We start from the raw sequence: 230,686 nt of genomic DNA, 5'->3' as shown, positions 1-230,686 counted from the left end.
CGCAGCGCCATCAGGCATTGTGCAGAAAGCACATTCCGCTACGCGACATTTCCCCGCCCCTCCCCGCCTTTCGTTATTATTGCTACATCTTCCCTTTATTATTTCTACATCATGACTAAACCTGCTCACGGGCTTAGCCCAGCGTTAATCGCCTTAATGTCCGTCGCCACCGGCCTTGCCGTCGCCAGTAACTACTACGCGCAGCCGCTGCTGGAAACCATCGCCCGCAGTTTCTCGCTAAGCGCAAGCCAAGCCGGGTTTATTGTCACCGCCGCTCAGCTTGGCTATGCGGTCGGCCTGCTATTTTTGGTGCCACTCGGCGATATGTTTGAACGTCGTCGGCTTATCGTCACCATGACGCTGCTTGCCGCCGGGGGAATGCTCATCACCGCCAGCAGCAGTTCGCTAGCGATGATGATCCTCGGCACTGCGCTCACCGGCCTGTTCTCCGTGGTCGCCCAACTGTTGGTGCCGCTCGCCGCCACGCTCGCTTCGCCGGAAAAACGCGGCAAAGTGGTTGGCACGGTGATGAGCGGTCTGCTACTTGGAATTTTGCTGGCGCGCACCGTTGCCGGGCTGCTGGCAACCCTCGGCGGCTGGCGTACCGTGTTCTGGGTCGCCAGCGTGCTGATGGTGTTGCTGGCTTTTGCGTTATGGCGCGGTCTGCCAAAACTCAAGCAGGAAAATCATCTCAACTATGTTCAGTTGCTTGGGTCTATCTTCCACCTTTTCGCTCGTGAAAAACTTTTGCGCACTCGCGCGCTGCTCGGCTGTCTGACCTTCGCCAACTTCAGCATTCTGTGGACGTCGATGGCATTCTTACTCTCCGGCGCGCCGTTTCATTATTCCGAAGCCACCATCGGCCTGTTTGGTCTAGTGGGCGCTGCCGGTGCGCTCGGTGCACGTCCGGTCGGTGGGCTTGCAGACAAGGGCAAAGCGCACCTGACAACCACTTGGTCCCTGCTGTTGCTGCTGATGTCGTGGGGGGCAATCTGGTACGGTCACACATCGGCCTTGGCGCTTATTATCGGCATTCTAGTGCTCGACCTGATGGTCCAAGGCGTGCATATCACCAACCAAACGGTTATCTACCGCGTCCAGCCCGATGCCCGTAACCGCCTGACAGCCGGCTATATGACCAGTTACTTTATCGGCGGCGCCGCTGGTTCACTGATGTCGGCTTCGGCATGGCAGCACGCCGGATGGACCGGCGTTTGCGTGGTTGGCGCGCTGATGTCGGTAGCCAATCTGTTGGTGTGGTGGCGGGGTTACCATCGTCAGGACGCGGAGTAAACCGCTAAGTGCCATAAATCATCTGGATGAATTACGTCAATTAATTCATTTACTTTATTTGTCACTCTCGTTACTATATCGGCTGTAACTAATGAGGTAATGCCCAGATGGATAGTTCGTTTACGCCCATTGAACAAATGCTGAAATTTCGCGCCAGCCGCTGCGAAGAGTTTCCTTTCCAAGAAATTCTTCTGACCCGTCTTTGCATGCACATGCAAGGGAAGCTGCTGGATAATCGCAATAAAATGCTGAAAGCTCAGGGGATTAACGAGACGTTGTTTATGGCGCTAATCACGCTGGAGTCTCAAGAAGATCATAGCATTCAGCCTTCAGAACTCAGCTGCGCGCTGGGCTCATCGCGCACCAATGCCACCCGCATTGCCGATGAACTGGAAAAGCGTGGCTGGATCGAACGTCGTGAAAGTGACAATGACCGCCGCTGTCTGCACCTGCAGCTCACCGACAAAGGTCGCGAGTTCCTGAATGAAGTTCTGCCCCCGCAGCATAACTGCCTGCATCAGCTTTGGTCGTCATTAAGCCATGCTGAGAAAGACCAGCTCGAACATATCACCCGCAAACTTCTTACCCGTCTTGATCAGATGGAAGAGGATGGTGTCGTGCTTGACGCCTTGCGTTGATACCACCGCGATAAAAAAGAAAACAAAAGGCCAGCAGATAATCCCTGCTGGCCTTTTACGGTAAAACAGGTCGGCTTAAACCGATATAAATAATAAGAATGTGGAGAATCACATGAGCGCAAATGCGGAGACTCAAGCCCCGCAGCAACCCGTCAACAAGAAAGGTAAGCGTAAAAGCATCCTCATCTTGCTGACCTTGCTCTTTGTTATTATTGGCATCATCTATGGCAGTTACTGGTTTTTAGTGTTGCGTCATTACGAGGAAACCGATGACGCATACGTGGCTGGTAATCAGGTTCAAATCATGTCGCAGGTATCCGGCAGCGTCACCAAAGTTTGGGCCGATAACACCGACTACATCAAACAGGGCGACGTGCTGGTGACCCTTGACCAGACCGACGCCCAACAGGCCTTTGAAAAAGCACAGACCACGCTGGCATCAAGCGTTCGTCAGATGCGTCAGCTGATGATCAACAACAAGCAGCTACAGGCCAACATCGAGATCCGCAAAACGACCCTGTCACAGGCGCAAACCGACCTTAACCGTCGTATTCCGCTGGGCAGCGCTAACCTGATCGGTCGCGAAGAACTGCAGCACTCAAGAGATGCAGTGACCAGCGCACAGGCAGCCCTGAACGTGGCGGTTCAGCAGTACAACGCAAACCAGGCGATGATCCTCGGGACCACCCTCGAAGAGCAGCCAACCGTTCGCCAGGCAGCTACCGATGTGCGTAACGCGTGGCTTGCGCTGGAACGAACCAAAATCGTCAGCCCGATGAGCGGCTACGTTTCCCGTCGTTCCGTACAGCCAGGCGCGCAGATTAGCCCAACCACACCGCTGATGGCCGTCGTGCCGGCTAGCAACCTGTGGGTCGATGCTAACTTTAAAGAGACCCAGCTTGCGCACATGCGTATTGGCCAGCCGGTGACCGTCGTCAGCGATATTTACGGCGATGACGTCAAGTACACCGGTAAAGTGGTCGGTCTGGATATGGGTACCGGTAGCGCCTTCTCGCTGCTGCCAGCGCAGAACGCCACCGGTAACTGGATCAAAGTCGTTCAGCGCCTGCCGGTGCGTATTGAGCTGGATGCCGACCAACTGGCAAAACACCCGCTGCGTATTGGCTTGTCTACACTGGTTAAAGTAGACACCTCCAACCGCGAAGGGCAGATGCTGGCCAACCAGATCCGTACCAGCCCTGTTTACGAAAGCAACGCACGTGAAATCAGCCTCGAGCCGGTGAATAAGCTGATTAACAATATCGTTCAGGCCAACGCCAACTAATGCTGGGGTGCGTTTAATGCAACCGCAAAAACCGCTAGAAGGCGCGCAACTGGTCATTATGACCATCGCGCTGTCCCTTGCGACATTCATGCAGGTGCTGGACTCCACCATCGCCAACGTGGCTATCCCCACGATTGCCGGGAACCTTGGCTCTTCATTGAGCCAAGGGACATGGGTTATAACCTCGTTCGGGGTGGCAAACGCCATCTCGATCCCGATTACCGGCTGGCTGGCGAAACGCGTCGGTGAAGTGAAGCTGTTCCTGTGGTCAACCGTCGCCTTTGTCATTGCATCATGGGCCTGTGGGATGTCCACCAGCCTTAACATGCTGATCTTCTTCCGCGTCATCCAAGGGATCGTCGCCGGGCCGCTCATTCCGCTCTCGCAGAGTTTGTTGCTCAGTAACTACCCGCCGGCTAAACGTTCTATCGCGTTGGCGCTGTGGTCGATGACGGTGATCGTCGCGCCGATTTGCGGGCCGATTCTTGGCGGCTTTATCAGCGATAACTATCACTGGGGCTGGATCTTCTTTATCAACGTGCCGATTGGCGCATTGGTGGTTCTGCTCAGCATCCAGAGTCTGCGTGGACGAGAAACGCGAACCGAACAGCGGCGTATTGACGGCATCGGTCTGGCGCTGCTGATACTGGGCATCGGTAGCCTGCAGGTCATGCTCGACCAGGGTAAAGAACTCGACTGGTTTAACTCCACCGAGATTATTGTCCTGACCGTGGTGGCAGTGGTATCGCTAAGCTTCCTGATAGTCTGGGAGTTAACCGACGATAACCCGATAGTCGACCTGTCGTTGTTTAAGTCGCGAAACTTCACCATCGGCTGCTTGTGTATCAGCCTTGCCTACATGCTCTACTTCGGCGCGATAGTGCTGTTGCCGCAGCTATTGCAGGAGGTATACGGCTATACCGCAACCTGGGCAGGTCTGGCGTCAGCGCCGGTGGGGATTATTCCCGTCATTCTGTCGCCAATTATCGGTCGCTTTGCCCATAAGCTGGATATGCGTCGTCTGGTCACCTTCAGCTTTATTATGTATGCCGTGTGCTTCTACTGGCGCGCCTACACCTTCGAGCCGGGAATGGACTTCGGGGCTTCAGCGTGGCCGCAGTTTATCCAGGGCTTTGCCGTGGCGTGCTTCTTCATGCCGTTGACCACCATTACGCTTTCCGGGCTACCGCCTGAGCGTCTGGCGGCCGCATCGAGCTTGTCGAACTTTACCCGTACGCTGGCAGGTTCTATCGGGACGTCGATTACCACGACCCTGTGGACTAACCGTGAAGCGCTGCACCATGCGCAGCTCACAGAATCCGTTTCACCGTTCAACCCTAACGCCCAGCAGATGTACGATCAGCTACAGGCAATGGGAATGAGCCCACAGCAGGCTTCTGGCTGGATAGCCCAGCAGATAACCAGTCAGGGGTTGATTATCTCAGCCAACGAAATCTTCTGGGTTTCGGCGGGGATCTTCTTGCTGCTGCTGGGACTGGTGTGGTTCGCCAGACCGCCGTTTGGCGCAGGCGGCGGGGGCGGAGGCGCTCACTAACAAAAAAGCCGGCTCAAGCGAGCTGGCTTTTTTTTGATCAGAATACCGCGCCGGACCGCCTGATGGCGCTACGCTTATCAGGCCTACATATCCGCACCATCCGTAGGCAGGATAAGGCAACGCCGCCATCCGGCAATGTGCACAATGGAGCCTGATGACGCTACGCTTATCAGGCCTACATATCCGCACCATCCGTAGGCAGGATAAGGCAACGCCGCCATCCGGCAATGTGCACAATGGAGCCTGATGACGCTGCGCTTATCAGGCCTACATATCCGCACCATACGTAGGCCGGATAAGGCAACGCCGCCATCCGGCAATGTGCGCAATGGAGCCTGATGACGCTGCGCTTATCAGGCCTACCGATCGGGCAATAAAAAACCCGGAGCATTCCGGGTTTTATCTGCTTACTGAATGCACAAAACTAGATGTGCAGTTCCTGCAATGTCTCTTTTGGCAATGCCAGTTCGTCATTGCTGTTGATGCGCACATCGCGCTCAATAATATGACGGGCAATATCCTGCGCTTCGCTGAGCGAGTGCATCTGGTAAGTGCCGCACTGGTAGACGTTCAGTTCTGGGATCTGGTTTTGATCCTGCACCTTCAGCACATCAGCCATCGCCGCTTTCCACGCATCTGCCACGCGCTGTTCATCCGGCGTGCCAATCAGGCTCATGTAGAAGCCGGTACGGCAACCCATCGGCGAGATGTCGATAATTTCAACGCCGTTACCGTTCAGATGGTCACGCATAAAGCCCGCGAACAGGTGCTCCAGAGTATGGATACCTTTTTCCGGCATCACTTCCTGGTTCGGTATGCAAAAACGCAGGTCAAAAACCGTGATCGCATCGCCGTGCGGAGTGTTCATTTTCTTCGCCACGCGAACGGCTGGGGCTTCCATACGGGTATGATCGACTGTGAAGCTATCTAACAACGGCATTTCGTAACCTCCGATATCACCTTCATGCTCCCGGGCGCTGCATTTTTTCTACTCATTAACGCATTGAATAGAATCACTTTTATGCACTACGTCGCGTTCTGCTTCAGGATAATGTGATTATTTTAAAAATAAACTGAACTCTTTGCTCCAATGCGCGTCTGAGTATATGAAAGACGCGCATTTGTTATCATCATCCCTGATTCAGAGATGTATATTTTGGCCACAGTGATGTGGCCTTTTTCTTTTGGATCAAGCGTGTCGTGCCAGCAGCGCTTCAAATGACTCACTATCTGCTTCTTCAATCTGACGCTGACGTTCTCTCGACGCATCGCGTTCCTTCGCGAAATCCTCTTCGCTCAGCACCTCTAACGGCTCTTCACGCAGCATATTGCGATACTGTTCCGCCAGCGCTTTGCCGGTTCCGCCAATTCCACTATCAAGCATAGAACGCAGAATCCGAGCGGAGAAGGTTAAATCTGGATTATCAAAACAGGCAACCAGTTCATCACAGACTTTTTGGTATTCAGTGCCGCCGTTTATGCCGTCCAGCGTCTGTGCAACGCGTTTAAGATCATGGAACAGATCTTTACCGACTTTGGTCAGCGGGAACTGGGCAGTTTCACAGCCAATACCTAACGTCAGGCCAGGCTTACGCCCTTCTAGAATCACGCGATTCCAGTTGGTGCGCGTACACAGCAGTTCGTCGCTGCTCATTTCCGGCGCATCGGCCAGCACGCACCAAACCATAAACAGGTCTAGGAAGCGAATCTGCTGCTCATCAACGCCGACCGGTGAGAACGGATTGATGTCGAGCGAACGGACTTCGATGTACTCGATACCGCCGCGCAGCAGCGCATCAGATGGCGTTTCACCGTCGCGGGTGACGCGTTTCGGACGAATCGGTGCATACAACTCGTTTTCAATCTGCAAAATGTTGCTGTTGATCTGCAGATGCTTGCCGTCTTTCACAACGCCAATGCGCGCATACTCTTCTGATGGCGTTTTGATCGCCCGTTTTAATCCTGCCACATACTCGTGCAGATCGTTAAACGTAATTCCGAGATTGCTTTGCGACTTATTGGTATAACCGAGGTCGCTCAGGCGCAGAGAGGTTGCGTAAGGCAGGTAGTACATGCCGCAATCCGTTTTTTCAAACGGTAGCGTCGTCGGTTTGCCCTGCAGGAACGAAGAACAGATAGCCGGAGAAGCACCGAACAGATACGGGATCACCCAGCCAAAGCGATAGTAGTTACGAATCAGGCGGAAATAGCCCGCTGAAATCGCTTCTTTATCGTGTACGCCACACTTCGCCTGCCAGAATGCCATCGGCAGCGAGAAATTGTAGTGAACGCCAGAAATGGTCTGCATCAGCGCACCGTAACGGTTCTTTAAACCTTCACGGTACAGCGTTTTTAAGCGGCCTACGTTAGAGGTGCCGTACTGCGCCAGCTCGATATCCTGACCCGGAGCGATATAGCACGGCATACTCAGCGGCCACATACGCTCATCGCCAAGCTGACGAGCGGTGTAGCGATGCACATCGCGCAGCAGCGTCAGCATGTGGTCGATATCGCCATCTACCGGCGTAATAAATTCCAACAGCGCTTCAGCGAAGTCTGTAGTTATCCATTTATGTGTCAGCGTGGAGCCCAGCGCCTCCGGGTGACCGGTGGTTGCCAGTGAACCATCTGCATTAACACGAAGAGTTTCACGCTCAAGACCACGCTGGATCCCTTTAAGAGCTTCAGGATGTTGTTCCAGCCAGGACAGCGCCTGTGATACGTCCGGGATCAAATTGACCTCCCGCCTGTCGAATTTATTTTATTAAGCATAATTGTCATCGTGGAGATGGGGACTAATCCACCAACCATCCAATTAGTGCCACCACGTCATGCCCTGGAGCGTCAGCGCCGCTACAACGACGTAGCGTAACGCTTTACCAAGGCATAAAAAAAAGAGTACCGGTCCCCAGGAAATACGCATCCAGCCAGCCAACAGGCACAGCAAATCGCCAATGACTGGCATCCAGCTTAACAGTAGCGTAGCCGCACCATAACGACGTAGCCAGCCGACTGCCTTTTCCTGCCAACGCGATGTTTTGCGTAATGGGAAAAAACGACCAAGAATAACGTTAGTTGCCCCACCAAGGCTATTACCCATTGTTGCTATTGCTACTAAAAGCCAAGGTTTACTGGCCCCGGAAACGAGCAAGGCAACCAATACAGCTTCAGAGTTTCCTGGCAGCAGCGTCGCACTGAGGAAGCTGCTTGCAAACAGCGACCCCAGCGCCAGAAGTTCATTCACAGCAGGCGTACGTCAACGGCATCCATTCCCGCCGCTGCGGCAGCCTGAAGGCCAAAATCGGCATCTTCAAATACCACACAGCGTTCCGGTGCCACGCCGATTAATTTGGCGCACAGTAAAAAAGTGTCCGGCGCAGGCTTATGCTGTTGTACGTGATCAGCTGCAACAACGGCCGCAAAATAGTGACGAAGCCCCAGATGGGCAAGCAGAGCCTCAGCCACAGCGCTTTCACTGCCCGTGCCGACAGCCATAGGACGACGACCGTGCCACTCCTTCACGACCTCAACCAGCGGCAGCGGCGTCACTGAATCCAGCAGCATCGCTTTTACGGCATCGGTTTTTTCACGTGCGAGGAAATGGGGATCTAAGTCGGCTTGGTGGCTTTCAATGATCGCTTGGGCGATGCGCCAAGTTGGAGAGCCGTTCAGCGCAACCATCGCCTGCTCGTCGAACTGCATACCGTATCGACCCAGCACTTCCCGCCATGCCTTACGATGCGTCGGTTCGGTATCAAGGATGGTGCCATCCATATCAAAAATCAATCCAGCGTAGCGCTCGTACATCGTCTTCTCACCCATCGGATAATATGCAGTTACTTTATCGCAAAAGGGTCGCATTGTCGCTGACAGCCGCAGAGACGACAAAGGCGCCGTCGGGCGCCTTTGTCTGTGTAACTTTCGAGAATTATTTAATTTTCATGTCGTTTTCAACAACCCGCACGCCCTGAACCTGACGAGTTACTTCTACCGCACGCTTCGCATCGGCAGATGAGGAAACAAAACCACTCAGCTGAACGCGGCCTTTAAAGGTCTGTACGTTTATTTCGCTAGATTTAATCTGTTTGTCGCTAAACAGCGCGGTCTTCACCTTGGTAGTCACCACCGTATCGTCGATGTAGCCACCGGTACTTTCCTTGGTTGACGAACCCGCACAGCCAGACAGCGAGATAGCGACCAAAAGCGCTGCACAAGAAGCAGCCGTTGCTTTGAACCATTTCATGGATTTCTCTCCTTGCTCTCAAAACACCACAATAAGGGCATATACAGAGATAAATTATAGAGGAAAGAATGAGTTGCCAATGAGAAAAGTGCGAATAAAACGCGGGAGTATTAAAGAGGGATAACGCAAGGGAAGAAGATGGTGCATCCAGGAGGATGATTCGTCTTCGACTCACCCTACGGGCCGTTGCTACGCAACGTTATCCTCCTTGGTGCTCGCGGTTATCGCGTAGACCATGAAACAACATTAGGATTGTTATCTCGGAGAAGATGGTGCATCCAGGAGGATTCGAACCTCCGACCGCTCGGTTCGTAGCCGAGTACTCTATCCAGCTGAGCTATGGATGCATCAGAATTACTGCTTTACTGCTGATACTCTATACCGCTAATGCCGTATAAAATAAAAGATGGTGCATCCAGGAGGATTCGAACCTCCGACCGCTCGGTTCGTAGCCGAGTACTCTATCCAGCTGAGCTATGGATGCATCAGGATTACTGCTTTACTGCCGATTCAATGTCGCTCAACATGCCGCAACACTGATAAAGATGGTGCATCCAGGAGGATTCGAACCTCCGACCGCTCGGTTCGTAGCCGAGTACTCTATCCAGCTGAGCTATGGATGCAAATGGCGGTGAGGCGGGGATTCGAACCCCGGATGCAGCTTTTGACCGCATACTCCCTTAGCAGGGGAGCGCCTTCAGCCTCTCGGCCACCTCACCAACACGCCTCTTGCGAGTGCTTCGAAGAACTTGTTTCTGCTCATCGTCGCTGCGTGGCGCACATATTACTTTCTGGGACTTATAAGTCAAACAATTTTCCGCAGATTTTTATCGATTGCACATTTCACACGCAATAAGGCGTTAAAAAAGGCAAAATGGGCGTTTTATCAACAGATAAATTGCGATTAACGCCGTAAAACGGCATGAAGAAAAAGTCGCGTAGCATGACATTATCGTGACGGAAATGACGAATTGAGGGAAAAAAGCGACGGACGAAAGCGGAAAATGCGAGGAGTGGCGTCTCACCCCCTGGGTGAGACGCGAGAACTTAGTAACTGGACTGCTGGGATTTCTCAGCCTGGATACGCTGGTAGATCTCTTCACGGTGAACGGAGACCTCTTTCGGGGCATTTACGCCGATGCGTACTTGGTTACCCTTCACCCCTAAAACTGTCACAGTGACCTCATCTCCGATCATGAGGGTTTCACCAACTCGGCGAGTCAGAATCAGCATTCTTTGCTCCTTGAAAGATTAAATGAGTCGGGTCTCTTCGTATCCCGGCATTCTCCATCATATAACGCCAAAAGGTCAGCGATGACAAACACCTTATGTGTAAGCAGTCACGGCATCACATTCTGTTAAATGTAAGTCTAGCCGATTTACATGACTTCAACCTGACTTTATCGTTATCAGTACCGCATATGCAAGGTGCCGTAACGTTATATGCTACGGCACCCACACGCGGTTATCGTTATTACAATTTAGCGCTAACCCAGCCTTTCACGCTGGCCAGTGCAGCAGGGAGAGCAGACGCATCGGTACCGCCAGCTTGCGCCATATCCGGACGACCGCCCCCTTTACCGCCCACCTGCTGGGCGACCATACCAATCAGTTCCCCTGCTTTCACACGGTCGGTCACATCCTTAGACACGCCAGCAATCAGAGAAACCTTACCTTCTTCAACTGTCGCCAGCACGATAATTGCGGACCCCAGTTGATTCTTCAGATCGTCGACCATGGTACGCAGCATTTTCGGCTCAACGCCCGCCAACTCGCTTACCAGAAGGTTAACGCCGTTAATCTGCTCCGCTTTGCTGGACAGATTTGCGCTTTCCTGTGCTGCCGCCTGCTCTTTCAGCTGCTGCAGCTCTTTTTCCAGCTGACGGGTACGCTCAATCACGCTACGCACTTTTTCGGTAACGTTGTGGCTGTCGCCCTTCAGTAACTGAGCGATATCGCCTAAGCGGTCGCTTTGTGCATGCACAGTTGCCACCGCGCCTTCACCGGTTACCGCTTCAATACGACGAACACCAGCCGCCGTACCTGATTCGGAAACAATGCGGAACAGGCCGATATCACCGGTACGTGAAGCGTGAGTACCGCCACACAGTTCGGTAGAGAAATCACCCATGCTCAGTACGCGCACGTGGTCATCATATTTCTCGCCGAACAGCGCCATTGCGCCCTTCGCTTTCGCCGCTTCAAGATCCATGATGTTGGTTTCGATTGGCAGGTTACGACGGATCTGAGCATTGACCAGATCTTCAACCGCACGAATCTCTTCCGGCTTCATGGCTTCTGTATGAGAGAAGTCAAAGCGAAGGATCTTATCGTTTACCAGCGAGCCTTTCTGCGCCACATGAGTGCCCAGAACCTGGCGCAGCGCTGCATGCATCAGGTGGGTCGCAGAGTGGTTCAGACGGATACGTGCGCGACGTGCGTCGTCAACGTCAGCCTGTACCGCATCGCCCACTTTCAACGCACCGCTAGACAGCTTGCCAAGATGGCCGATAGCCTGACCGTATTTCTGGGTGTCGTTAACCGCAAAGCTTGCGCCCGCGCTTTTCAGCTCGCCCTTATCACCCACCTGACCGCCGGATTCTGCATAGAATGGCGTCTGGTCGAGAATAACCACTGCTTCCTGACCGGCAGCGATAGACTCTACGGCTTTACCATCAACGAACAGCGCGGTCACTTTACCGTTCAGTTCCAGATGGTCGTAACCTTTAAATTCGGAAGCACCGTCAACGCGGATCATCGCGTTGTAGTCAGCGCCAAAACCACTGGATTCACGCGCACGACGGCGCTGTTCTTCCATCGCGGCTTCAAAGCCAGCTTCGTCAACCTTGATGTTACGCTCACGGCAAACGTCTGCCGTCAGGTCAACCGGGAAGCCGTAGGTGTCATACAGACGGAAAGCGGTTTCACCGTCCAGCGTATCGCCAGTCAGTTTGGACAGCTCTTCATCGAGCAGCGCCAAACCACGTTCTAAAGTACGAGCAAACTGCTCTTCTTCGGTTTTCAGCACCTGCTCAACCTGAGCCTGCTGACGCTTGAGCTCTTCACCCGCAGTGCCCATAACTTCAACCAGTGGGCCAACCAGCTTGTAGAAGAAGGTATCTTTCGCGCCCAGCATGTTGCCATGGCGGATTGCGCGACGAATGATGCGGCGCAGCACGTAGCCACGGCTTTCGTTTGATGGCATCACGCCATCGGCAATCAGGAACGCACAGGAACGAATATGGTCCGCGATAACGCGCAGCGATTTGTTACCCAGATCGGTCGCGCCAGTCACTTTCGCAACCGCGTCAATCAGCTTACGGAACAGATCGATTTCATAGTTTGAGTTCACATGCTGCAGTACAGCCGTAATACGCTCGAGACCCATACCGGTGTCGACGGACGGCTTCGGCAGCGGTTCCATCGTGCCGTCAGCCTGACGGTTAAACTGCATGAAGACGATGTTCCAGATCTCAATGTAGCGATCGCCATCCTCTTCTGCAGTTCCTGGAGGGCCGCCCCAGATGTGGTCGCCGTGATCGTAGAAAATCTCGGTGCATGGACCACATGGACCCGTGTCACCCATCTGCCAGAAGTTATCGGAAGCGAACGGCGCGCCCTTATTATCGCCAATGCGGATAATACGTTCGCGCGGGATGCCGACTTCTTTTTCCCAGATTTCGTATGCTTCGTCATCGGTTTCATACACAGTGACCCACAGACGCTCTTTCGGCAGGGCAAACCAATTTTCACCGGTCAGCAGTTCCCACGCGTATTGGATTGCGTCGTGTTTAAAATAGTCACCGAAGCTGAAGTTACCCAGCATTTCGAAGAAGGTGTGGTGGCGTGCGGTATAACCGACGTTTTCCAGATCGTTGTGTTTACCACCAGCACGTACGCAGCGCTGCGCGGTAGTCGCGCGCGAATAATTACGTTTGTCGAGGCCGAGGAACACGTCCTTGAACTGGTTCATCCCGGCATTGGTAAACAGCAAAGTAGGGTCGTTATTCGGCACCAGGGAGCTGCTATCGACTACCTGATGGCCTTTACTATGGAAAAAGTCGAGAAACGCCTGACGGATCTCAGCGGTGCTCTTGCTCATAATTATCCTGAAATCAAGCTACACGTCATCTTTCAAACTGCCTCTGCGTTGGCTGCGAGTGACTCGCTTGCCGCCTTGATGCGGCTTGAATGACTTTGTGTATTTAAGGGATATTCGTCTAGGCGCGGGTAGCTGCAAAAAACTCGCGCCTGACGGAAAAAGTGGGAATAAGATAAGTTTTCTTTAGTGGGAAGTAAAATCCCCAGTGCGGTCAATCAGCAAAATTTCGCCATATTTCCTGGATATCTTCCATCAGATAGCCGCGATAGAGTAAAAAGCGTTGGATTTTGACCTTTTCAGCAAAAGTGGTTGGCAGCGGTTCACCGTATTTGCGTATTGCCTGATCGCGCGCCAGCTGCATCCAGTCAATTTCACATTCACGCATCGCCTGTTCGATGGCTTCGCGAGCAATTCCCTTCTGCCCCAGCTCTTGGCGAATACGCGCAGGACCATATCCCTTACGGCTGCGCCCGGACATAAACTGCTGCACAAAACGGCCATCATCAAGGTAGCGATTTTCGAAACACCAGGCGACAACCCTTTCGACGTCTTCCGGCGGCGCGTCAATCGGTTCAGGGCCATTTTTCCTCATTACCGGCGCAGTGAGCTTGCGCCGCAGCTCCTGCTCACTATGGTCGCGCATCGCCAGAATACGAATAGCGCGATCCAATAAGCGAGCGTAGGCGGAACGGCGCGGTGAGTTTTCAGTCATCGTTTTTCAGCCTTGTGATAAATGCAAAAAGGGCTGCATAGCAGCCCTTCGTTTTTATTCTGAATACTGAGGTTATCAGAAGTCTTCTTTGGTTTCTTCAACGCTGTTGTTATCAACGACGAAGTCCGGCGTAGAGTCTTGATTATTGAGCAGCAGTTCACGCACTTTCTTCTCAATTTCTTTCGCCGCAGCCGGGTTCTCTTTCAGCCAAGCGATAGAGTTCGCCTTACCTTGGCCAATTTTGTCACCGTTATAGCTGTACCATGCGCCCGCTTTTTCGATCAGCTTCTCTTTCACGCCGAGGTCTACCAGTTCGCCGTAGAAGTTGATGCCCTCACCGTAGAGGATCTGGAATTCAGCCTGTTTGAACGGTGCCGCAATTTTGTTCTTCACGACCTTCACGCGGGTTTCGCTACCGACAACGTTATCGCCCTCTTTCACCGCACCGATACGACGGATATCCAGACGAACAGAGGCGTAGAATTTCAGCGCGTTACCACCGGTAGTAGTTTCTGGGTTACCGAACATCACGCCAATTTTCATACGGATCTGGTTGATGAAGATCAGCAGAGTATTGGACTGCTTCAGGTTACCGGCCAGCTTACGCATTGCCTGGCTCATCATACGCGCCGCAAGGCCCATGTGAGAGTCACCGATTTCGCCTTCGATTTCTGCTTTTGGCGTCAGCGCCGCTACGGAGTCGACGACGATAACGTCTACCGCACCTGAACGCGCCAGCGCGTCACAGATTTCCAGCGCCTGTTCACCGGTGTCCGGCTGAGAACACAGCAGGTTGTCGATATCGACGCCCAGCTTACGAGCATAAACCGGATCAAGTGCGTGTTCAGCATCGATAAACGCACAGGTTTTGCCTTCACGCTGCGCCGCAGCAATAACCTGCAGCGTCAGGGTAGTTTTACCGGAGGATTCTGGCCCGTAGATTTCGACGATACGGCCCATTGGCAGACCGCCCGCGCCCAGCGCGACATCCAGTGACAGTGAACCGGTGGAGATGGTTTCCACATCCATGGAGCGGTCTTCACCCAGACGCATGATGGAGCCTTTACCGAATTGCTTTTCGATCTGGCCCAGCGCTGCCGCCAACGCTTTCTGTTTGTTTTCGTCGATAGCCATTATTACTCCTGTCATACCGGGTGTTACCGGATAGTGAATTCTGTTCTGTTGAGGCAATTATACTGTATGGTCATACAGTATCAAGTGTTTTGTAGAAATTGTTGCCAGAGAAGATTTAGCGCATAAGCCGTCGCCTGTCGGCGCACCGATTCACGGTCGCCAGAGAAGCATTCACACTGCGTCACGCCCTGCCCGTTCGCGCTAGCCACGCCAAACCATACGGTGCCCACCGGCTTTTCCGCACTGCCACCATCCGGCCCGGCAATACCGCTAACCGATACCGCGTAGTCGGCACGAGCCGCGCGCAGCGCGCCAATCGCCATCTCAACCACCACCGGTTCGCTGACCGCGCCGTGCTGTAAAAGCGTCACTTCTCGCACGCCAATCATCTGCGATTTGGCTTCATTGCTGTAGGTGACAAAGCCACGTTCAAACCATGCCGAGCTGCCCGCAACGTCTGTGATAACTTTTGCTATCCAGCCGCCGGTACAGGACTCTGCGGTGGTCATAGTCGCCCCACGCGCCTTCAGCGCTTGGCCAACCTGTTCGGAGAGCTGCATTAATTCTGAATCTGTCATTTTCGCTCCGCTTTTAGCCAGATAAAGAGGCCAACAAAGATAACACTTTCAGCACAGATGTGGGGGCGGGATAATGATTTTACGAGGGATATTCCAGAAATGATTCGCCCCGGAAAACCGGGGCGGGATTTTAACGCATGCTGGCGGCAATCAGCTCCACATTATGCCGCAGCATCTTCACATAGGTGTCCGCCACACCGCCCGGTTTTGATAGCGCTTCCGGGTACAGCTCCCCACCCGGCTGTGAGCCGGTTGCGGTGGCAATCTGTTTTACCAAGCGTGGATCGAGCTGATTTTCCATAAACCAGGTGTTCACGCCATCCGCTTTAATCTGCGAGATCAATGCGGCAACCTGCGCTGCGCTGGCTTCACTCTCTGAGGACAAGCCCTGCGGTGCCAAGAAGGTCACACCGTAGGCTCGTGAGAAGTAGCCAAAGGCATCGTGACTGGTCAGCACTTTACGTTTTGACACGGCAATGCCGTCAAACTGGTCTTTCGCCCACGAATCAAGATCCTGAAGTTGTCCGATATAGCGCTTGCCTGAAGCCTTCAGTGCGGCGCTATCCTCAGGATCGGCTTTGACCAAACCATTGAGAATATTTTGCGCGTACAGCGCACCGTTTGCCGCGCTGTTCCAGGCGTGCGGATCGGTGACCGTTTTGCCATCTTCATCAAGCGTATGCGTTTTCACCCCGGCGGAAGCCACAACCAATTCACCTTTAAAGCCTGAGGCTTTCACCAGTCTGTCGAGCCAGCCTTCCAGCCCCAGTCCGTTCACCACCACCACGTCGGCCTTGCTAAGCAATGCACTATCCTTAGGCGATGGCTCAAAAGTGTGCGGGTCACCATCAGGTCCCACAAGGGTATCGACATGCACATGCTCACCGCCCACCTGTTGGACCATATCGCCCAGCACCGAAAAGCTGCTGACAACGTTGAGCGTTTTTGCCATCAATCCTTGCGATGCCAGCCCTAACGCCAGCGCCAGAAAAATTCCACTACGTTTCATCTCTTTCCCCTCATCCCATTAATTTTCGCCAGCCAACGGTCAACCGGCTATACGTGCCAAAAAATACCGAAACAAAAAAGACGCCGCTGGCGGTGAGGACGATAGAGGGCCCGGCGGGCAAGTTTGCCCCCCACGACAGACTCAGCCCCAGCCAAGCGCAGACGCTGCCTATGATTGCCGCCAGCAGTAAAATAACGGGCAGCGTTCTCGCCCAGCAGCGCGCCGCAATCGCCGGAAGCATCATCACGCCAACGGCCATCAGCGTGCCCAAGACCTGAAACCCGGCGACCAGATTAAGCACCAGCAACGAGAGGAACAGACCGTGCAGCAGTGCTGGCAACCAGCGGGCATTAACCTGCAACCACGCGCTGTCGAACGCTTCACTGACCAACCCGCGATAAAACAGCGCCATACAGATGAGTGTGAGGCTGGCAACGCCCGTCACAAACAGCGCCGCATCGTTATCCACCGCCAGAATAGAACCAAACAGCAGATGCAGGAGGTCTACGCTTGAACCACGCAGAGAGACCAGCGTGACGCCCAGCGCCAGCGAGCCAAGGTAAAAACCGGCAAAACTGGCATCTTCTTTAAGCGGCGTGCGGCGACTCACCCACCCCGCCACCAGCGCCACGATAATTCCAGCAATAAACCCGCCGACGGTCATCGCCAACAGCGACATCCCGCTAACTAAGTAACCGACCGCGACGCCGGGCAAAATGGCGTGTGACAGCGCATCTCCCATCAGGCTCATCCGCCGCAGCAGCAAAAAGACGCCCAGCATCGTGGTGCTTAAAGAGAGCGCAAGGCAGACCACCAGCGCCCGACGCATAAAACCGAACTCAATAAACGGTTGAAAGAAGGTATGCCAGATCATGCTTGCCTCACGGATTGAAACGACGCAAGCACGTCGGTGGTGTGCCCCCAACTGGCATTTTTTGGCGTCAATAGCAGCGTTTCTGGGAAATACTCCGCCACGCGTTGATTATCATGTAGCACCGCCAGCACGGTTTGTCCGCGCTGATGCATCTCTTGAATCACGTCCATCAGATCGTGGCTGGTCGCTTCATCAATGCCGGTAAAAGGTTCATCCAGCATCACCAGTGGCGCGCGCTGCACCAGTACGCGGGCAAATAACATGCGCTGGAACTGGCCGCCGGATAGCGCCTCGATTGGCGATTTTGCAAGCGCCGCCAGCCCAACTCGAACAAGCGCGGCGTGAATACGCTCGCGGACGTCAGCAGAAAGGCCACGCAGCAACGAAGCCCTCGGCCACGCCCCTTGGCTCACCACATCCAGCACCGTCAACGGAAACTGCGACTCCAGCGCATGACGCTGCGCCAGCCAGCCAATCACCGGGCGCGACGACGACCAGCGGACGGCTCCGCTGACGGGAGGAATAAAGCCCGCCAAGGTCTTTAACAGCGTGGATTTACCGCAGCCATTGAGTCCGACAATCGCCGTCATGCTGCCTTTCGGAATGGTGCCGCTCAATGAGGGCGTGATTGCCATCCCTTCATAGCCCGCCACTAGGTTATCCAGTTCAATCATGGCAGCGCTACCGCCCACCAGACCGCCAGCCACAGCAGCAGCAACAACGCGCAAGCCATCGCTAGCCGCGTTAGGGCTGACGCCATAAAAACAGGAATCAACATTTTCGCCTCATTGTATTATGTTATAACGTAACAATATGGGATTAACGCGATGATGTAAACGGCAGGAAATGATGCAAAATGTAACGAACGCCTCTCCGGATCAGAGAGGCGTGAAGGAAGGACTTACTGCCCGCGAGCCTGAGATACCGACAGCCCAAGCTGCCAAACGGCCATCGCATAATGGGTGCTGTGGTTGTAGCGGGTGATAGTGTAGAAGTTCGGCAAGCCGTACCAGTACTGGTATCCGGTACCGATATCCAGGCGCAGCAAACTGGCCTGCTGATGGTTGCCCAGCGACTGCATTGGGGTTAATCCCGCTGCCGCCAACTGCGATACGCTGTATTTGGTTTTAAAACCGTTATCCAGCCCTGGAGCTTGGCCCATCGCCTGCACCGCCACGGTATCACCCGGCACCCAGCCATGCTGTTTGAAATAGTTCGCTACGCTGCCAATGGCATCTTCCGGATCCCACAGGTTGATATGACCATCGCCGTTGAAATCCACCGCATATTGACGATAAGAGGACGGCATAAACTGTCCGTAACCCATCGCCCCGGCAAACGAGCCTTTCAGATCCAGCGGATCGTCTTTCTCATCGCGCGCCATCAACAGGAAGGTTTCCAACTCACCGGAGAAGTAAGCGGCGCGACGCGGGTAGTTGAAGGAGAGCGTCGCCAGCGCATCGAGGATGCGAGTTTTGCCCATCACCCGGCCCCAGCGGGTTTCAACGCCGATAATCCCGACGATGATTTCCGGCGGTACGCCATAAACCTGCTGCGCGCGCTGTAACGCGGCCTGATGCTGGTTCCAGAAAGCAACGCCGTTTTGCACGTTATCCGGAGTAATAAACTGTTTGCGATAACGCAGCCAAGCACCGTTCGGGCCGGTCGGTGGCAGACCGGTTGGTGCTTGTCTATCCATCAAGCGTAAAACGTAATCCAGACGCTTGGCCTGCGAGAGAATTTCGTGCAGCTGCTGTCGGTCAAATCCGTGCTTGCTCACCATCTTATCGATGAACTGCTCTGCCGCCGGATTATTGGCAAAATCACCGGTCGGAATCAACGCATTATGCTGGGGTTCAAGAAGAAAACCGCCGGAGGTAGTTGCCGGTGATTCAGCCGTTTTCGGCTTGCTGCTACAGGCAGCGAGCAGGACACACAGAGGGAGTAAAGCCAGAACGCGACGCTTCAACATGAGACTTCCATTTAACAATATCAGCAAGAGTTAAATATGGTAAAGCATCCGCCGCTACACAAGGAAGCACTGGAAGGGCTTGCGGCAAAAAAAACTCTTCACACGTCCTATCCATGACCCAATCGATACTCTAATGGGGCGTTATGCTTTATCATCGCCGCGCAAAACTGGACCGTTTGACGCGCTAATTATCGGAGAAAGTCATGAGTGATTTTTTGTTAGAGGCCGGGCGTAAGGCTCTGTTGCTAGAACTGCAGGAAGCGAGCCGCCTTCCCGACCGTCTTGACGAGACCTTTGTTCAGGCCGCCAACGCCGTGCTGAACTGCAAAGGCAAACTGATCGTATCCGGGATGGGCAAATCCGGTCATATTGGCAAAAAACTGGCGGCAACCTTCGCCAGCACCGGCACCCCGGCTTTCTTTGTTCACCCGGCAGAAGCGCTGCACGGTGACTTAGGCATGGTGGAAAGCCGCGACGTGATGCTGTTTATTTCCTACTCCGGCGGCGCGAAAGAGCTCGATCACATCATTCCTCGCCTGAAAGAAAAATCCGTCGTACTGCTGGCGATGACCGGCAAAGCCAACTCTCCGTTGGCGCTGGCGGCGGATGCCGTACTGGATATTGCCGTCGAACGTGAAGCCTGCCCGATGCACCTTGCGCCAACCTCCAGCACCGTCAACACACTGATGCTCGGTGACGCGCTGGCTATCGCCGTGATGCAGGCTCGTGGCTTTAATGAAGAAGATTTTGCCCGCTCTCACCCGGCTGGCGCGCTCGGCGCTCGGCTGCTAAACCGCGTGCATCATCTGATGCGCCAAGGGGAAGAGACGCCACAGGTGACCATCCACGCAAGCGTTATGGATGCGATGCTAGAACTCAGCCGCACCGGAATGGGCATGGTCGCCGTCTGCGACGACCGCGCACGGGTACAGGGGATTTTCACCGATGGCGACCTGCGTCGCTGGCTGGTCGGCGGCGGTACGCTGGCTGATAACGTGACAGCCGCCATGACCAAAGGCGGCGTCACGCTTAACGATCAGGCTCGCGCGCTGGATGCCAAAGAACAGCTGATGAAGCTGAAAATTAGCGCCGCACCGGTGGTTGATGAAAACCACCGACTGGTCGGCGCGATTAACCTGCAGAATTTCTACCAGGCCGGGATACTTTAATTCTTCAGCCCCAGACGCTTCGCCAACCGATGCAGGTTGGCGACGTCTGTCTCCAGTGCCCGCGCGCTCGCCGCCCAGTTGTGCTGGTGCGCATCCAGCGCATTGCGGATCATCTCCCGCTGAAAATGTTCGGTGGATTCACGCAAATTGTTAGCCACAGCAATTGGCGCTGGTGCCTGTGCAGCCGCCGTGTTCGCCGTCCCTTCTTGAAAGGCAAAATGCTGCACTTCCAGTACCACATCGCCGCCGCTGCGGGCCGCTCGCGCCAGCACCACCGCGCGATGAATCGCATGTTCCAACTCGCGCACATTCCCCGGCCAACCATAGTGCTGCAAATGCGTCCGCGCCTGCGCGCTGAGCACCACCTGCGATAGTCCCAGGCGTAAACGGCACTGCTCGCAGAAATAGCCGGCCAGCAGCACCACGTCATCGCCACGCTCGCGCAGCGCCGGCACCGAAAGCGGGAACACGCTCAGACGGTGGAACAAATCGGCGCGGAAGTTGCCCGCCAGTACTTCTTCGCGCAGGTCGCGGTTAGTGGCCGCCAGCACGCGCACGTCAACGCGCAGGCTGCGGTCGTCGCCCACGCGCTGAATATCGCCATATTGCAGCACGCGCAGCAGTTTGGCCTGCAGCGCCAGCGACAGCTCACCAATTTCATCAAGGAACAGCGTGCCGTTATCGGCCATTTCAAACTTGCCGCTGCGGTTGCTAATGGCCCCGGTAAACGCCCCCTTCACGTGACCAAACAGTTCGCTTTCGGCCACGCTTTCCGGCAGCGCCGCGCAGTTGAGGTACACCAGCGGGCTGACCGCGCGCGGTGAGCCTTCATGAATAGCCTTCGCCACCAGCTCTTTCCCAGTGCCGGTTTCGCCACTTATCAGCACGTTAAGGTCGGACGCCGCAACAATCTCAATCTCTTTTTTGAGTTGCATCATGCCCGGCGACAAGCCAATCATCTGCGTCTCTTTCACCTGTTCGAAATCGTTCGTCGAACCGGGCAGCATATTTTGGCTTTCAAGCTGTTCAATCAGCAGCGCATTGCTCAGCGCCCCCGCCGCCAGCGCGGCAATCAGTCGCAGCTCTTCATTACTGAACACGTCGAACTGATCCGGCGACATGCCGTCCAGCGTCAACGCGCCAATCAGGCTCTGCCCGGCAAATAGCGGCAGACCGATACAGGCGTGCACCTTCAGGCTCTCCTGACCGGGGATTAGACCATCGTAAGGATCGGGCAAATCGCTGTCGGCGGGAAAGCGCACCACGTCCCCGGCGCGCGCAATCGCTTCAAGCCGTGGATGCCCTTCAAGTGTAAACCGGCGACCAAGCACGTCTTTGGCAAGACCATCGATGGCAAGCGGAATAAACTGCCGCGCGTCATAGCGCAGCAGCGCTGAAGCATCGCACTCCAACACTTGGCGCAGCGTGGTGATAAGCCGCTGAAAACGGTCCTGGTGACCGACGCCGCGCTGTAATTCAATGGCAATTCCCGCTAACACCTCAACCGAAAAACTCATGGTAACCTCACAGTCATTTTGACAATGCATGATGTCATATTGACAATATTAATCATAGTCGTTTTGACTAACAAAAAAGAGGTGTAAATTAATTAATCTTTATATATTAACGAGTTAAAAAGTTGGCACGCGACCTGCAATAAGACAACCATCTAAATTGAAAAACGCTGAATTAATTGAGGTTGCTATGTCTATTCTGGTTAAAAATAACATTCATTGGGTTGGCCAACGTGATTGGGAAGTACGTGATTTCCACGGGACTGAATACAAAACCCTGCGCGGCAGCAGCTACAACAGCTACCTTATCCGTGAAGAGAAAAACGTCCTGATCGATACCGTTGACCACAAATTCAGCCGTGAATTCGTGCAGAACCTGCGCGGCGAAATCGACCTTGCCGACATCGACTACATCATCATTAACCACGCGGAAGAAGATCACGCCGGGGCGCTGACCGAACTGATGGCGCAGATCCCAGACACACCAATCTACTGCACCGCCAACGCCATTGACTCCATCAACGGCCACCACCACCATCCTGAGTGGAACTTCAACGTGGTGAAAACCGGCGACTCGCTGGATATCGGCAACGGCAAAAAACTGATCTTCGTCGAAACGCCAATGCTGCACTGGCCTGACAGCATGATGACCTACATGACCGGCGACGCGGTGCTGTTCAGCAACGACGCCTTCGGCCAACACTACTGCGACGAACGCCTGTTCAACGACGAAGTAGACCAGACCGAACTGTTCGAACAGTGCCAACGCTACTACGCCAACATCCTGACGCCGTTCAGCCGCTTGGTCACACCAAAAATCACCGAGATCCTCGGCTTCAACCTGCCGGTTGACATGATTGCCACCTCACACGGCGTGGTATGGCGCGACAACCCAACGCAAATCGTTGAACTGTACCTGAAATGGGCGGCCGACTATCAAGAAGACCGTATCACCATTTTCTACGACACTATGTCCAACAACACCCGCATGATGGCGGACGCCATTGCCCAGGGCATCAACGAAGTTGACCCGAACGTGGCGGTGAAAATCTTCAACGTCGCTCGCAGCGATAAAAACGAAATCCTCACCAACGTCTTCCGTTCTAAAGGCGTGCTGGTCGGCACCTCAACCATGAACAACGTGATGATGCCGAAAATTGCAGGCCTGGTGGAAGAGATAACCGGTTTACGTTTTCGTAATAAACGCGCCAGCGCCTTTGGCTCTCACGGCTGGAGCGGCGGCGCGGTAGACCGCCTGTCAACGCGTTTGCAGGATGCGGGTCTGGAAATGTCCCTGAGCCTGAAAGCGAAATGGCGTCCAGATATCGACGCGCTGGAAGTGTGCCGTCAGCACGGTCGTGAAATCGCCCGCCAGTGGGCGCTTGCACCGCTGCCGGAAGCCAGTCAAGCGACCGCTGCCGTAAAAGAAGCCTGCGCCTGTGCCGCAGCGGCGGCAGCCGACCTTGGCCCAAGTATGCAGTGCAGCGTTTGCCAATGGGTTTACGATCCTGCGAAAGGTGAGCCAAATCAGGACGTTCAACCAGGCACGCCGTGGAGCGAAGTGCCGGATAACTTCCTGTGCCCAGAATGTTCATTAGGCAAAGACGTGTTCGACGTGATGGCGACGGAGGCAAAATGAATCATGGCATCGTAATCGTTGGCTCGGGCTTCGCCGCCCGCCAACTGGTGAAAAACATCCGTAAGCTGGATGCGAGCGTCAAACTGACGCTTATCGCCGCCGACAGTATCGACGAATACAACAAACCCGATTTAAGCCACGTGGTGAGCCGGGGGCAGACCGCCGCCGACCTCACCTTGCAAACTGCCGGCGAATTCGCCGAGCAGTACAACCTGAATCTGTTCCCGCAGACATGGGTCACCGGCATCGACGCGGCGGCGCACGTGGTGAACAGCCAGAATCAGCAGTGGCAGTACGACAAGCTGGTGTTGGCGACGGGCGCTTCGGCTATCGTGCCGCCCATTCCCGGCAAAGAGCTGATGCTGACTCTCAACAGCCAACAGGAATTCGGCGCCGCGCAAAGCACGCTGCGCGATGCCCAACGGGTGCTGATTATCGGCGGCGGGCTGATTGGCAGCGAGCTGGCGATGGACTTTTGTCGTGCCGGTAAAGCGGTCACCGTGGTGGATAACTCCGCTAGCGTGCTGGCCTCATTAATGCCACCAGAAGTGAGCAGTCGTCTACAGCATCGTCTGACCGACATGGGGATTCACCTGCTGCTGAAAAGCCAACTGCAATCGCTGGAGCAGACCGCCACCGGCATTCGTGCCAGCTTCGACCGCCATCGTCACATTGAGGTGGACGCGGTCGTCGCAGCCACCGGCCTGCGTCCGGAAACGGCGCTGGCGCGGATGGCAGGCGTTGAGATCAATCGCGGCGTTAAGGTCGATAGTACCCTGCAAACCAGCAACCCGGATATTTACGCGCTGGGCGACTGCGCGGAGATCAACGGCGCGGTGATGCCGTTCCTACAACCGATTTTGATGAGCGCTATGTGCTTGGCGAAAAATCTTCTCGGCAATCCTGGTGAGCTGAAGCTACCGAATATGCTGGTGAAGGTGAAAACGCCGGATCTGCCGCTGCATTTAGCGGGCGAAACCCGCCGCCAGGATCTGCAATGGATTATTGAAACCCGCGCCGACGGTATGCTGGCGCAGGGCTACGACGAAGGCCAGAAACTGCGGGCGTTTGTCGTTAGCGAAGAGCGAATGAAAGAAGCGTTTGGTTTGCTGAAATCCCTCGTCAGCTAAACTGTCAACTCTCTGTCCACTGTCTGACGTAACCTCACGCGCAGGGAAGCGCGAATGTCGGATTTTTTGCCCCGCTGCCCCGGGGCTTTTTTTTGTGCGTCCTCTGCCAACGTTCGCCTGATGGCGCTTCGCTTATCAGGCCTACAAACGAATGATGAGCCGGATAAGGCGATTACGCCGCCATCCGGCAGCGCAGACGTAGGCCGGATAAGCGAAGCGCCATCCGGCAATATTACCGCACCACCAGCGCGTCATATTTCCGCCAACGGTAGTTAACCATCGACACCAGCCAGCACAGCGCAAACAGCCCAATCACCACAAACCCCGCGTTGCCGAGGTTATCACTGAGCAGCGCCACGTCGCTCCACACCCCGCCGGTCAGGCCAAATTTATCCATAATCAGCCCCAGCGCTTCCAGCCCGCCGATAAATAGCGCCACCACCACCGACGCGCCGGTAATGGTCATATTGTAATAGAGCTTGCGCTGCGGTTTATTGAACGCCCAACCGTAAGCGCCAACCATCAAAATATTGTCGAGCGTGTCGACCAGCGCCATACCGCTAGCAAACAGCGCCGGGAATACCATAATCGACCACATCGACATCCCGCTTGACGCACTGGCAGCGGAAATCCCCAGCACGCCGATTTCGGTGGCGGTATCAAACCCCAGACCAAACAGGAAACCAACCAAGTACATGTGCCAGCTTTTGCCGATTAAACGGAAAGTGCGGCTGAATAACGCGCTCATCAAGCCGCCTGTCACCGGGGCATCTGCCGCCACCGGCTCACCGTTTTTCAGCGCCTGGAAGCTGCGCCATACGCCGCGCAAAATCACCAAGTTGACCAATGCCATCGCCAGCAGGAACACCGCCGACACCGCTGTACCAATAATGCTGCCGGTATCGTGGAACCAGCTCATCTTATGCTGGAACGCGGTAGCCGTGGCAGCAATGGCCACCGATGCTAGCACCACGATGGAGGAGTGGCCGAGCGAGAACCACGCCCCGACACCGAAGGGACGTTTACCCTGCTGCATCATTTTGCGGGTCACGTTATCAATCGCCGCAATATGGTCAGCATCCACCGCGTGACGCAGGCCGTAGCCCCACGCCAGCAGGCTGGCGGCCATCAGCGCACCGTTATGACCAAACGCCCGCCACGCCCAGCCCCACGCGAGCAGGTTCGCCACCAGCAAAACCAGCACCAGCGCAGCCGCACGCGGCTGCAGACGTTGCCTATTCCACAACATGAGTCACTCCTTAAAGCCGGGCCGCCGCAATCACGGCCTGCCCATATGAAATTGCCCCATCCCCGGCGGGTAAACGCTTAGGAAAGAGCAAGGTGAAATCGTCGAGATAGTGTGTCAGGCGAGCCCGAAGCAGTGCGTTGTGTAGCACGCCGCCGCCAAACGCTAAGGTGGAAATGCTGTCCTGCTCCGCATAGTGACGCATTAACGTCGCCACGCCGTGCGCCAGCGCATCGTGAAAGGCCCAAGCTTTCTCGGCGGGCGTTGCCTGCCAGCGCAGCCAGCTTAGCCAGAAGGCCGCGAGGTCAAGATGATTGTCCTGCACCGGCATCACCACCGGATGCGTGACGCCGTGGCAGGTTGACGCCAGCGCCTCAAGGCGACACGCGGCTTCCCCTTCGTAGCTTAGCGCGGTTGGCGCGCAATCAAGTGCGCAGGCCACCGCGTCAAACAGTCGGCCACAGGAGGAAGCCTGCGGACTGTTCAACCCACGGGATATCGCTTTTTCCAGCAGCGACCAGTTTTGTTGGCGCAACGTCTGCGTTTGTGCATACGTCGTCCATTCGGGGACAAAGGCCAGACAGTGCGCCAGCAGATTACGCCACGGCTGACGCGCCGCCAGATCGCCACCCGGCAGCGCCACCGCAGGCAGCCCGCCAAGATGTTCGCAGTGGCGATAGCTGACGCGCAGACATTCACCGCCCCACAGCGCGCCATTCTCGCCCATGCCAATACCATCAAGCGCCATCGCAATCACCTCGCCGCCGTCCAGCGGCCAGTCATGCTCAGCGAGACAGGCCGCAATATGCGCATGGTGATGCAGTACGCGCTGCACCGGCAGGCCGCTGTCCGTCGCCCAGCGGGAGGCGCGATAACCGTCATGAAAATCAGCGACTACCGCCTGCGGAGTAAAGTCGTAGATGGCCTGCATAAGACGCAGCGCCTGCTGCCACTGGTGCTCGACGCCGTCATCGGTCAAATCGCCAAAGTGCTGGCTGAGCACCACTTGATCTCCGCGCACTAGGCTGAAGGTATTTTTCATGTCCGCGCCAAGGCACAGCAGCGGCGGAACGTCGTGGAAACCCGGCGGCAGCGGCAGCGCATCCGGCACATAGCCACGGGAGCGGCGCAGCATTTCACCGCTCTGGCGCACCACTGAATCGTCCATACGCTGGACGATGTCGCGGTTATGCAGCAGGAAGCCATCGGCAATCTCGGCCAAATCGTCCAGCGCCTGTGCGTTGGTCAGCGCCGGGGGCTTGCCGCTCAGATTGCCGGAGGTCATCACCAGCGGACGCGCCAGCGCCTGCATCAGCAGATGCTGGAGCGGGTTGGCGGGTAACATCACGCCCACTTCCGCAAGCATCGGCGCAATATCGTCACACAGGCCGTGAACCCGGGATTTATCCACCAGCACAATAGGCGCGGCCGGCGTGGTCAGCAGAGATGCAGCCTCCAGCGGCAGCCCACTGGCGTTCGGCAACATAACCGCCAGCGGCTTAGCCGGGCGATTCTTGCGCACACGAAGCCGTGCGACCGCCGGTGCATGACCGGCGTCGCAGGCCAAATGAAAACCGCCCACGCCTTTCACCGCCACAATGCCACCGGCATCCAACATGGCGATGGCCGCCTGAAGGGCCGCCTCTTTTTCAGCGCGATGCTCGCCGTTTTTCCAGGTTAGCCACGGCCCGCATTCGGCACAGGCCACTGGCTGAGCGTGGAAACGACGGTCGGCTGGATGGCGGTATTCCGCCTCGCAGGCCGGACACAGCGGAAACGCCGCCATCACCGTCAGCGGCCGGTCGTACGGCATGGCGTTGATGATGGTGAAGCGCGGCCCGCAGTGGGTGCAGTTGATAAACGGATAGCGGTAGCGCCGCTCATCCGGGTCGTTCATCTCCGCGAGGCAGGCCGGGCAGGTTGCTGCGTCCGGGACAATTTGCGTACTCATCGCCCCGGCACCGCTCTCACGAATCACAAAATCACTGGGTATCGCCGGCCAGTTAAACGGCTCGACGTGGGTACTATCAATGCGCGCAAGCGGCGGGCAATGCTGGTACAGCGCGGCGATAAAATCCGCATCATCGCCATACAGGCGGACCAGCACCCCGGCGCTGTCGTTACAGACATCACCCAAACGCAGGCCTAGTTTCGCTTGTTGCCAGACAAAGGGGCGGAAGCCCACCCCCTGAACTTTGCCGCAGATACGGATCTGCACACCGTTTGCACGCATTCTCTGTTACCCGCTCACCGCCACTTTCAGACGCGTTTTCATCGACTGATAGCTTTCTTGAGCATAGTTTTCGGCCCAGTTCTGATCCTCAATGGCCTCTATCTTCACCGCGCAATATTTGGTTTCCGGCGTTTTGGAGATAGGGTCGAGGTTGTCCTGAGTCAGTTCATTGCAGGCGCCAATCCACCATTGGTAGGTCATATAAACGCTGCCGTGGTTGATACGCTCGCTGACGTTAGCGCGGCTAATGACTTTACCGCGACGAGAGGAAACCCATACAAGCTGCTGGTCACGAACGTTCAACAGCTGCGCATCCGTTGGGTTTATCTGCACAAAGCCTGGCTCATCGGCCAGCGATTGCAGCGCCGCGCAGTTACCGGTCATCGAACGGCACGAATAGTGCCCCACTTCACGCACGGTGCAGAGCACCAGCGGGAAATCGGCATCCGGCACTTCCGCCGGAGCACGCCAAGGTGCAGCAAACAGATGGCCTTTGCCGTCAGGCGTCGCGAACTGGTTGCCTTCATACAGATACTGCGTACCCGGATGATCCAGCGTCGGACACGGCCACTGTACGTGGTCCATTTCACCCATTTTTTCGTAGGTAACGCCGTAGAACAGCGGGCACAGCTCGCGCATTTCGTCCCAGATCTGCTGGTTGTCATCGTAATGCATTGGGTAACCCATCTCGCGGGCTAGCAGACTGATGATTTCCCAGTCACGTTTGACGTTGTAGGTGGGTTCAATCGCTTTTTCAAAACGCTGGAAGCCGCGGTCGGCGCAGGTAAATACACCGCCGTGTTCGCCCCAGGAGGTGGCAGGCAGCAGCACGTCGGCTTGTTCTGCCGTTTTGGTCATAAAGATGTCCTGCACCACCACGAAATCGAGCGCCTCAAAGCCTTTACGCACCAGCCCTAAATCGGCTTCAGTTTGCAGCGGATCTTCGCCCATGATGTAGTAGGCTTTGACCTTACCTTCCAGCGCCAGATGTGGCACTTCAGTAATACGTACGCCGACTTTGTCGTCCATTAGGCTGGCATCAATGCCCCACGCGCGGGCAAATTTCTCGCGCACGGCGGGATCGACAACGTCCTGATAGCCGGGGAACTGATTTGGCAGCACGCCCATGTCGCACGCGCCCTGGACGTTGTTCTGCCCACGAACCGGGCCCACGCCGACGTTTTCACGACCGAGGTTCCCGGTCAGCAGCGCCAGACTTGCTAACCCTTTCACCACGTCAACCGCCTGGCCAAACTGCGTCACACCCATGCCCCACATAATGGTGGCGGACGGAGCTGCGGCGTAGGTACGCATCGCCTGACGAACCTGCTGCGCAGGAATACCGGTCAACTCTTCCACCGCTTCCGGCGCATAGTCTTTAACTACTTCGCGCATTTCATCAAGCCCGGTGGTAAAGCGCGATACGTACTCTTTATCGTAGAGATTCTCTTCTAGCAGCACATGGGCGAAAGCATTCACTAGCGCCATATTGCTACCGTTACGCATCTGCAGATGCTGGTCGGCGATACGCGCGGTTTCAATACGACGCGGATCGCAGACGATAATCTTGGCCCCTTTATCTTTGGCCTTAATGACGCGACGCGCCACGATGGGATGCGAATCCGCACAGTTGTAGCCAAAGACCAGCAGGCAGCGCGAGTTTTCGATATCGCCAATGCTGTTACTCATCGCGCCGTTGCCCAACACATCCTGCAAACCCGCCACCGACGGACCGTGGCACACGCGGGCGCAGCAGTCGACGTTGTTGGTATGCAGCACGCCGCGGGCGAATTTTTGCATCACATAGTTGGTTTCATTGCCGGTACCGCGCGATGACCCGGTGGTCATAATGGCGCGCGGCCCGAATTTGGCTTTGATATCGCCTAGCCGTTTCGCGGTATAGCGAATGGCTTCTTCCCAGCTCACGGGAGTGAATTTGCCGCCCTTTTCATAGCGGATCATGGGCTGCGTCAATCGCGGCGTCAGCAGCTTGGTATCGTTTAAGAAGTCCCAGCCGTAGTAGCCTTTCAGACACAGTTCATTTTGGTTGGTTTTGCCATTAGCCGCTTCGGCGCGGACAATTTTACCGCCATCCACAACCAGCTTCAGCTTACAACCCGCGCCACAGTAAGGGCATACACTCGTGATTTTTTTCATCAGTAACAGACCTGTTAAAAGAGAAATTAAGGGATTTTAAAAAGACAGAGACGTCGCGACATCAAGCGCGGTACGGCGGCGCTTTTCGGCACTCAGTTGCTCAAGCTTGTCGCGATCGACGCAGAACAGCGCATGGGTCGGACAGGCTTCCATGCAGGCCGGGCCCGCTTCGCGGTGGAAACAGAGGTCGCATTTGTTGGCTTCTGCTTTTTCCGCGCGAATTTTCAGCCCAGTGCCGCTGTTACGCACAACCGGACGCACCACCACTTCCATCGCGCCGTACGGGCACGCCACGACGCAGGTTTTACAGCCGATGCAGCGTTCCTGCATGACGTGAATAAACCCTTTATCGCGGATAATTGCCCCGTTCGGGCAGACGTTGGCGCACGGCGCATCTTCGCACTGGCGACAGGCGGTGGCGGTGGAAACATCCATCCCTTTGATAACGTGAATACGCGGCAGGAAAGATTGCGGCGTCAGGGCGGCGCAGTCCTGATCTTCCTGGTGGGAAACCACGCATGCGACTTCGCATGTCCGGCAGCCAATACATTTACTCGCATCAGCAATGATGAAACGGTTCATCAACTTCTCCAGCAATGACAATGAATTGAGCGGGAGAATGCATTAATCGAGCCAACTTTTATGAGGCTGATTTACAAGGATTATTTGGAAAGATGACGGCGGGGAGAGGCTGTCATCGTCATTAGTGACGATGACAGCTGACGAGATCAGGCGTGCGGGCCGGCATGAATAGAATCGCGCTCAATCAGCTCGCCGGGGAAGGTTTGTTGATAGGTAAAGTCACCGCCATCGAGCATAAAAATCAGCCGGTTAATGGTCTCTTTAATCATCTCGGTCACCGGGATACGCACGCTGGATAGCGACGGGATCATATACGGGGCCAGAGCAATATCATCAAAACCAATGACCGAAACCTGCTGCGGAACGCCGACGCCGTGGGCATGCAGGCGTTTTATCGCCCCTACCGCCATATCGTCATTGCTGCACACCAGCGCGCTAAAGTTCACCCCGCGCTCGCGAAGCCTGTCCACGCCAGCGGCACCGGTGGCGGGCGTCCATCGCCCTTCGACAATCAGTTCGTCACGCAGCAAAATGCCGTGTTTTGCGAGGGCATCCTTATAGCCGGAAAGACGTTCAATGCCGGTAGGTGAGTCCAGTGAACCGGTGATAAAAGCGATATCGCGATGACCGCGGGCAATGAGCTTTTCCACCGCCTGTTGGCTCGCCGCTTTTTGATCGCAATAAACGCAGTGACTGCTGTTTCGGCGAAGTCGACGGTTAATCACCAGCACCGGTTGCTGCTGCTGCCCGATAATCTCGTCAATTTCGTCGACGCTTAAAAAACGCGGATAAATAATGATGCCGTCACAGCGCAGATCGAGCAGGTACTGAATCGCCTCCCGCTCCTCTTGGGCGCTGTGTTTGCCATCGGCAAGAATCAGCCGCCTCCCCTGCGCTTCCGTCATGCTCGCGGCATGAAACAGCAACTCGCTGAAGTAAACGCCGTGATAAAGCGTGTTAGTGACCACCAGTCCCAGCGTCTGCGTCTTTTTGGTCGCCAAGTTGCGCGCCAGCAGATTCGGCCGATAGCCGCTCTCCTCAATCGCCAAAAACACCCGGTCTTTGGTTTCTTGGCTGGTATAACCGTTGCCCGACAGCACCCGGGAGACCGTGGCTTTCGACACGCCCGCTCGTCGCGCCACTTCCAGCATCGTGGTCATTATTTAAATCCTTGAGAAATCATTTGCCAGCAGTGTACTTCACCATTTGGCGATTTTCAGCAACTGCGCAAACGGCCAATATTTCGCCATGATTATTTCGTGTGATCGGTTTCACGAATTGCCTAAAAATAAAAATTTTATCTTGAGATCATAAAATAAACACAAGATTATTATGTGGAACCGGTTTCCTATACAGCGTTTCATGCCCGCGAGATCCCCGGCGATGGGCGAAAGTACCCTACTGATAAAACAGGATAAAATCCGATGTCTAAAAATTATGCGGCTCTGGCGCAATCTGTCGTCGGCGCACTTGGCGGCGTGGAAAACATCACCGCCGTCACCCATTGCATGACCCGTCTGCGCTTTGTGCTGAAAGACGAAACGCAGGTGGATAGCGCAACCCTCAAAGGCATCAGCGGCGTGATGGGCGTGGTGCGTAACGACAACCAGTGCCAAGTTATTATTGGCAACACCGTCTCACAGGCCTTCCGCGAAGTGGTGAGCCTGCTGCCGGGCGATATGCAGCCTGCCGCGCCGATTGGGAAACCGAAACTCACTTTCAGACGCATTGGCGCGGGGATCCTCGACGCACTGATCGGCACCATGTCACCGCTGATCCCGGCCATTATCGGCGGATCGATGGTTAAACTGCTGGCGATGATCCTCGAGATGACAGGCGTGCTGCCAAAAGGCGCACCGACGCTCACTATCTTGACTGTCATTGGCGACGGCGCGTTCTTCTTCCTGCCGCTGATGGTGGCAGCTTCCGCCGCCGTGAAATTCAAAACCAATATGTCACTGGCTATCGCCATTGCGGGCGTGCTGGTGCATCCGAGCTTTATCGAGTTGATGGCGAAAGCCGCTCAGGGCGAGCACGTTGAGTTTGCCTATATTCCGGTGACCGCGGTGAAATACACCTACACGGTGATCCCGGCGCTGGTAATGACCTGGTGCCTGTCGTACATCGAGCGTTGGGTCGATAAAATCACGCCGGCGGTGACGAAAAACTTCCTCAAACCAATGCTTATCGTGCTGATTGCCGCGCCGTTGGCGATCTTACTGATCGGCCCTATCGGCATCTGGATCGGCAGCGCTATTTCTTCGCTGGTCTACACCATTCACGGCTACCTCGGCTGGCTGTCTGTCGCCATTATGGGCGCGCTGTGGCCGCTGCTGGTGATGACCGGGATGCACCGCGTATTTACGCCAACTATCATTCAGACCATTGCCGAAACCGGAAAAGAAGGGATGGTGATGCCGTCTGAAATTGGCGCCAACCTGTCGCTGGGCGGTTCGTCGCTGGCGGTGGCGTGGAAAACCAAAAACCCGGAGCTGCGTCAAACCGCACTGGCCGCGGCGGCCTCAGCCATTTTGGCCGGTATTTCCGAGCCTGCGCTGTACGGCGTCGCCATTCGTCTTAAGCGTCCGCTGATTGCCAGCCTGATTAGCGGCTTTGTCTGCGGCGGTATTGCCGGTGCCGTCGGTCTTGCCAGCCATTCCATGGCCGCACCTGGGCTTTTCACCAGCGTGCAGTTCTTCGATCCCGCCAACCCGATGACCATCGTCTGGGTATTCGGCGTGATGGCGCTGGCGGTGGTGCTGTCATTCGTGCTGACGCTGCTGCTTGGCTTTGAGGATATCCCGGTTGAAGAGGCCGCCGCCACGGCGCGCAAGCATCAGGCTGCTAAGCCTGCCGGTATCACTGCCACACAAATTTCCTGATTTTTTAAACGAGGTAACGCATGTCGACATTTCCGCAAGGCTTTCTCTGGGGCGGTGCGCTCGCAGCCAACCAAGCTGAAGGGGCCTATCTTGAGGGCGGCAAAGGGCTGACCACCGTGGATATGATCCCACACGGTATCAACCGCCTGCCGGTCAAACTCGGCCAGGAAAAGCGCTTTGCGCTGCGTGACGATGAGTTCTACCCAAGCCACAGGGCTATCGATTTCTACCATCGCTACAAAGAAGACATCGCGCTAATGGCAGAGATGGGCTTTACGGTCTTCCGCACTTCGATTGCCTGGAGCCGCCTGTACCCGAACGGCGACGAGTCACAGCCAAACGAGGAAGGGATTGCGTTCTACCGCGCGGTGTTCGAAGAGTGCAAAAAGTACAACATCGAGCCGCTGGTGACGCTGTGCCATTTCGACGTGCCGATGCATCTGGTCACCGAATACGGTTCTTGGCGTAACCGTAAGATGGTCGAGTTTTTCACCCGCTATGCGCGTACCTGTTTTGAAGCGTTCGACGGGCTGGTGAAGTACTGGCTGACTTTCAACGAAATCAACATCATGCTGCACAGCCCCTTCTCTGGCGCAGGGCTGGTGTTTGAAGACGGTGAGAATCAGGATCAGGTGAAGTATCAGGCCGCCCACCACGAACTGGTTGCCAGTGCGCTGGCGACCAAAATCGCCCACGAGGTGAACCCGCAAAACCAGGTCGGATGCATGCTGGCAGGCGGTAACTTCTACCCTTATTCCTGCAAACCGGAAGATGTGTGGACGGCGCTGGAGAAAGACCGCGAAAACCTGTTCTTTATCGACGTCCAGGCGCGTGGGGCTTATCCATCGTACTCGGCGCGGGTATTCCGCGAAAAAGGCGTCACGATTGTCAAAGAAGCGGGCGATGATGCGGCACTTAAGCACACCGTCGATTTCGTGTCATTTAGCTACTACGCTTCACGCTGTGCGTCAGCAGAAATGAACGCTAACAACACCAGCGCGGCGAATATCGTCAAGTCGCTGAAAAACCCCTACATTGAAGCCAGCGAATGGGGCTGGGGCATCGACCCGCTGGGCCTGCGCATCACCATGAACATGATGTACGACCGCTACCAAAAACCGCTGTTCTTGGTAGAAAATGGTCTGGGCGCGAAAGACGTAGTTAATGCTGACGGGCAGATTGATGACGACTACCGCATCAGCTATTTGCGTGAGCATATCCGCGCAATGGGCGATGCGATTGAAGACGGCATTCCGGTTATTGGCTATACCACCTGGGGCTGCATTGACCTGGTGGCAGCGTCAACCGGTGAGATGAGCAAACGCTATGGGTTTGTTTACGTTGACCGTGACGATGCGGGTAATGGCACACTGGCGCGTACGCGCAAGAAATCGTTCTGGTGGTATAAGAAAGTGATTGCCAGCAACGGCGAGGATCTGGCGTAGGCGTAGTTTCCTAGTTCAATGAGTGACGGTGCACCACCTCCTTTTTTGCTAGGAGGTGTGGCATCATAGCCTTCGCGCACAAAACACATTGAATTCAGGGGTAATAAGTGTGAAACCGGTAACGCTGTACGATGTTGCAGACCATGCAGGGGTCTCTTATCAGACCGTCTCTCGCGTCGTGAATCAGGCACGCCACGTTTCTGCCAAAACCCGTGAAAAAGTCGAAGCCGCAATGGCTGAGCTGAATTACATTCCCAACCGTGTCGCGCAACAGTTGGCTGGCAAACAGACGCCGCTCATCGGCGTTGCCACCACCAACCTTGCGCTACATGCGCCGTCGCAGATTGTCGCGGCGATTAAATCCCGCGCCGACAAATCAGGCGCCAGCGTGGTTATCGCGATGGTGGAGCGTAACGGTGTGGAAGCCTGTAAAGCGGCGATACACAACCTGCTGACGCAACGGGTAACCGGTCTTATCGTTAACTATCCGCTCGATGAAAACGACGCTATTGCCGTGGCCGAAAGCTGTGGCAACGTGCCGGTGCTGTTTCTTGATGTTTCCGACCAATCCCCCATTAACAGCGTGATTTTTTCCCACGATGATGGCGCGCGTCTGGGAGTTCAACATCTGGTCGAGCATGGTCATCAGCGCATTGCGCTGCTCGCGGGGCCGCACTCATCGGTATCTGCGCGACTGAGACTGGCCGGTTGGCATAAATATCTGGCGCACTACCAGCTACGGGCGGTTGCCGAGACTGAAGGCGACTGGAGTGCAATGTCCGGTTTTCAGCAAACCTCACAGATGCTTAATAACGGCATCATACCCACCGCCATGCTGGTGGCCAACGATCAGATGGCGCTGGGCGCGATGCGGGCAATCAGCGAGTTTGGGCTGCGTGTGGCGGGCGACATTTCGGTGATTGGCTATGATGATACTGAAGATAGCGCCTGTTATATTCCGCCGCTGACGACGATAAGACAGGATTTTTCTCTGCTCGGTAAAACCAGCGTCGACAAACTGCTGCAACTCTCGAGCACTGAGCCTGCGGTTAATCATCAGCTCTTACCCGTGTCATTAATTGAACGTAAAACCGTTCAGCGCCCCAATACCGAAGCGGCTTCCCCTGAGATCTTAGCGAATTCACTTATCCAGTTAGCGCGGCAAATTTCCCAGCTCTCGCCTAAAGAGTGAACGGCTAAATTTGTGTGAGTTAGCTCACCCATTGTCCATCTGATCCTTTACAGGAATAACGTTAACGCCTTATTTTGAAAAAATTGTGAGCGGATAACAATTCCCATAAGGATACCGATATGTCCCTGAACACCAATTCACTCGCCGCCGTGCTAAAACGGCGTGACTGGGAAAATCCCGGCGTAACGCAGCTCAACCGCCTAGAAGCCCATCCTCCTTTTTGCAGCTGGCGGAATGCCGAGGACGCGCTTAATAGACGAGAGTCACCAAAAAAACGTAGCCTCAACGGCGAATGGCAATTTGCCTTGTTTACCTCTCCGGAAGCCGTTCCGGAAAGCTGGCTGACAGGTGAACTGCCGCAGGCGGAGGCTATCGATGTACCCTCCAATTGGCAGATGAAAGGTTACGATACCCCTATCTACACCAATGTCACTTACCCCATTGCGGTAAATCCGCCGTTTGTACCGGCAGAAAACCCCACAGGTTGTTACTCGCTCACATTCACTATTGACGATGCCTGGCTTCAGGAAGGACAGACGCGCATCATCTTTGACGGGGTGAATTCAGCGTTCCATCTGTGGTGCAACGGACGCTGGGTGGGATACGGTCAAGACAGCCGCCTGCCTTCGGAATTTGATCTCAGCGCTTATCTGCAGAGCGGTGAAAACCGGCTGGCGGTTATGGTGCTGCGCTGGAGCGATGGCAGCTATCTGGAAGACCAAGACATGTGGCGAATGAGCGGGATTTTCCGCGATGTTGCTTTGCTGCATAAACCCGTCACGCAAATTAGCGATCTGCGCATTCACACCCGTTTTAATGACGACTTCAGCCGTGCGGTGCTGGAAACCCAAGTACGGATTGCCGGTGCGCTGCACGACGATTTACGCGTGACGCTGCAACTGTGGGATGGCGCAACATTCATCGGTGAAAGCTCGGCCCCATTGGGCAGTGAAATTATTGATGAGCGCGGCGCTTATCATGACCGGGTTACCCTGCGTTTGAATGTCGAAAAACCGCTGCTGTGGAGCGCCGAGACGCCAAACCTGTATCGTGCCGTGGTGCAGTTACATACCGTTGACGGCACGCTGGTAGAAGCTGAAGCCAGTGATGTCGGCTTCCGTCAGGTCAGCATTGAAAATGGTCTGCTGCTGTTGAACGGTAAGCCGCTGCTGATTCGCGGCACCAACCGTCACGAGCATCACCCGGTAAACGGCCAAGTGATGGACGAGGAAACGATGGTGCAGGACATCGTGTTGATGAAGCAAAACAACTTCAACGCCGTGCGCTGTTCTCATTATCCGAATCATCCGCTGTGGTACACGTTGTGCGACCGTTACGGCTTGTATGTGGTGGATGAAGCCAATATTGAGACCCACGGCATGGTGCCAATGAACCGCCTGACTGACGATCCAACATGGCTGCCTGCCATGAGCCAACGCGTAACGCGAATGGTGCAGCGCGATCGTAACCACCCCAGCATTATTATCTGGTCGCTGGGCAATGAGTCCGGCCATGGGACCAACCATGATGCGCTGTACCACTGGCTGAAGTCGGAAGATCCCTCTCGCCCGGTGCAGTATGAAGGAGGCGGCGCCGATACCGCCGCCACCGATATCATCTGTCCGATGTACGCCCGCGTCGACCAGGATCAGCCCTTCCCGGCAGTACCAAAATGGTCAATCAAAAAATGGCTGTCGATGCCTGGCGAGCAGCGCCCGCTGATCTTATGCGAATACGCCCACGCCATGGGGAACGGCTTCGGCGGTTTTGCCAAGTACTGGCAGGCATTCCGTCAATATCCGCGTCTGCAGGGCGGCTTTGTCTGGGACTGGGTGGATCAATCGTTAATCAAACATGATGAGAACGGCAACCCTTGGTCTGCCTACGGCGGTGATTTTGGCGATACGCCAAACGATCGTCAGTTCTGCATGAACGGACTGGTGTTTGCCGATCGCACGCCGCACCCGGCGCTGTATGAAGCCAAACACGAACAGCAGTTTTTCCAGTTTGCGCTGTTGCCGGGGGCCGAATGCCAGATTGAGGTGACCAGCGAATACCTGTTCCGTCGTAGTGATAATGAAGAGCTGCACTGGTCGCTGGCGCTGGACGGTAAACCGCAGACTTCAGGCATCGCAACGCTGGATATCCCGCCACAAGGACGGCAGGTCATCACGCTGCCAGCGCGCCCAAAACAGGAGAATCCAGGCGAACTGTGGCTGACGGTGCACGTCGTGCAACCACAGGCAACCGCATGGTCCCAGGCCGGGCATATTTGCGCCTGGCAGCAATGGAAAGTGGGCGAAAAACTCGGTACCCAGTTGCCGAAATCTGCCAGCCACGCGCCGCAGCTCACCACCCGCGAGAACGTCTATAGCATCAGCGCCAACAATAAACGCTGGGAGTTCGACCGCCAACGTGGCCTGCTCACCCAGTATTGGATTGGCAAAGAAGCGCAACTGCTGACCCCGCTTATCGACAATTTTACCCGCGCGCCGTTGGACAACGATATCGGCGTGAGTGAGTCAACCCGCATTGATCCTAATGCTTGGGTAGAGCGCTGGAAGACTGCTGGTCACTATCAGATTGAGCCAACCTTATTGCAATGCGAAGCGGACACATTGGCCAGTGCGGTACTGCTGACTACTGCGCATTCGTGGCAATACCGTGGAGAAACGCTGTTTGTCAGCCGTAAAACGTACCGTATTGATGACCAGGGCGAGATACAAATCAGCGTGGACGTTGAGGTCGCAAGCGACACCCCACACCCAGCGCGCATTGGGCTGAGCTGTCAGCTTGCGCAGGTGGAAGCGCGGGTTAACTGGCTGGGATTGGGTCCACATGAAAACTACCCGGACCGGCTCTCCTCTGCCTACGTCGACCGTTGGGATCTGCCGCTGGAAGCCCTATACACCCCGTACGTTTTCCCAAGCGAAAACGGCCTGCGTTGCCACACCCGCGAGCTGAGCTATGGCGCGCACCACTGGCGCGGTGATTTCCAGTTCAACATCAGCCGTTACGGTCAACAACAGTTAATGGAGACTAGCCACCGTCATCTGCTACAAGCAGAAGCGGGAACCTGGCTCAATATTGATGGCTTCCATATGGGCGTGGGCGGTGACGACTCCTGGAGCCCTTCTGTTTCGCCGGAATATCTGCTCAGCGCCGGGCGCTACCACTACCAGTTGATCTGGGGCTAAAAAAAAATAATCAGGCAGGTTCACACCTGCCTGCATTTATCGAAAGGAAGTCCATCATGTATTATTTGAAGAATACGAATTTCTGGATATTTGGCTGTTTCTTCTTCTTTTATTTTTTCATTATGGGTGCATATTTCCCCTTCTTCCCTATCTGGTTACACGATATAAACCATATCAGCAAAGGGGATACCGGCATTATCTTCGCCTGTATCTCTCTATTTTCGTTGTTGTTCCAGCCTATTTTCGGCTTGCTTTCCGATAAGCTCGGCCTGCGTAAACACCTGCTGTGGGTGATTACCGGGATGCTGGTGATGTTTGCCCCGTTCTTTATTTACGTCTTTGGCCCATTATTACAGGTCAACATTTTACTGGGTTCGATTGTCGGCGGGATTTACCTCGGATTTATTTACAACGCCGGCGCGCCAGCGATTGAAGCCTATATTGAAAAAGTTAGTCGTCAGAGCAACTTTGAATTTGGCCGTGCACGCATGTTTGGTTGCGTGGGCTGGGCGCTGTGCGCCTCGATTGCCGGGATTATGTTCACCATCAATAACCAGTTTGTGTTCTGGTTGGGCTCAGGGTGTGCAGTGATTTTGGCTATATTGCTGCTCTTTTCAAAAACAGAAGCCCCTTCTTCTGCTCAGGTCGCAGATGCGGTCGGTGCCAATCACTCGGCCTTTAGTCTTAAGCTGGCACTGGAATTATTCAAGCAGCCAAAACTCTGGTTCCTTTCGCTGTACGTTGTCGGTGTCTCCTGCACTTATGATGTATTCGACCAACAGTTTGCCAACTTCTTTACCTCGTTCTTTGCCACCGGTGAACAAGGCACCCGCGTATTTGGCTACGTCACCACCATGGGGGAATTGCTCAACGCCTCAATCATGTTCTTTGCGCCACTGATTGTGAATCGCATCGGGGGCAAAAACGCCCTGCTGCTAGCGGGCGCGATTATGTCGGTGCGGATTATTGGCTCCTCATTTGCCACCTCTGCGCTGGAAGTGATTATCCTCAAAACGCTGCATATGTTTGAGATCCCGTTCCTTATCGTCGGCTGCTTTAAATACATCACCAGCCAGTTTGAGGTGCGTTTCTCTGCAACGATTTACCTGGTGTGCTTCTGCTTCTTCAAACAGTTAGCGATGATTTTTATGTCCGTACTGGCCGGCAACATGTATGAAAGCATTGGTTTCCATGGGGCGTATCTGGTCCTGGGTTTAATTGCGCTGAGCTTCACCCTCATTTCAGTCTTTACCCTCAGCGGCACAAAACCGTTCTCTCATTACCTCCCAAAAAGTAGTCAAAAAATTTAAGGATGAAATGACATCAATGAATATTCCGATGAAAGATAGAATAAAATCTGGCATGTTGTTCACGGATATGTGTGAAGGATTACCAGAAGATAGACTGCGTGGAAAAGAGTTAATGCATGACTTTAATAACACACGTCCATCTGAAGATAAAAAGAGAATTGAACTCATTAATAAAATGTTCGGTAAAGTGGGGAAAACCCCCTGGATTGAACCACCGATACATTTCTCCTACGGTAGTAATATTTTTATTGGCGACTGTTTTTACGCTAATTTCAATTTTACGATTGTTGATGATCACACGGTGACGATTGGTGATAACGTCCTGATTGCTCCTAACGTCACCATTTCGGTAACGGGACACCCCGTCCACCATGAATTGAGAGCAAAAGGTGAGATGTTTTCTTTCCCGGTAACGATAGGAAACAATGTGTGGATCGGCAGCAACGTGGTTATCAATCCGGGGGTAACCATTGGAGAAAATACCGTTATCGGTGCAGGCAGCGTTGTCACGAAAGATATTCCCGCGAATGTCGTTGCGGCAGGTGTCCCATGTAAAGTTATCAGAGAAATTACCGACCGGGATAAAGAGTATTACTACAAAGATTTTAAAGTCGATGCGGTGAATTAAATGTATCCGCACCATAAAGATGCCATTGATAAAGCCATCCAGAAACTCAGCAAGGATAAGAAAATTCTTGCTGTCATTCTTGGCGGTTCTGTTGCTCATGGCTTTGCCGCTGAATCCTCAGATATAGACTTAATGCTTGTTTTATCTGAGGTCGATTATCAACAGGCGCTTCATCAAGGCAATCTGCACTATGCTGATAAGGAGTCCGCCAACTATCCAGGAGGATACGTCGAAGGCAAATACATCAGCGAATCCTTTATCAAAGCGGTTGCGGAAAAAGGGAGCGAACCCGCCCGCTTTGCATTTAAGGACGCGATCCTACTCTATTCTGCTCTGGATAATATTAATGATTTAATTTCCGCCGCAGCGGCATATCCCCTGGAGGGTAAGGCAGATAAGATAGAGAAATTTAATGCCCAGTTTGAAGGCTGGAACTGGATGTATCATGAGGGGTTAAAAAGGAACGATCTTTACGCCATTAATTATGCGGTAACTCATCTTTGCCTTTTTTCTGGCCGTCTATTGCTGGCGCACAATGAATTACTGTACCCCTATCACAAATGGTTTTTGAGGGTACTGGAATCCGCACCCGCCAGACCCAAAGACATTATTAAAACAATCCATTCTGCCTTAACAACAAAATCCGAATGCGATATTAGCCATTTATATCATTCAGTGAAAAATTTCCATGACTGGCCTCAATATCAACATGGTTGGGTCGCTAAGTTTGTTATAGATAGTGAGATAAACTGGCTCAATGGGCCAGTTCCTATTACCGATTTATAATTACAATGTATACGCTTGCTGCTCTGCAGCAAATTGAATGATTTCAAATTTCAATAATGACTCATACGGTCTCTTGAGACGACGTTCGGCTCAAGAGACCGTATGTGAAGGTCAACTACACGTCATCCTCAACCGATAACGCTTCAAACCCGCCGTTCCCCTGCCACCCATCAAGGCGCTGATAAACCACCTCAACCGCGTCTTTAATGGCCTGGGTCATCGGGTAATAAAAACCGACAATATCCGGCTGAATGCCGAGGAAAATTACCTCGCCCACGTCCTCTTTCAGCTGATCGACGAGGTAGTTCAGCGGCATATTGTGCGTCGTCATCATAAACATTTCGGCGATGTCGTCCGGGTCGATAATCCGCATTTCACCCGGATTCAGCCCCATATCAGTGGCATCGACAATCAGTAGGCGCGCGGGGTTCAACTCGCGTATCGCCACGATATCGTTTTCCGGCGCGCTACCGCCGTCAATCACCACCCAGTTGCCTTTCGGCGCAGCGGCGCACATTTCGGCGAGCAGCGGACCGGCGCCATCGTCGCCCATCATGCTATTGCCAACACAGAGTAAAACGTCAGTCACGGAGTCTCCTCACCATCAGATAGATGGCGCTTTCCTGGTAAATGGCATGCAGCATACTGAGCATCGTTTCACTCCACGCCTGCTGTTCCGGGGTTTGTGACGCCCGCGCTTTGTCAAAAGCGTTCGCCAATATCGACACATGATTGCTGTCGATAACGATTTCGCCATACTTCGGCACGCCTTCCATTTTACGCCGCGCCGTACTGCCCTCTTCCAACGTCGCAATCCACGCCAGATAGTCATCCCACGGGCAGGTCAGCGCGGCTTCGAGACAGTCGATGACCCCGAGGTGGTGGCCAATCGCCAGGCTGTAATAGACAACCTGCTGCGCCTCGGAGGGCGTTGCATCGTTCTCATCAATAAATTTACGGCTCAGTTGACTGAACACCACCTGTTCGCTCATCGAATACGTGCCTCTTCTACTACGTGACTCAGTTGCGTGACGATCTCCGTCAGACGCGGATCGTTTTCCGTTGCCAGCCATTGCTGAACCTGGGTTTCGCCTTGGCCCAAATGCACCATATAGTCGTCAGCAATCTGCCGACCATAGCGATAACCCGCCAGACGACGCGCGGCACGGTCAATCTGTACGCGCAGTGGCTGCACCATATCCGGATGCAGGATCTCGGCAGGTGCGGCGTCCAGTTCACTCGGTGCACGGGCGTGGATTTTTTGCTCCAGCAGACCCAGCGCCATCGCAAAGCCGTACAGCGTCGCCGCAGGCGTCGGCGGGCAGCCAGGAATATAGACATCGACCGGCACGATTTTATCGGTGCCGCCCCAGACGCAGTACAGGTCGTGGAAGATGCCGCCGCTGTTGCCGCAGGCTCCGTAGGAGATACAGATTTTCGGGTCCGGCGCGGACTGCCAGGCGCGCAGCGCAGGCGAACGCATGGCGCGGGTCACTGCGCCGGTGAACAGCAAAATGTCGGCATGACGCGGTGACGGCACCACTTTGATACCAAAGCGTTCGGCATCAAACAGCGGCGACAACGTGGCGAAAATTTCAATTTCACAGCCGTTACAGCCGCCGCAGTCAACGCGGTAAACGTAGGCGGAGCGTTTGATATTTTTCAGCAGCGACGCTTTCATGCTGGCGATAGATTCTTCTACCGTCATCGGCACCGGCATGCCGTTATCGTCGCGTGGCCCAATTAAGTTGCTCATCAGATGGCCTCTTTCATGTGGCGAGTCAGGTCAATACGGTCGGAAGGCACCAAACATTTCTGACGCTTACATTCCGGGCAAGTCTCAAAGCTTTCGCGGTGGTTTTCCGCACGGCTATCACCGTTGTGCTGCAACAGCGCAATGGCGTAATCAATTTCTTTTTGTACTGCAAACGGACGGCTACACACGCGGCAGTTGCAGATATCAAAGCGCGACTGCTGGAGAAAATCCTCTTTCTTCCACACCGCCAGTTCATACTCCTGCGACAGCTTAATCGCCGCCGTCGGGCACACTTCTTCGCAGCGGCCGCAGAAGATGCAGCGACCGAGATTGAACTGCCACGCCAGTTGGTTGCTCACGCGGTCGGTTTCTACCGTCAGCGCGTTCGACGGACAAGCGTTGACGCACGCCGCACAGCCAATGCACTGCTGCGGATTGTGTTCCGGCTTACCGCGGAAGTTCTTATCCACCGGCATCGGTTCCAGCGGATAAGACGATGTCGTTACGCCGGTTTTGATGGCTTTTTTGATAAAGGTAAACATAGTTGCTCCTGGCTTTTGTGCGGGGGGTTTACCCTCACCCTAGCCCTCTCCCTGCAAGGGAGAGGGGACAGATCGGCGCTATCAGCAAATTCGCACTCGGTCTGCCCTTCCCCCTCGCCCCTTTGGGGAGAGGGCCGGGGTGAGGGGCCGCCCCACACAATGCCCCAATTATTTCAGCGGCGAGTTCTTACGCTCAATGCTGTAGCGCTCAAGTTCTTTATACGGCACGACTTTGCTCTTCTTCTTACGCACATCAACCACGGTCATGCGGTCAGTACAGGAGTAGCAAGGATCGAGACTACCGATGATCAGCGGCGCATCGGAAACAGTGTTACCGCGCAGCATGTAGCGCAGGGTCGGCCAGTTGGCGTAGGTCGCCGCACGGCAGCGCCAGCGGTACAGCTTCTGGTTGTCGCCGGTCATACTCCAGTGGATATCATCACCGCGTGGTGCTTCCGAGAAGCCCAGTGCAAAGCGATGCGGGATATAGGTGAAACCATCCACCGCCAGCGGGCCGCCCGGCAAGTTGTCGAGACCGTAGTCAATCATGTTCAGCGCGGTGAACACTTCGTTGATACGCACTTTCAGACGCGAAATAACATCGCAGCCCTGCTCGCTGTGCACTTCCATTGGCAGCAGACCGTAGCCGACAAACGGGTGATCCGCGCGAGTATCACGTGCGTGACCGCTGGCGCGAACCATCGGGCCGACGTTACTGAAATCACGGGCGATTTCTGGGTCCAGACGACCAATACCGACGGTGCGCTGTTCCATGTTCGGCGTGCTCAGCAGAATATCCACCAGATCCTGCACGTCCCGACGCATCTGCTGCGCTAGCTGACGGGTCTGGATCATGTCGTCTTTGAGGAAGTCGCGGCGGATACCGCCAATCAGGTTCAGGCCGTAGGTTTTACGCGCGCCGGTGAGGATTTCCGCCATTTTCATGGAGGCTTCACGCACGCGGAAGAACTGCATAAACCCGGAGTCAAAGCCGGTGAAGTGACAGGCCAGACCGAGGTTCAGCAGGTGCGAGTGCAGACGTTCCACTTCCAGCAGGATGGCACGAATCATCTGCGCACGTTCCGGTACCACGATACCCATCGCATTTTCGACGGACGTGGTATATGCGGTGCTGTGGGCAAAGCCGCAGATGCCGCACACGCGGTCGGACAAGAAGGTCACTTCGTTGTAGCCCATGCGGGTTTCCGCCAGCTTTTCCATGCCACGGTGGACATAGAACAGGCGGTAGTCGGCGTCGATAATGTTCTCGCCGTCCACGAACAGGCGGAAGTGGCCCGGTTCATCGGAGGTAACGTGCAGCGGGCCAATCGGCACCACGTTGTTTTTCTTGCTGCCCAGTTCGTTGATGAACTCGTAGGTTTCGGCATCGGTGGTCGGTGCCGGACGCTGACGGTAGTCCATGCTGTCTTTACGCAGTGGGTAGAGCTCATCTGGCCAATCATCCGGTAGTACCAGACGACGTTCGTCCGGCAGCCCTACCGGACGCAGACCGTACATATCGCGCACTTCACGCTCGCCCCACACGGCGGCAGGCACGCGTGGCGTGACGGACGGGTATTCCAGCGTATTAGGATCGACTTCAACGCGGACGGTTACCCAGCACTTGGTGCCTTTTTCCATCGACAGCACGTAGTAGACGGCGTAGTGACCATTCAGTTTACGTTCATCGTTGCCGAACAGCACCGACAGCCAGCCGCCCTGCTGGTAGTAAAGAAACTCGACGACTTCCGGCAGGTAGTTGACCTTCACGGTAATCGTTAACTGGTCTTTGGTCTGCCAGGCTTCGTCCAGCACCACGCCCGGATAGGCTTGGTGCAGTGCCGCGAGGTAGTGTTGACCCACTTTTTCTTCAGACATGCTCAAAACTCTCTTATCACGCCACCAGCAAGGAGACGAAAGCTAAAAAGGCTAAACCGAACCCGGTCCAGGTGACGCGGCCCGTGATATCCAGACGCAGACGCGCCATGCTGTTTTCGAACAGCGCAATCAGCGCCACGCCCGCCACCAGCTTGACGATGGCAACGATCACCGCGATGACCAGACCGCCAATACTAAAGCTGGTCATCTGTCCCCACGGGATGAAGACGCCAACGAACATTTGCAGCACCACCAGCTGTTTGAGGCTGATGCCCCACTTCAGCACGCCAAAGCCGCTGCCGCTGTACTCGGACAGCGGGCCTTCCTGCAGCTCCTGCTCCGCTTCCGCGAGGTCAAACGGCAGTTTGCCCATTTCGATAAAGGTGGCGAAAGCGCAGGCGCAAAACGCCAGCACCAGCGGAACGCTACGGCTAACCGGCCAGTGGTAGAGGGTGTCGGTGATATTGCTAATATGGGTGGAACCGGCAACCAGCGCCGCTACCCACAGGCCAAGCAGTAAAATAGGCTCAACCAGCACGCCGAGCATCGCTTCACGGCTCGCGCCGATAGCGGTGAACGGGCTACCGGTATCCAGCCCGGCGATGGCAAAGAAGAAACGCGCCACGGCAAACAGGTAGATAAGGGTAATCAGATCGCCCAGCCCCGGCATCGGTGATGCCACCGTCACCACCGGCAGTGCGGTGGCGATAGTCAGCATTACGCCTACCATCACAAACGGCGTCAGACGGAAGACCCAGCCGGATGCATCCGGCCCCACGCTCTGACGGCCCAGCAGTTTGATGATGTCGCGGTATTCCTGCATCACGCCCGGCCCGCGGCGGTTATGCATCCGCGCGCGCAGCACACGGGTAATACCGGAAAGCAGCGGCGCGATAGCAAACAGCACCAGCGCCTGCAGTAAAGCAAATAAGACCGTCATGTTCAGGCTCCTTGAGAGATGACAATCACGACCAGCACCGCCAGCTCAACCAGCGCCAGACGTTGCAGCAACGTGGCTGACGCTGCGTTTTGCCAGCCCGGAACCAGGGAGACCGGGTTGAGCCATTGACGCAATTTCAGCACCGGGGCAAACGCCTGTTTCACCGGCATGGCAAAACCGTGCGCCGTAATCACCATCGACTCTTCGTGATCGTAACCACATACCCACGCTGCGCCGCGAGAACGGCTTGGCAGGCGGTTGCCTTTGAGCAGTGCCAGAATGATGAACGGCAGCAGCGGGCAGGCAATCAGCAGCAGGGTAATCATCGGCTGGGAAACCACCGTGTGCGCGGTTTCGATAGGCAGCGGAACCGCTGTGCTCAGCACCGGCAGCAACCACGGCGCAGCAACGCCGCCAATGATGCACAGCAGCGCCATCGCAACGGTACTGGCGGCCATCAGCCACGGTGCGCAGCAGGCGTTTTCAGCTTCTTTCGTGCGCGGTGCCCCCAAGAAGGCCACGCCGTAAACTTTCGCCATACACATCACCGCCAACGCGCCGGTAATCGCTAGCCCTACGGCCAAGAGCGGCCCAAGCAGACGGCCAATAAACGCGCCGCTGGTGCTCAGCTTGAAGAAGGACTGATAGATAACCCATTCACCGGCAAAGCCGTTTAACGGCGGCAGCGCGGCCATCGCCATCAGGCCGACCAGCATCGCAAGCGAAATCACCGGCATACGTTTACCGATGCCGCCGAGTTTCTCGATATCGCGGTGACCGGTACGGAACCACACCGCGCCCGCGCCGAGGAACAGCGTGGTTTTAAACAGGCTGTGGTTAAGCAGATGATACAAACCGCCCACCAGACCCAACGCCACCATCACCGGTTGCTGTAATGCTAGGCCAGTCACGCCTACGCCCAAACCCAGCAGGATGATGCCGATGTTTTCCAAGGTGTGGTAAGCCAGCAGACGCTGGATGTTATGTTCCATTAGCGCGTACAGGCCGCCAACGAAAGCGGTAATCATCCCCAGCACCAGCAGAGCAATGCCCCACCACAGCGGCTGCGCATCACCCAACAGAGAAACGGTCAGAATGCCGAGCAGACCAACTTTCATCACCACGGTAGAGAACAGCGCGGCGGCCGGTGCGCTGGCGTTAGCGTGCGCCTGTGGCACCCAGCCGTGCAGCGGAATAATTCCCGCCAGCAGGCCAAAGCCCAACACGCACAGCACCCAGATATCCGAACCTATCGGCAGCAGCTGCGCACGCTCATTCAGCAAGCCGAGATCCAGCGTACCGTAGCGCTGCCACAGCAGCAGGCAGGCAATCGCCAGCAGGATGGTACCCAGACGCCCCAGCGCAAACCACAGTTTGCCGGAAGCCACGCAGCCGGTAAGAAACGCGCCGCACAGCGCCATGATTTCGGCCATCACCACCAGCGAACCCATGCTGCTAGCGACCATCGCGCAGGTGGCGGCGGCAAGCAGCAGGTTAACCAGCGGGCCGTTATTTTTAACGTCTGGATGACGGTGCCAAGCAATGTTGTACAAGCTGATAAACAGGCCACACAGCCCCAGCGCAATCAGCCACACGGCGTTCATTGGCGTAACCAGCACGCGATAGTGCACTAGCGATAAACGACCGATAACCGGGAAGGCATGGAACAACACCATCGCCCCGGCCAGCAGTGCGCACAGGCTACCCAGCGCGCCGCCGATACCGGCAACCAGACCGCTCAGCGGCTTTTTCAGCGACAGTAAAAAAGCGAGTACCGCCGCGGCAACGAACCATGCCACCGCGCTATTGATTAACGACATCACGCTCATTTCGCCTCTCCTTGTTGCGCTTGGAACATCGACAGATCGCCTAAATCGGTATGGAAGGTCAGCTCACGTTTCCGGCGGCTGGCACGGGCGATATCCGCGTTATTCACAAGATGCAGCGCTTTCGTCGGACAGGTGCGAATACAGGCGGGACCCTGTTCATCGAAATGACACAGGTCGCATTTCACCGCGATGGCACGTACGCCCGGAACCCAGTCCAACAGCGTGCTGACACGCGCCGGAGCCGGAGGTGCCGGCAGTGCTTTCGGGGAGTTGGCATTCGCCGGGATATCCAGTGGACGACTGCCGGAAAATTCAATCGCCCCAAATGGGCAGGCAATCCCACACAGTTTACAGCTGACGCACAGGCTTTCATTAAGCTGCACGGCGCCGTCAACGCGGGTAATCGCATTCACCGGGCAAACCCCGGCGCAAGGCGCGTCTTCGCAGTGGTGGCACATCTGCGGCGCGGATTCTTTTTCATTGAGCATGACTCGAAGCCGCGGCATTGATTGCAGGCCGTGATGGCGGTGCGTTTCCGAGCAGGCCGCTTCACAGGTGCGGCAACCGATACAGACGGTAGAGTCAGCAATTACAAAACGATTCACCAGGTCTTCCTCAGGTGATAGTCATTTTTGACGAAATCATGCAGAGCAGGTGTCATTTCGACACCCGTCGACACACCGATAACTCAGGCAAGATTTGCCCGTTGAGGCGCGTTAGCCAACTGGCCAAAATTGACCGGGCTGTCGTTCTCAAGCGCGGCATACAAGGTGTTGTATACCGGAGAAATTTTATCCAGGTAGTGTTCCAGCACCTGCTCGCGATCGCGGATATTCACGGTTCCGTCAATGAAGCCGCTGTTGTTGAGTTCTGCGCGCGCCACGCACTCTTTATTCAGGCCGTCGCGCGTTTCTACGTAGTACTCAACGGTATGGCTGTTAAAGCCGCCAGACAGGCTCACGGAGACCACAAAGTGTTCGAACAGCACGAAGCTCAGTTCTTTCTCCGGTGCGCAGTTCATGGCGTGATGCAGGCGCGCTTTTGACAACGTGATCCCCTGAACCAGAGAGTTACAGTACACGCGCCATTGATCCTGATGGCGGCGGTGACGATCGGCGATAAAGTCGGCCTTCTCGCTAATTTCCCAAATAGTCATGTCGGTTACCCGGTTAATAGAAACAAGCCTTCTAAGCACTTTTCGTGCCATATTTTTATTTTATTGATTTGTATTGCTTTTATTGGAATGACACTGCCAAAGCGACATGTCATTTCGACAGAATGACATCGTCATCGACAGTCTCCGAACTGACATTTCCATCTCTGGCATCGTTATTGCATTACGACTGCGAGTAATGAAAACAGGAGGCGTTATGCACGAAATTACGCTCTGCCAGCGCGCGCTGGAAATTGTCGAACAACAGGCGCAACGCAACGGCGCGAAACGCGTCACCGGCGTCTGGATAAAGGTGGGCGCATTCTCATGCGTCGAAACCAGCGCGATGACCTTTTGTTTTGACCTAGTGTGCCGCGGCACGCTGGCTGAAGGCTGTGAACTGCACGTCGAGGAACAAGAAGCGGAGTGCTGGTGTGATACCTGCCAGCAGTATGTCCAGCTCGTTTCGGTCCATGTGCGCCGTTGTCCGCAGTGCCATAGCGACAACCTGCAAATCGTCGCCGATGACGGTTTACAGATTCAGCGAATTGAAATTGATCAGGAGTAAAGTATGTGTAGCACCTGTGGTTGTGCCGAAGGCAACCTCTATATAGAGGGCGATGAACGTAACCCGCACTCGCTGTTCCGCAGCGCCCCCTTCGCACCGGCGGGCCGTCCAGCCCTATCTATTACCGGCGTCAGAACGACTGAATTTCAGCCGCAGGCAGCCGACAACGGCGACCTGCACTATGGCCACGGCGAAGCCGGGACCCACGCGCCGGGCATGAGCCAGCGGCGGATGCTGGAAGTTGAAATTGACGTGCTGGATAAAAACAATCAGATTGCCGCTCGCAACCGCGCACGCTTTGCGGCCAGCCAACAATTGGTGCTGAATCTGGTTTCCAGCCCCGGCTCTGGTAAAACCACCCTGCTCACTGAAACCCTGACGCGGTTAAAAAATAAAGTGTCTTGCGCCGTGATCGAAGGCGACCAGCAGACGGTCAACGACGCCGCGCGCATTCGCGCCACCGGCACTCCGGCGATTCAGGTCAATACCGGTAAAGGCTGCCACCTCGACGCGCAGATGATTGCCGACGCCGCACCGCGCCTGCCGCTTGAGCGCAACGGCATTCTGTTTATCGAAAACGTCGGCAACCTCGTCTGCCCGGCCAGCTTCGATCTCGGCGAACGCGCGAAAGTTGCGGTCCTGTCGGTCACCGAAGGGGAAGACAAACCGCTGAAGTACCCACATATGTTTGCCGCCGCCTCCGTGATGCTGCTGAACAAAATCGACCTGTTACCGTATCTCAAGTTCGACGTCGAGCTGTGTATGGCCAGCGCCCGCGAAGTGAATCCGAACATTAAAATCATTCTGCTCTCAGCCACCAACGGTGAGGGTATGGATGAATGGCTGGACTGGCTGGAGACGCAGCGATGTGCATAGGCGTTCCGGGACAAATCTCCGCCATTGACGGCGTACAGGCAAAAGTCGATGTCTGCGGCATTAAGCGCGACGTTGACCTGACGCTGGTCGGCGCAACCGATGAAAACGGTCAGTCGCGTATTGGCCAATGGGTGCTGGTGCACGTCGGGTTTGCCATGAGCATCATCAATGAAGCGGAAGCGCGTGACACCCTCGCCGCGCTGGAAAACATGTTTGAAGTGGAGCCAGACGTTGGTGCCCTGCTCTTTGGCGAGGAACGGTAATGCGTTTTGTTGATGAGTACCGCGCACCGGAGCAGGTTATGCAGCTTATTGCTCACCTGAAATCCCGCGCCCAGCATCTGCCCTACACCGCCGAACGCCCGCTGCGCATTATGGAAGTGTGCGGCGGTCACACCCATGCTATTTTCAAATTTGGCTTAGACCAACTGCTGCCGGAAAACATCGAATTTATCCACGGACCGGGCTGCCCGGTATGCGTGCTGCCGATGGGACGCATCGACACTTGTATTGAAATCGCTAGCCACCCGGAGGTAATTTTCTGCACCTTTGGCGATGCCATGCGTGTGCCGGGTAAAAACGGCTCGCTGATGCAGGCTAAATCACGTGGCGCGGATATCCGCATTGTCTATTCACCGATGGACGCCTTAAAGCTCGCGCAGCAAAACCCAGAACGAAAAGTGGTGTTCTTCGGCTTGGGTTTTGAAACCACCATGCCGACCACCGCTATTACGCTGCAACAGGCGAAAGCGAATAACGTCAGCAACTTCTTCTTTTTCTGTCAGCACATTACCCTTATTCCTACGCTGAAGAGCCTGCTCGACCAGCCGGATAACGGCATTGATGCGTTCCTCGCACCTGGCCACGTTAGCATGGTAATTGGCACTCACGCCTACGGTTTTATCGCCAGTGACTATCAGCGCCCGCTGGTGGTGGCAGGCTTCGAGCCGGTTGACCTGCTGCAGGGCGTGAACATGCTGGTTGAACAAAAGATTAACGCCGAACCCTGCGTGGAAAATCAGTACCGCCGGGTGGTGCCGGATGACGGCAATCCACTGGCACAAAAGGCGATTGCCGAGGTCTTTGCGGTCAAAGGCGACAGCGAATGGCGTGGTCTGGGATTGATTAACGATTCCGGTGTGCAGTTGACGCCCGACTATCAATGCTTCGATGCAGAAGCGCATTTTCAGCCGCAGCCGCAGCGTGTCTGCGACGATCCTCGCGCCCGCTGTGGCGACGTGCTCACCGGACGCTGCAAACCCCATCAGTGTCCGCTGTTTGGCAACACCTGTAATCCGCAAAGCGCGTTTGGCGCGCTGATGGTGTCGTCCGAAGGGGCGTGCGCCGCGTGGTATCAATATCGCAGTCAGGAGGCAGAGGCATGAAAAACATTCAGTTAGCCCACGGCAGCGGCGGCCTGGCGATGCAGCAGTTAATCGACAGTCTGTTTATGAAAGCCTTTAATAACCCGTGGCTTGCCGAGCAAGAAGATCAGGCGCGTCTGCCGTTGGCCTCACTCACCGCTCACGGCGATCGCCTCGCTTTTTCTACCGACAGCTACGTGATTGACCCGCTATTCTTCCCCGGCGGCAACATCGGCAAGCTAGCCGTATGCGGTACGGCGAACGACGTAGCGGTCAGTGGCGCAATACCACGCTACCTCTCCTGCGGTTTTATTATTGAGGAAGGGCTGGAAATGGCGACGCTGGAAGCGGTGGTCAACAGCATGGCGGCGACGGCGAAAGCGGCAGATATTGCTATTGTTACCGGCGACACCAAGGTCGTGGGACGCGGAGCCGCGGATAAGCTGTTTATCAACACCGCGGGCATGGGCGCAATTCCTACCGATATCCACTGGGGTGCAGCGACGCTGCAACCGGGCGACGTGCTGATTGTCAGCGGCACGCTGGGCGACCACGGCGCCACCATCCTCAACCTGCGCGAACAATTGGGGCTCGACGGCGAACTGCAAAGCGACTGCGCGGTGTTAACGCCGCTGATCCAGCGCTTACGTCCCATTGCCGGTGTGAAAGCGCTGCGCGATGCGACCCGTGGCGGCGTCAACGCCGTGGCCCACGAGTTTGCCGCCACCAGCGGTTACGGTATCGAAATCCATGAGCAGAAAATACCGCTTAAGGATTCCGTACGCGGCGTGTGCGAATTATTGGGGCTTGACGCGCTTAACTTCGCTAATGAGGGTAAACTGGTCATCGGCGTCAGTCGGGAAGCGGCTGATGAGGTTCTGGCAGCGCTACGCGCCCACGCTCTGGGCTGCGACGCGGCTATCGTCGGTGAAGTGACCGAACGCCGGGGCGTCCGCGTGGCGGGTTTGTATGGGGTAAAACGGACATTAGATCTTCCCCATGCCGAGCCTTTGCCTCGAATTTGTTAACAGGCCGCGCAAGGCCTGAAATTTATTATTATTATTAATCTTTACCCTAAATAATTCGAGTTGTAGGAAGGCGACAAGGGAGCGAATCCCTAGGAGCTTACTGTAGTAAGTGACTGGGTGAGTAAGCGCAGTCAACGCGCCTACAACTTGAAGTATGACGGGTATTTATCGCTCCCCACGCGGGGCATTGATGGGCAAGTTACATGTCGTATACACCGATGGGCGATCTCGGCCAGCAAGGGCTGTTTGATATCACCCGGACACTGCTCCAACAACCGGATCTCGCCGCACTCAGCGAAACGCTGGCAGCGCTTGCGAAACAGGCAGCGCTTGCGGATAGCGCGGCCATTATCCTGCTTCAACCGGGCAATATGCGTGCAGGCTATCACACCTCTCGTGGCGCGGGTAAACCGCTGGCCTACGAGGACGATAACGTGCTGGCCAACGGCCCGGTCAGGCGCCTGCTATCGCGTCCGGATGCGCTGCACTGTAGCTACAGCGAATTTAGTGAAGCCTGGCCGCAGCTTGCCAAAAGCGAGCTCTATTCGCCGTTTGGTCACTATTGCCTGCTGCCGCTTGCCGCCGAAGGGCGCATTTTCGGCGGCTGCGAATTCATTCGTCACAACGACCAGCCGTGGACGGAAAAAGAGTACCAGCGTCTACACACCTTCACGCAGATTGTCGCGGTGGTAACCGAACAGATCCAAAGCCGGGTAACCAATAACGTCGACTACGATCTGCTGTGCCGCGAGCGCGATAACTTCCGCATTCTGGTGGATATCACCAACGCCGTACTGTCTCGTTTGGATATGGATGAGCTGGTGAGCGCGGTCGCCAAAGAGATCCACTACCACTTTAATATCGACGCCATCAGCGTGGTGCTGCACAGCAACCGCAAAGGTAAGCTTAACATCTACTCAACGCACTACATTGACATCAACGATCCGGTCCACGATCAGAGCGAAGTCAACGAGTCAGGAACGCTCACCGAGCGGGTGTTTAAGAGCCAGGAAATGCTGATGCTCAATCTCAACGAGCAGGACAAACTCGCCCCGTACGAGCGTCAGCTATTTGAAATGTGGGACGACAAAATTCAAACCCTGTGCCTGCTGCCGCTGATGTCCGGCAACAAAATGCTCGGCGTATTGAAGCTTGCCCAGTGCGATGAAAAAGTCTTTTGCGCCGCCAACCTTAAGCTGCTGAAACAAATTGCCGAACGTGTGTCGATTGCCGTCGATAATGCGCTCGCCTATCAGGAAATTCACCGTCTAAAAGAACGACTGGTGGACGAAAACCTAGCGCTAACCGAACAGCTCAACAACGTTGACGGTGAGTTTGGCGAAATCATCGGCCGCAGTGAAGCCATGTTCAACGTGTTAAAGCAGGTTGAGATGGTCGCGCCTAGCGACAGCACGGTGCTGATCCTCGGCGAAACCGGCACCGGGAAAGAGCTAATTGCCCGTGCGATTCACAACCTGAGCGGGCGTAACAGCCGCCGAATGGTGAAGATGAACTGCGCGGCAATGCCGGCAGGCCTGTTGGAAAGCGATCTCTTCGGCCACGAGCGCGGCGCGTTTACCGGCGCCAGCGCCCAACGTATTGGTCGCTTTGAGCTGGCGGATAAAAGCTCAATGTTCCTCGATGAAGTCGGCGACATGCCGCTGGAGCTGCAACCAAAGCTGCTGCGCGTGTTGCAGGAACAGGAGTTCGAGCGCCTGGGCAGCAATAAGCTGATCCAGACCGACGTACGCCTGATCGCCGCCACCAACCGCGATCTTAAGCAGATGGTGCTGGATCGTGAATTCCGTAGCGATCTTTACTACCGCCTGAACGTTTTCCCGATCCACCTGCCGCCGCTGCGCGAGCGACCGGAAGATATTCCGCTGCTGGTGAAAGCCTTTACCTTCAAAATCGCCCGTCGGCTGGGGCGCAATATCGACAGCATTCCAGCCGAAACGCTGCGCACCCTCAGCCAGATGGAGTGGCCGGGCAACGTACGTGAGTTGGAGAACGTGATTGAGCGCGCGGTGCTGCTGACCCGCGGTAGCGTATTGCAACTGTCCATGCCTGAACTGGCGTTTGCCCACGAGGAGCCAGAACCGGCGCCGGTGGCCGAAGCGGCAAAGGACGGCGAGGATGAGTATCAGCTGATTGTGCGTGTGCTGAAAGAGACCAACGGCGTGGTGGCCGGAGCAAAAGGCGCAGCCCAGCGTCTGGGGCTTAAGCGCACCACATTGCTTTCAAGAATGAAGCGCTTGGGCATTGATAAAGATACGTTGATGTAAAAACTATGGCTATACTGACCTCTGTTTCGATAACAGTGAATGGAGGCAGTATCGTATGGCAGTTTCAGCTCGTAACCAATTAACAGGCACCATCAGCGCAGTCTCTACCGGCGCGGTCAACGACGAAATCGAACTGACCCTTCCGGGCGGCGCTAAGCTGGTGGCTATCGTCACCCACAGCAGTAAAGAAGTGCTGGGCTTGGTTAATGGAAAGGAAGCCATTGCCCTGATTAAAGCGCCGTGGGTCACTCTGGCCACCGAAGACTGTGGTCTGAAATTCTCTGCCCGCAACCAGTTTGCTGGTGAAGTGACGCTGGTGACCGAGGGCGCAGTCAATGCAACGGTGCATATCAAAACCGACGCGGGTTTTGAGATTGTTGCCGTCGTGACCAACGAAAGCCAGACCGAAATGAAGCTGGCGAAGGGCAGCCGTGCTATCGCGCTTATCAAAGCCTCCGCGATTCTTATCGCAACCCGCGCATAAGCTCACCTTGTAGGCCTAATAAGGCGGTTACGCAGCCATCCGGCGATGTGCAGTAATGCCTGATGGCGCTACGCTTATCAGGCCTACATATCAGCACCAACCGTAGGCCGGATAAGCCGCGTCAGCGTCGCCATCCGGCATAACTCCGAACTTCAATGCCTGATGGCGCTACGCTTATCAGGCCTACAATCCCAAAGCTGTATCACCTGTAGGCCGGATAAGGCGAAGCCGCCATCCGGCGGTGCGTCGTCGTCAACAATTACCCAGACAAAACTTAGATCTCACTTTTCCATTTTGATCACAATAATCCAGTAAATCGCCCCATTATCTTCTGTCCCCTCACGCCGCATTTGCCTAACGTAGATCCCATAATAAACGTCAGGTTAATCTCCCGAGGAGCCCGCAAAATGACTAATCGTATTCAGCGCCTAAAAGATGCCCTCTTTGCCAACCCGCGTGAAATCTCCCTAGAACGCGCCGTCCTCTATACCGAAAGCCATCGCCAGACCGACGGCGAGCCGGTAATTATCCGCCGCGCCAAAGCGACCGCCCATATTCTCGATAACGTCGCCATCAGCATTCGTGACGATGAACTGATTGCCGGGAACCGCACCATCAAACCGCGCGCCGGGATTATGTCGCCGGAGATGGACCCCTACTGGCTGTTAAAAGAGCTGGACCAGTTCCCGACTCGCCCGCAGGACCGTTTCAACATCAGCAACGGCGATAAGCGTCTGTACCGCGACGAATTGTTTCCGTACTGGGAAAAGCGCTCGATGAAAGACTTCATCAACGCCCAGATGACCGACGAGGTGAAAACCGCCGTCAGCACGCAGATTTTCAGCGTCAACCAGACCGATAAAGGCCAGGGCCATATCATCATCGACTACCCGCGCCTGCTGAACAACGGCCTAGATGCGCTGGTCAATGAAATGCTCGACCACCTGCACAAGGAGCCGGATAACGTCTTTTATCAGGCGGTGCTGATCTTACTGGAAGCCTCGCAGCGTCATATCCTGCGCTACGCCGCGCTGGCCGATGAGATGGCAAACGGCTGCAATGATCCAACGCGTCGTCAGGAGCTCAAAACCATTGCCCAAGTGTCTCGTCACAACGCAGGGCAAAAGCCGGTGGATTTCTACCAGGCCTGCCAGCTGTTCTGGTACATGAATATCATTTTGCAATATGAGTCCAACGCGAGTTCGATTTCACTGGGGCGCTTTGATCAGTACATGCTGCCGTTCTGGCAGGCGTCGCTTAACCACGGAGAAAACCCTGCGTTTATGCAGGAGTTGCTGGAGTCGCTGTGGATTAAATGCAACGACATCGTCTTGCTGCGATCCACCAGCAGCGCCCGCTACTTTGCCGGTTTCCCTACCGGCTACACCGCTTTGCTGGGCGGTCTGACCGAGAACGGGCGCAGCGCGGTGAACGTGCTCTCCTTTACCTGTCTGGATGCCTATCAGAACGTGCGCCTACCACAACCGAATCTTGGGGTGCGGGTGAACGAACTGATCGATCGCCCATTCCTGCGCAAGACCGCTGAAACCGTGCGCTTAGGTACCGGCATTCCGCAGATTTTCAACGATGAAGTGGTGGTGCCGGCGTTTCTTAACCGCGGCGTGTCGCTGGAAGATGCCCGCGATTATGCGGTGGTCGGCTGCGTGGAGCTGTCGATTCCCGGGCGTACCTACGGGCTGCACGACATTGCGATGTTCAACCTGTTAAAGGTGATGGAAATCGTCATGCTGGAACACGAAGGCGACGAGAACATAACCTACGAAGGCCTGTTAGCCAGCATCCGCGAAAAAATTCAGCACTACATCGGGCTGATGGTGGAAGGCAGCAATATCTGCGATATCGGTCACCGCGACTGGGCGCCGGTGCCGCTGCTCTCCTCATTTGTTGAAGACTGCATCGCCAACGGCAAAGATATCACTGAAGGCGGCGCTCGCTACAACTTCTCCGGCGTACAAGGCATTGGCATCGCCAATCTCAGCGACTCGCTGCACGCGCTAAAAGGAATGGTGTTTGAGCAACAGCGTTTGAGCTTCGATGAGCTTCTGGCGGTGCTAAAGAGCAACTTTGCTACGCCGGACGGGGAAAAGATTCGCGCGCGCCTCATTAACCGCTTTGAGAAGTACGGCAACGACATCGACGATGTGGATAACATCAGCGCCGATCTGCTGCGCTTTTACTGCAAAGAGGTGGAAAAGTACCACAACCCTCGCGGAGGTCAGTTCACGCCGGGATCCTATACCGTTTCCGCGCACGTACCGCTAGGCTCGGTCGTTGGTGCAACGCCGGACGGCCGATTCTCCGGCGAACAGCTGGCGGACGGCGGCCTATCACCGATGGTCGGCCAGGATGCTCAGGGGCCAACGGCGGTGCTGAAGTCGGTGAGCAAGCTCGATAACTATCTGCTGTCTAACGGCACGCTGCTGAACGTCAAGTTCACCCCGGCGACGCTGGAAGGCGAAAGCGGGCTGAATAAGCTGGCAGATTTCCTTCATGCCTTTACCAAGCTGAAGCTGCAGCATATCCAGTTCAACGTGGTCAACGCCGATACCCTGCGCGAAGCCCAACTGCGGCCACAGGATTTTGCGGGGCTGGTGGTACGCGTGGCCGGTTACAGCGCCTTCTTTGTCGAGCTGTCGAAGGAGATCCAAGATGACATTATCCGCCGCACCGCGCATCAGCTGTGAGGTGATTGAAACGCGCGCCGACACGGCGCGCATTTTCAATATCCAGCGTTATTCATTAAACGACGGTCAGGGCATCCGCACGGTGGTCTTTTTTAAAGGCTGCCCGCACCGCTGCCCGTGGTGCGCCAACCCAGAATCCATGTCGCCGAAAATAGAGACCGTTCGCCGGGAGAGCAAGTGCCTGCACTGCGCTACCTGCCAGCAGGACGTTGACGAGTGTCCTTCCGGTGCGTGGGAATTGATTGGTCGCGATATGACGCTGCAACAGCTTGAACGGGAAGTATTGAAAGACGAGGTGTTCTTTCGCGCCTCCGGCGGAGGCGTAACGCTTTCCGGTGGTGAAGTGTTGATGCAGGCCGAGTTTGCCACCCGCTTTTTACAGCGGCTACAACAATGGGGGATTCGTACCGCCATTGAAACGGCGGGCGATAGCTCCCCTCGCCGCCTGCTGCCGCTGGCGCAGGCATGCGATGAAGTGCTGTTCGATTTGAAAATTATGGACAGTGAGCAGGCGCGACAGGTACTGAACATTAACCAGCCCCGGGTGCTGGAGAACTTTCGGCTGCTGGTGACAGAGGGCGTGAAAGTGATTCCACGGCTGCCGCTGATCCCCGGTTACACCCTCAACACCGAGAACGCCGCGCAGATTCTGGCGTTTCTGGCACCGCTGCCGGTTGAAGAAGTGCATCTGCTACCGTTCCATCAGTATGGCGAGCCGAAGTATTCGCTGTTGGATCGTGAGTGGGCGATGGCGGGAATTAAGGCGCCAGAGGCCGAGGAGATTGCGCCAATTCAGACGATGGTGGAACAGGCGGGATATCGGGTGGTGATGGGCGGATAACTATATCAAACCGCACCGAACTGCCCCCTCTCCCCTTTGGGGAGAGGGCTGGGGTGAGGGGAACAGGCCAGCTTGGTGATAAACCCTCACCCCAACCCTCTCCCTTAAAAAGGGAGAGGGAGCAGTCTGTGCTCATACTTTAATACCTTACTCCACATCCAGCAGCCACTTCTGCGCCGGCGTCAAACGGCTGGCGGTTTCCGCCGTTAGCCAACGACGCTGATCCTGCTGCGCGGTATCGGCACGGTCAATATACAACCCGTGCAGCACTCGGCGACGCGAACCTTCGCGGTTGGTGGTGCCGCCATGCCAAGCGTGAGCGTTGTAAATCATCACGCTGCCCGCGGGGGCTTCAAAAATGACCTCATCCGGGTGCGGCAACCCGACATCCTCCAGCACCTCTTCCGGCAGCTCTGGACGCAAATGGGTCGCCGGAATAATGCGTGGCGCTCCGTTGGCGGCATAGAGATCGTCAATCGCCCAGATGGTGTTGACCAAGTGCACCTTCGGGAAGTCCGGGCGCGGCTTTTTCCAGTCGGCGTGCAGCGGCTGATGACCGCCGTTGTACAGCGCTTCGCGGGCGTTGAGGCTGGAGATTTTAAATTCCCCTTCGAAGATATAGCGACACGCGGATAAAATCAGCGGATGTGACCACACCTTTTCCCACACTACGCCTTTGTTTACTAGGTTCGCGACGCGGGTGGCCGTCTCTTCCTGGTGATGCTCAACCGCCAGATTTTCCCCTTCTTTCTCAACCAGATAATCAATGCGTTCACGCATTGCCGCCAGCCATTGGGCATCGGCTACACCGTGCACAATGGTGTAGCCCTGAGTATCCAGTTCATGTTTCATGGTGGCTGACAGTTCACCGTTGGCGCCCAACGCCTCTAGCCAGAATGCCGCTTGCTTGTCCATATCGCCTCTCTTTTGTTAACTATTTCACAACATGTATGAAAAGTTACTGCACGCAGGGACGGCATTCTGTATGAGATAGCTACACAACACTGGATTTTTGTGTACAGCAAAATAAAGTGTGATGAGATTCAAAATCCAGAATAATAACCAGGACATGAGCATGTCAGAGCAATCCCTCGTCCCCGTGCTGGAGCAGTTGTTGCAGCAGCAAGGCGACCTTGTCGTGCGTTTTCCGCAAACCGTCCAGCCGGCATCCGAGTTGGCGATGAGCGTGTCGTTTCCCCGTCTGGAGATTGTGCTAGAGGGCGAGCTGGCAGATGGCTGTCTGCAGGTGCCTCTAGGCCCGCTGCAGGCGCTGTATATTCCCGGTGGCCGTTGGAATGCGCCACAATGGCTGGGGCCTGCTACCACGCTAAGTATTTTGTTCAGCAAGCAGAAGCTGGGCTTTAGCCTACAACGCTTCGACGGCCAACAATTTGTCGAGATCCGCAAACAGCACGTTGCACGATTGGGTCCACGCGTGGGGTCGTATCTGCTGCTGGCGATGAACGAGCTGGCCATTCGCCCGGTGATGCCAACGGCGCAGATTGTGTTGAGCGGGTTGCTCAGCCACTGTATCGACCAACTGACGCATCTGGCAGATACGGTCAGCAAAAGCAAAGAGCTGTTTCTGGCAATTCAGGAATATATCGACGAGCATGCCGCCGAAGCGCTCAGCCGGGAGACGGTGGCCAAAAAATTCCACATCACGCCAAACTATCTGTCGCATCTGTTTCAGAAGTCCAGCACGGTGGGCTTTAACGAGTATCTGACTGCCGTGCGCTTAGAGCTGGCGAAGAAGCTACTGCGTGGGTATGAGATGAAAATTAAAGAGATAGCCCATCACTGCGGCTTTGAGGATAGTAACTATTTTTGCCGGATATTCCGTAAACACACCGCGCGCTCGCCGTCGGAATACCGACGCCACTGCCGCACCATGTGAGGGTTATTTTTTAGGTCGATATTTCTCCGGCAGCTCCGGCACCGGACGTCTGTCGTCAATCAGATGACGAATCGTGAGGATTGGATGACGCCAAAGCATACGCGGCCCGGCCCAGCGCATGATCCGTTTCATCTCTTCGCGCTTCGCCGGTTGATAGCAGTGCACCGGGCATTGTTTGCAGGCCGGTTTTTCTTCGCCGAATACACATTTATCCAGCCGCTTATCGGCGTAGTCGTTCAGCGCTTGGTAGTGCGCGGCATCGTCCTGCGCATCCGGGCAGCGGCGCTCATAAAGCGCAATCATGCTGTGGATGGTCCGTTTTTCACGGTCGATGCGTTTGCCCGCCATTGCTCATTCCTCACCGTTAAAGATGCATCAATAATACACATTTAAGGCGTGAAATGCAGGTGGTTTATCCTGCCGGTTTATCGACATGGCCGAGGTTTTTTTCCGGGAAGCAGATATCGCGTATCCGCCTCTTGAGTTCTGCGGCGTCGGGGAAGCCCCCATCACGTTTTCGCTCCCAGACCATTTCATCCCCAACGGCAATCGTAAATATTCCACCGGTTCCGGGGATCAGCGTGACGGAGGCAATATCAGTGTTAAAAGTATGTAACAACTCCTGCGCCATCCAGCTGGCACGTAGCATCCAGTTACACTGGGAACAGTAGGTAATGACAATTTCGGCCTTCTGCATCATCAATTTCTCTTATCAATCATGTTGGTGAAAATCATAACAAGATAGCGTTTTATAACGAGAAATTTTCACGATTTGCACACAATTTTACCTTAGACACAGATTTACGAAAAAGTTCTTGATGAGAATGATTATCTTAACGATAATCATTTCAGATTTTACAATTATTCATCATTTCATAGCGGATGTACCCAATATGTACGAACCAACGGCAATTCAAAAAAAAGAAAATGCGCCGCTTTCGCCTTCTCGTTCCAAGCCGATGATCAAGAGCAAAGATTTGCTGGGTGAAGAGGGATGGGTGCTGATCGAACATAACGATCAACACTATCTGCTTCGTCAGACGCAATCCGGAAAACTTATTCTGACCAAATAAAACTTAATCAATATCGCCAGCCACCCAGGTTATCCCAGGCAGCAAGCGCTTTTCAATTTCCTCATGGAGAGTTGTTATGTTACGCCTGCAATATGCCTCGCTGCGCCCTTCACTGTTAGCGCTGGCCATCAGTAGTCTGCTCCCAGCCTCAGCCTTCGCTGAATCAGAAACCCTTACCGTTACCGCCACGGGTAACGCCCGTAGCACGTTTGAAGCACCGATGATGGTGAGCGTGATTGAAGGCTCAACGCCGGAAAGCCAGACCGCCAGTTCTGCTGCGGATATGCTGCGCAGCGTGCCGGGAGTTATGCTCAGCGGCACCGGGCGCACCAACGGTCAGGACATCAGCATGCGCGGCTACGACCGTCGCGGCGTACTGATTCTGGTCGACGGCGTGCGCCAGGGAACCGACACCGGGCACCTCAACAGCACCTTCCTTGACCCGGCGCTGATTAAGCGTATTGAAGTGGTACGTGGGCCATCGGCACAGCTGTACGGCAGCGGTGCGCTGGGCGGCGTGATTTCCTACGATACCGTTGATGCTAAAGATTTGCTGATGGAAGGCCAGAACAGCGGCTTCCGCGTATTCGGTATGGGCGCAACGGGCGATCACAGCATCGGTATGGGCGCAAGCGCCTTTGGCCGCACCGATACGCTGGATGGCGTGATTAGCTGGTCTTCCCGCGACCGTGGCGATTTAGAGCAAAGCGATGGTTCAACGGCGCCAAACGACGAAGCCATCAACAACATGCTGGCGAAAGGCACGTGGCAAATGGATGAGGCACAGTCACTTTCTGGCTCCTTCCGTTACTACAACAACAACGCGAAAGAACCGAAAAACCCGCAGGAGATCGAAGCATCGACCGCCAGCAACCCAATGGTTGACCGTTCCACCATTCAGCGTGACGTGCAGCTTGGCTATAAACTGGCGCCACAGGGTAACGACTGGCTGAACGCCGACGCTAAAGTTTACTGGTCAGAAGCGCGTATCAACGCGCAAAACCTCGATAACACCAATGAATATCGCGAGCAGACCACCAAAGGCGGGAAAGTGGAAAACCGCACCCGTCTGTTTACCGATTCATTCGCCTCTAACCTGCTGACCTACGGCGGTGAATACTACCGTCAGGAACAGAGCCCAAGCGGCGCAACGACCGGCTTCCCGGACGCCAAAATCGATTTCAGCTCCGGCTGGTTGCAAGATGAAATCACCCTGCGCGATCTGCCGGTGACCCTGCTCGGCGGGACGCGTTACGATAACTATCGCGGCAGCAGCGACGGCTACGATGACGTTAATACCGACAAATGGTCTTCTCGTGCCGGGATGACGGTCAGCCCAACAGACTGGCTGATGGTGTTTGGTTCCTACGCTCAGGCCTTCCGCGCGCCGACGATGGGCGAGATGTATAACGACGCCAAGCACTTCTCCATTGGCACCTTCTATACCAACTACTGGGTGCCAAACCCGAACCTGCGCCCAGAAACCAACGAAACGCAGGAATATGGTTTCGGCCTGCGCTTTGACAATCTGGCGATGGCGAACGATGCGCTGGAATTCAAAGCCAGCTACTTCGATACCAAAGCGAAAGATTACATCTCAACCACCGTCGATTTTATGGCGGGAACGACCATGTCCTATAACGTTCCTAACGCCAAAATTTGGGGCTGGGACGTGATGACCAAATACACCGCCGACCTGTTCAGCCTCGATGTTGCCTATAACCGCACCCGTGGTAAAGACACCGAGAGCGGAGAATACATCTCCAGCATTAACCCGGATACCGTGACCAGCAAGCTCGATATCCCGCTGGCGCACAGCGGCTTCTCCGTTGGCTGGATTGGCACCTTTGCTGACCGTTCAACGCACATTAGCAGCTCCTACAGCAAACAACCGGGCTACGCGGTGAACGACTTCTACGTGAGCTACCAGGGACAACAAGCTCTGAAAGGCATGACCACCACGCTGGTGCTGGGCAACGCCTTCGACAAAGAGTACTGGTCACCGCAGGGTATTCCGCAGGATGGTCGTAGCGGCAAAGTGTTCGTGAGCTATCAATGGTAATCACTCGGCCCGGCATTTTGCCGGGCCACTATCTGGAGGGAAGAGACAATGAACCACTACACCCGCTGGCTTGAGTTAAAAGAACAAAATCCAGGAAAGTACGCGCGTGACATCGCAGGCATGATGAACATCAGCGAAGCACAGCTGACCTCCGCACGCGTAGGCCACGATGCCAAACGTCTGCAGGGCGAGGTCCGCGACATTTTGTCCGCGCTGGAAAGCGTAGGTGAAACCAAGTGCATCTGTCGTAACGAATATGCGGTGCATGAGCAGGTTGGCGCCTTTACCAATCAGCAGCTTAGCGGTCACGCTGGACTGGTGCTGAACCCGCGCGCGCTCGATTTACGTCTGTTCCTGCATCAGTGGGCCAGCGTCTTCTATGTGAAAGAAGCCACCGCACGCGGCGAGCGTCAAAGCATTCAGTTCTTCGACCATCATGGCGATGCCCTGCTGAAAGTCTATGCCACCGACAATACCGATATGAACGCGTGGGCCGACGTTTTGCAGCGCTTCATTAGCGAAGAAAACGCACCGCTGGAACTGAAAGCGAAAGAAACAACGACCAGCACCGCTCAGGCCGATGCCCAAACCATTGATAAAGAGTGGCGTGCTATGACCGACGTTCATCAGTTCTTTATGCTGATGAAACGCCATAACCTCACCCGCCAGCAGACCTTCGAGCTGGTAGGCGACGATCTGGCTTGCAAGGTCTCCAACGATGCGCTGGCTCAGGTGCTGAATGCAGCACATCAGGAAGGCAACGAGATTATGGTCTTCGTTGGCAACACCGGCTGCGTGCAGATCTTTACCGGCAACATTGAAAAAGTGGTGCCAATGAAAGGCTGGCTGAATATCTTCAACCCTCAGTTCACGCTTCACCTAATGGAAGAACATATCGCGGAAACGTGGGTGACCCGCAAACCAACGGTAGACGGTCATGTGACGAGCCTGGAGCTGTTCGCAAAAGACGGCACCCAGATTGCGCAGCTGTTTGGCCAACGTACCGAAGGACAGCCGGAACAAACCCAGTGGCGTGCACAGGTTGATGCCCTGACCTCAGAAGGACAGCCTGCATGAGACGCCTGCTTGCCCTGATTGCCGCGCTTCCTCTGATGGCGTTTGCTACCGCACAGGAGAGAATCATCACACTGGGTGGCGACGTCACCGAGATTGTCTACGCACTTGGGGCAAAGCCGGCGCTTGTCGCACGCGACAGCACCAGCCAGTGGCCGCCGGAGGCGGCCACTCTGCCGGACGTCGGTTATCTGCGCCAGCTCAATACTGAAGGTATTCTTTCCCTGCGCCCAACGCTGGTGCTTGCCAGCAGCCAGGCACAGCCGTCTTTAGTCCTACAGAAGGTTGAAGGCAGCAAGGTGAAGGTGGTGAACGTGCCGGGCGGCTACAATGCCGCTGCCATGGATGACAAAGTCAGCGTTATCGCCAAAGCGCTGGGCAAAGAGACGCAGGGCGAAACCCTTCGTCAAACGCTGCATACGGAACTTGCCAAAATACCTACCCAGCCGCTGAATAAGCGCGTGCTGTTTATCCTCAGTCACGGCGGCTCCGGCGCGCTGGTGGCCGGCCAGCAAACGGCGGCCGACGGCGCGATTAAACTTGCCGGGCTGCAAAACGCCATGCAGGGCTTTGACCACTATCGGACCATGTCGCAAGAGGGCGTGATTGCCAGCCTGCCGGATCTGGTGGTGATCTCGGCCGATGGCCTGCAAGGCATGGGGGGCGAGGCTTCACTGTGGAAGTTGCCGGGTCTGGCGCAGACACCTGCTGGCCGTCACAAACAGGTTCTGGTGGTGGACGACATGGCGTTGCTCGGTTTTGGTCCGCGCACGCCACAGGCGCTGCTGCAGCTACGGCAAAAAGCGGAGCAACTGCCCTAATGTTCGGTACCGTCTCCCGCCAACTGTGGCTGATGGCGATTTTACTGCTCGGCCTGACGCTATTTGCCACCACGCTTGGCGCAATGCGACTGCCGCTTGCCAATCTGCTGAGCTCTGGCGATGAAGTATTGCGCCATATCTGGCTCACCATCCGCCTGCCGCGCGTCCTGCTGGCGCTGCTGGTTGGCAGCGCGCTGGCGCTCTCAGGCTGTGTGATGCAGGGGCTGTTTCGTAACCCGCTCGCCGACCCCGGATTGTTGGGGATCAGCAGCGGCGCCGCCCTCGCCGTCGCTTTCTGGTTAGTGCTGCCCCTATCTGTGCCCGTCATTGTGGCGCTGTACGCCCCGATGCTAGCGGCGTTTATCGGCAGCCTCGCGGTGATGGCAGTCATTTTTGTGCTCAGCAAATCCGGCGACAGTTCGCTCTCCCGCCTGCTGTTGGTCGGTATTGCGATTAACGCCCTGTGCGGCGCGCTGGTGGGCATGTTGTCGTGGATAAGCAACGACGCGCAGTTACGGCAGCTGTCGCTTTGGGGCATGGGCAGCTTGGGTCAGGCCGAGTGGTCAACGCTCATCGTTGCCGCCACGCTGATTATCCCCTCTTCGTTGGTGGTGTGGTGGCTTGCCGCCCGCCTCAACCTGCTGCAACTCGGTGACGAAGAAGCCCATTATCTTGGTGTGAACGTGCGCCTGATGCAGCGGATCTTGCTGTTGTGCAGCGCGGTGCTGGTCGCAGCCGCGGTGGCAATTAGCGGCGTCATTGGCTTTATTGGCCTCGTGGTTCCGCATCTGATGCGCATGTGGTTGGGGCCGGATCACCGAGGATTGGTGCCCGGTTCACTGCTCGCCGGGGCGATTTTATTGCTCATCGCCGACACGCTCGCCCGTACGGTTGCCGCTCCCGCAGAGATGCCGGTGGGATTGTTAACCAGTGTGCTTGGCGCGCCATGGTTCCTGTGGCTCATCTTCCGCCAGCAGAGGTCGACTCATGGATAAGCATTACAGCGCGCATTCACTGTCATTACGGTTGGGTAAACGTCGGGTGATTGACGACGTTTCCGTACAGTTACGCCGTGGTGAAGTGACCGCCTTGATTGGCCCCAACGGCGCGGGAAAATCAACATTGCTGCGCCTACTGACTGGCTTTTTATCTCCCGACAACGGCGAGCGACAAATTGAAGGCCGCGAGCTTAGCCAATGGTCAGCCAACGCCCTCTCCCGCCGCCGCGCGGTGATGTTGCAACGTACTCAGCTTAACGCTAACTGGCCGGTTGAAACGGTTATCGCCATGGGGCGCGCGCCATGGGGAAGCGAGGTGGATATGGCGCTTATCCAAAGGGTGATGGCAGAAACCGGCTGCAGTCATTTGGCGGGGCGACTTTATCCGGCGCTTTCCGGCGGTGAACAGCAGCGCGTGCAGCTAGCGCGCAGCCTAGCGCAACTGTGGCATGATGAAGGGCCTCAGGGTTGGTTATTTCTTGATGAACCGACCTCAGCGCTGGATTTGTACTACCAACAACACCTGCTGCGTTTGCTAAAAAAACTCAGCCGTCGTGGCGAATTGCATGTGTGTATCGTGCTTCACGATCTCAACCTTGCGGCGCTGTGGGCCGATACAATCTTGTTGCTGCATCAAGGGAAATTAGTTGCTGAAGGAACGCCGCAGGAGGTTATTCAGCAGCCGGTGATCCACCGCTGGTACGGTGCTGATATCAGCATGAGCCAACACCCTGAAGCGGCGGTGCCGCAGGTCTACCTTGCACCTTAACCCCCCCGGGCGCTTAGCCGCGCTCATTCAATAACCCCCAGTCATTATGCTTATTTTATTAAGTGCAGGCTAAACAGCCGTCTATAGTTCGTAGTAATAATCAATCGTGACCAATTTCACAATTGAATACATAGCCAATAGACAAAAAAAATAATTCTAATAATGTAGGCTGTGTCTAATGGAGAACGTACATTATGAACAACCTCAATAAATCGTATAGAATTTCAAAATGGTTTAATATTGACAATGTTATTGTCAATCATCGTCCTTAACTCCCCAAACGCCTCCGCATTAATATCACGCAGGGCAGAGTAACTTTCTGCTTGTGATATCTCACACGACTTTCATGATTCCGAGTTCGCTACAGCGTTCGACTTTCTTACGCCCTTAATACCCGTAAGAATTTTGTTGTTGTATATCTGGAATCAGGATAGGCATTCGTATTGCAAAAAATTGCTGCTATTCATTACCCATGAATATCTGCGGGACGAGTGCGTCTAAAAAAGATTAAGGATTACGCCATGAACAACTTTAAACATTTACCTGAGCCTTTTCGTATTCGTGTTATTGAACCAGTTAAACGTACCACTCGCGAACATCGCGATAACGCCATTATTGAGGCAGGAATGAATCCCTTCTTGCTTGATAGTGAAGATGTTTTTATTGACCTGCTCACCGATAGTGGCACCGGTGCCGTTACGCAAAATATGCAGGCTGCGATGTTACGCGGTGATGAAGCCTATAGCGGAAGCCGCAGCTATTACGCGTTATGTAATGCAGTTAAAGATATTTTCGGCTACCAATATACGATTCCAACCCACCAAGGACGCGGTGCTGAACAAATATACATCCCAGTATTAATTAAAAAACGTGAGCAAGAAAAAGGGCTCGATCGTAGCAAAATGGTGGCGTTCTCTAACTATTTCTTTGATACCACCCAGGGACATAGTCAAATCAATGGCTGCACCGTCCGAAACGTTTATATCAAAGAAGCCTTTGATACTTCAGCGCGTAATGATTTTAAAGGCGATTTCGACCTGCAAGGACTAGAGAATGGTATTGAAGAAGTCGGGCCAAATAATGTCCCTTATATTGTCGCGACAATTACCTGTAACTCAGCGGGTGGCCAACCGGTTTCACTCGCTAACCTGAAAGCGATGTATAACATTGCGAAAAAATACGATATCCCAGTGGTCATGGACTCTGCCCGTTTTGCTGAGAACGCCTATTTCATCCAGCAAAGAGAGCCGGGTTATCAGGACTGGACAATTGAGCAAATCACGCGTGAAACGTACAAATACGCCGACATGCTGGCTATGTCGGCGAAGAAAGATGCGATGGTGCCGATGGGCGGCCTGCTGTGCATTAAGGATGATGGGTTCTTGGATGTGTATACCGAGTGCCGCACCATTTGCGTGGTTCAGGAAGGCTTCCCAACCTACGGCGGTTTAGAAGGCGGCGCGATGGAGCGCTTGGCCGTGGGCCTGTACGATGGGATGGGTCAGGACTGGTTGTCATACCGCATAACGCAAATTCAGTATCTGGTTGATGGTCTGGAGGCCATCGGCGTGACCTGTCAGCAGGCGGGTGGACACGCCGCGTTCGTCGATGCGGGTAAGCTGTTGCCGCATATTCCAGCCGAGCAGTTCCCGGCGCAGGCGTTGGCCTGTGAGTTGTATAAAGTCGCAGGGATCCGCGCCGTAGAAATTGGTTCATTCCTGCTGGGGCGTGATCCGAAAACCGGCAAACAGCTTCCGTGCCCGGCGGAGCTACTGCGGTTAACTATTCCGCGCGCAACCTACACGCAAACACATATGGACTTTATTATCGAAGCATTTGGACATGTGAAAGAAAATGCCGCCAACATTAAAGGCCTAACCTTCACTTACGAGCCAAAAGTATTGCGCCACTTCACGGCAAAACTAAAAGAAGTTTAATTATTAGTAACTCCAATGGCTATATCACTGATATAGCCATTTAGCATTCTGGCACCTGGCATCATTTCATTCCTGATACAACATCAACTTAATCATTATTATTAAGGGAAGGCCATGGACGAAGATTCAAATACAAAGCACTCCTCTTTTTGGGGAATTATGGTTATTGCCGGCACGGTAATTGGCGGCGGCATGTTTGCATTACCGGTTGATCTTGCCGGAGCCTGGTTTTTTTGGGGCGCATTTATTCTAATCATATCTTGGTTTTCGATGCTCCACTCTGGCCTGCTATTATTAGAAGCCAATCTTAACTATCCGGTCGGCTCTAGTTTTAATACCATTACCAAAGATTTAATCGGAAATAAATGGAACGTGGTCAGCGGTATTACCGTTGCCTTTGTGTTGTACATTCTCACCTATGCTTATATCTCTGCCAATGGCGCTATCATTAGTGAGACGATAGCCATCAACGCCGGTACGCACGTGAACCCGCGTATTGTCGGCATTGGCAGCGCCATTTTTGTCGCCAGCGTGTTGTGGGTCAGTTCGCTTGCCGCCAGCCGTATCACCTCTTTTTTTCTCGGGATTAAGATCATTGCTTTTATCGTTGTCTTCGGTTCTTTCTTCTTCCAAGTCGACTACACAATTCTGCGCGATATCGCGGCACCGGAAAGCAATGGTCGCTATTTCCCGTATATTCTGATGGCCGTCCCTGTCTGTCTGGCATCGTTTGGTTTCCATGGCAATATACCCAGCCTAATCATTTGCTACGGAAAGAGGAAAGATAAACTCATTAAAAGCATTGTCTTTGGTTCGATTCTGGCGCTGGTTATTTACCTGTTCTGGCTTTATTGCACAATGGGAAATATTCATCGTAGCAACTTTAAGGAAATTATTGCCTCAGGTGGCAACGTTGATTCTCTGGTTAAGTCATTCCTCGGTACCAATCAACACGGCGCAATCGAGTTCTTTCTGCTGATTTTTTCTAACCTAGCAGTAGCCAGTTCATTTTTTGGCGTCACGCTGGGATTATTCGATTATCTCGCCGATCTGTTCAAAATGAAGAATACACCGTGGGGCAGATTCAAGACGCTGCTATTAACCTTCGTCCCGCCTGCGATTTTGTACCTCATCTTCCCGAACGGCTTTATCTACGCCATCGGTGGCGCAGGGCTGTGCGCAACCATCTGGGCGGTAATCGTTCCGGCTTTCTTAGCGTTAAAATCACGCGAACGTTTCCCGGAAAAGAACTTCACCGTCTGGGGCGGCAAAGCCATTCCTACGGTAGTGATTCTGTTTGGGGTGATGGTGATTCTTTGCTGGTTCGGCAGCACGTTGAATCTGCTGCCGCGATTTGGCTAAAAACACGCTCTCGCCTCGGCGAGAGCGGTTTATTATTTCTGAATCAGATAGCGGATGGTCGGTCCATCCTGCTGAATATCCAGCACCGTATAACCGTGGTTTTTGGCATCCAGTGGAATATTGTTAATCGACTGCGGGCAGTCGCTGACCACTTCGAGTATCTCGCCTTTTTTCAGCTGCGGCATCGCCTCAAGGGTCGCCACTGCAGGGTACGGACAAGGCTCTCCCACCATATCCAGACGGTAATCAGGCACTATCGTGTTCATACACTCTCCTTGGCGGTAACGTTCGCGGTGGCTGCGCGGCGGAAGAAGCGTTTTTCCCAGCCGATAATCAGCAGCAGCGCAATGAGCAACAGACCGTAGGTGACCAACAGGCCGCCAAGCGGACCAAAGGTGGTCAGCAGGTTGACTTTGTCCCAGCTGGTTGCAAGCGAAGGGGAAATGTCATCCCAGTAGTAGGCCAGAATGGTTGAGCCGACGACGTTGCCTAACCCCACCCACCAGTAGTGCACCTGCCCTTCTACCGCGCGATACATCCAGCCGGTTTCACACCCGCCGGCCAGTACAATGCCAAAACCAAACAGCAATCCACCGATAACCGCATTAGGACCAGCCCACATAATTTTCGGTGCCACACCTAGCTGCACGTAGCTGAAGATGCCGATGGCGCTAACCGCCATGCCGAAAATAATCGCTTTAGCCATTTGCGTGCGTCCGGTGATCCACAGATCGCGAAACGCCGACGTAAAGCAGATTTGTGCACGTTCGATAAGCAGGCCAAAGCCCACACCAAACAGCATTGCCAGGCCCAGTTTCGGGTTACCTACTGCCGTAAATAGCGCCCAGCCGATCATGCCGACGAAAATCAGCATCCCCAAACGGAAGCGACGTCGCGCCTGATCGGGGCGTTGAGTCAGCGGAGAGGCCGCAGAGACTTTGACCATTTTTACCGGGATACGGAACATCGGCAGTAGCGTAAAGCGCGCGCCGAACCAAGAGCCGATAGCGGTCGCCAGCGCAAAAAACCACGCGTGTAGCGAGAACTGTGGGATCCCAGTAAAAAATGCCGCCAAGTTACAGCCCATCGCCAGACGCGCGCCAAAACCGGCAATCATCCCACCAATGATGGCTTGGAAAATGCGAATGCGGCTTTTTGGCAACCGCAGCTTCACGTTGTTTGCCCATAGGGCTGCGGCAAAACAGCCGCCAAACATGCCGATAATCATCATGCCGTCGATTCGCGACAGCGGCGTTCCCTCAAGGCCAATCAGTTTGTAGTAGCCCCACGTTTCAGCGGGCACGCCCGCCAGTTGCAGCAGTTGTCCACCCCAGCGGGTAAACTCACCGGTGACGGCCCAGAATGTGCCAGTAATGCCAAAGTAATAGGTTGCGAGCACCCCCGCGGCGATTACCGCCGGTACGGGTGACCAAAATTTGATCAGGAAAGTTTGTTTGAATTGTTGCCAGGTCATAAAAATGTGCCTCTGAACTCAGAAGGTGGGTCGTGCGGAAAGTCAGGGATTATAGAGGGATTATCGTGCGTGATAACGACAACCTAAATAAAAGATCGGTTAGATCAATTTATCATACGTAAATAATAAAGGATGAACGGACGGCTTTTCGTCAAGATGCCGCCTCTTGTGTTTTCCTGACATTCAGAGTCCGTTATCATGCAGCCTACGTACTCATGAAAAGCGGAATGGACAGGATCCTTTACCGCAGCATCAATTGAGTCTGCAAGCGAACCTTCAAGATTTCTCAGTAAATGGACATCATAAACGGATGAGTACAATCGACAGTCTCGACGCCCACACGCCGATGATGCAGCAGTACCTAAAGCTGAAAGCGCAGCATCCTGAAATTCTGCTGTTCTACCGGATGGGTGACTTTTACGAGCTATTTTATGACGATGCGAAACGTGCATCGCAGCTGCTGGACATCTCCCTGACCAAACGCGGCGCCTCTGCCGGTGAACCTATCCCGATGGCCGGAATCCCGTATCACGCGGTCGAAAACTATCTTGCCAAGCTGGTAAATCAGGGCGAGTCCGTTGCCATTTGCGAACAAATCGGTGATCCGGCGACCAGCAAAGGGCCGGTCGAACGTAAAGTCGTGCGCATTGTGACCCCAGGCACCATCAGCGATGAAGCGCTGCTGCAGGAGCGTCAGGATAACCTACTGGCGGCTATCTGGCAGGACAGCAAAGGTTACGGCTACGCAACGCTGGATATCAGCTCCGGTCGCTTTCGCCTGAGCGAACCGGCGGACCGGGAAACCATGGCCGCCGAATTACAGCGCACCAACCCAGCCGAGCTGCTGTATGCCGAGGATTTTGCCGAGACCTCGCTGATTGAAGGGCGTCGCGGCCTACGCCGTCGTCCGCTGTGGGAATTTGAGATCGACACCGCACGCCAGCAGATGAACATGCAGTTTGGCACCCGCGACCTCATTGGCTTCGGCGTTGAAGGCGCACCGCGTGGCCTGTGTGCGGCCGGTTGCCTGCTGCAATACGTGAAAGATACTCAGCGTACTTCTCTGCCGCACATTCGTTCCATCACCATGGATCGCCAGCAGGACAGCATCATTATGGATGCTGCTACGCGCCGAAATCTGGAAATCACTCAGAATCTGGCCGGTGGGCTGGAAAATACGCTTGCGTCGGTGCTCGACTGTACCGTGACCCCAATGGGTAGCCGCATGCTTAAACGCTGGCTGCATATGCCTGTGCGCGATACCAAAGTGCTGACCGAACGCCAGCAGACCATTGGCGCATTACAGGATGCGACGGCGGATCTGCAGCCGATTTTGCGCCAAGTAGGCGATCTCGAACGAATCTTGGCTCGTCTGGCACTGCGCACCGCGCGTCCTCGCGATTTAGCGCGTATGCGTCATGCCTTCCAGCAACTGCCGGAACTGCGCGCCCAGTTGGAGAACGTTAATAGCGCTCCGGTGCAGGTTCTGCGGGAAAAAATGGGTGAATTTGCCGAACTGCGCGAGCTGCTAGAACGCGCAATCATCGATGCACCTCCGGTGCTGGTTCGTGACGGCGGCGTCATCGCTCCCGGCTATCATGAAGAGCTCGACGAATGGCGCGCGTTGGCCGATGGCGCAACCGACTATCTCGACCGTCTGGAAATTCGTGAGCGCGAGCGTACCGGACTTGATACCTTAAAAGTGGGCTTCAACGCGGTTCATGGTTACTACATCCAGATAAGTCGTGGGCAGAGCCACCTAGCGCCAATCAACTACGTGCGCCGCCAGACGTTGAAAAACGCTGAGCGCTACATCATTCCAGAACTTAAAGAGTACGAAGACAAAGTTCTGACCTCCAAAGGCAAAGCACTGGCGCTGGAAAAACAGCTGTATGATCAACTGTTTGATCTGCTGCTACCGCATCTAGCCTCTTTGCAAAACAGCGCAAGCGCGCTGGCCGAACTGGACGTGTTAGTTAACCTCGCAGAACGGGCGTATGCCCTCAACTACACCTGTCCAACCTTCAGCGATAAGCCGGGGATCCGCATTATCGAAGGCCGCCATCCGGTGGTGGAACAGGTGCTGAACGAGCCGTTTATTGCCAACCCGCTAACGCTCGCGCCGCAGCGTCGCATGCTCATCATTACCGGTCCGAATATGGGCGGTAAAAGTACCTATATGCGACAAACTGCGCTGATTGCGCTGCTGTCCTATATCGGTAGCTACGTGCCAGCACAGAGCGTGGAAATTGGCCCTATCGACCGTATATTTACCCGCGTCGGCGCGGCGGACGATCTGGCATCTGGCCGCTCGACCTTTATGGTTGAGATGACCGAAACCGCCAATATCCTGCATAACGCCACCGAACACAGCTTGGTGTTAATGGATGAGATTGGTCGCGGTACATCAACCTACGATGGTCTGTCACTGGCGTGGGCCTGTGCGGAAAATCTGGCTAACAAGATCAAGGCATTAACTCTGTTTGCTACCCACTACTTCGAGCTAACCCAGTTGCCGGAGAAAATGGAAGGCGTCGCCAACGTGCATCTGGATGCGCTGGAGCACGGCGAAACCATCGCCTTTATGCACAGCGTGCAGGACGGCGCGGCCAGCAAGAGCTACGGGCTGGCGGTTGCGGCTTTAGCCGGGGTGCCAAAAGAGGTGATTAAGCGCGCGCGCCAGAAGCTGCGCGAGCTGGAGAGCATCACGCCAAATGCAGCAGCCACGCAGGTCGACGGCACTCAGATGTCGCTGTTGTCTGCACCGGAAGAAGTTTCTCCGGCGGTCGAAGCGCTGGAGGAACTGGACCCTGATGCACTGACGCCGCGTCAGGCGCTAGAGTGGATTTATCGTTTGAAGGCGATGGTGTAATTACATCAACGCTCGCAGCCGGGCTGCCCCGAGTAGCCCGGTTAGCAATAGTGCCAGCGACCATTCAGCCCGCCCCCTAATAATAATAAAAATCAATCACCCGTCGGATGATTTAAAATTACCATTATCATAATGAGCTAATAACTTATCAATCTGATATGCCTAATGAAATATTCATTAACACATTGCCATCGCTCCCCAACAACAATTGAAATAAAGCTCACAATTATTCATCGCTAAATATCCCACTCACCGTAATGGCGTAATTATTGCCTAGTCATCATATTGACCAGGAGATACTTATCTTAAGGGGAGTGAAATGGAAGCACGAGAAATGACCGTCGTTGGCGACAGGTGTATGCGTGTCGATGCCATCGCAAAGGTCACCGGACGGGCTCGATATACCGATGACTATATTATGGCAGGGATGTGTTACGCAAAGTATGTTCGCAGCCCTATCGCCCACGGCTATGCCGACAGTATTGATTGCGATGAGGCACGTGGCCTACCCGGAGTACTGGCCGTTTTTACTTGGGAAGATGTTCCCGATATTGCTTTTGCTACTGCGGGGCATGCGTGGACACTGGATGAAGGTAAACGTGACACCGCCGATCGCCAACTGCTTACCCGCCACGTACGTCACCACGGCGATGCCGTGGCCATCGTGGTGGCAAGAGATGAATTGACCGCGGAAAAAGCCGCAAACCTCGTCAACGTTAGCTGGCAACCGCTGCCGGTTATCACCTCACCGGAAGCGGCCCTGGCGCCCGATGCCGTCAAAATCCATCCCGCTGGCAATCTGCTAAAGCAAAGCAAAATGTCCACTGGCAATGTGCAGGAAGCTATCGACCAAGCCGACTATCAAATACGCGAACGTTATCAAACGCCGGTCATTCAGCACTGCCATATGGAAGGCGTCACCTGCTTCGCTTGGATGGAGGAAAATGCCCGCATCACCATCGTATCAAGCACGCAGATTCCGCATATCGTCCGCCGCGTGGTGGCGCAGTCGCTCAACATTCCATGGTCGCATGTCCGTATTATTAAGCCCTATGTCGGCGGCGGCTTTGGTAATAAACAAGACGTGCTTGAAGAACCGATGGCTGCATTCCTGACGACCAAACTTGGCGGCATTCCTATCAAAGTATCGCTAAGCCGCGAAGAGTGTTTTCTGGCCTCCCGCACCCGACACGCCTTTACGCTAGACGGCCAGCTAGGGCTAAACCGTGATGGGACCTTAACGGGCTACAGCTTGGATGTGCTTTCCAATACCGGGGCCTATGCCTCTCACGGTCACTCCATTGCCTCCGCCGGCGGCAATAAAGTAGCCTATCTTTACCCACGCTGCGCTTACGCCTACCAGGCCACGACCTGCTATACCAACCTCCCCTCTGCGGGTGCCATGCGCGGGTATGGCGCACCGCAGGTTATCTTTGCGCTTGAAGCAATGCTGGACGATGCCGCCGCAGCATTGGGGCTCGATCCGTTGGATGTTCGTCTGCGTAATGCCGCCTGTGAAGGCGATACCAACCCATTTACTGGGAAAACCATCTACAGCGCTGGGTTGCCCGAGTGTCTACGAAAAGGACGCGAGTTATTTGAATGGGACAGACATCGCGAAGAGAGCCTGAATCAGCAAGGCCGAATTCGGCGTGGGGTCGGCGTCGCCTGTTTTAGCTACACCTCCAATACTTGGCCCGTTGGCGTGGAAATTTCTGGCGCCCGTCTGGTGATGAATCAGGATGGCAGCATTAACGTGCAGAGCGGTGCCACAGAACTCGGCCAAGGTGCCGATACCGTGTTTGCCCAGATGGTCGCGGAAACCGTCGGCGTTGCCGTGGGCAATGTGCACGTGATTTCCACACAAGATACCGACGTGACGCCGTTTGACCCAGGCGCATTTGCTTCGCGTCAAAGCTATGTGGCCGCTCCAGCGCTGCGCAAAGCCGCCCTAATGCTGAAAGAAAAAATTCTCGACTATGCAGCCATCATGCTCCACCAGCCGGCCCTAAATCTAACCATAAGTAACGGCAACATCATTCTTATCCACGCGCCACAGAAACCGCTTTTGACGCTCGCTGACCTGGCAATGGATACCTTTTACCATCCTGAGCGCGGCGGCCAACTTTCAGCGGAGAGCTCGGTTAAAACCACCACAAATCCGCCGGCTTATGGCTGCACGTTTGTCGATCTCAGCGTCGATATCGACCTCTGCAAAGTCACCATCAACCGCATCCTTAACGTGCATGACTCAGGGCGCATTCTCAACCCATTGCTGGCTGAAGGACAAGTGCATGGCGGAATGGGAATGGGCATTGGCTGGGCGCTATTTGAAGAGATGATTATTGATGCTGAAAGCGGCATCGTCCGGAACCCGAACCTGCTGGATTACAAAATGCCGACGATGCCTGACATCCCGAACTTAGAAAGCGCGTTTGTTGAAACGCTGGATCCGCAATCCGCTTATGGGCATAAATCGCTGGGTGAACCGCCGATTATTCCCGTCGCTGCCGCCATCCGCAACGCCGTACGTATGGCGACAGGCGTGGCCATTAATACGCTGCCGCTCACGCCAAAACGGTTGTTTGAAGCATTCCGCCAAGCCGGCTTGGTTTAAGGATAACACCATGTTTGATATAGCAACTTATCATCGTGCACAAACGATAACCGAAGCTATCGGTCTGCTAAGCGAGAATCCAGAGGCAAAATTACTTGCTGGCGGTACCGATGTTCTGATCCAACTCCATCATCACAACGCTCGCTACCGGCACATTGTCGATATTCACGCATTGAGTGAGCTGCGCGGTATCACACTCACGCCAGAGGGAACATTGCGCATTGGCTCGGCGACAACATTTAGTGAAATAATCGAGCATCCATTAACGCAGCAACATCTCCCTGCCCTATGCGCTGCTTCGGCGTCCATCGCCGGCCCGCAGATTCGCAACGTCGCCACCTACGGCGGCAATATTTGCAACGGTGCCACCAGCGCTGATTCCGCCACGCCAACGTTGATTTACGATGCCGCGTTGGAAATCCATTCCCCCGCCGGCACACGGTTTACGCCAATCCAAGGTTTTCATACCGGCCCCGGCAAGGTGGCGCTTTTACACAATGAAATCGTCGCCGCGTTTCATTTTCCGGTGCTATCAGACGTGCATACGGGTAGCGCCCATTTTAAGTATGCCATGCGCGACGCAATGGATATCTCGACGATTGGCTGTGCCGCGCGCTGTCGTTTGCAGGGCGACAGGATAGAGGAACTGCGCCTAGCTTTCGGTGTTGCCGCCCCCACGCCGATACGCTGCCAGCATGCCGAACAAACTGCCCATCATGCCCCCTTAACACAATTAACGCTGGACTCCATCACGGAAGCCGTTCTACAGGATGTTGCGCCGCGTTCATCCTGGCGAGCGAGTAAAGAATTTCGCCTACACCTCATCCAGACCATGACTAAAAAGGTCATTAGCGAAGCCGTTATCGCGGCAGGAGGAAAGCTGCTATGAAATACAGCAACAGAATCATGCTGGAATGCACAATTAACGGAATGGCTTTTGAAGGCGATATTGTTCCAGGCATGCCGCTGGCAGACCTGTTGCGCGAACAGGGCCTGCTCAGCGTCAAACAAGGCTGCTGCGTGGGAGAATGCGGGGCCTGTACCGTGTTGATTGATGGTGTTGCCGTGGATAGCTGCCTGTATCTGGCGGTCTGGGCCGCAGGCAAACAGATTAGTACGTTGGAGGGGGAATCTTGCGGCCAGCAGCTATCGCCGATTCAACATGCCTATGCCAATTCAGGAGCCGTGCAGTGTGGCTTTTGTACGCCAGGTTTCATCATGGCCACCAAGGCTATGTTGGCGAAGCCCCATGATGCCCCGCTCACTATTCTTGAAATTCGTCGAGGGCTGGCGGGAAATCTATGTCGCTGTACGGGCTATCAAACAATAGTCAATACCGTGCAAACCATCGAGCAGCAAAAGTAATGCCTAATAAGAGACAAGGATGTCTCTTATTTATCGTCGCCCAAGGAACCTCCATATTTATCATTATCATAATGAGAGATATCCATCATGATCGCGGATTCGATAAAAATAATAAAACGCAAACCCTCCCACTATCAGCAAATAAATTCCCCAGCGGAATAAAGCGACATATTTCACAAAGTCACATCAGAATTAGAACTCTCTCACATAATTCTCTTTTTATTCGATTGGTCGGTAAGTGTGGTATGGACGTTGCTGCATATAGCCCAATTTGGATTCCGCTACCGATACAGGCTCTGCGCTAAAGGAGCATAAGGACAGTATATGATCGAACAACTATTCAGGCCGGATTCTGTCGAACAGGCTCTTGAACTGAAACGCCGCTATCAGGATGACGCCGTCTGGTTCGCCGGTGGCAGCAAACTAAATGCAACGCCGACACGCACCGATAAGCGTATTGCTATCTCACTTCGTGATTTAGAACTATCGTGGGTTGACTGGGATAACGGCACATTACGCATTGGCGCCATGACTTCCCTACAAATGCTGCGCGATACCCACTTTATCTCGTCCGCACTTTTCGATGCGCTCGGCTTTGTCTATTCCCGACACCTGCGCAATCAATCAACCCTTGGCGGGGAAATTGCCGCCCACCAGGAAGAGTCCGTTTTACTCCCGGTGCTGCTGGCACTCGATACCTTGCTGCTATGTGGCAACGGTGAAACCCTGCCTTTGGAAGATTATCTCGCCGATCCGGACGATCGGCTGATAACAGAAATCGTCATTAAAGATCCCTATCGTCTTTGTGCCACGCGCAAAATCAGCCGCTCACAAGCGGGGCTAACGGTGGTCACTGCGGCCGTTGCGCTCACCGAACATGATGGTATCCGCATTGCCCTTAATGGTGTAACCCCCCGCACGCAGCGTCTGCGTGATATCGAGGCGCAAAACCTAGAAGGCAGCGCGCTAGAACAGGCGGTCGCTGACGCCATTTTCCCAAAAGAAGATCTGCGCGGCAGTATTGCCTATAAACGCTATATCACCGGGGTAGTCGTGGCAGATCTCTATGCCGATTGCCAGCAAATGGGGGAGGAAATCGCATGATTATCCATTTTACGCTAAACGGCGCCGCGAAGGAGCTGAAGGTAAATGCGGGTGAAAACGTTCAGAAACTGTTGTTCAACCTCGGCATGCATTCGGTCCGTAACAGCGACGATGGCTTTGGTTTTGCCGGTTCTGATGCCATCCTCTTTAACGGCAACATCGTCAATGCATCCCTGCTGATTGCGGCGCAATTAGAACAGGCGGAAATTGCTACCGCTGAATCATTGGGTAAATGGAACGAACCCAGCCTTGTCCAGCAGGCCATGATCGACGTCGGCGTTGTTCAGTCAGGCTATAACGATCCTGCCGCCGCACTCATCATGACCGATCTTCTCGACAGAATAGCAGCGCCAACCCGCGATGAAATCGATGATGCGCTGTCCGGCTTATTCAGCCGCGATGCCGGCTGGCAGCAATTTTATCAGGTGATTGAACTCGCCATTGCCCGTAAAGCCGATCCCCACGCCAGCTTGACCGTAGCCCCGACTTTCCGTCCCGATCTCAACGTGATAGGTAAGCTGCATCCCAAGTCAGACGCGGCCGTCATGGTCCAAGCCAAACCGTGCTACGTTGAGGATCGCGTAACGCCCAATGCCTGTATCATCAAAATGCTACGTAGCCCGCATGCGCATGCGCTGATCACACACCTTGATGTTAGCGAAGCAGAGGCTCTCCCCGGCGTCGTTCATATCATCACCTATCGCAACTGCCCTGATATTTACTACACACCAGGCGGTCAAAGCGCACCTGAGCCATCGCCGTTAGACAGACGTATGTTTGGCAAAAAAGTACGCCACGTCGGCGATCGCGTAGCCGCCGTCGTCGCCGAGAGTGAAGAGATTGCGCTAGCAGCGCTCGCACTGATTCGCGTTGAATACGAAGTGCTAAAACCCGTCATGTCGATTGACGAGGCGATGGCGGAGGACGCGCCGGTGGTGCACGACGAACCGGTGGTGTACGGCGTTGGCGCACCGGATACGCTAGAGGAAGACAATACGCACGCCGCGCAGCGCGGCGAGCATATGATAGTGAATTTCCCTATCGGCGCACGCCCGCGTAAGAATATTGCCGCCAGCATCCACGGCCATATCGGCGACATGGAAAAGGGCTTTGGTGATGCGGATGTCATTATCGAGCGGACCTACCACTCCACCCAGGCACAGCAATGCCCAACCGAACCCCATATCTGCTTTACCCGCATGGACGGCGATCGGTTGGTTATTCACGCTTCCACTCAGGTCCCGTGGCACGTTCGCCGCCAGGTCGCGCGCATTGTCGGCATGAAGCAACACAAGGTTCATGTTATCAAGGAACGTGTTGGCGGCGGGTTTGGGTCAAAACAAGATATCTTATTGGAAGAAGTTTGCGCTTGGGCAACCTGCGTGACGGGGCGGCCAGCCTATTTCCGCTATACCCGTGAAGAAGAGTTTATTGCCAATACCTCGCGCCACGTTGCCAAAGTCACGGTCAAACTCGGCGCGAAAAAAGACGGTCGACTCACCGCCGTGAAAATGGATTTCCGTGCCAATACCGGGCCTTATGGCAACCACGCGCTTACCGTTCCCTGCAACGGCCCGGCGCTGTCACTGCCGCTGTATCCCTGCGATAACGTTGATTTTCAGGTCACCACTTACTACAGCAATATCTGCCCTACCGGGGCTTATCAGGGCTATGGCGCGCCAAAGGGCAACTTCGCCCTGACCATGGCTTTAGCGGAACTGGCGGAACAGCTGCAAATCGACCAGCTAGACATCATCGAGCGCAACCGCGTACATGAAGGCCAGGAGCTAAAAATCCTCGGCGCAATTGGCGAAGGCAAGGCCCCAACCTCCGTCCCAAGCGCCGCCAGCTGCGCGCTGGAAGAAATTCTGCGACAGGGTCGGGAGATGATCCAGTGGTCATCGCCTAAACCACAGCAGGGTGATTGGCGAATCGGTCGTGGGGTCGCCATTATTATGCAGAAATCGGGCATCCCCGATATCGACCAGGCAAACTGCCTGATAAAGCTAGAGTCAGACGGCACCTTTATCGTTCAATCTGGCGGCGCGGATATCGGCACCGGGCTCGACACGGTTGTCGCGAAGTTGACCGCCGAGGTGCTGCACTGCCCGCTATCCGACGTGCAGGTTATCTCCGGTGACACGGACAGCGCCTTGTTTGATAAAGGTGCTTATGCTTCGTCAGGCACCTGTTTCTCCGGCAATGCGGCGCGTAAAGCGGCAGAAAACCTACGCGATAAAATCCTCTTCCACGGCGCCGAAATGCTCAAGGAACCTTTATCCGACGTGGTGATTGCGGCGCCAGGGGTTGTCCGCGGCAAAACGGGTGAAGTGAGCTTTGGCGATATTGCGCATCTTGGTGAAACCGGAACGGGGTTTGGCGCCCTTTCGGCTACCGCCTGCTATATCACGCCGGACTTTGCTTTCCCGTACGGCGCAAACTTTGTCGAGCTTGGGGTCAATATTCGCACCGGGGAAATCCGCCTTGATAAGTTCTACGCCTTACTCGACTGCGGCACACCGGTTAACCCCGAACTGGCACTGGGGCAAATCTATGGAGCCACTATGCGCGCCATCGGTCACAGCCTAAGCGAAGAGATAATCTACGATGCAAAGGGCCATCCTCTCACCCGCGACCTGCGGGCTTACGGAGCGCCTAAAATTGGCGATATTCCCCGAGATTTCCGCGCGGTACTGGTCCCTAGCGATGATAAGGTCGGTCCCTTTGGCGCAAAATCAATCTCTGAAATCGGCGTTAACGGTGCCGCCCCAGCTATCGCCACCGCTATCCATGATGCCTGCGGCGTTTGGTTGCGCGAATGGCATTTCAGCGCAGAGAAAATTCTGCGTGCGCTAGGAAATCTCTAACGAAAACGGGCCGTTTCTACGGCCCATTTTCCCCTCACCGGTTTAGCAGGATGATGTGTATTGCGAATTGAGATAACGCATTCTCAGGGCTTTCTACGACCAAAATTCGCCAATGCTTTCCTCAAAATCAGATGATCAAATTTGCTTTAGAAGGAGTAAAGGGATGTCTGATATAACTCGCACAAACTCGGACCTGATATACGAATTAGAGGATAAGCCGCCATTTTACCAAGCCATCATTGGCGCGATAACGCATTTGCTCGCGATATTTGTGCCGATGGTGACACCAGCATTAATCGTTAGTGCCGCATTACAACTTTCTACCGAAACCACTGCTTATCTGGTCTCAATGGCGATGATTGCTTCCGGCATTGGCACCTGGCTGCAGGTGAACCGATACGGAATAGTCGGCTCTGGCCTGCTCTCTATTCAGTCCGTTAATTTTTCCTTCGTCACCGTGATGATTGCACTCGGCAGTAGTATGAAGAGTGATGGTTTTCACGAAGAACTTATCATGTCATCACTGCTCGGCATTTCGTTTGTTGGCGCATTCCTCGTCGTCGGCGCATCCTTTATTCTGCCCTATTTACGCCGGGTGATTACGCCCACCGTCAGCGGTATTGTTGTGCTGATGATTGGCCTGAGCTTAATTAAAGTCGGCATTATTGATTTCGGCGGCGGTTTTGCGGCTAAAAACAGCGGTACCTTCGGCAGCTACCAGCATATTGGCGTGGGTCTTCTGGTATTAATGGTGGTCATTGCCTTCAACTGTTGTCGTAGCCCACTGCTACGCATGGGCGGTATTGCGATTGGGCTGTTTGTTGGCTACATCGTTTCATTATGCTTAGGAATGGTCGACTTTAGCGGCTTGCATAATTTACCGTTAATCACTATCCCCTCTCCATTCAAATATGGTTTTCATTTCAGCTTTCACCATTTTCTGGTAGTCGGCACCATTTATTTACTCAGCGTGTTAGAGGCTGTTGGCGATATTACAGCGACCGCGATGGTTTCGAATCGCCCGATTGAAGGGGAAGAATATCAATCACGCCTGAAAGGCGGCGTGTTGGCCGATGGTATTGTTTCCGTTATTGCTTCAGCCGTCGGGTCATTACCGCTGACTACCTTTGCCCAAAATAACGGCGTGATACAGATGACGGGTGTCGCCTCGCGGCATATTGGTCGGGTCATTGCCATTATGTTGGTTGTCCTTGGACTGTTTCCAATGATTGGTGGCTTCTTTACCACCATTCCATCCGCCGTGCTGGGCGGTGCGATGACCTTAATGTTCTCGATGATAGCGATAGCAGGAATACGCATCATTATTACTAACGGTTTAAAACGTCGCGATACCTTAATCGTCGCCACCTCCCTGGGATTAGGCCTTGGCGTGTCCTACGATCCCGAAATTTTCAAAATATTACCTGCATCAATTTATGTGTTAGTAGAAAACCCCATTTGCGCCGGCGGATTAACGGCCATCGTTCTTAATATCATTCTCCCTGGCGGCTATCGCCAAGAAGAAGTTCTACCTGCCACCGCTTCCGCTAAGAAAATTCAATAAATATGAAGGAACTTATTATGTCCGAAGAGAAAAAGTTAAAAGCGATACGCGGTAGCTTTATTGATATCACCCGGACTATTACGCATCCGGAAGAGATCGAATCAGCGTTACGCTTTATTGAGGATGGTTTACTGTTAATTGGTGACGGTAAAATTGAATGGTTTGGTCAATGGGAAGAGGGAAAGCATCTCATCCCGGACGCTATTCGCATTCGAGATTACCGCGGTAAAATTATCGTTCCTGGATTTGTCGATACGCATATTCACTACCCACAAAGTGAGATGGTGGGGGCCTACGGCGAGCAATTGTTAGAATGGCTAAATAAGCACACTTTCCCCACAGAGCGCCGCTATGAGGATTTGGATTACGCCCGGGAAATGTCCACCTTTTTCCTCAAGCAACTTTTGCGTAATGGCACAACGACGGCATTAGTTTTCGGTACCGTACATCCGCAGTCGGTTGATGCCCTATTTGAAGCCGCAAGCCATATCAATATGCGGATGATCGCAGGCAAAGTGATGATGGATCGCAATGCTCCGGATTATCTCCTTGATGATGCGCAAAGCAGCTATGAGCAAAGCAAAGCGCTGATCGAACGCTGGCATAAAAATGGCCGTCTGCTATATGCCATCACCCCACGCTTCGCCCCGACGTCATCCCCCGAGCAGCTGGCAATGGCACGGCGGCTGCGCGAGGAATACCCCGACACCTGGATACACACCCACCTTTGCGAAAACAAAGATGAAATCGCATGGGTCAAAGAGCTGTACCCCGAAAACGATGGCTATCTCGATGTTTATCACCAGTTTGGCCTGACCGGTAAAAACTGCGTTTTCGCCCACTGTATACATCTTGAAGAAAAAGAGTGGGATCGCCTGAGTGAAACCCAGTCCAGCATCGCATTTTGCCCAACGTCTAACCTGTATCTCGGCAGCGGGCTGTTTAACCTACAAAAAGCATGGCGCAAAAAAATCAGCGTGGGCATGGGCACAGATATTGGCGCGGGCACCACGTTCAATATGCTGCAAACCCTCAATGAGGCCTACAAAGTGGTACAGCTTCAGGGGTATCGGCTTTCCGCATTTGAAGCCTTTTATCTCGCCACGCTTGGCGGCGCCAAGGCATTGGGGCTAGACAATCTGATTGGTAACTTCAACCACGGGAAAGAGGCCGATTTTGTGGTGCTTGAACCGACCGCCACACCGTTACAGCAGCTGCGCTATGACAACTCCGTCACGCTTGCCGACAAGCTGTTCGTGATGATGACTCTCGGCGATGACCGCTCCATCTACCGCACTTATGTCGATGGTCGGCTGGTGTATGAACGCAGTTAACCAATTGAAATTAATAAATTCACTCTTTTGAGGACACCATTATGTCTGGAGAAATGCAGCACACGCCTGCTTCCTCGTCATTGCGCGGTGCATTGGAAAATTATTTTCACATCTCCGCGCGGGGCAGCAGCGTTCGCCAAGAGATCCTCGCCGGGCTAACAACATTTTTAGCCATGGTTTACTCGGTGATCGTCGTCCCCGGCATGTTAGGAAAAGCGGGCTTTCCTCCCGCGGCAGTTTTCGTCGCTACCTGTCTGGTTGCGGGCTTCGGCTCACTGCTGATGGGGCTGTGGGCCAATCTTCCGATGGCTATTGGCTGCGCCATTTCGTTGACCGCATTCACCGCTTTTAGCTTGGTTCTCGGGCAGCATATTAGCATCCCAGTCGCCCTAGGGGCCGTGTTCCTGATGGGGGTGCTCTTTACCGCCATCTCCGTCACCGGCATCCGCACCTGGATCCTGCGCAATTTACCGATGGGTATCGCTCATGGCACCGGTATTGGTATCGGCCTGTTTCTGCTGCTGATTGCGGCAAACGGCGTTGGTTTGGTCATTAAAAACCCGCTGGAGGGGCTGCCGGTCGCTTTGGGCGCCTTTGACTCATTCCCCGTGATCATGAGCCTGCTTGGACTAGCCGTCATTTTTGGTTTGGAGAAATGTCGGGTGCCCGGCGGGATCCTGTTGGTGATCATCGCTATCTCAATTATCGGCCTTATTTTTGACCCTGAAGTGCAGTATCACGGCCTGATCGCAATCCCCAGCCTTAGCGGGGCGGACGGTCAATCCTTGATTTTTAGCTTGGATATTATGGGGGCGCTCAAACCAGCGGTATTACCTAGCGTATTGGCTCTGGTAATGACCGCGGTATTTGACGCAACCGGCACCATTCGCGCCGTCGCAGGCCAAGCCAATCTTCTTGATAAGGACAACCAGATAATTAATGGTGGAAAGGCGTTAACCAGCGATTCAGTTAGCTCCGTGTTCTCAGGCCTAGTGGGTGCTGCTCCAGCGGCGGTTTATATTGAATCAGCGGCAGGAACGGCGGCCGGCGGAAAAACCGGGTTAACTGCCGCCGTTGTGGGCTGCCTGTTCCTCGTCATACTCTTTTTCTCCCCACTGTCATTTTTAATCCCCGGTTATGCCACGGCACCCGCATTGATGTACGTCGGTCTATTGATGCTGAGTAACGTCTCCAAACTTGATTTCAATGATTTCATTGATGCCATGTCGGGGTTGGTCTGCGCCGTATTCATCGTCTTAACCTGTAATATTGTCACCGGCATTATGTTGGGCTTTGTGACTCTGGTTATTGGTCGGCTGTCGGCACGTGAGTGGCAAAAACTCAACATTGGAACGGTGATCATCACCGTTGCTCTGGTGGCCTTTTACGCAGGGGGATGGGCAATCTAGTCCGAAACCCACTCTAGGCCTTCTGGCGTGGAGTGGGTGATTCTTAACATTTAACCTGCGCCAGACAACAGCACAGGAAGCAAAGGGCTACACTCTATTTTTGATAATCTGGTCATCGACACGCGCCTGCATAATAAAATGGAGATCACATGAATCGCTATATTCAAGAAGTCATCGACGCCCACGTCATTATCGAAAACTGGTTGGGTCGGGGAGAAGGGAGTGCCAGCGCATTAATGCAACGTTTCAGCGCCGATTTTGTGATGATCCCACCAAGCGGCGCCCGGATGGATAATCAAGCGGTCAGTGCTTTTTTCCAAGGCGCCAGCGCCTGCCGCCCAGGCTTAAAGATTGTTATTGATAATGTATCCCTTCTCGCTGAATGGCACGATGGAGCCGTCGTGATGTATAAGGAAATCCAGTATTTACCGGGAAAACCAGAATCTGCACGTTGGTCAACAGCGGTGTTCCGCCTACAGCAAGACAAGATAGTCTGGCTGCACTTGCACGAAACGGCTCAGGGATAACCGGCAATACAAAAGAAAAAGGCCCAATCGAATGATTGAGCCTTTTTGAGAAAAGGTATCTTACTCGCGGAATAACGCTTCGATGTTTAGCCCCTGTCCCTGCAGGATTTCCCGCAGACGGCGCAAGCCTTCAACCTGAATCTGACGCACGCGTTCGCGGGTCAGACCGATTTCACGGCCCACATCTTCAAGCGTCGCCGCTTCATAGCCCAACAGGCCAAAACGACGAGCCAGCACTTCACGCTGCTTGGCGTTCAGTTCGAACAGCCATTTGACGATGCTTTGTTTCATATCATCGTCCTGCGTGGTGTCTTCCGGGCCGTTTTCATTTTCATCGGCCAAGATGTCCAGCAGCGCTTTTTCAGAATCTCCGCCCAGCGGCGTATCAACTGAAGTGATGCGTTCATTGAGACGCAGCATACGGCTAACGTCATCAACTGGCTTATCCAGCTGTTCTGCTATCTCTTCCGCACTCGGTTCGTGATCCAGTTTATGCGACAGTTCACGCGCGGTACGGAGATAAACGTTCAGCTCTTTAACAATGTGGATTGGCAGACGAATAGTACGGGTTTGATTCATGATAGCCCGTTCGATGGTCTGGCGGATCCACCACGTTGCATAGGTCGAAAAGCGGAACCCACGCTCCGGGTCAAACTTCTCTACGGCGCGAATCAGCCCCAAATTGCCCTCTTCGATAAGATCCAGCAGTGCCAGACCACGATTGCCATAACGGCGGGCAATTTTTACCACCAGACGAAGGTTACTTTCAATCATCCGTCGGCGTGAGGCAACATCGCCACGCAAAGCACGGCGAGCAAAGTAAACTTCTTCTTCTGCGGTTAATAGCGGAGAATAACCGATCTCACCCAGATAGAGCTGAGTCGCATCGAGTACACGTTGAGTTGCACCCTGCGATAAAAGCTCCTCTTCGGCGAGCTCGCTGTCACTGGGTTCCTCTTCATTCAGGACTTTTTCATCAAAAGTCTCTGCTCCATTCTCATCAAACTCCGCATCTTCATTTAAATCATGAACTTTCAGCGTATTCTGACTCATTAAGGTGGCTCCTACCCGTGATCCCCAGGCAATGCACCTTATCATGTCACTTACCAGGCGGCCTCTACGGCTGCAGTTGCCACCTGAAAGCGTTCATGTGAAGTACTTTGCCGAATTATCGCTGCGGTAAATATTGCAGCGGGTTGACGGATTTCCCCTTGTAACGAATTTCAAAATGCAAACGTGTTGAACTTGTTCCTGTGCTACCCATGGTAGCGATTTTCTGCCCAGCCTTGATATCTTGTTGCTCTTTTACCAGCATCGTATCGTTATGAGCGTAGGCACTCAGGTAATCATCGTTGTGTTTGATGATAATAAGATTACCGTAACCGCGCAGTGCGTTACCGGCATAGACGACGCGCCCATCGGCGGTTGCGACGATTGCCTGTCCTTTACTGCCCGCAATATCGATACCTTTGTTGCCACCGTCGGTGCCGCTAAAGTTTTCGATAATCTTGCCGTCAGTTGGCCAGCGCCAGGAAGAAATTGGCGAACTGGTTGATGTACTGCTGGCAGTCGCTACGGTTGTGCTCGTCGTTGGTGCCGTAACAGGCGCTGTGACGGTCGTCGCAGGCTTGTTATTAGGCAACATTTTATTAGCACTTTGTTCACCTGAATCCTCAGAATACGTAATTGTCGAAGTCGACGCAACAGCCCCGGTTGAATTTTGTGCAGGTTTTGAGACTAATCCGGAATTTCCGCTACTGGTCTGCGCACTGGCTATCGCCACCGGATTATTACCGGTAATCGGCTGGCCTGAGGCGTTACCGACCTGCAGCACCTGCCCGACGTTCAAGGCGTAAGGCGCGGCAACATTGTTGCGTTGCGCTAGGTCGCGGAAGTCATTACCGGTGACCCAAGCAATATAGAACAGCGTGTCACCGTGTTTGACCGTATAGGTGCTCCCACCGGCGTAGCTGCCTTTTGGAATATCACCGTATTTACGGTTGTAGACAATATGGCCGTTTTCCATTTGCACAGGCTGCTGTGCAACCGGCTGCGACATGCGCGGCTGGCTTTGGATAGGTTGCGTCTGAACCGGCTGTACCGGTTGAATCTGAGGAGTTGACTGCGCCGTGCTGCCCATTTTTGGTGGCGGCGTAATTAGCATGCCGGAACTCGTGCTCGTGCTACCTGAACTGTTGCCGTTGACGGAACTGACTGGCGCTGGTGCGTTATTCGATGAAGAACAACCGGCCAGCCAAAGTGAAATCAGTGACAATGCCACTACACGATTAACGGTAAATTTAGGGCTTCCCGCGCTCATTTATCCCCCAGGAATAGGTTAACTGCCAGTGACTTAATACCGCGCAACGCACGTCTTGAACACTGGAAAACGTGTTCACCATACGCTGAATTGGACTGAAAACCCTCAGAAAAGTCCGGGTCTCAGGCCAGTTCCCCCTTCACCAGAGGAACGAAGCGAACGGCCTCGACGGTATCAATAATAAATTCGCCTCCCCGCCGATGAACGCGTTTCAAGTACTGCTGATCATCGCCCACGGGCAAGACAAGAATGCCGTCTTCATCCAGTTGCGACATTAACGCAACCGGGATTTCTGGCGGTGCAGCCGTCACGATGATGGCGTCAAACGGGGCACGAGCCTGCCACCCCTGCCAGCCATCGCCATGGCGGGTCGATACATTATGCAAATCAAGCTGCTTCAAGCGACGCCGGGCATGCCATTGCAGACTCTTTATACGTTCAACGGAACAAACGTGGTGTACCAAATGTGCCAAGATTGCCGTCTGATAACCCGAACCGGTGCCGATTTCCAGCACCCGAGATTCCGGCGTTAGCTCCAGCAGTTCGGTCATCCGCGCCACCATATAGGGTTGTGAAATGGTTTGCCCCATACCTATAGGCAGCGCCACGTTGTCCCATGCGCTGTGTTCAAACGCTTCGTCGATAAATTTTTCGCGAGGTACCTTAGCCAGCGCATCAAGCACCCGTTCATCACGGATGCCAAGCTGATGAAGCTGGTTCAACAGACTCTGGATGCGTTTACTGACTACCATTGCGCGTCAACCCTCGCCTGTTCCAGCCAATCGGATACCACCCCATGCGTGCTGTGTGCCGTGAGATCCACATGCAGCGGTGTCACGGAGACATAGCCTTCATCAACGGCGGCAAAATCGGTATCAGGCCCGGCATCGCATTGAGCGCCCGGAGGACCAATCCAGTAAAGCGTGTTGCCACGAGGGTCCTGCTGCGGGATGACCTTATCCGCCGGATGACGGCTACCGCAGCGGGTAACGCGAATACCTTTGAGTTGATCGAGCGGCAAATCAGGGACGTTGACGTTCAGAATGCGTCCGGTGCGCAGCGGTTCGCGCGCAAGTGCGCGCAGCAGCGAACAGGTCACTGCCGCAGCGGTTTCGTAATGTTGATGACCGTTTAGCGATACCGCCAATGCGGGAAAACCTAAATGACGGCCCTCCATCGCAGCCGCCACGGTGCCGGAATAGATAACATCGTCACCCAAATTCGGCCCGGCATTAATCCCCGACACTACAATGTCCGGGCGTGGACGCATCAGCGCATTGACACCCAGATAGACACAGTCGGTTGGCGTGCCCATCTGGACGGAAATATCACCGTTATCGAAAGTGAAGGTACGAAGCGAGGACTCAAGCGTGAGTGAGTTGGATGCGCCACTGCGGTTACGATCGGGTGCAACTACCTGAACCTCGGCAAATTCCCGCAAGGCTCTCGCCAGCGTCTGAATGCCTGGCGCATGGATCCCGTCATCGTTACTCAGCAATATTCGCATAATCACCTGTTGTATTGATAAGTTCCCTTACCACGCTGGTCGCAAAGCTGCCTGCCGGTAGCCAGAAGCGCAGTTCGACGGTGACGTCGTCCCACCAATTCCAACTCATCTGCTGCGGATACAGCATCATGGCACGGCGCGCAGCCTCGACTTTTTCACGCACCAGCAGCGACTGCAGTGTGGTCTCTTCAGCCAGCACGGCTTGTTCAAACGCCAGCGCGTCACGCTGGGTTCCCCAGTCGCCGCTACCGGGCAGCGCTGCGGTAATCATTAACTCCCGCGCGTTAACGCGTTCTTGCAATGTAGCCAGTTCTTCGTCACTGGCTACAAACCAGCTGCCACGCCCGGATAATTGTAGCGCATCGCCGTCAACAACTTGATTAAAGTCCGTTTTTTTTAGGCGTTCACTCACAATCTGATTAAACAACGCACTGCGGGATGCCGACAACCAAAAACTACGCTTATTCCGGTCACGTACCGGCGCCCCGCTCTGTGCCCAGCGCAGCGCGCCAAGCAGGTTACTACCGCCGATACCAAAGCGCTGAGCACCAAAATAGTTAGGCACGCCGCGTTCGACAATCGCCTGCAAACGGGACTCGACATCGTCGCGCCCTCTGACTTCGCGCAGCACCAGCGTGAACTGGTTGCCTTTCAGCGCCCCTAAACGCAGCTTACGCTTATGACGGGCATATTCCAGTACTTGGCAGCCTTCGAGCTGGAATTGGCTTAAATCCGGCATCGCGTTGCCCGGTACGCGTGCGCACAGCCACTGTTCAGTGACCGCATGCTTATCTTTTTGCCCAGCGAAGCTCACTTCACGCGCATGTATCTTAAGGAATTTAGCGAGCGCGTCGGCAACAAATCGGGTGTTGCAGCCATTTTTCAGAATGCGCACCAGGATATGCTCGCCTTCCCCGTCCGGTTCAAAACCTAAATCTTCGACCACCAGAAAATCTTCCGGATTGGCCTTCAACAGCCCCGGGCTCTGCGGTTTGCCGTGCAGAAAGGTTAACTCATCAAACGAGATCATGACTTCGCCTTATTCAACAAGGCAACGGCTTCACAAGCGATGCCTTCCCCACGACCGGTGAAGCCCAGCTTCTCGGTGGTGGTGGCTTTGACGTTGACGTCATCCATATGACAGCCGAGATCCTCGGCAATAAACACGCGCATTTGCGGGATGTGAGTCAGCATTTTCGGCGCCTGAGCGATGATAGTCACATCGACGTTGCCGAGGGTGTAGCCTTTTGCCTGCACACGCTTCCAAGCTTCACGCAACAGTGCGCGGCTGTCAGCGCCTTTGAAGGCCGGATCGGTATCCGGGAACAGCTTGCCGATATCGCCTAATGCCGCTGCGCCCAACAGCGCATCGGTCAGCGCATGCAGTGCGACGTCGCCGTCGGAATGTGCCAGCAGCCCTTTTTCATAAGGGATACGCACGCCGCCAATGATAATCGGGCCTTCGCCGCCAAAGGCGTGTACGTCAAAACCATGTCCAATTCGCATTATGCTCTCTCCGGGTTACCCAAGCGGGTGAGGTAAAATTCAGCCAACGCCAGGTCTTCCGGGCGGGTCACTTTAATATTATCAGCTCGTCCGGCAATCAACTCGGGGTGAAAGCCGCAATACTCTAAGGCTGAAGCTTCATCGGTAATGGTCGCCCCTTCATTCAGGGCGCGAGTTAAGCACTCAATCAGTAGCTCACGAGGGAAAAATTGTGGCGTCAAGGCGTGCCACAAATCGTTACGATCAACCGTATGCGCAATCGCCGTTTTGCCTGGTTCGGCCCGTTTCATGGTGTCGCATACCGGTGCTGCGAGGATACCGCCGACTCGGCTGGTTTCGCTCAGGGCAAGTAGACGCGCTAAGTCATCCGGGCGTAGGCACGGGCGGGCGGCGTCATGCACCAGCACCCATTGCGCATCGCCGGCGGCGCGCAGGCCAGCCAGTACGGAGTCCGCGCGTTCGGCGCCGCCGTCAACAACGGTAATCTGCGGATGCTGTGCTAGAGGGAGCTGCTGGAAACGCTCGTCGCCTGGAGAGACGGCAATGATCACCCGTTGAATGCGAGCATTGACCAGCAGCGCATCCACCGAGTGTTCGAGAATCGTTTTGTTACCGATTGAGAGATATTGCTTTGGGCAGTCCGTTTGCATGCGGCGGCCAAATCCGGCTGCCGGCACCACGGCGCATACGCCTAGAGAAGTTACGGCCATGTCGTCATCCTGAACTGATTATTGATTCGCCTGCGTTTGCCCCGCACTCTGGTTGCGTTTGGACGCATCCGGCACCAGACGATAAAACGTTTCGCCTGGGCGGGTCATGCTCAGTTCGTTACGAGCACGTTCCTCGATAGCTTCCTGACCGCCGTTGAGGTCGTCAATTTCGGCGAAAAGCTGATCGTTACGCGCTTTTAATTTTGCGTTGGTTGCTTGTTGTACGGACACATCATCGTTGACCCGGCTGAAGTCATGAAGACCATTTTTACCGAACCATAAGGAATATTGTAGCCACACCAGCAAAGCCAGTAATAGCAGCGTTAATTTACCCATCCTGCCCCCTGAAAAACGGCACTATCATCCCATAACTTGCCGTCATACTCCACACCGGCCGCAGGCGATACTGTATATCACCGGAAATGTACCACATTCATCGGTTCAAAAACGTCTCTTGTCACGGTCATCAAGGTGCCTTGCGTCTAACGCAAACGCATTAACTCATAATCCACATGAATAATAATCCACACAGTATGGCGACCGTCGCGAGGGTTGTAACGATGGTGTAACCCAGTCTCCCCTTCACTAGAGAGTGAAAGGCGACGCCGATGACGACCGCTACGGGCATCAGTGCGAGGAAGAAAGGCCACGTGTATAGAAAGAAGAATAGCGTGTTATTGCCATAGTGCAGATACGGGATACCCAGCGCCATCAACCACGCGACGAAGCCGACAAACGCCCCTGACAAAGACCAAGTGGCTTCGTCATAAGCAGGAGCGAGTGACTCTGTCTGGGTCACGTTGAGGTTCTGTGTCGTACGCATAAATAATCCTGTTAGGCCGGAGTAAACAAACTCCGGCACCTTTTCAGGATCTGATAATATCGCTCTGCCTCAGTAGATCTAATAATTGCGCAACCAAATTTGTTACTAATTGTTCACCATCAAGATGGATAGCCGGGTGCTCAGGGGATTCATATGCTGAATCAATGCCGGTAAAATTACGCAACTCGCCGGCACGCGCTTTTTTATAGAGCCCTTTCGGATCGCGAGCTTCACAGGTTGCCAGTGACGTATCGACAAAGATCTCAAAGAAACGATCTTCCCCCACCCGCTCACGCACCATCTGCCGTTCTGCGCGATGCGGCGAGATAAAAGCCGTCAATACCACCAGCCCCGCATCGACCATCAATTTCGCCACTTCACCTACGCGACGAATATTTTCTTTACGATCGGCATCACTAAAACCCAGATCGCTACACAGGCCATGGCGCACATTATCGCCATCCAGCAGGTAGGTACTCACCCCAAGCTGATGTAATGCCTCTTCCAACGCGCCTGCAACGGTAGATTTTCCCGAGCCCGAAAGCCCGGTAAACCACAGCACAACCCCACGATGCCCGTGGAGTTGTTCACGCTGCTGCGCGGTGACGGGATGGGCGTGCCAGACGACATTCTCGTCATGCAGAGCCATTACTTTCCTCCCAGCAAATCGCGTGCACCCCAATGCGGGAAGTGTTTGCGAACCAGCGCATTCAGCTCGAGTTCAAAGGCGCTGAATTCAGACGTTACGGTGGTTTCATCGGTGTTAGGTTCACGAACCATACCCGCGCCTACGGTAACGTTGCTTAAGCGATCGATAAAGATCAGACCGCCGGTCACCGGGTTCTCCTGATATTTGTCGAGCACCAGCGGCTCATCAAAAGTCAGGTCGATCAAACCAATGCCGTTTAGCGGCAGCGCTTCAACTTCCCGCTGCGTCAGATTATTGATATCTACCTGATACTGAATGCCATCCACGCGGGCGCGGGTTTTCTTACCGGCCACCTTAATGTCGTAGCTTTGGCCCACGGCCAACGGCTGCTCGGCCATCCACACCACGTCCACCGAGGCGCGCTGTACCGACGGCAGCGTGTCCTGCGCGTCCAGCAGCAGGTCACCGCGGCTGATATCAATTTCATCCTTCAGCACCAGCGTCACCGCTTCGCCCGCATGGGCTTCCTGCAGATCGCCATCGAAAGTGACAATGCGCGCCACGCTCGATTCAACGCCTGACGGCAGTACCTTAACACGCTGACCCACCTTCACGCTGCCAGAGGCAAGCGTGCCGGAGAAACCACGAAAATCGAGGTTTGGACGGTTAACGTATTGCACAGGGAAACGCATTGGCTGGGTGTCAACCGTACGGCGAATCGCCACGGTTTCCAGCACTTCCAGCAGCGTTGGGCCGCTGTACCACGCAATATTGGCGCTCTGGCTGGCAACGTTGTCGCCTTCCAGCGCGGAGAGCGGCACGAAACGAATATCTAGGTTTCCGGGCAGCTGTTCGGCAAAGGTCAAATACTCTTCGCGAATGCGGTTAAAGGTCTCTTCGCTATAACCGACGAGATCCATTTTGTTGATAGCCACAACCAAGTGCTTGATCCCCAGCAGCGTCGAGATAAAGCTGTGGCGACGGGTCTGATCGAGCACGCCTTTACGCGCATCGATAAGCAAAATAGCGAGATCGCAGGTCGATGCGCCGGTTGCCATGTTACGGGTGTACTGCTCATGCCCCGGCGTGTCGGCAATAATAAACTTACGTTTTTCGGTAGAGAAATAGCGATAGGCCACATCAATCGTAATGCCCTGCTCACGCTCAGCCTGCAGGCCATCCACCAGCAGCGCCAGATCGAGTTTTTCACCTTGGGTGCCATGGCGCTTGCTGTCGTTATGAAGGGATGACAACTGATCTTCGTAAATCTGTCGGGTGTCATGCAGCAGGCGGCCAATGAGCGTACTTTTACCGTCATCCACGCTGCCGCAGGTTAAAAAGCGCAGCAGGCTTTTGTGCTGCTGGGCATGCAGATAGGATTCAACGCCACCTTCATCAGCAATTTGTTGTGCAATCGTCGTATTCATGGCGGCTCCTTAGAAATAACCCTGACGTTTTTTAAGCTCCATGGAGCCGGCCTGGTCGCGGTCAATCATGCGCCCCTGACGTTCACTGGTGGTCGAAACCAGCATCTCTTCGATAATTTCCGGCAGCGTTTGCGCCTCGGACTCCACCGCACCGGTCAACGGCCAGCACCCTAAGGTACGGAAACGCACCATGCGTTTTTCAATCACCTCGCCCGGCTGCAGGTCAATCCTGTCGTCATCAATCATCATCAGCATGCCGTCACGCTCCAGCACTGGGCGTTCAGCGGCCAGATACAGTGGAACGATGTCGATATTTTCGAGGTAGATGTACTGCCAGATATCCAGTTCAGTCCAGTTAGAGAGCGGGAAGACGCGGATGCTTTCGCCCTTGTTAATCTGACCGTTGTAGTTATGCCACAGCTCAGGTCGCTGGTTTTTCGGATCCCAACGGTGAAAACGGTCGCGGAAGGAGTAGATACGTTCTTTAGCACGTGATTTTTCTTCATCGCGACGCGCGCCGCCAAAAGCGGCATCAAATCCGTATTTATTCAGCGCCTGCTTCAACCCTTCGGTTTTCATAATGTCAGTATGTTTGGCACTGCCGTGGACAAACGGGTTAATGCCCATTGCCACCCCTTCCGGGTTTTTGTGCACCAGCAGCTCGCAGCCGTACGCTTTCGCGGTACGGTCACGGAATTCGTACATTTCGCGAAATTTCCAGCCAGTGTCGACGTGCAGAAGCGGGAACGGCAACGTACCTGGGTAAAACGCCTTGCGCGCCAGATGCAGCATCACGCTGGAATCTTTGCCGATGGAGTACATCATCACCGGATTAGAGAATTCGGCGGCCACCTCACGGATGATATGGATGCTTTCCGCCTCCAGTTGTCGCAGGTGTGTAAGTCGTTTTTGGTCCATAACCATTCCTTAAGCCTGATTCATCGCATGTCTGTTGTGTGTTGGGCTGGATAGCGTTGTCAGCACGGTTTGTTTGTTGTTGCGGGCGTCGTGCTACAACTCGCTAACAATCAGCAACACAGGGACTATAGGGGGAGGCTCGGGTCAAATGAAATTACGAAAAGGAATGAGTTGTTACTGAAAGGAATAACGGACTGGAAAAGCTAATATCAAAAAGTGCTTAACACACTCTTTTTCCGGCGTTTAAGAGCATTTGAAATTGTGTAATGAAAACGGCGGTTTCATACTAGGCGCGTCTATTTTTTTGTTCTGTTGTAAGGATTACCTATGTTCTCCGCACTGCGCCACTGCATGGTAGCCTTGGCGCTCGGCGTATGTATTACTCTCCCGGCACACGCGGCATCCGCTTCGCTGGGCTCCATCGCCAATACTCAGGCGCGTTATATCGCCACCTATTTCCCAGGCCGCATCACCGGTACCCCCGCTGAAATGCTTTCTGCAGACTACATTCGCCAGCAATTTACCCAAATGGGATACCGCAGCGATATCCGCACGTTCAGCAGCCGCTTCATCTATACCAGTAAAGACAACCGTAAAAACTGGCATAACGTTACCGGCAGCACGGTAATAGCGGCGCATGAAGGTAAATCCGGTCAGCAAATTATCGTGATGGCGCATCTCGATACTTACGCCCCGCACAGCGACAGTGACGTAGAAAAGAACCTCGGCGGCCTGACGCTACAGGGCATGGATGATAATGCGCTTGGCCTCGGCGTGATGCTGGAACTGGCGGAGCGCTTTAAAAATATCCCAACCCAATACGGCATTCGCTTTATCGCCACCAGCGGTGAAGAGGAAGGGAAGCTTGGCGCGGAAAATGTGCTGAAACGGATGAGCGCCGCAGAGAAAAAAAACACGCTGCTGGTTATCAATCTCGATAACCTAGTGGTTGGCGATAAAATCTATTTTAACAGCGGCGTAAAAACACCCGCTTCGGTCCGCAAGCTGACCCGCGACCGTGCCCTAGCCCTTGCGCACAGTCGCGGCATTGCTGCCGCCACCAACCCTGGTTTGAATCCTCTGTATCCTCAGGGCACCGGCTGCTGCAACGACGCAGAGGTGTTTGATAAAGCAGGCATACCGGTGCTTTCCGTCGAGGCCACTAACTGGTCGCTCGGCAAGAAAGACGGCTTCCAACAGCGGGCAAAAACCGCCAGCTTCCCTGATGGCACCAGTTGGCACAATGCCCAGATAGATAATCAACAGTATCTCGATAAAGCGCTGCCGGGACGCATTGAGCACCGCAGTCGCGACGTTGTGCGGGTGATGATGCCGCTGGTACAAGAACTAGCAAAGGCAGAGAAACGCAGCTAAGCGCGGGAATGGGTGCTAGAGGCCGAAAGCGAACAGCCAATACGCGGGGTTTCCCCCGCGTTGTCGCTACTTCTTCGGTTCGTAAGCGAGAATAGCTTTAAACTCCATACCACGCTCCCGGAAGCTCAATTCGCACAGCGAATCGCGCACCATTAGCGTGAACCCTAATGCCGTTGCACACAGCACAATGATTGCTACAAGAGCATACTTTGTCAGCATATCTTGCCTCCCTGCAAAGAAGAGACTAACATCTGAACTGTCGGGTTCGGATGTTGGCCTCAGGTTGATAGAAATATCGCCTGGGGCTTTTATCTTTCTGGAACCCGGAAAATGCTCAAAGCCCAAAAAGCCTCAAGCACCCGTCATGATTCTATACCTGCCGCGATAAGCAGTAGCGACATAAGACTCATTACACAGCGTTGCTCGCAAAAAGAAACGCCCCCAGCCGTCAAGCTGGAGGCGTTGAAAGTCAGCAGAGATAAACTTACCCTTCGTGCAGTCCGCACTCTCTTTTCAAGCCAAAGAAACGTGTCTCTTCTTCCGCCATCCCCGGCTCCCATTTCCGTGTGGTATGGGTATCCCCCACCGACAGGTAGCCCTGATCCCACAGAGGATGGTATTTCAATCCGTGCTTTTGCAGGTACTGATACACCGTACGGTTGTCCCAGTCGATGATCGGCAGCAGCTTAAACACGCCGCGCTGAATCGCCAGCACCGGCAATGTGGCACGGCTACCGGACTGCTCACGGCGCAGGCCGGCGAACCAAGTTTGCGCATTCAGCTCTTTCAACGCACGATTCATTGGCTCGACCTTGTTGATGTCATTGTATTTCTCAATGCCCTCAACCCCCTGCTCCCACAGCTTGCCGTAACGAGCCTCCTGCCAGGCAGCGCTCTCTTTGGCGCGATAAACTTGGAGATTCAGCTTAAGCTTGTCCGTTAACTCATCAATAAACTGGTAGGTTTCCGGGAACAGATAGCCAGTATCGGTGAGGATAACCGGAATATCCGGGCGAATCTGGTTCACCAGATGCAGGCTCACCGCCGCCTGAATGCCGAAGCTGGAAGAGAGCACGTAGTCACCGGGTAGGTTTTCCAGTGCCCAGGCCACGCGCTCCTCGGCGCTCAGTTTTTCCAGTTGGGCGTTGGTTTCCGCCAGAGCCAGTACGCGTTCGACTTTTGGCAGTTCATTCAGCGCATTTAGATCGAGTTTGGACATAAGTTCCTCGCTGTATGCCTTGCCTGATGGCGCTTCGCTTATCAGGCCTACGTAGGCGGTAGGCCGGATAAGGCAGCTATGCCGCCATCCGGCAAGTCAGGTTATTCCCAGAAATCACGCGCAGAGTCGAGCACCGGGCGAACGATGCCCGCACGCACCGTAAAGTCGCCGAAGCCTTCACCCGCTTCACGCTCTTTTGCCCAGCGTCCGACAAGCTCATCAATCGAGCCAAGAATTTCCGGCTCGGTAATATTTTCACGATACATACGCGGGATACGCGACCCGCTGCGGTTGCCGCCAAGATGCACGTTGTAGCGTCCTGGTGCTTTACCAACCAGCCCCAGCTCGGCCAACAGCGCACGGCCGCAGCCGTTAGGACAGCCGGTCACGCGCATCACGATATGTTCATCAGGGATGCCGTGTTTTTCTAAAATCGCTTCGACTTTATCGGTGAACGACGGCAGGAAGCGTTCTGCTTCGGCCATGGCCAGCGGGCAGGTCGGGAACGATACGCAGGCCATTGAGTTTTCACGTTGCGGTTTGACCGCATCCATCAACCCGTGGCTACGCGCCAGCTTCTCAATTTTCGCTTTCTGACTTTCCGGCACGCCAGCGATAATCAGGTTCTGGTTAGCGGTAATGCGGAAATCGCCTTTGTGGATCTTGGCAATTTCCAGCAGACCGGTTTTCAACGGACGTCCCGGATAATCAAGAATACGGCCGTTTTCAATAAACAGTGTCAGGTGCCAGTTGTTATCGATGCCTTTAACCCAACCAATACGGTCACCACGGCTGGTGAATTCGTACGGACGAATAGGCTCAAACTTGATCCCCGCACGGCGCTCCACTTCGGCCTTGAAGGTGTCGACGCCCACACGCTCAAGCGTATATTTGGTTTTGGCATTTTTACGGTCGGTACGGTTACCCCAATCGCGCTGGGTGGTCACCACGGCCTCCGCTACCGCCAGCGTATGCTCCAGCGGCAGGAAGCCAAATTCGCTCGCCGTACGGGCGTAGGTTTTCTTGTTACCGTGCTCAATAGATAAGCCACCGCCAACCAACAGGTTGAAACCAATCAGCTTGCCATTTTCCGCAATCGCCACGAAGTTCATATCGTTGGCGTGCAGGTCGATATCGTTCTGCGGCGGGATCACCACGGTGGTTTTGAACTTACGCGGCAAATAGGTTGCGCCGAGGATCGGCTCTTCGTCGGTAGTCGCGACCTTTTTCTGATCGAGCCAGATCTCAGCATACGCGCGAGTACGCGGCAGCAGATGTTCAGAGATCTTCTTCGCCCATTCGTAGGCTTCCGCGTGCAGCTCAGACTCAAACGGGTTGGAAGTACACAGCACGTTACGGTTCATGTCGTTGGCAGTCGCCAGCGCATCAAGGCCAACCGAGTGCAGCATCTGGTGCACAGGCTTGACGTTCTTTTTCAGAATACCGTGGAACTGGAACGTCTGACGGTTGGTCAGGCGAATGCTGCCGTAGATGGTGTTATCAGCCGCGAATTTATCGATAGCCTTCCATTGCGTGGTGGTGATAACGCCACCCGGCAAGCGGCAGCGCAGCAGCATTGCGTGGCGCGGTTCCAGTTTCTGCGCGGCGCGTTCAGCGCGAATATCGCGGTCATCCTGCTGGTACATGCCGTGGAAACGGATCAGCAGGAAGTTGTCGCCGTGGAAGCCGCCGGTCAAGCCGTCGTTGAGATCTTCCGCAATGGTGCCGCGCAGGAAGTTACTCTCACGCTTCATGCGCTCGGCGTCAGTCAGTTTACCTTCGACCACTAAAGGCCCTGGGTGTTTTTCGCTCATTAGTAGACATCTCGCTGATAACGGCGCTCTACGCGCAGCTCACTTAAAAATTCATCCGCCGCTTCGATGTCCATTGCACCGAATTCAGCAATCACTTCCAGCAATACCTGCTCAACGTCTTTCGCCATGCGATTGGCGTCGCCGCAGACATAAATGTGGGCACCGTCATTAATCCAGCGCCACAGCTCTGCACCCTGTTCGCGCAGTTTGTCTTGTACGTAGACTTTTTCTTTTTGATCGCGAGACCAAGCCATATCAATACGGCTCAGCACGCCTTCTTTCACATAACGCTGCCACTCAACCTGATACAGGAAGTCTTCGGTAAAGTGTGGGTTGCCGAAAAACAGCCAGTTTTTGCCTTCCGCACCGTCGGCCGCGCGCTGCTGCATAAAGGCGCGGAATGGCGCGATGCCGGTACCAGGGCCAATCATAATGACCGGTGTCTGTGGGTTAACCGGCAGACGGAAGTTGTCGTTGTGCTCGATAAACACGCGTACTTCGCCCTCTTCCTCCACGCGATCGGCGAGGAAGCTGGAGGCACCGCCCGCACGGGCACGACCTTCAATATCATAGCGAACAACGCCGATGGTGACGTGAACTTCGCTCTCCACTTCGGCTTGCGCAGAAGCAATAGAATAAAGACGCGGCGTCAGCGGACGCAGCAGACAAATGAGCGCTTCAGCATCCAACTGTGCCGGAGAGAACCGCACCATATCGACGATTGGTGTGGTCGCGGCATACTGCTGCAGCTGCGCTTTATCACCGACCAGCGGCAGCAGAGACTCGCTGCGAGTCAACGTGGCGTAGTTTTCCACGATGTTGGCGGTGTTCACCGTCAGTTCAAAATGCCACTGCAAGGCTTCGGCCAACGGCAACGTTTTGCCTTCAACCGTCACGCTTTCATCGCCCTTCAGCCACAGCAGTTCAACTAGCTCTTTAACCAACTCCGGGTCGTTCTGATACCAAACGCCCAGCGCGTCGCCTGGCTGATAGCGCAGGCCAGAATCACCAAGGTCGATTTCAATATGACGTACGTCTTTTTCCGATTCGCGGCCGGTGATTTTCTGGTTAACCGCAAGCGTTGCGGTGAGTGGCGCTTCTTTGGTATATGGGCTGGAATGGACTTCATTCACGGCACCGCTAGCGGCGACAGCAACCGAGGGTGCCGCTGGCGCACGCGCCTTCAGCACGTCGACCAGTCGCGCACGCCACTCGGCTGCGGCGGTCTGGAATTCGACATCGGCATCAACACGGTCGAGAAGGCGCTCACCACCTAACTCAGCCAGCTTGCTGTCGAAGTCTTTCCCGGCCTGGCAGAAGAATTCATAAGAAGTATCGCCAAGGCCCAGTACCGCAAAGGCAGTACCGTTGAGCTTTGGCGCTTTTTTCGAGAACAGAAACTTATGCAGCGCGACCGCTTCTTCCGGCGCTTCCCCTTCACCCTGTGTGGAAGCCACGATAACCAGCAGTTTTTCTGACGCGATTTGTTTAAATTTATAATCCCCGGCGTTGACCAGGTTCACGTTCAGTTTTGCTGCCAGCAGGTCATCACGCAGCGCTTCCGCCACTCGACGAGCATTACCCGTTTGCGATGCGGAGATAAGCGTAATGGCCGGAGCTTCAACGGCGGCCGGCGGAGGCGTTAATGCCGCGGCACCAGGCTGCTGATTGAGTACGCCCCAAAAATAGCCGGAAACCCAGGCAAGCTGGGTCGGTGTTAAATCTGTGGTTGCCGCCTGAAGGCGAGCCAGCTGTTCCGTATTGAGCGGAAGCAAAGCCGAAGGGGGAGACTGTGTTGTCATGCGTCGTTATGTTCCAGTAGCAAAGCTGTTTCTAATAAGGAAAAACAGAACTGAAGGTAAGGTTAACGACGTCGATAATAACAATTAAAGAAGTGATAGAAATATCAAATAACCAAATGGACTAACCTCTTTTCCTGGTAGTTAATAACGACAAAACAGGTTAAATAACCAATTGATATAGTTAGATAAATTTTATCACCTTGTCTATTTTTTATACCCCACACTGATTTAGCCGTTTTAGTTAATGCAGAAAAAGGTGCTTTCCGGTACTATGCGGCGTTTTTTTCCGCAATACTGAGAGTCATGATGTCCACCACACTGTTTAAAGATTTCACCTTCGAAGCCGCTCACCACTTGCCGCACGTCCCTGAAGGACACAAATGCGGGCGTCTGCACGGACACTCGTTTATGGTGCGTCTTGAGATTACCGGTGAAGTCGATCCCCATACCGGTTGGATCATGGATTTCGCCGAGCTGAAAGCGGCGTTCAAACCAACCTACGATCGTCTGGATCATTACTATCTGAACGATATTCCGGGCCTTGAGAACCCAACCAGTGAAGTACTGTCGCGCTGGATTTGGGAGCAGGTGAAACCGGCTGTGCCACTGCTGAGCGCGGTGATGGTAAAAGAGACCTGCACCGCAGGCTGCGTTTACCGCGGCGAATAAGTTCGCCGGCATGCGGGGAGCCCATTCGCGACTCCCCCGCCCTTCCTAAGTATCGCTATCACATTCATTTCTCTAATTTTTCATTATGCGGCATGTCGCCCGGAAAATGGCTGAAGTTGTGCCAGACTCAGTGGGTTGCTCAATACATAATGAGGAAATAGGGATGAAGAAAATGTTTCTTGCCGCGGCGCTGCCCGCACTGTTTATCTTTTCCGCCGCCACCCAGGCGCAAACACCACCGGACGGCTACCAGCTCCAGCAAGTACTCATGATGAGTCGCCATAACCTCCGCGCACCGCTGGCGACAAACGGCAGCGTGCTGCAGCAATCCACGCCGAATGCCTGGCCTGAATGGGAAGTCCCCGGCGGCCAGTTGACCACCAAAGGCGGCGTGCTTGAGGTGTATATGGGCCACTACATGCGCGAGTGGTTAGCGCAGCAGGGTCTCGTCACCAGCGGCGAATGCCCGGCACCAGAGACCGTATATACCTACGCCAATAGCCTGCAGCGCACCGTCGCTACCGCACAGTTCTTTATCAACGGAGCATTCCCGGGCTGCGATATTGTCGTCCATCATCAGGATAAAATGGGCACCATGGACCCAACGTTTAATCCGGTGATCACCGATGAATCCTCAACGTTCCGAGATAAAGCCGTACAGGCGATGGAAAAAGAGCGGCAGAGCCTAAAGCTTGATGAGAGCTACAAACTGTTGTCACAGATTGTCCAGTATCAAGACTCGCCCGCCTGCAAAGAGAAACAGCAATGCTCGTTGAGCGATGCCAAAGATAGCTTCAGCGCCAACTATCAAAAAGAACCCGGTGTGAAAGGACCGCTGGCTATCGGTAACTCGCTGGTTGATGCCTTCACGCTGCAATATTACGAAGGGTTCCCACTTGACCAAGTTGCCTGGGGAGAAATCAAAACCGATCAGCAGTGGCGCGTGTTATCCCAGCTAAAAAACGGCTATCAGGACAGCCTATTTACCTCTACGGAAGTGGCGCGCAACGTGGCAAAACCGCTGGTGAAATATATTGATAACGCGCTAGTCACTGAGGCTGCGAAGACGCCAAAAATTACCGTTCTGGTTGGGCATGACTCCAATATCGCCTCCCTGCTGACTGCATTGGATTTCGACACCTATACGCTGCCGGGGCAGTACGAGCGCACACCTATCGGCGGGAAAATTGTTTTCCAACGCTGGCATGATACGAAAGATAACCGTGATTTGATGAAAATTGAGTATGTTTATCAGAGTGCGGATCAGCTGCGAAACGCCGATAAATTAACACTGAAAATGCCACCGCAGCGCGTTACGCTGTCGCTGAAAGGGTGTCCGGTCGATGCCGATGGTTTCTGCCCAATGGATACGTTCTCAAAAGTGATGAACGAGGCTGCGAAATAAAACATAACCTAGGCCGGATGGGCAACGCTGCCTTCCGGCGATGTGCACCGAGATTGCCTGATGGCGCTGCGCTTATCAGGCCTACGCTGACCCTGTCATTTTTGTAGCTCGGACGAGCTACAAATTTGATCAGGCGATATTCAAATACTTGTGCGTCTGCATCGACAGACGCCAGTTGCGTGCAATGCAGGTTTCGATACACAGGCGGGTAGCGTCGTCTTTCTGACTGATAGGCTGCAACGCAACGATGCGCGGCTTATCATCAGAGAGCGTGTCCAGCAGCTCTTCCAGCGCTTCAATATCGCGCATGCGACCAACCGGATGCTTGATTTCATCCGCGCGGATCAGCGCCTGCGAGAGCACATCATAACCGCCGCGCATATTCACCTTCGGCGATACGGTCACCCAGGTATTTTGGCTGCAGCACACTTCATGGGTACCGCTGGTTTCAATCTGGCAGCTGTAGCCATTTTGCTCCAGCAGTTCTGTTAACGGTGTTAAATCATGGATACAAGGCTCACCGCCGGTGATCACAACATGACGCGCCGTCCAACCTTGGCGACCGATAATCGCCAGCAGGTCTTCGCTTGATGCCGCCCCCCATTTGTCGCTCTCTTTGGTTTTCGCCAGAATACTGAACAGAGACACTTCCCGATCGCTCAGTTTTTCCCAAGTGTGTTTGGTATCACACCAGGCACAGCCCACCGGGCATCCCTGTAGACGAATAAAAATGGCGGGGACGCCGGTAAAATAGCCTTCACCCTGCAGGGTCTGGAACATTTCGTTAATCGGGTACTGCATCATCAACTCTTCAATAGTGGTAAACCGTTATTATTGCATACTTCACGCCAACGATCCCTCGCACTTATTGCGCAAACGCGAATTGGGCGACTTGCCCGCACTATTACTCAGGTTGTTATCCCACCGAGCGATGCCTTTGTTGATTAAAGGCACTGCTGCCTTTCAGAATTAACTCACTTCGTTGTCGGTCTGTTTATTGTTTTATTTAGTGTATTAACCATTTAAAACAGAAAAATAAAAATACCCCTATTTTTTTATTTTTAAGAATGCATAACAGCCATTTTCAACATCCAGAAAGAGCACATTATGTGTAACCAAAAATGTTTAAATTCACAGTTATGAAATAATGATTAAGATTTAAAAAGCCATTAAAAACAATAGAATGTGATTTTAATAAAATCATTAGTTATATTTAATCGTGGAATTTAACCATGGCAACAACACAACCTTAAAATAAGCTTAAGACTGCGCCAACAACCCTCGCCATTTATTTAATCACCGTTTACTTTCCCCATCCTAGAATCCGAACACCAACCATGGTGAGACAATATTCATGAATACATTATTAATCACAGGCGTTACTGGTTTTCTGGGCGGGGCGGTACTCGAAGCAATATTCAATAACGAGGATGACGTTAACCTGCTGCTATTAGTTCGCGCACACAACGCCGAGGCTGGCGTTGAGCGGGTTAAGGAAAACATGCGTAAATTCAACGTTGATGAGAACAGACTGGCGCAGCTGGGCGTGCAGAATATCCTGCTCGGCGACCTTGCTTCCCCACAAGAGTTTCTTAATGACTCACGTTTGGATCAGGTCACTCATTTACTAAATTGTGCAGCGGTAGCGTCGTTTGGTAATAACCCGCTAATCTGGAAAGTGAACGTTGAAGGCACTTTGCAATTTGCACAGCATATGTCGCAGGTAAAAGGGCTTCAGCGCTTTCTGCACGTAGGGACGGCCATGTCCTGCTCACCGCAGCCCGACACACTGGTGGCCGAAAATGCACAACTGCGCGAACGTGCTGAGCATCTCGTTGAGTATACGCACTCGAAATCAACTATTGAGCAACTGATGCGCCAGCGCTGCCCGACGCTACCGCTGGTGATCGCTCGCCCTTCTATCGTCGTCGGTCATACCCATCACGGCTGCCAGCCTTCCAGCAGTATCTTTTGGGTATTCAGCATGGGGCTGATGCTGCAAAAATTCATGTGCTCTCTGGAGGACAGAATTGACGTGATTCCGGTGGATTACTGTGCCAGTGCGCTATTGATGCTGCTTAGCGCCTCCATTGCTCGAGGAGAAGTGGTGCATATTTCTGCAGGAGAAGAAAACAGCGTCAGATTTGGTGACATCGATAATGCCATGGCTGCAGCAATGGAACAGGCGCCTGTTGGCGATAAGTACGCGCAGGTCAGCTATGAAACATTGGTCAAAATGCGCCGTGAGCTGAAAACCATTTTTGGCCCCTGCAACGAACGGTTAATGCTCAAAGCCATGCGTCTCTATGGTGCCTTTGCCACCCTCAACGTCCGTTTTAACAACGATAAGCTACTGAGTATGGGGATGCCTAAACCACCGCGATTTACCGACTATATCGGGCGATGTGTGCAGACGACTCGCGGGCTATCGATTCCACAGCAGATGGCCGTCGATTTTAAGTAAAAAAAATGCCAGCCCGAAGGCTGGCATTCTACTTTCAGATAAAGACAGTAAAATTACTGACCTTTGATCTCTTTACGACCGTTGTACGGAGCCTGTGCACCCAGAGCTTCTTCGATACGAATCAGCTGGTTGTACTTAGCAACGCGGTCAGAACGGCTCATAGAACCCGTTTTGATCTGGCCTGCAGCGGTACCAACAGCCAGGTCAGCGATGGTAGCGTCTTCAGTTTCGCCTGAACGGTGAGAGATAACGGCAGTGTAGCCAGCGTCTTTCGCCATTTTGATCGCAGCCAGAGTTTCGGTCAGAGAACCGATCTGGTTGAATTTGATCAGGATGGAGTTAACGATGCCTTTTTCGATGCCTTCTTTCAGGATCTTGGTGTTGGTTACGAACAGATCGTCACCAACCAGCTGGATTTTGTCGCCCAGTACTTTGGTCTGGTATGCGAAACCGTCCCAGTCAGATTCGTCCAGGCCATCTTCGATGGAGACGATTGGGTACTGTTTGGTCAGGTCTTCCAGGAAGTGAGTGAACTCTTCAGAAGTGAAAGCTTTGTTGCCTTCGCCAGCCAGAACGTATTTGCCGTCTTTGTAGAATTCAGACGCTGCACAGTCCATCGCCAGAGTGATGTCGGTGCCCAGGGTGTAGCCAGCTGCTTTAACCGCTTCAGCGATAACAGCCAGAGCTTCAGCGTTGGAACCCAGGTTTGGCGCATAGCCACCTTCGTCACCAACTGCAGTGTTCATACCTTTAGCTTTCAGAACTTTAGCCAGGTTGTGGAACACTTCGGAACCCATACGTACGGCTTCTTTCAGGGATTTAGCGCCAACTGGCTGAATCATAAATTCCTGGATGTCGACGTTGTTGTCAGCGTGCTCGCCGCCGTTGATGATGTTCATCATCGGAACTGGCATGGAGTATTTGCCTGGGGTGCCGTTCAGTTCAGCGATGTGTGCGTACAGTGGCAGGCCTTTAGCAGCTGCTGCTGCTTTGGCGTTAGCCAGGGACACAGCCAGAATGGCGTTAGCACCGAAGTTGGATTTATTTTCAGTACCGTCCAGATCGATCATGATCTTGTCGATGCCAGCCTGATCTTTAGCATCTTTACCCAGCAGAGCTTCAGCGATTGGGCCGTTAACAGCGCCAACAGCTTTCAGTACGCCTTTACCCATGAAGCGGGATTTGTCGCCATCGCGCAGTTCCAGCGCTTCGCGGGAACCAGTAGAAGCACCTGATGGAGCTGCTGCCATACCAACGAAACCACCTTCCAGGTGAACTTCAGCTTCAACAGTCGGGTTACCACGGGAGTCGATGATTTCACGACCGATGATTTTAACGATTTTGGACATTAGGTTTTCCTCAGTACAAGTTAAACTAAAACTCCAGACAAACAACGCCCCTCGTGGGGCGCTGCCGTTCTAACTTTTCTTACTTCGCTTGACGCTTCTGGTACTCGGCTGCGGCTTTCACAAAGCCTGCAAACAACGGGTGCCCATCACGCGGCGTGGAAGTAAACTCCGGATGGAACTGGCAAGCAACGAACCACGGGTGATTCGGAACTTCGATGATCTCGACCAACTGATCATCACCGGAACGGCCCGCAACACGCAGACCTGCAGCTTCAATAGGTTTCAACAACATGTTGTTGACTTCATAGCGGTGACGGTGACGTTCTACGATGTTTGGTTCGCCGTACAGCTGACGTACCAGGCTGTCATCGCTAAGCTGGCACTGTTGCGCGCCGAGGCGCATGGTGCCGCCGAGGTCGCTTGAATCAGTACGAACTTCGACATTGCCTTCTTCATCACGCCATTCGGTAATCAGCGCCACAACCGGGTACTTACAGTCTGGCACAAATTCCGTAGAGTTGGCGTTGTCCATCCCCGCAACGTTGCGCGCAAACTCAATCAGCGCAACCTGCATACCCAGGCAGATGCCCAGATAAGGAATTTTGTTTTCACGCGCATAGCGTGCAGTGGCGATTTTACCTTCAACGCCGCGATAGCCGAAGCCACCAGGGATCAGGATAGCATCCAAATCTTTCAGAATTTCGACACCACGCGTTTCCACATCCTGCGAGTCAATCAGCTTGATGTTGACGCTAACACGGTTTTTCAGACCACCGTGTTTCAGCGCTTCAATCACCGATTTGTAGGCGTCCGGCAGTTCAATGTACTTGCCGACCATACCAATCGTGACTTCACCACCCGGGTTGGCTTCTTCATAAATAACCTGTTCCCATTCAGACAGGTTAGCTTCCGGACAGTTCAAGCTGAATCGTTTACAAATATAATCGTCCAGCCCCTGAGATTTCAACAGGCCTGGAATTTTATAAATGGAATCGACGTCTTTCATTGAAATAACGGCTTTTTCTGGCACGTTACAGAACAATGCAATTTTTGCACGTTCGTTAGCCGGAATCGCACGATCGGAGCGACACACCAAGATGTCTGGCTGAATACCGATGGACAGCAGTTCTTTGACGGAGTGCTGGGTCGGTTTGGTTTTAACTTCACCCGCCGCCGCCAAGTAAGGTACCAGCGTCAAATGCATGAACAGCGCGTGCTCACGACCGATATCTACAGCCAGTTGGCGAATCGCTTCAAGGAACGGTAAGGATTCGATATCACCGACGGTACCGCCGATTTCAACCAGCACCACGTCGTGGCCTTCGCCACCCGCCAGAACACGCTCTTTGATTGCGTTAGTGATGTGCGGAATAACCTGAACGGTCGCGCCCAGATAATCGCCACGACGCTCTTTGCGCAGGACGTCTGAGTAAATACGGCCGGTAGTGAAGTTATTGCGGCGAGTCATTTTGGTGCGGATGAAGCGCTCATAGTGACCCAGGTCCAGGTCGGTTTCAGCGCCGTCTTCAGTAACGAACACTTCCCCGTGTTGGATCGGGCTCATGGTGCCAGGATCGACGTTGATGTACGGATCCAGTTTCATCATGGTGACGTTAAGGCCACGGGCTTCAAGAATGGCTGCCAGGGATGCTGCGGCAATGCCTTTACCCAGAGAGGATACGACCCCGCCGGTCACAAAAATATAGTTCGTTGTCATGCTGGACCTGAGAAGTTAGGGTGAAACGATGGAATAACCAAGACGGGAAAGTAGTATACCCGAACATGGCGAGCGCCACAAACTTTCATTCTCGCTCCTCAATCGCCGCAGAAACAAACATGGGGAGTGAGAAAATAGCCCCTTTTGGGTAAATGTTTTTGACGTAAATCAAGCGCTTGTCATTTAAGATTTCGCACTTAACGCCCTTGCTCACAAAAATTCTTTAGAGATCATGTTCCTGCCGTTTTACCTGCTGCCAAACTTCTTCCATGACATCGAGGTCAACACCGGTCATTTCCAGGCCACGAGCGGCGACAATACGTTCAACTTCGCGGAAACGGCGTTCAAATTTTTCATTGGCCTTTTGTAATGCCGTTTCGGCTTTTACTCCCAAATGGCGAGATAAATTCACCGTTGCGAACAGCAGATCGCCAACCTCCTCCTCCAGTCTAGCTTCATCAATCACGGCTTGCCTGGCTTCATCCATCACTTCATCAATTTCTTCGTACACTTTATCAACAACCGGGCCTAGCGTTTTCCAGTCAAAGCCAACCGCCGAGCAGCGTTTTTGGATTTTGTGCGCGCGCATCAGGGCCGGGAACGCACGAGGAATATCGTCCAGCGCAGAATGCTGCGCTTTTTCAGCACGCTCAACGGTTTTAATCTGCTCCCAACGGGTTAGCACTTCCTCGCTGCTACTGGCGCTGGCATCAGCAAAGATATGCGGGTGACGGCGCTCGAGCTTATCGCTGATGGCAGCGCAAATATCGTTAAAATCAAAACGCCCCTCTTCCTGCGCCATTTGCGCGTAAAACACCACCTGGAACAGCAGGTCGCCTAGTTCACCGCGCAGGTCGTCAAAGTCCTCACGCGCAATGGCGTCCAGCACTTCGTAGGTCTCTTCGAGGGTATAAGGCGCAATCGAGCTGAACGTCTGCTCTTTGTCCCATGGGCAACCGTTTTCTGGATCACGCAGGCGCTGCATAATGGTGAGCAGACGGTCGATTTGAATCATGTAAAAATCCTAGAATTATGTATGAAGTAGGCCGGATAAGGCGAAGCCGCCATCCGGCGCTGCGAGATTGCCGGATGGCGGCTTCGCCTTATCCGGCCTACAACGAGATTATCCGCCGTGAAGACGACGTGCGTCGATAACGTCCGGCACCTGGTTTAGCTTGCCCAGCACGCGGCCCAACACCTGCAGGTTGTAGATCTCGATAGTCATATCAATGGTCGCCATCTGCTGCTTGGTATCGCTACGACTCGCTACGCCCAGAACGTTCACCTTCTCGTTGGCAAGAATGGTGGTGATGTCGCGCAGCAGCCCGCTGCGATCGTTGGCCTGCACGCGGACCACCAGCGAGTAACCCGCCGAGTAGCTTTCGCCCCACACCGCATCAACAATACGTTCCGGCGCATGAGACTGCAGTTCCGCAAGCTGGTCGCAGTCGGCTCGGTGCACAGAGATACCGCGGCCTTGGGTGATAAAGCCGACGATTTCATCGCCCGGGATCGGCTGGCAGCAGCGCGCAATATGGTGCATCAGGTTACCAACCCCTTCGACCACCACGCGTCCGTTATCTTTGCTGCGGTTATTCTGTGGCGTATAGCTTTTCTGCTGCAGCTGTTTGAGCGCTGCCGCATCCTGCTCGGCGGCGCTTGGCTTGTTAAACTGCGCCTGCAGGAAGTTCACCATCTGGTTGAGACGAATATCGCCGCCGCCGATAGCCGCCAGCAGCTCTTCAACCTCGTTGAAGTTGTAGCGCGGCAGCAGGTGTTTTTCCGCTTCCTTAAGGCTGATGCCCAGATGCTCAAGTTCGTCGTCGAGGATCTGACGCCCGGCGAGAATGTTTTTATCCCTGTCCTGTTTGCGGAACCAGTTATGAATTTTGGCGCGCCCGCGGCTGGTCGTCACATAGCCCAAGTTTGGGTTTAACCAATCGCGGCTTGGGTTCGGCTGTTTCTGGGTGATGATTTCTATCTGGTCGCCCATTTGCAGCTGATAGGTGAACGGTACAATACGCCCGCTAATTTTCGCGCCGATGCAGCGGTGTCCAACATCGCTGTGAATATGGTACGCAAAGTCCAACGGCGTGGATCCCGCAGGCAGATCCACCACGTCACCTTTTGGCGTAAACACATAGACGCGATCGTCGAAGACCTGGCTGCGCACCTCGTCGAGCATTTCGCCGGAGTCCGCCATCTCTTCCTGCCAAGATATCAGCTTACGCAGCCAAGCAATACGGTCCTCGTAGCCGGAACGCAGGCCCGTCACGGCACCTTCTTTGTATTTCCAGTGCGCGGCGACGCCAAGCTCAGCGTCTTCATGCATCTGCTTGGTACGAATTTGGATCTCTATCGTTTTGCCATTCGGCCCCAGCACCACGGTGTGAATAGACTGATAGCCATTAGGTTTGGGGTTTGCAACGTAATCGTCGAATTCATCCGGAAGATGGCGATAGTGGGTATGTACTATCCCCAGCGCGGCGTAGCAGTCCTGCAAACGCTCCGCCACGATACGCACCGCGCGCACATCAAACAGCTCGTCAAAGGCGAGGTGCTTTTTCTGCATTTTCCGCCAAATGCTATAGATATGTTTCGGGCGGCCGTAAACCTCGGCTTTCACCCCTTCGGTTTTCATTTCACTGCGCAGGTGACCGACAAAATCGTTAATGTAAGACTCACGGTCGATACGGCGTTCGTGCAGCAGTTTAGCAATACGTTTGTATTCAGCTGGATGCAGATAGCGGAAGCAGTAATCTTCCAGCTCCCATTTGAGCTGCCCGATGCCTAAGCGGTTGGCGAGGGGCGCGTAGATGTTGGTACACTCTTTCGCCGCCAGTACGCGCTCATCTTCCGGCGCATCTTTCACTTCGCGCAGATGAGCAATACGTTCGGCAAGCTTAATCACCACGCAGCGGAAATCGTCAACCATTGCCAGCAGCATCCGGCGCACGTTGTCTACCTGCTCGGAGGAGACCGCGTCGGTATGGGTCGCTTTCAGTTGGCGAATAGCCGCCATGTCGCGTACGCCGTGGATAAGAGTGACCACAGACTTCCCGGCGCTTTCGCTCAGCACCTCTTCACTCACCACGTTTGCATCGACTAACGGGAACAGCAACGCCGCACGCAACGTATCGTTGTCCATGCTTAGCGTTGACAGAATCTCCACCATTTCGACGCCGCGCCATAACATCAGCTCTGCATCAGAACGTCCCACGGTCTGGCGACGACAATAATCCCAGGTTTCGGCTAAGCGCTCACACGACTGCTGGCTAGAAATCCCCAGACTTGCGATCCATTTCTGTGGGTCAAATTCGCCAGCTTTATTGAGATGTGCACTTCTTACCGCAACCATTGTCCTCTCCTTTCAGGGACAGACCTGCCGAAGTCGGCAAGTCACGTTATTACCTACGCTCAAACAGCACCATAGATTCTTGGTGCCCAGTGTGCGGGAACATATCAAGCATTGCCAGACGCTGAATTTGGTAACCCGCTTCCAGCAACATTTCGCTATCGCGAGCAAGCGTTGCGGGATTACAGGAAACATACACCACCCGCGTCGGCGCTAATTTTATCACATGCTGCATCACGCCCAGTGCGCCAGCACGAGCGGGATCGAGCAACACTTTGTCAAAACCATGCTTCGCCCACGCCTGAAGCGTGACGTCTTCTTCCAGATTCTCGTGGAAAAAAGTGACATTTTGTAAGGCGTTCTGCGCTGCGTTTTCGCGGCCTTTTTCTACTAGAGCCGGCACGCCTTCAACCCCAACCACGCTTGCGGCCCGTTTGGCGAGCGGCAGCGTGAAGTTGCCCATCCCACAAAACAGGTCCAGTACCCGGTCGCTTGGCTGGATATCTAGCCACGCTAGCGCTTGGGCCACCATCTGTTGGTTCACACCGTCGTTAACTTGAATAAAGTCACGAGGGCTAAAGGTTAAGCGTAGTCCGTCTGAAGAATACCAGGGAGACTCGCCCGAAACACGCTCAAGTATCTCGCTATCTGGCGCCAGATAAAGCGCAACGCCCAAAGAATGCGAAAAGCGTTCCAGTTTTTCTTTATCTTCAGCGGTTAATGCCGCCGTGTGGCGTAGCACCATCAACGGGCCGTTGTCGGCGCTGACTAACTCCACATGACCCAGTTGGCGTTTCCCTTTTAGCCCGCTCAAGCATTCTCGAACCGCAGGCAATAGCGCCTCAAGGTTGGGCACCAAAATAGGGCATTGCACCACGTCGACGATTTCGTTCGAATTTGCCTTGCGAAAACCCATCTGCAATTGTTGGGTCTTTGGCTGATAATTCAAGCTTAGCCGCGCACGACGGCGGTAGCCCCACGGCTCACCGGCAATGACTTCATCGACGTCATGCTTCATCAAACGATTCAGCGCGGCGCGCTTACTGCGCTGCTGTAGTGCAACCGAAGCATGCTGCTGCTGGCAGCCGCCGCAAACGCCAAAATGCGGGCAGCGTGGTTTTTCTCGCTCCGAGCTGCTGCTCAGACGGCGTTTCACCTGTCCACGCGCGTACTGTTTTTTATCTTCCGTCAGGCTGATTTCTGCACTCTCATCAGGAAGTAACCCATTGATGAATAATGCTTTACCGTTGTGGCGCGCCACACCTTGCCCAAAGGGATCAAGATCGTTGACTGTCACGGTTATGATCTGGCGCGTCGTCACGCGCCGTTTTGCAGAGTAGAATTGCGCCATCGTAGAGATTTTTCTCAATCATATATATTGCTCTGATTCTCCCACAACGGACCTCCATGACCAACTACAGCCTTCGTGCAAGAATGATGATTTTGATCCTAGCACCGACCGTACTCATCGGTTTGCTGCTCAGCATCTTCTTCGTCGTACACCGCTATAACGACCTGCAGCGTCAACTGGAAGACGCCGGCGCCAGCATTATTGAGCCGCTTGCTGTCTCTAGTGAATACGGAATGAATTTACAAAACCGCGAGTCAATCGGTCAATTGATAAGCGTGCTCCATCGTCGCCACTCCGATATCGTGCGGGCAATCTCGGTTTATGATGAGCACAACAAGCTGTTCGTCACCTCCAACTACCAGTTGGATCCGGGAGAATTGCAGCTGCCGCACGGCACGCCGTTCCCGCGCCGGCTCAGCGTCACGCGCCATGGCGATATCATGATCCTGCGAACGCCAATTATTTCAGAGCACTATTCGCCAGATGAATCTCCACAGTCCGATGCCAAAACGCCGGTGAATATGCTGGGCTACGTGGCGCTGGAATTAGATCTTAAATCGGTGCGGCTGCAGCAGTACAAAGAGATATTTATCTCCAGCGTGATGATGCTGTTTTGTATCGCGATTGCGCTGATCTTCGGCTGGCGGCTGATGCGGGACGTGACCGGGCCGATACGCAATATGGTCAACACCGTTGACCGCATCCGTCGTGGGCAGCTCGACAGCCGAGTAGAAGGTTTTATGCTCGGCGAGCTGGATATGTTGAAAAATGGCATAAACTCGATGGCGATGTCATTGGCCGCCTATCACGAAGAGATGCAGCATAACGTCGATCAGGCCACCTCGGACCTGCGCGAAACGCTCGAACAGATGGAGATTCAGAACGTCGAACTGGATCTTGCCAAAAAACGTGCCCAGGAAGCCGCGCGCATTAAATCTGAGTTTCTGGCGAACATGTCGCATGAACTGCGTACGCCGCTTAACGGCGTGATTGGCTTTACCCGCCTAACGCTGAAAACCGAGCTTAACCCCACCCAACGTGATCATCTCAGCACCATAGAACGTTCAGCCAATAACCTGCTGGCTATCATCAATGACGTCCTCGATTTCTCGAAGCTGGAGGCCGGAAAGCTACTACTGGAAAGCATTCCCTTCCCGCTTCGCAATTCGCTTGATGAAGTGGTGACGTTACTCGCCCATTCCGCCCATGATAAGGGGCTGGAATTAACGCTGAGCATCAAAAACGATGTACCGGACAACGTCATTGGCGATCCGCTGCGCTTGCAGCAGGTGATCACTAATCTGGTCGGCAACGCTATCAAGTTCACTGAAAACGGCAATATTGACGTGATGGTTGAACAGCGGGCTATCAGTAATAACAAAGTGCAGATTGAGGTACAGATCCGCGACACCGGGATTGGGATCCCCGAGCGCGATCAGTCGCGGCTATTCCAGGCGTTTCGTCAGGCCGATGCCAGTATTTCCCGACGTCATGGCGGCACCGGTCTGGGGCTGGTTATCACGCAAAAACTGGTGCGCGAGATGGGCGGCGATATCTCCTTCCACAGCCAGCCGAACCGAGGCTCGACCTTCTGGTTTAATATCAATCTCGACCTTAACCCGAACGTCATTTCTGACGGCCCGGATACCAGTAGCCTAAAAGGAAAACGCATTGCTTACGTGGAGGCCAACGCCGCCGCGGCTCAGGCAACGCTGGACATGCTGGCTTCTACTCCGCTGGATGTCATTTACGCGGTGAGCCTTGCTGCACTGCCCGCCGAGTTTTATGACATTTTGCTGGTCGCCGTGCCGGTATCAGTGCGCGATCTGAGCATTCATCAGGACAAACTCGCCACTGCGCTGGGCATGACCGACCTGCTGGTGTTGGCGCTGCCTTGTCACGCCCACGTCGACGCGGAGCTGTTGAAGAAAAACGGTGCGGCTGCCTGTCTGCTGAAGCCGCTAACGGCGACCCGGTTGCTGCCGGTGCTGCTGGAATTCAGCCGAAATACGTTATCGCCAGTGGCCCTACCGAATACCGAGCGCCGTTTGCCAATGACGGTAATGGCGGTGGATGATAATCCCGCCAACCTGAAGTTGATTGGCGCCCTGCTCGATGACCAAGTGCAGCACGTTGTGCTATGTGGAAGCGGGCAGCAGGCAATTGAAAGCGCGAAGCAGATGAAATTTGATCTGATTTTAATGGATATCCAGATGCCGGATATTGACGGCATTCGCGCCTGTGAACTGATCCGTCAGCTTCCTCATCAGCAGCAAACACCGGTGATTGCCGTCACCGCACACGCCCTTTCCGGGCAGCGGGAGAAACTGCTCGCCGCCGGAATGAACGACTATTTGGCGAAACCTATCGAAGAAGGCCGGCTCCACGATTTGCTGCTGCGCTACAAACCGGGCATCAATCCGCCAATGCGGCCATTACAGGCAGAGCCGGTGGAGCCACCGGTCGATCTCAACGCCACGCTCGACTGGCAGTTGGCGCTGCGCCAGGCGGCCTATAAGCCCGACCTCGCGCGCGAAATGCTACAGATGCTGGTCGCCTTTTTGCCGGAGATCCGCAATAAAGTCGAAGAGCAGTTGGTAGGAGAGCAGCCCGAAAATCTGGTCGATGCCATTCATAAACTGCATGGCAGCTGCGGCTACAGCGGCGTACCCCGGTTGAAGCATTTATGCCAGTTAATTGAAGGTCAGCTGCGCAGCGGCACACCGGCGGAAGAGTTGGAGCCAGAATTGTTGGAGCTTCTGGATGAGATGGATAATGTGACCCGAGAAACGAAGAAGATATTGGGATAACACCACGCAGATACGTAGGCCGGATAAGGCGAAGCCGCCATTCGGCAGCTCGGAGCAGATTGCCGGATGGCGGCTTCGCCTTATCCGGCCTACAAATTAGAGACTCTGACCGACCTTCAGCACCGCCGCAATATTTCTCGCCGTCATACGCACATTTTCCCCGGCCTGCGCCAGTGCGTCATCAAGCGTGCAGATGCGATACAGAACGCTAAACACCGCATCAATACCATGCTGGTGTACCACGCCGACATCCGCCGTCAGGCTCCCGGCGATGCCAATAACCGGGATCTGATAACGTTTGGCAACCCGCGCCACGCCGACCGGAACCTTACCGTGCACCGTCTGGCTGTCCATTCGTCCTTCACCGGTTATCACCAAATCCGCATCTGCCACCAGCGCATCCAGATGTAATGCTTCCGTGACAATATCGATGCCGGGACGTAGGCTCGCGCCACAAAAAGCGTACAGCGCGGCCCCCATGCCGCCAGCCGCCCCGCCGCCTTCTAGCGTCAGCACGTCGAGCGCAAGCTCCTGTTCAATGCAATGGGCATAATGCACCAGCGCATCGTCAAGTTCAGCCACCATCTCCGGCGTGGCACCTTTTTGCGGACCAAACACCGTCGATGCGCCTTCTTCACCGGTCAGCGGGCTGGTCACATCGCAAGCAACATCAATCTGGCAATGTGCCAAGCGGCTATCCAGCCCGCTGGTATCTATTTTTGCTAACGTAGCTAACCCTGCGCCCCCTAGAGAAACGGGCTTATTGTCAGCAGTCAATAGCTTTACACCCAGCGCCTGAACCATCCCCGCGCCGCCATCGTTAGTGGCGCTGCCGCCGAGCCCAATGATGATGCGCTTAACCCCAAGATCCAGCGCATGTCGAATAAGCTCACCGGTGCCCCATGAGGTGGTGATGAGCGGGTTACGCCGCGCTTGCGGTAATAGCTCGAGACCACTTGCCGCCGCCATTTCGATAAAGGCACATTGTTCATCACCCGAGACGCCGTAAAATCCCTCAACGGACTCCCCCAAAGGACCGGTCACGTCAACCGTCACTACACGCCCATCAGTAGCGGCAACCATCGCTTCCACAGTCCCTTCACCACCGTCGGCTACCGGCAGCTTAACGTACTCGGCGTCGGGATAAACCTCGCGGAAGCCTGCTTCAATCGCGCAGGCAACCTCAAGCGCACTCAGGCTTTCCTTGTAAGAGTCTGGGGCAATCACGATTTTCATAGCGGTCCTTGTGCAAGTTGGCGGCAGTGTTCTGCACACGGGAATGCGCAGAACACTGCCGGCTCCGTAACGAGCCGGCGGTTATTTTAGCGCACCATGCAAGGGCGCTTGTTGTCAAACGTCCAGTTTGGGATCAAATACTGCATGCCCATCGCATCATCACGCGCACCAAGCCCATGTTTTTTATACAACTCGTTCGCATGCATAACCTGATCCATATCCAGTTCTACACCAAGGCCGGGTTTATTCGGCACCTGAACCATTCCGCCTTTGATCTCAAACGGCTCTTTGGTCAGGCGCTGATTGCCCTCCTGCCAGATCCAGTGAGTATCAATAGCCGTGACTTTGCCTGGCGCTGCGGCTGCTACGTGTGTGAACATCGCCAGCGAAATATCGAAATGGTTATTGGAGTGCGAGCCCCAAGTCAGACCAAATTCATGGCACATCTGCGCCACGCGCACAGAACCCTGCATGGTCCAGAAATGCGGATCGGCCAGCGGAATATCGACCGACTGTAAAGACAGAGTGTGGCCCATCTGACGCCAATCGGTGGCTATCATATTCGTCGCCGTCGGCAGACCGGTGGCGCGGCGGAATTCAGCCATCACCTCACGACCTGAGAACCCCTGCTCCGCGCCGCATGGATCTTCTGCATAGGCTAGGGACCCCTTCAGGTATTTGCCAATTTTGATGGCCTCATCAAGAGACCATGCGCCGTTCGGGTCGAGCGTCACGCGTGCCTGCGGGAAACGTTTAGCCAATGCCACAATGGACTCGGCCTCTTCCTCCCCCGCCAGCACGCCGCCTTTGAGTTTGAAATCATTAAAACCATATTTCTCATAGGCCGCTTCCGCGAGGCGCACCACTGCGTCCGGCGTCATTGCCTCATCATGGCGTAGGCGGTACCAATCACATGCCTCATCCGGTTGGCTCTGATAAGGCAACGGCGTGGCCTTACGGTTGCCGACAAAGAACAGGTAGCCCAGCATTTCCACTTCACTACGCTGTTGGCCGTCACCTAGCAGGGAAGCAACATTGACGCCAAGGTGCTGACCGAGAAGATCGAGCATTGCCGCTTCGATACCGGTGACCACATGGATAGTGGTACGCAGGTCGAACGTCTGCAGGCCACGGCCGCCAGAATCACGATCGGCGAAGGTATTGCGCACGCTGTTGAGGATATTTTTATACTCACCCAACGTTTTACCAACCACTAATGGAATGGCGTCTTCCAGCGTCAGACGAATTTTCTCGCCACCGGGAATTTCACCCACGCCCGTATGGCCCGAGTTATCTTTGATGACAACGATATTGCGGGTGAAGAACGGGGCATGCGCTCCACTCAGATTCATCAGCATGCTGTCGTGCCCGGCAACCGGCACGATTTGCATCGAAGCCACTACTGGCGTTGAAGTTTGAACCATCATGTTTCAATCCTTTATTAAATTATCAACGGCCGAAAACAGGGCGTTTACGGTCAAATGTCCAACCTGGGATCAGATACTGCATCGGGATGGCATCATTGCGGGCCCCCGCGGGCAGTCGCTTGTAAGCGTCATGCGCTTTGTGTATCTGCTCCCAGTCCAGTTCCACGCCCAGCCCGGGCGCATCCGGCACGGTAATCTTACCGTCCTTAATTTCTAACGGATTTTTCGTCAGACGCGCGTCGCCTTCTTGCCAAATCCAGTGGGTATCAATCGCAGTTGGCGTTCCCGGCGCAGCGGCACCGACGTGGGTAAACATCGCCAGTGAGATATCGAAATGGTTATTTGAGTGGCAGCCCCAGGTCAGCCCCCAGTCGTCACAAAGTTGGGCGACGCGAACGGCGCCTGAAAGCGTCCAGAAGTGCGGGTCGGCCAGCGGAATGTCGACTGAATTGAGCATCACCGCATGCCCCATCTCACGCCAGTTGGTTGCAATCATATTCGTCGCCACTGGCAGGCCCGTGGCACGACGAAATTCCGCCATCACCTCGCGACCGGAAAAACCTTGTTCTGCACCGCAGGGATCCTCCGCATAGGTCAATACATCATTGAGTCCTTTGCACAGTGAGATGGCCTCGTCCAACAGCCACGCACCGTTCGGATCGACGGTAATACGCGCATCTGGGAACTGCTTTTTCAGCGCCTTAACCGACTCAATTTCCTGCTCGCCCGGCAGCACACCGCCCTTCAGTTTGAAATCTTTAAAACCATAACGATCCTGTGAAGCCTGTGCTAAACGTAGCACCGCATCGCTGGTCATCGCTTCCTGATGGCGCAGGTGATACCACTCGTGGTCGCCTGGCGTACGCTCAAGGTACGGCAGATCGGTTTTTGTGCGATCGCCTACGTAAAACAGATAGCCCAACACCGTCACGGCATCGCGCTGTTTACCCGGGCCAAGCAGTTCACAAACGGGAACGCCCAATGCTTTGCCGAGTAAATCCAGTAGCGCGGCTTCCAGCGCAGCGACGGCGTTGACCCGCAGTTCAAACGTCCATGCACCCTTGCCGAAGGTGTCAAAATCAGCGTGCTGATTGCCTTTGTGCACCCGCTGCACCACTTTATTCAGGCGGGCGACTTCCTGCCCCAACACCATCGGAATGGCGTCCATCAAGGTTTGATAAATTACTTCTCCACCCGGCGCTTCCCCAACGCCGGTATTCCCGGCGTTATCGGTCAACACCACAATATTGCGGGTGAACCAGGCGCTGTGCGCACCGCCGATATTCATCAGCATACTGTCATGTCCCGCGACGGGAATGACTTTCATATCGGTAATCACGGGACTCGCTTGCATACTCATAATGAGCTCCCTGTCACCGGTTTGAGTTCAACGCGTTTAATATCGCCGACCAGCACCAGGTAGCTGAGAATCGCCACCAGCGCATGAATACCGACATAAATTAGCGCACCGTTGAAAGAGCCCGTGGTGCCGACGATATAGCCGATAGCAATTGGCGTCACGATCCCGGAAATATTGCCGAACATATTGAACAAGCCGCCGGACAGACCGCTTATCTCTTTCGGTGCCGTATCGGCCATCACCGCCCAGCCGAGCGCACCGATACCTTTCCCGAAGAAGGCCATTGCCATAAAGCCAATGATCATCCACTCCGCGTTGACGTAGTTACAGAACACCATCACCATCGACAGCAACATACCCAACACAATCGGGGTTTTACGGGCAATATTGAGCGAGCCGGTTCGGCGCATCAGCCAGTCAGAGATAATCCCGCCGAGCACGCCGCCCACAAAGCCGCAGATGGCCGGCACCGATGCGACAAAACCGGCCTTGAGAATTGACATCCCACGGGCCTGAACCAGATAGACCGGGAACCAGGTGATAAAGAAATAGGTTAATGCGTTGATGCAGTACTGACCGATATAGACACCGATCATCATGCGGGAGCCAAGCAGCTGTTTGATTTGCCCCCACTTCTGGCTGAACGGAACTTTCGCCGTCGTGCCCTTTTGATCCATATTGATAAGCGCACCGCCCTCAGCAATATACTCCAGCTCTTTTTTATTCACGCCAGGATGCTGATTTGGCTCATAAATCACCTTCAGCCAGACAAAGCTGATGATAATGCCAAGTCCCCCCATAAAGAAGAAGACGTGCGACCAACCCACGGCGTGGGTCAGCCAGCCCATAATCGGCGCAAAGATAACGGTGGCAAAATATTGTGCGGAATTGAAGATAGCCACTGCCGTGCCCCTTTCCTGAGCCGGGAACCAAGCGGCCACAATGCGGCTATTCCCCGGGAAGGAAGGCGCTTCAGCGAGACCGACCAAAAAGCGCAGGGTGAAAAGCGCAATGACGATGCCAAAGCCGTTGAAGATATCAACGAAGCCCTGCAGAAGGGTAAATCCGGACCAGATGAAAATAGACCAGAAATAAACGCGTTTTGAACCAAAGCGGTCAAGCAACCAGCCGCCAGGGATTTGACCAATAACATAGGCCCATGAAAATGCGGAGAAAACATATCCCATTCCAACCGCATCAAGTCCTATATCTTTTGCCATCTCCGAACCGGCAATGGAAAGCGTTGCGCGGTCACCGTAGTTAAAAGAGGTGACAATAAACAGCATCACCACTATCCAATAGCGAGCGTTTGTTCGTTTTTCAACGGCGCCCGCAGTATGACTTAATGAACTCATTGTTGTACTCCTGAATTATAGCTTTTCGCTACATCCATTCTGAACAGCACAACCTGTAGGGTAATCAGAATGACGTATTTGTGTTTTTTAGCAGTATGTCGTTGCGCTACTGCTTTTTTATAACTGGCAGGAAAAGTATAAAAAGAGGAGGCTCGTGGCTCATCATTCAAACGCACATCATTTCCACTATTTTATCCGTATATTTTTGACATACGCCCAACTTGCTGGGTAATGGCTCACGAAAATGGAAAACAAACGGCGGCTCAATAAGCCCCAGGCAAAAGAACGTGAAAGGGTTCTCTTGACGTTGTGGAAACGCCCAGAAAAAAGGGGACAGGCAAATTCGTTTACGGACATCGGTCCGAAGAGAAGCTCTGACGGGCTTGCTATGATGAGAACAGTCGTTGTTCCAAAGGATTGGCTGGCAATAGGGGCATGGAGGCCCTCCGAGTAGGGGGAGGGCTTCTGTGTTATTTAAGCAGTGTCGCCCACTGTTCGACCCACGGATTTGCAACGCTTTCCGGTTCGGGATCTTCCGAGGCGTCAATCATCAGCATCTCGCCGATACGCTGCGCGCTCTGTTCTTGTAACAGCGCATCGAATCGTTTACCGCCGCCACAGAAATTGGCGTAGGTACTGTCGCCCAGCGCAATGATGCCGTAGCGCAGATGCGGTTGGTACATATCTTGGAGATCGTTAAATAAGGGAACAATACTGTCTGGTAAATCGCCCTGCCCGGTTGTCGAGGTGACAACCAGAACATATTTCCCGGTATAGCTTTCCCAATCGGCGATCATCGGGTCTTCAAATACCTTTGCCTGATGGCCAAGACCGGTCAGAATAGTTTCCGCCTCTTCCGCCACCAGCAGCGAATTGCCGTACATGGTGCCTACAAAAATCCCGACTTCTGCCATGATTTAACTCCCTGTTTACTTCTCGATAGCTTCATCCTGACCGCAGTCGGCGACAAACTCAACCCTTTCATTCAAGGGGAGAAGTCCGCGCCAGCCAAAATGTGATAAAGCCTGCATCCAGACGTCATCCAGTTCGGCACGCAATACCAGCGGCTCGCCGGTAAACGGGTGAGTGAGCGACAGCTGGCTGGCATGGAGCATCAGCCGGTTGCAGCCAAAATGTTCAAGCGCACTACGGTTTTGTCGCAAGTCGCCGTGCTTGCTGTCACCAATCATCGGATGACGAAGATGAGACATGTGGCGGCGCAGTTGGTGCTTACGTCCGGTTTTCGGATCGAGCTCCACCAAGCCATAACGCGTGGTCGGATAGCGCCCAGTCGCCACCGGCATCTCAACCGTTGCCAGCCCTCGATAGTGGGTTACTGCAGGTTGTGCTTCTTTATTCTCACGGGAAAACTTATCGGCGATTTTATCCAGCTCTTCCACCAACGGGTAATCGAGCACCGCCTCGTCGGTCAGCCAGCCGCGCACAATCGCGTGGTAACGTTTTTGGATCTGATGCTGCTCAAACTGCTGCGATAGACGACGGCCAGCTTCGCTGGAAAGCCCCATCAGCAGGACGCCGGAGGTGGGCCGATCAAGGCGATGAGCGGTAAAGACATGCTGACCAATTTGATCGCGTACCGTCTGCATCACCACCACTTTCTCATCACGATCGAGCCAACTGCGATGAACCAGCCAGCCGGACGGCTTATTCACCGCAACCAGCCATTCGTCCTGATATATAATTTCCAGCATCAGGTCACATCGCTTGCAAAGAAGGCGTCGAGTTCGGTCAACGGCGGCAGAATGATGGCGCGTAGTGGATGGGCAGCGTCAAGAGCCATCTCATAGTATGGCGCGATGGCAAAATCTTTCGGCAGCGGCATTTTGCTATCTAGCATCTGGTGCATACGCGGGATCAACACCCATTGCAGCCACTCAAGCGGTTCTAGCGTATCCATGCAAAATGGCTGATCGCTGGTGAAGGCGCTGTCGTGCGGCGCGTTTTCTTGCCAATGTTGATGCTGACGAAGCAGGTTTTCAATAAGCAGGAGTTGGTCGCGTAGGCTGTCGTGGCGTGTCATGGGAACCTCAGAGGAAACAAAATCGGGCGCAGGATACCATTACTGGTTGGCGAGAAACAAAAAAAAGGGAGCACTGTAAAAACAGTGCTCCCGGTTCGTTTCGCAGCAATCCAGCTACTTTTAGTGCTCCCTGCTCGTCCGTGACAACTTTTCCTGTGGTCTCCTGACCATGTTCATCCATAAACAGTTGCTTCCTGCATCACACCACCCCGATGTGATTTCACCCAGTCCTTGAGTGTGTCCCGATCTTCCTGATCCACCAGATATCCTCTCTGGCTCTCATTCTCCGTCCTGGAGGTGTCCTTTAACGCGTTCCTGCGTGGTCCTGTGCTTCATCCTGAAGCCTATCCTTGTATCACCTTCCCGGTGTGTCCTGTGAAGTGTCATCATCCTGATGTTCACCTCACTGTGCGACTCCCTGTCGACAGACATAGAATCCGCTATTCCGCCCCATCTTACAAGTGCTTCTCAGGCAATCCCTTAAGGCTTACACGAGAGCAAAATAGTAAGATTTAAAGTCAACACATTGATTTATTGATAATTTATCAAATTGGTGTGAGGGGTGTCCTACTTAACTTCTGGCGATCTCTTACAATGCGTGTAAGAGATCTCTCACAAGATGACGGGCAAACTGTCTTACAGATTGGGATGAAGTTGAGTCAGGAAACTCGCAAGAGAGGAGGCCAGGGGTAGGCGATTGCGGGTTCCAAGCGTTTCTTTAATCACTTCGCCGGTCACATTACACACGGAAATGACGTCCAGTTCGCTGTCCAGCGTTGCTATAAATAAGGTCGGAGAAAGCTTCAAACGTTTTTGCGTCACCAGATGACCAATCAGGTTTTCCTGAACGCGGCGGAAATCATCTGGACTCCACGCCTGCAGCAGGGTTAGGGATTCCCCCATGAAAAACGCCTGCATATCACCCGCATACTGGGTGGTATAATAACTGTGAATGGGTTGTTGTACCACAATATCCATGGCGCGCTCAACGCCATTTACATTTTGCTCGCCGTCGAACGGCTGCGGCTGCCAGAACACGGCGTTATCAGTGGTCGACACCTGACATGGCGATGGAATGCCATAAAGCTCTTCGCTGCGCGGCAGGCTGTTGTGGTCGCGCTGCCAAGCATCGCAATAGCGTTGGGTAAAGGCATGTAATGCTTCTGCTGTCTGCTGGTCCACGAATTTCTCTCTTCAGATTAGCCAGGGTACACTAGATACAATAGTGTACCTGCTTTATAACGGTGAAACATGTCTTCTTATGAGAACCATCAGGCGCTCTCTGGCCTGACGCTGGGTAAAACCACAGATTACCGCGATATCTATGACGCCAGCCTGCTGCAGGGTGTACCGCGCAGCTTAAACCGCGATCCGCTCGGCCTGCATGCCGACTCGCTGCCTTTTCATGGGGCCGATATCTGGACGCTGTACGAACTGTCTTGGCTGAATGCCAAAGGATTGCCGCAGGTGGCAGTGGGCCATGTTGAGCTCAGCCACCAAACGGTAAATCTCATTGAGTCTAAAAGCTTTAAGCTCTACCTCAACAGCTTTAACCAGACGCGTTTTACCAGTTGGGACGCCGTGCAAGAGACGCTGGCACGCGATCTCAGCGCCTGCGCACAGGGTGAAGTGACCGTCGCGCTGTACCGCCTTGACGAGGTAGAAGGCCAGCCGATTGCCCACTTCCACGGCAGTTGCATTGACGCTCAGGATATTGAAATCGATAGCTATGAATTCAGCACCAACTACCTCAAAGGCGCTGCTGGTCAGAAAGTCGTACAGGAAACGCTGGTCAGCCATCTGTTGAAATCCAACTGTCTTATCACCCATCAGCCGGATTGGGGCTCGGTACAAATTCAATATCGCGGCCCGCAGATTGATCGCGAAAAGTTGCTGCGTTACTTGGTCTCTTTCCGCCACCACAATGAATTCCATGAGCAGTGCGTCGAGCGCATCTTCAACGACATTTTACGTTTTTGCGCACCGGAAAGTCTGAGCGTCTATGCCCGCTACACCCGACGTGGCGGCCTAGACATCAACCCATGGCGTTCCAACAGCGAATTCGTCCCGGCCATAGGGCGTTTGGTGCGCCAATAACCTGAACAATTTCTCAATAATGCGCACATTGTTCCACGCATAAGGTTGTCGTAACCGGTCTGGCGAGGCTATTGTAATCACTAAGGAAGACGATATTCGTCCCGTAAGGAGTTCCCTTGATTACACATATTAGCCCGCTAGGCTCAATGGATATGTTGTCGCAGTTGGAAGTGGACATGCTCAAACGCACGGCCAGCAGCGACTTGTACCAATTGTTCCGTAACTGCTCACTGGCCGTACTCAACTCAGGCAGCCTGACCGATAACAGCAAAGAACTGCTATCCCGCTTTGAGAATTTTGATATCAACGTGCTAAGTCGCGAACGCGGCGTAAAGCTAGAGCTTATCAACCCGCCGGAAGATGCGTTCGTTGACGGCCGTATCATTCGTTCGCTACAGGCCAACCTGTTCGCCGTCCTGCGCGATATTCTGTTTGTTTACGGACAAATTCATAACGCCGTCCGTTTCCCGAGTCTCGATTTAGAAAGCTCTATCCACATCACCAACTTGGTCTTCTCCATCCTGCGCAACGCCCGTGCGCTGCACGTAGGCGAAGCGCCGAGCATGGTGGTGTGCTGGGGCGGACATTCAATCAACGAAAACGAATATCTCTATGCGCGTCGTGTCGGTAACCAGCTAGGCTTACGCGAACTCAACATCTGTACTGGCTGTGGCCCGGGCGCGATGGAAGCGCCGATGAAAGGCGCTGCGGTGGGTCACGCGCAGCAGCGCTACAAAGAAGGTCGTTTTATTGGCATGACCGAGCCGTCAATCATTGCCGCCGAGCCGCCTAACCCGCTGGTCAACGAACTTATCATCATGCCAGACATTGAAAAACGTCTGGAAGCATTCGTACGTATCGCTCACGGCATCATTATTTTCCCAGGCGGCGTCGGCACTGCGGAAGAGCTACTTTATCTGTTGGGCATCTTGATGAACCCGGCAAACAAAGACCAAGTGCTGCCGCTTATCCTCACCGGTCCGAAAGAGAGCGCCGACTACTTCCGCGTACTGGACGAATTTGTCGTGCATACGCTGGGTGAAGGCGCACGTCGTCACTACAAAATCATCATTGATGATGAAGTTGAAGTGGCGCGTCAGATGAAAAAAGCGATGCCGCTAGTGAAAGAGAATCGTCGCGATACCGGTGACGCATACAGTTTCAACTGGTCGATTCGTATTACCCCAGACCTGCAAATGCCGTTCGAGCCTTCTCACGAAAATATGGCCAACCTGAAGCTCTACCCGGACCAGCCTGTCGAAGTTCTGGCTGCCGACTTACGTCGCGCCTTCTCTGGCATCGTGGCGGGTAACGTGAAAGAGGTGGGTATCCGTGCCATCGAAGAGTTTGGGCCGTATAAAATTCACGGTGACAAAGAGATGATGCGCCGGATGGATGAACTGCTGCAGGGTTTCGTCGCCCAGCATCGCATGAAATTACCCGGCTCTGCCTATATTCCTTGCTACGAAATCTGCGCCTAAGGCTCACGCTCAGCGTTTTCTCCTCTCCCCCCGGCGGCATTCTCCGCCGGGATTACCCAAATCAGCCCACAAAATTCTGCCTTCGCGCCTCAAAGCCAATCGTTTGCGTTTAATGAACAACCGCATATTATCAACGATAGTTGTCATAAGACGCTAAAAAGCGCCGCTTTGACCATTTTTATCAGCAAAAACATCGTATTTATCCCCCTCCCCATTTACCCGTCATACTGCAAATGCTAGCCTTCGCGACCATAAATTTCCGCAGAAAAGCCAATTACAGGGTAAAGACCTGCAATAACCCCAATCAAAAGTGGATTATTACATTTGGGATCGTGATCACTGATACATTCGCCAGTTAAATGTACATTTGCGCTCGTCAAAAATGGCGCCGGGTAAAAATCATAAAAAAACCGTCACATATAAAATTTAATATTGCTTTTATCGTTTCTTTTACTTTATTTGACTAAAAAATTAGCATTTTTCCTTCCTCCAGGAGATACAGATGGAAAACACTCAAACCAGCACGGTCGTCACAGCAGAATCTGCTAGCGGATGGCGCAAAACAGATACAATGTGGATGCTGGGTCTTTATGGCACTGCAATCGGTGCAGGCGTACTGTTCCTGCCGATTAATGCCGGCGTAGGCGGCATGATCCCGCTTATCATCATGGCAATTCTTGCGTTCCCGATGACCTACTTCGCACACCGCGGTCTGACCCGCTTCGTGCTGTCCGGTAAAAACCCGGGTGAAGACATCACTGAAGTTGTTGAAGAGCACTTCGGCGTTGGCGCAGGTAAACTGATTACCCTGCTTTACTTCTTCGCAATCTACCCAATCCTGCTGGTTTATAGCGTCGCTATCACCAACACGGTAGAAAGCTTCCTGACTCACCAGCTGCACATGACGCCACCGCCGCGCGTGATTCTGTCTCTGCTGCTGATCGTCGGTATGATGACTATCGTTCGCTTCGGTGAGCAGATGATCGTAAAAGCGATGAGCATCCTGGTATTCCCGTTCGTTGCCGCCCTGATGGTGCTGGCTCTGTACCTGATCCCTCAGTGGAGCGGTGCAGCACTGGAAACCCTTTCATTTAGCGGTGCAGCCGTAACTGGCAAAGGCCTGTGGATGACTCTGTGGCTGGCAATTCCGGTCATGGTCTTCTCCTTTAACCACTCACCAATCATCTCCTCCTTCGCCGTGGCGAAGCGTGAAGAGTACGGCCAGGGCGCAGAGAAAAAATGCTCCTCTATTCTGGCTCGCGCTCACATCATGATGGTGCTGACCGTAATGTTCTTTGTCTTCAGCTGTGTACTGAGCCTGTCCCCTGCGGACCTCGCAGCAGCCAAAGATCAGAACATCTCTATCCTGTCTTACCTGGCAAACCACTTTAACGCACCGGTTATCGCCTGGATGGCACCAATCATTGCGATTATTGCTATCACCAAATCCTTCCTCGGCCACTACTTAGGCGCTCGTGAAGGCTTCAACGGGATGGTCATTAAGTCTCTGCGTGGTAAAGGCAAAACGATTGAAATCAGCAAGCTGAACAAAATCACCGCCGCGTTCATGCTCGTAACCACTTGGATTGTGGCGACGCTGAACCCAAGCATCCTCGGCATGATTGAGACCCTGGGTGGCCCGATTATCGCGATGATTCTGTTCCTGATGCCGATGTATGCGATTCAGAAAGTACCAGCAATGCGTAAGTACAGCGGTCATGTCAGCAACGTATTCGTTGTCCTGATGGGTCTTATCGCTATCTCCGCAATCTCCTACTCTCTGTTCAGTTAATCCCCCTGCGCCGCCCTCGGGCGGCGCACCTCGTTATACAATGGACGCCTCATGATTAGCGTATTCGATATTTTCAAAATCGGCATTGGTCCTTCCAGCTCACACACCGTCGGACCAATGAAAGCAGGCAAACAATTCACGGACGACTTGATTGCGCGTGGGATCCTCACTGATATCACTCGCGTGGTCGTCGATGTTTACGGCTCACTCTCACTGACCGGTAAAGGTCACCACACCGATATCGCCATTATTATGGGTCTGGCTGGCAACCTGCCGGACACGGTTGATATCGAGTCCATCCCGGCATTTATCCAGGATGTGAACACCCACGGTCGCCTGCTGTTGGCAAACGGACAGCACGAAGTGGAGTTCCCGGTTGACCAGTGCATGAACTTCCACACTGACAACCTCTCCCTGCATGAAAACGGTATGCGTATCACCGCGCTGGCGGGTGATAAAGCGGTTTACAGCAAAACTTATTATTCCATTGGCGGTGGTTTTATCGTCGATGAAGAGCACTTTAACCAGCAGGACGAAGCACCTGTTGCCGTGCCTTATCCGTACAAAAATGCGGCCGATTTGCAGCGTCACTGCGAAGAGACAGGCCTGTCGTTGTCCGGCCTCATGATGCAAAACGAACTCGCGCTGCACAGCAAAGAAGAGCTGGAAAAGCACTTCGCTGACGTCTGGGCAGTGATGAAGGGCGGTATTGAGCACGGCACCACCACTGAAGGCGTCCTGCCGGGCAAACTGCGCGTACCGCGCCGTGCTGCCGCGCTGCGCCGTATGCTGGTGAGCCAGGACAAAGTGAACAGCGACCCGATGGCGGTGGTTGACTGGATCAACATGTTCGCTCTCGCCGTTAACGAAGAAAACGCCGCCGGTGGCCGCGTTGTTACCGCACCGACCAACGGTGCCTGCGGTATCGTTCCTGCGGTGCTGGCGTACTACGACAAGTTTATACGTGAAGTAAACGCTAACTCGCTGGCGCGCTACATGCTGGTGACCAGCGCTATTGGCTCTCTGTACAAGATGAACGCCTCAATTTCTGGCGCTGAAGTTGGCTGCCAGGGCGAAGTCGGCGTTGCCTGTTCAATGGCCGCAGCCGGTTTGGCTGAGCTGCTGGGCGGTAGCCCTGCGCAGGTCTGTATCGCCGCGGAAATCGGCATGGAACACAACCTTGGCCTGACCTGTGACCCAGTTGCCGGTCAGGTGCAGGTGCCATGTATCGAACGTAACGCCATTGCCTCCGTGAAGGCTGTAAATGCCGCACGTATGGCGCTTCGCCGCACCAGCGTGCCGCGCGTTTGCCTCGATAAGGTTATCGAAACCATGTACGAAACCGGCAAAGACATGAATGCCAAATACCGCGAAACCTCTCGCGGCGGTCTGGCGATGAAAGTCTCCTGCGATTAAGCCATCCCCAGAGGCCTCGTTTTGCGAGGCCTCTTCCCGTTTTATCCCCCGTCAATAGCCTCACTACGCCGTGAATGTTACCCTTAGCGCCTGTTTCAGTAAGGAGAACACTAGGTGGCCGTTCATTTGCTTATCGTTGATGCGCTCAACTTAATCCGTCGTATTCACGCCGTTCAGGGGTCGCCCTGCGTGGAAACCTGCCAGCACGCGTTAGACCTGCTGATTGTTCACAGTCAGCCTACGCATGCGGTAGCGGTATTCGACGATGAAGCGCGTAACAGCGGTTGGCGGTACCAGCGTCTCCCAGACTACAAAGCCGGCCGCCAGCCCATGCCTGACGAGCTGCATGCGGAAATGCCCGCGCTTCGTGCGGCGTTCGAGCAGCGCGGGGTACAGTGCTGGGTTTCAGCCGGCAACGAAGCCGATGACTTAGCCGCCACGCTGGCGGTGAAGGTCACGCAGGCCGGCCATCAGGCCACTATCGTCTCCACCGATAAAGGCTACTGCCAACTGCTGTCGCCGACGTTACAGATTAGGGACTATTTCCAAAAACGCTGGCTGGACTCACCGTTTATCGAAAAAGAATTTGGCGTGCTGCCACAGCAGCTTCCTGATTATTGGGGACTGGTGGGGATCAGCAGTTCAAAAGTGCCTGGCGTAGCGGGTATTGGCCCTAAGAGTGCGACGCAGCTGCTGGTAGAATTTGGTTCGCTGGAAGGGCTGTACGAACGGCTGGAAGAGGTGCCGGAGAAGTGGCGTAAAAAGCTGGAAACGCATCGGGAAATGGCGTTTTTATGCCGGGATATTGCGCGCCTGCAAACCGACCTTCATATCGATGGCAATTTACAGCATCTGCGATTAGCCAGATAAAATCGTAGGCATGATAAGCGCAACATCATCAGGCAGCCGCACGCATATCTGCCGGATGGCGGCGTAAACGCCTTATCCGGCCTACAAGCTTCGGTTGAAATCGTAGGCCTGATAAGCGCAGCGCCATCAGGCAACTGCGCGCACATCTGCCGGGATGGCGTTATCGCTCGTCGCGACGACCACCCACGGCGGCCCACAGACGGCGAATGTGAACGGTCACTTCTTCACGGTCGTGATACAGCTGACGCGCCTGAATCTGCGCATTAATACCGTTCTCATCGAGCTTCTCTTGGATGTACGCTAAGTTGTTAGACAGCTCTTCGTAGCGCTTTTTCATCGGCAGCTTCAGGTTGAAAATGGTCTCACGGCACCAACCGTTGACCAACCATTCCGCCATCAACGCAGCCACCTTCGCCGGACGCTCAACCATATCGCACACCATCCACGAGATGTTGCTACGGGTTGGGCGGTAGCGGAAACCGTCTTCACGCAGCCAGGTCACCTGGCCGGTATCCATCAGACTTTGCGCCATCGGGCCGTTATCCACGGAAGAGACCCACATATTACGTTTCACTAGCTGATACGTCCAACCGCCAGGACAGGCGCCCAGATCGACCGCGTACATCCCGTTAGCCAAACGTTCATCCCACTCATCGGCGGGAATAAAGACGTGGAACGCCTCTTCCAGCTTCAGCGTCGAACGGCTTGGCGCATCTGATGGGAATCTCAGACGCGGGATACCCATGAAGAACGGTGAGTTGTTGGTGGTGTAGGAGTACCCGGTATAGCAGCAGCCCGGTGCAATAAAGAACACATGCACCACCGGGCGCTTAGGCGTCTCATACGAAGCCAGCACCTTCGCTTCACGTAGCGCCGAGCGCAGCGGCACGGTGAGCTTACGGCAGAACTTCATCAGCTCTTTGCTTTCGTTGGTGTCAGCCACTTCCACACGAAGATCGCCACCCTTCTCGACCACGCCTTGCAGCATGCCGACGATCGGGGTTACGCGGTCTTCCGGCGGAAGATCTTTTAACAGCTCGCCCACCACAATCATCTGACGGGCAAACACCAGTGAACTAAACGGCAGCTCACGCGCCAGTTTGTCAGCATCGCCTTCCTGATAGCATTCGAAAATCACATAGCCGGAGTTATCTTTCACGCGCGCAAAGCCAAACACCTCGCGACGTCCGGCCTTATCGGTAATTTCCGCAGCACACTCTTTCTCAAACCCAGGGCGGCAATACAGCACAACCTTATTCATGAACAACACCCTTACGTTTAAGTCGAATCGCACCAATTAACATCAAAACCCAACCGGCCAGGAAACTTACGCCGCCAACCGGTGTGACAAAAGCCCACAGACGCAGATGGGAGAGTGCCAAGCAGTACAGGCTGCCGCTAAACAGTACTGTACCCAGCGCCATAAATACGCTGCTCCAGTAGAACCAAATACTAATGCGGCGCTGCATGGCAACGGCAAGGCCAAAAATCGCCAGCGTGTGGAATGCCTGGTACTCCAGACCGGTCTGGATCCACCCCATCTCAACAACGCCTAACGATTTGCTCAGCACGTGTGCGCCAAACGCGCCAAGTGCAACAAAAATAAAGCCACTGATTGCGGCAAATATCAGCATAAAACGGCTGGTCATGGTATTACCCTAAATTCATTTATTGGTCGTATCGAAAACGAAAAGTTTCTTGCTCTTGAGCCGCTTTCGCCAGAATCCATTGACGAAAGGCCGCTATTTTACCCAGTTCTGCCTGACTGTCATGACAAACCAGATAAAAAGCATTCTTGCTGACGAGGACGTCATTAAACGGACATACCAGACGGCCCGCTTCAATTTCAGATTGCGCCATGACGTTATTCGCCAACGCAACCCCCTGTCCATGGATAGCAGCCTGTAGCACCATCGCGCTATGGCTGAAAATTGGCCCCTGCTGCACGTTGATATGGCTAAGCCCGAGCTGGCGGGTATAGGTTTGCCAGTCGCGGCGCGAAGCATCGTGCAACAACGTGTGCTTTGCTAGGTCGGCGGGCGTTTTTAGTGCTTTCTCACCGGTAAGCAGCAACGGAGAACAGACGGGGAGCAGATACTCAGCGTAGAGTTTTTCAACCCGCAGTCCCGGCCAGTTGCCGCGACCATAAAAAATGGCCACATCCACATCGTCCGCCAGTTTGTCTTCCTGACGGTCAACGGCCTGAATTCTGACGTCGATTCCCGGATAAGCTGAGTTAAAGCTTGAGAGGCGAGGCACCAGCCACTGAATGGCAAAACTGGGCAGTAAACTCACGGTTAACGCCCCTTTCGCACTCCGGGCCTGTAGTTTACGCGTAGCCTCGGTTAATTGCGAAAAGATCTCCTTGATATCCTGAAAATAGCTCTGTCCCTCCTCCGTTAACAGCAGGGAGCGGTTACGCCGCCGGAACAGTTTTAGACCCAGAAAATCCTCGAGAGACTTGATTTGATGGCTTACTGCGGCCTGCGTCACAAAAAGCTCATCGGCCGCACGAGTGAAGCTTAAATGACGTGCGGCTGCATCAAATACACGTAATGCATTAAGAGGTGGCAAACGCTTTGACATGGTCCCAGAACTCAATTGTTAATTGATTTTAACAAATAGGAAACACTGTTTAACCTATTAGTTTTTTTTATCTGAGACATTATAATTTGTCCGTTGAGGTTCTACCAGCAAATACCTATCATGGCGGCACTTCCTGAGCCGGAACGAAAAGCTTTTTTCGGAATGCGTGTTCTGAACAGCTTTTGGCTTGCGGTTGTGATGTTGTGTTGTTGTGTTTGCAATTGGTCTGCAATTCAGATCACGGTAGCAAGGCTACCCTTTTTCACTTCCTGTACATTTACCCTGTCTGTCCATAGTGATTAATGTAGCACCGCCTTATTGCGGTGCTTTTTTTTGCCTGTGAATGCCCTATTTCTCCAGAGCAATCATCTCTTTCACATCGCTATGGTTAATCTGTTGCTTCACGCCGTTGGCATCTTTATATGAGATCATGCCGGTGTCATCATCGGTCTGAGGCTTACCCTCAGAAACAATGCTACGGCCATCGTTGGTATGCATCACATAGTTCGGGCTCGAGCAGGCGCTCAGGGCAAAGGTCAGCATACAGGCAGAAATAATTGCGGCAGTCTTTTTCATCTTTTTCTCCTTACAGCGATTTATGCTAAGAATATCTATCAAAATGACAGGTAGAAATATTTACCCAACGTTATTTAGCATAAGACACTTATCCGCTTTCATCTGAAAATACAGACCATTCTGACAATGCGCCTCCACTTGTATCAATGCGCATTTTGCGCGACGATCGGACAATCGATACGAGGAATTCCATGAACGCGTTCTCCCCCGCGCAGTTTCGCGCACAGTTTCCCGCCCTGCACGATGCCGGGGTTTACCTTGATAGCGCCGCCACCGCGTTAAAACCGCAGGCCGTTATTGAGGCGACAGCTCATTTCTACTCGCTCAGCGCGGGTAACGTTCACCGCAGCCAATTTGCCGAAGCCCAGCGCTTAACCGAGCGCTACGAAGCCGCACGCGACCAGGTCGCCCGCTGGCTGAACGCGCCGAGCGGTAAAGATATCGTCTGGACGCGCGGCACCACGGAAGCCATTAATATGGTGGCGCAGTGCTACGCCCGTCCCCGCCTCCAGCCGGGCGACGAAATTATCGTCAGCGTCGCTGAACACCACGCTAACCTAGTGCCATGGCTGATGGTTGCCGAGCAAACAGGGGTTAAAGTCGTGCAACTACCGTTAGGCGCGGACCATGTGCCTGATGTTGCGCAACTCCGCACGCTGATAACCCCGCGTAGCCGCATTTTGGCTATCGGTCAGATGTCCAACGTCACCGGTGGCTGTCCGGATCTCGCACTTGCCGTTACGCTTGCCCATCAGGCCGGCATGGTGGTGATGGTTGATGGTGCTCAGGGAGCGGTGCATTTCCCGGCCGACGTGCAGGCGCTGGATATCGACTTTTACGCCTTCTCCGGTCATAAGCTCTATGGGCCGACCGGCATCGGTGCACTGTACGGCAAAAGTGAACTGCTCGACGCCATGAGCCCGTGGTTAGGCGGCGGGAAAATGATTCGCGAAGTGACCTTTGAAGGCTTCACCACTCAGCCGGTGCCGTATCGTCTGGAAGCCGGTACGCCAAACGTGGCGGGGGTTATTGGCCTAAGTGCCGCGCTAGAATGGCTGGCGGATAGCGATATTCAGCAGGCGGAATCATGGAGCCGCGGTCTCGCAACCCTTGCAGAAGAGGCGCTGGCAAAACGTCCTGGTTTTCGCTCCTTCCGTTGCCAAGACTCCAGCCTGTTAGCGTTTGATTTTGCCGGCGTGCACCATAGCGATATGGTGACGCTGCTGGCGGAATACGGTATTGCCCTGCGTGCGGGCCAGCATTGTGCCCAACCGCTGCTCACCGCGCTAGGCGTCAGCGGTACGCTACGCGCCTCGTTTGCTCCTTATAATACCCAAGACGATGTACACGCGCTGGTTGATGCCGTCGACCGTGCGCTTGAACTACTGGTGGATTGATGACAACAACCTTAAAGGCCGAGCATCCGTTTGGCACCCTCGTCACACCCGAATCGTTGCGACAGCAGTTTGGCGCACTTTCGCAGTGGGAAGATAAATACCGTCAGTTGATCCTGCTCGGCAAAAAGCTGCCGACGCTGAGTGACGCGCTTAAAGCGCAGGCACAGGAAATTGCAGGCTGCGAAAACCGGGTATGGCTGGGCTACACGCAAGCACCGAACGGCGCGCTGCACTTCTTTGGCGATAGCGAAGGGAGAATTGTACGCGGGCTGCTGGCCGTGCTGTTGACCGCGGTGGAAGGCAAACAACCGGCAGATATTCTGGCCACCGAACCGCTGGCTTTGTTTGATGATCTAGGGCTGCGCGGCCAGCTTAGCGCCTCGCGCAGTCAGGGCCTGATGGCCCTGAGCGAAGCAATCACACAAGCTGCCCGTCAGACGCTGGCCTGACGCTCTACTTTTGCCAACATCTTTTTCAACGCATGGGATACCGCAACAAAGCCAAAGGTTGCGGTAACCATCGTCGCCGCACCAAAACCGGAGGCACAGTCCATACGTTTTGGCCCTTCTGCGGTACTTTTCATCGCACACACGGAACCGTCTGACTGCGGATACACCAAAGCTTCGGTGGAAAATACGCAATCAATGCCGAGCTTGCCTTTGCTGTTCTTCACCACGCCGAAATCGCTTTTCAGCCGCTCACGCAGCTTCGCCGCCAGCGGGTCTTGGATGGTTTTCGCCAGGTCGCTGACCTGAATCTGCGTCGGATCAATTTGCCCGCCCGCACCGCCGGTGGTAATTAACGGCACTTTATTGCGACGGCACCAGGCAATCAGCGCCGCTTTCGGGCGCACGCTATCAATCGCATCAACGACGTAGCTGTAGCCTAGGCCCATATATTCAGCCACGTTATCCGGCGTGACAAAATCGTCGATAACGGTAACGCGACATTCCGGGTTAATAAGCCGAATACGATCCGCCATCACTTCGGCTTTCGCCAGCCCAACGTTACCGCCCAGCGCGTGGATCTGGCGATTGGTGTTGGTGACGCACACATCATCCATATCAATTAGCGTGATAGCACCAATGCCGGTACGCGCTAGCGCTTCCGCCGCCCAACTGCCGACGCCGCCAATTCCGACCACGCACACGTGCGCCTCGGCGAAAACCTGTAAGGCTTTCTCGCCGTATAACCGCGCCGTACCGCCAAAACGTTGACGCCAGGCGTCACTGATAACCACAGACATAAAACCTCAAACTCATAAATATCGCGCGATATGACTGCCTGATGGCAGCTACGCCTTATCAGGCCTACTCAATCATGTAGGCCTGATAAGCGAAGCACCATTCGGCAACTAGCCGCTAAACACATTCCCGCCGTTGGCCGCTGTCTTCAACACCCATACGCGTCCGTAATGATTATACCAGCCCGCGCGATGCCCGGCATCCGCGCCAATACCTTGGTAAATATCAAAGTGCTGGCCTTTAATCGCGCCGCCCACGTCCAGCGCCACCATCAAGCGCAGTTCGTACTGGCCGTTAAACTTGCCGTTATTATCAAGCTGCGGCACTTCCGCCAGTAGCGTGGTCCCCGGCGGGATAACGCTCTTATCAGAAGCCACCGAAGCCCGACCAATCAGCGGCACGGCGCTGGCCCCTTTCACCGGAGCGAACGACTGCGGTTTAAAGAAGACGAACGACGGGTTCTGCTCCAGCAGTTCGCGGACTTCTGCTTCGCTATGCGTCTCACCCCAGTGGCGAATCGCCTGCATCGACATATCCTCGCGTTTCACTTCACCGCGATCGATGAGCACTTTGCCGATACTTTTATAAGCCCAGCCGTTTTTCCCCGCGTAGCTAAAGAAGTTCAGCGGCGAGCCATCACCAAAATCAATGTATCCGCTGCCCTGAACGTCCATGATGAAGTTATCCATCAGCGAGTTACTGTAGGCCAGTACGTAGTTATCGCTAAGCTCCCCGGCGTAAATCCCGGCACGAGAAGGCAGCTTGCCGCGTTTTGGTGGCATACGGTAAAGCGGATACTGGAATTCGCCCTGTCGCGTATGCCGTGCCTGCACCACCGGCGTGTAGTAGCCGGTAAACTGGACGTTCCCGTAGTTATCGGTACCTTCCATCTGCCAAGCGTCAAGGCCGTACTGGCGCATAGTGCGCGTATCACCGCCGGCGCGCAGCCACTGCTGCACCGCGTTATAAAGGTTGCTCTGATTGCCGTACAGGCGTGGAGAGGCGTTACGAATCTGGTTCACCTGCTCAGCAAAGTCGCCCGCATTAATCGGGGCGCCCACGGCTTCAGGCTGATTAACCAGTGAGAAAGGCTGGGTGAATTTCCCGTCTTTATACTGTTGACCGCGATCGGTCGGTTTTGACGAACAGGCTGCTAACATCGCCAGCATTGCCCCTGTTGCTACATACTTAACCCAACGTCCTTTCATGGTGTCTTCTATTTTCCGCATAATCGAAAGTGCCCGATGACGATAACAAACCGCCAAGGGTAATGAAATGTGATTAGGGCGACTCGCAATAACTTTGTACAAAAAAACGCCTTAATTGTGCCGTATACGTACAACCTATAAAAAAATGAGTGATTTATCTCAAAAATGGGTTGCAACAAAAGTTCAGCAGAGTATAGTGCGCTTCCACGGACGCGGGGTGGAGCAGCCTGGTAGCTCGTCGGGCTCATAACCCGAAGGTCGTCAGTTCAAATCTGGCCCCCGCAACCAATTAAAGTAAGCAGTAAACATTACTCGATGGAAGAGTAATGACGGACGCGGGGTGGAGCAGCCTGGTAGCTCGTCGGGCTCATAACCCGAAGGTCGTCGGTTCAAATCCGGCCCCCGCAACCAACACTAAAATGACACCCATTAGGGTGTTTTTTTTTGCCTGTCATAAAGCGCCATACGCCACTCCTGAGAATGGCGCCCCACCGCCGCTACGGTTCCTGATGTTCCCGCATAATCGTATAAATCTTTTCAATATCAATATGCTGACGCATAGATTCTGCCAAAATATCAAACTGCTGTGCTTTATAGCGCGCGTAGTGGAAGTCGCTGTCCAGCGCCGCTAGCCCCTTTCTCTCGCGCAGCGTGTTCACCAGCGCGCGGGTAAAAGCATCGCTATCAAACAGACCGTGAAGGTAGGTGCCAAAAACCAGACCGTCCTCACTGACTGCACCGTCTGCGCTAAACAGCCCATTTTTGCAAAGCTGCATCAAAGGCCTAGCACCGTCTGATAACGTCGTCTCGCCCATATGAATTTCATAGCCGCGCAGGGTCATCCCGGATGCGGCAGCCAGCAAGCCCGGCAACGCATCATTAAGCGTTGCCGTCGCCTGAGTGGTGGTTTTATGTGGCGCGAAACGGGTCACGGTGTTGAGCAAACCCAATCCTGGCAGCGTGCCGAGCCCGGATTCCACCTCATCAATCAGCGTATCGCCCAGCATCTGATAGCCGCCACAAATCCCCAGCACCGGCACGCCCTGTCGTTGCGCCAGCAAAATGCCGTGGGCGAATGCGCTCTCCTGTAACCACAGCAGGTCACCGAGGGTATTTTTACTGCCCGGCAGAATAATCAAATCAGCGCCGGCAAGATCGTCAACGTGGCGTACATAGCGTACGCGGACATCCGGTTGCGCGGCTAAAGCGTTGAAATCAGTGAAGTTGGAGATATGCGGTAGCTGTACTACCGCCACGTCTATCTCCCGATTTCCAGCATTGCGGTATTTGCCTTTTTGCAGCGCTACGCCGTCCTCGTCTTCGAGATCGACCTCCAGCCACGGCATCACGCCCAGCACCGGCACGCCGGTTAAGGCTTCAATTTGTTCAATACCGGAATAGAGCAGCGCAACATCGCCGCGAAACTTATTGATGATAACGCCCTTTACCCGCGCCCTTTCATCCTCATGCAGCAACGCCAAAGTGCCGTAAATAGAAGCAAAAACCCCGCCGCGGTCAATATCGGCCACCAGAATAACCGGACACTGCGCCATCTCCGCCATACCCATATTGACGATATCGCGGTCGCGCAGGTTGATCTCCGCCGGGCTGCCCGCCCCTTCCAGCACCACGACCTCGTAGTCCTGGGCAAGGCTATGGTAAACCTCGAGGATCTGCTCGCGCAGGCGCGGTTTGTAATCGTGATAGCTCACGGCATCCATGTTGGTTGCCACCTCGCCCATCAGCACAATCTGCGCTTTGCGGTCGCTGGTTGGTTTGAGCAAGATCGGGTTCATCCGTACGTCCGGTGCAATTCCAGCCGCTTCAGCCTGAAAAATTTGCGCCCGCCCCATCTCTTTGCCATCCGGGGTAATCCCGGAATTGAGCGCCATGTTCTGCGATTTAAACGGCGCGGTGCGCAGGCCATCTTGATAGAAAATCCGGCACAGCCCCGCCACCAGCATGCTTTTGCCAACGTCGGATGCGGTGCCCTGCAACATAATGGCCTGGATCATACGGTTCCTTTCTCACGCATACGGCAGAAAAATTCCGCCTCGGTTTTACACAGCGGCAGCCCAAGCTCCGCGTGCAGTTTTACCAGCCACGGCTGGCTTAATCCTGCTTCCTCAATCAGCGTACGTTGGGCAAAGACATCGCCCGCTTTACCCGCCGCCAGAACTTCGCCACGGCGCAGCACGTATACCGCGTCGCTGACTTCATAAATCAAATCAATATCGTGGCTGGAAATTACCACATGATTGCCCTGTGCGACGATACGCTTGATTATCTCAACCATCTGCGCTCGTCCAGACGGGTCCAGCCCTGCGGTGGGTTCATCAAGCAGCAGATAACGAGCCTGCAACACCAGCGCACCCGCTATCGCTACCCGTTTTTTCTGCCCGTGGCTCAGGCATTGGATTGGCTGCTGGCGAAAATGCTGGGCATCAACCAGCGTCAGCGCATCATCAATACGGCGGGCGATTTCGTCCTCCGCCACGCCGAGATTACGCAGGCTGAAGGCGATATCACTATCGATGTCGGTATAAAAAATTTGCTGATCCGGATCTTGAAATACCGTTGTCACCTGCTGACGCAACGCCAGCAGCCCACGCTTGCTGTAATCCAGCGGTTTTCCCTGCCATAGCACCGCCCCTTGCTGCGGTCGCAACAGCCCGCTGAGATGCATAAACAGCGTCGACTTTCCGCAGCCGTTCGCCCCCACCAACCCGGTGACGGCCTGCTGGGAAAAATCCAGCGTCAGCCCTTTCAGCGTCGGTTCGTCCTGGTAGCGAAACCACAGATCGCGAGTACCCAGCATGGTGTTCCTTAAAGGTGAAAATCACCCTGATACAGTTTGATATCCAGCGCCGTGCTCATCTGCTGATAGCGAATAAGCACGCGGGTAAACAGCAGTCCCACCAGCATCGACAGCGAACGGTAGCCAAGCCGCACATTGCGATAGCCAAAACGCAGCGTCTGCGCCCGGTGAATCGCCATCGCCTCATCCAGCAGAATAAAGATAAAGCGCCACGTCAGCAGAACTTGCTCAGTGAGCAGGCGCGGCACCCGCGCGCGTTTTAGCAGCACAATTAGCTGCGGGAAGGGAAGATTCAGCACCAGCCAGAAGGTTGCCGACAGCGCCGCGAGGCTGCGCCAGAAAGTGTCATTGGCGGTGTTTAAGCCTACCTGGGTGATGCCCAACCAAAACCCGCCGAGCGGCACGCTCGCCAGCAGCGTATGCGGGTCGCGACTCACGCTAAACACAATGGTCAACACCCCGACCAACAGAAAACCCAACGGCAGCGCCATCCAACGACACCAGCGCCAAAAAGAGACTCGCAGTAGCCAGCAGGTTAGCGCCGCCGTGAGCCCCATCAGCACAGCCTGCCCCAGTGGCGGCAGGCTAAATGCCAGAACCATCAACAGCAGCCAGAACAGGAATTTCCGTTCTGGCGCGACGTGAAACCAACGGCTCTGGTAGCTCAGTCGGTCAAGCCCGGTCATCATTACGCTGACGACCTTTGTAGTAACCCAGAATATAGAAAATCACCGCCGCACCGAGCGAGCCTTGCAGGGTAAACAGCAGGCTTTCAATTTCGCCGCTCGCCGGTTCGTATAGCGGCTGGAACCAAGGCTCATAGTGCGGGGCGATCGCCTGGATCTGGCTTTCTGCTTCGCCATCGGATCCACCGTACTCGCCGCCGTGATTAATAAAGAATGGCAGAATCACGAGAGCGATGATCATCGCCAGTAGAATCAATGTCTTTTTCATCTTAGTTTCCTTGCGCGGGGATAAGCTGACGTTTGGTCAACTGGTCGTAAATCATCACCGTCAACAGCCCTTCAGCAATGGCAATCGGGATCTGCGTCAGACAGAAGATCCCCATAAATTTCAGACTCGACCCGGCGATCCCTGCCTGCGGATCCGGGAAAGCGGCGCCCAGTTGGAGCGAAGTGACAAAATAGGTTGCCAAATCCGCCAGCATCGCACAGAGGAACACCGACACATCACGACGAAAGCCCGCTTTAGAGGCCATTTTCCACACCAGATAGCCGACGATAGGCCCAATCACCGCCATCGACATGCCGTTCGCGCCGAGCGTCGTCAGCCCGCCGTGCGCCAGCAGCAGCGCCTGGAACAGCAGCACGATGGCCCCCAGAATCGCCACCACGCCCGGACCAAACAAAATGACCGCCAACCCCACGCCGGTCGGGTGCGAACAACTGCCAGTGACAGACGGGATCTTCAGCGCCGAGAGAACAAAAATAAATGCTCCGCACAGCGCCAGCAGTACCTTCTGGTTGTTATCCTCTTGAACGATGTGACGCAGGCGCACCAGTCCGTACCACAGACATGGCAAAAACAGCAGCCACCACGCCAGCGCCCACATCGGCGGCAAAAAGCCTTCCATGATGTGCATCGCAAACGCCTGTTCCGGCACCACCAACAGCAGCAGCGCTGCCGCCGCCCCGCTCAACGATAATTTTTTAAGTTGTTGTTCTAGACTCACTGTCCCTGCCCCCACTGTTTATTCACCAGAATGGTTGAAAAATAAGGCAGCGGCTGGTCATCGCTGACCTCCGCCAGATTTCTCCAGCACTGCTCCCCCGGCAGCGTCGCCTCGGCCATCAGCAGGGCTTTATCCAACAGCCCCGCCTGTGCCAGCAGTGCTTTGATACGCGGGAAACGACCGTAGACTTTCATCAGCACGAGGCTGTCATGCTGTGCCAACGCGTGGGCGATTTCCGATTCCGGCGCGGTACACGCGACGACCGCCAGCGACTGCTGTTCCATCGCCAACGGCATCTGCGCACGAGCGGCAATGGCGGCAAACGACGTCACGCCGGGAATAATCTCCAGCCATTCAGGGCTGCCAATCCGCTGCAATAAAAAGACCCACGTGCTGAACAGCATGGCGTCGCCCAGCGTGATAAATCCTACCTGCTTACCGCCTTCAACTTCGCTTACCAGCGCTCTTGAAACGTCGTCCCACACCACCTCTTTTTCGGCGCTATCGGCGCTCATCGGAAAATGGCAGCAGCGCACCTCCGTATGTGCAGACAGATATTCACGCACGATGGACAGCGCCAGGCTGTCGCCACCTTTGCGTCCCGCCGGGGCGTAAAGAATATCGAGCCCGCCGAGAATACGCGCCGCGCGCACGGTGATGAGATCGGCGGCTCCCGGTCCGGTGCTTAGGGCATACAGTTTTCCGCTCATGCCACCTCCAGCGATTGCTGCAGATGCTCAACAAACATCGACCGTACCGCCGGGTTTTCCCCCAGCCCACGCAGCCAAGGCGTGGCGGTGATGCCCGCCGCGGTGAACAGCGTTTTCCACGAGTCTTCTTCATCGGACGCCATATCGTTAATCGCATGGTCGCCCGCCACCAGCATCAATGGCATCAGGTGCACGCTACGCACGCCCTCGCGATTGAGACTTTCGATCAGCACATCCACTTCCGGGTAGCTCTCTACCGCGCCAACGCGCGCCGGGAAGCGCTGGACGCTCATCATGTGGTCAAGACAAGCGTAAGCGGCAAAGGCGTGATGACTGGCCCCATGCCCCATAAACACCACTTTCTCATCGGGATTAAGCGCTGGCATTTGCTGCTCCAGCGCCTGCATCAGCCGCACGTAGTCGTCATGACCACTCAACAGCGGGGTGCCGATCGTCAGACGGCGAAATAGCGGGCGCAGGCTCTGCACTTCGCGAGCGATCTTCTCGTATTCATCGCCGTTGATAATGTGCAGCGACTGCACCGCCACATCTTCGTACCCCAGTTCAGCTAGCTTTTGCAGCGCCTCCAGCGGCGTATCGGTTTCAATACCGTCACGCAGTTTGAGCTTGCGGATAATCATGCCGGAAGTGAACGCCCGGAACAGGTCACGATCCGGGCAGCTTGCCGCCAGTTCGCGTTCACAGGCGACAATATTTTTCTCACAGGTATCGTGATAGCTGGTGCCGAAGCTGACCACTAAGAGGGCTTTTTTCATCATTGTTTCCTTATGCCGTGGCCTGCCAGCGCGCCAAGCGCTCGGCAAACTCAGCCAGACTGTTCAGTCGTTCATCGCCGGTCACCAAGGGTGCCGGACGGGTAATCACGATGCAGGGAATACCGGCATCTAGGCAGGGTTGAACCTTTTCCTGATAGCCGCCTTCCGCGCCGGAGGCTTTGGTGACCATCACATCGGCGCGGCAGTGACGGTAAAATGCGGCGTTAAACTCGGCGCTAAACGGGGCGCAAAGCGCAAAGATTTCGCCCACCCCAAAGCCTAAATCGGCGCACTGTTGCATTACCTCAGGTACCGGCAGCACGCGGGCAAGCAGCGTCTTTCCCGGCAGACCTTCCCGCCACAGCGCTAGCTCTTTGCTGCCAGTGGTAAGCAGCACCCGTTCCCCCATCGTCTGAATCAGCGCGCAGGCTTCAGGGATATTTGCTACGTAGTGCAGCAGCGGATGCGTCAAGGAATCGAGCTGCTCTGGACGCTGATAGCGGCTAAGCAGCACGCCGGTCTGCTCGCAGGCCGCCTGCGCGTTACGGCTCACCACTTCGGCGTACGGATGAGAGGCATCAATCACCCAGCGGGTCTGGTGTTCGCGCAGCCAAGTAACCATCTCCGTGAGATCCATGCGCCCGCAGCGCACCTGTCCGGCAATATCGCCCGCCAGGGCTACGCCGGTTGGCGTCGCGACCGACACGGTGTACGGCACCCGTGCGGCATCAAGCTGCAGGCAAATCGCCCGCGCATCGCTGGTGCCGCCGAGGACCAGAACGTCGCCCTCACTCACAGTACGTAGCCCCTTGGCGTGATCATCAGGCCGTCCTGCACATAGGTGGTTTTATTGCCGACAATCACCAGGCTGGTCATATCAACCGGACCAAAGTCCATCTCACCAAGGGTGGTCAGCCATTTTTCTTCTTTTTTGCGCCCGGCAGATTTCACGACGCCCACCGGCGTGTTGGCGCTTTTGCAGGCGGCGAGCAGTTCAAAGGCGCGCGCCAGATGCCCTTCACGGCCACGGCTGCGCGGGTTGTAGAAGCAGATGACAAAGTCCGCTTCCCCGGCGGCGATAATGCGTTTTTCAATCACTGGCCACGGCGTCAGCAGGTCGCTCAGGCTGATATGGCAGAAGTCGTGCATCAGCGGCGCGCCCAGCAGGGAGGCAGCGGCAATGCTGGCGGTCATGCCGGGGATAAGGCGAACCTCGACATCCAGCTTCTGCTTGCTCACCAGTTCCAGTACCAGCCCCGCCATACCATAAATCCCAGCATCACCGCTGCTGATAAGCGCCACGTTGTGCCCCGCCTGCGCCAGCTCAATCGCCGCCTGGCAGCGTTCGATCTCTTTGCACATCCCGGTTTTGATAACCTGCTTATCGCCGGTAAAAGCCTTTACCAGATGGGTATAGGTTTTGTAGCCGACGACTATTTCCGCCGCCTGCAGGGCTTCAACGGCTTCCATGGTCATCATCGCCTGCGAGCCAGGACCGATTCCAATTACGCTTAACATCAGTGTGTTACTCCCAAAGTAATAGTGACGCCCTGTTCACGCAGGTTCTCGCCAATAAGATGCCCATTGCAAAGCCGCCACGCAGCGGGGCCAGAAACGCTGCCAACGCCTACCGTTTTCTTCACAAACAGCGAGGAAGGAAAACGGTGTTCGTGTTCGCGAAGCTCGGCGACGCTAAAAATTTCAAACGGTACGTCGAAGTCGCTCGCCAGTTGGTTCAGCCCGAGTTCATCTTGCTTCACCACAATGCTGCCAATCGCCTTCAGGGCCAGCGGGTCAATACGATTAGCGGCCAGCTGGCGCAGCAGCAGCGCACTTATCACCGAGCAAGAGGTGCCACGCCTGCAGCCAATACCGGCGACAATCCGCCGCGGAACCAGCTTCCAGTGCGGTATCGGCAGCTCGGGCAGCGTGTCGCGCAGCGTGATGCAGACCAACGCATCCAGTTGCGGAAGCTGCTGCAGGTCAGTGACGGTAATAAACCCGCGCCGATCGCAGCGGCTGACCGTATCGGTGAGCGACTCATCCCACCACAGCCCCACGCGCCGCTGGCTCACCAGCATTTGGTTAACGGTTTTCACTGCCGCGCGAAAGTTATCCATACGGGCATTAAGCTGGCAGGCTAGGGTATCCAGCGCCGCCACATCGTTAACGTCGGTGGCGGTGGTAATCACCGGGTCCACGCCGAGAATACCCGCCAGTTGACGCGCCAAATCGTTCGCCCCGCCGATATGCCCTGAGAGCAGGCTGATAACGTGCTGACCGCGCTCATCAATGACCACCACCGCCGGGTCATGGAATTTATCTACCAAAAGCGGCGCCAGCACGCGCACTGCAATCCCGGTCGCGCCGATAAAAATCAGCGCCGAATAGCGGGTAAATGCCTGCTGCACCTGGTGGGCAAAGCTGCTGTCAAAGGGCAAAAAACCGTCCTCAACCAGCCCTTCACGGGTAAAACAGGTCATTGGCAGCGCAGTACGGAGTCGCTTTGCCAACGCCACACCGCCGGGCGTCAGGCACAACAGTGCGATACCGTCAGGCTTTACGGTATTCATGACTGAAATCCGCCGCGTAGAGTCGTGAGTAGTGGTATTCATCGCCTAAGAAATTGCCGACCAGAATGAGCGCCGTTTTGCGAATACCGGCATCGCGCACTTTGTCACCGATATCCGCCAGCGTGCCGCGTACCGTCTGGCTTTCCGGCCAAGTGGCCTTATAGACCACCGCCACCGGCGTCGTGGCCGGGTAGCCGCCATCGATCAAACGCTCCGCCACTTTGTGGATGCGCTGCACCGACAGGTAAATCGCCATCGAGGTTTGGTGTTGGGCGAGGGATTCAAGCTGCTCGCGCCCCGGCACCGGGGTACGCCCCTCCAACCGGGTGATAATCAGGCTTTGCGAGACTTCCGGGACGGTGTACTCCACGCCCAGCTCCGCCGCCGCACCAAGAAACGCGCTGACACCCGGCACCACCTGATATGCGATACCTCGACGAGTCAGTTCTTCGCCCTGCTCGCGCACCGAGCCATACAGCGAGACATCGCCGGTTTGCAGGCGTACCACCGTTTTCCCGGCCTTCACCCCCGCTTCCATCAGCGAGATGATCTGCTCTAGGTGCAATCCGGCACTGTCATGGCATTCAGCGCCCGCTTGGCAGTAGTCCAGTAGTTCGGTGTTAATCAGCGATCCGGCGTAGATAACAACCTGCGCCTGCTGCAGTAAGCGGTAGCCCTTCAGGGTAATCAGGTCACGGTCGCCGGGACCTGCACCGACGAACCAAACGCAGCGTGGGTCAAAGGCCTCAGCCATGGTTTTCTTCCTTCTGACAGGCAATCACAAAAACGGGGTTATGCGGTTTGAAATAGTGGCCGCTGCCAAGCGAGGTCAGCGCCGCGACGCCCAACTGCTGGCAGTCAACGTTACTGATCCCCAACTGGCGTAAATGACCGAGGGCGCTGTGCAGGTTTTCCTGCAATATAAAAGTCATCACCAGCCGCCCTGCGGGGCGCAGCTGGCGTAAAGACCAGTCAATCAGTTCGCACAGATGGCCGCCGCTGCCGCCCATAAAGACGGCGTCGGCAGGCTCGGCGATAGCAACCGGCGCGTCGCCCTCGACGATGTGCACGTTGGCGCAGGCGAAATGCCGACAGTTTTCTGCCAGCAACCGCAGCGCCACCGGGTTGCGCTCAATGGCGGTCACCTTAAGCGTTGGATTTTGTAGCGCCGCCTCAATCGAGACGCTGCCGGTTCCGGCACCAATATCAATCAGGTGGCGAGCCCGATGCAGTTCAAGCTTTGAAAGCGCCAGCGCACGCACCGCCTCTTTGGTCATCGGCACCTTTTCGCCGCGTAAAAACAGCTCATCTTTCATCGAGGATCACCACCGTGTTCATCTCATAGTCGTTCACGACCGCACTGACCCGCAGCCAGTGGATCCGTTCGTCGTCCTGGGCCAGATTTTCGCCAACGATCATCCAGCGATGCCCCTTGCCGCGCGCTACCAACTCGGCGGCAATGGTTTTCGGCCCGCAGCGCTTGTCGGTGACCATCGCCACTTTTTGGTGAGTGGCGAGCACGTCAAAGTTGACCGCGCGCCCGTGGCTGCTGGTGAGCCACATGTCATTCATATCGACTCCCGCCCGCGCGCACAGATACTGCACGGCGCTGACGCCGGGGATCACCTGCACGTTATCGCGACCAAAATGGGCGAGCAGGCGCGTGCCAATGCCGTAAAACAGCGGGTCGCCGGACGCCAGTACCACCACATTTTGCGCAGAGCGGGCCTCTATCCACGCCAGCACCTCGGCGATATTCGCGCCCAATGCGCAGCGCTCGCCGGAAAAATCAGGGAACTGCGCCAGATGGCGCGCGCCGCCCACCAAGGCATCGGCGCGGCTGACCGCCTCTTTGGCCAGCGGCGTCATCAGTTGAAGCCCCGCAGGGCCTACGCCCACCACCGTCAGCATGTCATCGCCTCCACAATCTCGTTCACCGGACGATTGCTGCCGAGGATCTGGTTATCAAAGGAAAACATAATGGCGTCGCAGATAGGGGGCGCTTTGGTAAAGCGCAGCCGCTGCATGACCCGCTGGCAGATACGTTCGGCCAAGTGGTTGTAGAGACGCTGAAAGCCATAAGCGTCGATGTGCTCCATCGCGGCTTCGGTGGTATCACAGTCACTAACCAAGGTCAGCAGTTCCAACGGCGCGCCAAGCAACGCCAAATGAGCGATCAGCGTTTCCATACGCGCATCGGCAATATGGCTATGGGTATGGAAAATTCCGGCGGCGATTTTAATCAGCTTGCCCGGGTGACCGATCAACACAATCTGGCGAAAGCCAAGGCGCACCGCCTCTTCAATCATGTAGCCCACGAAGTTGCTCATGGTCACCACCCCCTGCGGGTCGATGCCCATCTGCTCGCGTACAAAGCGTTCACCGTGGTTGCCCGGCACCAACACCACGCGTTCCAAGCCAGCGGCACGCTTCATCTCCAGTTCCAGCGCCAGCGAGCGTTTCCAGCTCTCTTCCGACATCGGTGTGACAATTCCGGTGGTGCCGATAATCGAAATGCCACCAAGGATACCTAGCCGCGAGTTATAGGTTTTCTGCGCCCGCTCTTCCCCTTCCGGGGCAAAGATTTCCACCTCCGCGCCGCGCGTCGGGCCAATCGCTTCGCGCACGGCGGTTTCAATGGTGTGGCGTGGGGTACGGTTAATCGCCGCGCTGCCGATGGGCAATCCAATGCCTTTACGGGTGACGGTGCCAACGCCTTCGCCACCGCGCAGCGTGATCTCCCCGCTGTCGCTCAGGGTGACGCGGGCAAAAATGAGCATCCCGTGAGTGGCATCAATATCGTCGCCGCCGTCTTTGCGGATCGCGGCGATGCCCTGCTGTCCTTCAACGTGCGGCGATTCCACGTTCATGTTCAGCGTCACGCCGGAAGGGGTGACAATCGACACCTGATGAATCAGGTGTTGGCGCATCACCATCAGCGCGGCGACTTTGGCCGCCGCCGTTGCGCAGGAGCCGGTGGTATACCCTTTGCGTAGCGCTTTGCCGTTATGCCACACCGGGGCGTCGAAGGCCGGTTCACTCATTGGGCGGCCTGTAAGTGGTAGAGAATGGCGTTTACGATAGCCGCGGCCACGTTGCTGCCGCCCTTGCGACCCAGCGCGGCAATGCCCGGTAAACCGCTGTGGCTAAGCGCATCTTTCGACTCCGCCGCGCCGACAAAGCCGACCGGTACGCCGATAACGCCACCGGCTTCCAGCCCTTTATGTTCCAGTAGACGAAACAGCGCGGTTGGCGCATTGCCAAAGACAAACACCTTATCGCCCTCTTCTTTTGCCGCGATATCCACCGCGGCCATCGAGCGGGTTATGCCTTGAGATTTGGCTTCACGTACCACGCGCGGATCGCTGATGTAGCAGCGACACTCGCCGCCAAAGGTCGCCAGCAGATTTTTATTGATGCCTGAGAGCGCCATAGTGGTGTCGGTATAGAGCGTGCACGGGCGGCTTAGCGATTCGCACAGTCGCGGCAAGGCATCTGGGGCAAACCACAGAATATCCAGCCACTCAAAGTCAGCGGTGGTATGAATAACTCGCTTGATGATGGCTTCGTGTAGCGGGCTGGCAAAGCGATAGTCCGGGCGCGTTTCATGGATAATCTCGCTGATAATCTCAAAGCTTTTACGCTCGATTGCCTGCGGTTGCTGGATATAGTTCATTACTGCTCTCCTTAGGCCGCGTCAACCAGCCAGAACCTGACCGCCATAAACAGCAGCAGGGCTAGCGTTGACGCCACCCACATCAGTCGAATCGTTTGGGAAATATCATCAATGGCAATGGCGCGGTGGGCGTCACCAATCCATGGTTTGTCGACGCGCTGGCCAAAATATTCGTTTGGGCCACCAAGACGGATGCCCAACGCGCCAGCCACGGTGGCCTCGGACCAGGCGCAGTTTGGGCTGCTGTGGTTGTATCGGTCCCGCCAGCCGATGCGCAGCGCGTGCACGCCGTCGAGTCGGCAGAGGAAGGCCGCGGCACTGATCAGCAGCCAGCTCAGGCGCGCAGGAAGATAGTTGGCGACATCATCAAGTCGGGCGCTGACCATACCGATAGCGCGGTATTTTTCATGCTTATAGCCGACCATCGAATCGAGGGTATTTACCGCTTTATAGGCCATCGCCAGCGGCGCGCCGCCGAGCAGCAGGAAAAATAAGGGCGCGATAATGCCGTCAACGGTGTTTTCCGCCACGGTTTCTACCACCGCGCGATTAATTTGTTCAGGCTGGAGCGCAGAGGTGTCGCGGCCCACGATCCACGACAGCTTCAGGCGACTTTCTCCAAGATGACCTTCGCGTAGCGGACGGGCAACATCCTGCGCACAGCGCGCTAGGCAACGCCCCGCCAGCACGGTGAAGATCATCCACACCTCAACGCCCCACCCCAGCCACGGATGTATCGACGCGGCCAGTTTTAGTACGCCCCAGGCGATACCGTAGGTCAGCCCGACCACCACCAGCCACATCACGCCGCCGCCGATACGTAGGGCGCGGTCGCTATGACAAAAACGGCGCACCACGCGCTGAACGGCGTTAATCAGATTTCCTATCCAGCGCACCGGATGCGGCCAGTTTTGCGGGTCGCCGAGGGTAAAATCGAGCAGCCATGCGAGGCCCCAAGCCAGCAACGTCATTGGACACTCCTTGCGGCGGCAAACCAGTGGTTCAGCATGGCGGGACGCTGGGCGAAGTGCAGGTGCAGGTAGCTGGCGAAGGTGTTACCGCGCTGCCAGCCGCCTTGCCATTGCTGGAGAGTCTCGCCATCGCGGACTTTGCGACACGACATCGCCGCCGGAATTTGCGGGATAAAATCGGAGTAGTGGAATTCATGCCCGCGCAGGACGTCACCGGGAGCGGCGAGCAGCGTCGGGCTTTCAGCCTGTGCTTCACAGTAGCCAAAGCGAGTCAGTCGTTTGCCCATTTTACTGGCGCCGGGAAGAATATCGGCCATAGCGTGGATCTCGCCCTGCGCATCCTCCAGCGTGCTGCCGAGGTACATCAGACCGCCGCATTCGGCGTAAATCGCCACGCCGCGCCGGTGGGCAGCACGAATTTGTTCCAGCATCGGTAGGTTAGCCGCGAGTCTGCGGGCGTGAAGCTCCGGGTAGCCGCCGCCCAGCCACAGCATTTGGCAATCCGGCAGCTTGCGGTCATGAAGCGGGCTGAAGCGAACAATCGTCACCCCCGCCCGTTCCAGCAGCGCCAAGTTGTCCGGGTAGTAGAAGTTGAAGGCCTCATCATCGGCCAGCGCCAGCGTTAATCCCTCGCCGTGCAGCGGCGTGGCTGGCCATTCCCCCACCGGTAAGGCGGACAATTCAGTGAGCGCGAGCAGTGCGTCGATATCCAGCGTACGTTCAAGGCCCGCAGCAAAGTCCTGCCACGGCTGAGTATCCACCGTCGATTCCCTAGCGGTAACTAGGCCAAGATGGCGTTCGGGCAGCGCCACCCCTTCGGCACGCGGGGCATAGCCCAGCACCGGCAAGGCGCAGTAGCGTTCGATGGCGCTTTTCAGCAGTTGAAAATGGCTGTCGCTGTTGACACGATTGACAATCACCCCAGCAATATTGAGGCTTGGGTCGAAGTGCTGAAAGCCCATCACCGTCGCCGCAATCGAAGTGGAAACGGCTTTGCCATCCACCAGCAAAATGACCGGGCAGCCTAGCTGTTTAGCCATCGCCGCGCTGCTGCAATAGTTTGGGTCGGTGCCGTAGCCATCATACAGACCCATCACGCCTTCAATAACGGCGATATCAGCCTGCTGCATATGCTCGCCAAACAGCGCATTGAGGATTGAGGGGGGCAGCATAAAGCCGTCGAGGTTTCGCGAAGGGACGCCGCACAGCGCAGTATGCCAGCCGGTGTCGAGGTAATCAGGGCCAACTTTATACGGCTGAACCCGCAGCCCGCGCTGCATAAGCAGTTTGAGCAGACCAAGCGTCACCGTGGTTTTACCACAGCCGCTGCCGGTGCCTGCGAGAACAAATGCGTGCTGTTTAGCTGCCATACCCTGACCTTTTTCAGGCAGGATTTGGTATAGCCGTGCGCTTGCCCGACCTAATGGCCGTGCAACACAAAGCAACCCACTTCCCACCGAAGTTGTTGTTAATGGCCAACAGGCAGGTCTTCTGGCTTAGCGTCATCCTCGCCCGTCCTTCCCGATCTAGCGATCAGTGGTGTTTACGGGGTCGTCAGCATCACAGCAGCGGGGGCTGCGGAGGATTTATACACGTGTGTATTCACCTCCTTCCCTGGCACATAATATGCCAAACCTGTTGGTTGCAGATTTATGCCGGTATATACCCGTCATAAAAATAAAAGCGCCTTACTCTAGCGCCGCGCATGAATCATTTCGTTGCGCTATGACAATACCGGTATATTTACGGTAGTTATATTTCGTTGGGCAAGACAAGGAAAATCATGAGCGTGGCGCGCTGCCCCGGTTCCTGCGGGGAATTGATACAAGGCTGGATTCTGGGCAGCGAAAAGCTCATCTCCTGTCCAATAGACTGGTATAGCACGGTGGAAGTGCGCGACGGCACGCCGCTGCCCGACGAACGTCCGCTCACCCGAGCGATGGTCAGCGCACTGCTCGCCCACTTTGGCTATCCGCAGGCGTTAAGCTCGGCGCTGCGCATTGAAGTGGACTCAACCCTGCCCATCGCAAAAGGGATGGCCAGCAGCACCGCCGATATCGCCGCCACCGCCGTGGCCGCGGCCCATCATTTGGGCCATTCGCTTGATGAGTCTACGCTTGCTGCGCTTTGCGTCTCGCTGGAACCGACCGACAGCACCCTGTTTCGCCGGTTAACCCTGTTCTGTCACCATCACGCCACCACGCAGATTGCCTGCGCTCCCGCGCCGCATTTCGACCTTTTAGTCCTTGAAAGTCCAGTGTTTTTGCGCACCGCAGACTATCATCGCCTTCCTCGCGCAGCGGCGCTCACGGCGCATGCCGAGGTTTTGCATCAAGCTTGGGGAAAAGTGCAGCGCGCCTGTATTGAGCAAGACGCTAGCCTGCTTGGCGAAGCGGCAACGCTCAGCGCTATCGCCAGCCAGTCGCTGCTGTCCAAGCCAGGCTTTGCGACGCTGATGGCGCTGGTAGAGTCCTGTGATTTATACGGCCTGAACGTGGCGCACAGCGGCAGCGTGGTCGGGCTGATGCTCGACCAAGATCGTCATGATGTGGAGTATCTTAGGTGGGCACTCACGCAGAAAAAACTGACCAATCATTGGCCGAAGCAGCACCTGTTAAGTGCGGTGTCGGGCGGGGTTCAGCTTAGCACCTGACGCATTGCCGCCAGCAGCCGCTGGTTTTCGATTTTGCTCCGTACCGCGACGCGGAAGTAGCGCCCGTCCAGCCCCGGATAGTTGGCGCAGCTGCGAATCAGTATGTGCTGTTGCAGTAACGCGTATTGCAGATCAACATCCGCCCGTTCGCAGCGTAAAAACAGATAGTTCGCTCGCCCCGGATAGACGGTCAATCCGTCAATTTCCCCCAGCGCCTGATACAAATGCTGACCTTCTCGTGCCAGCCAGCCCAGGGTGGTCTGCTGGTAGTCGCGGTCGTTAAGCACGCTGACTCCCGCCAGCGCAGCAAAAGCGTTGATTGACCACGGCATCTGATGCTTGCGCAGACGCGCCACCGCTTGCTCATCACCGTTAAGCAAATAACCCAAACGCAGGCCGGGAATGGCGTAGAACTTGGTCAGCGATCGCAGCACCCAAATGTGCGGATTTTGTCCTAGCTGCGGAATAAAACCTGGCTCGTCGGTCATAAAATCGATAAACGCTTCGTCGAGAATAAGCGCGATATTGAGCGTCCGACAGCGCTCAGCGATGGCATCCAGCAGCGCGCGCTCCGGCATTAGCCCGGTGGGATTATTTGGCGTGCACAGGAACAGGCAGTCGAGATCTGCCGTCAGCGCCGGCAAAATCCGCTCGGTCAGCTGCCAGCCGTCTTCTTCGCGCAGGGCAAAGGTCTCTATTTCACAATCGAGGGTTTCCAGCGCCCGGCGATACTCAGCAAATCCCGGTGCAATGACCATCGCCCGGCGCGGCTTCAAACCGTGGACGAGGGTAAAAATCGATTCGGTTTCACCATTGCCCGCCAGACACCACGACGCAGGAACACCGTGATGCGCCGCCAGCGCCTGATGCAGTTGCTGATAGTCGACGTCGGGGTAACGCTCGACGCAGTTAAGATTGTCGATAATCGCCTGTTTAAGGCCTGCTGGCATCCCCAGCGGATTGATGTTGGCGCTGAAATCCAGCAGCGTATCGGCATCAACGCCAAGCAGTGCCGCCGCTTCGCGAATATTGCCGCCGTGGGCGCTCTTTAGCAAAGACACGCCGGCTTATCCGCGCCTTGCCAACGTCGCACCGTCGGCAAAGTAGGCTTTGATCCCGGCAAGGATCGACTCGGCAACCTCCTGCTGGAACTTTGCAGTTTTCAACTTACGTTCCTCTTCGACGTTACTGATAAACGCCGTTTCGACGAGGATCGACGGAATATCCGGTGCTTTTAGTACTGCAAAGCCGGCCTGCTCCACCTGATTTTTATGCAGATTGTTGACCTGCCCCAGTCGTTTAAGCACCGCTTTGCCAAATTTCAGGCTGTCAGTGATGGTCAGCGACTGCACCATGTCAAACATGGTGTGATCAACGTAGCGGTCGCCACTTTTGCTTACGCCCCCCACTAAGTCGGCGGCGTTCTGGGTTTGCGCGAGGTATTTAGCCGCCGTGCTGGTGGCCCCTTTGGTCGACAGCGCAAACACCGATGAGCCGCTCGGCTGACGGCTGGTAAAGGCATCCGCATGAATGGAGACGAAAAGATCGGCGCGCTGTTTTTGCGCTTTCGCCACCCGCACTCTTAACGGGATAAAAATGTCTTCGTTGCGCGTCATGTAGGCTTTCATATTGCCTTCTTTCTCAATCAGCGCGCGCAGGCGACGGGCAATTTGCAGCACCACGTCCTTCTCCCGCGTTTTATAAAGTCCGACCGCGCCGGAGTCTTCACCGCCGTGTCCGGGATCAAGCATGATAACGATCGGCCGATCGCGCCCGGCTTTGCCCGGCTGCGGGCCGCTTTGCGCCGGTGGCACCTGCTTTTCGAGGCCGTCTTTGTTGTACTCTTCCAGCAGCGCCAGAAGCGGATCCTGGACATCGTTGCTGTTGACCGGGTAGAGATCCATCACCAGACGTTCTTTAAAACCGGCCACCGGTGCTAGGGCAAACAGCTGCGGTTTTACATCTTGTTTAAGCTCAAACACCATGCGCACGGTTTGCGGATCAAACTGCCCCACGCGTGCCGATTTAATATAGGGATCGTCGGCACGAATTTGTGCCCCCATGCCCTTGAGCACCGAGTTCAGGTTGACCCCTTCGAGATCCACCACCATGCGGTCGGGATTGCTCAACGCAAACTGTCGATACTTGATCACACGGTTGGATTCTACCGTAACGCGCGTGTAGCTGGACGCAGGCCAAATGCGCACGGCCACCACCTGACTAACGGCAGCAAACCCCACCTGACTCACGCTCAATAACCACATGGCGCCCGCCCCTTTTAACAGGCGACGACGACTTAAGGACTGACTTCCCGACATGCTCCATCCCAGGCAAAAAAAAACAATTTCAGTTTACGCATAATACGATTGACCGAAAACTTTAACCAAAGGCGAATAAACTGTCATCTATAAAAGGGTAAACATTCGTAGGATCAACGAAATTGGCCGCGAGGTTTTCCACTACTTAGGCAAATTCCGGCTTGCTTTTCGGCCAAAAACAGAATAAAAATACAATAATTACGAATAATCATGCATTGAGGGTTGTGCCGTGGTGAAGGAACGTAGAACCGAACTGGTAGAGGGGTTTCGTCACTCCGTCCCCTATATTAACGCCCACCGGGGGAAGACGTTTGTCATCATGCTTGGCGGCGAAGCCATCGAGCATGAAAACTTTTCCAGTATCGTCAGCGATATTGGCCTGCTCCATAGCTTAGGCATTCGCCTCGTGCTGGTCTACGGTGCGCGCCCGCAGATTGACGCCAATCTGGCGGAGCATCACCACGAGCCGACTTATCACAAACACATCCGCGTAACCGACAGCAAAACGCTGGAACTGGTCAAACAGGCCGCTGGCCTGCTGCAGTTGGATATCACCGCCCGACTGTCGATGAGCCTCAACAACACCCCGCTCCAGGGTGCGCACATCAACGTGGTGAGCGGCAACTTTATTATCGCCCAGCCGCTGGGCGTGGACGATGGTATCGACTACTGCCACAGCGGACGTATTCGTCGTATTGATGAAGAGGCGATTCACCGCCAGCTCGACAACGGCGCAATCGTGCTGATGGGGCCGGTGGCGGTCTCTGTAACCGGCGAGAGCTTTAACCTGACCTCAGAAGAAGTAGCTACCCAACTGGCGATTAAGCTTAAAGCCGAGAAGATGATTGGCTTTTGCTCATCGCAAGGGGTCTACAACGAGGATGGCGAGATTGTCCCAGAGCTTTTCCCCAACGAAGCGCAGGCACGCATTGAAGAGCTGGAACAAGAAGGCGACTATCTCTCCGGCACCGCGCGCTTCCTGCGTGGTGCGGTCAAAGCCTGCCGCAGCGGAGTACGTCGCAGCCACTTAATCAGCTACCAAGAAGATGGCGCGCTGTTGCAGGAGCTGTTCTCCCGTGACGGTATCGGTACGCAGATTGTGATGGAAAGCGCCGAGCAAATTCGCCGCGCAACCATTAACGATATCGGCGGGATCCTCGATTTAATTGCCCCGCTTGAGCAACAGGGAATTCTGGTACGCCGTTCGCGCGAACAGCTGGAGATGGAGATCGACAAGTTCACCATTATTCAGCGAGATAACACCACCATCGCTTGCGCTGCGCTGTATCCGTTCCCGGAAGAGAAAATTGGCGAGATGGCCTGCGTGGCGGTTCATCCAGACTACCGCAGTTCGTCGCGTGGTGAAGTGCTGCTTGAGCGTATTGCCGCCCAGGCAAAACAGATGGGCTTAAATCATCTGTTTGTGCTGACGACGCGCAGCATTCACTGGTTCCAAGAACGCGGATTTAAGCCGGTAGATGTGGAATTGCTGCCGGAAAGTAAAAAGCAGCTATATAACTATCAGCGGCGGTCGAAGGTGCTGATGACCGATCTGGCTTAACCTTAGTGCGTTATTTTGCCGGGTGGCGCTGCGCTTACCCGGCCTACAATAGCTTCCCCAACGCACCGACTGTAGGCCTGATATACACAGCGCCATCAGGCAATACAGCTCTCATTTCATCTCAGCAAATATCGCCGACAGCCCGCTGCGCCGTTCGGTGCGCGTAGCAATGGCCTGCACCAGCAGGTTTTCATCGGCATACAGCGACAAACGCGCTTTTGCTCGGGTGATTGCCGTATAAACCAGTTCACGACTCACCACCGGAACAATCTGCGTAGGCAAAACTAGCGCTGCGTGGGTAAACTCCGATCCCTGCGATTTGTGCACCGTCATTACCCAGGCGGTATCGTGCTCCGGCAGGCGGCTTGGCTGTACGGATTTAATGCTGCCATCCGGCATCGGGAACCAGACGCGCATTCCCTGGCCGCGATCTAGCGCAATGCCGATATCGCCGTTAAACAGCCCCAGCGCACTGTCGTTGCGGGTAATCATCACCGGGCGGCCTTCATACCAGCGCGAATGGCGCTGCGGCACAATCTGTCGATGACGCGTCAGCAGTTGTTCAAACTGCGTGTTCAGCCCGCTAACACCCCAAGGCCCTTCACGCAGGGCGCACAGTAGCTGATATTCGCCAAACGCCGATAGAATCACCGCCGGGTCGGCACGTTCACGCAGCAGTTGGAGATAGTGCCCGTAACCCGCGCGCGCATCGTCGAGCATGGCAGCGTAGTCATCCGTTGTACGCTGCGGCTTAAGTTCGATATCGTTAAATCCGCGGCCAAAGGTTTCAGCGACGGCTTTTTTATCGCCCTGATTGACTGCACTGGCCAGCGTTCCGATACCGGTGTCGCGACCAAAACGATAGCTAGTGCGCAACAGACACAGGCTATCGCGCAGTGCGCTCGCCGCATTACCTTCCCCAGCCGGCACCTCGGTACCGGTTAACCGACTTAGCTCATGCGCACGTTCGGCGGTATAGCCCGCATTCACCCAACTGCAGATATCCCCGAGCACCGCTCCGGCTTCGACCGAGGCCAGCTGGTCACGATCGCCAAGGAAAATCACCCGCCCGTGTGGAGGCAGCGCATCAATCAACCGTGCCATCATCGGCAGGTCAATCATGGAGGCTTCGTCGACCACCAGCACGTCGAGATGCAATGGGTTATCCGCGTGGTAGCGCAGCTTCTGACTTCCGGGCTGCGCGCCTAACAGGCGGTGCAACGTGCTGGCCTCAGTGGGCAGCATCGCCTTTTGTTCCCCGGTTAGGGTCAGTTTACGCAGGGCGGCACCCAACGATTCCGTTAATCTTGCCGCTGCCTTCCCTGTGGGGGCTGCGAGGCGAATGCGACACTTTTGCGCACCAGCCATTTGCACCAGCGCCGCCAGCAGTTTGGCGACGGTCGTGGTTTTACCTGTGCCGGGGCCACCGGAGACAACCGAAATGCGACGGGTGAGCGCCACGGCGGCGGCAACCTTTTGCCAGTCCACCGTCGAACTTGGCGGAAATAGCGTATTTAGCGTCGCGGTCAGCTGCGGCTCATCAATGCTAAACGGTGCTTGGGTGTCGCTAAAGAAGCGGGCAACCGTCAGTTCGTTATGCCACATCCGGTTCAGGTAAAGACGTTCACCGCTTAAAATCAGCGGCAATGGGCTCTCTCCATCGCTCACCGCCTGTGAAGCCAGCAATAGCGCAGCCCAATCATCGGGCGCTCCCGCATCGGCAAATAGCTGTTGCCACAGCTCCCGGCTACGACCTTTCGGCTGCATCACGGGATTCAAGTGCGAGAGCGGCAGACAAACGTGCCCTTCGCCGGTATCACGGCTGAGCATGGCGGCAGCTAGCATCACCGCCGGGTGTTCATTCTGCGCCACCATCAGCGCAAACTGGACGTCCAGCGGGCGCAGTAGCTTGAGTTCGACGGCTTCCAGCAGGCGTTGTTCCAGCGTCATGCGTTTAATTCCTCTCCAGCAAACAGGGCATCCATCGCCATAATGAGCGCAGGTTCAGGTTTGGTGACAAAAATGCCCTGCTGTCCCGCTTCGCCGTCAACCCCGCGTAGGAACAGGTAAATCACGCCACCGAAGTGACGCTCGTAATCGTAATCGGCCATACGGTGGCGCAGGTAGCGATGTAGCGCGAGGCTATACAGCTGATATTGCAGGTCATAGCGGTGCGACTGCATCGCCTGCGCCATCGCCTGCTGGGTGTAGGCTTCGCCGTTTTCACCCAAATAGTTGGACTTATAGTCCAGCAGGTAATAGCGCCCATCGTGGCGGAACACAAGGTCGATAAAGCCTTTCAGCATGCCGCGAACCTGGCGGAAATCCAGCTCCGGGCAGCCTGCGGATAACGGGTCGTAGCGGCGGGTTAACGCATCCAGCGCGCGGGCGTCGAGGACTTTGCCGATAGGCAGATAAAACTCCATTTCCACCTGCTTTTGCCGGGCGCTAAGCTGATTGAGCGATATCCCGGTATCCGCCAGCGGAGCCGCCAGTACCTGAGAAATCCATTCGGTTAGCACTGGTTCCCACTCTTCACCAAAGCCGTTATTGAGCAGTTTTTCGCGCATCCACGCCGGGTCAATCGGCTGGGTAAAATCAAGATCTTCAAACAGACTATGCAGGAAGGTGCCCGGCGATGCTCCGCGCGGAAAATTATGCGGCGTCATCAGCTTTTCCGGCAGCGTGTCGCCGGTGCCAGAGGCGTCAATATCCAGACGCGGCAATAGGTCCTGCGCCACGCTGTGACCGCTCTGTTGTAAGCCGGAATAACTGGTCACTCGCCAGTCATCGAGTATCCGTCGCAGCACCTGACGCGCAGCCAGTTCTGGCATCTCGCCCTGCACCGGCTGCCAGCGGGTATTGTCCGGCGGTGTCACCAGCGTCAGCGCAATATGCTCGTCGCACAGCGCGCGCAGGCAAGTTTCCAGCCCAGCGGCTGTCAGCACCTCGCCTTTTTGCAGCAGCCGTCCCGGCGCGCTGTGGTGCAATTCGGTGTCGGTTGGCTTATCGCTGCGGCGAGCGGTTAATGGCGCAATTCCCAAGCTGCAGTGCCAGACGGCGCGGGTTAAGGCAACGTACAGCAGACGCAGATCTTCGGCCAGACGCTCAGCCTCCGCCAGCTCAAGGCTCTCATCGCTTTCGTTGAGATCGAGCACCGCTGCAAATGACTCGCGGTCGTGGTAAAACGCCTGCTTCTCTTTACGGAAACGGGCGATAAACGGCAGCCAGACCAGCGGATATTCCAGCCCTTTCGATTTGTGAATGGTGACAATCTGCACAAGGTGTTTGTCGCTCTCCAGCCGCATCTGCTGGCTGGAAGCGTTGGTGTCCGGTTCAGCTACCTGCTGATTGAGCCAGCGCACCAGCGCATGTTCACTCTCAAGCTGAGTGGCAGCCTCTTGCAGCAGCTCGCTCAGATGCAGAATATCGGTTAAACGCCGCTCACCGCCGTGGGTCGCCAACAGGTTTTCCGCTAGCTTTCGGGCATTCATCAGCGCGCGAAGCATTGGCATAACGCCGCGCCGCTGCCAGATATTACGATACTCGCTGAACTCTTCTACCAACGCATCCCAAGCATTTTCATCTTGATTGAGCTGTTCGAGATCCCGCGCGTTAAGGCCAAACATCGCCGTTGCCAGCGCACTGCGTAGCGTATTTTCCCGCTCCGGCGTCAGCACCGCCTGTAGTACCCACAGCAGTTCCTGCGCTTCCGGGGTTTCAAATACGCTGTCGCGATTCGAGAGATACACCGATGGGATAGCAAGCGCATTGAGCGCATCACGGATAAGCGACGCCTCCTGGCGGTTACGCACCAGTACGGTAATGTCAGATGCCTGCACCGGGCGAGCCTCATCGCCGCGCCACAGCAGTGCCGTGCCGCGCTGACCCGCGCTTAACCAGTCGCGAATTTGCGCCGCACACTGCTCGGCCATGACGTTTTGATAATCGCCCGCGCTCACCCCCTCGCCGGGCATCAGCCAGAGATTCATAGCCGGCTGTTTTTCACCGTCTATCTCAAAGCGCAGCGAGGCGTTTTTTGCCGCTGATTTTACCGGCAGAAACGGTATATCGCGGAACATAAAGGGGTTGTCGACTAGCCCAAACAGGCGGTTGACGCTCTCCACCATCCCCGGCGCTGAACGCCAGTTGGTGTCGAGAGTGTAATGGGCGGCGACGTCGCTGCGTGCGCGCATGTAGGTAAAGATATCGGCCCCGCGAAAAGCATAGATGGCCTGTTTGGGATCGCCGATCAACAGCAACGCGGTATCCGGCTGCTGCCGCCAGATGCGGCGGAAAATACGGTATTGCTGCGGATCGGTATCTTGGAATTCATCGATCATCGCCACCGGAAAACGCTGGCGAATGGCGGCAGCCAGCGCATCACCGCTGTCGCCGTGCAGGGCTTCGTCCAAACGGCTGAGCATGTCATCAAAGCCCAGCTCACCGCGACGACGTTTCTCCCGAGCCACCGCTTCACGAATTTCGACCATCGCTTGGGCAATCACCAGATCGTTTAACGTGAGCGGCGAAGCCAGTAGCCGTTCGATTGCGCTAAATAAAGCATGAGTGGGGACTTCACCGCCCGCTTTTGTTCGCTCGGCCAAGAAGGGCTGGCTGAATTTTTCCAGCGCATCGGGCAACTGGTAGTTTTGCGTCTCTTCCTGCGCCCAGTTGCTAATTTTGTCGATCCACTTGCCCTGGTTGCCGCGGTTAAATTTACGCCTGTCGATGCCTGAGCTTTCCAGCAACGCATCCAGTTCGCCGACGTGCGTCAGCCACAGCTGCTTTATTTCGGTAATGAGCGCCAGGATCTTCTGATGCCGCGACGCCAGCGTTTCAGTTTCGCTTATCGGCATTTTCAACTGCGGCGCTTCGCCCTGCAGGTAGCGATCGATAGACTTCAGCAGATCCTGCGGCCCCTTCCAAGACTCGACGATCACCTGCGCGATATCGCGACTCAGCGGGTAGCAATGGCGTCGCCAAAAATCGGCGCAGGCCTGATAGCGCAGTTGGGATTCGTCTTCAATCAGTTGCTGCTCAAACAACATGCCGGATTCAAAGGCGTTAAGGCTGAGCATGCGCTGGCAGAAGCCGTGGATGGTAAATACCGCCGCATCGTCCATCTGACGCTCGGCCAATAGCAGCACGCTTGCTGCCTGTTGCAGGTCATCGATTTCTGCCAGCAGGCTGGCATAGAGGGGGTTGTCGGTGGCGTTACGCAGGCAGGCGATGCGCAGTTCGTGAATATTACTACGAATGCGCCCGCGCAGCTCTTCGGTGGCAGCTTCGGTGAAGGTTACCACCAGCAGCTCTTCGACGTTTACCGGCCGAGGATAAGCGGCTTCGCCGCCCAGCCCCAGCAAAAGCCGCAGGTAGAGTGCGGCTATGGTGAAGGTTTTTCCGGTGCCCGCTGAGGCTTCAATCAGGCGCTCACCGAGGAGGGGTAAGCGCAGGGGATCAAGGGACTCGGCGGTATCGGTCATTCGTTCTCTCTTTTATCTACGCATAAGCCACTCGATAACTTAGCGTATCGGTAAAGTTTGCTGCAACGCGGTAATGCTCTGCCACACCTTCCAGCCTTCAGGGTGCGCATAGTCAACCTTGCCGTTCTGACTGCCGGAGACCTGTGACAGGAGAGTCATTCCCTGCGGCGCAACCACCGTCTGGTGGAAGAAGTCGGCCAGTTGCTGCGGCGTTAACAGCTTAATTTGGGCCACTACTTTAGCACGTGAATCAAAGGCCATATTACCGCGATCGAAATCTTTGCTCAGCTGCGATGCTTCATCACTCAGCGTTTGCGGCGCTTGCTGCATATCGGCAATCACCGCCTGCTGGATCTGGGCAAACTCTTCCGGCTTCATCGCCCGCAGCTTCTGCTCGGCCGTCGGGAAGAAAGCCTTAAAACGCTCCCACAAGAAGGCCGGCTGTTTTTCATTACTTTGCAGTAAGAAGCCCATGCCCCATTGGCGCCCCACGTTCATGGAGAACGCAAACACCGCATAACCCAGTTGTTCTTCGGTACGCAGTTGGGTGTAGAACCACGGCTGGACGATTTGCGCCAACATGGCACTTGCCGCCGAGCTCGAGAACTCATCAACGTTTGGCGGAACAAATACCGCCGCCAGCGCCGAGTCAGTGCTGCTGCCGGTTTTTTCAAAGATAACGTTCTGCTGCTTGTCGACCACCACATCTTTGTTACGGCACCATTCGTTGCCGTGTGCACCTAGCTGCGACTGCACGTTTCGTGCAAGCGTGGTGGACTGCTCGCGGCTCAAATTGCCAATAACCATAAACTCAGGGCGACCGCCCGCTTTGAGCTGGTTGCGGTAGTCCATCACGTCTTGCAACGTAATCGACGGCAGCAGTGCCTTGCGCTCATCGCGCTGGAAATAAGGCACCTGTGAAACCATCTGAATTGGCATAATCGCCTGTTCGTAGGCTTTGCCTTTTTCCGCCGAGTCCATCATCTGCTTGTACCAAGATTTCGCCTGTTCAAGCTGCTCATCGGTTGCCGTATAGCTGAAATAGCCCTGCAGCAGCGCATCGAACAGCTGTGGCAGACGCTGGGTGTAGCCGTTGGCGTTAAGCATCAAGCCATTGTTGGCACCGGTTGAGAAGCTGATGCCACCGACAGCAGCCTGGTTACTAAGCTGGTCCAGCGCAATACCCGCCAAGTAATCATTAAGAGCAAACATCACCTGACTCTTTGCGCTGTCCATCGCCTGCGGATTTCGCAGGATCATCGTGATATCGGCTTTCGGCTCGCTCGCGAAATAGCGGCTCGGCATGTACACCACGCGCAGCTCCGGCTCATCAACGATGAGTTGCGGGTGCTCGACACCTTTTTCAGGCTTAATCAGCGAAAAATCATCTGGAATATAAGGGTTCAGTTGCGGCAGGTTGAGATCAATCGCGCTGGAAGCCTTCTGCCATTTGGCGAAGGTATCAGCGCTGATTTTGTCGACCTGATACGGTGCATCAACGAAGTAAGCCACTTTGTTATGCGGCTCTTTCGGGCTGATGTACCAAATACGAGCATTTTGCGGGGTCATCATCGCTAGGCGATCTTTTACCGCCTGCGGATCGAAGCGGTCAGCAATGTTAACCACGTCGAGAGCATGCTGCACCGGTACGCGGATCATAGTATCTGCCAGCCATTCAACGTAATCCATATTGCGATTTATTGACGGATAGCGGAAGTCGAGATCCAGCACGTGCGCCAGTTCGTCGAAGTAACTTTTGTCGATGCCTTTGTCACGCATCACGTCAAGGTAGCGGAAAATGGCGGCAACGACTTCGTCGCGATGGGCAAGACCCTTATCGGTCAGCGTGGCGGAAATGGCCAGTACGCCGCTGTTACCATTCACCACCGGATCGGAGTCGGCGCGAATCCCTTCCACTAGCCCTTGTTTTTGCAGCCAATCGGATAAGGTGCCCGGCGTACGGTTGCCGATCATATAGGTGATAAGTTCATCGGTTTTGCTGCGAAACTGGGCGGAGTTGTTGTCGATACGGAATTCTACGCGCAGAACCTTGCGCGGCAGGGCCGGAACGTAGTGAATGACAATGCCCTTTTGCGCATCGGTAACCACCGGAACGGTGATTTCCGGGCGTTCAATGGTTTTATTCGGCACACGACCGTAGGTTTGCGCCGCCATTTTGGCAAGCTCTGGCAGCGGTTTATTGCTGTAAATTACCGCCTTCATCAGATTGGCGGAGTAGTACTTGTCGCGAAATGCCAGCAGCGCATCGTAGACCGGGCTATTCGGCTTGTCGCTCAGCGTTTCAAGGTTGCCGCCGGAGAAGCGTGCGCCAGGGTGCTCTGGGTTGATAGTTTCAGCGCTGACCTGCGCCATGCGCATACCGTCACGGGTGCGCGCCATAGTCAGTTCAGCATTTACGGCGTTGCGTTCGCGGTCGACGTATTTTTTGTCCAGCAGCGGTGCGGCAATGGCGTCAGCGAGTCGGTCGACCGCGCCCTGTAAGGCGTCGTTTTCGACTTCCAGATAAAACGCGGTGCGATACGGCGCGGTACTGGCATTGTGGCTGCCGCCGTGCATTTTTAAGAATTCGGCAAGATTGTCCGGCTGCGGGTAGTTTTTTGAGCCCATCAGCGTCATGTGCTCGAGGTAGTGCGCCAGGCCCGGATGCGAATCAGGATCTTCAAGCGAACCGATAGGCACCACCAGCGCCGACAGCGATTTAACCGCCTGAGGATCAGAGACCAACAGAACAACCATGTGGTTATCCAGCGTAATCGCCTGATACTGACGAGTGTCCTTTTCGCTCTTACGGATGGTTTCCTTTATCGGTTGCCATCCGGTGTCTGCCTGACCAACGGTCGCCCAAAGGGCTGTGACTAAAACAACAATACTCAACCAAATACTGCGGGGCATTCACGGACCTCACCATTAACAAATACTGCTGATAAATCTTAATACTTGTACAGGTAGCCCGGTCAGCGCACCTCACCGGGGACGTCCCAGCAGGCGGAAATTACCGCCTCTAGGCTACCTCTCATCAGTCCGTGACGCGTTGCGCATAGTAAATGAACCCATCAACTTGCGCAATTTTTATACAATCATAATGACTGATTAAAACGAAATACGGGCAGCAGATACTCGGTCGTTTGTTCAACAATCGCCTCATACTGCGCGGTTTCCAGCGTACGCCACAGGCGTTGATACCAGACGTCAGCCCCTTCACCGCTTACGACCATATTACCTTCGTACGTCTGCAAAAATTTACTGCGCGCTTTTTGCAGCGTCTCTTCATCCCTTAAGATGGCATCATTTTCGGCATCGTAACAGGCTTTTATCCACGCCCCGCCGCTCTCGGGTAAAAACAGCAACGGCTCGCACATTCCCTGACGATAGCCCCGCACCAACTGGGCCAGATAGGCATTGGCTTCATCAGTCGCCAGTGGAGGGAAACACCATTCACCTTCTTTTCTAAGCAGCAATCGGCTTTCGCCGTTACCGCCGCTAGCACAGTAGACAAGGTGTTCCAGCCAAAGTTGCATTCCTTGTGAAACGCTAAGCAAAGATGGACGCCAGCGCAACAGGCCGTTGTCCTGAACCTGCGGTAACCATCCCGTTATGTTAACCCCGTCGCATTCAAGGTCGATTTCCATGCTCTGCGCAGGCCTGCGGTATTCAATGACCCGGCTCGCAAGCGCTGTCATTTCTTGGCGCTGCGCCTGCCAGGCAATTTCGCCAAATGGGCCGTAAGGGAGTTCGCCCGCCGCGCGATAACGGCGGTACATTTTGTCCGGCTCCTGCTGCTCAATTAAGGTATTGAGCAGTTGCTGATTAAGCTGATAGCGCGTCAGTCCTTCAAGCGTGAACGGTTCAGTATCGGGGATATCGCTCTCTTCGCTGCGGAAGTTAACCTGGAGCCGCAGTTGGAAGAACGCGCGAACCGGGTGACGCCAGAAACGCTGTAGCTGCTCAAGCGGCAGCGTAGTGAATTCAAGCGCCGCCAGAGGTTGGATAAAGTCAGTGTGAGCTTCTCCCTGCTGGTTTGCCGCCGCCAGCCATTCGCGGGCATAGCTTTGCTGCTCATCGGTCTGATAGTTTTCGGCGTCGAACGGCATACGGCTGTGCAGATGCATGATGTGGTTTTTCACCCGCTGTTCGCTTTGGTCGCAGTTCAGCGCTTCATCGCCCACCAGACAGTGGCTCTGGCCGATATAATCCAAGAGTTCCTGCACCAACACCGACGGGTAGCGTTCGCTATTGTCCTGAATGGAACGACCGATATAGCTGATATACAGCGCTTTTTCCGCCGACATCATGGCTTCAAGGAACAGGTAGCGGTCATCATCGCGGCGGCTGCGATCACCGCGCACCGGTTTCTGGCTCATTAAATCAAAGCCAAGCGGTGCAAGTGCACGTGGGTAGATACCGTCGTTCATCCCCAGTAGGCAGACCACTTTGAACGGGATCGAACGCATTGGCATCAGGGTGCAAATATTGATTGGCCCAGCAAGGAAGCGCTGGCTGATGCGTTCTTGGTCAAGACGCAGTGCCAGCTCATCACGAAGCAACGACAAAGGGACTTCACCGTCATACTGTGACTGAACGCCCTGAGCGATAATCGCCTGCCACTGCTGCTCAATCAGCGTCAACGCGGCTTCAGTATCCTGATCCGGTAAGAAGAAATCGTTGAGCATTTCACGGCAAACCGGCAGCCATTCATCCAACGTTCGCGTCTGCGTCAGCACCTGCCGCCAGCGGTTAAGCTGCATCAATAGTGAGGCCAAATGCCCGACCAGCTCGGCAATCAACCCGCTGGATTCGTCATACGGCAGCACATCCTGCCACTCGCCTTGGCTGCTTTCCATGGCATACCCCAGCAGCATACGCGTCAGGCCAAAACGCCAGGTATGTTGGCCGGTGGCGGGGAGATCCAGCTCGCGGACATTGTCGTCGTCCATTCCCCAGCGCACGCCGGATTCGTTAACCCACTGGCGTAAATGCAAAAGCCCCGCTTCATCAATGTTAAAACGCGCAGCCAGTACCGGAACGTCAAGCAGTGCGAGCACATCTTCGCTGGTGAAGCGGCTATCCGGCAGTGACAACAGGGTGATAAAAGCCTGCATCGCCGGATGCGCCTGACGAGCACGGCGGTCCGAGATGGCGTACGGCAGATAGCGCTCACCGGTCGCACTGCCAAATACGGCTTGGATAAACGGGCTGTAGCTATCGATATCCGCCACCATCACGATGATGTCACGCGGCGTTAGCGTAGGGTCAGCCTCTAACATCGCCAGCAAACGGTCATGTAAGACCTCCACCTCACGCTGTGGGCTGTGACAAACATGAACGGTCAGGCTGCGATCATCTGCCGACAGCAGGCGCTTGTCGCCACTGTGGGCGAATTCCTCGGCAGTACGACCGGCAACAGCGCTGTTTTTCAGCTCTAGCACGTCGTACTGAAGGTTATGCAGCAGGTTGTCCGGCTCGATATCGACAAAAGCATCCAGTTCCTGATAGCGCTCAAGCCCCGCCAACAGATAGATATAGTCACGCCCCAACTTACCCCAAGAGGCGAGCATCGGGTTGCCGACGTCCTGCTCCCCCTCGTCGTTAAACAGCCCCGATGCGTTTTGAGAGTCCTGAAACAGCGGCAGCTCTCGTTGTTCGCGATAGTGCCGACGCTGACGCGCCAGCAAGCGGGCCAGAAACGCAGGATCTTTGATATCTCCCCAGTAGTAGCGACATGGGTTGGTGAACAGCACGTAGATGTCCACATGCTTGCCCAATGCCTGTAGAGCATGCAGATAAACCGGTGGCAATGCGGAAATACCGCAAATAAAGACGCGTGGAGGCAACCCGGCGGGAGCGGTGGCGCTTTGCTCCAGCGTATCGATAAAGCGTTGATAAAGGTTGGCACGGTGCCACAGCGGTTGTCCCAGCGCGGCGGTGTGTTCTACCAAGGCTTTCCATAAGGGTGCCTGCCACTGCTGCGCATCGCCGACGCCATCGACCAGCTCTCCGGCCTCCCACTGGGTTAGCCACTGTGGGCGATATACCAGATATTGGTCATAGAGATCAGCTACCCGCGAGGCCAGCTGGAATAACTTGCGCTTGTCGGCATCATCGGTCAGGTAATGGCGCAGCGGAATAAAGGCTTCGTCATCAAGCATCCCCGGCAACAGCGTCATCAGCTTCCAGCTCATGCTCTGCTTGTTAAAGGCGCTTTCAGCGGGGATCTCAGGCAGCACGCGGGTGAACATGTCCCAGATAAAGCTCGCGGGTAGCGGGAAGTCGATATTGGCGGCAATGCCAAAACGCTGTGACAGCGTCATCTGCAGCCACTGCGCCATCCCGGTACTTTGCACGAGGATCATTTCAGGCTCAAAGGGGTCAGCCAGCCGGTCCTGCTCAACGATAAATTCCATCAATGCTTCCAGCACATCCAGACGGTTGGAGTGGTAGACCCGTAACATATTCGCTCCTGACTACTGACTGACCGAACAATGCAGACGCGTCATGCGCCCCTGCTTGCCCATAGGGGTGGTAATAGTAGCATTGATGCTGACACATGATGATGATGATGTCTGTAGCCTCTGGCTTTGCCAGCCTACTGGCATCGCGGCTGCCTGCCGCTGCGTCTGCTCCCAGGCATGGCGCCAAAGCTGGCGATAGTGGTTTAGCTGGACGCTAGCGGTCACCAGCCCACGGTAATATCCGCCAAGTGCCGTAACCACACTGACCATCAGAAACAGAGCCAGAATCACCTCCGGCAGGCTAAACCCATGTGATTTTAAAGTGGCTGACATTGTGATACCTCTTTTAGCGGGCAGAAATCGCTCCAGCCGTGCGCTGAAAAATGAATACCATCTGCATCCCAAGTTCCAGATTGCCATAAGCGCAGGGCGTCGCTTTGGGCGGTCAGCAACAGCGCACCGTCGGCAAACTGTTGCAGACACACACGGCTGGTTTCATCAAAGCTTCGGCACTGCGTCCCTGCCGTCACCGGCCATTGCTGTACTTTCCCCCACTGTATCGCCGAATGAACAATCGCAGTTTTTCGCAACGCGCGGGTTTCATCGTTGACCCTTGCTAACTGCTGTCGCTGAGCTTGATTAAGCCCCTGGAGCATCAAGCTGCCTAACAGTAAAAGCATCAGCACCATCGCCAGAGATGAGATACCTCGTTCGCGATTCATAGGTTATAGCCCGTCACGCTGTATTGTGCGCTCGCCGTTTCACCCCGCCCGGTGATGGCCGAAAGTGAAATGACAAATTCCGGCGGGAAACCGCTCTGTCTCGCCTGTGTGACGTGAAAGCGGGTCACCGTCACCGTCGTCGCATCGCTCATTTTGTGCCAGCCGCCGCCCTCACAGTTCTGCGCACCGCGCTGTGTTTCCAGCACGCCCAATTTCAGACGAAATCCGATGCTATCGGCCTCTTCCATAGGAGACGCCTCCCAGCGCCCGTTAGCGTTGCCGTCCCAACGGGCGATGAGACATTCGCCGGATGCGGCAAGATACAGTGGCGCGCCGCTACAGCTCTCTCCCGCGCAAAATCCTGCGCGCTGCAGATGTTTTGCCACCGTAAACACCTGCTGCCAAAGGTCATCCTCGAGCGTCTGCTGGCGCATCTGCTGCATTATGCCAAGCTGCAAGGCCGGTAAAAATCGCGAAGCCCCAAGCAGCAGAATGCTGCTGACCGCCATGGCTATTAGCACCTCCAATAGTGAAAAGCCGCGCATTAGCATGTGGACTCCTCGCACAGACGAACACGCCCCCAGCCTGAAACGATAACGCTCCAACGGCCCGCCACGCTTGAAAGCACGAGGCTGCCCGCCCAAGCGGTATTGCGTAGGCCATAGAAGGCCAAATTAGGCGTCATTTTACTGATTTCTACTTCAGCCCATCGCGGTCGAAAAACAGCGGGATTATTCGCAGGACAGTCCGTCAGCACGGCGTCATCGGCAACCATGCACCAGCGCTCGGCCGTTCGATTCAGCCGCAGTCGACGGTCAACGTTGTGCCAATTCGCGTCGCTTCTGAGATACAACATGTAATCCCTCAGCGCGCTGGCGGTTTGCCACAAGCGTTGCGACTGCTGCCAGCGTTGCCAGCCATATAAGCCCGAAGCGCTGAGGGTAAGCACCAGAGTCATGGTGACCAATGTTTCTATCAGGGTATAACCCTTTTCTCTGTTCATGGCGGCAGTGTTGAGCAGCGAGCGATTACATGCGAGGAGAGATTGAGCGTTTTACGAGGCGGGGCGAGAGGTGATTTTGTGGTTGCAGTCAGTTGCAAAAAAACGGGAATGCGGCTTCCACAGATAAAAAAAACGGCGCTCGAAAGCGCCGTTTTCTGTTCAAATCGATTAAATTGCCACTGGCGCTTTAATCCCCGGATGCGGGTCGTAACCTTCGATTTCGAAGTCGTCGAAACGGTAGTCGAAGATCGATTCAGGCTTACGTTTGATAACCAATTTCGGCAGCGCGCGTGGTTCGCGGGTCAGCTGCAGCGCGGTCTGTTCCATGTGGTTGCTGTACAGGTGGGTGTCACCGCCGGTCCAGACAAAGTCGCCCACTTCCAGGTCGCACTGCTGCGCCATCATATGCACCAACAGTGCATAGCTGGCGATGTTAAATGGCAGGCCGAGGAAGACGTCGCAAGAGCGCTGGTAGAGCTGGCAGGAAAGCTTGCCGTCCGCCACGTAGAACTGGAAGAACGCGTGGCACGGTGCCAGCGCCATTTTGTCCAGCTCGCCGACGTTCCACGCTGAAACGATGATTCGACGCGAGTCCGGGTCGTTTTTCAGCTGGTTCACAACGGTAGTGATCTGGTCAATGTGACGGCCGTCAGGCGTCGGCCATGCGCGCCACTGTTTGCCATAAACTGGACCAAGGTCGCCGTTTTCATCGGCCCATTCGTCCCAAATGCTGACGTTGTTTTCATGCAGGTAGGCGACGTTGGTGTCACCCTGCAGGAACCACAGCAGTTCATGGATGATGGAGCGCAGATGGCAGCGCTTGGTGGTCACCAGCGGGAAACCGTCTTGCAGGTTAAAGCGCATCTGGTGGCCAAACAGGGAGACCGTGCCGGTGCCGGTGCGGTCATTTTTCGGGGTGCCCTCATCGAGCACCTTTTGCATCAGTTCAAGATACTGTTTCATGCTTCCTCAGGAAATCTGTTTCTGCGGACGACGAAACGCCCAAACCATCATAATGATACCCACAAGAACCATCGGCACGGAAAGGATTTGCCCCATGCTGATGTACTGAACCCATTCGCCGGTGAACTGTGCATCCGGCTGGCGGAAGAATTCACAGATGATGCGGAACAGGCCGTAGCCAATCAGGAACAGGCCGGAGACCGAGCCTGCCGGGCGTGGCTTACGGATAAAGAAGTTCAGGACGAGGAACAGCACCACGCCTTCGAGCGCCAGTTCGTACAGCTGAGAAGCATGGCGCGGCAGCGAGCCGTAGGTGTCAAACAGCGTTTGCCATTCTGGGTGCGATGGCAGCAGCGCAATATCTTCCGCTCGGGAGCCTGGGAACAGCATGGTGTACTTGAAGCTCGGATCGACGCGGCCCCACAGTTCGCCGTTGATAAAGTTACCTAGGCGGCCACAGCCTAAACCAAACGGGATTAGCGGTGCGATGAAGTCAGAGACCTGGAAGAAGGTACGCTTGGTGCGTTTGGCGAAGATAATCATCACCACGATCACCCCAATCAGGCCGCCGTGGAAGGACATCCCGCCGTCCCAGACGCGGAACAGATAGAGCGGATCTTGCAAGAACAAGTCGAAGTTGTAGAACATAACGTAGCCGATACGTCCACCGAGGAAGACCCCGAGGAAGCCCGCGTACAGCAGGTTTTCAACTTCGTTTTTGGTCCAGCCGCTGTTCGGACGATTGGCACGACGCGTGGCCAACCACATTGCGAAGATAAAGCCCACAAGGTACATCATGCCGTACCAATGCAGGGAAACCGGTCCGATGGAAAAAATAACCGGATCAATGTCCGGGAAACGCAGATAACCACTATTCATCTGTCACCACAAATGCTTGTTATTCCGCCGAAAGTGGACAGCGGTAGAGATGCGCGCCGTAGGCTTCAGACGCTCCAAAGTTGCGAATAATAACACAAGGGGGATGAGAGATGATGCGGTGAAGATGTAAAAGATATGTATAACCCGGCATCCCCGATATCGCAGTGCACAGAAGGATGGTAAACGTAGGCCGGATAAGGCGAAGCCGCCATCCGGCAATGTACCTAAAATGCCGGATGGCGGCTTCGCCTTATCCGGCCTACAGGGATCTCGTTCTTACAATCCGCCGCGAATCAGGCCGCCAAGGCCACGGCGCTCCATAAACGCGGCAACCTGGTGGCGTACTTCGGTGGACATCTGCGCATCAAGGCTACGCTGTGCCAGCGTTTGTGCGTCCTGAAGGTCAATGTGACGCAGCAGGTATTTCACTCGCGCCACCGAACGGCCGTTCATCGACAGATGGCGGAAGCCCAGACCAACCAGAATAGCTACACACATCGGATCGCCTGCCATTTCGCCGCACAGACGGAGATCGATACCGTAGCGTTCGGTTTCTTGGACTATCATCGACAGCACCCGAATCATGCCGGGGTGCAGGCTATCGTATATGCTGGCCACCCGAGTGTTGTTGCGATCTACCGCCAATACGTACTGGGTCAGGTCATTGGTACCGACCGAGATAAAATCGATACGGTTAACCAAGTTCGGCAGCATAAAGACCATCGACGGAACTTCCAGCATGATCCCCAAGCGTGGCTTAGGAATGGCGTAGCCGATCATCTCTTCTACTTCGCGCCCCGCGCGGTCGATCAGACGACGCGCCTCATCCACCTCTTCAAGGCTGGTGATCATCGGCAGCAGAATGCTCAGGTTGCCGGTCGCCGCGTTGGCGCGCAGCATAGCGCGAACCTGAACGAGGAAGATCTCTGGCTGATCGAGCGTAATACGGATCCCGCGCCAGCCCAGACACGGATTCTCTTCACTGATGGGCATATACGGCAACTGTTTATCGGCCCCGACGTCAAGCGTTCGCAGCGTGACGGGCTTGTCGTTAAACATCTGCAGCATGCCCTGATACTGCGCCACCTGTTCCTCTTCAGAAGGGAAACCGCTTTGCAGCATAAAAGGAATTTCAGTGCGGTACAGGCCAATGCCGTCGATACGGCGTCCCAGCATCTGTTCGTGTTCAGGGCTCAGGCCTGCATTGAGCATCACTTTGATACGCTCGCCGCTCTTAAGCTCCGCCGGGCGGTCAACGTCCCCTTCCGCTAGGCGGCTGAGTTCATTTTCTTCGCTGATGAGGCGCTGGTATTCCTGTATTAGGATCGGTTCAGGATCGACCAGCAGTTCGCCGCGATAGCCGTCCACTACCAGCGTGCGGCCATGGAGAATCGACGGCTGGATATCCGCGCCCATCACCGTAGGAATTCCCAGTGCGCGAACCATAATCGCCGCGTGGGAGTTAGCCGCGCCGTCGCGAACCACGACACCCGCTAAACGATCCTGCGGTAGCTCGGCAAGCGTCGCGGCGGAGAGTTCGTCTGCCACCAGAATAAAACGTGCAGGCCAAGCGTTGGCCCCGGTGGTGGTGTCGTCGAGGTGGAACAGCAGCCGCTGCCCCAATGTGCGTAAGTCGCCCGCGCGCTCTTTTAGGTAGCCGTCACGCAGTGCGGCAAACTGTTCGGCAAATTTCTCGACGATCTTTTTCACCGCCCATTCCGCCACCGCGCCTTTATCGACCTCGGCAAATAGCTCGCGGCGCAGACTGGCGTCGGATAGCAGATGGGAATAGAGATCGAAAATCGCCGCCGTCTCTTTTTGCGCACCGGCAGTAAAGCGTTTGCTGTAGCGACGAAATTCGCTAGCCGCCTCTTCCAGCGCACCGGTCAGGCGTTCACGCTCAAGCGCCGTATCCAGCGAGGAGGCTTCATATACCTGCTCCATCAACGGCAGCGTGGCGTCCATCCAGCCTTCGGCAATAGCGACGCCCGGCGATGCCGGCAGCGCACGCACGCGGGTCTGGCGATACTGACCAAATAGCGAAGCCAGCTGCGATTGAGAGAAAATCGCCGCCATTTGCGTTGCCAGCGTTACGAGGAAAGACTCTTCGCTTTCGTCAAACTGACGCAGTTCACGTTGCTGCACCACCAGCACGCCCAGTAGTTGGCGACGCTGAATAATCGGTACACCAAGGAAGGCGCGGAAACGCTCTTCTTTTACGGAAGGAATGTATTTGTAGCTAGGGTGCTTTTGCGCATCGGCAAGGTTGATGGGTTCAGCCAGACGACCGACGAGGCCCACAATACCTTCATCAAAGGCGAGCGTGATGGTACGACCGCGCGGTTTTTTGAGGCCGCGGGTCGCCATCAGATAGAAGCAACGTCGATCGTTGTCGGCGAGATAAACTGAACAAACTTCTGTCTCCATCGCCTGACAGACGTCGGTGACAAGAATATCCAGCGCCTCGTTTAGCCGAGGCGCACTCGCGACCTTCTCAACAATTTCGCGTAAGCGAGTGAGCATAATGTGCGTGGCTTAACCTCTTTTACGTCGATAAGCAGGCGCGCTTTGCGGTTTTGGCGCGCTCTCCGCAAGCGCCATCACTACGCTGGCGAACTCTTTCATTACCCGGCGGTAGACGTCGCGTTTAAACGAGACGACCTGGCGCACCGGGTACCAGTAACTCACCCAGCGCCAACCGTCGAATTCCGGCGTGCTGCTGGTCTGCATATTGATATCCGCGTCATTGCCGATCAACTGCAAGAGAAACCACTTTTGTTTCTGGCCGATACAAACCGGCTTTGTGTCCCAACGCACCAAACGTTTTGGCAACTTGTAACGCAACCAGTTTCGGGTCGAAGCGAGGATCCGTACATCTTTACGACTTAATCCTACTTCTTCGAACAGTTCCCGATACATCGCCTGTTCTGCTGTCTCACCGGGGTTTATGCCCCCTTGCGGGAATTGCCAGGAGTGCTGACCGTAGCGTCGGGCCCACATGACCTGGCCCTGACGATTGCAAATTACAATACCAACATTCGGGCGGTAGCCATCGTCATCAATCACCGGACTACCTCAATATAAGCTTCAATGTGAATGATTGTTTCACACTCGCTGGAAACGGTAAACCACTCTATTGCACTGCTACATGCCGAATAACATTTGAATAACTCACAGTAATCATCAGAGTTATAAACAGCGAAGCCGACTTGCGGCCGATTTTATTCACTTTTTCTGTGGATAGAGTTGTGAAGAAGTAGGGGTTTACCCAGGGAAAACCCAGAGCACTCCGAATAATCGCATGCTAGCGACTTTCAGTAAAATGCTATTTTTCATTATGTTATTAGCATTAATCCGCCTGTATGACTCTATAACGTGATGATCGTCACATAGGCGATCCTTCCATTGATGAAAGATCGAACAACGTCGGTTTTATCCACAGATTGTGCCAACATCTTAGACACCTTTTGTGCAAAAAATCGATTTTCGTCGCACGTCAAGGCTGTAAATGGAAACAGTAGTGGGGCTTTTCCCCAGTTATCCCATTTTTCTGTGGATAACATGGTGTAAGATCCTGTTCATTGCCAGTGACCAGATTTGGGAAACCTTTTTTATCGCCGTTTTTCGGCGGTGGATATTCAAAAAAAGTTCATTATTATCATTGCGTTGAATTATTTACCCATAAAAAGTTAAACTCTATCCACACCCAGCAAAATTGTCGTTCATTTTTTAAGCAAAAGGCGCTTTATTATGTCACTCCTCGCTCCACTTCGCGCATCGCCGAAAACTCAGGCTGAACTGCTCGCCCAGGCTCAGCGTCTGGCTGGCTATTCGCTGGGCGAGCTTGCAGCGCTGGCCGGTATCGCGACACCGAAGGATTTAAAGCGCGACAAGGGCTGGATTGGCATTCTGCTGGAAATATGGCTGGGCGCGAGCGCCGGCAGCAAACCCGAGCAGGATTTCGCCGCGCTGGGCGTTGAACTGAAAACTATCCCCATTGATGCAGCAGGTCGACCGCTGGAAACCACCTTCGTCTGCGTCGCCCCTCTAACAGGGAATTCTGGCGTAACCTGGGAGAGCAGCCATGTGCGTCATAAGCTTAAGCGGGTACTGTGGATGCCGGTGGAGGGTGAACGCTCCATCCCCCTTGCCGAGCGTCGGGTTGGCGCACCGATTTTGTGGACACCCAGTGCCGAAGAGGAGCTGCAGCTGCGGATGGATTGGGAAGAACTGATGGATCTCATCGTATTAGGCCAGGTCGAGCGAATTACCGCGCGTCACGGTGAGGTGCTGCAACTGCGTCCCAAGGCCGCCAACAGCAAAGCGCTAACCGAAGCCATCGGCACACACGGTGAGCGTATTATGACGCTGCCGCGCGGTTTCTATTTGAAAAAGAACTTCACCGCCGCCCTGCTGGCTCGCCACTTTATGCTGCAAGCAGATTAATTTTTTGTCCTGCCGCGCCGTGGGCTTATAATCATCTCGCTATCCGTTTTGCTACGCCGACGCTCTTGACGTCTCCGGTTCCAACAAGGATCTGTTTCCGGGGCCGTTAGTCGGCGTTTAAACGCGTCGCACTTCTACGTAAATCAATTAAACTTCGTTTTTTTTGGCAGGACTTACCTAATGTTATTTGCATGGATCACCGACCCCAATGCTTGGCTCGCGCTTGGCACTCTGACCATTCTGGAGATCGTTCTGGGGATCGATAATATTATTTTCCTCTCTCTGGTTGTTGCTAAGCTCCCTACTGCACAACGCGCCCATGCCCGTCGAATTGGCTTAATGGGGGCGATGTTCATGCGTCTGGCGCTGCTGGCCTCGATTGCTTGGGTCGTAAAGCTGACCTATCCGTTATTCACCGTATTTGGCCAAGCGATTTCTATTCGCGATCTGATCCTGCTGCTCGGCGGACTATTTCTTATCTGGAAGTCGATTAAAGAAATTCACGAGTCGATTGAAGGCGATGAGGAAGGCATGAAAACCAACGTGCACTCTTTTCTCGGCGCCATCGTGCAAATTATGCTGCTGGATATCATCTTCAGCCTCGATTCGGTGATCACCGCCGTGGGCCTGTCCGATCATCTGTTTATTATGATGGCGGCGGTGGTGATTGCAGTGGGCGTGATGATGTTTGCTGCACGTTCTATAGGTGAGTTCGTTGACCGTCACCCTTCGGTGAAAATGCTGGCACTGTCATTCCTTATTCTGGTCGGCTTTACGCTGATCCTTGAGAGTTTTGATGTGCATGTGCCGAAAGGTTACATCTACTTTGCCATGTTCTTCTCGATTTCGGTTGAAAGCCTCAACCTCCTGAGAAGCAAGAAAAACCCGCTCTAATTCGTTACTCACAGCCCTCTTTTGAGGGCTGTGTCTTATTTTTTTTAAGATTTTCCCCCTTTATGCTGCTCTCCGGGTCAGTTATTACTAGACTATTGAGAGTGCGGTTAAAGAAGGGGATAACGATGACAAAATGGGCAGTTTTGATTTCCGCAGTGGGCTTAGCATTTGCAGTATCCGGCTGCAGCAGCGATTACGTCATGGCGACGAAAGACGGTCGAATGATCCTCACCGATGGTAAACCGGAAGTCGACGACGATACTGGCCTTATCAGCTATGAAGATCAGCAGGGTAATCAGATGCAGATCAACCGTGACGATGTATCGCAGATCATCAAACGATAAACGCATACCCTTCTTCATTCAGGTATCGAGGTCAGCCGCCTGCTGGCCTTTTTTATTTTTTTACTTCCCCTTTTTCTTCCCCTCTGCCATTTTTATATTCCTTTGTCAGGACTCTTTCCTGACGCTGTTGATAAAAGGAAGCCGGCTTATGCAGTACCACCGTATCCCCCACAGCTCGCTTGAGATAAGCACCCTTGGGCTGGGCACAATGACGTTTGGTGAACAGAATAGCGAAGCCGACGCCCACGCACAGCTCGATTACGCCGTCAGCCAAGGTATCAATCTGATTGATGTCGCTGAGATGTACCCCGTTCCTCCGCGCCCGGAGACCCAGGGTCTGACCGAAACTTACGTCGGCAACTGGCTGGCGAAGCACGGTAATCGCGAGAAACTGGTTATTGCTTCGAAAGTCAGCGGCCCATCGCGTAATAACGACAGCGGCATCCGTCCAAACCAGGCGCTAGACCGCAAGAACATTCGTGATGCACTGCATAACAGCCTAAAACGTCTGCAGACCGACTACCTCGATCTCTATCAAGTGCACTGGCCGCAGCGTCCGACCAACTGTTTCGGCAAGCTGGGCTACACCTGGGCTGATTCCGCACCGGTTGTTTCACTGCTGGAGACGCTGGAAGCGCTGACCGAATACCAGCGTGCCGGGAAAATTCGCTATATCGGCGTATCGAATGAAACGGCGTTTGGCGTGATGCGCTATCTGCATCTGGCCGACAAACACGATCTGCCACGCATTGTGACCATCCAGAACCCGTACAGCTTGGTCAACCGCAGTTATGAAGTGGCGCTGGCGGAAGTGAGCCAGTTTGAAGGCGTTGAGCTTTTGGCATACTCCTGCCTCGCGTTCGGTACCCTAACCGGTAAATACCTGAACGGTGCAAAACCTGCCGGGGCGCGTAATACGCTGTTTAGCCGTTTCACCCGCTACAGCGGTGAGCAGACGCAGAAAGCGGTTGCCGCCTATGTTGATATCGCCAAACGTCATAATCTTGACCCTGCGCAAATGGCGCTGGCCTTCGTTCGCCGTCAGCCGTTTGTCGCCAGTACCCTATTAGGGGCAACAACGATGGAACAGCTCAAAACTAACGTCGAGAGTCTGCACCTGGAGTTGAGTGAAGAGGTATTAGCGGAGATTGAATCGGTGCATCAGGTTTATACCTACCCGGCACCGTAAGATGTGCGTCGCCCTTCGGCGACGTGCACCTTAAAATGTAGGCCGGATTAGCGAAGCGCCATCCGGCACGATATAGCACATTGCCGGATAGCGGCGTAAACACTTCGGTTAATTAGTAGGCCTGATAAGCGCAGCGCCATCAGGCAACCGCGCACATATCTGCCGGATGGCGGCGTAAACGCCTTATCCGGCCTACGATTTAGCGCCGTTTGGCCCACAGCCACAGTACGATAATCGCTAGCGCGAACAGCACGCCAAATCCCACGCCCACGCCAACCACCGGAATCCCTACCGCTACCGCCAGCGAATAGAGCCCCAGCATAACCAGCATGGCGCTGTTTTCGCCCAGATTCTGTACCGCTATCGCATTGCCGGAGCCGACGGTGTGTTTACCGCGATCCTGCAGCAGCGCATTGAGCGGGACGATGAAGAAACCGCCGCAAATGCCGATTATAAAGAGCAGCACATAGGCTGGGAGAATCGCGTGTTGCAGGGCAAAAATCGCCACCACCACACCAATTAGCACCCCGGCGGGCATACAGCGAGCCACCGTTTTCAGGGTCACCAGCTTAGCCGCCGCCCCAGCTCCCACCACAATCCCCACGGCGACCATCGCGTTAAGGTAGGTTGGCGTCGCGTGATCGGTAAGCCCCAACACCTGCGGCACCCACAGCACCAGTAGAAAACGCAAAGTCACGCCTGCTCCCCAGAACAGACTGGTGCCCAATAGCGAGAAACGGGTTTCACCGTTGTGCCACAGCACGTTACAGGCGTTGAAAAAGCTACGGGTCATTGGGCGAAAATGCCAAGATTGCCCCGGACGCGCGGCAGGCAGTTTGGGGATAAAGATATTCGCCACCACCGCACCACCATACACCAGCGCGCAGAGCGTCAGCGCCCCGACCACGCTCATATCGGCAATTTTGCCGCCCGCAACCGATCCCATCAGAATCGCCGCAATCGTGGAGGCTTCCATCAGGCCGTTAGCTTTAACCAACTTATCGCCGGTGGTTATCTCCCCTAAAATGCCGTATTTCGCCGGAGAGTAGGCCGCGGCCCCAATGCCCACCAGCAGATAGCCGATAAACGGGTTTAAGCCCACACAAATCATCGCCGCACCGATAAGCTTCAGACCGTTGGCGAACATCATCACCCGACCTTTGCCAAAGCTATCAGCAATTTGCCCCACAAACGGTGCAAAAAGGATGTAAGCGCCTACAAACACCATTTGCAGTACCGGCTGACTCCAGTCCGGATAATACTGCTGGCTCATCAGCGCCAGCGTGGCAAACAGCAGCGCATTGTCACCAAAAGCGGAAAGGAACTGGGCAAAAATAACCGCCATCATGCCCTTAGACCAGATGGAAGGGTTAGTGTGTACTGACTCACTCATTCGGATGTTCCGTCTCGGCTAGCATGGTTTTCAAGGTGACGAAATCCGGTTTGCCGCTGCCCAAAAGCGGCAGCTGTTTCAAATGACGGATATCGCGTGGAACCGCCAATTCCGGTACGCCGTTGGCCCGCGCGTACTGCAATAACTTGTCGCGGGTCAGTTCATTATCGGTGGTAAACAGCACCAGCGCCTCACCTTTACTGGCGTCAGATTTCACCGCCGTGCCGTGCATTTTCTCCGGCGATACCGCAAGAGCCATCAGCTCGACCATCTCCAATGAAACCATCTCACCGGCTATTTTCGCAAAGCGTTTGGCGCGCCCCTGAATCTGTACGAACCCCTGCGCATCAAAAGCCACGATATCGCCAGTGTCATACCAGCCCGTTTCCAACTCGCCGTGCTGGTTTTCTGCCGTCGGCACTTCCAGCACGCCTGGATTTTCTACACGTAGATAGCCGGACATCACGTTTGGCCCTTTCACCTGTAGACGACCACCCTGCTCAATGCCGGGGATCTCCAGTAGCCTTGCGTCCATACCCGGCAGAATACGCCCCACGGTGCCGGGTTTCGCCGCCATCGGCACGTTGATAGAGACCACCGGCGCACATTCTGTTACGCCGTAGCCTTCCAGAATGCGCAGGCCGAATTTGTCCTGCCACAGTTCTTTGGTGCTCTGCTGGAGCTTTTCCGCCCCCGCCACGACATAACGCAGACGATAGAAGTCGTACGGATTGGCAAAGCGCGCATAGTTACCTAAAAACGTAGACGTGCCAAACAGCACGGTGCAGTTGCGGTCGTAAACCAGCTCCGGCACGACACGATAGTGCAGCGGGCTTGGGTAGAGGAATACTTCTGCCCCGGTGAGCAGCGGCGTGAACAACCCGACCGTCAGGCCAAAAGAGTGGAACAGCGGCAGCGCCGACATAAAGCGATCGTTGGCGGTAAAGTCGGCAATGGTTTTAATCTGCTCAACGTTGGCCAGAATGCTTTTGTGGCTATGCACTACACCTTTCGGGTGGCCTTCCGAGCCGGAGGTAAAGAGGATAATCGCCGGATCTTCCGGTTTCTGTTCAACCTGCGCCAAATGCGGCATCAGTACGCGAGAGAAGATCCACAGCTTATCGGCGGTTGTAACATCGCCTTTTAAATCTTCAAGAAACACCCAGCGAACCTGGGTGAGCTGTTCCGTCAGATGCCAGAGCTTGCCTTTATCAAGGAAGGTTCGCGAGGTAAAAATGGTGCCAATTTGCGCCGCGGTAATGGCGCTGGTGAGCCCTTTAACCCCCGCGGTGTAGTTCATCATCGCCGGAATGCGCCCACGGGCGATGGCGCCGAAAATAACCGCCGCGCTGATACCGGCATTCGGCAGCATTAAACCAATTTTTTCGCCCTTCTGGCTGTATTTTTCCAAAATACGCGCCACAAAAAGCGTTTTGGTCAGCAGCTTGCGATAGTTGTCCGGCTGGAAGTTAATATCTTCAATACATGGTTTTTTCTCACCGTAACGGCGCATCGCCGACAGCAAGGATTCATACAGGGTTTCGCGTGGGCGAACCGCCATCCGCGCTTCCATCATAATCTGATGCAGCATTTCACCGGCGATTTTACGCCGATCGCGAGCGCGCGGCGCTTCCGGCATTGGCAGCGTCGTCGGCGGCAACAGGTGCAGTTGAATTTGCGGGAAGCAGCGGCGTTTCACCAGCCCTTTCAAGCGGCTGAAGTAGGTCAGTTCAGCCCCTTCAATGCGCACTGGGATAATCGTCGCGCCGGATTTTGCCGCGACAAAGGCCGCGCCATCATAAATTTTCATCAGCGAGCCGGAGACCGAAATGCGCCCTTCTGGAAAAATAACCACCGGGCGGCCCTTTTCAATCAAGCGTACCAGATGCTTGATTGACATAGGTTTAGTCGGATCGAGCGGCACAAAATCGATGATTGGTTTAAGCCAGCGCATAAACCATTTTTCAGAAATCGAACTGTACACGGCAAATACCGGGCGAACCGGAAGAAACAGCGCCAGGAGTACACCGTCGAGGAATGAAACGTGGTTGGGCGTAATCAGCACCTTGGGCTGACGTAGTGCATCGGTGTTACCGGTCATCCTTACGCGGAATAACACCTTAAAAACTTGTCGAAAAAATCCCAGAAGCATATCAACTCCATTTGCCATCGTTGTGTCATTTCAGGGTACATGAGAACGCTGGGGAAATGCAGTAAACGGGCCGATTGAGGCAAAAAAAAACCTGCGCATCTGCGCAGGTCGGTGTAAGTGATGGCGTGTGCAAGGCACACTTGAATACGTTCACCAATCAATACCTCTGGGACCACAATTGTCACTTACCGCGCGGCTGGCAGCCAGCAAAAAAGCGCAAGAGAGTAAGCGCAAATGCAACGAGGTATTGCGATTATCGGGAACTGTTACAGGGGGAGCGTGAGGCAAAAAAAAACCTGCGCATCTGCGCAGGTTGGTGTAATCAAGTGATCAACCCTTAGGGCCGACTTCACCTATCAATACCTCTGGGATAATCAGATTAGCAATTCACGCCGCGCCTTCTCTAGCGGACATTCGCAACAGCATCCCGCAAAGTGTAAGCAAACATTTGAATCTTCTCGTTTGGTTGCATATCAGTGGTGTAACTGTTCCACAAAACGCCAGCAATGCATCAATATTGTGCATTTCTCCACAGAGTCATCCTTGAATACAACCGGGATTTCCGTAACACTGTTAAGGTGTAAACGTTTACCCACCGAAAGATCATTAAGGCAGATTATGGCGACAATTAAAGATGTGGCCCGGCTCGCAGGCGTCTCCGTCGCTACCGTTTCCCGCGTCATCAATAACTCCCCAAAAGCCAGCGATGCCTCGCGTCAGGCGGTTTCCTCCGCCATGGAAGCATTGAACTACCATCCCAATGCCAACGCACGCGCCCTGGCGCAGCAATCGACGGAAACCGTCGGTCTAGTGGTAGGCGATGTTTCCGATCCGTTTTTTGGCGCCATGGTGAAAGCCGTGGAGCAGGTAGCCTACAACACCGGTAATTTTTTATTGATTGGCAACGGCTACCATAACGAAGAGAAAGAGCGCCAGGCCATTGAGCAGCTCATCCGCCATCGTTGCGCGGCGTTAGTGGTTCACGCCAAGCTTATCCCCGATGCGGAGCTGTCGAGCCTGATGAAGCAGATCCCCGGCATGGTATTAATTAACCGCATCCTGCCCGGCTTTGAAAAACGCTGCGTCGCGCTGGACGACCGCTACGGTGCTTGGTTGGCAACCCGCCATCTTATTCAGCAAGGGCATACCCGAATCGGCTATATCTGTTCGACCCACGCCATTTCGGATGCAGAAGACCGCTTGCAGGGCTATTACGATGCGCTAAAAGAGCACGGACTGCCGTGCAACGATAGGCTCGTCACTTTCGCTGAGCCGGATGAGAGCGGTGGCGAGCTGGCGATGACTGAACTGTTGGGGCGTGGTAAGCAGTTTACCGCCGTGGCCTGCTATAACGATTCAATGGCTGCGGGTGCAATGGGGGTGCTCAACGATAATGGCATCGATGTGCCGCAGGAAATTTCGCTGATGGGGTTTGATGACGTGCTGGTATCCCGCTATGTGCGTCCGCGCCTAACCACTATCCGCTACCCGATTGTCACCATGGCAACCCAAGCCGCCGAACTGGCGCTCGCGCTGGCGGAGAAACGCCCGCTACCGGATATTACTCACCTCTTCAGCCCAACGTTGGTACGTCGTCATTCGGTGATGGCACCTAGCGAAGCGCCTAAGTCGTAACGATACAGATGCACGGCGGTGTCCGGATAATCTAGGCCATCGCCGATGTACTGCCAGCCAAAGCGTTCGTAAAAATCACGACACGCCGAATAGAGATACAGTTCGTCAAACCCCTGCGCTTTAGCATAGTCAATCACGTGTTGCCCAAGCTTCCCGGCCAGCCCGCATCCACGGGCAGACTCATCAACGTACAGCGCCGCCATCCACGGCCACAGATCTTGGCGCGTAATTAAGTCACAGCGCCACAGGCCTACCGTGCCTAACAAGCGATCATTTTCGGTGGCAACAAAAGTGATAGGCAGCGCGCCCGGCGTCATGCTGTGATTGATAACGCTGTCGAAAAATGCTGGTGATAGCCCTTCACCAAACGCCTGCCATAGCCAGCGGCTGACCTGCACGGCATGCTGAGGCGCGGCGTACAACGGTTGAATCTTCAAAGCTGCTTGCCCTGAAAAATGGGCACCGACTCAAACAAATAGCCGTCAAAATCTGGAGCATCTTCGTCCGATAGCTCCAGCAGGCTATTTTTCACATTTTCAAGATGTTGCCAGGTTGCCTGCCACGCCCCCATCACATCGCGGCGACGCAGCGCCGCAAGGATCGTCTGTCGGTCGCCGAGCCATTTCAGACGATAGGCACGGCTAGCAATATGCACGTTAAACTGCTGCCACAACGGACTGCTGTCCATCTGAAGCCAGACGCGTTCAATGGTTGCCAGTAGCATTTGGTTTTGCGTCGCACCGGCCAGCACCAGATGAAACAGGCGGCTGTTGTCTTGGCTGGTATCGTTCATAGCAATCGCCCGCTGCTCGCGTTCAATAATCTGTTTTAGGTTATCGATATCTGCGCGGGTTGCCATTTTGGCGGCGAAGGCAGCGATGTTGCTTTCGAGCAGTTGACGCGCCTGCAGGATCTCAAACGGCCCGACGTCGCTGCTGAGCATCTGCTCTTCTTCACCGTCATTTTCTTGCGGGATACGCATAACGTACACGCCAGACCCTTGGCGGATATCTACCGTGCCCTGCAGCTCCAGCATCAACAGCGCTTCACGAACGATTGTCCGACTAACGCCATAGGTTTCGGCGATATTGCGCTCAGGCGGCAGACGCGAGCCGACACCATAGTGCCCCTGCATAATCTGGGCGCGCAAATCATCGCCAATCTCCTGATAGGGCTTCTTTTCCGGCGGGACGGTTGCCTTCTCCACAATATCACCTGTTCGTTATGCTTATTCCGCCGCTATCTTAGCAAAAATTAGCGCCACTCATCATCGATATCCACAGTCAATTCGCGGCTATCGCGTAGCTGACGGAACCAGCTTGCTGAGGCCTTAGGGCGGCGCGCCCGGTCGTTTTGTAGATCGATTTCAATCAACCCGTAGCGGTTTTTAAAAGCGTTCATCGGCGAAACGTTGTCGGTAAAGGCCCACAACATATAGCCATGGCAATTCGCGCCATCTTCTCGCGCTCGTAGCGTCTGCCACAGATGTTCACTAATAAAACGAATCCGGTAATCGTCAGCAATCACGCCATCGGCGTTGCGGAACTGGCCTTCGTTTTCGACTCCCATGCCGCTTTCGGCAACAAACCAAGAAATATTACGGTAGTCGTTTTTAATCCGCATCGCCATGTCGTAAACAATCGTCGGATAAATTTCCCACCCGCGCGAGTTATTCATCTTTCTGCCCGGCAATTCAAATGGCTCATAGTACCAAGCGGGATGGAACGGCGTGTCGGGGTGCCAGGCGCGCGACGGCGCTTTAACCCGGTGAGGATAGTAAAGATTGATCCCCAGTTCATCGACCGTGTTGTCGCGGATAATCGCCAGCTCTTCGGCGCTGTAATCCCAAGCCACGCCGTGTTTTTCCAGTAACGAGAATAACGCCTGCGGATAATGGCCGTGCACCAGCGGGTCGAGAAAGACACGGTTATAAAACAGGTCGTAAACCTCCGCCGCGCGCCGGTCATGCGCGGCGCTCGAGCGTGGATAGGTCACTTCCGGATTGAGAATGCAGCCTACCGTTCCCTGGTAGCCTTTCTCACGAAACAGCTGCACCACCTTGGCCGTCGCCAGCACTTTGTGATGGTTCCACTGCATCCAGGTGCCGGTGTTCTGTTCGTATGGCCAGCGCAGCGCATCGAGGTAGACGCGGGTTTGCACCACAATCGGCTCGTTGAAGGTAAACCAGCGCGTGACCTTGTGATGATAGCGAGAGAAGACCTGCTCAACGTAGCGCACGTAGAGTTCGACGACTTTTTTTGAACCCCAGCCGCCGTACTTTTCCAACAGATAACCCGGCAATTCATAGTGTTCTAAGCAAATCATCGGCTCAATGCCGTTCGCCAACAGCTCATCGAAAAGCTGGTCGTAATAGGCGGCGTACTCCTCATCAACCGTCACGTCTTCATAGTCGGTCAGGAAGCGCGACCAGTTGATCGAGGTGCGGTAATGGGTCAGCCCAGCAAGCTTCATCAGCTGCACATCTTCACGAAAACGGTTGATGAAATCCGTCGCCACTGCCGGACCGTAGCCGTTATGCCAGACGTGGCGGTCATTCTTGTACCAAAGATCGGGCCAGGAATCCTGCCCCGCTTTTTTGCCGCTCCAGCCTTCTGTCTGCCAAGCTGAGGCCGCTGCCCCCAGAATAAAGTCCTGCGGGATAGTCATCCGTTTGATGCTCATAGCGTCCTCATAGGTTATCGGTGGCCGGGGTTTTCGCCGCCAGGCGTTCGGAGATTTCGGCGCGGCGGGAGGCGATTTTGACGAACGGCAGGTAGATAAGCACCGCCACCACGATACAGATCAGCTGCGTGACCACCGCCCCCATCGACCCAGCGGTCGAGAGCCAAGCGTTAATCAGAGGTGGAGTGGTCCACGGCACCATCACCACCGCTTTGCCCGCAAAGCCGGTTACCGTGGCGAAGTATCCAATGCTGCCGGTCACCAGCGGGGTAATGATGAAAGGAATCGCGAGGATCGGGTTCAACATGATAGGCATGCCGAAGATCACCGGTTCGTTAATGTTGAAGAGCCCAGGCCCTATCGACAGCTTGGCAATCTCTTTCATCTCTTTGCGTTTGGTAGCGATCATCACGGCGATCAGCAGGCCAATGGTTAAGCCGGATCCGCCGATGCTCATGTAGACATCCCAGAACGGCATAGTGATGATGTTCGGCACCTCTTTGCCCTGCTCAAAGGCGCTCATATTGACGGTGATAGCCCCCAGTAATAAAGGCTCACGGATCGGTTTGATCATCTGGTTGCCGTGGATGCCAATGACCCAGAAGATCTGCGCCACAAACATCAGCAGCAGGATACCCGGCAGGCTTTGCATGACACGCTCAAGCGGCTGCTGTACCACTTGGTAAACCGCGTCGTAGAGATACATGCCGGTGATTTGATGGAAAATAAAACCGAACGTCGCGATGGCCGTGGTGGTAATGATCGCGGGGATCAGCGCCGAAAACGAGGCGGCGACGTTTGGCGGCACCGTATCCGGCATTTTGATCTTGAGGCCCTTACGCCCCTCCAACCAGCAGTAAATTTCCACCGACAAGATAGCGATAAACATGCCGAGGAACAGGCTGCGGGTATCGGAGAACTGGCGCAACAGGACGTCTTTCACCTGATGCATCTGCCCGTCAACCATCATCTCAACGGTGGTTGGGGTGACGCAGATAAAGCAAATGACCGCCAACAGACCGGGAAACAGCGTCTTAATGCCGTTGATGCGCCCAAGCTCAATCCCTATCAGAAAGACCGCGCCAATATTGAGGAAGTTAAGCGTGGCGTAGTTCAGCGCACTGGTAATGGGTTTGAGCGTGGCGAGAAACGATAGCGACTGAAAGCTCGCAAGGCCATTTTTGGGATCCAGCACCATGTTGGAGATCAGTACCGAGAAAGCCCCGACAATGATCACCGGCATCAAGGTAATAAAGGCGTGTTTGATCGCCATAATATAGCGGTAGCTGTTGAATTTCGTGGCGAAACTCCCCAGTGAATCAATCAATTTTTCCTGTAATGCCATAGAGGGTACCTCAGGTTAAGGGCTATTTAGCGCGTCAGGTGTACGGCTAAACACCTTTTGGCATACCAAAAATAGCCACAGCTACAAAATTGTTCTGTGATTAAGCTCTCAACCTCTAATTTGGTATTCCAGAATAAGAATAATTTGATAATTGGCATACCGCATTACAAACGGTAATTTTTAACGGCGGGATACTGCAAAAGCGTGATCGCGATAGGTTTTTTAACCCCCGGTGAGTGCGCTTAACCCTGTGATGACTGTGTTAAACTGCAGCGTATTACGGAGTCTCAGGAAATAATAATGGCAACGATGCTGGATGTCTCAAAACACGCAGGAGTCTCGAAAGCGACGGTGTCCCGCGTGCTCAATGGAACGGGTCAGGTTAAAGAGAGCACCCGTCAGCAGGTGTTCAAAGCGATGGAGGAGCTGGGGTATCGCCCAAACTTCTTGGCGCGTTCGCTGGCAAACCAGACCAGCAACAGCATCGGCCTTGTGGTTTCGACCTTCGATGGTTTCTACTTCGGTCGCCTGCTCCAGCAGGCCTCCCGGCAGACAGAAGCCTGGGGTAAACAGCTTATCGTCACCGACGGTCATGATACGCCCGAGCGAGAAGAACAGGCGGTGCAAATGCTCGCCGACCGCCAGTGTGACGCCATCGTGCTGTATACCCGACATATGACCGAGAAGGCCATTATGGAGCTGGTGAATAACACGCCGATGCCGCTTGTGGTCATCAACCGTGACGTCAGCCAGGCGCGCGATCGCTGCGTATTTTTCGAACAGCAAGACGCGGCATTTCAGGCGGTCGAGTATTTGATTTCGCAAGGGCACCGCGATATCGGTTGTATCACCGTCCCGATTCACACGCCAACCGGCCAGGCCCGTTTACAGGGTTATCGTCGGGCGCTGGAGCAAAACGGCATCAAGTGGGACCCGGCGAAAGTGAAACACGGTGACTCCACCATGAATTGTGGCTATGACATGTGCAACGAGCTGCTGGCTGAGAAAGTTAAGTTTAGCGCTCTGTTTACCTGTAACGATGATATGGCGCTTGGGGCATCTAAGGCACTGCATCAGGCAGGGCTTGATATTCCGCAGGATATTTCGCTGTTTGGCTTCGATGACGCACCTAGCGCCAAATGGCTGGAGCCAGGACTTTCGACCGTCTATTTGCCGATCGACAACATGATTGTTACCGCCATCGATCAGGCCATTAAGCTGGCCAGCGGCGAGGAAATTGAAACCATTCCGCCGTTTACCGGCACGCTGGTGTTGCGCGATTCGGTGACCACCGGCCCGTATTTTAAGTAATCAGCGATAATTGCCGGATGGCGGCGCAAGCGCCTTATCCGGCCTACCCGAACAAGACCCGTAGGCTCGATAAGCGCAGCACCATCCGGCACAGCCGAACAAGAACCGTAGGCCCGATAAGCGCAGCGCCATCGGGCACAACCGAACAAGAATCGTAGGCCCGATAAGCGCAGCACCATCCGGCACAGCCGAACAAGAACCGTAGGCCCGATAAGCGCAGCGCCATCGGGCACAGCCGAACAAAAACCGTAGGCCCGATAAGCGCAGCGCCATCGGGCACAGCGCATTCTCAGATAAGTTCCAGCGCCAACAGTTCCTCAATCGTCTGACGACGACGAATCAGTCGCGCGACACCGTTATCAAACAACACTTCCGGCAGCAGCGGACGGCTATTGTAGTTCGACGACATCGAAGCACCGTAAGCACCGGTATCATGCAGCACCAGATAATCCCCCGGAACCACCGCTGGCAGAAGGCGCGTTTCAACCTTACCGCCCTCTTGCTGGGTGAACACGTCACCGGATTCGCATAGCGGCCCGGCGACGACCGTTTCCACCTGCGGCACCTGTTCAAGAGAGCGCCCATCTCCGGTCATCGCGGAAATTGCATGATAGCTGCCGTACATCGCCGGACGCATCAGGTCGTTAAAACCGGCATCAATCAGCACAAAGTGACGGCTGCCCATCTCTTTCACGCTTCGCACTTGGGCCACCAGCACACCCGCTTCCGCCACCAAGAAACGCCCAGGTTCAATCTCCAGCTTAACCGGATGCCCCAAGTGTTTGGCGATCTGCTCGCGGGCGTTGTTCCACAGGCCGAAATAGTGATCGGTATTGACCGGCTCTTCCCCTTCAAGATACGGGATAGATAACCCACCGCCCGCCGAGATAGCCTCAAGATCCTGACCAAAGTCCACCACCTGCCGCACCATTGCGCCGCAAACCTGTTCCAGATGACCATAGTCCACGCCAGAACCGATATGCATATGAATGCCGACCAGTTTTAGCTTGTAGCGCTGAATCACCTCCAGCGCAGCTGGGAGATCGCTATACCAGATCCCGTGCTTGCTGTTTTCGCCGCCGGTGTTCGTTTTTTGGCTATGCCCGTGACCAAAACCAGGATTCACGCGCAACCACACGCGGTGACCTGGGGAGACTTCGCCCAGTTGCTCAAGCATGTCTACCGAACCGGCGTTTACTGGGATCTGCAATTCCTGCACTCGGGCAAGCGTTGGCAGGTCAATCATGTCGGCGGTAAAGACGATATCGTCATTCCCCGGCACGTATCCCGCCGCCAGCGCGCGTTCAATCTCACCTAACGACACCGAATCAACCTTTACACCCTGCTCACGCATCAGGCGCAGAATATGAATATTCGAGCAGGCCTTCTGAGCGAAGCGAATCACGTCAAACTGGGTCAGCTTGGCGATTTGTGCGCGAATGATTTGCGCGTCGTAAACCCACACCGGGCAGCCAAATTCGGCAGGCAGGCGCAGTAGGTTATCGGCGGTCAGGTCGGTATCGGTGTTGTTGAGCGGGCGTGGCATGGCAAACTCCGGTTATCATTTTTTTATGATTACGCCACAGACAAAAGAGAATAAAAAATATCGTTTTATCGCGAGTCTATGCAAAAATGATATGGACTCGTTGATTCAAGGAACGTCCATGCCCGCCGTTAACCTGCGCCATATCGAAATCTTTCACGCCGTGATGACCGCGGGCAACTTAACGGAAGCCGCGCGCTTGCTCAATACCTCGCAGCCGACCGTCAGTCGCGAGCTAGCGCGCTTTGAGCAGGTGCTGGGATTAAAGCTCTTTGAGCGCAGCCGTGGACGTTTGCATCCCACCGTTCAGGGACTGCGATTATTCGAAGAAGTGCAGCGTTCGTGGTACGGCCTTGACCGCATCGTGAGCGCAGCTGAAAGCCTGCGTGAGTTTCGCCAAGGCGAGCTGTCGATTGTCTGCCTGCCGGTCTTTTCGCAATCTTTCCTGCCGCAGTTACTGCAGCCGTTTTTAGCGCGTTATCCCGACGTTAATCTGACCATCGTACCGCAGGAATCCCCGCTGCTTGAAGAGTGGCTTTCCGCCCAGCGCCATGATTTAGGCTTAACGGAAACTCTCGTCACCCCGGCTGGAACTGAGCGCACGGAGTTACTGTCGTTAGATGAAGTGTGCGTGCTGCCGCAAGGCCACCCGTTGGCGGAAAAAAGTGTGCTGACCCCGGCGGATTTCCAAGGCGAGAATTATATCAGCCTGTCGCAAACCGATAGCTATCGCCATCTGCTGGATGCGCTGTTTGCCGAACATCAGGTAAAACGGCGCATGGTGGTCGAGACGCACAGCGCGGCGTCCATTTGCGCGCTGGTACGCTCAGGTGTCGGCGTGGCGGTGGTCAACCCGCTGACAGCGCTGGACTATGCCGACAGCGGGATTGTCATTCGCCCGTTTAGCGTGTCGGTGCCGTTTACGGTGAGCCTGATCCGCCCCTTGCACCGTCCGGTATCGGCGCTGGTCGAGGCGTTTACTGAACACCTGAAACAACATGCGCGTCAGGTGATCCAGCGGGCTAAGACAGCATAAATTCGACGGCATCGGCGGCATGGATGGCCGCTGTATCAAATACCGGGATCGGGCTTTGTTCCACCGGCACCAGCAGGCCGATTTCGGTGCAGCCGAAGATCACCCCTTGCGCCCCCTGTTCGGCCAGCTTCGCGATAACCTCCACGTAATAGCGGCGCGAAGACTCGCTAAAAGTACCCAAACACAGCTCATCAAAGATGATTTGATTGATGCGCGCCCGGTCTGCTTCCTCCGGGATCAAACTTTCAATGCCAAATTCTGCCGTTAACCGGCCACGGTAAAAATCCTGCTCCATGGTGTAGCGCGTCCCAAGCAGCGCCACGCGCGTCATTCCGGAGGCGGCAATCGCCCGCCCGGTGGCATCAGCAATATGCAAAAACGGCAGCGAACAGTGCGATTCAATCTGCGACGCGACTTTGTGCATGGTGTTAGTACAGAGCAAAATGCCCTCCGCCCCAGCGCGTTCCAGCCCCAACGCGGCCTGCGCCAGCATCTCCCCAGCTTTCTCCCATTCACCACTGGCCTGACAAACCTCAATTTCATGGAAGTCCACGCTGTGCAGCAGCAGACTTGCCGAGTGCAACCCTCCCAAGCGCTGCTTGATGCCTTCATTGATCAGGCGGTAATAGGGAATGGTTGATTCCCAGCTCATGCCGCCCAATAGGCCGATCGTTTTCATGCTCATGTCCTTGTTCGTTGTGGTTCCCCCAGTGAAGCAAAGTTGTGATCAACTTTCCACATCTGCGGGTAGAGTTTTCTTTTTCGCCGCATCTGATATAAATTTAATGAAACACCGTTTCAACATAAAACAGGACTGCCGGATGTTTATTTTTCATAAAGAAACCACGCTTGAAGATCTGGGCAATGGAGTTACCCGCCGCATTCTCGCCCACGATGGCAAAATGATGGCGGTTGAAGTTAACTTCGAAGCAGGGGCGATTGGCCCAATGCACAATCACCCGCACGAGCAGTTAACCTACGTGCTGTCCGGGGAATTTGAATTCACCATCGGCGAAGAGAAGCACATCGTCGGTGCCGGAGATACGCTGTACAAACAGCCTAATATCATGCACGGCTGCGTATGCCTGAAACCGGGGACGCTGCTGGATACCTTTACCCCAGTGCGCCAAGATTTCCTGAAAGCATAATGCCGTCAACCGCCGTTTCTTCTTGAGAAGAAGCGGCTTTTTCACCTTTTCCGACTCCTCCATACCAATTTTCCGCAAATAATCATTGTTTCCGCTGAAATCTAAATCCGACTTACATCACAGTTTCTTGAAAATAAATCCCAGTACATCTATTCGCAGTCTGCCTTAATAGACGCCGCACCCTATTTTAATCATCGGGCCTCATCTTTTTTCAGCGTCTTTTTTATTTTCCACCCTTCTAACGATTAGTTAGTTAATTATTTTAACGGTTAATCATGCTGCCATTTTTGGTGGCTGTTAACTTATCAACTTCCATACCAGACTCCCCGCCAGCTAGCGTCAGATGGGCAAAAACGCCATCGCCGTCACTATAATGAAACATCGTTTCGACTTTGATCACACTTTCATGATTAATCGAATGACGCAGAAATAAATCGCAATAAAATAAATTTAAAACGGTGTTTTATAAAATGATTATTACAAAAGGTCAGATTTTAAAACGCAACAACACCGATGTAGGGATCACGTTATATTCTCAGTTATTACATTCACTTACAGGGAAATGTTACATGCACAACACCAGACTCATACTTTAACCCCCTGGCGCTATAGGCGCGAGGGATGTAACGAACACCCCATCCATTTGACACACTTGTTTGCCAGGTAGGTATGTATGAATGAAAACAGAATGCTGGGATTGGCCTGGATTTCACCCTATATCATTGGGTTGATAATCTTTACGGCCTTCCCGTTCGTTTCATCTTTCTTCCTCAGTTTTACTGAGTATGACTTGATGAGCCCGCCGGTATTTAACGGTATCGAGAACTATCGCTACATGCTGACAGAAGATTCACTCTTCTGGAAATCCATGGGCGTGACGTTCGCCTATGTGTTTTTGACAATCCCATTAAAACTGGCTTTTGCATTAGGGATTGCCTTTGTTCTGAACTTTAAATTACGCGGTATCGGCTTCTTCCGTACCGCTTACTATATTCCATCAATCCTCGGTAGCTCCGTGGCTATCGCCGTTCTGTGGCGCGCACTGTTTGCCATCGACGGCCTGCTGAACAGCTTCATCGGCGTGCTGGGCTTTGACCCGGTTAACTGGCTGGGCGAACCTTCCTTGGCGCTGATGTCCGTTACTCTGCTGCGCGTTTGGCAGTTCGGTTCCGCGATGGTTATCTTCCTGGCGGCACTGCAAAACGTTCCACAATCTCAATACGAAGCAGCCATGATTGATGGCGCATCGAAATGGCAGATGTTCATGAAAGTCACCGTGCCGCTGATTACGCCGGTTATTTTCTTCAACTTCATCATGCAGACCACCCAAGCGTTCCAGGAGTTTACCGGTCCGTACGTCATAACCGGCGGCGGCCCAACTTACTCCACGTATCTGTTCTCACTGTATATCTACGACACGGCGTTCAAATACTTCGATATGGGTTATGGCGCAGCGCTGGCGTGGGTTCTGTTCCTGGTCGTTGCGGTCTTTGCCGGCATCGCCTTTAAGTCTTCAAAATACTGGGTGTTCTACTCCGCCGATAAGGGAGGCAAAAATGGCTGATATCCAACAAATCTCGCAAGCAAGAGACATTGCTGAACGTGAGGTGGCCCGTACCCTTAGACGCGAAAAGATCAACGCTTGGATCCGCTACACCATCCTGCTGTTTGTCGGTCTGCTAATGCTCTATCCGCTGGCGTGGATGTTCTCGGCGTCGTTCAAACCGAACCACGAGATCTTCACCACTCTGGGGCTGTGGCCTGCGCACGCCACCTGGGATGGCTTCATCAACGGCTGGAAAACCGGTACTGAATACACCTTCGGTCACTACATGCTGAATACCTTCAAGTATGTAATTCCGAAAGTGATCCTGACCATCATCTCTTCCACCATCGTGGCGTACGGCTTTGCCCGCTTCGAGATCCCATGGAAGAAATTCTGGTTCGCCACGCTCATCACCACCATGCTGCTACCAAGCACCGTGCTGCTGATTCCTCAGTACCTGATGTTCCGTGAAATGGGCATGCTGAACAGCTATATGCCGCTGTATCTGCCGCTGGCGTTTGCGACCCAAGGGTTCTTCGTCTTCATGCTGATTCAGTTCCTGCGCGGTGTACCGCGTGACATGGAAGAAGCAGCACAGATTGACGGCTGTAACTCTTTCCAGGTGCTGTGGTATGTAGTGGTGCCGATTCTGAAGCCGGCGATTATCTCCGTCGCCCTGTTCCAGTTCATGTGGTCCATGAACGACTTTATCGGCCCGCTGATCTACGTCTATAGCGTTGATAAGTATCCGATTGCACTGGCACTTAAAATGTCCATCGACGTCACCGAAGGGGCGCCGTGGAACGAAATTCTGGCAATGGCGAGCATCTCCATTCTGCCATCCATCATTGTGTTCTTCCTGGCGCAGCGCTACTTCGTACAGGGCGTTACCAGCAGCGGAATTAAAGGTTAAGAGGGATATATCATGGCTGAAGTTATTTTCAACAAACTGGAAAAAGTGTACTCCAACGGCTTCAAAGCGGTACATGGTATCGACCTGAAAATTGCTGAAGGGGAATTTATGGTGATTGTCGGGCCATCAGGCTGCGCCAAGTCCACCACCCTGCGTATGCTGGCCGGTCTGGAGACCATCAGCGGCGGTGAAGTTCGCATCGGCGAGAAAATCGTTAACAACCTCGCGCCAAAAGAGCGTGGGATTGCGATGGTATTCCAGAACTATGCGCTGTACCCGCACATGACGGTTCGCGAGAACCTGGCGTTCGGCTTGAAGCTGAGCAAAATGCCGAAAGCGCAAATTGACGCTCAGGTTAACGAAGCGGCGAAAATCCTTGAGCTGGAAGAACTGCTGGAGCGCCTGCCGCGTCAGCTCTCCGGTGGTCAGGCACAGCGTGTGGCGGTAGGCCGCGCGATTGTGAAAAAGCCGGACGTGTTCTTGTTCGATGAACCGCTGTCGAACCTCGACGCCAAACTGCGTGCGTCGATGCGTATCCGTATTTCTGACCTGCACAAGCAGCTGAAAAAATCCGGAAAACCAGCGACTACCGTTTACGTTACCCACGATCAGACCGAAGCGATGACCATGGGTGACCGCATCTGCGTGATGAAGCTGGGCCATATCATGCAGGTTGATACCCCAGATAACCTGTACCACAAGCCTAAAAACATGTTCGTTGCCGGCTTTATCGGTGCGCCGGAAATGAACATCCGCGCCAGCAAAATGGTGAACAAAGACGGTCATCGGAACTTGACCATCGGCGATGAATTTATGCCGCTTGGCGAGAAGCTACATCAGAAGCTGGAAGGTCACAGTTCTGATGACGTGTTCTACGGCATCCGTCCAGAATTCGTGTCGCTCTCCGACGAGCCGTTTGCCGAAGGCGGTTGCAGCGGTGAAATGGTGCGCGTGGAAAACATGGGCCATGAGTTCTTTGTTTATCTGAAAGTCGCCGACTACGAACTGACGGCACGCATTCCTTCTGATGAAGCTAAACCAATGATTGATAAGGGTCTTCATCGCAAGGTGTATTTCAAGTTTGACATGGATAAATGTCATATCTTTGACGCTAAAACTGAACAGAACCTCTCTATCTAAGCTGGAGTATTAAAATGAAAAAAGTGCTTTTAAGCGCAGCAATCTCCGCCACTCTGGGCCTCACGGCCCTCCCATCGATGGCAAAGGATGTCGACCTTCGCATGTCCTGGTGGGGCGGTAACGGTCGCCACCAGGTGACCCTGAAGGCGCTGGAAGAGTTCCATAAGCAGAACCCAGACATTAACGTCAAAGCAGAATACACCGGTTGGGACGGCCATTTATCCCGTCTGACCACCCAGATTGCCGGCGGCACCGAGCCGGACGTGATGCAGACCAACTGGAACTGGCTACCGATTTTCTCTAAAAACGGCGACGGTTTTTACGACCTGAACAAAATGAAGGACGTTATCGACTTAAGCCAGTTTGATGCCAAAGAGCTGCAGTCCACCACCGTGAACGGCAAGCTGAACGGGATCCCAATTTCCGTTACCGCACGCGTGTTCTATTTCAACGATGAAACCTGGAAGCAAGCGGGTGTCTCTTACCCGAAAACCTGGGATGACTTGATGGCGGCGGGTAAAACCTTCGAGAGCAAACTGGGTAAGCAGTACTACCCGGTCGTGCTTGAGCACCAGGATACGCTGGCGCTGCTGAACTCGTACATGACGCAGAAGTACAACATCCCGGCTATCGACACGGAAACCAAGAAATTCTCCTACAGCAAAGCGCAGTGGGTTGAGTTCTTCCAGATGTACAAAAAGCTGGTCGACAGCCACGTGATGCCGGACACCAAATACTATGCGTCATTTGGTAAGAGCAACATGTACGAAATGAAGCCGTGGATCCAGGGCGAATGGGGCGGTACTTACATGTGGAACTCCACCATTAACAAGTACTCCGACAACCTGAAGCCACCGGCTAAACTGGAATTGGGTAGCTATCCAATGCTGCCGGGCGCTACCGACGCGGGTCTGTTCTTCAAACCAGCGCAGATGCTGTCTATCGGCAAATCGACCAAGAACCCAGAAGCGGCAGCAAAAGTTATCAACTTCCTGCTGAACAGCAAAGAAGGCGTGGATACCTTAGGGCTTGAGCGCGGCGTGCCGCTGAGCAAGGCTGGGGTGAAATTCCTGACCGAAGACGGCATCCTGAAAGAAGACGATCCGTCAGTATCCGGCCTGCGTCTGGCGCAGTCTCTGCCAGCTAAACTGAGCGTATCTCCGTACTTTGACGATCCACAGATCGTGGCTCAGTTCGGTACCACTCTGCAGTACATCGACTACGGTCAGAAAACCGTTGAAGAAGCGGCGGCTGACTTCGAACGCCAGGGCGAACGTATCCTGCGTCGCGCCATGCGCTAACTGCTGTTTATGCGTTAATACCCTGCAACTTCCGGTTGCGGGGTATTTTTTTATTCAAGGAGAGTGCACATGAAAGGCAAAATCATCCCGCTGAATTTCCGCCAACAGAAAGACAGCGAAACCGGTCACGAGGTGATCCGGATGACGCCACCACACATTATTTGCCACCGAAACTACTTCTACCAAAAATGCTTTACCCGCGATGGCGGCAAGCTAATTTTTGGTGGCGCGTTCGAGGGGCACTGGAACTACTACTTGCTGGATATCGCCGCGCAGCAGGCGACGCAGCTAACGGATGGCGCTGGGGATAATACCTTCGGCGGTTTTCTGTCCGACGACGACCAATCGCTATGGTATGTAAAAGATACCCGCCAGCTTAGACGCGTCGACCTCGCCACGCTGGAAGAGCACGTGGTCTATGAGGTGGATGACGAGTGGGTTGCCTACGGCACCTGGGTGGCGAATTCCGACTGCACAAAGTTAGTTGGTATTGAGATTAAAAAAAGCGACTGGCAGCCGCTGACCGACTGGTCGAAATTCCGTGCATTCTACTTTACCAACCCGGAATGCCGCTTAATCAATATCGATCTAAAAACTGGCGAACAGCGCACCATTTTGCAGGAAAAGCGCTGGCTGGGGCACCCTATCTACCGGCCTTTCGACGATAGCACAGTGGCGTTTTGCCACGAAGGCCCGCGCGATGAAATCGACGCTCGCATGTGGCTAATTAATGCCGACGGCAGCAACCTGCGCTGCGTGCGTCAGCAGCAGCCAGGAGAAAGCTTTACCCATGAATTTTGGGTGCCGGATGGTTCTGCGCTTTACTACGTCGCCCACCAGGAGAATAACCCGCACCGCTATCTCTACAGCGCCGATCCTGCAACGCTGGAAAACCGTCAGCTGATGGAGATCCCGCCCTGCTCGCACCTGATGAGCAACCACGACGGTTCGCTGGTTGTCGGTGACGGTTCTCCGCATAACACCGGCGATATTAGCCTGAACGATCCGTTTATCTGGGTGTTCTGTCTGAAAACCGGCGAAAAGAAAGCGATTTGCCAGCACAACAGCAGTTGGAAAGTCCTCGATGGCGACCGCCAGGTGACGCATCCACATCCGTCGTTTTCGCCGGACGGTAAGTGGGTGCTGTATACCTCGGACGCGGAGGGGATGCCTGCGCTGTATTTATGTGCGCTCTGACACCCTCACCCTGAAAGGGAGAGGGAGAAAAGCAACCCGAGATAATGGTTGAATTCATTGCTTCATTATCGCACCTGGCGGTCCCCTCTCCCCCACGGGGAGAGGGTTAGGGTGAGGGGAAAATCAGACACCGATATCCCGCAATTTCTCCCCTTTCATCAGTTTGCGTTCGATATGTTCCAGCGTCACGCCTTTGGTTTCCGGAATCAGCCAGAACGTCACGCCAATAAAGGCCACGTTCAGCGCGGTGTACAACCAGAACGTTCCCGCCGCACCAATAGAATCCAGCAGGGTCAGGAAGGTCGCGCCGATAATCATGTTCGATACCCAGTTGGTGGTCGTCGAACAGGTAATACCGAAATCCCGGCATTTCAGCGGTTGAATCTCCGAACACAAGATCCACACCACGGGCGCTGCGCTCATCGCATAACCAGCAATGCACATCATCGTCATGCCAACCGACAGCCAGGAAAGCCCGCTTGAGGCGGTGCCGTTATCAAACTGCATCAGGCAATAGCCCAGCACTAACGTCCCTAGCGCCATCACCGTAAAGCCAATTTTCAGCGCCGGTTTGCGCCCTGCTTTATCGACGGTAAACACCGCAATAAAGGTGGCAAACATGAAGGTCAGCCCCACCACCAGCGTGGCGATCATCTGCTGTTCGGTGGTAGTAAAACCGGCCATTTTAAAGATGCGCGGGGCGTAGTACATGATGATATTCATGCCGGTAAACTGCTGCATAGCCTGCAGCAACATGCCAAGGAACACCGCTCTTCGCACGTTGCGGTTGACCTTAAACAGCGCCCAGCCGCCCTGTTTAAGTTTGAGACTTTCGCGTATTTCGTTAAGCTCGTCGCGCGCCTTCTCTGAGGTATCACGCAGCATCCGCAGCACTTCTTCGGCTTCAACATGGCGACCCTTCTCCGCCAGCCAGCGCGGGCTGTTTGGCAGGAAGATAACCAGAATCATCAGCAGTACGGCCGGAAGCGCCAGCACACCAAGCATCGCGCGCCAGTTGCCGCTGTAACTAAACGCCGTGTCGGAAAGAAACGCCATTACGATGCCCAACGTCACCATCAGTTGGTACATGCTGATCATCTTTCCGCGCACGTTTTCGCTCGCCATTTCAGACAGATAAAGCGGCGCGGTGTAGGAAGCAATGCCGACGGCAACGCCTAGAATCACCCTTGCGACCAGCAGCATTTCAACGCTTGCGGCGAACGCCGAGCCCAGCGAACCGGCAACGAAGAGTATAGCGCCCACCATCAGGCTATATTTTCGCCCCAAGCGGAACGACAGCCAGCCGTTAAACAGCGCGCCAAGAGCGGCACCAAGCATCATGCTGCTCACCACCCACTCCTGCAGGCGGCTGGTTAAAACAAAGTGATCGGTAATAAAAGGCAGTGCGCCCGCTATCACCCCAATATCCAAACCAAAAAGTAATCCGGCCACCGCGGCGGCGACCGACACAAACTGGTTCATACGGCGGGTATCGCGCAGGGTGCGTGGCATGAGCGAAGGATCGTTACTGATTGAAGTCATAATTTCCTGCCAGACAGAGTAAAACGTGCCTACAAGGTAAAAGACTGATGAATAGAAGTGTCAGGCAGGAAAAGCCAAAAATATGGATTTTATTGCTGCCTGGTTCGGTTTTGTGATGGACATTTTACTTTCTGGATAAGCAATGCGGCGTTGCACAGTACCAAAAAACCCTTTAATACAGTCGTGACTATTTCGCTACGTGAGGATTAGCATGGATTATCTTTGCATATGCATATGGACGATCTCCATATTTCCCCGCCGGATGGCGCTCCGCTTATCCGGCCTACATTGTGCGAGCGCCATCCGGCAATTCCCAAACGACGGGCACAAAAAAACCTGCCGAAGCAGGTTTTTTCACATGGCGAATGCAGTCTTAGCGAGCCAGCCAGCCGCCGTCAACAGCAACGGTATAGCCGTTGATGTAGTCAGACGCCGGAGATGCCAAGAACACAATCGGCCCCATCAGATCGCTTGGCAGACCCCAACGACCCGCCGGGATACGCTCAAGGATCGCCGCGCTACGTTCTTCATCAGCACGCAGCTGCTGGGTGTTGTTGGTCGCCATGTAGCCCGGTGCAATCGCGTTCACGTTGATACCGTGCTGCGCCCACTCGTTCGCCATCAGACGGGTCACGCCCATTACGCCGCTTTTTGATGCGGTGTAAGACGGCACGCGGATGCCGCCCTGGAAGGAGAGCATGGACGCGATGTTGATGATTTTGCCGCCTTTGCCCTGCGCAATGAAGTGCTTAGCTGCAGCCTGGGACATGAAGAACACGCTTTTGATGTTCAGGTTCATGACGTCGTCCCAGTCTTTTTCGCTGAAGTCGATAGCGTCTTCACGACGGATAAGACCGGCGTTGTTAACCAGAATATCGATATGGCCGAACTCGGCTACCGCACGCTCCAGCAGTGCAGGAATACCGTCAATCTGGCGCAGGTCAGCGGTCAGACTCAGGAAGCGACGGCCCAGCGCGGTCACGCGCTCGATGGTTTCTGTAGGTTCAACAATGTTGATACCGACGATGTCACAGCCGGCTTCCGCCAGGCCCAGCGCCATACCCTGACCCAGACCGGTATCACAACCCGTGACGACGGCAACTTTGCCCTGCAGAGAGAATGAATCCAAAATCATTTTTTATTCCTTATCGTTAGCGCCTGTCACGAACAGGCATTGTTTTACTAATGCTGTCCGCGACTAGCGCAGATCCTTCACTGCAACATGATCCATGTCATCAAAGACCTGGTTCTCACCTACCATCCCCCAGATGAAGGTATACGCTTTAGTACCGACACCTGAATGGATTGACCAGCTCGGTGAAATCACCGCCTGTTCGTTGTGCATGACAATATGACGAGTTTCCTGCGGCTGCCCCATCATGTGGAACACGCAGCTGTCTTCATCCATATTGAAATAGAAATAGACCTCCATGCGGCGCTCGTGGGTGTGGCACGGCATGGTGTTCCACAGGTTGCCTGGAGCCAGTTCGGTCAGCCCCATGCTGAGCTGGCAGGTTTCCAGAACATCCGGAACGAAATATTTGTTGATGGTACGACGGTTGCTGGTGAGGTCATCGCCCAGCGTCACTGGCGCGACATCTGCTGGCGTAACTTTTTTGGTTGGGTAAGTCATGTGGGCCGGTGCGCAGTTGTAGTAAAACTTGGCCGGTTTCGCCGCGTCTACGCTGGCGAAAACCACTTCTTTAGCCCCTTTACCAACGTACAGCGCATCGCGGTGGCCGATTTCGTAGCACTGACCGTCAACGGTGATAGTACCTGCGCCGCCGATGTTGATGACGCCCAGCTCGCGGCGCTCCAAGAAGAAGCTCACGCCCAACTGTTTACCGACCTCACCGCCCACGGAGACTGTTTTGGCAACCGGCATGATGCCGCCAACAATAATGCGATCGATGTGGCTGTAGACCATGGTGTACTCGTCAGCGACGAAAACCTGCTCAACTAAAAACTCGTCGCGAAGCCCTTGTGTATCCAGCGTCTTGGCATGTGCGCTGTGAATGCTTTGTCTAACTTCCACCTAAACCTCCAGGAGAATGTGGTCTTAACCTATCAGCAGAAACAAAACTCCATTCCGCTTTGTTTATGCCAACATCTTATCCCTGATGAAATGGGTTTTCAATTGCAAATAAAACATCGTTTCATTTTTTCTGTGTATTAATATCAAAAATGCAAAAGGGATCACGAATACGTCGCCAATAACGTCACATAAAAACTAAAAAAATAATATTATTCATCTGGTTACGTTTATCTTTAAAAACTAACCTGAAAGAGGTAAATAAGGTCGCGAAAACAAAGACCGCCTTGATAAGCGTTAACATCCCTACTCAAAAAAGTCGCACAAATCACGATTTTTCGTATAAATTGCGTCAGGCATCACAAACAATGAAACGACGTTTTGATAAATTAATACCAGATTTTTAAAATAACATCACATCGGCTGGCGGGGATGATAGGCCACGCGACCGCTGGAGTATAAGGAGAGAATCATGGCTAAAGGCATGCGGGTAAAATTGAACTACGAGGTCAGCCGCGACCCGGACACTGGCGCGGAAGTCACCCGCTTAACTCCACCAGAAGTAACGTGTCATCGTAACTATTTCTATCAGAAGTGCTTCTTTAACGATGGCAGCCATCTGTTATTCGCCGGTGAGTTCGATGGCCATTGGAACTACTATTTGCTGGATGTAGCGAATGCCGAAGCGGTCCAGTTGACCGAAGGCGCTGGCGACAACACCTTTGGTGGCTTCCTCTCTCCTGATGATAAATCTCTCTATTACGTGAAGAACGACCGTACCCTGCTGGAAGTTAACCTGAAAACACTGGCCGAGCGTGAAGTTTACCGCGTGCCGGACGATTGGGTCGGCTACGGTACTTGGGTATCTAACAGCGACTGCACCAAGCTGGTTGGCATTGAGATTGCCAAAAGCGACTGGACGCCGCTGAACGACTGGCAGTTGTTCCACGACTTCTTCCACAAAGGCCCACACTGCCGTCTGCTGCGCGTTGATCTGAAAACCGGCGAAAGTGCGGTGATCCACGAAGAGAAAAACTGGCTCGGCCACCCAATTTATCGTCCGTTTGATGACAACACCGTTGCCTTCTGTCACGAAGGGCCGCATGACTTGGTCGATGCGCGCATGTGGCTGGTCAACGAAGATGGCAGCAACGTGCGTAAAGTGAAAGAACACGCGGAAGGCGAAAGCTGCACCCACGAATTCTGGGTACCGAATGGTTCCGCGCTGGTTTACGTTTCTTACCTGAAAGGCAAACAGGGTCGCACCATTTACCGCTTCAACCCGGACACCAACATCAACGAAGCGCTGATGCAGATGCCTGCGTGTTCACACCTGATGAGCAACTTTGACGGCACCCTGCTGGTCGGCGATGGTTCCGGTACCCCGGTAGACGTGAAGGACACCAGCGGCTACACCATCGACAACGATCCGTATCTGTATGCGTTCGACGTTGCCAAGCAGGCTTATTTCCGCGTTGCCCGCCACGATACCTCGTGGGCAACAGTACAAAACAGCCGTCAGGTAACCCACCCGCATCCGTCCTTTACCCCAGACGATAGCGCGGTGCTGTTTAGCTCTGACAAAGACGGCAAACCGGCGCTGTATATCGCCAAACTGCCAACCGAACGCGTGTTAATGAAAGCATAAGTCATTCTGAGTTTGTGTTTCTGTAACTGGCCTTGCCCTCCTTTATGGAGGGCCTTTTTTTATCTGCAATATTGATACTGAAATAAACGAGGCTCGATCTGTCCCCCTCTCCCTTTTTAAGGGAGAGGGTTGGGGTGAGGGTTTAACTCGGTGCTTGTATTCCCCTCACCCTAGCCCTCTCCCCGCAGGGGAGAGGGGATAACTGTGCCATTTTTTATTTCAGCATCTATATTCCGCTCCCCAAATAAACGAAAACCCCCGGCTAACAGCTCCGGGGGGAAAACGGATGAGGGTCCGAATTTATTTAGAACGAATAAGCCACACCAACACGCAGGCGGGTCTGGCGTTCGTCGGTTGATTTCACACCAACGTTACCCACTTCAAAATATGGGGACCAGTTTTTATCCCACTTATAAGCCAGCTTGGCGTTGTATTCATTGCTGTAAGGCTTGTTATTATTGCGGTACAGGCTCTTATGCTGATCATCCGCAATGGTGCTGCGCGCATAAACATAGTTCAGCTCTGCACGCCAGTCGCCCATAACCCAACCCACCCAAGTATCCACTTTATTCACTTTATCGTCAGTGCCACCACCGTTGCTGGAGGTAGCCGGTACGCGGGTATATTCGTAACGGTAGCGAGCAGCAATATAGAACCCACTATCAAAACTATATTGAGCGTGCAGATACGGTTTATAGATCGAGAAGCTATCTTTACTTTCAATATTAAAGCCTGGGTTCAGAGCAAAATTATCAGTAGCCTTCCAGCGCCAGTTGATTGACTCCTCATGACCATTACCAACAATTTCATTAAACGGGCGATCCTGTTTATCGGTATCACCGCCCGTCTTCCACTTCGCTTCCACGCCAAAACCCAGACCATTATCGAAACGGTGTGAAACCGCGACACGATCTGCGTTGGAGCCGCTATCAATATATTCATGACGCAGGTCAACGGTAACCGCCGAAGCGGCGAAAGACATACCGGTTAATACGGCCAGGGCCAGAGTTTTCTTAAACATTTGCCATCCCTCAATTAAAATAATGTTTCTTTATTATGAAATCGCATTTTATTTTTAATGGTTTTGCATTTTAGTGATCGAGATCGTAATTATTTGTTTCAGAAAATATGGCACAAAGAGGACGTGACAAAGCTCAACAAAAAACAGAAATAAACACTAAAAAATAAAACTCAGATCACATATATTTATTTAAAGCAAAATGAACTTTTATTTTTATTCATTAATTTCAATAAGTTAATTTAAAAACAAATCACGGTTGTTATTCTTACCAAAAGCAACGATTCATGTTTGATTGATAACCAGGCTAAGCATTAACTCATTCATTACATTCACGCCTGATACAATTAAACATAAGTTCATAAGGGAATGGACTAGACAAAGAACCTGAACTATTCGTCAGAACTAGTGCATATAAACAAAAAAGACCTCAAATGAGGTCTTTCTGAATTGAAGATATTTTGAGGGATACTAAAGAGGAACAACTATATATCACGCTCAACTGCCAGCGCCACGCCCTGCCCGCCGCCAATGCACAGCGTCGCGAGCCCCTTGCAGGCATCGCGTTTGACCATTTCATGCACCAGCGAAACCAGAATACGACAGCCGGATGCGCCAATCGGATGCCCCAGCGCAATCGCGCCGCCGTTAACATTCACCTTTTGCTCGTTCCACTCCAGCATTCTGCCGACCGAAATAGCCTGCGCAGCAAAAGCTTCATTCGCCTCAATCAGGTCTACATCGCTAAGCTGCCAGCCCGCCCGTTCAAGGCAACGTCGGGTTGCATAAACCGGTGCTATCCCCATTAATGCCGGATCAACGCCTACGCTGGCGAAGGCGCGGATGCGGGCGAGGATCGGTAGCCCTAATTCCAGCGCCTTGCTTTCACTCATCATCAGCACCGCTGCCGCGCCATCATTAATAGAAGACGCGTTGCCGGCAGTCACCGACCCCGCGATCTCAAAAGAGGGCACCAGGCGTGCCAACGCTTCTGCGCTAGCATCGGTTTGCGGCTGCTCGTCGGTATCCACCACCTGCACCGCGCCACCCGGTATTAAATTGGTGACCGGAACAATCTCATCGCGAAAGCGCCCTGAATCAATTGCCCTGCGCGCTTTATGCTGCGAACTTAGCGCCCAAGCATCTTGCTGTTCACGGCTAATGCCGTATTCTCGCGCCAGATTTTCCGCCGTCACGCCCATATGATAGTCATTGAAAGCATCCCACAGACCATCATGGACAAGGCTATCAATCAGTTGACTGTTACCAAGCGCCGCACCGGTACGGCTGTCGGTCAATACGTGCGGCGCGCGGCTCATATTTTCCTGCCCGCCGGCAATCACCACGTCCGCCTCACCACACTGAATAGCTTGAGTCGCCAGATGCAAAGCTTTCAAGCCGGAGCCGCAGACGTCATTAATGGTAATAGCCGACACGGTATTGGGTAGGCCGCCTTTGATAGCAGACTGCCGCGCCGGGTTTTGCCCCGTGCCTGCCGTCAGCACCTGCCCCATAATCACCTCATCGATAACCGCAGCAGAAATACCACTGCGTTCTACCAATGCCTCGATCACAAGGCTGCCCAACTCCACGGCGGAATGGCGGGCCAGCGCCCCCTGAAAACAACCAATGGGCGTACGGACTGCACCGACGATAACGACGTCTTTCATCTCGACCTCAGCGTAATGTAATCCGCGTATAGTAGATGATTGTTATCAAATTTTTTCGCGATTGTTTAAAAAAAGTGAGTTTTATCACAAAGGAAATTCATCTCTCACCCATCAGGCTGAAACCTGCTGGAGATACTGCCGCAACCAGCTTCCGCAAGGCCCAAGCGGAGCTGCTTTATGCCACAACAGATCGGTCGATACTGATATTGGCCAACCGGCAATATTCAGCATAGTCAGCTCCGCCGAACGCGCAAATTCATCCACCAGCGCACAGGGTAGCGCGCACCATCCCAGCCCCTGCGCCGCCATGCTCAGCAGCATCAGATAGTTGGGAGCCGACCATACCGGCCCGCGGGAGAGCGTCGTGCGACTTTCCAAATAGGTATTCAGGCGCAGCTCACGCCACGTTCGCAATTGTTCGAGCGTCAGTCCCTGTTCGCGAGTCAGAGGATGATTGGGCGAGGTGTAGATGGCCATCCGAGTCTGCATCGGCAGGCGGGTGTGGCCAATATCGGTAGGATAGTCATCGCGAGCCTCAATCAGCCCCACCTGCGCCCTTCCTTTTTGGAGCAAATCGACCACATCATCGTCTTCGCCCACTAGGCACTCAAATTCCGTGTGCGGGAAACGCCTATCGAACTGCGCCAGTAGCCCCTCCAGCACGTCAGGATGCAGCGTATCGGAAAGGACAAAGGCCAACCGGGCTTCGGTTTCGCCGCTCAACGACACCGCCAGTTCGTCCAGCCGCTCGCTGGCCGCCAGAATCGCCTGAACATAGCTCAGCACTCGCTGTCCTTCTGCGGTCAGCACCGGTTGGCGCGCCGAGCGATCAAAAAGCGTGACACCAATATCGGCTTCTAGATGCGCGATAGCCGTGCTGATGGTGGACTGGCTTTTGCGCAGACGACGGGCCGCGGCAGAGAACGAACCGCAAGCGACCGTTTCTACAAAGGCGGTAAGAGCTTCGGGAGAATAGCGCATGAAGTATCTACTTTATCGATGGGTTCTATCTTTTACTTATCATATTTATCCATAAAATACCCACAACAACGCCCAATAATTGAAAGGTCATCACATGCAAGACGAGTCATTACATCGCAGAAAACTCCCGGAGCGTATCTTCCATGCCGTTTGCTTTGAGGGGATCGCCACCGCGATCCTCGCGCCAACGGCGGCTTGGTTGATGCAGCGTTCAGTGCTGGAAATGGGGGGATTAACGGTAATTTTGGCCACCACCGCCATGGTATGGAACATCATCTATAACGCCTGCTTCGACCGACTTTGGCCGGTCACCCGCGTCAGACGTACCGCTAAAGTCCGTGCTTTGCACGCGCTGGGGTTTGAGTGTGGATTTATCGTCATCGGCGTCAGTATCGTATCGTTCGTACTCGGTGTGACGCTGCTGCAGGCCCTGACCTTGGAGATTGGCTTCTTCTTGTTCTTCCTGCCCTACACCATGCTCTACAACTGGGCCTACGATAACCTGCGTGAGCGCATGGTTAAGCGCCGTTTAGAAAATCGCTGCGCGTAAAATCGCTCTGCTTTTCAGACCGATAACCATCGGTCTGAAAATGTTCGGCCACGGTAAAAGCTAATTATGGTAAATTATCCGCCATTTTTTTGGTTTCATGGTTGATATATTCAGATAATGTCTAAAATTTGGTCTAAAGAAGAGACCCTCTGGAGCTTTGCCTTATATGGCACTGCGGTCGGCGCGGGAACGTTGTTCTTGCCCATCCAGTTGGGTGCAGCAGGTGCCGTCGTCTTATTTATTACCGCCCTTGTCGCTTGGCCCCTGACGTACTGGCCACATCGCGCGTTATGCCAGTTCATTCTGTCCGCCAACACTCCCGCAAGCGTTGGTATCACCGGTGCTGTGACGCACTACTACGGCAAAAAGATCGGCAATCTGATAACCACGCTGTATTTTATCGCGTTCTTCGTTGTCATCCTGATTTACGCGGTCGCCATCACCAATTCGTTGGCGGAGCAGGTTTCCCGTTACCATCCGGTAGATTTACCGCTGCGTGCGCTGATTAGCCTTGGCGTGGTGGTGGTGCTCAATCTGATTTTCCTGACCGGTCGCCAAACGACGATTAAAGTGATGGGGATGTTGGTATTTCCGCTGATCGCCTACTTCCTATTCCTGTCGATTTATCAGATTGGAAGCTGGCAGCCATCGCTGTTAACCACCCAAATGGAAGTGAATACGCATACGCTGCACCAGGTATGGCTATCCATTCCCGTGATGGTTTTCGCTTTTAGCCATACGCCGATTATTTCTACCTTCGCCATCGACCAGCGGGAGAAATATGGCGAGCAAGCCATGGGTAAATGCAAAAAAATCATGAAGGTGGCTTATCTGATAATCTGCCTGAGCGTGATGTTCTTCGTGGTTAGCTGTCTGATGTCGATTCCGCCATCTTATATTACGGCGGCGAAAGATGAAGGTGTGACGATTCTGTCTGCGCTCTCAATGGTGCCAAATTCCCCAAGCTGGCTGTCGATTTCCGGCATTATTGTGGCGGTGGTGGCGATGTCGAAATCGTTCCTCGGCACCTATTTTGGCGTGATAGAAGGCGCAAGCGAGATCGTTAAATCTGCGCTCAACCAAGTAGGCGTGCGTAAGAGTCGTTCCTTTAACCGTGGATTGTCTATCCTGCTGGTATCGACGCTGACCTTTATCGTCTGCTGCATCAACCCGAACGCCATCTCGATGATTTACGCCATCAGCGGCCCGCTGATTGCCATGATTTTGTTTATCATGCCAACGCTATCAACGTACCTCATCCCCGTCCTCAAGCCTTACCGTTCTATTGGTAGCCTGATTACGTTGATTGTGGGTCTGATGTGCGTATCGGTGATGTTCCTAGGGTAAGCTTGCCCAGACTAGAAAAAGGCCAACCGAACGCTCGGTTGGCCTTTTTTGTAGGCCGGATAAGGCAAAGCCGCCATCCGGCAATCTGCTCCGGGCGCCTGATGGCGCTACGCTTATCAGGCCTACGCTATATTACAGCGCCATATCATGCTGCGGTGAAGCGCTTGCTGGCTGTTCGGCTGGTTTGGCCTGCGCAACCGGTGCTGATGGCATCTCAATCACCGTCGGCTTGGTCAGTTGCAGGGTCGCGGCAGTGTCATCCCAAACCTGCTGCGTCAGCGCGGTATTGCCATTCAGGTTCTGGCCATAGCTTGGGACAATCCCGCGAATTTTGCTCTGCCACTCCGGCGAATTGAACTGCTCAGGGAACAGCTTCTTAATCACATTCAGCGTGATAGGCGCCGCGGTAGAGGCCCCCGGCGATGCGCCAAGCAGTGCGGAAATGGTGCGCTGCTGGTCAACAACCACTTCGGTACCCAGCTTCAGCACGCCGCCTTTGTCGGCATCTTTCTTGATAATCTGCACACGCTGACCGGCCTGAATCAACTTCCAGTCCTCTTTACGCGCTTCTGGGTAGTACTCTTTCAGCGCCGCAAAACGGTCGTCATCGCTCAACATCACCTGGCTAATCAAATATTTCACCAGATCGAAGTTATCCAGACCAACATGGGTCATTGGCATCACGTTGCTGGTTGTGGTGGTGCTCAGCAGGTCGAAGAACGAACCTTGTTTGAGGAATTTGGTGGAGAAGGTCGCGAATGGCCCAAACAGCACCACGCGTTTGCCATCGATAAAGCGCGCATCAATATGCGGCACCGACATCGGCGGCGCGCCTACGGAAGCCTGACCGTAGACTTTTTCCATGTGCTGGCGAGTCACATCCGGGTTTTCGGTCATCAGGAAGGAGCCGCCTACCGGGAATCCTGCGTAGTTATCGGCTTCTGGAATGCCGGTTTTTTGCAGCAGCTTCAGCGCGCCGCCGCCAGCCCCGATAAAGACGTATTTCGCATCGATGGCATGCTGCTTACCGTTTTTAACGTCTTCAATAGTCACGTGCCAAGAGTTATCGCTATTACGTTTGAACTCGGTCACTTCAGAAGAAGTTTGCAGCGTGAAATGCTCATTCTTTTTCAGGCTACCGATCAGCTGACGGGTAATTTCACCGTAGTTGACGTCGGTACCGGCCGAAGTCCAGGTTGCCGCCACTTTCTGCTGCGGGTCGCGACCCGCCATCACCAACGGCGCCCACTGGGCAATTTGCTGATGATCGGTGGAGAATTTCATGCCCTGGAACAGGGTGGTTTTCTGCAGCGCATCGTAGCGTTTGCCGAGATAATCCACGTTCTTATCGCCCCAAACGAAGCTCATGTGCGGCGTAGAATTAATAAAAGCGTGTGGATTGTTGAGGACGCCGCGCTTAACCTGCGCCGACCAGAACTGGCGGGAAATCATAAACTGCTCGTTGATTTCCAGCGCTTTGGTGACGTCGATGCTGCCATCAGGGCGCTCCGGCGTGTAGTTCAGCTCCATGTTGGCGGAGTGACCGGTACCGGCGTTGTTCCAACCGTTTGAGGATTCAAGCGCTACGTTGTCGAGCTTCTCGACCATCACTTGTTTCCAGTCCGGCTGCAGCTCCTGTAGCCAAGTGCCCAGCGATGCACTCATAATCCCGCCACCTATCAGCAGGACGTCCGTTTTTTGGGTGGTATCGGTATTTGCATAGGCGGCTGAATTGACCAGCAGCGCGACTGCAGCCAGAGAGAATAGTTTTTTATTAATTGCAGGCATAATGATGATATTCGCATAGCTTTATCTAATGTGTGCGCTAATAGTAGCGCACTTTTACATTATTTTAAAATATCACCACATCCAACTTAGAATTATTAACATTTATCCCCTCGCTGCTTTTTAAAATTAAAAAAAGCAAACCTATTCTTTGCATGGAAATAAATGCTAATGCACTCTTATTTCGCAGAATGATTAATGCAGGCCAAACTCCGCCATTAATTCTTGGCGAAGGGCGACAAAATCCGCGCTGCTGCGAACGCGAGGACGGGATAGCCCAACCTCGATGGTACGAATTGGATTGCCCTTAATTTTCGGCAGGATCAGCACCCGGTCGGCCAGATAAATGGCCTCTTCCAGATCGTGCGTCACCAGTACCATGGTTATTTTTTCCACCTCGTGGATCCGCGCAAGTTCTTCCTGCATGGTGATTTTAGTCATCGCATCCAGCGCACCCAGCGGCTCATCGAGCAGCAGGATTTCCGGCTGAATGGTCAGGGCGCGGGCAATACCGACTCGCTGAGCCATGCCGCCGGAAAGCTGATTCGGCAACGCCTGTTCACAGTGACTTAAGCCCACCAGCTCAATCGCTTCTTTCGCCCGCTCGCGCGCCTTCTTACGTGGCACCCCCTGCACGTCGAGGCTGAAGCTCACGTTTTCCAGCACCGTCAGCCACGGCAGCAGGCGCGGTTCCTGAAAGATAACCGCCCGCTCACGGCTCATGCCGTGCACCTCTTGGCCGTCAATCACCACATCACCGCCGTCCGGCGTTTCTAGCCCTGCCAGAATGCGGAGCAGCGTGGTTTTACCGCAGCCGCTTGGCCCGACAATAGCGATACTCTGGCCGCTATCAATCTGCAAATTCAGATCGCGAAAAACATCAAACGGTTTCCCCTCAAGGGAGAATGTCTTGCGTAAGCGACGAATCGAAATATCGCCGCGCAGTGCCTGAGTCGATGCGGTCATCATACACCTTCCGTTTTCAGCAAAATGTTTGACGCTTTCAACTGCCCTTTCTGGATAACGCCATCACGTTCGAGGATATCCAGCCAGAACTGAACGTCATGTGGCTCAGCCAGCCCGCCTTTGCGCACGCCATAGCCGGTAAAGTATTTTGCCACCTCGGGATTTTCACCGCGATCTTTAAGGATTTTCGCCATAATTTCGCGGACTTTTTCCGGGTTATCGCGAGCATAGTCCAGCGCGCGTGCTGACTCCGCCACAAAGGTACGCGCCGCATCCGGGTGCTTTTTCACAAAGTCGGCACGCAGCACCGTAAAGCCACCGGCAATCGGCCCCAGCACATCGGCATCGTTAAAAATAGGACGCAGACCGCCGTGACTACGCGCCGCCCCTTCAAACGTTGTCTGCCAATAGCCGAACGCCGCCACATCAACCTGCCCTGAGCGCAGCGTCTGTTCCAGCTGTGGACCCGGTACGGCAACCGGCTTCGCTGCGTTTTCCGGCAGATTTGCTTGATGCAGCGCTTCGCGCAAGACGTAGTCCAGGTGCGCCCCCAGCGTATTCACCGCAACGCTTTTGCCGACTAAATCTTTGATGGATTTAATCGGGCTATCTTCTTTTACGTAGAAAATCGATTTGGTGGTGTCGTTGATCCCGTTGGTTGGATAGGCCGCCACGAAATCGTTGCCGTTGGCAATCGAGTTAATCACCGCCGGCGTTGCCGCCGATCCGATGTCGATGCTGTTTGAAGCCAACGCAAATAAAGACTCCGGGCCACCGCTGGCGTAACCGGCATTTTTAATCGTCACGCCGGTGCCTTTAAAATAACCAAGCGCATCCGCAAGTTCATGCGCAGAAATACCGCCGTAGCTTGCCATATAGCGCATGGTAACTTCCTCTTGAGCCCGCACGGAGGCGCTAATGCCAAAAAGGAACAGTGCCGCAACCCACACAAATTTGATCTGTTTTTTCATTATAAAAATCCTATCAGGCGATATCCGAAAGCGGAAAATAAGGCGCGAAAAATTAATGGTTGCGGCTATTCCAGCGACACAGACGTCGCTGTAAAAACACCAGAATGGCGTTAGCTAATAACCCGGCAAAGGCCAGCAGAAATATGGCGGCAAACATCATCGGGATCTGGAAGTTATATTGCGCGTTGATCACCCGAAAACCGATCCCCTGATTGGCACCGATCATCTCTGCGGCAATCAACAGCAGCAGCGCGGTAGTCGCCGACAGACGCAGCCCAACAAAAATGGAAGGCACGGAAGCGGGAACAATAACCCGGTAGAACAGCGTCAGCCGGCCGGCACCGAAGGTTTTTGCCATTTCTAAGAGCTTCGCATCGACCTCCTTTACCCCGCTGATGGTCGATAGCAGAATCGGAAACAGCGCCGCCCAGAAGATCACGAAGACCTTAGAGGTTTCCCCCAGCCCCAGTAGCAAAATGAAGATTGGGTACAGCGCCAGCGCGGACGTCTGGCGGAACAATTGCAGAATCGGGTCCAGCGCCTGCTCAAGCGGACGAATTTGCCCCATAAACAAGCCAAGCGGGATGCCCACGACAATGGCGGCGAAGAAGGCCAACCCAGCACGCTGCAGGCTAATCGTAATATCGCCCAGCAGCGCACCCTGGGTTATTCCATTCCACAGTGCGGTAAATATTTTATCCAGCGGCGGGATCACCGCCGCATTCAACCATCCCGCGCTGCTGGCTATTTGCCAGCCGGCAAAGAACAGCACCAGCAGGCCGTAGCGGGCAATCAGCGACAGGCTGCGCTGATACCACACTTTGTAAGCTGGCGTCGTCTGGCGACGGGCCTTCAGGCGGATTCGAGTCGTGGTATAGAACATAGAACCTCCTCAAGCCACTTTAGCGTTGCGAACGACGCTGTAGCGGTTGCTGGCAAACGGCAGCCCCAGATTTTCACGCAGCGTGGTGCCTTCATACTGAGTACGGAACAGCCCGCGTTTTTGTAAAATCGGCACCACCAGCTCGATGAAATCATCCAAGCCGCCCGGCAACCACGGCGGCAGCACGTTGAAGCCATCCGCCGCTTCATTCTCAAACCATTCCTGCAGCGTATCGGCCACCTGCTCCGCGCTGCCGATCACCGTGAAGTGCCCGCGAGCGGTCGCCACCCATTGATAAAGCTGACGGATGGTAAAGTTGTTTTCATCCGCTATTTGGCGGATCAGCTCAGGGCGTGACTTCATGCCTTCGGTGACCGGCAGCGGTGGCAGCGGGCCATCAGGATCGAATTTGCTCAGATCGATCCCACCGCCAGCCAGGCCGTTCAGCAGCGCAATACCGTCGGCTTCAACGATAAGTGATGTCAGCTTGTGGTATTTCTCTTTCGCCTCTTCTTCGGTACGGCCTATAAACGGTGCCACACCCGGCATGATCAAAACATGCTCAGGATTACGGCCCACTGCTCTGGCACGTTTTTTGATATCCCGATAGAAGTCCTGCGCGGTTTCCAGATGCTGATGCGAGGTGAAGATCACCTCAGCGGTGGCGGCTGCCAGCGAGCGACCGCTTTCGGACTGCCCTGCTTGGACAATCACCGGCTGGCCCTGCGGAGAACGTGCGATGTTCAGCGGCCCACGAACCTTAAAGAATTTACCGACATGATCGGTGTTGTGCACCTTATTCTTATCGAAGAACTGACCAGAAGCTTTATCGCGCAGGAAGGCATCGTCTTCGAAGCTATCCCACAGTTTTTTCACCACTTCGACATGCTCCGTGGCACGTTGGTAGCGATACTCATGCGGGTGCTGTTGATCGAGGTTGAAGTTGTGTGCGGCGGCTTCTGTCGCGGTCGTTACCACGTTCCAGCCCGCCCGACCGCCGGATATTAAATCCAAGGAGGCGAATTTGCGCGCCAGGTTGTAGGGTTCTTCGTAGGTGGTAGAGGCGGTGGCGATAAAACCGATATTTTTGGTTAACGGGGCCAGCGCGGAAAACAGGGTCACCGGTTCGAAGCCCGCGACTTTCGCCGTGCCACCATCGGTCACTCCCGAGGCGGGGATCGCCAGACCGTCGGCCAAGAAGTAAGCGTCAAATAAGCCGCGTTCGGCGGTCTGCGCCAGCTGCTTATGGAATTCAAAACTGGTTGCGCCATCGGCGGGTTGGTCCGGGTGGCGCCACGCCGCAATATGCTGGCCGCCGCCGGGAAGAAAAGCACCTAACTTGATTTGTCTGCTCATTCTGGTTTTCTCCTGATTCGTTGCCGGGATTTGGGCTGGAACCAAGATAGCCAGAATGAGCCGCCATTCTGAAATAACAATTATTGAGTACGTTATTTACATTTTCGCAATAAGAAATCTGCGCTGTTACAACAATAAGTTATTAGCTATCCGTTTTCACCTCGCCATGCCGTGCGGCAGCTTGAGCCTGCTCGCGCTGCCAAGCCGGAAGTTCTGCCAGTTTCATCCCCTGCGGGACAAGGCCATGTTTCAGGCAGGCAATACGCTGAGAACGGTAGATGCCGGTGTAGCCTGACACCAGATAAGCCACCACGCAGCCCATCGCAGCGTAAATGCCGATATCGGCACCGAAGAGTTCAATCGCCATCAGAGTTGATGCGATAGGCGTGTTGGCCGCTCCGGCAAAAATCGCCACAAAGCCGATTCCGGCAAGAAAGGCGAACGGCAGATGCAGCAGCGGAGCGAGCGCATTGCCCAGCGTCGCGCCGACGTAGAACAGCGGCGTGACCTCTCCACCTTTAAAACCGCTGCCCAAAGAGGTGACGGTAAACGCCAGTTTGCCGAGAAAATCCCACGGAGCCAGCGGGTGCTGGAATGCATCGACAATCACCGGGATACCAAGGCCGATATAGCGATCGGCGTGCAACAGATAGACCGCCGTGACAACAATCACCCCACCAATGAATGGCCGTAGCGGCGGATACGCCACGTGGGTTTTCATGACGCCGCTAATCAGATGTGTTGCTTGGGCAAAGACACGCGCAGCAAGGCCAAAACAGCAGCCGGCAATGATCACCGCGCCCAGCGTCCATACCGACATCTGCGGAATAATCGACATCGCATAATGAGTATGGTGAACGCCCCACATCAGCCCAACTTGGTCTGCGACAATCGCCGCCAGCAGACAGGGGAAAATGGCGGTGTAACGCATGCGCCCGAGCGCCATTACCTCAAGACCAAAAATCGCCCCGGCAAGCGGTGTGCCAAACACCGAGGAAAAACCCGCGCTGACGCCTGTCATCAGCACCATTCGCCGCGCCTCGTCGTTCAGCTTGAGCATCGAGGTAAACTGGTCGGCAAGTGAGGCCCCCATTTGTACCGCCGTGCCTTCACGTCCCACCGATGCGCCGAAGAGATGCGAAATCACCGTGCCCAAAAACACCAGCGGCGCCATTCGCAGCGGGATAACCTTTGCCGGGCTGTGCACCTCTTCGAGGATCAGGTTATTGCCCGCCTCAACATCCCGGCCAAATCGCAGATATACCCACCCCACGGCAAAGCCGGCAAACGGCAGCAGCCAGATTAACCAATGATGTTGCAGACGAGTTGCGGTTGCCCAATCGAGCGAGAAGAGAAAGAGTGCAGAGGCTGAGCCGACTAAAACGGCAATCACCAAGGCCAGCAGCAGCCATTGTAGAATAAAGAAAAGCGTATTTTTACGGGCGAAGTCTTCGAAGAACATTGACGCATCCTTAGATGAATTAATCATCCTGGACGCGGTCGAGGTGTGCCTGTTCATTCCCGGTCCAGGAATATAAACAGGCATCATCAGCCACACGGCGGTTCAAGGGGGTATGCCATCCCCTGTGGGAGAATGTTAGCACACGAACCGTTTCAGCTAACAGTCCGTCAGGCGTTTATTTTAGGGTTTCTAGGGGGAACGGACGGTCTTGGACCACCGTTTTCATCACCAACGTCGAACGCAGATGCTGTACGCCCGGCATCGCCGACAGCTTCTGATCGTAAAGCTTCTGGAATGCGGGCAGATCGCGCGTTACCACCTGCATTAAATAGTCTGGATCGCCAAACAGTCGTTGGGCCAGCACAATTTGCGGGATCTCTTCTACCGCTTCTTCAAACGCGCTGACCGCTTTTTTATCCCCCTCTTTTAGGGTGGCAAAAACCAAAGCGACAAAATTAAAGCCCATTTTGCCCGGGTCGAGGTTGGCACGATAGCCAGCGATAACCCCTTCTTGTTCCAGCGCCCGTAAGCGGCGATGGCACGGAGAAAGGCTTAAATTGACCCGCTCTGCCAGCTCGGTAATAGATAAGCGCCCATCCGCCTGCAGCTCAGCAAGAATTTTTCTGTCAATGCTATCCATTTAGAAGATTCTCTCATTTTACACCGGCTTTCAGCATAACATTGAAAGCTCATTGCGCTGTATTCCCGATATTCTTTCGTTATCTAAATATGGGAAACACTGTGGGCAACGTGATGAAAGATAAGGGAGTATATAGATAATGGAAATGAGTCTGGTGATGGGATTCTGGCTGGTTTCATTTCTACTGATTATGACCCCCGGCGCGGATTGGGCTTACACCATTAGCGCGGGGATCCACGGAAGGAGCATTGTGCCAGCCGTAGCGGGGCTGATGTCGGGCCATCTGCTGGCTACGTTTGTGGTCGTTGCAGGCTTAGGCGTGTTGATTGCCGGACATCCGCTTGCGCTGTCGGCAATTACGCTGCTGGGGGCATGTTATCTTCTGTGGCTCGGCATTTCGCTTCTGCGCCACCCGGCGACGGTTTCTAGCGCTGTGCAGCTAAACGGCGGCTGGGATCGGTGGGCGTTGAAAGGATTGTGTATCAGCGGGCTAAATCCAAAGGTGTTTCTTCTGTTTTTGGCGTTACTGCCCCAGTTTACCGATCCCCACGGTCAGTGGCCGGTAGCGATGCAAATGTCGGCGCTCGGGCTGATGCATCTTATTACCTGCACAATTATCTATTTACTGGTGGGTTATGGTTCACGGGCGCTGCTGGCGAGCCGTCCACAGGCGGCCAAAACGGTCAGCCGAATATCGGGAGGGTTAATGGTGTTCATTGCGGCGCTGCTGCTGATTGAACAAATCCGCTAATAATAAGCTGCGCCAGCCAACGCTGGCGCAGAGATTCAGGCGCGAATATCGTCGTATTCGCGAGTGTTATCAAACTCGTGCTTGGCGAACGGACACAGTGGGATAATTTTACGCTGCTCTTGACGCATCTTCGCCACCACTTTTGCCACCAGTTTTTTGCCCACGCCCTGTCCTTTCAGGCTTTCATCGACATCGGTATGCTCAATGATGCTCAGATGCTCTCCGGTCGGGACGAACACAATCTCGGCAACCTGGTTACCGTCTGCGTCATTGACGTAAAACTTGTTATGGCCTTCAAGAATTTCCATAGGTTCTCACTTATTATGCTGACGGTATTTAAGTGCCCCGCTCGGGCAGGTATCAATCACGCGCACCACTGTGGCAACGTCAACTTCATCCGGGATAATCCACGGTTTACGTTTCAGGTTGAACAGCTTACTGCTGCCGCGCACGCAGTTGCCGGAGTGCTGACAAATTGACGTATTGAAGTAGACGTCAATCTTCTCCCCGGTATAGACGCGAAAACCCGCATCCTGTAGTTCCTTATCCATGACATTGCCTCTATTTTTTATATATGTTCGAGACTAAGCATAGACCTCCCGCCGATGAAAATCGTCAATCATTTCACCGTCACCTCGTTGCGAATTCGCTTTTGAAACTCGGTGGACTGAGCTGAAAACTTCTGTAGCTTATCGTTGAGCTCGGTAATCACACGCTGGCCGTCACTTGAACGTCCATAGAGGTAGTCAAAATAGACCGTACAGTCCGCGGTCTTGCACAGACGGGCATAGTCATCTTGTAAATGTGGGAAATAGATGAAAATTAGCGCCTTAATCTTTGAGTGCAGGTGGGTGTTATCGCCATTGATGCTCGCTTTCGTGCCGCGGTATTCCGCATCCTGCTTTTTCTTTATCTTGGCGATAAAGAAATTAATGCTGGCGATACGGTGAGTGTGCCACTCAATTTCCATGGCTAACAGTTCTTCATATTTCTGCAGCGTTTTCTGATGTTTTTCCTCCTCGCGTTTTAGCTCAAATTCATTCAGCATTTTTTTCTCTATTTTCATTTCGGTGCGCATGATGAGAAACCATCCGCAGCCCAAGAGCAGAAAACAGAAGATGAGAAGTAATAAAACAATCGTAGCGCTACCCATACACAAACCTCTTCGAGAAGATGAAAACAGATGACTTCGAGTAAGAGCGACACAACTGCGTCGTAATATTAAAAATATTATTTGTGATTTATCGCAAGGTAGAAGGGAGAGAACCCCGGCAAGTTCGCCGGGGAAGCTCCAAAAACGGATGGGATTAGAAGGAGTAAGCTACACCAACACGGAAACGGGTCTGGCGGTCATCACGGTCGCTGACGCCCACGTTGCCCACTTCACCATACGGTGCCCAGTTTTTGTCGATTTTATACGCCACTTTCACGTTGTATTCCTGAGAATACGGCTTGCTGTTGTTACGGTCGTTACCTTCCGTACTGCGCGCATAAACGTAATTCAACTCGGTACGCCAGTCACCGAATACGTAGCCCGCCCATGCATCACCACGGTTGACTTTGTCATCATCTTTATTGGCATTAGATGGGTAACGGGTGTAGTCGTAACGATAACGCGCGGCCACATAGAAGCCATTATCAAAGCTATATTGCACGCGCAGGTTTGGCTTATAGATAGAACGGCTGTCGTTACTTTCGATGTTAAAGCCAGGCTGCACAGAGAAGTTTTTGTTGAACTTATACTGGTAGCTAATCGACTCTTCATGACCATTACCAATAAAGTCTGCATACGGCTTATCGGTATTATCACCACCGGATTTCCACTTCGCTTCAACCGAGAAACCAAAGCCATTTGCAAAACGGTGAGAGACCGAAACACGGTCGGCGTTAGTTTTATCTGTTTTACCGCCATCAATAAATTCATGACGTAAATCAACAGTTACTGCGGATGCAGCAAAAGACGCGCCGCATAAAGCCATCATGACCAGAGATTTTTTAAACATTCAATAACCCTCAATTGGAATCATGTTTCATTTTTATGAAACTGCATTTTATTTTTTAAAGAAGGTTATTTTAGTGATCGAGATCGTAAAGATTTATTTCAAAGGTGAGTGAGACAGAACGACGTGACGCGGCTCAAGTAAAAAGCTCTTCAAACAGCCCAAATAATGGTCAAGATCACACCATAGATTAATTTACACTTCGCTTACATAACTTTAGATAAAAAATATTGTCATTTAAAATCAATGATATAAGGCAACATAATAACATGAGTTACTTTTTATTGATTAATAATTCAGCACGCCAACAATATTGATTGCAAGAATTAACTAAAGAAAAAATGCATATTTGAAACATATCTTCACTTCTGATTAGTGGTCATCAGCCGTCATTTCTGCTTCAAATTTTCAGAACGAACTTGCATCTGGACAAAACATCCGCGCTATCGTTTTGAGGTTAATTTCTGTTTATGAATGCCGAGGATGGCTTGCTGGAGAATGTGGAGCGCCAACGCATGCTCCAACCGGAGCATGCGTTTCTTATCGTTTGATGCGGTCTTAGTCCGGCGAGGATATCGCAGCGGAAATATCAATGGCGGGATCGTCAACTTTGTACGGCTTCAGGCTTAAGCCGAAGTCGTTACTGTCTGGAACACCGTCGAAGAGATCGTAGGGCTGGATTTGTTCAGCATGAATTCCCATCCAGTTCGCCAAACCATTCACAAACATTAATCCCGATTTTTGAGAAGTAACAACTTTTCGTTCACGATCGTCCGATGAAATTTTGACGAGTGGAATATCATGGTGATATCGGCTGACATAACTGTTATTAAGCTGAATCACGCCGTCAATATCACGATGCGCCATGCCATGATCGGAAAAATAGATCATTGAAAAACTGCGCCCATGACTATTACGTGAAATAACGGTATGCAGATCTTCTAGGAATTTATCAGTTTGTTTGATGCTGGACACATAGCAGGCAATGTAAGAGTCAGCCTTATTGGTCACAGTAATCGGGTTTTTCATGTCTTTGATACGATCGCAAGCATGCGGATGAGAGCCCATCGTATGAATCACAAACAACCGTCGTTTCGCGGTGCTGCGCTTGATAATTGGCTTGAGGGTTCTCAGCAAAACAAAATCTGAGACATTCAGCTCATTATATCCCTGGAATTTGGTGAAATAGCTCTTATCGCTTTTTTTCGCAATCGCCGATATTGGTGTATCCCATTTGCCAAACTGCCCTTGGTTTGAGATCCAATAGGTGCTAAACCCGGCCTTATTCGCTAGGCCAATTAAATTGCGATTATAATTGGGTTCCCACGTATTGGTATTTGCCAGCGTGAGCATGAGCCGTAACGAGCCAATGGTGTAAGTCCCTGCTGATTCCATGCCGTTGACAATGACGCCCTTGGTTGAATCGAGGAACGGCGTGTTTTTTACCGGATAGCCGTAGGCATGAAAGTAGTCACGCCGCGCGCTTTCACCAATCACCAGATAATAGTCATCATATTGCGTTTTATCCGTTTGCTTCGCGCCAAGCCAATCATTTGTGTTCACATAACTGTCGAGCTCACGGTTTTCTTTATTGACCTTCTCTACCGATGCTTTCGTTTCATTCAAAAATAAGAAAGCCCCAGACGAGAAAAATGAGAGCACGGCAAAACACACAACGAACAGCTTGTTACTGCAAGGCTTGATGCTAAACCGCAATGCAATACGATGAAGGACAAAAGGCGCCACCAGCAGTAGCAACGTATAAACATATGCCTTAACTGGAATTAATCGGAAAAATTCCAATGATTCACCAACAGAGGTTGCCGATAATGATGTGACATATTGGTAGGTCGGATAGCCATATGTCAGACCGATAGGTGCATACAGCGTCAGGAGTATAAAAAAGGGGATCGCGAAAATAAATGTTCTTTTCGACGTAAATAGGAAAGAACACAGACCACATAATAACAGGACATTAACAATTTGCGGATGCCCATCTCCAGTAGCACGTAATAAAAAACGTGAGTAGAGATACAGCGCTGTGAAGAAAAAAATAACGATAGCGTTTTTTTTATATTGAGTAGACATATTTGATAGTGAATTGCTGCGAGCGGCGGATTGTACTCCCAGAGCAATTCATCATCAACCGATTGGGAATTTTCTTAGCAAAAAACCTTATAAATGGTAGTTTTATCACCGTTTTTGCGATGGAAAAGAAATAATCCCATTCATTAAAATTAGCAGCCATATTATTTTCATGGATATTAGTTTGGTGGCGGATATGAATGCTGGCAAAGTGTATTGACGATACGACTATGACTTTTTATCCCCGTATGGAGGTAGACCGCTTTTCCCTCATGAACCCAAAAACTGCCTCCCGCTTGCGCCTGTTCATTAAATAGCGTTGCCCCAGGGTACATTTCTCGTAAATTGCCGCTGCTAAGGCCAAACCATTGCCGTGAAAACGTTCTGAACGCCTGAGTCGTTAACAAGTTACCGCCAAGACGTTCGCAGTGTTGACGCGCCGAAGAGGCGTTGGCATCGATAATGCCGTCTCCCGTCACCCACGTTTTCACGTGAAAAGAAAAAGTCTGCGTTCGTCCCGTTTTACGATTGTGTGCCACCAGCGTATTGGCCCGTTCATTCGCTTTCGGCTGTCTTATCATTTTCAGCGTAACTCTGCCCTCATGATGAGGTTTTATCTCAAGCCAATTACGGCTAGCGCGAAATGTCAGATCATTGAGATTGAGAAACTTACTGTTGCTGCTCATTGTTACCGTTGCGCCAACAAATCCTGACGACAGTATTTCTGCCGTGCGGTAGCCCGGCATGCTTGGAGAATGAAAGCTGATCCGCTGGAAATAATCGACGTCAGTGGCCGATTTTTCATTTCCGAGTGCAGCGGGCGGTGAAAGAAGCAACAATATGGCAGTCGAGAAAAGCAGCGATTTCATTTTTAACCATTCAGCAAGTCATTACGTGGAGGCGATGCTTGCAGAGTAAAGCCTTTGTCAGGGTTTTAAAGCTAATTTACACGTTCTGAACGAATGATCTATCCCATTAAAAAAAAACACAAAACTGACAAAAAACAACCGATGAGAGCGACTGCCCTCTTACCTGCGCTGTACTCGACACCTAATAATATACAAAACCCTTATTCTCTCTTTACATTAATTCACTATTTGCGTGGCTAAAATAGACCGCCATTAATTTCATCGCCTTAATAACCATTGTATGTACAAGCTTATTATGGATTATCTAATTAACCACTAAATTTATATGGCCATTACTATTCGATATTTTATGCCAGATAGCGAGCCGCTAATCAGGCCTCTATTTTTATTCAATGCCAGAGGTGAAAACCTATGCAGCAAAAGTTACTGATCGGCCGCATCGACCAGCTTGCTTGGAACGGTATATTTCTCAAGCAAGGTGATAGCAAA

The 230,686-nt window shown here is 54.3% G+C and carries 203 protein-coding genes, 6 tRNA genes and 2 riboswitches (1 of these 211 running past the window's edge); of the genes, 77 read left to right on the top strand and 132 right to left on the bottom strand.

Annotation, left to right across the window (positions count from 1 at the left end):
• The first annotated feature begins 111 nt into the window (after nt 1-111).
• The 4 genes from AB4K05_RS03305 to emrB all read left to right on the top strand — a co-directional run bounded on the left by AB4K05_RS03305 (nt 112) and on the right by emrB (nt 4,771).
• Entirely contained in the window at nt 112-1,293 is a 1,182-nt protein-coding gene (locus AB4K05_RS03305) for an MFS transporter (RefSeq protein ID WP_368478580.1), read from the top strand.
• Between the two features lie 107 nt (nt 1,294-1,400).
• Entirely contained in the window at nt 1,401-1,931 is a 531-nt protein-coding gene (gene mprA, locus AB4K05_RS03300; RefSeq protein WP_368478579.1) for a transcriptional repressor MprA, read from the top strand.
• A 112-nt stretch (nt 1,932-2,043) separates the two neighbouring features.
• Nucleotides 2,044-3,216 carry a multidrug efflux MFS transporter periplasmic adaptor subunit EmrA gene (gene emrA, locus AB4K05_RS03295; RefSeq protein WP_368478578.1) on the top strand — a complete coding sequence of 391 codons (1,173 nt, stop codon included), beginning with the start codon at nt 2,044-2,046 and terminating at the stop codon, nt 3,214-3,216.
• 16 nt (nt 3,217-3,232) lie between these two features.
• Nucleotides 3,233-4,771, top strand: a complete 1,539-nt coding sequence (gene emrB / locus AB4K05_RS03290; protein WP_368478577.1) for a multidrug efflux MFS transporter permease subunit EmrB — start codon at nt 3,233-3,235, stop codon at nt 4,769-4,771.
• A gap of 424 nt (nt 4,772-5,195) precedes the next feature.
• Here the strand turns inward: emrB and luxS are convergent, their stop codons facing one another.
• From luxS to mltB, 18 genes are all read right to left on the bottom strand, one after another.
• On the bottom strand, nt 5,196-5,711 hold the full coding sequence (gene luxS, locus AB4K05_RS03285) for an S-ribosylhomocysteine lyase (protein WP_368478576.1): 516 nt from the start codon (nt 5,709-5,711) through the stop codon (nt 5,196-5,198).
• A 249-nt stretch (nt 5,712-5,960) separates the two neighbouring features.
• Nucleotides 5,961-7,505 (bottom strand): glutamate--cysteine ligase, encoded by a 1,545-nt coding sequence (gene gshA / locus AB4K05_RS03280; protein WP_368478575.1) that lies wholly within the window; start codon nt 7,503-7,505, stop codon nt 5,961-5,963.
• A gap of 81 nt (nt 7,506-7,586) precedes the next feature.
• Nucleotides 7,587-8,015 carry a YqaA family protein gene (locus AB4K05_RS03275; protein WP_368478574.1) on the bottom strand — a complete coding sequence of 143 codons (429 nt, stop codon included), beginning with the start codon at nt 8,013-8,015 and terminating at the stop codon, nt 7,587-7,589.
• Nucleotides 8,012-8,578 carry a fructose-1-phosphate/6-phosphogluconate phosphatase gene (gene yqaB / locus AB4K05_RS03270; RefSeq protein ID WP_368478642.1) on the bottom strand — a complete coding sequence of 189 codons (567 nt, stop codon included), beginning with the start codon at nt 8,576-8,578 and terminating at the stop codon, nt 8,012-8,014. Before yqaB ends, AB4K05_RS03275 begins: the two co-directional genes overlap by 4 nt.
• Nucleotides 8,579-8,699: 121 nt before the next feature.
• Nucleotides 8,700-9,014, bottom strand: coding sequence for a BON domain-containing protein (locus AB4K05_RS03265; protein WP_368478573.1), 315 nt, complete (start codon nt 9,012-9,014; stop codon nt 8,700-8,702).
• A 270-nt stretch (nt 9,015-9,284) separates the two neighbouring features.
• Nucleotides 9,285-9,361 (bottom strand) — tRNA-Arg (locus AB4K05_RS03260).
• Between the two features lie 60 nt (nt 9,362-9,421).
• Nucleotides 9,422-9,498 (bottom strand) — tRNA-Arg (locus AB4K05_RS03255).
• 62 nt (nt 9,499-9,560) lie between these two features.
• Nucleotides 9,561-9,637: transfer RNA gene (locus AB4K05_RS03250), tRNA-Arg, on the bottom strand.
• Between the two features lie 3 nt (nt 9,638-9,640).
• Nucleotides 9,641-9,733, bottom strand: a tRNA-Ser gene (locus tag AB4K05_RS03245).
• A gap of 328 nt (nt 9,734-10,061) precedes the next feature.
• Nucleotides 10,062-10,247, bottom strand: coding sequence for a carbon storage regulator CsrA (gene csrA, locus AB4K05_RS03240; RefSeq protein ID WP_000906486.1), 186 nt, complete (start codon nt 10,245-10,247; stop codon nt 10,062-10,064).
• A gap of 241 nt (nt 10,248-10,488) precedes the next feature.
• A complete protein-coding gene (gene alaS, locus AB4K05_RS03235) occupies nt 10,489-13,116 on the bottom strand; it encodes an alanine--tRNA ligase (RefSeq protein ID WP_368478572.1) in 2,628 nt (875 codons plus the stop codon).
• A gap of 211 nt (nt 13,117-13,327) precedes the next feature.
• Entirely contained in the window at nt 13,328-13,828 is a 501-nt protein-coding gene (gene recX / locus AB4K05_RS03230) for a recombination regulator RecX (protein WP_368478571.1), read from the bottom strand.
• Between the two features lie 75 nt (nt 13,829-13,903).
• Nucleotides 13,904-14,962 carry a recombinase RecA gene (gene recA / locus AB4K05_RS03225; protein ID WP_368478570.1) on the bottom strand — a complete coding sequence of 353 codons (1,059 nt, stop codon included), beginning with the start codon at nt 14,960-14,962 and terminating at the stop codon, nt 13,904-13,906.
• Between the two features lie 80 nt (nt 14,963-15,042).
• The gene (pncC, locus tag AB4K05_RS03220; RefSeq protein ID WP_368478569.1) at nt 15,043-15,540 is read right to left on the bottom strand and encodes a nicotinamide-nucleotide amidase; all 498 of its coding nucleotides are present in this window, start codon (nt 15,538-15,540) and stop codon (nt 15,043-15,045) included.
• A gap of 130 nt (nt 15,541-15,670) precedes the next feature.
• Nucleotides 15,671-16,549, bottom strand: a complete 879-nt coding sequence (locus AB4K05_RS03215) for a metal ABC transporter substrate-binding protein (RefSeq protein ID WP_368478568.1) — start codon at nt 16,547-16,549, stop codon at nt 15,671-15,673.
• Between the two features lie 10 nt (nt 16,550-16,559).
• Nucleotides 16,560-17,423, bottom strand: coding sequence for a metal ABC transporter permease (locus AB4K05_RS03210; protein WP_368478567.1), 864 nt, complete (start codon nt 17,421-17,423; stop codon nt 16,560-16,562).
• Nucleotides 17,420-18,130: a metal ABC transporter ATP-binding protein gene (locus AB4K05_RS03205; RefSeq protein ID WP_368478566.1), complete on the bottom strand. Its 711-nt coding sequence runs from the start codon at nt 18,128-18,130 to the stop codon at nt 17,420-17,422. The genes AB4K05_RS03210 and AB4K05_RS03205 overlap by 4 nt, the downstream gene beginning before the upstream one ends.
• A gap of 194 nt (nt 18,131-18,324) precedes the next feature.
• Complete coding sequence (mltB, locus tag AB4K05_RS03200; RefSeq protein WP_368478565.1) at nt 18,325-19,395, bottom strand: lytic murein transglycosylase B; 1,071 nt, start codon at nt 19,393-19,395, stop codon at nt 18,325-18,327.
• A 203-nt stretch (nt 19,396-19,598) separates the two neighbouring features.
• On the opposite strand from mltB, the gene gutQ reads away from it, so the two are divergent.
• Nucleotides 19,599-20,564: an arabinose-5-phosphate isomerase GutQ gene (gutQ, locus tag AB4K05_RS03195; RefSeq protein ID WP_368478564.1), complete on the top strand. Its 966-nt coding sequence runs from the start codon at nt 19,599-19,601 to the stop codon at nt 20,562-20,564.
• Here the strand turns inward: gutQ and norR are convergent.
• On the bottom strand, nt 20,561-22,081 hold the full coding sequence (gene norR, locus AB4K05_RS03190; protein WP_368478563.1) for a nitric oxide reductase transcriptional regulator NorR: 1,521 nt from the start codon (nt 22,079-22,081) through the stop codon (nt 20,561-20,563). The two genes, gutQ and norR, sit on opposite strands and share 4 nt — an antisense overlap.
• A 187-nt stretch (nt 22,082-22,268) precedes the next feature.
• Here norR and norV point away from each other — a divergent pair, with 187 nt between their 5' ends.
• On the top strand, nt 22,269-23,717 hold the full coding sequence (norV, locus tag AB4K05_RS03185) for an anaerobic nitric oxide reductase flavorubredoxin (protein ID WP_368478562.1): 1,449 nt from the start codon (nt 22,269-22,271) through the stop codon (nt 23,715-23,717).
• Entirely contained in the window at nt 23,714-24,847 is a 1,134-nt protein-coding gene (gene norW / locus AB4K05_RS03180; protein ID WP_368478561.1) for an NADH:flavorubredoxin reductase NorW, read from the top strand. Before norV ends, norW begins: the two co-directional genes overlap by 4 nt.
• 232 nt (nt 24,848-25,079) lie before the next feature.
• On the opposite strand, the gene AB4K05_RS03175 is transcribed toward norW, so the two are convergent.
• The 5 genes from AB4K05_RS03175 to AB4K05_RS03155 all read right to left on the bottom strand — a co-directional run bounded on the left by AB4K05_RS03175 (nt 25,080) and on the right by AB4K05_RS03155 (nt 32,225).
• Nucleotides 25,080-26,096, bottom strand: coding sequence for a HoxN/HupN/NixA family nickel/cobalt transporter (locus tag AB4K05_RS03175; protein WP_368478560.1), 1,017 nt, complete (start codon nt 26,094-26,096; stop codon nt 25,080-25,082).
• Nucleotides 26,097-26,106: 10 nt separating this feature from the next.
• Nucleotides 26,107-28,326: a carbamoyltransferase HypF gene (gene hypF, locus AB4K05_RS03170; RefSeq protein ID WP_368478559.1), complete on the bottom strand. Its 2,220-nt coding sequence runs from the start codon at nt 28,324-28,326 to the stop codon at nt 26,107-26,109.
• A gap of 6 nt (nt 28,327-28,332) precedes the next feature.
• The gene (gene fdhF, locus AB4K05_RS03165; protein ID WP_368478558.1) at nt 28,333-30,483 is read right to left on the bottom strand and encodes a formate dehydrogenase subunit alpha; all 2,151 of its coding nucleotides are present in this window, start codon (nt 30,481-30,483) and stop codon (nt 28,333-28,335) included.
• Nucleotides 30,484-30,519: 36 nt separating this feature from the next.
• Nucleotides 30,520-31,065, bottom strand: a complete 546-nt coding sequence (gene hydN, locus AB4K05_RS03160; RefSeq protein ID WP_368478557.1) for an electron transport protein HydN — start codon at nt 31,063-31,065, stop codon at nt 30,520-30,522.
• A gap of 146 nt (nt 31,066-31,211) precedes the next feature.
• Entirely contained in the window at nt 31,212-32,225 is a 1,014-nt protein-coding gene (locus tag AB4K05_RS03155) for a LacI family DNA-binding transcriptional regulator (RefSeq protein WP_368478556.1), read from the bottom strand.
• A gap of 264 nt (nt 32,226-32,489) precedes the next feature.
• Between AB4K05_RS03155 and ascF the strand changes: the two genes are divergently transcribed.
• From ascF to AB4K05_RS03120, 7 genes are all read left to right on the top strand, one after another.
• Nucleotides 32,490-33,947, top strand: a complete 1,458-nt coding sequence (gene ascF, locus AB4K05_RS03150; protein WP_368478555.1) for a PTS cellobiose/arbutin/salicin transporter subunit IIBC — start codon at nt 32,490-32,492, stop codon at nt 33,945-33,947.
• 20 nt (nt 33,948-33,967) lie between these two features.
• Complete coding sequence (locus tag AB4K05_RS03145; protein WP_368478554.1) at nt 33,968-35,392, top strand: 6-phospho-beta-glucosidase; 1,425 nt, start codon at nt 33,968-33,970, stop codon at nt 35,390-35,392.
• Between the two features lie 109 nt (nt 35,393-35,501).
• Nucleotides 35,502-36,584, top strand: a complete 1,083-nt coding sequence (locus AB4K05_RS03140) for a LacI family DNA-binding transcriptional regulator (RefSeq protein ID WP_368478553.1) — start codon at nt 35,502-35,504, stop codon at nt 36,582-36,584.
• Between the two features lie 119 nt (nt 36,585-36,703).
• Nucleotides 36,704-39,781: a beta-galactosidase gene (locus AB4K05_RS03135; RefSeq protein WP_368478552.1), complete on the top strand. Its 3,078-nt coding sequence runs from the start codon at nt 36,704-36,706 to the stop codon at nt 39,779-39,781.
• A 56-nt stretch (nt 39,782-39,837) separates the two neighbouring features.
• Nucleotides 39,838-41,091: an MFS transporter gene (locus AB4K05_RS03130; protein WP_368478551.1), complete on the top strand. Its 1,254-nt coding sequence runs from the start codon at nt 39,838-39,840 to the stop codon at nt 41,089-41,091.
• A gap of 16 nt (nt 41,092-41,107) precedes the next feature.
• Entirely contained in the window at nt 41,108-41,719 is a 612-nt protein-coding gene (lacA, locus tag AB4K05_RS03125) for a galactoside O-acetyltransferase (protein ID WP_368478641.1), read from the top strand.
• Nucleotides 41,720-42,505, top strand: a complete 786-nt coding sequence (locus tag AB4K05_RS03120) for a nucleotidyltransferase domain-containing protein (protein ID WP_368478550.1) — start codon at nt 41,720-41,722, stop codon at nt 42,503-42,505. It abuts the gene before it with no gap.
• Between the two features lie 115 nt (nt 42,506-42,620).
• On the opposite strand, the gene hycI is transcribed toward AB4K05_RS03120, so the two are convergent.
• The 9 genes from hycI to hycA form a co-directional block, all read right to left on the bottom strand.
• Complete coding sequence (gene hycI, locus AB4K05_RS03115) at nt 42,621-43,094, bottom strand: hydrogenase maturation peptidase HycI (protein ID WP_368478549.1); 474 nt, start codon at nt 43,092-43,094, stop codon at nt 42,621-42,623.
• Nucleotides 43,087-43,497, bottom strand: a complete 411-nt coding sequence (locus AB4K05_RS03110) for a formate hydrogenlyase maturation HycH family protein (RefSeq protein ID WP_368478548.1) — start codon at nt 43,495-43,497, stop codon at nt 43,087-43,089. The genes hycI and AB4K05_RS03110 overlap by 8 nt, the downstream gene beginning before the upstream one ends.
• Entirely contained in the window at nt 43,494-44,261 is a 768-nt protein-coding gene (locus tag AB4K05_RS03105) for an NADH-quinone oxidoreductase subunit B family protein (protein WP_368478547.1), read from the bottom strand. Before AB4K05_RS03105 ends, AB4K05_RS03110 begins: the two co-directional genes overlap by 4 nt.
• Nucleotides 44,261-44,803: a formate hydrogenlyase complex iron-sulfur subunit gene (locus AB4K05_RS03100; RefSeq protein WP_368478546.1), complete on the bottom strand. Its 543-nt coding sequence runs from the start codon at nt 44,801-44,803 to the stop codon at nt 44,261-44,263. The genes AB4K05_RS03105 and AB4K05_RS03100 overlap by 1 nt, the downstream gene beginning before the upstream one ends.
• A gap of 168 nt (nt 44,804-44,971) precedes the next feature.
• Nucleotides 44,972-46,681, bottom strand: a complete 1,710-nt coding sequence (gene hycE / locus AB4K05_RS03095) for a formate hydrogenlyase subunit HycE (protein ID WP_368478545.1) — start codon at nt 46,679-46,681, stop codon at nt 44,972-44,974.
• A 16-nt stretch (nt 46,682-46,697) separates the two neighbouring features.
• Nucleotides 46,698-47,621, bottom strand: coding sequence for a respiratory chain complex I subunit 1 family protein (locus tag AB4K05_RS03090; RefSeq protein ID WP_368478544.1), 924 nt, complete (start codon nt 47,619-47,621; stop codon nt 46,698-46,700).
• A 2-nt stretch (nt 47,622-47,623) separates the two neighbouring features.
• Nucleotides 47,624-49,450, bottom strand: a complete 1,827-nt coding sequence (hycC, locus tag AB4K05_RS03085; RefSeq protein ID WP_368478543.1) for a formate hydrogenlyase subunit 3 — start codon at nt 49,448-49,450, stop codon at nt 47,624-47,626.
• Complete coding sequence (locus AB4K05_RS03080) at nt 49,447-50,055, bottom strand: 4Fe-4S dicluster domain-containing protein (protein WP_368478542.1); 609 nt, start codon at nt 50,053-50,055, stop codon at nt 49,447-49,449. Before AB4K05_RS03080 ends, hycC begins: the two co-directional genes overlap by 4 nt.
• A gap of 83 nt (nt 50,056-50,138) precedes the next feature.
• Nucleotides 50,139-50,606 (bottom strand): formate hydrogenlyase regulator HycA, encoded by a 468-nt coding sequence (hycA, locus tag AB4K05_RS03075; RefSeq protein ID WP_368478541.1) that lies wholly within the window; start codon nt 50,604-50,606, stop codon nt 50,139-50,141.
• Nucleotides 50,607-50,820: 214 nt separating this feature from the next.
• Between hycA and hypA the strand changes: the two genes are divergently transcribed.
• The 9 genes from hypA (at nt 50,821) to AB4K05_RS03030 (ending at nt 60,753) form a co-directional block, all read left to right on the top strand.
• Nucleotides 50,821-51,171, top strand: coding sequence for a hydrogenase maturation nickel metallochaperone HypA (gene hypA, locus AB4K05_RS03070; RefSeq protein ID WP_368478540.1), 351 nt, complete (start codon nt 50,821-50,823; stop codon nt 51,169-51,171).
• Nucleotides 51,172-51,174: 3 nt separating this feature from the next.
• Entirely contained in the window at nt 51,175-52,047 is an 873-nt protein-coding gene (gene hypB / locus AB4K05_RS03065) for a hydrogenase nickel incorporation protein HypB (RefSeq protein ID WP_368478539.1), read from the top strand.
• On the top strand, nt 52,038-52,310 hold the full coding sequence (locus AB4K05_RS03060) for a HypC/HybG/HupF family hydrogenase formation chaperone (RefSeq protein ID WP_368478538.1): 273 nt from the start codon (nt 52,038-52,040) through the stop codon (nt 52,308-52,310). The genes hypB and AB4K05_RS03060 overlap by 10 nt, the downstream gene beginning before the upstream one ends.
• A complete protein-coding gene (gene hypD / locus AB4K05_RS03055) occupies nt 52,310-53,431 on the top strand; it encodes a hydrogenase formation protein HypD (protein WP_368478537.1) in 1,122 nt (373 codons plus the stop codon). The genes AB4K05_RS03060 and hypD overlap by 1 nt, the downstream gene beginning before the upstream one ends.
• Nucleotides 53,428-54,438, top strand: a complete 1,011-nt coding sequence (hypE, locus tag AB4K05_RS03050; RefSeq protein ID WP_368478536.1) for a hydrogenase expression/formation protein HypE — start codon at nt 53,428-53,430, stop codon at nt 54,436-54,438. Before hypD ends, hypE begins: the two co-directional genes overlap by 4 nt.
• Before the next feature lie 203 nt (nt 54,439-54,641).
• Entirely contained in the window at nt 54,642-56,723 is a 2,082-nt protein-coding gene (gene flhA / locus AB4K05_RS03045; RefSeq protein ID WP_368478535.1) for a formate hydrogenlyase transcriptional activator FlhA, read from the top strand.
• A 55-nt stretch (nt 56,724-56,778) separates the two neighbouring features.
• On the top strand, nt 56,779-57,207 hold the full coding sequence (locus AB4K05_RS03040; protein ID WP_368478534.1) for a molybdopterin-binding protein: 429 nt from the start codon (nt 56,779-56,781) through the stop codon (nt 57,205-57,207).
• Nucleotides 57,208-57,614: 407 nt separating this feature from the next.
• The gene (locus tag AB4K05_RS03035; RefSeq protein WP_368478533.1) at nt 57,615-59,912 is read left to right on the top strand and encodes a formate C-acetyltransferase; all 2,298 of its coding nucleotides are present in this window, start codon (nt 57,615-57,617) and stop codon (nt 59,910-59,912) included.
• Complete coding sequence (locus AB4K05_RS03030) at nt 59,878-60,753, top strand: [formate-C-acetyltransferase]-activating enzyme (RefSeq protein WP_368478532.1); 876 nt, start codon at nt 59,878-59,880, stop codon at nt 60,751-60,753. The genes AB4K05_RS03035 and AB4K05_RS03030 overlap by 35 nt, the downstream gene beginning before the upstream one ends.
• Nucleotides 60,754-60,900: 147 nt before the next feature.
• Here the strand turns inward: AB4K05_RS03030 and AB4K05_RS03025 are convergent, their stop codons facing one another.
• Nucleotides 60,901-61,668 (bottom strand): phytanoyl-CoA dioxygenase family protein, encoded by a 768-nt coding sequence (locus AB4K05_RS03025; RefSeq protein WP_368478531.1) that lies wholly within the window; start codon nt 61,666-61,668, stop codon nt 60,901-60,903.
• 160 nt (nt 61,669-61,828) lie between these two features.
• On the opposite strand from AB4K05_RS03025, the gene AB4K05_RS03020 reads away from it, so the two are divergent.
• Nucleotides 61,829-62,650, top strand: a complete 822-nt coding sequence (locus AB4K05_RS03020) for a helix-turn-helix transcriptional regulator (protein ID WP_368478530.1) — start codon at nt 61,829-61,831, stop codon at nt 62,648-62,650.
• Between the two features lie 3 nt (nt 62,651-62,653).
• Here AB4K05_RS03020 and AB4K05_RS03015 read toward each other — a convergent pair whose 3' ends face one another.
• Nucleotides 62,654-62,998, bottom strand: coding sequence for a nitrous oxide-stimulated promoter family protein (locus tag AB4K05_RS03015; RefSeq protein ID WP_368478529.1), 345 nt, complete (start codon nt 62,996-62,998; stop codon nt 62,654-62,656).
• Nucleotides 62,999-63,062: 64 nt separating this feature from the next.
• On the bottom strand, nt 63,063-63,350 hold the full coding sequence (locus AB4K05_RS03010; protein ID WP_368478528.1) for a SelT/SelW/SelH family protein: 288 nt from the start codon (nt 63,348-63,350) through the stop codon (nt 63,063-63,065).
• Nucleotides 63,351-63,543: 193 nt separating this feature from the next.
• Between AB4K05_RS03010 and hemP the strand changes: the two genes are divergently transcribed.
• The 9 genes from hemP to tnaB all read left to right on the top strand — a co-directional run bounded on the left by hemP (nt 63,544) and on the right by tnaB (nt 72,746).
• Entirely contained in the window at nt 63,544-63,723 is a 180-nt protein-coding gene (hemP, locus tag AB4K05_RS03005) for a hemin uptake protein HemP (RefSeq protein ID WP_368478527.1), read from the top strand.
• A 76-nt stretch (nt 63,724-63,799) separates the two neighbouring features.
• A complete protein-coding gene (locus tag AB4K05_RS03000; RefSeq protein ID WP_368478526.1) occupies nt 63,800-65,785 on the top strand; it encodes a TonB-dependent hemoglobin/transferrin/lactoferrin family receptor in 1,986 nt (661 codons plus the stop codon).
• Between the two features lie 48 nt (nt 65,786-65,833).
• Nucleotides 65,834-66,862, top strand: coding sequence for a hemin-degrading factor (locus tag AB4K05_RS02995; protein WP_368478525.1), 1,029 nt, complete (start codon nt 65,834-65,836; stop codon nt 66,860-66,862).
• Nucleotides 66,859-67,680, top strand: a complete 822-nt coding sequence (locus AB4K05_RS02990; RefSeq protein ID WP_368478524.1) for a hemin ABC transporter substrate-binding protein — start codon at nt 66,859-66,861, stop codon at nt 67,678-67,680. Before AB4K05_RS02995 ends, AB4K05_RS02990 begins: the two co-directional genes overlap by 4 nt.
• Nucleotides 67,680-68,675 carry a FecCD family ABC transporter permease gene (locus AB4K05_RS02985; protein WP_368478523.1) on the top strand — a complete coding sequence of 332 codons (996 nt, stop codon included), beginning with the start codon at nt 67,680-67,682 and terminating at the stop codon, nt 68,673-68,675. Before AB4K05_RS02990 ends, AB4K05_RS02985 begins: the two co-directional genes overlap by 1 nt.
• On the top strand, nt 68,668-69,447 hold the full coding sequence (locus AB4K05_RS02980) for a heme ABC transporter ATP-binding protein (RefSeq protein ID WP_368478522.1): 780 nt from the start codon (nt 68,668-68,670) through the stop codon (nt 69,445-69,447). Before AB4K05_RS02985 ends, AB4K05_RS02980 begins: the two co-directional genes overlap by 8 nt.
• A 194-nt stretch (nt 69,448-69,641) precedes the next feature.
• The gene (tnaC, locus tag AB4K05_RS02975) at nt 69,642-69,719 is read left to right on the top strand and encodes a tryptophanase leader peptide (protein ID WP_368478640.1); all 78 of its coding nucleotides are present in this window, start codon (nt 69,642-69,644) and stop codon (nt 69,717-69,719) included.
• Between the two features lie 249 nt (nt 69,720-69,968).
• Nucleotides 69,969-71,384 carry a tryptophanase gene (tnaA, locus tag AB4K05_RS02970; protein WP_368478521.1) on the top strand — a complete coding sequence of 472 codons (1,416 nt, stop codon included), beginning with the start codon at nt 69,969-69,971 and terminating at the stop codon, nt 71,382-71,384.
• A gap of 114 nt (nt 71,385-71,498) precedes the next feature.
• Nucleotides 71,499-72,746, top strand: coding sequence for a low affinity tryptophan permease TnaB (gene tnaB, locus AB4K05_RS02965; protein WP_368478520.1), 1,248 nt, complete (start codon nt 71,499-71,501; stop codon nt 72,744-72,746).
• Between the two features lie 32 nt (nt 72,747-72,778).
• Here the strand turns inward: tnaB and yedF are convergent, their stop codons facing one another.
• Together yedF and yedE are read right to left on the bottom strand one after the other, a co-directional pair.
• On the bottom strand, nt 72,779-73,012 hold the full coding sequence (gene yedF / locus AB4K05_RS02960; protein ID WP_052282163.1) for a sulfurtransferase-like selenium metabolism protein YedF: 234 nt from the start codon (nt 73,010-73,012) through the stop codon (nt 72,779-72,781).
• A complete protein-coding gene (gene yedE / locus AB4K05_RS02955) occupies nt 73,009-74,220 on the bottom strand; it encodes a selenium metabolism membrane protein YedE/FdhT (protein WP_368478519.1) in 1,212 nt (403 codons plus the stop codon). Before yedE ends, yedF begins: the two co-directional genes overlap by 4 nt.
• A gap of 310 nt (nt 74,221-74,530) precedes the next feature.
• Between yedE and mutS the strand changes: the two genes are divergently transcribed.
• The 10 genes from mutS (at nt 74,531) to AB4K05_RS02905 (ending at nt 89,879) form a co-directional block, all read left to right on the top strand.
• Nucleotides 74,531-77,092, top strand: a complete 2,562-nt coding sequence (mutS, locus tag AB4K05_RS02950; RefSeq protein WP_368478518.1) for a DNA mismatch repair protein MutS — start codon at nt 74,531-74,533, stop codon at nt 77,090-77,092.
• Between the two features lie 319 nt (nt 77,093-77,411).
• Nucleotides 77,412-79,709 (top strand): xanthine dehydrogenase molybdenum-binding subunit XdhA, encoded by a 2,298-nt coding sequence (gene xdhA, locus AB4K05_RS02945; protein WP_368478517.1) that lies wholly within the window; start codon nt 77,412-77,414, stop codon nt 79,707-79,709.
• A gap of 10 nt (nt 79,710-79,719) precedes the next feature.
• Complete coding sequence (gene xdhB / locus AB4K05_RS02940) at nt 79,720-80,598, top strand: xanthine dehydrogenase FAD-binding subunit XdhB (protein ID WP_368478516.1); 879 nt, start codon at nt 79,720-79,722, stop codon at nt 80,596-80,598.
• A complete protein-coding gene (gene xdhC / locus AB4K05_RS02935; RefSeq protein WP_368478515.1) occupies nt 80,595-81,074 on the top strand; it encodes a xanthine dehydrogenase iron sulfur-binding subunit XdhC in 480 nt (159 codons plus the stop codon). The genes xdhB and xdhC overlap by 4 nt, the downstream gene beginning before the upstream one ends.
• Before the next feature lie 324 nt (nt 81,075-81,398).
• Nucleotides 81,399-82,178: a molybdopterin-dependent oxidoreductase FAD-binding subunit gene (gene ygfM, locus AB4K05_RS02930; RefSeq protein ID WP_368478514.1), complete on the top strand. Its 780-nt coding sequence runs from the start codon at nt 81,399-81,401 to the stop codon at nt 82,176-82,178.
• Complete coding sequence (locus AB4K05_RS02925) at nt 82,175-85,045, top strand: molybdopterin-dependent oxidoreductase Mo/Fe-S-binding subunit (protein ID WP_368478513.1); 2,871 nt, start codon at nt 82,175-82,177, stop codon at nt 85,043-85,045. The genes ygfM and AB4K05_RS02925 overlap by 4 nt, the downstream gene beginning before the upstream one ends.
• 163 nt (nt 85,046-85,208) lie before the next feature.
• Nucleotides 85,209-86,609 carry an NCS2 family protein gene (locus tag AB4K05_RS02920; protein WP_368478512.1) on the top strand — a complete coding sequence of 467 codons (1,401 nt, stop codon included), beginning with the start codon at nt 85,209-85,211 and terminating at the stop codon, nt 86,607-86,609.
• Between the two features lie 17 nt (nt 86,610-86,626).
• Nucleotides 86,627-87,943 carry a guanine deaminase gene (gene guaD / locus AB4K05_RS02915; protein WP_368478511.1) on the top strand — a complete coding sequence of 439 codons (1,317 nt, stop codon included), beginning with the start codon at nt 86,627-86,629 and terminating at the stop codon, nt 87,941-87,943.
• A gap of 41 nt (nt 87,944-87,984) precedes the next feature.
• The gene (locus AB4K05_RS02910) at nt 87,985-89,352 is read left to right on the top strand and encodes an NCS2 family permease (RefSeq protein WP_368478510.1); all 1,368 of its coding nucleotides are present in this window, start codon (nt 87,985-87,987) and stop codon (nt 89,350-89,352) included.
• Between the two features lie 149 nt (nt 89,353-89,501).
• A complete protein-coding gene (locus tag AB4K05_RS02905; RefSeq protein ID WP_368478509.1) occupies nt 89,502-89,879 on the top strand; it encodes a nuclear transport factor 2 family protein in 378 nt (125 codons plus the stop codon).
• A 60-nt stretch (nt 89,880-89,939) separates the two neighbouring features.
• On the opposite strand, the gene rpoS is transcribed toward AB4K05_RS02905, so the two are convergent.
• From rpoS to cysD, 12 genes are all read right to left on the bottom strand, one after another.
• The gene (gene rpoS / locus AB4K05_RS02900; RefSeq protein ID WP_052282148.1) at nt 89,940-90,932 is read right to left on the bottom strand and encodes an RNA polymerase sigma factor RpoS; all 993 of its coding nucleotides are present in this window, start codon (nt 90,930-90,932) and stop codon (nt 89,940-89,942) included.
• Between the two features lie 115 nt (nt 90,933-91,047).
• Nucleotides 91,048-92,145, bottom strand: a complete 1,098-nt coding sequence (gene nlpD / locus AB4K05_RS02895; protein WP_368478639.1) for a murein hydrolase activator NlpD — start codon at nt 92,143-92,145, stop codon at nt 91,048-91,050.
• A 176-nt stretch (nt 92,146-92,321) separates the two neighbouring features.
• Nucleotides 92,322-92,951 carry a protein-L-isoaspartate(D-aspartate) O-methyltransferase gene (locus AB4K05_RS02890; protein WP_368478508.1) on the bottom strand — a complete coding sequence of 210 codons (630 nt, stop codon included), beginning with the start codon at nt 92,949-92,951 and terminating at the stop codon, nt 92,322-92,324.
• The gene (gene surE, locus AB4K05_RS02885) at nt 92,945-93,706 is read right to left on the bottom strand and encodes a 5'/3'-nucleotidase SurE (protein WP_368478507.1); all 762 of its coding nucleotides are present in this window, start codon (nt 93,704-93,706) and stop codon (nt 92,945-92,947) included. Before surE ends, AB4K05_RS02890 begins: the two co-directional genes overlap by 7 nt.
• Nucleotides 93,687-94,736 (bottom strand): tRNA pseudouridine(13) synthase TruD, encoded by a 1,050-nt coding sequence (truD, locus tag AB4K05_RS02880; protein WP_368478506.1) that lies wholly within the window; start codon nt 94,734-94,736, stop codon nt 93,687-93,689. The genes surE and truD overlap by 20 nt, the downstream gene beginning before the upstream one ends.
• Nucleotides 94,733-95,212: a 2-C-methyl-D-erythritol 2,4-cyclodiphosphate synthase gene (ispF, locus tag AB4K05_RS02875; RefSeq protein ID WP_368478505.1), complete on the bottom strand. Its 480-nt coding sequence runs from the start codon at nt 95,210-95,212 to the stop codon at nt 94,733-94,735. The genes truD and ispF overlap by 4 nt, the downstream gene beginning before the upstream one ends.
• On the bottom strand, nt 95,212-95,922 hold the full coding sequence (gene ispD / locus AB4K05_RS02870; RefSeq protein ID WP_368478504.1) for a 2-C-methyl-D-erythritol 4-phosphate cytidylyltransferase: 711 nt from the start codon (nt 95,920-95,922) through the stop codon (nt 95,212-95,214). The genes ispF and ispD overlap by 1 nt, the downstream gene beginning before the upstream one ends.
• An 18-nt stretch (nt 95,923-95,940) precedes the next feature.
• Nucleotides 95,941-96,258: a cell division protein FtsB gene (ftsB, locus tag AB4K05_RS02865; RefSeq protein WP_368478503.1), complete on the bottom strand. Its 318-nt coding sequence runs from the start codon at nt 96,256-96,258 to the stop codon at nt 95,941-95,943.
• 160 nt (nt 96,259-96,418) lie between these two features.
• Nucleotides 96,419-96,745, bottom strand: coding sequence for a DUF3561 family protein (locus AB4K05_RS02860; protein ID WP_368478502.1), 327 nt, complete (start codon nt 96,743-96,745; stop codon nt 96,419-96,421).
• A gap of 43 nt (nt 96,746-96,788) precedes the next feature.
• Nucleotides 96,789-97,394 carry an adenylyl-sulfate kinase gene (cysC, locus tag AB4K05_RS02855; RefSeq protein ID WP_368478501.1) on the bottom strand — a complete coding sequence of 202 codons (606 nt, stop codon included), beginning with the start codon at nt 97,392-97,394 and terminating at the stop codon, nt 96,789-96,791.
• On the bottom strand, nt 97,394-98,821 hold the full coding sequence (gene cysN / locus AB4K05_RS02850; protein ID WP_368478500.1) for a sulfate adenylyltransferase subunit CysN: 1,428 nt from the start codon (nt 98,819-98,821) through the stop codon (nt 97,394-97,396). The genes cysC and cysN overlap by 1 nt, the downstream gene beginning before the upstream one ends.
• A 9-nt stretch (nt 98,822-98,830) precedes the next feature.
• Nucleotides 98,831-99,739 (bottom strand): sulfate adenylyltransferase subunit CysD, encoded by a 909-nt coding sequence (cysD, locus tag AB4K05_RS02845; RefSeq protein ID WP_368478499.1) that lies wholly within the window; start codon nt 99,737-99,739, stop codon nt 98,831-98,833.
• A gap of 327 nt (nt 99,740-100,066) precedes the next feature.
• Between cysD and AB4K05_RS02840 the strand changes: the two genes are divergently transcribed.
• Nucleotides 100,067-101,113 (top strand): aminopeptidase, encoded by a 1,047-nt coding sequence (locus AB4K05_RS02840; RefSeq protein ID WP_368478498.1) that lies wholly within the window; start codon nt 100,067-100,069, stop codon nt 101,111-101,113.
• 66 nt (nt 101,114-101,179) lie between these two features.
• Here AB4K05_RS02840 and AB4K05_RS02835 read toward each other — a convergent pair whose 3' ends face one another.
• The 4 genes from AB4K05_RS02835 to cysJ all read right to left on the bottom strand — a co-directional run bounded on the left by AB4K05_RS02835 (nt 101,180) and on the right by cysJ (nt 105,948).
• The gene (locus AB4K05_RS02835; RefSeq protein ID WP_368478497.1) at nt 101,180-101,332 is read right to left on the bottom strand and encodes a Hok/Gef family protein; all 153 of its coding nucleotides are present in this window, start codon (nt 101,330-101,332) and stop codon (nt 101,180-101,182) included.
• A 265-nt stretch (nt 101,333-101,597) separates the two neighbouring features.
• The gene (gene cysH, locus AB4K05_RS02830) at nt 101,598-102,332 is read right to left on the bottom strand and encodes a phosphoadenosine phosphosulfate reductase (RefSeq protein ID WP_368478496.1); all 735 of its coding nucleotides are present in this window, start codon (nt 102,330-102,332) and stop codon (nt 101,598-101,600) included.
• A gap of 101 nt (nt 102,333-102,433) precedes the next feature.
• On the bottom strand, nt 102,434-104,146 hold the full coding sequence (gene cysI / locus AB4K05_RS02825) for an assimilatory sulfite reductase (NADPH) hemoprotein subunit (RefSeq protein WP_368478495.1): 1,713 nt from the start codon (nt 104,144-104,146) through the stop codon (nt 102,434-102,436).
• A complete protein-coding gene (cysJ, locus tag AB4K05_RS02820) occupies nt 104,146-105,948 on the bottom strand; it encodes an NADPH-dependent assimilatory sulfite reductase flavoprotein subunit (protein WP_368478494.1) in 1,803 nt (600 codons plus the stop codon). Before cysJ ends, cysI begins: the two co-directional genes overlap by 1 nt.
• 303 nt (nt 105,949-106,251) lie before the next feature.
• Between cysJ and queD the strand changes: the two genes are divergently transcribed.
• Together queD and agp are read left to right on the top strand one after the other, a co-directional pair.
• A complete protein-coding gene (gene queD / locus AB4K05_RS02815) occupies nt 106,252-106,617 on the top strand; it encodes a 6-carboxytetrahydropterin synthase QueD (RefSeq protein ID WP_368478493.1) in 366 nt (121 codons plus the stop codon).
• A 163-nt stretch (nt 106,618-106,780) separates the two neighbouring features.
• Nucleotides 106,781-108,022: a bifunctional glucose-1-phosphatase/inositol phosphatase gene (agp, locus tag AB4K05_RS02810; RefSeq protein ID WP_368478492.1), complete on the top strand. Its 1,242-nt coding sequence runs from the start codon at nt 106,781-106,783 to the stop codon at nt 108,020-108,022.
• 129 nt (nt 108,023-108,151) lie between these two features.
• Here agp and queE read toward each other — a convergent pair whose 3' ends face one another.
• Complete coding sequence (gene queE, locus AB4K05_RS02805; protein WP_368478638.1) at nt 108,152-108,823, bottom strand: 7-carboxy-7-deazaguanine synthase QueE; 672 nt, start codon at nt 108,821-108,823, stop codon at nt 108,152-108,154.
• 553 nt (nt 108,824-109,376) lie between these two features.
• On the opposite strand from queE, the gene AB4K05_RS02800 reads away from it, so the two are divergent.
• Nucleotides 109,377-110,486, top strand: a complete 1,110-nt coding sequence (locus AB4K05_RS02800; protein ID WP_368478491.1) for an SDR family oxidoreductase — start codon at nt 109,377-109,379, stop codon at nt 110,484-110,486.
• A gap of 53 nt (nt 110,487-110,539) precedes the next feature.
• Here the strand turns inward: AB4K05_RS02800 and eno are convergent, their stop codons facing one another.
• From eno to rlmD, 5 genes are all read right to left on the bottom strand, one after another.
• Complete coding sequence (gene eno / locus AB4K05_RS02795; protein WP_368478490.1) at nt 110,540-111,835, bottom strand: phosphopyruvate hydratase; 1,296 nt, start codon at nt 111,833-111,835, stop codon at nt 110,540-110,542.
• Nucleotides 111,836-111,914: 79 nt separating this feature from the next.
• Nucleotides 111,915-113,552, bottom strand: a complete 1,638-nt coding sequence (gene pyrG, locus AB4K05_RS02790; protein ID WP_368478489.1) for a glutamine hydrolyzing CTP synthase — start codon at nt 113,550-113,552, stop codon at nt 111,915-111,917.
• A 223-nt stretch (nt 113,553-113,775) separates the two neighbouring features.
• Nucleotides 113,776-114,567, bottom strand: a complete 792-nt coding sequence (mazG, locus tag AB4K05_RS02785) for a nucleoside triphosphate pyrophosphohydrolase (protein ID WP_368478488.1) — start codon at nt 114,565-114,567, stop codon at nt 113,776-113,778.
• Between the two features lie 108 nt (nt 114,568-114,675).
• Nucleotides 114,676-116,910: a GTP diphosphokinase gene (gene relA / locus AB4K05_RS02780; RefSeq protein ID WP_368478487.1), complete on the bottom strand. Its 2,235-nt coding sequence runs from the start codon at nt 116,908-116,910 to the stop codon at nt 114,676-114,678.
• A 49-nt stretch (nt 116,911-116,959) separates the two neighbouring features.
• A complete protein-coding gene (rlmD, locus tag AB4K05_RS02775; RefSeq protein WP_368478486.1) occupies nt 116,960-118,258 on the bottom strand; it encodes a 23S rRNA (uracil(1939)-C(5))-methyltransferase RlmD in 1,299 nt (432 codons plus the stop codon).
• Nucleotides 118,259-118,314: 56 nt separating this feature from the next.
• Between rlmD and barA the strand changes: the two genes are divergently transcribed.
• Nucleotides 118,315-121,068: a two-component sensor histidine kinase BarA gene (gene barA, locus AB4K05_RS02770; RefSeq protein ID WP_368478485.1), complete on the top strand. Its 2,754-nt coding sequence runs from the start codon at nt 118,315-118,317 to the stop codon at nt 121,066-121,068.
• A gap of 96 nt (nt 121,069-121,164) precedes the next feature.
• On the opposite strand, the gene AB4K05_RS02765 is transcribed toward barA, so the two are convergent.
• The 8 genes from AB4K05_RS02765 to syd all read right to left on the bottom strand — a co-directional run bounded on the left by AB4K05_RS02765 (nt 121,165) and on the right by syd (nt 129,669).
• Nucleotides 121,165-122,304 (bottom strand): glycerate kinase, encoded by a 1,140-nt coding sequence (locus tag AB4K05_RS02765; protein ID WP_368478484.1) that lies wholly within the window; start codon nt 122,302-122,304, stop codon nt 121,165-121,167.
• A gap of 86 nt (nt 122,305-122,390) precedes the next feature.
• Entirely contained in the window at nt 122,391-123,731 is a 1,341-nt protein-coding gene (gudD, locus tag AB4K05_RS02760) for a glucarate dehydratase (protein ID WP_368478483.1), read from the bottom strand.
• 22 nt (nt 123,732-123,753) lie between these two features.
• A complete protein-coding gene (locus AB4K05_RS02755; protein WP_368478482.1) occupies nt 123,754-125,091 on the bottom strand; it encodes an enolase C-terminal domain-like protein in 1,338 nt (445 codons plus the stop codon).
• Complete coding sequence (locus AB4K05_RS02750) at nt 125,088-126,446, bottom strand: MFS transporter (RefSeq protein WP_368478481.1); 1,359 nt, start codon at nt 126,444-126,446, stop codon at nt 125,088-125,090. Before AB4K05_RS02750 ends, AB4K05_RS02755 begins: the two co-directional genes overlap by 4 nt.
• A gap of 470 nt (nt 126,447-126,916) precedes the next feature.
• Nucleotides 126,917-127,360, bottom strand: a complete 444-nt coding sequence (locus tag AB4K05_RS02745) for a flavodoxin (protein ID WP_368478480.1) — start codon at nt 127,358-127,360, stop codon at nt 126,917-126,919.
• Between the two features lie 15 nt (nt 127,361-127,375).
• Complete coding sequence (gene truC / locus AB4K05_RS02740; RefSeq protein ID WP_368478479.1) at nt 127,376-128,158, bottom strand: tRNA pseudouridine(65) synthase TruC; 783 nt, start codon at nt 128,156-128,158, stop codon at nt 127,376-127,378.
• Nucleotides 128,158-128,487 (bottom strand): YqcC family protein, encoded by a 330-nt coding sequence (locus tag AB4K05_RS02735; protein ID WP_368478478.1) that lies wholly within the window; start codon nt 128,485-128,487, stop codon nt 128,158-128,160. The genes truC and AB4K05_RS02735 overlap by 1 nt, the downstream gene beginning before the upstream one ends.
• A gap of 636 nt (nt 128,488-129,123) precedes the next feature.
• Entirely contained in the window at nt 129,124-129,669 is a 546-nt protein-coding gene (gene syd / locus AB4K05_RS02730) for a SecY-interacting protein (RefSeq protein WP_368478477.1), read from the bottom strand.
• 69 nt (nt 129,670-129,738) lie between these two features.
• Here syd and queF point away from each other — a divergent pair, with 69 nt between their 5' ends.
• The 5 genes from queF to xni all read left to right on the top strand — a co-directional run bounded on the left by queF (nt 129,739) and on the right by xni (nt 136,143).
• Nucleotides 129,739-130,584 (top strand): NADPH-dependent 7-cyano-7-deazaguanine reductase QueF, encoded by an 846-nt coding sequence (gene queF, locus AB4K05_RS02725; RefSeq protein ID WP_368478476.1) that lies wholly within the window; start codon nt 129,739-129,741, stop codon nt 130,582-130,584.
• A 116-nt stretch (nt 130,585-130,700) separates the two neighbouring features.
• A complete protein-coding gene (gene ppnN, locus AB4K05_RS02720; protein WP_368478475.1) occupies nt 130,701-132,065 on the top strand; it encodes a nucleotide 5'-monophosphate nucleosidase PpnN in 1,365 nt (454 codons plus the stop codon).
• A 502-nt stretch (nt 132,066-132,567) separates the two neighbouring features.
• On the top strand, nt 132,568-133,857 hold the full coding sequence (locus AB4K05_RS02715; RefSeq protein ID WP_368478474.1) for an HAAAP family serine/threonine permease: 1,290 nt from the start codon (nt 132,568-132,570) through the stop codon (nt 133,855-133,857).
• A gap of 51 nt (nt 133,858-133,908) precedes the next feature.
• On the top strand, nt 133,909-135,273 hold the full coding sequence (locus tag AB4K05_RS02710; RefSeq protein WP_368478473.1) for an L-serine ammonia-lyase: 1,365 nt from the start codon (nt 133,909-133,911) through the stop codon (nt 135,271-135,273).
• 114 nt (nt 135,274-135,387) lie between these two features.
• Nucleotides 135,388-136,143, top strand: coding sequence for a flap endonuclease Xni (gene xni / locus AB4K05_RS02705; RefSeq protein ID WP_368478472.1), 756 nt, complete (start codon nt 135,388-135,390; stop codon nt 136,141-136,143).
• Nucleotides 136,144-136,303: 160 nt separating this feature from the next.
• Here xni and rlmM read toward each other — a convergent pair whose 3' ends face one another.
• The 4 genes from rlmM to AB4K05_RS02685 form a co-directional block, all read right to left on the bottom strand.
• Entirely contained in the window at nt 136,304-137,404 is a 1,101-nt protein-coding gene (rlmM, locus tag AB4K05_RS02700; RefSeq protein WP_368478471.1) for a 23S rRNA (cytidine(2498)-2'-O)-methyltransferase RlmM, read from the bottom strand.
• Nucleotides 137,397-137,792, bottom strand: a complete 396-nt coding sequence (locus AB4K05_RS02695; protein WP_052282103.1) for a DUF423 domain-containing protein — start codon at nt 137,790-137,792, stop codon at nt 137,397-137,399. The genes rlmM and AB4K05_RS02695 overlap by 8 nt, the downstream gene beginning before the upstream one ends.
• Nucleotides 137,793-137,811: 19 nt before the next feature.
• Entirely contained in the window at nt 137,812-138,729 is a 918-nt protein-coding gene (gene gcvA, locus AB4K05_RS02690; protein ID WP_368478470.1) for a glycine cleavage system transcriptional regulator GcvA, read from the bottom strand.
• Between the two features lie 348 nt (nt 138,730-139,077).
• Complete coding sequence (locus AB4K05_RS02685; protein ID WP_368478469.1) at nt 139,078-139,305, bottom strand: YgdI/YgdR family lipoprotein; 228 nt, start codon at nt 139,303-139,305, stop codon at nt 139,078-139,080.
• Nucleotides 139,306-139,496: 191 nt separating this feature from the next.
• Here AB4K05_RS02685 and csdA point away from each other — a divergent pair, with 191 nt between their 5' ends.
• Both csdA and csdE read left to right on the top strand, forming a co-directional pair.
• Nucleotides 139,497-140,702 carry a cysteine desulfurase CsdA gene (gene csdA / locus AB4K05_RS02680; protein ID WP_368478468.1) on the top strand — a complete coding sequence of 402 codons (1,206 nt, stop codon included), beginning with the start codon at nt 139,497-139,499 and terminating at the stop codon, nt 140,700-140,702.
• Nucleotides 140,702-141,151, top strand: coding sequence for a cysteine desulfurase sulfur acceptor subunit CsdE (csdE, locus tag AB4K05_RS02675; RefSeq protein ID WP_368478467.1), 450 nt, complete (start codon nt 140,702-140,704; stop codon nt 141,149-141,151). Before csdA ends, csdE begins: the two co-directional genes overlap by 1 nt.
• Here csdE and tcdA read toward each other — a convergent pair.
• Together tcdA and mltA are read right to left on the bottom strand one after the other, a co-directional pair.
• Complete coding sequence (gene tcdA / locus AB4K05_RS02670) at nt 141,136-141,948, bottom strand: tRNA cyclic N6-threonylcarbamoyladenosine(37) synthase TcdA (RefSeq protein WP_368478466.1); 813 nt, start codon at nt 141,946-141,948, stop codon at nt 141,136-141,138. The two genes, csdE and tcdA, sit on opposite strands and share 16 nt — an antisense overlap.
• Before the next feature lie 108 nt (nt 141,949-142,056).
• Nucleotides 142,057-143,154, bottom strand: a complete 1,098-nt coding sequence (gene mltA / locus AB4K05_RS02665) for a murein transglycosylase A (RefSeq protein ID WP_368478465.1) — start codon at nt 143,152-143,154, stop codon at nt 142,057-142,059.
• A 211-nt stretch (nt 143,155-143,365) separates the two neighbouring features.
• On the opposite strand from mltA, the gene AB4K05_RS02660 reads away from it, so the two are divergent.
• Nucleotides 143,366-143,442: transfer RNA gene (locus tag AB4K05_RS02660), tRNA-Met, on the top strand.
• A 46-nt stretch (nt 143,443-143,488) separates the two neighbouring features.
• Nucleotides 143,489-143,565 (top strand) — tRNA-Met (locus AB4K05_RS02655).
• Nucleotides 143,566-143,651: 86 nt separating this feature from the next.
• On the opposite strand, the gene AB4K05_RS02650 is transcribed toward AB4K05_RS02655, so the two are convergent.
• The 17 genes from AB4K05_RS02650 to AB4K05_RS02570 are packed head-to-tail and all read right to left on the bottom strand — an operon-like array spanning nt 143,652 to nt 157,741.
• Nucleotides 143,652-145,169, bottom strand: coding sequence for a cobyric acid synthase (locus AB4K05_RS02650; protein WP_368478464.1), 1,518 nt, complete (start codon nt 145,167-145,169; stop codon nt 143,652-143,654).
• Nucleotides 145,166-145,972, bottom strand: a complete 807-nt coding sequence (locus AB4K05_RS02645; protein WP_368478463.1) for an energy-coupling factor ABC transporter ATP-binding protein — start codon at nt 145,970-145,972, stop codon at nt 145,166-145,168. The genes AB4K05_RS02650 and AB4K05_RS02645 overlap by 4 nt, the downstream gene beginning before the upstream one ends.
• A gap of 8 nt (nt 145,973-145,980) precedes the next feature.
• Complete coding sequence (locus AB4K05_RS02640) at nt 145,981-146,658, bottom strand: energy-coupling factor ABC transporter transmembrane protein (RefSeq protein WP_368478637.1); 678 nt, start codon at nt 146,656-146,658, stop codon at nt 145,981-145,983.
• Nucleotides 146,645-146,926 (bottom strand): energy-coupling factor ABC transporter substrate-binding protein, encoded by a 282-nt coding sequence (locus tag AB4K05_RS02635; RefSeq protein ID WP_368478462.1) that lies wholly within the window; start codon nt 146,924-146,926, stop codon nt 146,645-146,647. The genes AB4K05_RS02640 and AB4K05_RS02635 overlap by 14 nt, the downstream gene beginning before the upstream one ends.
• Nucleotide 146,927: 1 nt before the next feature.
• A complete protein-coding gene (gene cbiM, locus AB4K05_RS02630) occupies nt 146,928-147,665 on the bottom strand; it encodes a cobalt ECF transporter S component CbiM (RefSeq protein ID WP_368478461.1) in 738 nt (245 codons plus the stop codon).
• On the bottom strand, nt 147,662-148,375 hold the full coding sequence (locus AB4K05_RS02625; protein WP_368478460.1) for a cobalt-factor II C(20)-methyltransferase: 714 nt from the start codon (nt 148,373-148,375) through the stop codon (nt 147,662-147,664). The genes cbiM and AB4K05_RS02625 overlap by 4 nt, the downstream gene beginning before the upstream one ends.
• Nucleotides 148,372-149,151 (bottom strand): sirohydrochlorin cobaltochelatase, encoded by a 780-nt coding sequence (locus tag AB4K05_RS02620; RefSeq protein WP_368478636.1) that lies wholly within the window; start codon nt 149,149-149,151, stop codon nt 148,372-148,374. The genes AB4K05_RS02625 and AB4K05_RS02620 overlap by 4 nt, the downstream gene beginning before the upstream one ends.
• A gap of 10 nt (nt 149,152-149,161) precedes the next feature.
• Nucleotides 149,162-149,947, bottom strand: coding sequence for a cobalt-precorrin-6A reductase (locus AB4K05_RS02615; protein ID WP_368478459.1), 786 nt, complete (start codon nt 149,945-149,947; stop codon nt 149,162-149,164).
• Entirely contained in the window at nt 149,944-150,669 is a 726-nt protein-coding gene (locus AB4K05_RS02610; protein WP_368478458.1) for a precorrin-3B C(17)-methyltransferase, read from the bottom strand. Before AB4K05_RS02610 ends, AB4K05_RS02615 begins: the two co-directional genes overlap by 4 nt.
• On the bottom strand, nt 150,669-151,724 hold the full coding sequence (gene cbiG / locus AB4K05_RS02605) for a cobalt-precorrin 5A hydrolase (RefSeq protein ID WP_368478457.1): 1,056 nt from the start codon (nt 151,722-151,724) through the stop codon (nt 150,669-150,671). The genes AB4K05_RS02610 and cbiG overlap by 1 nt, the downstream gene beginning before the upstream one ends.
• The gene (locus AB4K05_RS02600) at nt 151,705-152,478 is read right to left on the bottom strand and encodes a cobalt-precorrin-4 methyltransferase (protein WP_368478456.1); all 774 of its coding nucleotides are present in this window, start codon (nt 152,476-152,478) and stop codon (nt 151,705-151,707) included. Before AB4K05_RS02600 ends, cbiG begins: the two co-directional genes overlap by 20 nt.
• Complete coding sequence (locus AB4K05_RS02595) at nt 152,471-153,040, bottom strand: decarboxylating cobalt-precorrin-6B (C(15))-methyltransferase (protein WP_368478455.1); 570 nt, start codon at nt 153,038-153,040, stop codon at nt 152,471-152,473. Before AB4K05_RS02595 ends, AB4K05_RS02600 begins: the two co-directional genes overlap by 8 nt.
• On the bottom strand, nt 153,030-153,635 hold the full coding sequence (locus AB4K05_RS02590; RefSeq protein ID WP_368478454.1) for a cobalt-precorrin-7 (C(5))-methyltransferase: 606 nt from the start codon (nt 153,633-153,635) through the stop codon (nt 153,030-153,032). Before AB4K05_RS02590 ends, AB4K05_RS02595 begins: the two co-directional genes overlap by 11 nt.
• Nucleotides 153,629-154,768, bottom strand: coding sequence for a cobalt-precorrin-5B (C(1))-methyltransferase CbiD (gene cbiD, locus AB4K05_RS02585; protein ID WP_368478453.1), 1,140 nt, complete (start codon nt 154,766-154,768; stop codon nt 153,629-153,631). The genes AB4K05_RS02590 and cbiD overlap by 7 nt, the downstream gene beginning before the upstream one ends.
• Nucleotides 154,765-155,400 carry a cobalt-precorrin-8 methylmutase gene (locus AB4K05_RS02580; RefSeq protein WP_368478452.1) on the bottom strand — a complete coding sequence of 212 codons (636 nt, stop codon included), beginning with the start codon at nt 155,398-155,400 and terminating at the stop codon, nt 154,765-154,767. The genes cbiD and AB4K05_RS02580 overlap by 4 nt, the downstream gene beginning before the upstream one ends.
• A gap of 11 nt (nt 155,401-155,411) precedes the next feature.
• Nucleotides 155,412-156,371, bottom strand: coding sequence for an adenosylcobinamide-phosphate synthase CbiB (gene cbiB, locus AB4K05_RS02575; RefSeq protein ID WP_368478451.1), 960 nt, complete (start codon nt 156,369-156,371; stop codon nt 155,412-155,414).
• Nucleotides 156,368-157,741 carry a cobyrinate a,c-diamide synthase gene (locus AB4K05_RS02570; protein WP_368478450.1) on the bottom strand — a complete coding sequence of 458 codons (1,374 nt, stop codon included), beginning with the start codon at nt 157,739-157,741 and terminating at the stop codon, nt 156,368-156,370. Before AB4K05_RS02570 ends, cbiB begins: the two co-directional genes overlap by 4 nt.
• Before the next feature lie 93 nt (nt 157,742-157,834).
• Nucleotides 157,835-158,025: riboswitch (cobalamin riboswitch) on the bottom strand.
• 129 nt (nt 158,026-158,154) lie between these two features.
• Between AB4K05_RS02570 and AB4K05_RS02565 the strand changes: the two genes are divergently transcribed.
• The gene (locus AB4K05_RS02565) at nt 158,155-159,024 is read left to right on the top strand and encodes an L-threonine kinase (RefSeq protein WP_368478449.1); all 870 of its coding nucleotides are present in this window, start codon (nt 158,155-158,157) and stop codon (nt 159,022-159,024) included.
• On the opposite strand, the gene cobD is transcribed toward AB4K05_RS02565, so the two are convergent.
• Entirely contained in the window at nt 159,009-160,085 is a 1,077-nt protein-coding gene (gene cobD / locus AB4K05_RS02560) for a threonine-phosphate decarboxylase CobD (protein WP_368478448.1), read from the bottom strand. The genes AB4K05_RS02565 and cobD overlap by 16 nt on opposite strands.
• A gap of 6 nt (nt 160,086-160,091) precedes the next feature.
• Nucleotides 160,092-161,342, bottom strand: coding sequence for an N-acetylmuramoyl-L-alanine amidase AmiC (gene amiC, locus AB4K05_RS02555; protein WP_368478447.1), 1,251 nt, complete (start codon nt 161,340-161,342; stop codon nt 160,092-160,094).
• Nucleotides 161,343-161,571: 229 nt separating this feature from the next.
• Between amiC and argA the strand changes: the two genes are divergently transcribed.
• A complete protein-coding gene (argA, locus tag AB4K05_RS02550) occupies nt 161,572-162,903 on the top strand; it encodes an amino-acid N-acetyltransferase (RefSeq protein WP_368478446.1) in 1,332 nt (443 codons plus the stop codon).
• A gap of 111 nt (nt 162,904-163,014) precedes the next feature.
• Here argA and recD read toward each other — a convergent pair whose 3' ends face one another.
• The 12 genes from recD to rppH form a co-directional block, all read right to left on the bottom strand.
• On the bottom strand, nt 163,015-164,853 hold the full coding sequence (recD, locus tag AB4K05_RS02545) for an exodeoxyribonuclease V subunit alpha (protein WP_368478445.1): 1,839 nt from the start codon (nt 164,851-164,853) through the stop codon (nt 163,015-163,017).
• Nucleotides 164,850-168,389, bottom strand: coding sequence for an exodeoxyribonuclease V subunit beta (recB, locus tag AB4K05_RS02540; protein ID WP_368478444.1), 3,540 nt, complete (start codon nt 168,387-168,389; stop codon nt 164,850-164,852). Before recB ends, recD begins: the two co-directional genes overlap by 4 nt.
• A gap of 39 nt (nt 168,390-168,428) precedes the next feature.
• Nucleotides 168,429-171,302 (bottom strand): pitrilysin, encoded by a 2,874-nt coding sequence (gene ptrA, locus AB4K05_RS02535; RefSeq protein ID WP_368478443.1) that lies wholly within the window; start codon nt 171,300-171,302, stop codon nt 168,429-168,431.
• 185 nt (nt 171,303-171,487) lie between these two features.
• Nucleotides 171,488-174,859, bottom strand: coding sequence for an exodeoxyribonuclease V subunit gamma (gene recC / locus AB4K05_RS02530; protein WP_368478442.1), 3,372 nt, complete (start codon nt 174,857-174,859; stop codon nt 171,488-171,490).
• Nucleotides 174,860-174,871: 12 nt separating this feature from the next.
• The gene (locus AB4K05_RS02525) at nt 174,872-175,192 is read right to left on the bottom strand and encodes a prepilin-type N-terminal cleavage/methylation domain-containing protein (RefSeq protein WP_368478441.1); all 321 of its coding nucleotides are present in this window, start codon (nt 175,190-175,192) and stop codon (nt 174,872-174,874) included.
• Nucleotides 175,177-175,581, bottom strand: a complete 405-nt coding sequence (locus AB4K05_RS02520; protein ID WP_368478440.1) for a DUF2509 family protein — start codon at nt 175,579-175,581, stop codon at nt 175,177-175,179. Before AB4K05_RS02520 ends, AB4K05_RS02525 begins: the two co-directional genes overlap by 16 nt.
• Nucleotides 175,578-176,132 (bottom strand): prepilin peptidase-dependent protein, encoded by a 555-nt coding sequence (locus AB4K05_RS02515; protein ID WP_368478439.1) that lies wholly within the window; start codon nt 176,130-176,132, stop codon nt 175,578-175,580. Before AB4K05_RS02515 ends, AB4K05_RS02520 begins: the two co-directional genes overlap by 4 nt.
• The gene (locus tag AB4K05_RS02510) at nt 176,126-176,584 is read right to left on the bottom strand and encodes a prepilin peptidase-dependent protein (protein ID WP_368478438.1); all 459 of its coding nucleotides are present in this window, start codon (nt 176,582-176,584) and stop codon (nt 176,126-176,128) included. Before AB4K05_RS02510 ends, AB4K05_RS02515 begins: the two co-directional genes overlap by 7 nt.
• A gap of 168 nt (nt 176,585-176,752) precedes the next feature.
• Nucleotides 176,753-177,547 (bottom strand): thymidylate synthase, encoded by a 795-nt coding sequence (gene thyA, locus AB4K05_RS02505; protein ID WP_368478437.1) that lies wholly within the window; start codon nt 177,545-177,547, stop codon nt 176,753-176,755.
• Nucleotides 177,548-177,553: 6 nt separating this feature from the next.
• Entirely contained in the window at nt 177,554-178,426 is an 873-nt protein-coding gene (gene lgt, locus AB4K05_RS02500) for a prolipoprotein diacylglyceryl transferase (RefSeq protein ID WP_368478436.1), read from the bottom strand.
• Nucleotides 178,427-178,702: 276 nt separating this feature from the next.
• Nucleotides 178,703-180,949, bottom strand: coding sequence for a phosphoenolpyruvate--protein phosphotransferase (gene ptsP / locus AB4K05_RS02495; RefSeq protein ID WP_368478435.1), 2,247 nt, complete (start codon nt 180,947-180,949; stop codon nt 178,703-178,705).
• Between the two features lie 12 nt (nt 180,950-180,961).
• Nucleotides 180,962-181,492: an RNA pyrophosphohydrolase gene (gene rppH / locus AB4K05_RS02490; protein WP_035893962.1), complete on the bottom strand. Its 531-nt coding sequence runs from the start codon at nt 181,490-181,492 to the stop codon at nt 180,962-180,964.
• Nucleotides 181,493-182,176: 684 nt separating this feature from the next.
• Here rppH and mutH point away from each other — a divergent pair.
• From mutH to AB4K05_RS02470, 4 genes are all read left to right on the top strand, one after another.
• Nucleotides 182,177-182,872 (top strand): DNA mismatch repair endonuclease MutH, encoded by a 696-nt coding sequence (gene mutH / locus AB4K05_RS02485; RefSeq protein ID WP_368478434.1) that lies wholly within the window; start codon nt 182,177-182,179, stop codon nt 182,870-182,872.
• 180 nt (nt 182,873-183,052) lie between these two features.
• Nucleotides 183,053-183,766: a TerC family protein gene (locus tag AB4K05_RS02480; RefSeq protein ID WP_368478433.1), complete on the top strand. Its 714-nt coding sequence runs from the start codon at nt 183,053-183,055 to the stop codon at nt 183,764-183,766.
• 125 nt (nt 183,767-183,891) lie between these two features.
• Nucleotides 183,892-184,110 carry a YgdI/YgdR family lipoprotein gene (locus AB4K05_RS02475; RefSeq protein WP_052282063.1) on the top strand — a complete coding sequence of 73 codons (219 nt, stop codon included), beginning with the start codon at nt 183,892-183,894 and terminating at the stop codon, nt 184,108-184,110.
• Nucleotides 184,111-184,258: 148 nt separating this feature from the next.
• Nucleotides 184,259-185,299 (top strand): NADP(H)-dependent aldo-keto reductase, encoded by a 1,041-nt coding sequence (locus tag AB4K05_RS02470; protein WP_368478432.1) that lies wholly within the window; start codon nt 184,259-184,261, stop codon nt 185,297-185,299.
• 199 nt (nt 185,300-185,498) lie between these two features.
• Here AB4K05_RS02470 and lplT read toward each other — a convergent pair whose 3' ends face one another.
• Both lplT and aas read right to left on the bottom strand, forming a co-directional pair.
• Nucleotides 185,499-186,692, bottom strand: a complete 1,194-nt coding sequence (lplT, locus tag AB4K05_RS02465; RefSeq protein ID WP_368478431.1) for a lysophospholipid transporter LplT — start codon at nt 186,690-186,692, stop codon at nt 185,499-185,501.
• Nucleotides 186,685-188,844: a bifunctional acyl-ACP--phospholipid O-acyltransferase/long-chain-fatty-acid--ACP ligase gene (gene aas, locus AB4K05_RS02460; protein ID WP_368478430.1), complete on the bottom strand. Its 2,160-nt coding sequence runs from the start codon at nt 188,842-188,844 to the stop codon at nt 186,685-186,687. Before aas ends, lplT begins: the two co-directional genes overlap by 8 nt.
• A gap of 618 nt (nt 188,845-189,462) precedes the next feature.
• Between aas and galR the strand changes: the two genes are divergently transcribed.
• Complete coding sequence (galR, locus tag AB4K05_RS02455; RefSeq protein WP_368478429.1) at nt 189,463-190,479, top strand: HTH-type transcriptional regulator GalR; 1,017 nt, start codon at nt 189,463-189,465, stop codon at nt 190,477-190,479.
• Here galR and AB4K05_RS02450 read toward each other — a convergent pair.
• The 4 genes from AB4K05_RS02450 to AB4K05_RS02435 are packed head-to-tail and all read right to left on the bottom strand — an operon-like array spanning nt 190,440 to nt 194,506.
• Nucleotides 190,440-190,916, bottom strand: coding sequence for a GNAT family N-acetyltransferase (locus tag AB4K05_RS02450; protein WP_368478428.1), 477 nt, complete (start codon nt 190,914-190,916; stop codon nt 190,440-190,442). The two genes, galR and AB4K05_RS02450, sit on opposite strands and share 40 nt — an antisense overlap.
• On the bottom strand, nt 190,913-191,686 hold the full coding sequence (locus AB4K05_RS02445) for a GntR family transcriptional regulator (protein WP_368478427.1): 774 nt from the start codon (nt 191,684-191,686) through the stop codon (nt 190,913-190,915). The genes AB4K05_RS02450 and AB4K05_RS02445 overlap by 4 nt, the downstream gene beginning before the upstream one ends.
• A gap of 47 nt (nt 191,687-191,733) precedes the next feature.
• Nucleotides 191,734-193,161, bottom strand: a complete 1,428-nt coding sequence (locus tag AB4K05_RS02440) for a glycoside hydrolase family 1 protein (RefSeq protein WP_368478426.1) — start codon at nt 193,159-193,161, stop codon at nt 191,734-191,736.
• A 7-nt stretch (nt 193,162-193,168) separates the two neighbouring features.
• Entirely contained in the window at nt 193,169-194,506 is a 1,338-nt protein-coding gene (locus AB4K05_RS02435) for a PTS sugar transporter subunit IIC (RefSeq protein WP_368478425.1), read from the bottom strand.
• A gap of 309 nt (nt 194,507-194,815) precedes the next feature.
• Here AB4K05_RS02435 and AB4K05_RS02430 point away from each other — a divergent pair, with 309 nt between their 5' ends.
• Entirely contained in the window at nt 194,816-195,817 is a 1,002-nt protein-coding gene (locus AB4K05_RS02430) for a LacI family DNA-binding transcriptional regulator (RefSeq protein WP_368478635.1), read from the top strand.
• Nucleotides 195,818-196,106: 289 nt separating this feature from the next.
• Here the strand turns inward: AB4K05_RS02430 and lysA are convergent, their stop codons facing one another.
• Nucleotides 196,107-197,363, bottom strand: coding sequence for a diaminopimelate decarboxylase (lysA, locus tag AB4K05_RS02425; protein WP_368478424.1), 1,257 nt, complete (start codon nt 197,361-197,363; stop codon nt 196,107-196,109).
• Between the two features lie 118 nt (nt 197,364-197,481).
• Here lysA and AB4K05_RS02420 point away from each other — a divergent pair, with 118 nt between their 5' ends.
• Nucleotides 197,482-198,396 (top strand): LysR family transcriptional regulator, encoded by a 915-nt coding sequence (locus tag AB4K05_RS02420; protein WP_368478423.1) that lies wholly within the window; start codon nt 197,482-197,484, stop codon nt 198,394-198,396.
• On the opposite strand, the gene AB4K05_RS02415 is transcribed toward AB4K05_RS02420, so the two are convergent.
• A complete protein-coding gene (locus AB4K05_RS02415; RefSeq protein ID WP_368478422.1) occupies nt 198,383-199,075 on the bottom strand; it encodes an aspartate/glutamate racemase in 693 nt (230 codons plus the stop codon). The two genes, AB4K05_RS02420 and AB4K05_RS02415, sit on opposite strands and share 14 nt — an antisense overlap.
• A 142-nt stretch (nt 199,076-199,217) precedes the next feature.
• Here AB4K05_RS02415 and AB4K05_RS02410 point away from each other — a divergent pair, with 142 nt between their 5' ends.
• The 6 genes from AB4K05_RS02410 (at nt 199,218) to AB4K05_RS02385 (ending at nt 205,641) form a co-directional block, all read left to right on the top strand.
• Nucleotides 199,218-199,544 (top strand): cupin domain-containing protein, encoded by a 327-nt coding sequence (locus AB4K05_RS02410; protein WP_368478421.1) that lies wholly within the window; start codon nt 199,218-199,220, stop codon nt 199,542-199,544.
• A gap of 673 nt (nt 199,545-200,217) precedes the next feature.
• Nucleotides 200,218-201,108 (top strand): carbohydrate ABC transporter permease, encoded by an 891-nt coding sequence (locus AB4K05_RS02405; RefSeq protein WP_052282047.1) that lies wholly within the window; start codon nt 200,218-200,220, stop codon nt 201,106-201,108.
• Nucleotides 201,101-202,003 carry a carbohydrate ABC transporter permease gene (locus tag AB4K05_RS02400; RefSeq protein ID WP_368478420.1) on the top strand — a complete coding sequence of 301 codons (903 nt, stop codon included), beginning with the start codon at nt 201,101-201,103 and terminating at the stop codon, nt 202,001-202,003. Before AB4K05_RS02405 ends, AB4K05_RS02400 begins: the two co-directional genes overlap by 8 nt.
• A gap of 12 nt (nt 202,004-202,015) precedes the next feature.
• A complete protein-coding gene (locus AB4K05_RS02395) occupies nt 202,016-203,143 on the top strand; it encodes an ABC transporter ATP-binding protein (protein ID WP_368478419.1) in 1,128 nt (375 codons plus the stop codon).
• A gap of 14 nt (nt 203,144-203,157) precedes the next feature.
• The gene (locus tag AB4K05_RS02390) at nt 203,158-204,444 is read left to right on the top strand and encodes an ABC transporter substrate-binding protein (RefSeq protein WP_368478418.1); all 1,287 of its coding nucleotides are present in this window, start codon (nt 203,158-203,160) and stop codon (nt 204,442-204,444) included.
• Between the two features lie 69 nt (nt 204,445-204,513).
• Nucleotides 204,514-205,641 (top strand): oligogalacturonate lyase family protein, encoded by a 1,128-nt coding sequence (locus AB4K05_RS02385; protein ID WP_368478417.1) that lies wholly within the window; start codon nt 204,514-204,516, stop codon nt 205,639-205,641.
• A gap of 123 nt (nt 205,642-205,764) precedes the next feature.
• Here AB4K05_RS02385 and AB4K05_RS02380 read toward each other — a convergent pair whose 3' ends face one another.
• The 3 genes from AB4K05_RS02380 to kduI all read right to left on the bottom strand — a co-directional run bounded on the left by AB4K05_RS02380 (nt 205,765) and on the right by kduI (nt 209,218).
• Nucleotides 205,765-207,183 (bottom strand): sugar porter family MFS transporter, encoded by a 1,419-nt coding sequence (locus AB4K05_RS02380; RefSeq protein WP_368478416.1) that lies wholly within the window; start codon nt 207,181-207,183, stop codon nt 205,765-205,767.
• Nucleotides 207,184-207,556: 373 nt separating this feature from the next.
• Nucleotides 207,557-208,318, bottom strand: a complete 762-nt coding sequence (kduD, locus tag AB4K05_RS02375) for a 2-dehydro-3-deoxy-D-gluconate 5-dehydrogenase KduD (protein ID WP_368478415.1) — start codon at nt 208,316-208,318, stop codon at nt 207,557-207,559.
• 63 nt (nt 208,319-208,381) lie between these two features.
• Complete coding sequence (gene kduI / locus AB4K05_RS02370; RefSeq protein WP_368478414.1) at nt 208,382-209,218, bottom strand: 5-dehydro-4-deoxy-D-glucuronate isomerase; 837 nt, start codon at nt 209,216-209,218, stop codon at nt 208,382-208,384.
• A 469-nt stretch (nt 209,219-209,687) separates the two neighbouring features.
• Here kduI and AB4K05_RS02365 point away from each other — a divergent pair, with 469 nt between their 5' ends.
• Complete coding sequence (locus AB4K05_RS02365) at nt 209,688-210,863, top strand: oligogalacturonate lyase family protein (RefSeq protein WP_368478413.1); 1,176 nt, start codon at nt 209,688-209,690, stop codon at nt 210,861-210,863.
• A gap of 304 nt (nt 210,864-211,167) precedes the next feature.
• Here AB4K05_RS02365 and AB4K05_RS02360 read toward each other — a convergent pair whose 3' ends face one another.
• From AB4K05_RS02360 to AB4K05_RS02350, 3 genes are all read right to left on the bottom strand, one after another.
• Nucleotides 211,168-211,884 (bottom strand): oligogalacturonate-specific porin KdgM family protein, encoded by a 717-nt coding sequence (locus AB4K05_RS02360; RefSeq protein WP_368478412.1) that lies wholly within the window; start codon nt 211,882-211,884, stop codon nt 211,168-211,170.
• A 482-nt stretch (nt 211,885-212,366) separates the two neighbouring features.
• Nucleotides 212,367-213,551: an acetyl-CoA C-acetyltransferase gene (locus tag AB4K05_RS02355; protein ID WP_368478411.1), complete on the bottom strand. Its 1,185-nt coding sequence runs from the start codon at nt 213,549-213,551 to the stop codon at nt 212,367-212,369.
• Nucleotides 213,552-213,662: 111 nt separating this feature from the next.
• Nucleotides 213,663-214,532, bottom strand: coding sequence for a LysR family transcriptional regulator (locus AB4K05_RS02350; RefSeq protein ID WP_368478410.1), 870 nt, complete (start codon nt 214,530-214,532; stop codon nt 213,663-213,665).
• A 94-nt stretch (nt 214,533-214,626) separates the two neighbouring features.
• On the opposite strand from AB4K05_RS02350, the gene AB4K05_RS02345 reads away from it, so the two are divergent.
• A complete protein-coding gene (locus tag AB4K05_RS02345) occupies nt 214,627-215,082 on the top strand; it encodes a multidrug/biocide efflux PACE transporter (RefSeq protein ID WP_368478409.1) in 456 nt (151 codons plus the stop codon).
• A 117-nt stretch (nt 215,083-215,199) separates the two neighbouring features.
• Nucleotides 215,200-216,429, top strand: a complete 1,230-nt coding sequence (locus AB4K05_RS02340) for an amino acid permease (RefSeq protein WP_368478408.1) — start codon at nt 215,200-215,202, stop codon at nt 216,427-216,429.
• A gap of 132 nt (nt 216,430-216,561) precedes the next feature.
• Here AB4K05_RS02340 and mqo read toward each other — a convergent pair whose 3' ends face one another.
• From mqo to AB4K05_RS02305, 7 genes are all read right to left on the bottom strand, one after another.
• Entirely contained in the window at nt 216,562-218,217 is a 1,656-nt protein-coding gene (gene mqo, locus AB4K05_RS02335) for a malate dehydrogenase (quinone) (protein ID WP_368478407.1), read from the bottom strand.
• 192 nt (nt 218,218-218,409) lie between these two features.
• Nucleotides 218,410-219,183 (bottom strand): ABC transporter ATP-binding protein, encoded by a 774-nt coding sequence (locus AB4K05_RS02330; RefSeq protein ID WP_368478406.1) that lies wholly within the window; start codon nt 219,181-219,183, stop codon nt 218,410-218,412.
• Nucleotides 219,180-220,151 (bottom strand): ABC transporter substrate-binding protein, encoded by a 972-nt coding sequence (locus AB4K05_RS02325; protein ID WP_368478405.1) that lies wholly within the window; start codon nt 220,149-220,151, stop codon nt 219,180-219,182. The genes AB4K05_RS02330 and AB4K05_RS02325 overlap by 4 nt, the downstream gene beginning before the upstream one ends.
• Nucleotides 220,152-220,203: 52 nt before the next feature.
• Nucleotides 220,204-221,034 (bottom strand): ABC transporter permease, encoded by an 831-nt coding sequence (locus AB4K05_RS02320; RefSeq protein ID WP_368478404.1) that lies wholly within the window; start codon nt 221,032-221,034, stop codon nt 220,204-220,206.
• A 9-nt stretch (nt 221,035-221,043) separates the two neighbouring features.
• Nucleotides 221,044-222,390, bottom strand: a complete 1,347-nt coding sequence (locus AB4K05_RS02315) for an LLM class flavin-dependent oxidoreductase (protein ID WP_368478403.1) — start codon at nt 222,388-222,390, stop codon at nt 221,044-221,046.
• Nucleotides 222,391-222,532: 142 nt separating this feature from the next.
• Nucleotides 222,533-223,852, bottom strand: coding sequence for a voltage-gated chloride channel family protein (locus AB4K05_RS02310; protein WP_368478402.1), 1,320 nt, complete (start codon nt 223,850-223,852; stop codon nt 222,533-222,535).
• 70 nt (nt 223,853-223,922) lie between these two features.
• Nucleotides 223,923-223,984, bottom strand: a riboswitch (Fluoride riboswitch).
• Nucleotides 223,985-224,027: 43 nt separating this feature from the next.
• Nucleotides 224,028-224,492 (bottom strand): Lrp/AsnC family transcriptional regulator, encoded by a 465-nt coding sequence (locus AB4K05_RS02305; RefSeq protein WP_368478401.1) that lies wholly within the window; start codon nt 224,490-224,492, stop codon nt 224,028-224,030.
• 139 nt (nt 224,493-224,631) lie between these two features.
• On the opposite strand from AB4K05_RS02305, the gene AB4K05_RS02300 reads away from it, so the two are divergent.
• Nucleotides 224,632-225,243, top strand: coding sequence for a LysE family translocator (locus AB4K05_RS02300; RefSeq protein ID WP_368478400.1), 612 nt, complete (start codon nt 224,632-224,634; stop codon nt 225,241-225,243).
• A 35-nt stretch (nt 225,244-225,278) separates the two neighbouring features.
• On the opposite strand, the gene AB4K05_RS02295 is transcribed toward AB4K05_RS02300, so the two are convergent.
• The 6 genes from AB4K05_RS02295 to AB4K05_RS02270 form a co-directional block, all read right to left on the bottom strand.
• Nucleotides 225,279-225,551, bottom strand: coding sequence for a GNAT family N-acetyltransferase (locus AB4K05_RS02295; protein ID WP_368478399.1), 273 nt, complete (start codon nt 225,549-225,551; stop codon nt 225,279-225,281).
• Between the two features lie 6 nt (nt 225,552-225,557).
• Complete coding sequence (gene yjdI, locus AB4K05_RS02290) at nt 225,558-225,794, bottom strand: 4Fe-4S mono-cluster protein YjdI (protein ID WP_368478398.1); 237 nt, start codon at nt 225,792-225,794, stop codon at nt 225,558-225,560.
• A gap of 68 nt (nt 225,795-225,862) precedes the next feature.
• Nucleotides 225,863-226,291, bottom strand: coding sequence for a hypothetical protein (locus tag AB4K05_RS02285; RefSeq protein ID WP_368478397.1), 429 nt, complete (start codon nt 226,289-226,291; stop codon nt 225,863-225,865).
• A 259-nt stretch (nt 226,292-226,550) separates the two neighbouring features.
• A complete protein-coding gene (locus AB4K05_RS02280; RefSeq protein WP_368478396.1) occupies nt 226,551-227,246 on the bottom strand; it encodes a porin in 696 nt (231 codons plus the stop codon).
• Between the two features lie 555 nt (nt 227,247-227,801).
• Nucleotides 227,802-229,331 (bottom strand): phosphoethanolamine transferase, encoded by a 1,530-nt coding sequence (locus tag AB4K05_RS02275; RefSeq protein WP_368478395.1) that lies wholly within the window; start codon nt 229,329-229,331, stop codon nt 227,802-227,804.
• 176 nt (nt 229,332-229,507) lie between these two features.
• A complete protein-coding gene (locus AB4K05_RS02270; protein WP_368478394.1) occupies nt 229,508-230,197 on the bottom strand; it encodes a hypothetical protein in 690 nt (229 codons plus the stop codon).
• A 411-nt stretch (nt 230,198-230,608) separates the two neighbouring features.
• Between AB4K05_RS02270 and AB4K05_RS02265 the strand changes: the two genes are divergently transcribed.
• A protein-coding gene (locus AB4K05_RS02265; protein ID WP_368478393.1) for a hypothetical protein crosses the window boundary here: on the top strand, nt 230,609-230,686 show its start. Its footprint extends 486 nt past the window's final position; only the first 78 of its 564 coding nucleotides appear in the window; it begins with the start codon at nt 230,609-230,611; the stop codon falls past the right edge of the window.

It is taken from the genome of Kluyvera sp. STS39-E (assembly GCF_040932435.1).
In the GTDB taxonomy this organism is placed as follows: domain Bacteria; phylum Pseudomonadota; class Gammaproteobacteria; order Enterobacterales; family Enterobacteriaceae; genus Kluyvera.
The sequence above is the reverse complement of the archived record's forward strand: the minus strand, read 5'-3'. Positions and strand labels throughout refer to the sequence as shown.

Coding starts and splice junctions, on each gene's coding strand:
- AB4K05_RS02435 (WP_368478425.1), bottom strand. CDS start 194,506: ATGGCATTACAGGAAAAATTGATTGATTCACTGGGGAGTTTCGCCACG.
- mltA (WP_368478465.1), bottom strand. CDS start 143,154: ATGAAAGGACGTTGGGTTAAGTATGTAGCAACAGGGGCAATGCTGGCG.
- AB4K05_RS02685 (WP_368478469.1), bottom strand. CDS start 139,305: ATGAAAAAGACTGCCGCAATTATTTCTGCCTGTATGCTGACCTTTGCC.
- hypD (WP_368478537.1), top strand. CDS start 52,310: ATGCGTTTTGTTGATGAGTACCGCGCACCGGAGCAGGTTATGCAGCTT.
- cbiD (WP_368478453.1), bottom strand. CDS start 154,768: ATGAGTGAACCGGCCTTCGACGCCCCGGTGTGGCATAACGGCAAAGCG.
- AB4K05_RS02480 (WP_368478433.1), top strand. CDS start 183,053: ATGTTATTTGCATGGATCACCGACCCCAATGCTTGGCTCGCGCTTGGC.
- cysD (WP_368478499.1), bottom strand. CDS start 99,739: ATGGACCAAAAACGACTTACACACCTGCGACAACTGGAGGCGGAAAGC.
- csdE (WP_368478467.1), top strand. CDS start 140,702: ATGACAACAACCTTAAAGGCCGAGCATCCGTTTGGCACCCTCGTCACA.
- mutH (WP_368478434.1), top strand. CDS start 182,177: ATGTCACTCCTCGCTCCACTTCGCGCATCGCCGAAAACTCAGGCTGAA.
- AB4K05_RS02640 (WP_368478637.1), bottom strand. CDS start 146,658: ATGACCGGGCTTGACCGACTGAGCTACCAGAGCCGTTGGTTTCACGTC.
- AB4K05_RS02405 (WP_052282047.1), top strand. CDS start 200,218: ATGAATGAAAACAGAATGCTGGGATTGGCCTGGATTTCACCCTATATC.
- xdhC (WP_368478515.1), top strand. CDS start 80,595: ATGAAATACAGCAACAGAATCATGCTGGAATGCACAATTAACGGAATG.
- AB4K05_RS02360 (WP_368478412.1), bottom strand. CDS start 211,884: ATGTTTAAGAAAACTCTGGCCCTGGCCGTATTAACCGGTATGTCTTTC.
- AB4K05_RS02745 (WP_368478480.1), bottom strand. CDS start 127,360: ATGGCAGAAGTCGGGATTTTTGTAGGCACCATGTACGGCAATTCGCTG.
- AB4K05_RS02345 (WP_368478409.1), top strand. CDS start 214,627: ATGCAAGACGAGTCATTACATCGCAGAAAACTCCCGGAGCGTATCTTC.
- amiC (WP_368478447.1), bottom strand. CDS start 161,342: ATGTCGGGAAGTCAGTCCTTAAGTCGTCGTCGCCTGTTAAAAGGGGCG.
- AB4K05_RS03100 (WP_368478546.1), bottom strand. CDS start 44,803: ATGTTTACCTTTATCAAAAAAGCCATCAAAACCGGCGTAACGACATCG.
- csdA (WP_368478468.1), top strand. CDS start 139,497: ATGAACGCGTTCTCCCCCGCGCAGTTTCGCGCACAGTTTCCCGCCCTG.
- AB4K05_RS02400 (WP_368478420.1), top strand. CDS start 201,101: ATGGCTGATATCCAACAAATCTCGCAAGCAAGAGACATTGCTGAACGT.
- AB4K05_RS03090 (WP_368478544.1), bottom strand. CDS start 47,621: ATGACGGTCTTATTTGCTTTACTGCAGGCGCTGGTGCTGTTTGCTATC.
- mqo (WP_368478407.1), bottom strand. CDS start 218,217: ATGCCTGCAATTAATAAAAAACTATTCTCTCTGGCTGCAGTCGCGCTG.
- cysH (WP_368478496.1), bottom strand. CDS start 102,332: ATGTCCAAACTCGATCTAAATGCGCTGAATGAACTGCCAAAAGTCGAA.
- csrA (WP_000906486.1), bottom strand. CDS start 10,247: ATGCTGATTCTGACTCGCCGAGTTGGTGAAACCCTCATGATCGGAGAT.
- agp (WP_368478492.1), top strand. CDS start 106,781: ATGAAGAAAATGTTTCTTGCCGCGGCGCTGCCCGCACTGTTTATCTTT.
- kduD (WP_368478415.1), bottom strand. CDS start 208,318: ATGATTTTGGATTCATTCTCTCTGCAGGGCAAAGTTGCCGTCGTCACG.
- ftsB (WP_368478503.1), bottom strand. CDS start 96,258: ATGGGTAAATTAACGCTGCTATTACTGGCTTTGCTGGTGTGGCTACAA.
- flhA (WP_368478535.1), top strand. CDS start 54,642: ATGTCGTATACACCGATGGGCGATCTCGGCCAGCAAGGGCTGTTTGAT.
- AB4K05_RS03265 (WP_368478573.1), bottom strand. CDS start 9,014: ATGAAATGGTTCAAAGCAACGGCTGCTTCTTGTGCAGCGCTTTTGGTC.
- thyA (WP_368478437.1), bottom strand. CDS start 177,547: ATGAAACAGTATCTTGAACTGATGCAAAAGGTGCTCGATGAGGGCACC.
- hypF (WP_368478559.1), bottom strand. CDS start 28,326: ATGCGTGCAAACGGTGTGCAGATCCGTATCTGCGGCAAAGTTCAGGGG.
- norV (WP_368478562.1), top strand. CDS start 22,269: ATGTCTATTCTGGTTAAAAATAACATTCATTGGGTTGGCCAACGTGAT.
- emrA (WP_368478578.1), top strand. CDS start 2,044: ATGAGCGCAAATGCGGAGACTCAAGCCCCGCAGCAACCCGTCAACAAG.
- AB4K05_RS02280 (WP_368478396.1), bottom strand. CDS start 227,246: ATGTTTAAAAAATCTCTGGTCATGATGGCTTTATGCGGCGCGTCTTTT.
- ascF (WP_368478555.1), top strand. CDS start 32,490: ATGTCTAAAAATTATGCGGCTCTGGCGCAATCTGTCGTCGGCGCACTT.
- AB4K05_RS02610 (WP_368478458.1), bottom strand. CDS start 150,669: ATGTTAAGCGTAATTGGAATCGGTCCTGGCTCGCAGGCGATGATGACC.
- AB4K05_RS02920 (WP_368478512.1), top strand. CDS start 85,209: ATGTCTGATATAACTCGCACAAACTCGGACCTGATATACGAATTAGAG.
- AB4K05_RS02565 (WP_368478449.1), top strand. CDS start 158,155: ATGAGCGTGGCGCGCTGCCCCGGTTCCTGCGGGGAATTGATACAAGGC.
- AB4K05_RS02520 (WP_368478440.1), bottom strand. CDS start 175,581: ATGAATCGCGAACGAGGTATCTCATCTCTGGCGATGGTGCTGATGCTT.
- cysC (WP_368478501.1), bottom strand. CDS start 97,394: ATGGCTCTGCATGACGAGAATGTCGTCTGGCACGCCCATCCCGTCACC.
- AB4K05_RS03175 (WP_368478560.1), bottom strand. CDS start 26,096: ATGTTGTGGAATAGGCAACGTCTGCAGCCGCGTGCGGCTGCGCTGGTG.
- AB4K05_RS02340 (WP_368478408.1), top strand. CDS start 215,200: ATGTCTAAAATTTGGTCTAAAGAAGAGACCCTCTGGAGCTTTGCCTTA.
- AB4K05_RS02710 (WP_368478473.1), top strand. CDS start 133,909: ATGATTAGCGTATTCGATATTTTCAAAATCGGCATTGGTCCTTCCAGC.
- AB4K05_RS02800 (WP_368478491.1), top strand. CDS start 109,377: ATGAATACATTATTAATCACAGGCGTTACTGGTTTTCTGGGCGGGGCG.
- AB4K05_RS03145 (WP_368478554.1), top strand. CDS start 33,968: ATGTCGACATTTCCGCAAGGCTTTCTCTGGGGCGGTGCGCTCGCAGCC.
- rpoS (WP_052282148.1), bottom strand. CDS start 90,932: ATGAGTCAGAATACGCTGAAAGTTCATGATTTAAATGAAGATGCGGAG.
- AB4K05_RS02645 (WP_368478463.1), bottom strand. CDS start 145,972: ATGCTGGGTACTCGCGATCTGTGGTTTCGCTACCAGGACGAACCGACG.
- hypA (WP_368478540.1), top strand. CDS start 50,821: ATGCACGAAATTACGCTCTGCCAGCGCGCGCTGGAAATTGTCGAACAA.
- AB4K05_RS03020 (WP_368478530.1), top strand. CDS start 61,829: ATGTCAGAGCAATCCCTCGTCCCCGTGCTGGAGCAGTTGTTGCAGCAG.
- AB4K05_RS02620 (WP_368478636.1), bottom strand. CDS start 149,151: ATGAAAAAAGCCCTCTTAGTGGTCAGCTTCGGCACCAGCTATCACGAT.
- AB4K05_RS03155 (WP_368478556.1), bottom strand. CDS start 32,225: ATGACCACGATGCTGGAAGTGGCGCGACGAGCGGGCGTGTCGAAAGCC.
- eno (WP_368478490.1), bottom strand. CDS start 111,835: ATGTCCAAAATCGTTAAAATCATCGGTCGTGAAATCATCGACTCCCGT.
- galR (WP_368478429.1), top strand. CDS start 189,463: ATGGCGACAATTAAAGATGTGGCCCGGCTCGCAGGCGTCTCCGTCGCT.
- AB4K05_RS02390 (WP_368478418.1), top strand. CDS start 203,158: ATGAAAAAAGTGCTTTTAAGCGCAGCAATCTCCGCCACTCTGGGCCTC.
- barA (WP_368478485.1), top strand. CDS start 118,315: ATGACCAACTACAGCCTTCGTGCAAGAATGATGATTTTGATCCTAGCA.
- norR (WP_368478563.1), bottom strand. CDS start 22,081: ATGAGTTTTTCGGTTGAGGTGTTAGCGGGAATTGCCATTGAATTACAG.
- norW (WP_368478561.1), top strand. CDS start 23,714: ATGAATCATGGCATCGTAATCGTTGGCTCGGGCTTCGCCGCCCGCCAA.
- AB4K05_RS03130 (WP_368478551.1), top strand. CDS start 39,838: ATGTATTATTTGAAGAATACGAATTTCTGGATATTTGGCTGTTTCTTC.
- lysA (WP_368478424.1), bottom strand. CDS start 197,363: ATGCCACGCCCGCTCAACAACACCGATACCGACCTGACCGCCGATAAC.
- AB4K05_RS03060 (WP_368478538.1), top strand. CDS start 52,038: ATGTGCATAGGCGTTCCGGGACAAATCTCCGCCATTGACGGCGTACAG.
- AB4K05_RS02410 (WP_368478421.1), top strand. CDS start 199,218: ATGTTTATTTTTCATAAAGAAACCACGCTTGAAGATCTGGGCAATGGA.
- recB (WP_368478444.1), bottom strand. CDS start 168,389: ATGACCGATACCGCCGAGTCCCTTGATCCCCTGCGCTTACCCCTCCTC.
- hycA (WP_368478541.1), bottom strand. CDS start 50,606: ATGACTATTTGGGAAATTAGCGAGAAGGCCGACTTTATCGCCGATCGT.
- cysN (WP_368478500.1), bottom strand. CDS start 98,821: ATGAATACGACGATTGCACAACAAATTGCTGATGAAGGTGGCGTTGAA.
- AB4K05_RS02715 (WP_368478474.1), top strand. CDS start 132,568: ATGGAAAACACTCAAACCAGCACGGTCGTCACAGCAGAATCTGCTAGC.
- AB4K05_RS02305 (WP_368478401.1), bottom strand. CDS start 224,492: ATGGATAGCATTGACAGAAAAATTCTTGCTGAGCTGCAGGCGGATGGG.
- AB4K05_RS03135 (WP_368478552.1), top strand. CDS start 36,704: ATGTCCCTGAACACCAATTCACTCGCCGCCGTGCTAAAACGGCGTGAC.
- tnaA (WP_368478521.1), top strand. CDS start 69,969: ATGAACAACTTTAAACATTTACCTGAGCCTTTTCGTATTCGTGTTATT.
- AB4K05_RS02470 (WP_368478432.1), top strand. CDS start 184,259: ATGCAGTACCACCGTATCCCCCACAGCTCGCTTGAGATAAGCACCCTT.
- xdhA (WP_368478517.1), top strand. CDS start 77,412: ATGGAAGCACGAGAAATGACCGTCGTTGGCGACAGGTGTATGCGTGTC.
- recA (WP_368478570.1), bottom strand. CDS start 14,962: ATGGCTATCGACGAAAACAAACAGAAAGCGTTGGCGGCAGCGCTGGGC.
- AB4K05_RS02330 (WP_368478406.1), bottom strand. CDS start 219,183: ATGATGACCGCATCGACTCAGGCACTGCGCGGCGATATTTCGATTCGT.
- hypE (WP_368478536.1), top strand. CDS start 53,428: ATGAAAAACATTCAGTTAGCCCACGGCAGCGGCGGCCTGGCGATGCAG.
- queF (WP_368478476.1), top strand. CDS start 129,739: ATGTCTTCTTATGAGAACCATCAGGCGCTCTCTGGCCTGACGCTGGGT.
- AB4K05_RS02750 (WP_368478481.1), bottom strand. CDS start 126,446: ATGAGTTCATTAAGTCATACTGCGGGCGCCGTTGAAAAACGAACAAAC.
- cysJ (WP_368478494.1), bottom strand. CDS start 105,948: ATGACAACACAGTCTCCCCCTTCGGCTTTGCTTCCGCTCAATACGGAA.
- mltB (WP_368478565.1), bottom strand. CDS start 19,395: ATGTTGAAGCGTCGCGTTCTGGCTTTACTCCCTCTGTGTGTCCTGCTC.
- AB4K05_RS03000 (WP_368478526.1), top strand. CDS start 63,800: ATGTTACGCCTGCAATATGCCTCGCTGCGCCCTTCACTGTTAGCGCTG.
- AB4K05_RS02395 (WP_368478419.1), top strand. CDS start 202,016: ATGGCTGAAGTTATTTTCAACAAACTGGAAAAAGTGTACTCCAACGGC.
- AB4K05_RS02440 (WP_368478426.1), bottom strand. CDS start 193,161: ATGAGCATCAAACGGATGACTATCCCGCAGGACTTTATTCTGGGGGCA.
- AB4K05_RS02350 (WP_368478410.1), bottom strand. CDS start 214,532: ATGCGCTATTCTCCCGAAGCTCTTACCGCCTTTGTAGAAACGGTCGCT.
- AB4K05_RS02285 (WP_368478397.1), bottom strand. CDS start 226,291: ATGCTGAATGAATTTGAGCTAAAACGCGAGGAGGAAAAACATCAGAAA.
- fdhF (WP_368478558.1), bottom strand. CDS start 30,483: ATGAAAAAAATCACGAGTGTATGCCCTTACTGTGGCGCGGGTTGTAAG.
- recD (WP_368478445.1), bottom strand. CDS start 164,853: ATGACGCTGGAACAACGCCTGCTGGAAGCCGTCGAACTCAAGCTACTG.
- AB4K05_RS02635 (WP_368478462.1), bottom strand. CDS start 146,926: ATGAAAAAGACATTGATTCTACTGGCGATGATCATCGCTCTCGTGATT.
- AB4K05_RS02385 (WP_368478417.1), top strand. CDS start 204,514: ATGAAAGGCAAAATCATCCCGCTGAATTTCCGCCAACAGAAAGACAGC.
- cysI (WP_368478495.1), bottom strand. CDS start 104,146: ATGAGCGAAAAACACCCAGGGCCTTTAGTGGTCGAAGGTAAACTGACT.
- ispF (WP_368478505.1), bottom strand. CDS start 95,212: ATGCGAATTGGACATGGTTTTGACGTACACGCCTTTGGCGGCGAAGGC.
- cbiB (WP_368478451.1), bottom strand. CDS start 156,371: ATGACGTTGCTGGCTTGGGGCCTCGCATGGCTGCTCGATTTTACCCTC.
- queE (WP_368478638.1), bottom strand. CDS start 108,823: ATGCAGTACCCGATTAACGAAATGTTCCAGACCCTGCAGGGTGAAGGC.
- cbiG (WP_368478457.1), bottom strand. CDS start 151,724: ATGAATACCGTAAAGCCTGACGGTATCGCACTGTTGTGCCTGACGCCC.
- hycC (WP_368478543.1), bottom strand. CDS start 49,450: ATGAGCGTGATGTCGTTAATCAATAGCGCGGTGGCATGGTTCGTTGCC.
- AB4K05_RS03040 (WP_368478534.1), top strand. CDS start 56,779: ATGGCAGTTTCAGCTCGTAACCAATTAACAGGCACCATCAGCGCAGTC.
- yjdI (WP_368478398.1), bottom strand. CDS start 225,794: ATGGATAAGGAACTACAGGATGCGGGTTTTCGCGTCTATACCGGGGAG.
- hypB (WP_368478539.1), top strand. CDS start 51,175: ATGTGTAGCACCTGTGGTTGTGCCGAAGGCAACCTCTATATAGAGGGC.
- AB4K05_RS02890 (WP_368478508.1), bottom strand. CDS start 92,951: ATGGTAGTCAGTAAACGCATCCAGAGTCTGTTGAACCAGCTTCATCAG.
- AB4K05_RS02570 (WP_368478450.1), bottom strand. CDS start 157,741: ATGGCAGCTAAACAGCACGCATTTGTTCTCGCAGGCACCGGCAGCGGC.
- mazG (WP_368478488.1), bottom strand. CDS start 114,567: ATGATTCAAATCGACCGTCTGCTCACCATTATGCAGCGCCTGCGTGAT.
- AB4K05_RS03210 (WP_368478567.1), bottom strand. CDS start 17,423: ATGATCTGGCATACCTTCTTTCAACCGTTTATTGAGTTCGGTTTTATG.
- mprA (WP_368478579.1), top strand. CDS start 1,401: ATGGATAGTTCGTTTACGCCCATTGAACAAATGCTGAAATTTCGCGCC.
- AB4K05_RS02275 (WP_368478395.1), bottom strand. CDS start 229,331: ATGTCTACTCAATATAAAAAAAACGCTATCGTTATTTTTTTCTTCACA.
- AB4K05_RS03035 (WP_368478533.1), top strand. CDS start 57,615: ATGACTAATCGTATTCAGCGCCTAAAAGATGCCCTCTTTGCCAACCCG.
- AB4K05_RS02595 (WP_368478455.1), bottom strand. CDS start 153,040: ATGAAAGATGAGCTGTTTTTACGCGGCGAAAAGGTGCCGATGACCAAA.
- rlmM (WP_368478471.1), bottom strand. CDS start 137,404: ATGAATAAGGTTGTGCTGTATTGCCGCCCTGGGTTTGAGAAAGAGTGT.
- ptsP (WP_368478435.1), bottom strand. CDS start 180,949: ATGCTCACTCGCTTACGCGAAATTGTTGAGAAGGTCGCGAGTGCGCCT.
- guaD (WP_368478511.1), top strand. CDS start 86,627: ATGTCCGAAGAGAAAAAGTTAAAAGCGATACGCGGTAGCTTTATTGAT.
- AB4K05_RS02580 (WP_368478452.1), bottom strand. CDS start 155,400: ATGAACTATATCCAGCAACCGCAGGCAATCGAGCGTAAAAGCTTTGAG.
- luxS (WP_368478576.1), bottom strand. CDS start 5,711: ATGCCGTTGTTAGATAGCTTCACAGTCGATCATACCCGTATGGAAGCC.
- AB4K05_RS02320 (WP_368478404.1), bottom strand. CDS start 221,034: ATGTTCTATACCACGACTCGAATCCGCCTGAAGGCCCGTCGCCAGACG.
- yqaB (WP_368478642.1), bottom strand. CDS start 8,578: ATGTACGAGCGCTACGCTGGATTGATTTTTGATATGGATGGCACCATC.
- AB4K05_RS02925 (WP_368478513.1), top strand. CDS start 82,175: ATGATTATCCATTTTACGCTAAACGGCGCCGCGAAGGAGCTGAAGGTA.
- AB4K05_RS02380 (WP_368478416.1), bottom strand. CDS start 207,183: ATGACTTCAATCAGTAACGATCCTTCGCTCATGCCACGCACCCTGCGC.
- lgt (WP_368478436.1), bottom strand. CDS start 178,426: ATGAATAGTGGTTATCTGCGTTTCCCGGACATTGATCCGGTTATTTTT.
- AB4K05_RS02695 (WP_052282103.1), bottom strand. CDS start 137,792: ATGACCAGCCGTTTTATGCTGATATTTGCCGCAATCAGTGGCTTTATT.
- AB4K05_RS02840 (WP_368478498.1), top strand. CDS start 100,067: ATGTTCTCCGCACTGCGCCACTGCATGGTAGCCTTGGCGCTCGGCGTA.
- AB4K05_RS02650 (WP_368478464.1), bottom strand. CDS start 145,169: ATGATCCAGGCCATTATGTTGCAGGGCACCGCATCCGACGTTGGCAAA.
- AB4K05_RS02310 (WP_368478402.1), bottom strand. CDS start 223,852: ATGTTCTTCGAAGACTTCGCCCGTAAAAATACGCTTTTCTTTATTCTA.
- queD (WP_368478493.1), top strand. CDS start 106,252: ATGATGTCCACCACACTGTTTAAAGATTTCACCTTCGAAGCCGCTCAC.
- recX (WP_368478571.1), bottom strand. CDS start 13,828: ATGACTGAAAACTCACCGCGCCGTTCCGCCTACGCTCGCTTATTGGAT.
- AB4K05_RS02995 (WP_368478525.1), top strand. CDS start 65,834: ATGAACCACTACACCCGCTGGCTTGAGTTAAAAGAACAAAATCCAGGA.
- AB4K05_RS02430 (WP_368478635.1), top strand. CDS start 194,816: ATGCTGGATGTCTCAAAACACGCAGGAGTCTCGAAAGCGACGGTGTCC.
- AB4K05_RS02365 (WP_368478413.1), top strand. CDS start 209,688: ATGGCTAAAGGCATGCGGGTAAAATTGAACTACGAGGTCAGCCGCGAC.
- AB4K05_RS02510 (WP_368478438.1), bottom strand. CDS start 176,584: ATGAACAGAGAAAAGGGTTATACCCTGATAGAAACATTGGTCACCATG.
- AB4K05_RS02980 (WP_368478522.1), top strand. CDS start 68,668: ATGGATAAGCATTACAGCGCGCATTCACTGTCATTACGGTTGGGTAAA.
- AB4K05_RS03030 (WP_368478532.1), top strand. CDS start 59,878: ATGACATTATCCGCCGCACCGCGCATCAGCTGTGAGGTGATTGAAACG.
- AB4K05_RS02590 (WP_368478454.1), bottom strand. CDS start 153,635: ATGCTGACGGTGGTGGGCGTAGGCCCTGCGGGGCTTCAACTGATGACG.
- recC (WP_368478442.1), bottom strand. CDS start 174,859: ATGTTACGGGTCTACCACTCCAACCGTCTGGATGTGCTGGAAGCATTG.
- tnaC (WP_368478640.1), top strand. CDS start 69,642: ATGAACAACCTCAATAAATCGTATAGAATTTCAAAATGGTTTAATATT.
- AB4K05_RS03110 (WP_368478548.1), bottom strand. CDS start 43,497: ATGAGCGAACAGGTGGTGTTCAGTCAACTGAGCCGTAAATTTATTGAT.
- xdhB (WP_368478516.1), top strand. CDS start 79,720: ATGTTTGATATAGCAACTTATCATCGTGCACAAACGATAACCGAAGCT.
- AB4K05_RS03105 (WP_368478547.1), bottom strand. CDS start 44,261: ATGAGCAACTTAATTGGGCCACGCGACGATAACGGCATGCCGGTGCCG.
- hydN (WP_368478557.1), bottom strand. CDS start 31,065: ATGAACCGTTTCATCATTGCTGATGCGAGTAAATGTATTGGCTGCCGG.
- AB4K05_RS02835 (WP_368478497.1), bottom strand. CDS start 101,332: ATGCTGACAAAGTATGCTCTTGTAGCAATCATTGTGCTGTGTGCAACG.
- AB4K05_RS02415 (WP_368478422.1), bottom strand. CDS start 199,075: ATGAAAACGATCGGCCTATTGGGCGGCATGAGCTGGGAATCAACCATT.
- gcvA (WP_368478470.1), bottom strand. CDS start 138,729: ATGTCAAAGCGTTTGCCACCTCTTAATGCATTACGTGTATTTGATGCA.
- AB4K05_RS02525 (WP_368478441.1), bottom strand. CDS start 175,192: ATGTCAGCCACTTTAAAATCACATGGGTTTAGCCTGCCGGAGGTGATT.
- mutS (WP_368478518.1), top strand. CDS start 74,531: ATGAGTACAATCGACAGTCTCGACGCCCACACGCCGATGATGCAGCAG.
- pyrG (WP_368478489.1), bottom strand. CDS start 113,552: ATGACAACGAACTATATTTTTGTGACCGGCGGGGTCGTATCCTCTCTG.
- yedF (WP_052282163.1), bottom strand. CDS start 73,012: ATGAACACGATAGTGCCTGATTACCGTCTGGATATGGTGGGAGAGCCT.
- AB4K05_RS03010 (WP_368478528.1), bottom strand. CDS start 63,350: ATGATGCAGAAGGCCGAAATTGTCATTACCTACTGTTCCCAGTGTAAC.
- gutQ (WP_368478564.1), top strand. CDS start 19,599: ATGAGTGATTTTTTGTTAGAGGCCGGGCGTAAGGCTCTGTTGCTAGAA.
- AB4K05_RS02295 (WP_368478399.1), bottom strand. CDS start 225,551: ATGGAAATTCTTGAAGGCCATAACAAGTTTTACGTCAATGACGCAGAC.
- tnaB (WP_368478520.1), top strand. CDS start 71,499: ATGGACGAAGATTCAAATACAAAGCACTCCTCTTTTTGGGGAATTATG.
- AB4K05_RS02270 (WP_368478394.1), bottom strand. CDS start 230,197: ATGAAATCGCTGCTTTTCTCGACTGCCATATTGTTGCTTCTTTCACCG.
- gudD (WP_368478483.1), bottom strand. CDS start 123,731: ATGATGGTTCAAACTTCAACGCCAGTAGTGGCTTCGATGCAAATCGTG.
- AB4K05_RS03015 (WP_368478529.1), bottom strand. CDS start 62,998: ATGGCGGGCAAACGCATCGACCGTGAAAAACGGACCATCCACAGCATG.
- ygfM (WP_368478514.1), top strand. CDS start 81,399: ATGATCGAACAACTATTCAGGCCGGATTCTGTCGAACAGGCTCTTGAA.
- surE (WP_368478507.1), bottom strand. CDS start 93,706: ATGCGAATATTGCTGAGTAACGATGACGGGATCCATGCGCCAGGCATT.
- AB4K05_RS02355 (WP_368478411.1), bottom strand. CDS start 213,551: ATGAAAGACGTCGTTATCGTCGGTGCAGTCCGTACGCCCATTGGTTGT.
- AB4K05_RS02325 (WP_368478405.1), bottom strand. CDS start 220,151: ATGAAAAAACAGATCAAATTTGTGTGGGTTGCGGCACTGTTCCTTTTT.
- AB4K05_RS02515 (WP_368478439.1), bottom strand. CDS start 176,132: ATGCTAATGCGCGGCTTTTCACTATTGGAGGTGCTAATAGCCATGGCG.
- AB4K05_RS02990 (WP_368478524.1), top strand. CDS start 66,859: ATGAGACGCCTGCTTGCCCTGATTGCCGCGCTTCCTCTGATGGCGTTT.
- aas (WP_368478430.1), bottom strand. CDS start 188,844: ATGCTTCTGGGATTTTTTCGACAAGTTTTTAAGGTGTTATTCCGCGTA.
- lplT (WP_368478431.1), bottom strand. CDS start 186,692: ATGAGTGAGTCAGTACACACTAACCCTTCCATCTGGTCTAAGGGCATG.
- relA (WP_368478487.1), bottom strand. CDS start 116,910: ATGGTTGCGGTAAGAAGTGCACATCTCAATAAAGCTGGCGAATTTGAC.
- hemP (WP_368478527.1), top strand. CDS start 63,544: ATGTACGAACCAACGGCAATTCAAAAAAAAGAAAATGCGCCGCTTTCG.
- AB4K05_RS02765 (WP_368478484.1), bottom strand. CDS start 122,304: ATGAAAATCGTGATTGCCCCAGACTCTTACAAGGAAAGCCTGAGTGCG.
- hycE (WP_368478545.1), bottom strand. CDS start 46,681: ATGTCTGAAGAAAAAGTGGGTCAACACTACCTCGCGGCACTGCACCAA.
- AB4K05_RS02755 (WP_368478482.1), bottom strand. CDS start 125,091: ATGAGTATGCAAGCGAGTCCCGTGATTACCGATATGAAAGTCATTCCC.
- AB4K05_RS02600 (WP_368478456.1), bottom strand. CDS start 152,478: ATGGCTGAGGCCTTTGACCCACGCTGCGTTTGGTTCGTCGGTGCAGGT.
- AB4K05_RS03305 (WP_368478580.1), top strand. CDS start 112: ATGACTAAACCTGCTCACGGGCTTAGCCCAGCGTTAATCGCCTTAATG.
- AB4K05_RS02860 (WP_368478502.1), bottom strand. CDS start 96,745: ATGCGTACGACACAGAACCTCAACGTGACCCAGACAGAGTCACTCGCT.
- AB4K05_RS03215 (WP_368478568.1), bottom strand. CDS start 16,549: ATGAAACGTAGTGGAATTTTTCTGGCGCTGGCGTTAGGGCTGGCATCG.
- emrB (WP_368478577.1), top strand. CDS start 3,233: ATGCAACCGCAAAAACCGCTAGAAGGCGCGCAACTGGTCATTATGACC.
- tcdA (WP_368478466.1), bottom strand. CDS start 141,948: ATGTCTGTGGTTATCAGTGACGCCTGGCGTCAACGTTTTGGCGGTACG.
- AB4K05_RS02910 (WP_368478510.1), top strand. CDS start 87,985: ATGTCTGGAGAAATGCAGCACACGCCTGCTTCCTCGTCATTGCGCGGT.
- AB4K05_RS03025 (WP_368478531.1), bottom strand. CDS start 61,668: ATGGACAAGCAAGCGGCATTCTGGCTAGAGGCGTTGGGCGCCAACGGT.
- AB4K05_RS02735 (WP_368478478.1), bottom strand. CDS start 128,487: ATGACACGCCACGACAGCCTACGCGACCAACTCCTGCTTATTGAAAAC.
- pncC (WP_368478569.1), bottom strand. CDS start 15,540: ATGACAGATTCAGAATTAATGCAGCTCTCCGAACAGGTTGGCCAAGCG.
- AB4K05_RS02985 (WP_368478523.1), top strand. CDS start 67,680: ATGTTCGGTACCGTCTCCCGCCAACTGTGGCTGATGGCGATTTTACTG.
- AB4K05_RS02300 (WP_368478400.1), top strand. CDS start 224,632: ATGGAAATGAGTCTGGTGATGGGATTCTGGCTGGTTTCATTTCTACTG.
- AB4K05_RS02475 (WP_052282063.1), top strand. CDS start 183,892: ATGACAAAATGGGCAGTTTTGATTTCCGCAGTGGGCTTAGCATTTGCA.
- AB4K05_RS02625 (WP_368478460.1), bottom strand. CDS start 148,375: ATGAGCGGAAAACTGTATGCCCTAAGCACCGGACCGGGAGCCGCCGAT.
- ptrA (WP_368478443.1), bottom strand. CDS start 171,302: ATGCCCCGCAGTATTTGGTTGAGTATTGTTGTTTTAGTCACAGCCCTT.
- ispD (WP_368478504.1), bottom strand. CDS start 95,922: ATGGCCGTAACTTCTCTAGGCGTATGCGCCGTGGTGCCGGCAGCCGGA.
- AB4K05_RS02315 (WP_368478403.1), bottom strand. CDS start 222,390: ATGAGCAGACAAATCAAGTTAGGTGCTTTTCTTCCCGGCGGCGGCCAG.
- truD (WP_368478506.1), bottom strand. CDS start 94,736: ATGATCTCGTTTGATGAGTTAACCTTTCTGCACGGCAAACCGCAGAGC.
- alaS (WP_368478572.1), bottom strand. CDS start 13,116: ATGAGCAAGAGCACCGCTGAGATCCGTCAGGCGTTTCTCGACTTTTTC.
- lacA (WP_368478641.1), top strand. CDS start 41,108: ATGAATATTCCGATGAAAGATAGAATAAAATCTGGCATGTTGTTCACG.
- truC (WP_368478479.1), bottom strand. CDS start 128,158: ATGCTGGAAATTATATATCAGGACGAATGGCTGGTTGCGGTGAATAAG.
- AB4K05_RS02420 (WP_368478423.1), top strand. CDS start 197,482: ATGCCCGCCGTTAACCTGCGCCATATCGAAATCTTTCACGCCGTGATG.
- yedE (WP_368478519.1), bottom strand. CDS start 74,220: ATGACCTGGCAACAATTCAAACAAACTTTCCTGATCAAATTTTGGTCA.
- AB4K05_RS02905 (WP_368478509.1), top strand. CDS start 89,502: ATGAATCGCTATATTCAAGAAGTCATCGACGCCCACGTCATTATCGAA.
- rlmD (WP_368478486.1), bottom strand. CDS start 118,258: ATGGCGCAATTCTACTCTGCAAAACGGCGCGTGACGACGCGCCAGATC.
- AB4K05_RS03120 (WP_368478550.1), top strand. CDS start 41,720: ATGTATCCGCACCATAAAGATGCCATTGATAAAGCCATCCAGAAACTC.